Origin of the sequence: Thaumasiovibrio clandestinus (assembly GCF_047250365.1) — a bacterium.
Taxonomy (GTDB): Bacteria; Pseudomonadota; Gammaproteobacteria; order Enterobacterales; family Vibrionaceae; genus Thaumasiovibrio.
The window spans coordinates 230687-461372 of sequence record NZ_JBLBVL010000002.1; the positions used below are offsets into that span (position 1 = coordinate 230687).

A 230686-nucleotide genomic window follows, 5' to 3' on the forward strand; every position below is an offset into this window, starting at 1 on the left:
GCTATAGATATGCTTGGGACGCCCTTGAACATCGGCACCAATATTTGCCGCTTGCATCGACTCGGATAGATCATGGACAAACTCGTCGATATACAACTCACGATCAATACGGCGCTCTGCCAGTTGTTTCGCGATCTGTTTATAGGTTTCTGGGTGCTGATAGCGAAAAGCGTAATCTTCTATCTCCCACTTTAGCTGACCAATACCGAGGCGGTTGGCTAATGGGGCATAAATATTGGCACACTCTTTCGCTACTGTACGTCGTATCGCATTCGGCTCATCTTTCACTTCACGTAGGTGACAAATACGCTCTGCGAGTTTAATAACGACGCAGCGGAAGTCTTCCACCATTGAGAGCAACATACGGCGAATATTATCGACTTGCCCAGATGTTGCAGTGTCGCCAGTCGTGGCGTTCAATTGACCAATGGCCGCCATCTGTTCAACACCTTCAACCATCTCTACGACCGCTTTCGGGTGATTTTCATGCAGTGCATCGTGACTATATAAGCCCATTTCCACGACGGGAAACAGCAGTGCCGAGATCAATGTATTGGTATCCATGTTCAAGGTAACAAGGATCTCGACCATTTCTCGGCCACGCCACAGCACTAAAGGCGCATAGGCAGAATCCCCCAATTGCGCTTCGCACAATTGATAGGTTTCTATCAGCTTCTTCCTAGTCTGCTTATCTTGCTGCAGGCTTCCTACCCACTGCGCCAACACAAATGCGCTGTTTTCCTTTAAGTGTGCACCGCGTATCGCGACCATCTTCCCTTCCCATTATCGCTATCAAGAGCCGTCATGTCATGATGGCTGATTCTACTCTTATTTATCTCATAACTTGGTGAATAACGCCATTGACTCACTGTGCCCTGTATGCGGAAACATATCCATTGCACACAATTTGCTTAACCGGTAGCCATTATCTAGTAACTCTTTACTGTCCCGCGCTAATGTGGCTGGATTACAAGAAACATAAACAATCCGTTGTGGCGCCAAAGAAAGTAAATGCGCCATCACCCCAGCAGCCCCTCCACGAGCAGGATCTAATAGCACTTTATTAAACGCTTTCTGAGCCCATGGCTGAGTATGAATGTCGTCTTCTAAGTTTGCTTGGTAAAACGCAGCGTTGTGGATCTGATTATGTTCTGCATTCTTTTTGGCTCGCGCCACCATATCGTCGACCCCTTCAACGCCGACCACCTCAGCCACTTGACGTGCCAACGGTAAAGAGAAGTTACCAAGACCGCAAAACAGATCCAAGACTCGATCGGATGCTGTCGGTTCTAACCATGCCAACGCACGGGCGACCATAGCGGCATTGACAGTGCGATTAATCTGAATAAAGTCACCCGGAGTAAACCATATCTTCTCTCCTTCGATGGTGTAAAAAGGCTTTTCCCCTTGGCGTTGAACAATTGTCTGCCCATCGACCGATGTAAAGAGCATTAACTGATGGGTTGCCGCAAACGCGTCGAGACGTGCAAGATGATCCGCTTTCAATCCGCTTAAATGACGCAGCATTAAAACCACACCATTATCTGCCTCTACCAACTCGATATGCCCCAGTTGTTTAGGCTGAGTAAAGCTCACCAGCAGTGCTTTTAGCTCTGGCAGTAAAGCCGATAGCGAAGGCATTAGAACGGGACAACGGGCAATATCAATAATGGCTTTACTGCTACGTTGCCGAAAGCCCATTTGCAACTGATGTTGCTTATCAACCCAAAGACTTAATCGACAGCTGCGTCGATAACTCTGATCTTGACTGGATAGCGTCTCAGTTGTCACCGCTTCTACATTTTCCCCTGCGGCACGAGACATTAACTGCACAAGCGCAGATTTTTTATGCTCAACCTGTGCTGAATAGGTCAAATGCTGCAAGTTACAACCACCACAACGCCCGTAATATTGGCAAAATGGTGCTTGTCGTTGAGATGATGCCTGTTGCACCTTGATCAGTTTCGCACGTGCATATTGCCGCTTTTGTTCGGTGATTTGAATTAATGCTTCTTCTCCCGGCAGTACGCCTTCGACAAAAACCGTCTTCCCATCAAGCCCCCCAACACCGGCTCCCTGAGTATCTAAACGGGTGATTTTGATTAATTTATGTCGGGTATCAGCCACTTTTCGTCGCTGTGGTTTAAAAAACTGCGCCATATTACCTTCAAGTGCATTGTTTGAACGAAGATTGATTGTTCAATAGCCTCAGTTAAATTAAGCTAGTGACCATTAAGTGCCAATTCTCCCACAGACAGCTTTTTTTGCAATTTAGAGACGCATGACCAAATACGGACTTCGAACACGGGTGTTCACGTTAACTCTGGCCCCGACCTTAATTATCGGCCTGCTACTCAGCGGCTTTTTCACTGTCAACCGCTATCATGATTTAGAAAAGCAACTCTATGTCACCGGTAACAGTATTATAGAGCCTTTAGCGATCTCGACAGAATTTGGAATGAGCAGTAACAGCCATGAAGCGGTACGCCGTATGATAAGTTACGCCCATCGTAAACATTCTAACATCGTGCGCACGATTGCGGTCTTTGATAGTAATAACGAACTGTTTGTCACTTCCAACTTTCACCGCAACTTTGAAGCACTGATGTTCCCGGCAGATCAGCCGATCCCCGAATTAACCGAGGCAACGTGGCACAACAACACACTGATCTTCAAGACCCCCATTATCACAGAAGGGCGCTTAACTCCTCCGGTCGCGGGCAACAATGGTCATGCCACATTAGGCTATATCGCGCTTGAACTGGATCTCAGCCCTCTTAGATTAGAGCAGTATCAGGTAATGTTTACCGCTTTATTCGTTCTCATGGGCGGTTTATTCTTCTCAGCCATCTTTGCTTACAAATTAACCAAAGAAGTCACTGGCCCTATCTCTGATATGGTGGCGATGGTCGATAGAATCCGTCGCGGCCACCTTGATACCCGAATAGAGGGTCAAATGATCGGTGAGTTGGACACACTAAAAAACGGCATCAATGCGATGGCAATCTCGTTGTCTGACTACCATGGCGAAATGCAGCAAAGTATCGATCAAGCGACCTCAGATCTTCTAGAGACACTGGAACAACTGGAAATCCAAAACGTCGAGCTCGACATTGCTAAAAAACGCGCACAAGAAGCCGCACGCGTTAAATCTGAATTTCTTGCCAATATGTCACATGAATTACGAACACCACTCAATGGCGTGATTGGCTTCACTCGACAAATGCTGAAAACACAGCTCACAACCAGTCAACGAGATTATCTGCTCACCATTGAAAAATCAGCCAATAACCTATTGACGATCATTAATGATATTCTCGACTTCTCGAAACTGGAGGCAGGTAAACTGCTACTCGAGAACATTCCGTTCGACTTTTCTGACGCTTTAGATGAAGTAATGCGCCTACTAGCGCCTAGCGCGCATGAGAAAGGGCTAGAACTAACGCTAAAAGTAGATCATCGTATACCTGCGGGTCTCATTGGCGATCCAATGCGTATCCAACAGATCCTAACCAACCTCATCGGTAACTCGGTCAAATTTACTGAAAAGGGAAATATTGACATTGCCGTTGAATTAAAAGCCGACAAAGACAATAACATCGAGCTTCAATTTATGGTTCGTGATACTGGGATTGGCATTTCTGAGCGTCAGCAAGCGCAATTATTCCAAGCATTTAGCCAAGCTGACGCCAGTATTTCTCGCCGTTACGGAGGCACAGGGCTGGGGCTGGTCATCACACAGAAACTTGTCAGCCAAATGGAAGGCGAAGTTGGCTTCACCAGCCGCCTCCATCAAGGTTCAACATTCTGGTTTTCAATCAAATTAATGAAAACTGAACTGCCTGTTTCGCAACCCATAGATATACTGTCTCTTCGGGGTAAAAAAGTGCTGCTTATCGAGCCGAATATGCAAGCGGCCGCTATTATCCAGCAAAACCTTATCCATGGTGGTCTTCATGTTACCTATCGCTCAACAACACCTGATGCCGTTGAAGCACATGACTTTGCCTTGTACTGCGTCGCGACTGAAACAATTCCAGAGCTGGAGCAATTAGAAACAACACTCACAAAACTGCAACAGTTTGCCCCTCAGATTTTTGTCTCACTACCAACAACGGAATTGGCGCTGTCAGAACACCTATTATCGCGTGGCGTAGGGGGCTGTTTGGCGAAACCTGTTGCTAGCCGCAAGCTATTCGAGCTGCTCATGGATCCAAACACCAGTACCAGCGGTCAAACCATCATGCACCAACAACCGAATAAGGTGGAACCACTGCGTATCATGGCCGTTGATGATAACCCTGCCAACTTAAAATTGATCACGGCACTTCTAAAAGAGCGTGCAGAGCAAGTCGACAGTGCGACGAATGGCCTAAAAGCGCTAGAACAAGCAACACAAAACAAATACGACCTCATCTTTATGGACATTCAAATGCCAGAGATGGATGGTGTAACAGCGTGTAAAGAGATCCGTAAAACCAGCCTCAATGCCACGACACCGATTGTCGCCGTTACAGCGCATGCGATGGCAGGAGAAAGAGAGCGCTTACTGAATGAGGGCATGGATGACTACCTCACGAAACCTATCGAGGAACATATTCTCGAACAGATCTTCGCGAGCTGGATAACATCTCACAATCACAGTGAGCCTGATATTGAATTGCTACCTGCACCAGCGAACGCAGCGTCACCTCTAATCAGTGAGAATGGTAGCATCAACTGGACGCAAGCCTTGCAGCAATCGGCTGGAAAAATTGATTTGGCCGAAGACATGCTGCAAATGTTGCTCGATTATATGCCGGAAGTGGAGCTGCTAGTTAATGAGGCGCTCGATGGCAATGACGTTGATCTGTGGCCACCGATTCATAAGCTACACGGCAGTTGTGCATACTCTGGTGTACCTAAGCTGAAAAAGCTCTGCCATGATATCGAAGCATTGCTAAAACAAGAAACCCCGAATGTGGAAATAGAGCCGGAACTTCTTGAGTTAGTCGACGAAATGGAAAATGTCGTTAAAGCTTCTAGCGAATTTTTGCAAGCAAAAATCTAGGTGACTCGGTCGGGGGGATTAATCTTCGCCAAGACGCGCGATAGATCAACCGGATTAAGTAAACCGGATTAAATAAAAAGGGCTGCATGGAGTCATACAGCCCTTAATCGACGAGTGATGCAACTGGCTTAAGATTCAAACAGCACTGTCGCAACAGCGTACTGCTTTTCATCTGAAATCGTCAGGTGGATGTGTCGCCCACCTAATTGCTCGAATTGAGCAAGGGCCGCGTTATATAACGTAATAGACGGCTTGCCCCTCACATCATTACTCACTTCAAAATCTTGGAAACTAATACCGTTCGCGATTCCCGTTCCGAGGGCCTTTGCCGCGGCCTCTTTGGCTGCAAAACGTTTCGCTAAGTAGCGGTGAGAATGTTTGCGTTGTCGAAAGTGTGCCATCTCATTCGGAGTGAGAATGCGCAATGCAAACGCTTCGCCTAAACGTGACAAACTTCCTTCGACCCGATCAATCTGACAGATATCGGTACCCAATCCCACCACCGCCATTAACGGCGCGCCTCTAGCATCTCCGTGCGCATATCAGCCACCGCTTTCGATAAGCCATCAAAGGCTGCACGGCCAATGATCGAGTGACCAATATTGAGTTCAACTAGCTCAGGTAACGCTGCGATAGGTTTAACATTATGATACGTTAATCCGTGGCCTGCATTTACTTTGATACCTTTGTCATGCGCATACGTAGCTGCCGCAGAGATTTTCTTTAACTCATCTTGTTGTTCAGACTCGGTCTCAGCATCAGCGTAATGGCCAGTGTGCAGCTCAATATACGGCGCACCGCATGCTAGAGCCGCATCAATTTGCTCGCGATCAGGATCGATAAACAGAGAGACTTGAATGCCCGCTGCGCTCAACGTTTCCGTCGCGGCTTTAACACGCTCAAGCTGTCCGACAACATCAAGGCCACCCTCTGTGGTTAGCTCTTCACGCTTTTCTGGCACAAGGCAGACAAACTCAGGTTTTACCTCTAGGGCGATATTAACCATCTCATCCGTCACCGCCATTTCCAAGTTCATTCGGGTCTGTAGCGTTTCACGTAAGATACGCACGTCACGATCGGTAATATGACGCCTGTCCTCACGTAAGTGAACAGTGATCCCATCAGCTCCTGCTCGTTCCGCCACTTCAGCAGCATGAACAGGATCGGGGTACTTGGTCCCTCTGGCATTACGTAAGGTCGCAATATGATCAATATTAACGCCCAAAAGAATTGGATTCATGTTTCACTACTCCTTGACCGGAAATTAAACAGCTCCCGGCTCTTTAATGGTTTTGGTCCCAAATAAGGTTTTAATGCTATACGGGTAAAACGCTTTGCGGCCTGCAACTCATCAGCACTTTCAAACCGACGTGCCGCGATCGCTTTTAACTGCTTCCCCGTAAAAGTTAACTGTCCCTGCAACATTGAAGCGACAAATCCTTGCTGCTCCCGAAAGCGGTATGTCATCTGATCATCCACTTCATTACCACTTCCAGCACAATGAAGGAAATCAATACCATAGCCCAGTTGAACTAACAGTGCCAGCTCAAATCTGCGTAAGGCTGGTTCTGGGTTTTTAGCCTGAGCAAGCTCGCGCAGTGCATTAAGGTAATCGAGAAAAAGGTGAGGATAGGGGGTATGTTGTTCAAGAACTCTTGCTACGAGTTCATTTAAATACAAAGCAGAATAGAGCATAACGCCATTCAGGGGTAAAGATAGCGATAACGTTTCTGCATGGCGTAGCGTTCGCATTCCTGCTTTGCCACTCCATTTCAACAGTAGCGGAGTAAAAGGTTGCAGTGCACCTTTCAGTGCCGAACGTTTGCCACGTGCTCCCTTAGCCATCAAGGTAACACGACCCTGCTCCTCGCTAAAGACATCGAGGATCAGGCTCGTCTCACTGTATGGTCGAGAGTGAAGAACAAAGCAACGCTGTAATCCTTCCATCCGCTATCAGTCGTTAATTACAGGTCATCAATGTAGCCAAGACTACGCAGAGCGCGTTCATCATCAGCCCAACCTGATTTTACTTTAACCCACAACTCGAGGTAAACTTTTCGTTCAAACAGATCTTCCATGTCCAAACGGGCTTCACGACCAATCGTTTTAATTTTATCGCCGCCTTTACCAATCACCATTTTCTTTTGGCCTTTACGTTCAACCAAAATTAAGCCATTGATATGAAAACCATCGGTGTCTGGGTTGTAGTCAAATCGCTCAATCTCTACCGTAATAGAGTAAGGCAGTTCATCCCCCGTGAAACGCATTAGCTTCTCACGAATAATTTCCGATGCCATAAAACGCTGCGAACGATCCGTTACGTACTCTTCAGGGAAGTAGTACTCACCCTCAGGTAAGTGCTCACGTACGATATCTTCAACCGCATCAACCCCAGAGCCGTGCTTAGCTGAAATAGGAACGACTGCTTTAAAGTCCATCTTTTTCGACAGGGCTTCAAGGTGTGGGAAGAGATCATATTTCTCTTTCACATTATCCACCTTGTTCACCAACAGTACGGTTGGCAGCTCTGATTTCTTCAGTTTATTGAGGACCATCTCGTCGTCGTCAGTCCAGATAGTACCGTCAACTAAAAACAGGACTAGCTCAACATCAGTTAATGAACTGCTTGCCGCACGGTTCATCAAACGGTTAATGGTGCGTTTTTCTTCAATGTGTAAACCTGGCGTATCAACGTATACAGCTTGATAGCCATCACGGGTATCAACACCCATAATACGGTGACGTGTCGTTTGTGGTTTACGCGAGGTAATCGATAATTTTTGTCCAACCAAACGGTTGATCAACGTCGATTTACCAACATTTGGTCGTCCAACAATGGCAATAAAGCCGCAATGAGTCTTCTCGGTCATGATCCAAGGCGTCCTAGCGCCAATTCTGCTGCTGCCTGCTCTGCCTTGCGCCGGCTACTGCCTTTTCCTACAACAGGTTTATCCAAACCCATTACTTCACATTGCACGGTAAACTCTTGGTTATGCGCCTCACCTTTCACCTGCGTTACAGTATAAGCAGGTAATGGGGAACGCTTGCCTTGTAGTAGCTCTTGCAAACGTGTTTTCGGGTCTTTCTGGCTAACGCCTGGCTGAATAGAGTCCAATCGAGAACGGTACCAACCCAATATAATTGGTCGCACTGACTCTAGGTCACTATCAAGATAGATCGCACCAATAATCGCTTCTACTGCATCCGCAAGAATAGAATCACGACGGAAACCGCCACTCTTCAGTTCACCCGGCCCCAGCTTCAACACATCGCCAAGTTCAAACTCTCGTCCTAGCTCAGCCAGTGTTTTACCTCGAACCAATGTCGCACGCATACGACTCATATCACCTTCATCCACAGTAGGAAAACGGTGATATAAATCGTCAGCAATAACAAAGCTTAGAATGGAATCTCCTAGAAATTCCAAACGTTCATTGTGCTTACTGTTGGCACTGCGATGTGTCAGCGCCAAATCAAGAAAGCTGCGTTGTGTAAACGCATATCCGAGCTTACGCTCTAGTTTATTAATTAGAGATGTCATTGTCTCTCAGTTACTTAATGCCACCGATGCGGTTAAAACGCACACCAGTAGGGATCCAAGATGGCAGTACACTATCGGCACCACGATCAAATTCAAAACTGATCCAGATTGCTACCGCTTTTCCAACAAGGTTCTGCTCGGGAACAAATCCCCAGTAGCGACTATCTGCACTGTTATCTCGGTTATCCCCCATAACAAAGTAGTGCCCTTCCGGCACGACCCAGTCACCACGCCCCGGGTTTGGCTGATAAGCCATGACACGATCACGTTTGATAGGATTAACCAAAATTTGATGCTCGAAGTCTTCTGCCAGTTGCTCGTTAAACTGCACCAGACGCGTACGTCCCTCAACAAACTCACTGTCGACCATCTCACTTAAAACAACTCGCTGACAAGTTGTCGTGCCTTGAGGCTGAACACAGAGCTGTTTATTGGGGCTATATCGCACTCTATCCCCAGGAAGAGCGATGACACGCTTAATATAGTCAATATTCGGTTGTGGCGGGTATTTAAACACCGCCACATCACCGCGTTCTGGCTCCCCTGTTTCAATAAACTTATGTCGAAAAACAGGATCACGAAGTCCATAAGAGAACTTCTCAACCAAAATAAAGTCACCAACCAATAACGTAGGCATCATCGAGCCTGACGGGATCTGAAACGGTTCGTAAATAAAAGACCGCAGCACTAAAACAAACGCAATCACTGGGAATGTCGAACTCGCATTCTCAACCCAACTTGGCTGCGTCGCAATAGATGCCGCGGCTTTGGCATCAATTTCTCCTCCTGCTGCCTCGACTGCAGCTTGAACCTTCAATTGACGGCGTGGCGCCCAAACAAATTTGTCTAGTGCCCAAATCACTCCAGTTCCCAATGTGAGAAGAACCAGCAGCAAGGAAAACATGTTTGCCATTTACTATCTATCCCTAATTTATTTGTCTTTACCTACATGCAAAATCGCCAAAAACGCTTCTTGAGGCAGTTCGACATTGCCGACCTGCTTCATGCGTTTCTTACCTTCTTTCTGCTTCTGCAACAGCTTTTTCTTACGACTTACGTCACCGCCATAACATTTTGCGATAACGTTCTTACGTAACTGTTTCACCGTTGAGCGAGCAATAATATGGTTACCGATTGCTGCCTGAATGGCGATATCAAACATCTGGCGTGGGATAAACTCTTTCATTTTCTCTACTAGCAATCGACCACGTGACTGTGAATGATCTTTGTGAGTAATGATAGCGAGAGCATCAACACGCTCACCATTTAATAGAATATCCACACGTACCATGTCTGACTCTTGGTAGTTATGGAAGTTGTAATCTAGTGATGCATAACCACGCGAAGTCGACTTCAAACGGTCAAAGAAGTCCAAGACCACTTCAGCCATTGGAATATCATAGGTCAACGCCACTTGGTTACCGTGATAAACCATATCCACCTGTGTACCACGTTTCTCAACACACAAGGTAATAACATTCCCCAAGTACTCACTTGGAACAAGAATATGACAGCGAGCAATTGGTTCGCCAATCATTTCAATATCGTTCACCGCTGGCAATTTAGCCGGGCTATCGACATATAACACGCTACCATCGGTCTTTTTCACTTCGTACACCACGGTTGGTGCCGTTGTAATCAAGTCAAGGTCGTATTCACGCTCCAAACGCTCTTGGATGATCTCCATATGCAACATGCCAAGGAAACCACAACGGAAACCAAAGCCTAGTGCTGCCGAGCTCTCTGGCTCATAAAATAGTGATGCATCGTTTAGGCTCAGTTTACCCAGCGCGTCACGAAAATCTTCATAGTCATCCGAAGAGACAGGGAACAGACCGGCATAAACCTGCGGTTTCACTTTCTGGAAACCAGGTAGTGCCGTCTCGCTTCCGCCTTTAGCATGGGTGATGGTATCACCTACGGGTGCGCCAGTGATGTCTTTAAGACCACACACAACCCACCCTACTTCACCGGTATTCAACTCTTGAGTATCAAGCTGCTTCGGGGTAAAGATACCTAAGCGATCCACGCTAACGTTCTGCCCGGTACTCATTACTTTGATCTTATCGTTCTTCTTCAACTTACCATTTTTGATACGAACAAGAGAGACAACCCCCAAGTAGTTATCGAACCAAGAGTCAATAATCAACGCTTGCAACGGTGCATCAGGATCCCCTTCAGGGGCTGGAATAGACCTTACAATGTTCTCTAAGACATCATCAACACCCAAGCCCGTCTTTGCAGAGCAGCGTGTTGCTTCAAGGGCATCGATACCGACAATCTCTTCAATCTCTTCAGCGACGCGCTCTGGATCCGCTGCTGGCAGGTCAATCTTGTTAAGGATTGGCACGACTTCCAAGTCCATCTCAATGGCGGTATAGCAGTTAGCAAGCGTTTGAGCTTCAACCCCTTGACCGGCATCAACCACTAGCAGTGCGCCTTCACACGCCGCCAATGAACGTGACACTTCATAAGCGAAATCCACGTGTCCTGGTGTATCGATAAAGTTTAATTGGTAGGTTTCACCATCTTTGGCTTTATAGTCGAGCGTCACGCTCTGTGCCTTGATAGTAATACCGCGTTCACGTTCAAGATCCATAGAATCTAGAACCTGGGCAGCCATTTCGCGCTCGGAAAGGCCACCACAAACTTGAATCAAACGATCAGAAAGGGTGGATTTACCGTGGTCGATATGGGCAATAATCGAAAAGTTACGAATGTGCTTCATGAGTGGCGTGACTAGCTCGTTTAATAAATCAGGATCAATAAGAGCGGGATTCTACCGAATTTCCCCGCTACTCGCTATCTTGTTGTGTGGCATTTATCATCATGTTAGCAGACAACGGCTCTCCAAACACGCGAAGTACGCGTGGTTGATAGTCTGAATCAGCTTCTAAACGCTGCGAATATTGCTTAACCCCAAGAAAAGTTAAGCCAAAAAATAAACCCGCAACCATGATCGTTCCCCCTTCATGCATACTGGTATTTGGGGAAAACCACCATTGCCCGAGTACTGCACCTAGTAGCATTGCTACCAGCGGGAGTAGATATATCAGCACAGCAGAACGCACTACAGTCTGTTCAGGTAAGCCGATTTCTATCCATTGTCCCACGCTAAGTGTTTCGTCTGTCACTATACGAATATGGTGCTGTTTAGCTGGCATCGCAGTGCTAACTATGCCCGAGCCACAGGTATCACGGCTTCCACAGTGACCACAGCTACTTTTTTGCTCACAGCTTACGGTAACGCAACCGGATTCAACAGCTACTACTGTTGCGAGTGATGTCATCATAGTGAAACCCTCTATAATACTTCCGTCGCATTATATACTGTGCCATCGAGAATATGGCGCTTATTACTTAAATAACAACAAAGGGCCTATCAGGCCCTTGGTTGTTATCGAATAACGCCCTAAAAACTAGGGATGTTTATCTTGCTGCATGAAGAAGACAGAATCTGCAATCAATTTCGCCGTAGACGGCGGAATGTCACCCACCACGGAGATCTCGAAGCCACTACTCGCATGACTATGCAATGTACGCCGCCCCTGCCGAACTAATTGCTCGCGAAGTGTAAAATTATCCGCTTTGGCCACGTAGACAGAAAAACTAAACAATCCATCTGAATAGAGTTGGCTATCCACTTGACGCTGAGAACCAATCATACGCTGTTTGTTACCGGTTACGGCTTCAAACCCGTGCGGCATCCAGCCCACCTGCCAGCTTAATGCAGTGGCAGGCCGTGCAGAGACCATGGGTACGACTGGCGGCAATTCAACCTCGTCCAGCCCTTCGAGCAAATCGATAATACGTGGATTGACAACATACGACACAACACGTAATTGCTCAATTGACTCACCATCACGATCCAGCAAGTCCGCTCGCATAACCAAACTGCTGTTTTCATCTAACCACAACAAATAGGAGTAACGTTGACCATCTTTCGGCGCGACTCGCACCACATTACAGATGACTCCCGCCTCACGCGCTCGTCCCATCGGAATAAAGTCATAGCTGGTCCCTAAACCATCAAGGTTAGTTAACATCAATGGTGGCAGCGCCGCGACCATACGTTGGCTACCGATAGTAAAAGGTTCAAAGCCCGGCTCAAAATAACTGACTTGATCGCCGCGTTGAATCACCTCTTTAGATGGACCGCTCAAGTGCACTAGATGAGCATAAGTTCGCCCATTTTCACTCAAGGCATGGCGCAAGCGCACAGGCTCGATGCTATTTTGCCGAATGACGACATAAGAGAGTTCGTAGTTAAGCTCGTGACTCGCACGGCCTAACGCCGCAATCAGGGCGTCGGCTGACACCTCTGTTTTTGCGAGTACATCAGCCTGGACTGAGACCGTGGAATTGTCTGTACTGTTCGCTTGCACAACCGGCTCTTCTGCACTTTGCACCAAAGAGGAAAATAAGGTAGCACTTGCCAGCACCCCCCCATAAAACGCATTGCGCAATGACCAATTCAAGGTAGTTGACGTGTACTTAATGGTCACTCCGTTGCCTGTACCTGTTGTTCTAAACGACTACGATCCACCGTTCCGTCTTCTGCATTTAGACGCAATTGCAACTCGTAATCTTGTAGCATGGCATTGATACGACGGCGCTGTTCCACTAACTGGGCTTCACTTGGGACCTGCTGTGAAACCGTTTGAGGACGAGTTGAAAGGCTAACTGGTTGCACGGTTCCTGCAAATGGTACTGTTTCTAATACAGAAACAGCCTCTGATGACGTTAACATTGTGTCATCTTGAGCACCATTATATTGCTGCACACCGACAATCGCGACTAGCGACACGCAAGCAGCCGTCGCGACTTGCCCGAGGTTGCGTAACCACGCTGGTAATGTTTTTCTCACTTGCTCAGGCTTAGGCTGTGATTCGATAGGCTCGACATTATCAGCCTTCTGCATATGTGCTGGCTCGTCGTCTAAAGCCCGTGCGATCTGAGCAGAAATATCCCAGTCAACTGACTGTGGCGCATCACCACGCATCACATCACCAATCAAGTGGTAGTTCTGCCAGTGCGCGGCACTATCGCCATCCTCTGCTAAGGCGTCGAGCAAGATCTCATCTTGTAACTCACCATCTACTAAGGCTGACAACATTTCCTGTTTTTTCAGGAATGCTTGCTCTGTCACGTTGTCTTTATTTGACATGAAACTTCGGCTCCAATTATTCACCGCACCGCTAATGGTGCAATAAAGGTTTGATCTGCTTTTCGACCGCTTCCCGTGCTCGGAAGATACGCGACCTTACCGTTCCCACAGGGCAATCCATTACTGTTGCGATTTCTTCGTAACTTAATCCATCAAGTTCGCGCAAAGTTATTGCAGTTTTCAAATCATCAGGCAGATTGTCGATCGTGTTAAATACCACCTGCTTTATCTCTTCTGACAACATCTGGTTCTCAGGGTTCGATATTTCTTTCAATGCGCTGCCATTCTCGTAATATTCCGCATCCTCAGCATCAATATCTGATGCAGGTGGACGTCGACTTTGAGCGACCAAATAGTTTTTTGCCGTATTGACCGCAATACGGTACAACCATGTATAAAAAGCACTTTCCCCACGAAATCCAGGTAAAGCGCGATAAGCTTTTATAAATGCCTCTTGGGCCACATCTGGAACATCGCCGCTGTTACTTACATAACGCGCGACTAAATTACAAACTTTGTTTTGATACTTCTGAACCAACAGATTAAACGCTTGTTTATCACCTTGTTGGACTCTCTCTATCAATACTTTATCAGTTAAATGCTCGCCCATTCGAGCGGGTACTCCTATTGTTATATTCTCATCCGGATGCCAGCGCTTATGCTACAACAACTCGGGCACACAGTGAGTCCTACATAGGACACGCAACTAAAACCTAAGTTCCCAAAAACGAGAATTAAAGAACAAATTTTCATCAAACAGCCGTAAAGCATAGCATTACCACCGTTCTATCATGTTAACCAAAGGTGAAAATTACCAACAACTTCGTTTTTGTTCAGCAGATAAATGCGCATTAGGTAACAGAAATTTGATATTATGGTACAGATTAACGCAGGGATATGAAATCGACATGAAGCAAAACCGTGAACATTACTGTGATGTACTCGTTATCGGCAGTGGCGCTGCTGGCCTCTCTTTGGCACTCCAGTTAGCAAACAATTGTCAGGTAACGGTACTGAGTAAAGGCCCTTACTCTGAAGGATCAACCTATTACGCTCAAGGCGGTATTGCTGCTGTCTTTGATGAAGCAGACAGTGTTGATTCACACGTAGAAGATACTCAAATTGCTGGTGCACACTTATGCGATGAAGACGTGGTACGCTTCATTGCTGAAAATGCAAAGACATGTGTACAGTGGCTTATTGATGGTGGCGTTCCCTTTGATCGTATCGAAGGTGAAAAAGGTCAAGCTGCTCAATATCATTTGACGCGCGAAGGCGGTCATAGTCATCGCCGCATTCTTCATGCCGCCGATGCTACAGGCATGGCCATGCAAATCTCTTTGCAACAAAATGCGCTCAATCATCCAAATATCAACATTCTTCAACGCCATAACGCGCTCGATCTGATCACTCATCAGAAATTAGGCCACACCCAAGCCAGTAATCGCGTGCTTGGTGCCTACGTATGGAATCGAGAAGACGAACACGTCGAAACCATCCGCGCAAAATTTGTCGTGTTAGCCACCGGTGGCGCCTCAAAAGTCTACCAATATACATCAAATCCAGACGTCTCTTCTGGCGATGGCATTGCGATGGCATGGCGTGCAGGGTGTCGTGTGGCCAACATGGAATTTAATCAGTTCCATCCAACTTGCCTTTATCACCCTGAAGCCAATAACTATCTCCTCACCGAAGCCCTACGCGGTGAAGGGGCATATTTACGCCGCCCTGACGGTAGTCGCTTTATGCCTGATTTTGACCCACGCAAAGAGTTAGCTCCTCGTGATATTGTTGCACGTGCGATCGATTTCGAAATGAAGCGCCTTGGGGCTGACTGTATGTACCTCGATATTAGCCACAAAGATCCCGACTTTATTAAAAAGCACTTTCCGACGATTTATGAGAAGCTGCTAACGTTCCAAATCGACATTACCAAAGAGCCGATTCCTATCGTCCCTGCAGCGCATTATACCTGTGGTGGCGTTATGGTAGATAAAAGCGGGAAAACCGATCTTGATGGGCTTTATGCTATTGGAGAGGTCAGCTATACCGGGTTGCATGGGGCTAATCGAATGGCATCAAACTCACTGTTAGAGTGTGTGGTCTATGCATGGTCTGCCTCGCAGCATATCTCTTCCGCTTTGAGCAAAGCACCGACACCGCCAGCATTACCGCTATGGGATGAAAGTCAGGTTAATCTCTCGGACGAAGAAGTGGTCATTCAGCACAACTGGCACGAACTACGCCTCTTTATGTGGGACTACGTTGGTATTGTTAGAACCACCAAGCGTCTAGAGCGAGCTATGCGTCGTATTAATATGCTCAAGCAAGAAATCCATGACTACTATGCGAATTTTCGCGTCTCAAACAACCTACTTGAGTTACGTAACCTGGTTGAGGTAGCGGAGCTAATGGTGACATCTGCACTCGAAAGAAAAGAGAGTCGTGGTCTGCACTACACCATGGACTACCCAGACACCGTGGAGTCATGTAAAGCACCAACAATTCTCACACCAAAAGATCCTTGCTAAATTGACGCAGCCTATGTTCCATTAAGATGCCAACCTTCATCGGTTGGCATTTTTACGTCCTGATGCAAACTGCTCTTATCCCATACATGCCATCGCTGCGACAGCAGTCCCTCAGGCCAAAGGCTCGTCTTTAAGCAGTGGGTAGCGGGTAAGCAAACTCAAATGACGAAAGCTACGTTCAGAGCAACTATCTGCAAATAGCCATATCCAGTCAGACTGATGGGCATAACGCACCCGTAGAATGATTAAGCAACGACAGTGAAACTGAAGCGTCCCCCATTCACCCTGCATCCTATTCCAAATAAGGGTTCCATTTCTGACTAAGTGCAAACGCCCCGAGTAACATTGCAATCTAACCCTCCCTTCACGATAAAGTCGACAAACCATCACGACCAAAACGGCTTTATTTAATACAGGCATCGACACCAATAACAATAAAATCAATAGTAAAAAAAAGGCGTATCGCCACCAGCGATACGCCTTATTAGAAGGGGTAATCAATAGCTCAACGCAATTTACTGCGATTGTGTGCAACGACTTTGTCCACCATGGCAGCAATAGCAAGATTATCACTTCGGGTATGTCCCATCATCCATGAGAAAAGATCTGGGTCATCGCACTTCATCAAAGCAACAAAGTCCTGCTGTTCTTTTTCGCTCAATTCGTCAAAACACTCATCAAAGAAAGGCATAACAATAACATCAAGCTCTAACATTCCACGGCGGCATGACCATTTGATGCGCGCTCTATCTTCTGCCGAAAGCATGGCGATTCCTTTTGTAAAATAATCTTTAACCAGTCTAACAGCCATTCCATCACTAGACCATTATTAGGATCACTACTCGCTATCTTCGTCAGCCAGCTTAACGATTGCATTTGCATGCTGACAAATAGAGATAACCCCATTACCATAAACCATAATCGCTCATAATAAATGGAAAACGTATGTCATCGTGGCCTAAGGCTGAAAAATTCAGCCAACTCTCTCTCGCCTCTTTTCAATCTGATCAGCGCCCTCTTTTGGCCTTACACCATCTAAGCCAGTGGGAAGTGATTACTGTCACTGGAACAGATGCACGTCATTACTTACAAGGACAACTGACCTGTGATGTAGTGACCATGCCAGAAAACAGTGTTTCGTTTGCCGCCCATTGTGATGCAAAAGGGAGAATGCACAGTGCGATGCGTGTTTTTTCTACCTCTAATGGCTATGGCTATCTACAACGCCGCAGTGTTACTCCAAAACAAGTTGCAGAACTAAAAAAGTATGCGGTTTTCTCTAAGGTCGACATTACCGTTGATGAGCGCATTCTGCTAGGTTTGTCGGGTATGAATGCCACAGCCTTCATTGAGCAGCTTTTCACAGGCGACGGAGCTATCCGCCATCATGCTGACAGCATGGCGATACAAGTCGCCCCGCAGCGTTGGGTTATTATGGCTGAAGCCTCTCTTGCAGACACACTGATGACAACCAATGAGCTCACTCTCGCTTCCACGGCGTTATGGGAACTGTACGAAATTGAGGCTGCCTGTCCGCGCATTGATGAGGCGACATGGGGAACACACCTGCCTCAAGCGCTAAATTTGCAAGCAGTCGGCGGCATTAGTTTTAAGAAAGGCTGCTATACCGGACAAGAGATGGTTGCCCGAGCCAAATACCGTGGAATCAATAAGCGAGCCATGTTTATTGTGCGCGGTCATTGTGATACCACACCTTGTGCTGGCGATGAAGTTGAACGGCAGGTTGGTGATAGCTGGCGTCGAGGTGGCGTTATTATCGCTGGTTGCCGCGCAGATGATGGAGAGGCGATAGCATTGGCCGTATTACCCAATGATCTTGAGCTTGAAACTGCATTGCGCTTTGCGAACGCGCCAGAGTCCCTGTGTCAACTCACACCACTACCTTACTCATTGGATGATGAGCAGTAATATGTCTGTGCCATTACACACCAGCGTCACAGCAACGCTCGACATGGCGGGGATTGAATACCAAATCCTCTGGCATCAAACCCCTGCAACCAGCATTGAAGACGCCGCACGACAACGCGGTGTTCAACCAGAGAAAATGGTCAAAACCATGTTGCTGGAAGACATGGGAGGACTACATGCTCTGGCCTGTTTGCCGGGCAACAAGCAAGTAGACCCTAAAAAAGTGCGCGCTCACCTTCAATGCCGCCGCATGACGTGTGTCAAAGCAGAGCGTGTCCGCCAAATTACCGGCTTTACGCCCGGTACCGTGACGCCAATAGGCTTACCAAATAAGCTTCCTGTTATAATTGACCCGCAACTGTTAGACCATGAATTCATCACGATCAGTAGTGGTGACAACATGGCTGGGCTGGCTATACAACGCGATAAGCTATTTCAACTTCTTGATGCTGAGTATGTACCGATTTGCCGCGACACGGAATCTAACCCGTAAGAGCTTCTGCCACGGTTAGAGCTTACTCCACCCAGTAAACACATTGAAATGGTGGCGATAACGACTATCGCCACCTCTTTTTATCAGACTGGCTTGACGATTAAAGCCTAAATACGCGACTAAGCTTACAAACAGATAAAAAGATAACAACTCTCTATTTTCCATCGTTTTTACACCATGATCCGCTAAGCGAGAGCGCCTTCTCAGTTATCTGAAATCCATCATATACACTACAAAAAAAACAAAAACAGAATAAACCTCGGCAAAGCGGGCAATAATTAACCTAATGATAACAATCCTCACCAAACACACGCTCTAGCTATAATCGACGCCATTCTACTAAATGCCACATAAGCAGTTTATAATTCTACCTGTATGAACCAAGATCGAGTTTTATAAACATCAGACCAGTGCAAATAGCGCGTTATGCTGACAAGCTCACAATATGCATTCCCGTTCTCTTTTATACTGACTCTGTTGGTTAGATATAATAAACAAGGGAAAAATAAGATATGCGCATGTTTAAGCGCTACTCACCAAAACTTGTAGCAAAGCATATTATCCGACTATTTAGCGGAAGGATTTATATTGAGGGACGCGGCGGGTACGAGTTTGATCAGGGTTTTTTAATTGTGCCTGATAAGCCCCAACACCACCACTATAAAACCATTAAAGAAGTTAATGCTGAAATACGCCGAATTCGCGTTATTGAATAGAAACAAGCCCCTCGCGGGGCTTGTTGAGTTTTACTAACTTGGCACATCGAGGCTGTAGACAGTGCTACTCTTCGTCAGCTATCAATTCTTGATAACTCTCTGCATCCAATAAATCGGCCAACTCATTTTCATCACTCGCTCTGATCTGATATAGCCAGCCGTCCCCATAAGGATCACTGTTAACCAAGTCAGGCGAGCCTTCCAATTCTTCATTGATGGCCACCACTTCACCGCCCAGTGGCGCATAGATATCAGAGGCCGCTTTTACCGATTCTGCCACAGCACTATCATCACCGGCATCAAACGAGTCTTCAATGTCGGGCAAGTCGATAAAAACCATATCACCAAGCATCGCTTGTGCGTGATCGGAAATGCCGACCGTATAGACGCCATCACCTTCAGAGCGAACCCATTCATGGCTGTTGGTAAATTTCAGTTCAGATGGAACAAGAGTCATGATTGAATATCCTTATACCGATACCAGAGACGAATCAACGGCACAACTGCACACTGATTAATCACTACTTTAGAACTGTGTACTTCGGTGCGCAAACAAAAAAAATCATCTAGAACAAAATTACAGACCATGCTCACTCTTTATCCCTACCATTTCACCGCGTATTTACTGAGCCATCTCAGGCAAATCCCCCGTTAACCCCATCGCTTGTCGCATCAAACGATCTTTTAATGGCGCGCACTGCTCAACCGCCACCGTTCCCGCCCCACGAAGAAGTTTTTTCAATGGATGAGATCCAGCATATATCTGCTTAAACCCTTCCATTGCGGCAATCATCTGTGCTGCATCCGCTTTACGCCAACGTTCAAACTCACGCAACAACCGCTTACTACCAATGTCCTCACCTTGCATAATTAATTGCTGCAAAGTTTGCGCTAACGCAGCGGCATCCATCAAACCTAAGTTGACACCTTGCCCCGCTAATGGATGGATCGTATGCGCCGCATCACCAAGCAGAACACTACGTGCGCTGACAAAGTCTCGCGCATAACGCATACGCAATGGAATAGCTTGCCGCTCACCTTCAAGCTGACACAAGCCTAGCTGATGATCAAAAGCAACGGCTAACGCTTGATTAAACGCCACCTCAGGCATCGCCATAGCGCTTTGAGCCTCTTCGGGTGGCAATGACCAAACAATCGAACATAAGTGACTATCGTGCAACGGAAGGAATGCCAGCGGACCTTCCGGACGGAAGATCTGTCGAGCCACTTGCTGATGCGCCTCAGCACAACGCACCGTTGCCACCAAGGCATGATGACCATAATCCCAGCTGGTTAATGGCACATTCAGTGCTTGCCTGACCCATGAATTCGCGCCATCAGCACCAACAACCAGTCGCGCACTCAACGTGCATCCTTGATCAAGCGACACATAAGCGTCACGTTCATTGATGGCGAGTTGTAAACAGCGCGCTGGTGCGATTACCGTAACGTTGTCCTGTTGCGACACCTTTTGCCATAAGGCATGTCTAACCAACTGATTGTCGACGATATGCCCTAAATTTGGCTCACCAAGATTGGACGCATTAAAGGTGATATGAGCAAAACTGTCTTGCTCCTTAACCTGCATTTTGGTGTAAGCCGCCGCCCCCTGTTCGGCAAGCGAACCCCACACGCCAAGATGAGACAAAAAGCGCTGACTCGCTCGGTTCAGCGCTGACACCCGCAATCCACTCTGATTAAGCGTTGCATCAACAGGAGGATGAGCTTCAATCACGGCGACACTAATATCGGCCTCAGCCAATGCCGCCGCCAAGGCTAAACCAACCATCCCGCCGCCAACGATAGCGATATCGACTTGCTGTATCATTACCTAACTCCCTATCACCTTAACGTCTCCAGCCAAGCGTTTGCTCTACCAATGGAGCTTGTAACCACCCACACTGCTCCATTGCAATTAACCCCCAATTACGCGCAGCGATTAAAGGGGGCGCGCTATTTGAAAACAGACTAACAAGTCCACTCGTTAGACTGATTGTTTTTTCTCGATCTGCCTTTCTTGCAAGCTGGTAACGCTGCAATTGTGCATTGCTGCCTAATGGTTCCGATTCAGTACGCACAATATCAACCAAGGCTGCAATATCGCGCAAACCGAGGTTAAACCCTTGCCCTGCAATCGGATGTAACGATTGTGCCGCATTTCCCACCAACACGGTTCGGTGATGAATAACCTGGGGATGATAGCTGAGGGACAAGGGATAGCACGTTCGTTGCCCGACGTGAGTCATTGCGCCTAAACGCCAACCAAACGCCATTTGTAAAGACGGCAAAAAGTCATCATCATGCATCGCCATTAATGTGTTCGCGTCGCTACTTTTTACACACCACACCAGTGCACTTCTTTCTTGAGTCATTGGTAGCAACGCAATTGGCCCATGCGGAGTAAATCGCTCATATGCCCAGCCCTGATGGGCCACTGACGTTTTTACATTGGCAATGATCGCCGTTTGGGAATAATCCTGATTAATGGAACGTAATCCCTGTAGCTGTGCAATTGTCGACTGACCACCATCAGCCCCTACTAGTAGACGCGCCGACAGCACATCGCCACTCTGCAATGTCAGTGTGAGTTGGTCGGGATAAGCTTTTATAGCCACCACGGCATCTGGGGCAATAAAAGTAATGTTCTCTGTTTGAGCCATCAACGCATGGTACACCTTACCAACATGGCTTAACTCCACCACTTGGCCCAATGCATCAACATGCCTTTCATTAGCATGAATCCTCGTCATACCTGCATGACCACGATCTGACACGTGTATATGCATAATTGGACAGGCGTGATCAGCCAACAAATGCCACAATTTTAACGCTTTGAGTTTTGCTACTGAACCGTGGGCTAAGGCAATGCTTCTCGCATCAAACCCTGATGATGTCTGGGTAGGTAACTGCGCTTCAATGACTGCAATCGATAACGCTGGGCACTGATTGGCTAACGCCAGTGCTAATGTGGCACCTGCCATGGCGCCGCCGGATATCACAATATCATATTGCGTCATCCTCTCCTCCTTGAAACAAACGATAGATCTAGTGCATGGTTGGTGGGTTAGTCGTTCGCTGACCCAACTCTGCAAAACATGTCATCACACACATACGCACATGTTCAACCACCGGCTCAAACAGTTGTGCTTGCTCATCAAGATCATCTTCATCATCAATCCCCAGTTGAGCAATATCTTGTAAATCTGCTAGCGCTTCGTTCACATCGTCAGACAGTGACTTAGCTTTCAGATCCATTAACCCCATACCACTTAAAAATGCGCTCACCCACTCACTAAAGTGTTCAGCACGTTCAATTAATGTCGCGTCATCGTCCGGTAGCAGCAGACTAAACCCCAGTTCATCGCTGGTAAGCTCTTTAACCGCGATGTTAAACACCAATTGAACCGTATTGCTGGCAGCATCAGACAGCGCTTTTCCTTCATTAGCAAAATCAGCGACAGCATTGATGTAACTCAAATCATCGAAAGCATGCCCTGCACAAATTAACCCAACTAACAGTCCTTGCAGTTCAGATGGCGATACAGGTAGCCCATCTTGCTGTAAGCTGGACTCTAATGCGATAAAATGCGGCAGTTGAATTTCACTCATCGTTGGTTCTCTGTTTCTATTTTATGAATCCCTCATGCTACCACTTCCCCCATCGCCAAGCTAACCCAGCTGGCTAGGAATGCAACAAGATGGTCAATTCGTGATAAGTCAGTACTGAAAAATCACAATCCAGGCCTCTTCCTCTTGATTCCTGTTGTGGCTTTTCCTATAGTCTCCCCAGTCGCGGCAGACATTGGACGCTAGCGGGAGCGAAAAAGCATGAGCACTCAAGCAGTTGAAATTCAAATCATGGGCAAGACATTAAAAGTCAGTTGCCCCGAAGGCCAGGAGCAAGCGCTTCAGGAGGCCGCTTTGGATTTTGAAAAACGCTTGCAGGCGTTGTCGCAACGCACTAAAGTAACCAACACAGAGCATTTACTTATTTTTGCTGCACTGAATATTTGCCATGAGCTTCAAGATGAGCGCAAGGCACGCCAATCGGGAGAATGGGATATGTCATCTCGATTAGGCAAGCTTGATGCACTATTGAATAACGCGTTACAAAACAGTATCAAGTTATAACTTTACCCTGGGGTGCACGTCAGCGAATTAACGTCCCCGAGCCGATAAGCAATAAATTAGGACTGACTTTAATCAGCTATTGAGCATGCTCAGCCCGACTGAGAAGCCTACGGTTGGTGTTGTTGGTCCACCTTGAACATCTGGTTCAAGGGCCACAATTTGCAACGGCACTCTGGGGTACTCCTCCTCTGGCAATAAGGCATTGCCTGATGCAAAGGAAGGGAATATGCGTCCATCGGATAACCACACTATCCGCCAACAGATACGACAAGCTCGACGTCAACTCTCGGTGCAGAGCCAACAACAAGCCGCGCAAGCGCTCCATCATCAAGCGAAACAGTCTGGGCTATTCTGCCATGCTAAACACATTGCACTCTACTTAGCCAGTGATGGTGAGATCGATCCTTCGCTATTGATAGATTGGTTGTGGCAACAAGGGAAACAGGTTTACCTGCCTGTCTTGCATCCTTTTAGTCAGGGCCGCCTCTTGTTCCTTCACTACCACTGTCATACGGTAATGACGACCAATAAATATGGCATTCGTGAACCACGCTTAGACAAAAACAGTGTCATCCCTGTCAGGCAACTCGACATCATCTGCACCCCTCTAGTCGCATTTGACCAATATGGTAGCCGTCTCGGAATGGGCGGGGGATATTATGATCGCACACTGGCTCCCTACGCCCAATCAGCGTCACCACATCGAGTTGGTTTAGCGCACGACTGCCAGTATGTTGAATCTCTCACTCAGCAACACTGGGACATTCCCCTGTCAAACATCCTCACACCAAGCCAACATTGGCACTGGCCTCCCCTACGTTAAACAAGCTGTTAACCACAAATATCGCTGACGAAAACGTTTCACTCAGTTATAATTCGCGCGAAACTAATTCACCTCGCGCTGGAGAAGGTAATGACACAAGACGAAATGAAGAAAGCAGCAGGTTGGGCTGCATTGGAATATGTACAACCTGGTAGCATTGTGGGTGTGGGAACCGGTTCTACAGTAAACCACTTTATTGATGCGCTTGATACCGTTAAAGATCAAATCAAAGGGGCTGTCTCTAGCTCAGTTGCCTCAACCGAGCGTTTAAAGGAACTCGGTATTGAAGTTTTTGACGCGAACGACGTTGCAAGCCTAGACATCTATGTCGACGGTGCTGACGAGATCAACCCTGAATTTGACATGATCAAAGGAGGTGGGGCTGCGCTAACTCGTGAGAAAATTGTTGCCGCGATATCCAAGACCTTTATTTGCATTGTCGACAATACTAAGGACGTTGATGTGATGGGTAAATTCCCCTTGCCTGTCGAAGTCATTCCAATGGCGCGATCTTACGTTGCACGTGAACTGGTTAAACTGGGTGGCGATCCCGTCTATCGCGAAGGCGTTACTACAGACAACGGCAACGTGATTCTTGATGTGCATGGCTTAGCCATTATCGATGCGAAGGCATTGGAAGAAAAAATCAATGCTATCGTTGGGGTAGTAACCAATGGACTTTTTGCCGCTCGTGGTGCCGATGTTCTGCTGATGGGCACACCTCAAGGTGTAGTAAAAAAAACCAAATAATGCCCATATCAAATCAATAATTGATAAATAAAGACCACAAACGGCACTGATGTGCCGTTTTTTTTTACTTTATTACGTAAAATTCTTACCATCATTGCGCCATTTTTGTTATTTTGATTATGCACAACCGTTAACGCGCAACAAAATGATATGTCAAGGCATAACAAAAATAACGGTTGCGTTAAGTTAAGGACAACAGATGTTCTAATTAGATTCTGGCATTTAAGGATAAATACATGACCAAGTTTTCTCTCGACAAAGACAAAATTAAGATCCTTCTTCTCGAAGGACTTCACCCATCAGCGGTTGAAATATTTAAAGCCGCAGGCTACAACAACATTGACTACCGCAAAGGGTCACTGTCGGGAGAAGAACTGATTGAAGCCACTAAAGATGCCCACTTCATTGGCATTCGATCGCGCACCCAATTAACAGAAGATGTGTTTGCTAATGCATCAAAACTGGTCGCCGTCGGCTGTTTTTGCATTGGTACCAACCAAGTCGATCTTAACGCTGCAATGTTGCGCGGTATTCCGGTGTTTAATGCTCCCTTCTCTAACACACGCTCTGTCGCTGAATTGGTGTTAGGCGAAATCATTCTCCTTCTGCGTGGTATCCCTGAAAAAAATGCCCGTGCCCACCGCGGAGATTGGTTTAAATCAGCGGATCAGTCCTTTGAAGCAAGAGGTAAAAAGCTCGGCATCATTGGTTATGGCCATATTGGTACTCAACTCGGCATTTTGGCGGAAAACCTTGGGATGCGCGTATACTTCTACGACATTGAAAATAAACTTTCACTGGGTAACGCAACTCAGGTATTTTCAATGAGTGAACTTCTCAATAAGTGTGATGTTATCTCTCTACATGTGCCTGAGACACCAGAAACCCAAAACATGTTCGGTATTGAAGAGTTCTCCCGCATGAAACCTGGCTCGGTATTTATTAATGCTGCTCGCGGCACCGTTGTGGATATTGATGCACTGTGTGGCGCATTAGAAAGTAAACACATTGCTGGAGCTGCTGTCGATGTCTTCCCCGTTGAACCTAAAACAAATAACGATCCCTTTACATCACCACTCACCCATTACGACAATGTGTTACTAACGCCGCATGTTGGTGGTTCAACACAAGAAGCACAACAGAATATTGGGCTTGAAGTGGCTGGAAAAATGGTGAAGTACTCAGATAATGGGTCTACATTGTCAGCCGTCAATACACCTGAAGTGTCACTGCCTGAACACAAAGATTGCTCGCGTCTCTTACATATCCACGAGAACCGCCCGGGCATGTTGAATCAAATTACCACCATTTTTGCCGAAGAAGGCATTAATATCGCTGCACAATACCTACAAACAGGTGCAGAGATAGGTTACGTGGTTATCGATATTGAAACTGAACGCTCTGTCGAGGCACTAGATAAACTTAAACTCATCGATGGCACCATCCGAGCGAGAATTCTGCATTAATCAAACAACTTCAGGGCTTGAGGTGTCTTCAAGCCCTGCTTTTCTATTCGCTCTCTTTTTCTGGTAACAGTTTAAAAATGACTGATATTTGGTCAGAGACTGTGATTCCTGTGTCTTGATACGAAGCATCTTCCGGACCTGAAGCTGCCAACGTATCCATTGCCATCGCGCGCATAATGGGGGCTGCTGACGCTGGTGAGTATTGAATTCGCCATACACCATTTAGTTGCATTCCGAACCCAGCAGCAATCTCTTTTGCTTTGTCTTGTGCATCGATAATGGCTTGTTGTCGAGCTTGTTGAATATACGGTTGTTCATCTGCCACAGTCATCGCCACCTGCGAAATCACATCGATGCCATCCCCTAATGCAGCATTAAGTAATGTATTGAGTTGCTCTAGTATAATGCTTTCGACCCGAATACGCCGGCTAGCCCTATACCCTACCTGTTGACGCTGTCTTTGCTCATCATATTGATACTCAGGGTATAGCTGCAGGTTAGCACTTTTTATCTGCTCTCGATCCAGCCCCAATGCCAGCAAGCGTTCGACAAATTGTGTCGTTGCTTGATCTGCGGCCATTTTTGCCTCCGCCGCACTGTCTGCCAGCTTCCGCACTTCTACGCTAAACAGGGCCCGATCCGGCTTTATCACGACTCTCCCTGCACCTTGTACCTCTAAATGTGCAAAGTCAGGTTGTTGTGCATAACCTGCGACAGGTAAACACAAGGCTAGGCATATAAGTAGATTCTTTATTCTCATTTTTCCTATCTTCATTTACTGGTAGTCACACGAATATAGCACTAAAACTAAAGCGTTTTTCGCAACAAACTCGGCACGCGCTCAAATGCTGAATTGTTGAACTGAACACAAGCTTGGGCCACCAATAGAATAAATCTCCATATAAATTCAGTGCGTTACTCTATTTTCTTATATCGTTGTCAATCCTGACAAATAAATTAAGTTAAAATTTACAAAGGCTTATAAAACAGTTTATTCGGCAGCACTGATTCTAACCGCAACCTATCACTTTTTATCTTATCTTTGACACCAGTGATAAGTCGCTAATAACTAATAACAATACGTAAAATAAATACAGCAATGCCTTCCTTATAAGTCACTAATAAAAGACGCCTGGCTCAAACATGAGATAATTCGTTGTCAGCTGAAAAGTCGTATTGCGCACTGTTGCGTATAGCCTATATTTAACCATGAAAGCAGCACTGATGCATATATAACATCTAACTTGCTTCCTCACCCTGTTTAATTGAAGTCTTGTGTTTAGGAGAAATACCATGTTGTCACTTAAGCAAAAAATCACTGCTTTTCTAAAAGATGAAGAAGGGTTAACCACCGTTGAATATGCTGTCGCTGGTGCATTGATTGTGGGCGGTCTAGCCGTTGCCTTCGAAAACTTAGGTAACGCGGTTGAGAATGAAATCGATGAATTAAGAACAACGATTGAATAACGACGAAATGCCGATGCCGTTTTGAGGTGGTCAACATGAATGCAGAGGTCGGGATATATACATTGCTATTTTATATCGCAATTTATGACATCATCCACAATAAAATTCCCAATCGCTATGTGATTGCGACATTTATTGGCGGTTTGTCACTCTCTATCCTGACTTCTGCTGACATGTTACCCCTAAATGGTTTAGCCCCCGTAAGCATTAAAGAAGCCCTGTTGGGGTGTCTGGTGGGGCTGATTATTTCTGTTGCTTTATATTCTGTCGGTATTTTTGCCGCCGGCGACGCAAAATTACTCGCCGCTTTGGGTGCCTTTGTGGGAATAAATGGCATTGTTTTATTAATCGCACTCTCACTCGTAATAAGTGGTTGCCTGTGCATTTTAAAACTCTGCTATGACGGTAAAATCAAAGCCTTATATGCTAAATGGTACTACCTGTTTTATTTTCGCACTAATCTGGCGAAAAAAAACAATTCCACATACCAGTTTGGTGCAATACCCATGGCAGGGAGTATCTTTCTCGCCACGCTATCTTTAGTGATATTGATTTAAATTCATAAGATTAGACTGGATATATTGCTTGTCTTCATAAAAAGAGTTTAATCCCCTTAACTTTGTTTAGGATGAACCATGTCTCAGGCTGACGATATTATTTTACCTCCCAGCGATAATGGGCAAACACCACAACAGTGGCGAAAACCCACTCAGCTCTCTGAGTTGGATGTGCCTGAACGCCTGCTTGAGGCGCTTTTGTTAAAGCATTTACAACAAAGTATCGAAGCAAATGTTATCCAATTATCGGATAAGCTTGCAATACCGGGTAATCTTATCGAACAGATCGTTCGCAAACTTAAAACGGATGCGTTACTTGAAGTCAAAAGTCAATTTGGCGCCACCTCATTAACTTACACGTTAACCCAAAAAGGGCGACAAATTGCCCAGCTTGAACTACAACGTGATGGTTATTTAGGACCCGCACCCATCTCTCTCTCTCTGTATCGTCAGTTGATCACGCATCAAGCCCAACTAAAAGAAGAGCTCTCCCCTGACACCTTTTCTGCGGCACTTAGCGATGTCATTCTATCCGCTGACACTGTTAACCTCTTAGGGCCTGCTCTTAACTCTGGTCGTGCTATTTTCATCTATGGGCTACCGGGAACCGGGAAAACCTACATCTCTAAGAGGTTGATTCGCTTATACAATACGCCGGTATATATCCCTTATGCCATTTATGTCAATAATCAGATTATTCAAGTCTTTGACCCTATTTTGCATCATCCGGTAGAGCAACAACATAACCGCTTATTACTTTCGGATGGCAATGACACCAGATTAATTCTCTGCGAGCGACCCGAAGTTGTCGTTGGCGGAGAGTTAACCAGCGATATGCTTGAAATCAGCGTTGATCAGATTCGAAATATCAATCTGGCACCACTACAGATGAAAGCCAACAACGGTATTTTGATCATTGATGATTTGGGGCGACAACGCGTCTCTGTCGATAGCATACTGAATCGCTGGATCGTTCCACTGGAAGAAAAAATTGATTACCTCACCCTCTCTAGTGGTGAACACTTTAAAATCCCTTTTGAGCAGGTATTGGTCTTTTCTTCCAATATTCACCCTAAAAAGCTCGCTGATGATGCCTTCTTGCGGCGCATTGGTTACAAAATTGAATTTAAGCCCGTTAGCAGTAACGACTACAAACAGTTATGGCGTGCTGGCTGTGAATCTCACGGCCTAAGTATTGGCCCTGAATCCATTGACTACATTACACACACGTTGCACCGCCGCTTTGATATCCCGCTATTGCCCTGCTATCCGCGGGACTTATCACTGATGTGCAAGAACCAAATCGACTTTCACCGACACCCACCCACCGTCACCACTGCATTAATAGACAGTGCATGGCAAAGCTATTTCGTCGATGAAATCAATGAGCATCACAAGGAGTAATAATCATGGCACGAACCAAACTACTACTTATGTTTTTGATTTCTATAGGTATGGGTGCGGCTGCAATTTACTTTGCCAATAACTGGTTAGAACAGCAGCAACAGTCACTACAAACCAATGAGCAAGCGACATCACAAAACATAGAGCCGCAAATTGAAACCATCACGGTAGTAGAAGAAATTCCGACAGTCTCACGGGTAGTCGCGGCACAAAACATCCCTTTAGGGACGGAGATTCAAGCTAAGCACTTAAAAATGAAAGATTACCCGACCGAACTGGTTGAAACAATGGGCTACTCCAGCACGGAAGATGTTATTGGTAAGCTGGCCGACAGTGAGTTATTTGTCGATGATTTAATCCGCACCGAGCGCATCGCTGAGCCGGGAGAAGGCACAACACTTGCTGCTTTGATCGAGCCTAATATGCGAGCAATCACCATTCGCGTCAACGATGTCATTGGTGTGGCTGGGTTCTTACTGCCAGGTGACTTTGTCGATGTTATCTATTCAAAAGACGACGTGGGTTATGCCTCTACCGTTTTAAAGCGGGTGAAAATTCTCGCCGTGGATCAGACTGCGCGGACAGATGATGCCAGTCCGATCATCGTGCGAGCAGTAACCCTAGAACTGAAGCCCGAACAGGTCATTACACTGGTTAATGCACAATCGAGAGGCGAATTGCAATTAGCACTGCGCAACCCAAAAACTGAGGATAAACCTGTTCGACGCTCTTACCGACCAACAACAGAGCAGGTAACGATTATAAAAGGCACGGAATCAAGTCGCGTTAAAGTGAAAATATAAGGGGAAATAACATGTCTCGGTCTATACGACTCTCATCCTTAGGGATAACAATTATCGCTCTTACGCTCTATGCATTATGCAGTGTGACAGCTTGGGCTGCTGTCTCTAGAACAGAAAATATTACGGTGCCATACAATAAGTCTCGTTTGATTGAAATTCCGGGCCGCGCGAAGAAAATTTCAATTGGTAATCCAGACATCGCCGACATTCTGATTATGCGCACCAATAAAATTTATGTACTTGGTAAATCTCTCGGTACCACCAATGTGATCATCTGGGACGCTCAGGATCGCCTGATTACTGTCATGGATGTTGAGGTAACGCACGACATCAACGCTGTCAAAGCCAAGCTATATGAGTTTATGCCTAACGAATCCATCGCTGTGCATACCTCGCAAAGCCGCTTAGTACTAAGCGGGGAAGTCTCTGACAGCAATAATGTCTCACGGGCTGTCGAGATTGCTGGCACCTTTACCGATGATCCTACCAATATCATCAATATGATGAGTGTTGGCGGATCACATCAGGTCATGCTTGAAGTCACCGTCGCTGAAGTAAAACGCTCTCTAATCCGTGAATTTGACTCCAACTTTATTCTCGCTGCCGCCGACGGCAACTGGATACTCGGAGCCGCGAATGGCGGTGGTGGAGCCGTGCCAGTCACTGGGGAAATCGTCTCAGCAATTCCAACGATAGAAGATAAAGGGCTATTCGCCAGCTTCCTTAGCAGTGACACCCTATTTAATGCCGCGTTCAGTATTGCTAAAACCAATGGACTGGCCAAAGTATTGGCTGAACCAACACTTACCGCATTGAGTGGTGAATCTGCAGAGTTTCTCTCCGGTGGTGAATTCCCCATTCCAGTACCAGATGAAAATGGCATCACTATTGTATTTAAAGAGTTTGGGGTCGGATTAAGCTTTGTACCTACCGTGCTTAGCTCTGACAACATCAATTTAGCCTTGAATGTCGAAGTCAGCGATATCACCACCACTAACAGTGTCAGCTTCTTGCCCGGTGATACTGAAACGCAATTTTTTGTTCCTGCATTAGCGACACGTAATGCTAAAACCACCGTCGAACTAGGCAACGGACAAACCATCGGCATTGCTGGCTTATTAAGCGAGAACATTACCGACTCCGTTGAGAAGCTGCCTGGGCTTGGTGATATTCCACTGTTGGGACAACTGTTCCGTAGCCAGTCATTTCGAAAAGGAGAGACTGAGCTAGTTATCTTGGTCACCCCACGCTTAGTTAAACCGATCCGCAAACAAGATGTACAGCTGCCGACTGATGCGTTTGTCGAACCAGATGACTGGCAATACTACCTTTTGGGACAGATGAGTCGCTTAGAAGAGCGTGACACTCAATCAAGTCATGCAGCTCAAGCGACAACCGCTCCAGCACCAGCAGGAGAGAGCGGTGCAGAAGGTCAATTTGGTCATAGTCTATAAAGAAGGAAGCCATAATGATGATACGTAACCCCATTACGACCTTCACCCTCAGCATCAGTCTATTTGCCGTTGGGTGTGCAGATACTTATGAGCTAGGCCACAGCAGGCAACAGCTCATCTCTTTGCAAACGGTTGATAAGCAAGCAGAACTGCAAGTACCCGACACGATACCGTCACGCAGGGGTAGTCAGGCATATCAAAGTATCTCTGATTATGAGAGTGGTGACAAAGCGACTGAAGCCAAAGAGGCCAATATTGTTGCTGATGTTAATTGATGATATCTCATCATTTATTAAAAGAAAGAGGTGTGATTATGAAAGCGCGACCTTTTTACCCCGCTAAACAGCGGGGTGTCGTTGCAGTCTTTGCCACGATTTCGATTGCGGTTCTATTGGGGGCTGCTGCTATGGCATTAGATGTCGGCAACCTGATCACCTCAAAAGGCAAGTTACAAAATTTGGCTGATACAGCAGCACTCACCGCTGCGCAAACCATTGATGCTGGCGGGGATCATGCCGCCGCTATCGCAGCAGCTAATGCACTGTTGGCAGACAGTATGCAACTTGATGGCAACAACAACCTTGATCTGCCTACGCCCATTTATGAGTTTTCAGATAGCCTTCCCTTTTCTAATGGAGGAGGAGCCGACGCACCTTATGTACGGGTCAGGCTTGAAAACTCAGATGTGAATGAGTTCTTTGTGCGTATTTTTAATCTCGATTTCGCCGCCCGCGCCTCCGCTGTATCCGGACCAAGCACAACCGTCATCTCAAGCTGTAATGTGGTACCAATTAGTATCTGTGCTGGCGATGAGACCGACCCGACAAGTGGGGGCTTACTCAATGGTACAGGTTTCACCAAAGGCTCAGTGCATGTATTAAAAGCGTCCGGGCAAAATGATGATATCGGCTCAGGCAATTTTCAGGCCATCGCACTGTATGACGAAGATGGAAACCTAATGGCAGGTGCTAACGACTACCGCTACGCGCTAGCGGGCGGGTACGACATCTGTGCTTTCTACGGTGATGGCAGCAGTGTGACAACAGAGCCAGGCAACATGGTTGGTCCATCTGAAGCGATCGATACACGCTTTGCCACGCCGACCACAGGTACACTACGAGATACTGGCGACATTTATCCACCCGATACAATCCCAACCTTTAATACCCCCATCACTGTCTTAGAACAAGAAGGAAGTGATGGCAGCACCAATTACGTTGCCAACATACCTGATAATTATTTCGACTATGACGACTACCAAACCGCATGTGAAGCCAACGGCAACTGTAACTATCGTCGTAAAATCGTTGTCCCTGTTATCGATTGTGAAGCCACCAATGATGCTGGCGGCGGGCGCCTTAATGTCCCGCTAACCACTTTGGCGTGCTTCTTTCTTAGTCAACCCGTCAGCGAAACCAACCTTGCAAGCACAAGCGGTAACGGAAATAGTGGCGGCGGCAACAGTTCATGGATTGTTGGTGAGTTTATAGAAGAGTGTGGGGTTAGCACCGGTCATGCTGGGCTAACACCTGACGCTGAAGGTCCATACCGTATTGTACTGTTCAAAGACCCGGACAGTGAGGACTCATAATGAAACGTTTCTTATCCAAAAAAAGAAAGCAGCGTGGATTAGCGATGGTTGAAATGACCATTATCTTACCCCTATTGCTGCTGCTTCTCTTCGCTATTATGGAGTTGGGTCGAGCGTTCTTTTATCACACCCAAGTCCAAAAGCTGTCGCGTAACAGTGCACGTTATCTTGTTAATGTTGTTGGGACTGGCAGTACTGGGGTCTATACCCTATCAAGTGACAATATTACCACCGCAAAAAACATCGTGTTGTATGGTAGCGAAGCTGCTTCAGGCACAAGCTGGCTTCCAACCCTAAGTGCTGACCATGTCACTGTGTCATTAAATGGCAACGTGGTAAATGTCGAGGTTCGCTACCCCTATCAACCTATCATGTCAGCGCTACCGAACTTATTCAGTAATCGAGATCTCTCTCTTTCATTTAACTTGATTGCCAGCCAACAAATGAGGATATTGTGATGCGGTACGGACTTCCTTCTCACGCCTCTCGAAAACATCAACACGGTTTAGTGGCTGTAGAGTTTACCTTTATCGCCACCCTCTTTTTCATTTTGTTATTTGCCACGATAGAGTTTGGCCGTCTGTATTTTTCTTGGCATGTTATGAATGAAACCAGCCGGCGCGCAGCGCGCTTGGCTGCCGTATGCCAAGTCACTACCACAGAGCAAGCCGACGCTATTAGTCGCGCGGTTATGAACAATGTCAATGTCGCTGGATTCACTTCTGGCAATCTCAATATTCGTTACCTCGACAGTAACGGCAATGCCGTCACTGGCGACCTAACTCAAGAAAGTATTTACGATCAGATCGAGTTTGTTGAAGCTACCATCAATAATTTCACAATCAACCTAATGATTCCCTTTATTAATTTCGGTCCAATCTCGTCACAAAATTTCAGAACTGTCTTACCCAGAGAAAGTTTAGGCGTACACCGGACAGGGTTCACCGACTGCTAAGGACGTATTATGAACAATTTAAAAGTCATTCCCTCTACGGGGGAACAGATTAAGAAGCCATTAGCAGCCAAGTTGAGCGGTTTGATATTGTCCGAAGGGCAGAGCTTTATCTCAAGTCTTAGCAGCTACATTTCGACTTGGCCAAATATTACGTTGCACTGTAGCGCCGACAGCCATGCGTTAAACAGCACCCAAATAGAACACGCCGATTTCGCGATTATCGATGCCGAATTGGACTGGCAACAGTTAGTAAAGCACCTATATAGCTGCAACCCGTCAATTAATGTCATTCTAATCAGCAAAGAAGCGGAAACGAGCCTAATGCGCCAAGCCCTCAAGCTCGGCATCAAAGATGTCCTCGTCATTCCTTTTGATGAACATGAAATTGACGAAATCCTGCGTGATATCGCTATCGACAAGAAGCAAAATACCCAACTAGGCCGGCTCTGTGCCGTGATTAACTCTAAAGGGGGCATGGGCGCCACCACCATTGCAACGACCCTCGCACACATGATGGCACTTAAAAATGAGTCTTCGCCTGTGCTTGTCGATACTGATTCCCAGTTCGGCTGTGTCGCAGATCTTCTAGCAGCCAAACCAAAATACATGCTGCAAGATGCTATCCAACAAATTGAAGAAATTGACGACTATGCACTAGACGGTTTTCTTTCTCTACACGAGTCAGGGCTACGCTTTATCACCAACCGCCAAGCGCATTTTATGGATGATACGCCCCCCTTATCAGCAAACGAGCTATATGACTTCCAATTAAAGTTACGTCAAAAATACTCAGACGTTATTTTGGATATGTCTCGAGGCCTAGAACGCCATTTCAGCTCTATGTTACATGAAGCCGAGTTTGTCTTTATCGTGGTTCAGCAAACCATCCCTTCATTAAAGGAAGCAGCACAACTACTGAAACAATTACAGTACTTAGGGGTAAGGCAAGAAGCGATTCAAATTGTTATTAACCGTTACTGTAAAAAAGAGAACATTGACGTAAAACAGATACAACAAACATTGGGGCTCAACAAAGTTTTCACCGTTAGTAACGACTATTGCAGCGTGACCGCCTCTGCTGATTTAGCGCAGCCGCTGGCGTCACACTTTTCTAAAAGCTACATCATCAAAGACATACAACAACTGCTCGATCACATACAAGGCAAAAAAACATCGCATAAAAAAAGCCTTTGGAAAATGTTCAGCGGGAAGAGGAGATAAGGAATGTTTTTGTCAAAAAATGTACCAGAAAAACAAGTGGGCACGGGAGTGCAGTCGACACCGCAAGATGAAAAGTACCGTAGTCTTAAGAAACAAACCCTCGAGCAGCTTTACACACTGTTAGACTTGTCACAACTGGAACAAATTGGCAAAACCGAAGCCGCGAAGCAGATCGCTGAAACCACGTCGAGTTTGCTATTGAGCTATAACCTGCCAATAAATGCAGAAACTCGACAAACGATAATTCAAGATATCTGCGATGAAATTCTCGGGCTAGGCCCCTTAGAAGCGCTGCTCAAGGACAGCAGTATTTCTGATATTTTGGTCAATGGTAGCCAGACTATCTACGTTGAACGCCAAGGGAAGCTAGAAAGAACGGGGGCGACGTTTCGCGACGACGAGCATCTGCTCAATGTTATTGACCGCATCGTCTCTATGGTCGGGCGGCGCATCGATGAAAGCTCACCGATGGTCGATGCACGTTTAAAAGATGGTTCTCGGGTCAATGCCATTATCCCTCCATTGGCCATTGATGGGCCATCACTGTCTATTCGTCGTTTTTCTGTTGAAAAACTAAAAATGGAACAGTTAATTGAATTTGGTACTCTAACCCCTGAAATTGGTCACTTTCTAGAGGCAGTGGTTAAAGGCCGACTCAATGTGCTCATTTCGGGCGGAACGGGGTCAGGTAAAACCACGACCTTAAACATATGCTCAGGCTTCATTCCCCCAACCGAACGCATCATCACCATTGAAGATTCCGCCGAACTTCAGCTTCAGCAACCACACGTAATTCGGCTGGAGACTCGTCCCCCTAATATTGAAGGCAGCGGTGCCATTACTCAGCGCGAGCTGGTCATTAACTCACTCCGGATGCGTCCAGACCGCATTGTTGTTGGGGAAGTGCGAGGCGCGGAAGCCGTTGATATGCTTGCGGCGATGAATACCGGCCATGATGGTTCGATGACCACAATTCATGCCAATACGCCACGCGATGCTATCGGCCGCATTGAAAATATGTTTGCCATGGCGGGTTGGAACATGCCGGCCAAAAATATTCGAGCACAGATTTCATCGGCAATAAATATCGTTGTGCAATTGCGCCGCATGGAAGATGGCAAACGTCGCGTTACCAGTATTGCCGAAATCGATGGAATGGAAGGGGATGTGATTACCCTTACTGAGCTATTTCACTTTAAGCGCAAAGGACTCGATGAAAATGGCAACGTTATCGGTAATTACGTCGCTTCTGGTAATGTCCCTTCATTTATCGAAAACTTCAAGCGCATGGGAATCGACATTCCCTATTCCTATTTCTCTGTTCCCGGCAGTGAAAGGAGGTTCTAATGTCTGAACACACCCTAATTGTTTTCTTTGTCTTTTTGTTTATTGCCGCTGTGCTGTTATCTCAGACCGTTCTAATTGGTGCGAGTGGGCTACGGGCAGACCGTTCGCGGCTGCTAAAACGTAAACTGATTGAAATTGAACAATCGGAATCATTTGCTGCTCAAGAGTCCTTGATAAGAAAGAGCTATTTGGACAGTTTAAGTCCATTAGAAAGAAAGTTAGAGAGCTTACCCTTTTGTGAAACTCTCAGTGAAAAGCTCTCTTTTGCAGGTTTAAAATGGAAATCCTACAAGGTCATTATTAGCCTTACTCTACTGTCCGTTACTGCCATGCTCGCTACACTGTTTGTTTTCAAGAGCATTCCTATCGCCCTAGCGATACCGGTTATCTTAGTGGCTATTTTCTACTTTTGGTTAAAAGGGAAAATTGAAAAGCGCCTCAATCTTTTTGAGGAACAGTTTGTCGAGGCATTGGAAGTGATGCGCCGCGCATTAATTGTTGGTTATCCCTTCACCGAAGTAATGAAAACCGTCAGTGAAGAGATGCCTTCCCCCATCGCCGAAGAGTTTGGAAAGGTGTACATCGAACTCAGTTACGGGGTCGACCTCAAGGTGTCGCTCGCCAATTTTGCACATCGAAATCCAACCATCAGCGTCATGGCATTTAATAGCGCCGTTATCATTCAAAAAGAGACGGGAGGAAACCTGTCTGAAACGCTCGATAAACTCTCTAATGTTATTCGCGGCCGCTTTCGACTTTTACGTAAAGTCCGCAGTGTTTCTGCTGAAGGGCGTCTATCCGCGAAGATACTGATGATGGTGCCTTTCGGCTTGTTTATCATGCTCTACTTCACCACACCCGGCTACCTTGACCTCCTTTTTGAATCCCCTGTCGGACTCAAACTGCTCGCCACAACCGGTATTCTGATGACGCTAGGACTGATTTGGATTAACCGAATACTGAACATAGAGGTGTAATCATGGACTTCATCTCACAACTACTAAGCAACAGTGCATTTGGTGATGACAGCACACGCTTTATCACCTTGAGTGCCATCTTTTTATCATCCGTGCTGTTTTTTATGGCGCTATTTTATCTTGCGACTACGCTGGCTAACCCAATAAAGTCCAGAATGAAGAACCTGTCCAATACGGAAGCGAAAAGCAAGGACGACGCTAACAAACTAACCCATACCTTAGAGTCAATGGACAAATATGTGGGTACTCGTTCCCACGCAGAACGCCAAACGACTACCGCTTTACTCATGCATGCAGGCTACCATTCAACCTCTGCGGTAAAAGTATTTTATGCGATAAAATTCTTAAGTGCCGTTATTATGATGGGCATCGCAGGCCTGTTGGCTTATTTCTCTTCTGATACAACGCTAAAAACCGTTGCCTTTTATATGCTAATGGGGGCGGGGCTCGGTTCATTGCTTCCCTCTTACGTTCTAGACAAAAAAGCAACTGCACGCATAAAACGCCTCTCTCGTTCTTTTCCTGATGCGCTCGACTTATTAATTGTTAGTGCCGAAGCAGGGCTTGGCTTTAATAGCGCGTTAAATAGAGTCGCAAAAGAGATCAGCGCCCTATCGCCTGAACTCAGCGATGAACTCTCTTTGGTATGCCAAAAAATGCGGGTTGGTATGGACCTTCCTACCGCATTAAAACAGTTCGTTGCTCGGACTGGCATGTACGAGTTGCAAGCCTTAGTCAGTGTCGTCAGCCAATCTATTCGCCTTGGTGCCAGTCTTGCCGACACACTGAGAGAATACGCTGAAGATTTGCGTGACAAACGCATGCAAAAAGCAGAAGAAGAAGCAGCAAAAATTGGTACTAAAATGATTTTCCCGCTAGTGACATGCATTTGGCCGGGCTTTTTCGCCGTGGCAGTCGGCCCCGGTATTTTGGGACTTATCGCCTACTTTTCCAATTAGGACATCTGATTATGAATAAAAAAATTCAACAATTCGTTTTTATTGGTGGCGTACTGAGCATCTTAGCAGGCTGCGCCACCACCGAAGACCAACAAACCCAGCTTAGTGGCTTTGATCATGAACTGTATGACGGAAAATCAACGCTGGGGCTGAGTGGCGACTTCCCTCCTGCTTCACCACAGGAGGCCATCGCGCGGGGTGATCAAGCCTATTTAGCACAAGATGCCGATCTTGCCCTGTATGAATACATTCGAGCCTTAAGTTTTCCCTCTCAAGAAGAGGCTGACATCGCTTACTATAAAGTCGGTTATATCCACCAACAACGCGGCAATTATGACCTTGCCAGGTTAGCGTATGAGCGTGCCTCCCTCGCCAATCCAAACAATAGCCAATATTTAACAGCGCTTGGCAACACAGAACTAAAACTAGGTAATAAAGAGAGCGCCAAAACAAGCCTAACGCAAGCCATCGTGCTTGATCAAAAGCGCCAAAGCAACTCGGTTGAGGCGGAGCAAATAGAAGATGAAAATACGCGCCTACTCATTGACGCTCAATCCCCTTTAAATGCCTACAATGCCCTCGGGGTTATTTGTGACTTAGAAACAAAACACCTCGATGCGCAAAAACTCTATAAGCTCGGTTTAAACCAACAGCCACGAGACGAAAAGCTACTAAATAACTACGCCTATTCTCTCTATATGAATGGTGATCTCAATCAAGCCGAAAATATCTATAAACGCATCACTAAATTAAATTCACAATCAGACAAAGCATGGTCTAACTTGGGTTTGATTTACATAAGAAAAGGGCAATATAACGCCGCATATGGTGCCTTGAAACATGCGATGAAGCCTGAAGCCGCATACAATGATATCGGCTACTTTGCCATGCTGGAAGGTGACTATGAAGCCGCCATACACTTCTTACAAAAAGCCATTGATGCCAGCCCTACTTATTATATTACTGCGCAAGAAAACTTAGCGCAGGCCAAACAACTACAAGTTGAAAGCCCCAGAGTAAAAGCCAGTAAGACTTGGGATAATAACCAGTTTCAATCTTCCGTTTACGCTATTGATAACCGCATCGAATAAACACTAAATAACCACTTTTTGCCTTTGGGGCATGAGGTTACGCCTCATGCCTCCATTCATAAGGAGCCATGAGTTATGACTCTCAAGCTCATCAATGTCTGCCTTGTTTTAGCAGGCTTGCTGCTGGTATTTGCATCCATTACACCGGCGCAAAAAATTCAACGTCAGGCTCCCACATTACCCTTTAGTTTACTGACGACACTGATGCTCATATTCCTATTTAGCTATGCAACTCAATTAGGCTACCTCGCGCTTAAAAATGATCATCTCTATCTCGATTTCAAGCTTGCACTCTTCTTGTTTATTGGTGGCACAATTATCTATACCCTTCTTTATGTTTGCCAATCTGCAACACAATTTATTACCAAATTCCAACGACAAACTCAGCACTATAATGATCATGACCCACTCACTGGTTTTCCAAATCGCCACCACTTATTGCAGCAACTAGACAAAAAGCTTAAAAACGCAAAATCCCGACATCAAGAGTTGGCTATCTTGCTGATCGATTTTGAAGATTTGAAACAGGTCAATAACGTCTTATCCCATGCCGCGGGAGACAGGCTCTTAGAACAGTTAGCTGAACAGATCACCCTTTACTCGCCAAATTCCTATATTGCACGCGTCGCAGGGGATGAGTTTGCTGTTGTTATAGACAACAGCAATGAAGTGGATACAGCAAGGCAAGGAAAACAGCTCGCAACAGTGCTGTCAGAAACCGTTAGAATTGAACATACTGACATCTCTCTCTCTTCCCACATCGGCATTGCACAATACCCTATTGATGGTGAGAGCGCTGAACAGCTTTTACAGCATGCCAATATCGCCATGCATTACGCGCGGCAGACTCGCGTCAGTTACATCTTTTATCGTCTTGGGATGAAAGCGATATCAAACAACAACTTAGATATAAATGCACAACTAAATTCAGCATTCAATACCGATCAGTTTGTGGTTTTCTATCACCCTTTGGTGTATAGCCATGGTTACTGTTTATTTGGTGCTGAAGTATTAATTCGCTGGCGCCTTCCATCGGGTAAGATTTTGCCCGCTAGCGAAGTCGTACCTTTTGCAGAACAAACACCACTGATGCGCCAGATAACGCGTCGTGTTTTCACGCACGCATTTAAAGATTTTCAGCGTTGGCGACAACAAGGACATGACTTTCAATTACAACTGAATATCTCTATTCGTGATCTCGAAGATGAGAATTTCTGTAATTTTATCCAAACCAGCCTTAGCGACTATGCACTGCCGCCAGATAAAATTACATTAGAGTTAACCGAAAATATCGCCTTCGCCAGTTGTCGACAAGCGCAGCGTGCCATTATATCCCTGCATGAAATAGGGGTAATATTAAGTATGGATGACTTTGGAACGGGACAATCCTCTCTTGCGTTACTCGCGCATGTGCCATTTAGCCAAATAAAAATTGACCATTCATTTATTCGTAATAATACCCCGCAACACCAGATTATTGTCGAGACCATTCAATTTATTGGAAAGAAATTTCATGTGCCAGTGGTGGCTGAAGGCGTCGAGACAGAGCTACATATCAAGCAAGCACAATCGATTGGATGTGAGATTCTACAAGGCTATCTCTTTGCTGAACCAATGCCAACAGAACAATTCGAGCAATGGTTAAATAAATCAAAACGTATCGCTGTCGACTTCTGAGCGGCTTAAAACCGGAACGACATAGTGAGCACCTTAAGCGGCAATACCTCTAAGGTGCTCACGTTAAACATTAGGCGGACTTATCGAGATGCACATCCATTTGTGGGAAAGGTATTTCGATCTCTTCGGCGTCTAAGCCCTCTTTAATCGCTTGTAGCAAATCAAAATAGGCTGGCCAATACTGTTCTGTTTTAACCCAAGGTCGAACAACAAAGTTAACCGAAGAATCAGCCAACTCCGTTACACCAATCATCGGTTCAGGTGTCGATAAAACCCGTTCATCACGCGACAAAATATCAGCCAAGACTTGCTTCGTCTTTTGCAGATCGGCGCTATAAGACACCCCAATAACGAAGTCAATCCGCCGAGTATAATGACGGGAATAGTTAGTGATCGGGCTACCAATAACGCTACCATTCGGCACAACCACCATCTTGTTGTCTGGTGTTTTCAATACCGTCGAAAATATTTGAATTGACTCAACGGCACCAGATACTCCGGCAACCTCAACGTAGTCCCCTGACTTAAAAGGACGAAACGCGACAATAATTACCCCTGCGGCAAAGTTAGATAACGACCCCTGCAGTGCCAAACCGACCGCTAAACCGGCGGCACCAATCACCGCGACCACGGATGCCGTCTGCACGCCAATTCGGCCAAGTGCCGCTATCAACACAATCGTGAACAACAGATAACGCACTAACGCTGAAATAAACTCGACAACCGCTTCATCAAGATCCCGTTTACGCAGTATTCTAGCCACACCGCGAGAGACCGCTTTGGTAAAGATATTACCAATGAAAAGAATAATGATCGCTGACAGAATATTCACGCCGTAGCTAATCAGCAACTCCTGATTATCTACAACCCAAGTGCCAGCATCCAGTACCCCTTCCGTCAACTCATTGTTTACTAGCGTATCAACGACTTGATCCGCTGCAGACTCCACACTCATAAATATACTCCCTGATAAAAAACATCATAGGCTAGCGCAATCGCGCAAGCGTAATCATAAGGAGTATAAATACTTTTTTACAAACCGCGAACACCTAATTAGCAATTTAACAGCAGCAAGACAAAAAAAAGCCTCGTCATCGACGAGGCTTTATCTGTCAATCAGACTGTAAAACTAAATTACAGTACGTCGATCGCGTTTAGGTCAGCAAAGGCTTTTTCTAGACGCGTAACCATTGACGCTTGACCAGCACGTAGCCATACGCGTGGATCGTAGAACTTCTTGTTTGGCGCAGCTTCACCCGTTGGGTTACCGATTTGACCTTGTAGGAAATCACGGTTTTCAGCTTCGTAACGACGAACACCATCCCAAGTCGCCCACTGAGTATCAGTATCGATGTTCATTTTGATAACACCGTAAGAGATAGACTCTTTGATCTCTGCTTCAGTAGAACCAGAACCGCCGTGGAATACGAAGTTCAGAGCGTTAGGCGCAATTCCGAACTTCTCTGCACAGTATGCTTGAGAATCACGAAGGATAGTTGGAGTCAGTACTACGTTACCTGCTTGGTAAACACCGTGTACGTTACCGAAAGAGGCAGCGATAGTGAAACGTGGGCTGATTGGGCTTAGTTTCTCGTAAGCGTATGCAACATCTTCAGGAGAAGTGTATAGCTCAGACTGATCCATGTCAGTGTTATCAACACCGTCTTCTTCACCGCCAGTACAACCTAGTTCAAACTCAAGAGTCATACCCATCTTAGCCATACGCTCAAGGTACTTACCACAAGTCTCGATGTTCTCTTCCAGAGACTCTTCAGATAGGTCGATCATGTGAGAAGAGAATAGAGGCTTGCCAGTTTGAGCGAAGAACTCTTCACCAGCATCTAGTAGGCCGTCGATCCATGGAAGAAGCTTCTTCGCTGCATGGTCAGTGTGTAGGATAACTGGAATACCGTACGCTTCAGCTACTGCGTGTACGTATTTCGCACCAGCAACTGCACCAAGGATTTGTGCTCCTTGACCTTCCATCTTAACGCCTTTACCTGCGAAGAACGCAGCGCCGCCGTTAGAGAACTGAACAACAACAGGAGATTTTACTTTTGCAGCAGCTTCTAAAACGCCGTTAACTGAGTCAGTGTTAACTACGTTAACCGCAGGAAGAGCAAATTTGTGCTCTTTTGCTACTTCAAATACTTTCTGAACGTCGTCGCCAGAAATAACGCCCGGTTTTACAAAATCGAAGATCTTAGACATGACAATAGTCCTATTTACTTGTTGTCTGTGATTACTCACACGTTGCAATCGTTTGCTTGGTCGCTATTCTATAAAAAGCAGATCCATTTCACAAACGATAGGCAAAAAAGTTTAAAAAAGGCGATGCACGTCACACCGCCTTAGACAAATTATGCTTTTGCGCGCTCTTCTAGCATCGCGACAGCTGGAAGTACTTTACCTTCAACAAACTCAAGGAATGCACCACCACCAGTAGAGATGTAAGAAACGTCTGCTTTGATACCGAACTTATCAATCGCTGCCAATGTATCGCCACCACCAGCAACAGAGAAGCCAGCAGATTCTGCGATGGCTTTAGAGATACCAGCAGTACCCGCTTCAAAGTTCTTAAATTCGAATACACCTACAGGGCCATTCCAAAGAATCGTTTTAGCGTTAGCAATGATTTCTGCCAGTGCCGCTGTTGAATCAGGGCCTAGGTCGAAGATCATGTCATCATCTGCAACTTCAGAAACGTGCTTGATTTCAGCTTCAGCGTTCTCGTCGAAAGCTTTTGCACAAGCAACGTCAGTCGCGACTGGGATTGCACACTCTTTCATTAGCTTTTTAGCCGTATCAACAAGGTCTGCTTCATATAGAGACTTACCGACGTTGTGGCCTTCTGCAGCAATGAAGGTGTTCGCGATACCGCCACCAACAACAAGTTGGTCAGCAACTTTAGATAGTGACTCTAATACAGTTAGCTTAGTTGATACTTTAGAACCACCAACAATCGCAACCAATGGACGCTCTGGGTTGTCCATTGCTTTGCCTAGTGCTTCTAGTTCAGCAGCAAGAAGTGGGCCTGCACATGCTACTGGCGCGTAAGTGCCGACACCGTGCGTTGATGCTTGTGCGCGGTGCGCTGTACCGAATGCATCCATGACGAAGATGTCACATAGTGCTGCGTATTTCTTAGATAGTTCTTCTTCGTTCTTCTTCTCGCCTTTGTTAAAGCGAACGTTCTCAAGAACAACGAGTTCACCAGCATTCAGCTCTAGACCATCTAGGTAATCCTTCGCTAGCTTCACTTCACAATCAAGTGCGTCATTTAGGTAGTTAACGACAGGTTGTAGAGAAAACTCTTCTGCGTACTCGCCTTCAGTTGGACGACCCAAGTGAGACGTAACCATTACTTTTGCGCCAGCGTCTAGGCAGCGCTTGATGGTTGGCAGTGATGCAAGAATACGTGCATCAGAGGTTACTTTACCCTCTTTTACTGGTACGTTCAGGTCAGCACGGATAAATACGCGCTTACCAGCTAGGTCAAGATCAATCATTTTGATGACAGACATTCTGTGTCCTCTACTCATGTTAGCCAAAAATTTAATGTGCCGATTTCATATAGGCACGTGAACTAAATATTAGTTTACAACGCGATATCTTCACGCTGAGAGTGATGCATTGCTAACGCAGTATCCAGCATGCGATTGGCAAAACCCCACTCATTATCACACCACACCAACATCTTTACTAAATGTTGATCGCTCACCCGTGTCTGGCTGCCATCAACAATTGCGCTATGGGGGTCATGATTAAAGTCAATCGACACCAAAGGTGCTTCTGTGTAATCCACAATGCCGTCTAATGTACACTGTGATGCTGTGATCAATGCTTGATTTATGTCATTAACGGTGACATTAGTCTTGACAGTGACACTCAAATCCATTGCTGTAACATTGATCGTTGGCACACGAACCGAAATGGCTTCAAACTTATCGGCAAACTGGGGGAAAATCCGTCCGATACCGAGATGTAACTTAGTATCAACGGGAATAATAGATTGGCTCGCTGCTCGAGTTCGGCGTAAATCACCATGATAAGCGTCAATGACCTGCTGGTCATTCATGGCTGAATGTATTGTTGTGATGGTGCCGGAGTTAATGCCGAAAGCTTCATCGATCACTTTAATGACCGGGACAATGCAATTAGTCGTACAGGAGCCATTTGAAACAATACGATCGTCTGCACGTAAAGAGTGTTGGTTTACGCCATAAATAACCGTGTTATCTATGTCGCTTGCCGCTGGGTGTGAAAATAAAACCTTTTGGGCACCGGCTTTGATGTGTGCCAGTCCATCTTCTCGGCTGCCGTATACTCCCGTGCAGTCGAGTACGATATCAACCGATAAGTCTCGCCAAGGCAGTAGATCGATATCATTAAGGTGCAGTATTCGAATCGCATCTGTTGAGCCATCATCACCATCGATGAACAGGTGCTCTTGATCGTGACGAACGGTCTTACCAAAGCGGCCATGACTAGAGTCATATTGCAATAAATGCGCCATCGCTTCAGGTTGAGCGAGTTCATTCACCGCAACCACCTCAATGTGGTGATGCTTGCCGCTCTCATACAACGCACGTAACACGCTGCGCCCAATGCGACCAAAACCATTTATAGCAACTTTTAAAGTCTTATCCGTGCGTGTCATTTCCATGCATCATTGGTTAAAAAGCTGACCGATTCTAACCTAAACTGTGCGGGTTATCACGTTAAATGTTAACTCAAGTTACATCGTCATCTCGGCAACAACGGTGACGTTTCTTAACGATAAGACAAATAATTCCTCCCAACCCTCTACATATGCACCACAATGTACAGTGTTCACACGCGCATACTGTTTCATTATGACCAACCAAACATTACCAAGGCCTAAACAAGCGTATCGCTCACTCATGCTAACAAGCTTTATTGCTTGGTGTTTGATTGTTGGCGTTTATATCGTTACACAATGGGAAACATTGCTTACGCTTCAATTGGTGGGGAATGATGACTACATGCGCTATCTGCAATTCACCACATGGCTAGAGAGTGGTCGATGGCATCTCACTCCGATTGAAAGCTTTAATCCTAATGCAGGTCAACTGATACACTGGTCTCGCTTACCTGATATTCCGTTGGCCTTATTGTATTTATTGTCATCCTTATTCACTGATAAAGAGACAGCGCAAGCTATCGCTGTTGCAATCACTCCCTTATGCTATCTACTGGTGCTACTTATTGCCGTCGGTGTGTTCACCGTACGTATCGCTAATGCCGATGCCGCAAAACTCGCTATTTTGTTTACTTTACTCTCTCCACTCTTAAACAAGTTCCTACCAGGTGCCATTGATCATCACAACATTCAACTCATGTTATTTGCACTTTTTCTTGCCGCTCTACCTATCAAACCAAAAGAGCTATTAAGCAAAACCCGTGCGTTTATTCAGGGCGGGATTATCGCGCTCTCTTTCTGGGTCGGAATGGAGAATTTGCTCGCCTTTGCTTTTTCCTTATTGATGATGAGTTGTCTTGGCTATGTGCAGCGCTGGCGCTGGCTACAATATGCCTCCTTCCTCTGTCTGCTCGGCGCCGTTACTGCGGCCCTTTTAATGTTATTAAATCGACCTGCAACAGAGTTTTTTGATACACATTACGATGCCCTGTCACTGCCCTATGTCGCTTTACTGTTGGCCGGCGCTGCTTTCTGTCAGCTCTCTTTAAGGCTCAACCGCTACTGTTATTGGCGACACACCCATCGCATCACTCGCTTCATCGGTTGTGCCACTGTCGTACTAGTCCCTGTATTATGCTTATATCCTGCTCTTATCGGCGGTGTCTATTACAACTACCCACCGTTATTAGAAACATACTGGCTAGACCATGTCAGTGAAGCCAAACCGATATGGTCATATATTGAACGGGATGGAATCCTAAGCAAGCGCAACTACCTACTAACTCTACTCCCCCTATTTATTGGTGCTTTTTTTCTTCCCCGTAACGCATTATTTAGAGCTCTGCTGGGGCTAGCGCTCCTTCTTCTCTGTTTGCCGCTGTTATGGCAAATACGCACCATTTTTACCGCGTTTGTTATCGCACTGCCCCTACAAGCCTATATTTGTGCCATTGCGTTAACCCAAATACGTTTCTCGGCGCTGAGAATATTGGTGCTAATCAGCTGCATTCCACTGTGTATAATGCTCGTTGCAGGGCAACTACAACAAACGTTCTTAACCAGTGATTTACCGCAAAGCGCCTCCAGCTTGCCCGCCAATCAGTCTAACAACTACAAAACGGAGCTACTCACTCGACACGGTATAGAGCAGCAAACAATATTAGCCCCTATTGAATTTGGCGCGCCAATTCTTGCCTTAACAAATAATCACGTCTTCTCTGCCCCCTATCACCGAAATACAACAGCGAACCAATGGGTGATAGAACAGTTTATCGCCACCGATTATCTCGCCATTAAACAACAACTATTTGAACATGACGTTAACTACCTCCTCTTGGGTGGTGATGGGGCGAGTCGCCTAATGAGCAAGGAGTCACCGCCAAGCTCTTTTATTAATCAATTGCTCAATCAAGCCCCGTTTGACTGGCTCGAACTGATAGATACCTCCGATAACGGGGTGTTGCTATATAAAATAAGAAAGGAGTAACACGATGGGATCACAGGTTGCCGTACTGCTTCCCTGCTATAACGAGGCGGGGGCAATTGGAGATACGGTTCACGCATTTAAGCGTGCCCTACCCGATTGCACAGTCTACGTATATGACAACAACTCCAGTGATAGCTCGGTGGCTGAAGCTCGCCAAGCTGGCGCTGTCGTGCGCCACGAGCAACGACAAGGCAAAGGCGTTGTCGTTAAACGGATGTTTGCTGATATTGATGCTGACATTTTTGTTTTAGCTGATGGCGACAATACCTATGATGCGTCTGCAGCCCGCAAGATGATTAAACGGCTGCGCAACGAGCAATTAGATATGATAACGGGAAGCCGAACAGTCGCTCGCGAAGCGTATCCAGCCGGTCACATCCTCGGCAATAAAGCCTTCTCTGGGCTCATTAATCGCTTTTTTGGCGCTCGTCTTAATGACGTTTTTTCCGGCTATCGCGTGATGAGTCGTCGTTTTGTGAAGTCCTTGCCCGTTCTCAGTTACGGTTTTGAAATTGAAACTGAATTAACCGTGCACGCTCTACATCATCGTCTGCCATGTATCGAAATGCCTACCGCTTATCGCAATCGTCCAGTAGGAACCAGCAGCAAACTTCGCACCTTCTCTGATGGCTTTAAGATCCTTAACTTTATTTTGTTTCTTTTACGTGATGTTAAGCCTTTGCTGTTTTTCTCTCTACTGGCCACCGCCTTTGCCCTCACAAGCCTAATGTTAGGTGGCCCGGTAATCAGTGCTTTTTTACATACCGGGTTGGTTGATCGTTTACCTACCGCCCTATTAGCCAGTGGGTTCGGCTTGATCTCCGCAATGTGCTTATTCACAGGGTTCATATTAGATAATGTCAGCCGCGGGCGTTTAGAAACCAAACTTATCCACTACCTTAACACCCCGAACCAAATGCAACCTCGTGACAGCAATACGATAGCAACGCCTGACGTGACTTCGGATACTGAGCATTTACATGGCTAGTCGCACGCTGACACTCTGTGTGCGTATCTGTATAGTCATTAGCTTAAGCTGGATACTTTTCAGCTATGCTCGATTCTACTTTCCCGCGTCAATTACCACTCTTCCCTTTCCAGCATTACGCATTGCCCATGCTGGAGGGGGGCTAGATCAACACACTTACACTAACTCTTTGCAAGCGCTCAAACAAAATGTAAGCAGGGGGTTCATGTTATTTGAGATTGATTTTAGTTTTACCCGCGACGGTCATTTGGTCTGCTTACATGATTGGGGGAAAAGCTTCTACGATAACTTTGGCTTTACACCCAGCCGTCCTCTCTCATTGGACGAGTTTCAGCAGGTATTACCCAAAGGGCACCACACTAACTGTACGCTTAAATCCCTCAGCGACTGGTTACAACAGCACCCACACATTCGCATCGTTACGGATATAAAAGAAAACAACCAGCAAGCACTGGCGCTAATCAATCAAGCAATACCCGATGCGAGTCAGCGCGTTATACCGCAGATTTATCACCCCGAACAATTTGAGCCCGTTAAAGCACTCGGGTTTAAACGTATTATATGGACGCTATATCGCTTTCACGGCAATACACGCCAAATACGTTATTGGCTAGGCCGTTTTCATGGAAGTATTGCCATCACTATGCCGAAACATCGCGCCCAACAAGGATTAGGCGTTACGCTAGCACAGCATAAGATTACAACCTTTGTGCATACCGTTAATAGTCCACGCGAGCTTGATATTCTTAAGAGTAAATACCAGATCAGTGAGATCTATACCGATCATCTGGTGCCTCAACCGTTGAACGATGTAATAGACGTAAGTAATTGACCAAATCAACCGCTGCACTCTCGTTCCGGTTTTGAGCTCGCGTTTGATCACCATCTAACAATACATTATGCGCCTGCTCTGCACCACATAACGCCGTGACTTGCTCACGTCGATCTCCTCGCGCATGAAGCACGCATCCCGCTGCTCGAGGGTGCTCAAACGCTAACATTGCACCACGTGATTCACCAAAGCACTGCTTACCTTGGATCAAATCGAGTAACGATGGCAATAAATCTGACTGTTGAAACGGTAGCGATATCACCCCTTGCCATTGCCGCCATGCAATAAACGCCGGGACGTGCGCGGGCGCCATTAGCCCCGACACAGACAACTCTTGTGCCGTCATCGCGGTCATGGCGCGGTGATCGCTCATAACGACCACCATATTGTTATCCTGAATCAACTCACTAACAAAGGCCGCCAAATGTGCATCGGTATAGCGAAACACTTTCTGCTCCGAGCGTTCATAGCCTTGATCCGATGGAAGGTAAAATGGCGCGTGGGTCGATACATTTTCTATCACGACGAACATGGGCTGCCCTATATGGTCAGCAATTACCTGCCGGGCTTTTTCAAATAGCACTTCATCAGCAACCGAATTGAAGAGATAACGTCGCTCTGTCGCAGCGAAATCCTTTGCGCCGATCTGCTGGCGAAAACCGACCTGCTGCAACCATGCCCCTTTGCCAAGAAAACTCAAATCACCTGACGTAATAAAGATTGGCGTATAGCCTAGTGCCTCCAGCGCCTTAACGGGTGAGGAAGTCACTGAAAACTGCTCAAGACCAACACCGCCATCTAGGCGCATCGACTGTTGGTATAGAATTGATGGACGCCCCATTAATACCGCATAGAGACCGGCTTCAGTGGTAAAACCATTAGCATAGAATTGGCTGTAGCGAATGTGCTGTTGAGCGAGCAAATCTAACTGTGGCGTCCAGTTATTCTGCCCCCCAAATAACGCACTATGATAGTTAGACCAAGACTCCACCAACACAACATAAATTGCATCTGGGCGTTGAGCAGGATAACGGTCACAGATTAAGGCTGGTTGATAGTCAAACCCTTCAACAAATGTTTGGCTGTATGGGGTTCGATGTGTTGCTCGCCAATTTGCATCCAGCACATTGGTAAAAAATGCACCGCGCACCGATGTGTCAGGAGGAAATAACATTCCGCCCCCCATTCCCACCACCACCAGCATCATGCCAAGCCGTAAAAAAGGAAACACATCACGCGGCTTGTCCAAGAAAAGACGCATAAATAACACAACCACAGCAAAAGGAATAAGTGCTTTCCACCACATATCGCCGAGGGTAGCCGATAGCTCTTGGGAAAAAAGCGGGATGTCCTCAAAGTAAAGCCGCGTCTGAAAAAGAAGTATTACCACAAGGTCAATGACATATATAAAATACAACAGCAATGCCAGCGCACGACAAAGGTAAAAAACGCTCTTCCCACCATGTCGAGCTGCTCCATACAACAGCAACATTAAACCTATCAAGGGAAGATCTTGAATCAATAGATGGAAGTAGCTAAATGGGTCATCAACAACAAAAGCCCCACCCAGCCGATAGACTTTATAGATGAAAGGTAACGTAACAACCAACAGTATAAACATAGTGCCTCCCTGACGATTTAAGCCTAGAAGAAGACATAAAAAAAGCCAGACCGAAGCCTGGCTTATTTACTATTTATCAGTAGCTTGAACGCTTACGCTAGTAGCTCTTTTGCAGTGTTAACAACATTGTCTACAGTGAAGCCGAACATCTTGAATAGTTCGCCAGCTGGAGCTGACTCACCAAATGTGGTCATACCGATGATGCGACCATCAAAGCCGACATACTTATACCAGTAATCCGCAATACCGGCTTCAACAGCAACACGCGCCGTAACATCTGAAGGCAGAACCGACTCACGGTATTCAGCATCTTGTGCATCAAATACATCCGTTGATGGTAGTGATACCACACGAACCTTGTGACCCGCTTCGGTCAATTCAGCGTGAGCTGCAACCGCTAGCTCAACTTCAGAACCTGTTGCGATAAGGATCAGCTCTGGCTTACCGTCACAATCGATAAGGGTATAACCACCTTTCGCGACATTGTCTAGCTGTGCTGCATCACGTGGCTGCTGGGCTAGGTTCTGACGTGAGAAGATTAACGAGGTTGGACCATCTTTACGCTCGATTGCATGTTTCCATGCTACTGCTGATTCAACCTGATCACATGGACGCCATGTGCTCATGTTTGGTGTAATACGCAGTGAAGAGATTTGCTCTACTGGCTGGTGCGTTGGGCCATCTTCACCCAGACCGATTGAGTCATGGGTATACACTTGAATATTTTGCACTTTCATTAGTGCAGCCATACGCATTGCGTTACGTGCATATTCCATAAACATAAGGAATGTTGCGCCGTAAGGAACAAAGCCACCATGCAAGGCAATACCGTTCATGATTGCCGTCATACCAAACTCACGTACACCGTAGTGAATGTAGTTACCAGATGCATCAGTTGGCGTCAGAGACTTAGAACCAGACCACATGGTTAGGTTAGACGGGGCAAGGTCTGCAGAACCACCCATAAACTCAGGTAGTAGCTTACCGAATGCTTCTAGCGCATTTTGAGACGCTTTACGCGAGGCAATCGATGCTGGGTTTGCTTGAAGATCTTGAATATATTCGCTCGCTTTAGCAGCAAACTCTGCAGGTAAATCACCAGCAATACGACGTTTAAACTCAGCAGCCAGTTCTGGATGAGCTGCTTCATAAGCCGCCAGTTTATCTTCCCATGCTGCTTGTTTGGTCGCGCCAGCTTCTTTGGCGTCCCACTTAGCATAAATGTCAGCCGGGATTTCAAAAGGACCGTGTTCCCAACCAAGGAATTCACGCGCCGCTGCAATCTCTTCATGGCCTAGTGGTGCGCCGTGGCAGTCGTGTGAACCTGCTTTGTTTGGCGAACCAAAACCAATAATGGTTTTACAACAGATGATTGACGGCTTACTGGTTTCAGCTTTTGCCGCTTCAATTGCCGCATTGATAGCGTCGCTATCGTGGCCATCAACAGAGATAACATGCCAACCATATGACTCAAAGCGCTGTTGAGTATTGTCAGTAAACCAACCTTCAACTTCACCGTCGATTGAGATGCCATTGTCATCCCAAAATGCAATCAATTTACCTAGACCTAAGGTACCCGCTAGAGAACACGCTTCGTGAGAGATACCTTCCATCAAACAACCATCACCCATAAAGGTGTAGGTGTAGTGGTCAACAACATCATGGCCGTCACGGTTGAACTGCGCCGCCAATGATTTTTCTGCTAGCGCCATGCCCACAGCATTAGTGATACCTTGACCAAGTGGACCCGTTGTTGTTTCTACACCTGGCGCATAACCATATTCAGGGTGGCCCGGTGTTTTAGAATGCAGTTGACGGAACTGTTTTAGATCCTCAATTGACAGTTCATAACCTGTCAAATGAAGCAGAGAGTAAATCAGCATTGAACCATGGCCGTTAGACAACACAAAACGGTCACGATCTGCCCACTCTGGATTTTGTGGGTTATGGTTCATGTGATCGCGCCATAGTACTTCAGCGATATCAGCCATACCCATAGGGGCACCTGGGTGACCAGAGTTAGCTTGTTGAACACCATCCATGCTTAGTGCACGAATTGCATTAGCAAGTTGTTTACGAGACGACATGTCTGCTCCTGAGTGAAAACAGTTTAGTAGGGCTTCTCTAACAATAATGAGAAACGTTATTTGGCGGGGACGTATTGTCGCAAAGCGGCGCAAGGACTGCAAACGTTTTACCGCACAAATAGCAGCAACAATTCAAATAGATGGCAGCAATATGAGCTTAAATAATTGAAGCATCACTAAGTTAAGCAAACGATTTCTTCTCTTTTTTACTATAACCTTACTAAATAGAATGTTGATTTTGATCCCACTACAGGTAAAATAGCCATCCAGATGTAGATAGCTCTACACATATGAATGGACGCCATTTTCCCATTTCATATGCTTCATTCATTAATTTTTATTGGAAACGCTCATGTCAAGACACTTGTTTACTTCTGAGTCAGTATCTGAAGGCCATCCAGATAAAATCGCCGATCAGATCTCTGATGCCGTACTGGATGCAATCTTAGAACAAGATCCAAAAGCACGTGTTGCTTGCGAAACTTACGTTAAGACTGGCATGGTGATGGTTGGTGGTGAAATCACAACATCGGCTTGGGTCGATATTGAAGAATTAACCCGTGAAACCGTACGTGAAATTGGTTATGTACACTCAGACATGGGCTTTGATGCTAATTCTTGTGCTGTACTAAATACCATTGGTAAACAGTCGCCAGACATCAATCAAGGTGTTGATAAAGCTGACCCGAAAGAACAAGGTGCCGGTGACCAAGGCATCATGTTCGGTTATGCCACCAACGAAACTGACGTATTAATGCCAGCACCGATCACTTACTCTCACCGTTTGGTGCAGCGTCAAGCAGAAGTGCGTAAGAATGGCGCACTACCTTGGTTACGTCCAGATGCGAAAAGCCAAGTGACCTTTGCTTATGACCAAGGCAAAATTGTTGGTATTGATGCGGTAGTCCTATCAACCCAACACTGTGACACTATCGCAACACCTGTATTGCGTGAAGCGGTAATGGAAGAGATCATCAAGCCAGTTTTACCTTCAGAGTGGCTAAACAAAGAGACCAAGTTCTTCATTAACCCAACCGGTCGTTTTGTTATCGGTGGCCCGATGGGTGACTGTGGTTTAACCGGTCGTAAGATCATTGTTGATACTTACGGTGGCGCAGCGCGTCACGGTGGTGGTGCTTTCTCTGGTAAAGATCCATCAAAAGTTGACCGTTCAGCAGCTTACGCTGCACGTTATGTTGCAAAGAACATTGTTGCTGCAGGTATGGCGGATCGTTGTGAGATTCAACTGTCTTACGCTATCGGTGTTGCAGACCCAACGTCAATTATGATTGAAACATTCGGCACAGAAAAAGTGCCTCATGATGTCATCATTGGTGCGGTACGTCAGTTCTTTGATTTGCGCCCATACGGCCTGCAAGAGATGCTAGATCTACTGCAGCCTATCTACAAGAAGACCGCTGCATACGGTCACTTTGGTCGCGAAGAGTTCCCTTGGGAAAAGACCGACAAAGTAGAAGCGCTACGCGACTTCGCTAAATTGTAAGCGCTTTACTCGCGCCGACGCTTAAAAGCCAGAGCAGTGCTCTGGCTTTTTGCTTTCTCAATTCTCGAGGATAATAGCGACATGAGATTACTTGAACAGCAGATCGTCGCCCAAGTCGGTGCCTGCTTACAACAGGCTCAGACGGCACTTAACCAGTCATTCGCCATGCCAACGATACGCTTTAACCAACGCGGAAAAATAGCAGGCAGTGCCCGACTGCTCCAGTGGGAGTTACGCTTCAATCCTGTCTTATTAAAAGACAACCCCGAGGCCTTTTTGCAAGATGTGGTTCCTCACGAAGTGGCGCACCTCATCGTCTATCAATGCTTTGGACGCGTTCGCCCTCACGGCAAAGAGTGGCAAGCCGTAATGCAACAAGTTTTTAAGCGCCCGGCTAAAACCACCCATCAGTTCGATGTTAGCCAAGTACAAGGGCAACTCTACGCCTACCGCTGTAGCTGCCAAACGCACCAACTGACCGTCCGTCGCCATAATAAAATGTCTCGCCAACAAGTGAGCTACCGTTGCCGTACTTGTGGACAAGCCTTAGTACCCAATCACTAACCCATGTTTACGCATGTACAGCTTACAACGCTTTTGGTCACCAGCAACCCCAAAGCTGCCCACCTTGTACGCAACAAAACAACCAACAACATAAGCAATTGAATATACATAATAAAAATTAAACCCCGAGCTTTGGGCCACCCATGATACAAAAGCCTAGATAGCTGCACACTTCCTGCAAACACCGCGTTTTCTGAGTAAAAATCGCTAATTCGCGACCCCACTTCCGCTTTACGCCTTGCGTCTCGAACATAATGTAATTGATAATCATCTCAACAATTTAAGGAGTTAAGATGATTAACCGTTTCCTGCTACTTTTTTCTTTCATCGTTCTGCCTGCCTTTGCAAGTGGCACTCACCCCAGTTCATTCAATGTCGCCAAGCGTCTATTAACCGATAAGATCTATCACGACTATACTGAAACCTTTTATTGCGGCTGTGATTTCACCTGGAAGGGTCGCCGTGGCGAACCAGATTTAGATAACTGCGGTTATCAAGTTCGCCGTCAAGAAGTCAGAGCAAACCGTATTGAATGGGAGCACGTCGTGCCAGCGTGGCAAATGGGACATCAGCGCCAATGTTGGCAAGAGGGGGGACGAAAAAATTGCAGTCGCGACCCTGAATACCGCATCATGGAAGCCGATATGCACAACCTCACGCCCGCGATCGGCGAGGTGAATGGCGATCGATCCAATTATCGCTTCAGCCAATGGAATGGTGAGCACGGCGCTTTTTATGGTCAATGTGAAATGAAAGTCGATTTTAAACAACGTACCGCCGAGCCTCCTGCAAGAGCACGAGGCGCCATTGCCCGTATCTATCTCTACATGCATGAACAGTACGACTTTACTCTCGCTAAGGCACAAAAGCAGCTTATGCAGGCATGGCATCGTCAATACCCGGTGGACACCTGGGAATGTGTGCGTGACCGTCGTATCGCTACCATACAAGGCAATCATAATCGCTTTGTTCAACAAGCTTGCCGCGTTGCTGGGCTATAATTCTGCCTTGAATGCCGCTTAAACCACCCCCATTAATCACTTATCGTTTGATTGGCGATTAGTGTGGGGATAGCTTTGATTCATGCTACTATGCCATCAATAACAACAGATTTGACATACCTATGAGAATTCCACGTATTTATCATCCCCATCCGCTCCCTGAGCAAGGAGTGGTATCACTTGAAGCCGATGCTGCCAATCATGTTGGCCGAGTCCTACGTATGCAGCCAGGACAAAGTGTCGTGTTATTTGACGGCTCTAATGCAGAGTTTCCCGCCATCATCGACAGCGCATCGAAAAAGCATGTTGATGTTGCGATTCAATCGCGCATAGAGAACAGCTTAGAATCCCCATTAGATTTACATCTAGGGCAAGTGATGTCGCGCGGCGAAAAAATGGAGTTTACGATACAAAAATCGGTTGAACTCGGAGTGAATACTATTACCCCGCTCATCTCAGAACGTTGTGGCGTAAAGCTCAATGCTGAACGATTTGAGAAAAAACTACAACAGTGGCAAAAAATCGCTATCGCGGCCTGTGAGCAAAGTGGGCGCAATGTGGTACCAACTATTCGTCCTATCATGCACTTAGATGCTTGGTGTGCCGAACAATACAGTGGATTAAAACTGAATTTACATCCCCGTGCCGAGTATTCAATCAATACCCTGCCAGGACCAGTAGAAAAACTGAAACTGCTGATTGGACCGGAAGGCGGCTTGTCAGCCGAAGAGATAGTGATGACGCGTAGTTTTAACTTTAAAGAGACACTGCTTGGCCCACGAGTACTACGCACTGAAACTGCAGCGATGACAGCCATCACCGCACTACAAGTAAGATTTGGCGACTTAGGATAAGGAACTCAAATGATTAAACTCGGTATTGTGATGGATCCAATCGACTCCATCAATATTAAAAAAGACTCTAGCTTTGCCATGCTGTTGGAAGCACAGCGTCGTGGTTGGGAAATCCATTATATGGAGATGGGCGACCTCTCTTTAGAGCAAGGGGTGTCGATCGCACGCACACGTACTTTAAGCCTTAAAGAAGACCCCAACGGTTGGTATGAATTCCAGTCAGAGCAAGAGATCAAACTGTCTGAACTAGATGCGGTTTTAATGCGCAAAGATCCTCCGTTTGATACAGAATACATCTACGCCACGTATATGCTAGAACGTGCCGAGGAACAAGGGACTCTGATCGTTAACAAGCCGCAGAGTTTACGGGACTGTAACGAGAAGCTATTCACCGCTTGGTTCCCAGAGTTAACACCGACAACTCTGGTTACGCGTAACGCAGATAAAATAAACGCCTTTCGTAAAACCCATGGCGATGTCATTTTAAAACCTCTTGATGGAATGGGGGGGGCATCGATCTTCCGCATCAAGCAAGATGATCCCAATGTATCAGTGATTATAGAAACGCTCACCAACCTTAATCAGTACTACTGCATGGCTCAGGCCTTTGTACCTGATATTAGCAATGGTGATAAGCGAATCCTTGTTGTTGATGGTGAACCGATGCCTTATTGCCTTGCTCGCATACCAGCCGAAGGTGAAACGCGGGGTAATCTTGCTGCTGGTGGACGTGGCGAGGCTCGACCGCTGAGTGAGACTGACTGGGCCATTGCCAAAGCCGTTGCACCCACATTAAAAGAGAAAGGGCTGATCTTTGTAGGCCTAGATGTTATCGGAGATAAGCTGACTGAAATCAACGTGACTAGCCCAACCTGCATTCGAGAGATTGAAGCGGCTTTTGGTATCTCTATCACCGGTAAGCTAATGGACGCCATCGAACGTTATGTCGATGCCGCACGCTCTGCTTAGCAGGCGCTAATTTTCATTATTCGATGAATCGTTAACGGAGGAAAGGAATACCTCCAAACAATGACAGCGTGGCGTTTTCTCTGCATACTAAGGGTTCTAATCCGCCACGTATATACCGTCATTGTCTGATGTCGTAGCAGGACCAATTAATGAACTTACAAAACCATTTCCTTGTCGCTATGCCCGGTATGATAGATCCCCGCTTTAAGCGAACGGTGATCTATATCTGTGAGCACAATGATGAAGGCGCTATGGGGTTGATCATAAACCAACCGATAGAAATTACCTTAGACGCCATGCTAGAACAAATTGAGATCGAGCGCGATCTCCCTGTAGATGATCCGCACAGCCTAGATCAACCCGTTCTCAACGGAGGGCCTGTTGCAGAAGACCGCGGCTTTGTCCTACATGATGCGGCAAGCACATTTACAAGCAGTGAAAAAGTTAGCGAACACTTAACCATTACCACATCAAAAGATGTGCTCGAGACGTTAGGCACCCAACTCGCTCCGGCACAATTTATGGTCGCACTAGGCTATGCTGGCTGGGATGCTGGCCAACTCGAAAGTGAGTTGGTAGAAAATAGCTGGTTAACCGTGGAAGCCGATCCTGCGATTATTTTTGACACCCCGATTAATGAACGTTGGAATAAAGCAATTGCCCAATTTGGAGTCAATTCCGCCAACCTATCTAGCCAAGCAGGACATGCATGAGCCGCACTATCATCGCCTTTGATTATGGCACCAAGAGTATTGGCGTTGCCGTAGGTCAAGAGTTAACGGGCACCGCAAACCCATTAACAGCTTTTAAAGCCAAAGATGGCATTCCAAACTGGAGTGACATTGAGAAAATATTAAACGAGTGGCAACCTGACTTAATTGTCGTTGGTCTTCCCCTCGATATGGAAGGGGGCGAGTTAGAAGCCATTACCCCACGCGCCCGCAAATTTGCTAACCGCCTGCATGGTCGATTTGGCTACCAAGTGGAGCTACATGATGAGCGACTTAGTACCCGAGAAGCGAAAGCCTCGCTATTTGAATCTGGTGGCTACCGAGCGTTAAGCAAAGGCAATATCGACTCACAATCAGCCGTGGTAATATTAGAGAGCTGGTTTGAACAACAGTATGGCTAATACCCCTGTATTAGCCTCAAACCTTACAAAAACCAGGCTTTCGCCTGGTTTATTACATTCTATTTTGCAGCATCGTTGCCAGTTCTAACATGGCATAGCGATGTTCAATGAACTCATAGACATTGCCTGCCATTGCCATCTTGTACAAGGCGACAGCTGATGAAAAGTCACCATTATGCTGATAACGCTTCGCCATATAAAAATAGACTTCACATAGCTTCTCGGCGAGCTCTTCATTGCTCTGGCTCTCCATCGCAACAACATGCAGTAACTCAGACTCTGGACGCAAGTTTAAGTACATCTCAACAATTTCCCAGCCCCAGCCGGTTTTGTCTGCAGCATCATATCGGGAAGCCAACTTCTCCTGCGCTGATGCCGAATCCAATTCTAAATCGTTAAGGTAGAGCCAAATAACACGATAAGGATCATTAATATTCTCCTCATAATGTCGCAACAGATCGTCATCGGCTAACCAATATCTCTGCCCATAATAGAGCGCGATACCCCGATTTCTTTGTGCGAAGGGATGGAGCGGCTTTAACTCTAATACCGAGTCAAACGCTTCATATGCCGCATCAAAAAAGCCGGTTTGAGTATAATAGACCCCAAGAATATTAAACACATCCGCCTGATCGGGCTTATATTGCAATGACTGATTAAAGTCTAAACGCGCCAAATCTCGCAACCCTAGAGAATCATGCAGCATCCCACGCTCATAGTGTACCTGCGCTAACGTCGTGTCATCCAAATCTTCTCGCTGCAAGAGCTGCTCAATACGGGCTAATTGCAATTCTTGCTGCATGGTTGACTGTAAAGGGATCGCTAACGGCGGATGAGACCAGCCACTAATGGCCGGTTGGGTTGCACAACCTGATAACCATCCTATTAACAATACAACCAGCCATACCTGTGCTCTCAAAGTCGATCTCCTAGATCAAAAAAAGGGGCGTAATGCCCCTTTATATCATGCTTTCACATCAAAAACTCAGCTTTCTGATGATTCGTCTTGCGCTGGCGCAGCAGGGTTTAATTCTGCTTGAGCTTCTTTCATGCTCAAACGGATACGACCCTGACGGTCAATTTCAAGTACTTTAATTTGTACTTCCTGACCCATTTGTAGGTGATCAGATACTTTCTCAATACGCTTATCAGAGATTTGAGAAATGTGTACTAGACCCTCTTTTGCACCAATAACAGAAACGAATGCACCGAAGTCGACGATACGCATTACTTTACCAGTATAGATGCGGCCAACCTCAACTTCTGCAGTAATTTCTTCGATACGGCGGATAGCTTCTTTCGCAGCGGTTCCTTCGGTTGCAGCGATCTTAATTGTACCGTCGTCTTCCAACTCGATAGTTGTGCCCGTCTCTTCAGTCAGCGCACGAATAACCGCACCACCTTTACCGATAACATCTTTGATCTTCTCTGGGTTGATCTTCATCGTATGAATACGTGGCGCAAACTCAGAGATATCATCACGGTGTGAACCGATCGCTTCATCCATTACGGTTAGGATGTGTAGACGTGCACCTTTAGCTTGGCTCAGTGCAATATCCATGATCTCTTTGGTAATCCCTTCGATCTTGATATCCATCTGTAGTGCAGTAATACCGTCTTCAGTACCCGCCACTTTAAAGTCCATGTCACCTAGGTGGTCTTCGTCACCCAAGATGTCAGAAAGAACAACGAAGTCATCGCCTTCTTTCACAAGACCCATTGCGATACCCGCAACAGAGGCTTTAATTGGCACACCTGCATCCATAAGAGCAAGCGATGTACCACATACCGAAGCCATTGATGATGAACCGTTAGACTCTGTGATTTCAGAAACAACACGAACTGTGTACGGGAATTCATCAACAGAAGGCATTACTGCTGCAATACCACGCTTCGCCAACTTACCGTGACCGATTTCACGACGCTTAGGAGAACCAACAAAGCCAGTCTCACCAACACAGTATGGAGGGAAGTTATAATGCAGTAGGAAGTGATCTTTACGCTCACCCGTCAACTCATCAATGATCTGTGCATCACGCTGAGTACCTAGCGTTGCAGTTACAATCGCCTGTGTTTCACCACGCGTAAATAGTGAAGAACCGTGGGTACGTGGAAGAACACCAGTACGTACGTCTAGCGCACGAACCATGTCTTTTTCACGGCCATCGATACGTGGGTTACCCGCAATAATGCGACCACGAACAACGTTCTTCTCTAGAGAGCCTAGCATGTCGCGCAGTTCAAGCTCGTTTAGCGTCTCATCTTCAGCCATTAGCGTAGCAATAACGTCAGACTTGATAGCACCAACTTGGTCGTAACGCGCCATTTTTTCAGTAATTTGGTACGCGTCAGTTAGACGTGTTTCCGCAAGCTGTGCCACTTTCGCTTTAAGCTCAGTGTTAACAGCTGGCGCTTCCCAATCCCATGCAGGGGTTGCAACTTCAGCAGCAAATTCGTTGATCGCATTGATCACGGTTTGCTGTTGATCGTGGCCGTAAACCACAGCAGCTAGCATCGTCTCTTCGCTTAGACGATCGGCTTCTGATTCAACCATCAGAACCGCGCCTTCTGTACCCGCAACAACAAGGTCTAGACGGCTGTTATCTAACTCAGTTCTGCTTGGGTTTAGAACGAACTCGTCGTTAATATAACCCACACGCGCAGCACCGATAGGGCCGTTGAATGGGATACCAGAGATAGTTAGCGCTGCAGAGGTCGCAATCATTGTTACGATGTCTGGGCTTACGTCAGGGTTAACAGACATCACCGTTGCAATAACCTGAACTTCGTTTTTAAAGTCGTTCGGGAATAGTGGACGGATTGGACGGTCGATAAGACGTGCTGTTAAAGTTTCGCCTTCAGATGGGCGACCTTCACGCTTGAAGAAACCACCTGGGATTTTACCTGCCGCGTAAGTACGCTCTTGGTAGTTCACTGTTAACGGGAAGAAGTCTTGACCTGGAGCCGCTTCTTTCTTACCAACAACAGAAACGAAGACAGATGTATCATCCATGCTTGCCATAACAGCAGCCGTTGCTTGACGTGCGATAACGCCAGTTTCCAAAGTAACGGTATGGTTACCGTACTGGAATGTTTTTACGATAGGAGTCACGAGATATCCTTAATTAATGGCCCGTTGGGGCTGACAATGCATCACCAAGTTATTCACCATCGCGACTAATGAAAACACACCGTTAACGCTCGCGTTCGCGTACAAACGGGACAATAACAAAATGTTTTCAATAGCCGCGACCTTATGGTCGACAGAGACGACTGTGAATAAACACGGCACGATGCGTGTTTTTCCGTGCTGTAGTATACACCAAGCAATCGCTTCGCGTCAGCGAGATAAAAAAAAAGGAGCCAATCGGCTCCTTTTTTCTGAAATCTGATTCGAATTAACGACGCAGACCCAGACGACCAATCAGTGATTGGTAACGATCGAAGTCTTTACCCTTCAAGTAATCAAGAAGTTTACGACGGCGAGATACCATGCGTAGTAGACCACGACGGCTGTGGTGATCGCCTTTATGATTTGCGAAGTGACCTTGTAGGTGGTTAATAGAAGCAGTAAGTAGTGCTACTTGTACTTCTGGAGAACCAGTGTCGTTTTCGCCTTGAGCGTATTCAGCAACGATTGCTGCTTTAGTTTCTGCATTCAGAGACATAATCTTTTCCTAAATGTGAAGGTGTATATTTGTGCCAGCCAATCTCTGATTCAGCCGACACCCGAGCCGCGGATTATACTTGCGCCCGACAAGGGACGCAAGGAGATTCCAGCAAGAAAGAAAAATTACTGATTCGCCATTACTCGCTTCGGCGCCACCATGCCATCAGCGTTAATTTCTGCAACGCCAATAAAGTCACGCTCTTCGCCACGAGTCAAACGCACTAACGTTCCTTCTTCAGGTAAGTTTGGCGCATTAACCGCTTGGCCATTCAATGCATAGCCAGCGACAACCGGAATCAAGTTGACTTCAGGTAGATCTTGTACTGCCGTATCTGTTGGTAACAAAAGCGGGTCAAGTAGCTCACGTGGCTGGATATCCTGCTCACGGGCCTGCTCTAATAACGCTTCTAGCTGCTCAATGGTCACCATCTTGTCGTACTCGTAACCGGATACTCCGATACGACGCAAGTAAACAACGTGTGCACCACAGCCCAACATTTCGCCTAGATCATCAACGATGGTACGGATATACGTGCCTTTCGAACAGTGTACTTCCATCTCAACTTCATCACCTTCGAAACGGAGTAACTCGATCGAATAAACGGTAATTTTACGTGACTCTCTTGGTACCTCGATACCTTCGCGTGCATATTCGTACAGCGGTTTACCCTGATACTTTAGCGCAGAGAACATCGATGGGATTTGATCCGTTTCGCCACGGAATGAAGCGATTGAACGCTCCAGCGTGCCACGATCCACTTTCACTGGACGTGTTTCAACCACCTCACCATCAGAATCAGAGGTATTGGTACGTTCGCCTAGCTTGGCAATAACGCGATAACGCTTGTCTGAGTCGAGTAGGAATTGCGAAAACTTGGTCGACTCACCAAAACAGATCGGCAGCATCCCCGTTGCTAAAGGGTCTAGCGCACCAGTATGGCCAGCCTTTTCGGCAAAGTAGATGCGCTTTACTTTCTGTAACGCATCATTTGATGTGATGCCCGTAGGCTTATCCAGTAGGATCACCCCATCAACAGGACGACCACGACGACGACGGCCCATTACTCTTCTCCTGACTCATCTTCAACGTGACGCTCTTCATCATCACGTACAGCTTTAGAAACCAACGTAGAGATACGCATACCTTCTGTTAGCGACTCATCGTAAATGAAGTTAATTTCAGGCGTAACACGCAAACGAATACGCTTACCGAGTAGCGAGCGGATGTATGGTGCCATTTCACGCAAGATCTCTAACGACTCTTCTGGCTTTTGATCACCAATCGTTAAAAAGGTGACGTAAACTTTGGCATAAGCCATATCTCGAGTGATATCAACAGAAGAGATCGTGGTCATCGCTAAACGATCATCACGGATTTCACGCTGCAAGATAACGGCTAGCTCTTTTTGCAGCTGTTGAGAAACACGCTGCGTACGACTAAATTCTTTAGACATAATAGATTCTCATCATGAAGCAATGGGGGGCCAAAGCCCCCCATTGTATAATCAATAACCTAAGTGCTTAGCACTTGGATTAGTCATCAATAGTTCGAATAACTTCGACAATCTCGAAGACTTCGATCTGGTCACCAACGCGAACATCATTGTAGTTCTTAACGCCGATACCACACTCGTAACCATTCTTAACTTCTTGTACGTCATCTTTAAAGCGACGTAGAGACTCAAGCTCACCTTCATAGATAACCACGTTTTCACGTAGTACACGAATTGGGTTGTTACGCTTAATGGTACCTTCGGTAACCATACAACCAGCGATTGCACCAAGTTTAGGCGATTTAAATACATCACGCACTTCAGCAAGACCCATGATCTCTTGCTTAAACTCAGGAGCAAGCATACCGCTCATTGCTTGTTTAACTTCATCGATCAATTGGTAGATGATTGAGTAGTAACGAAGATCAAGATTTTCATTCTCAACAGTACGACGTGCAGATGCATCGGCACGAACGTTGAAGCCAAGTACGATAGCATTTGAAGCCGCCGCTAGAACAGCGTCAGTTTCAGTAATACCACCAACACCTGAACCAACAATGTTCACCTTCACTTCAGCCGTTGATAGCTTACGTAGTGAATCAGCAATCGCTTCAACAGAACCTTGAACGTCCGCTTTCAGTACCACGTTCAGCTCAGCAACTTCACCTTCAGTCATGTTAGTAAACATGTTTTCCAGTTTCGCTTTCTGTTGGCGAGCCAACTTAACTTCGCGGAACTTACCTTGGCGGTAGTTTGCAACTTCACGTGCTTTACGCTCGTCACGTACAACGGTCGCTTCATCACCAGACGCAGGAACACCTGACAAACCAAGGATCTCAACTGGAATCGATGGACCAGCTTGAGTGACTTCGTTACCAACTTCATCACGCATCGCACGTACACGGCCATATTCTTGACCACATAAAACGATATCGCCTTTGTTCAACGTACCAGACTGAACTAGAACCGTTGCAATAGGACCACGGCCTTTGTCTAGACGAGATTCAACCACAACGCCTGTTGCCATACCTTCACGTACCGCTGTCAGTTCAAGAACTTCAGCTTGTAGAAGGATAGACTCAAGTAGACCGTCGATGTTTGTACCTTGCTTCGCAGAGATATGAACGAAGATATTCTCACCGCCCCACTCTTCAGGGATAACATCGTACTGTGCTAGCTCGTTCTTAACGTTGTCTGGGTTAGCATCTTCTTTATCAATCTTGTTTACTGCAATAATCAAAGGCACACCTGCCGCTTTCGCGTGCTGGATAGCTTCGACAGTTTGTGGCATTACACCATCATCTGCTGCAACAACAAGAACAACGATATCTGTCGCTTGTGCACCACGAGCACGCATTGCAGTAAATGCGGCGTGTCCTGGAGTATCAAGGAAGGTGATCATACCGTTGTCAGTTTCAACGTGGTATGCACCGATATGCTGCGTAATACCACCCGCTTCGCCAGAAGCAACGTGGGCACGACGGATGTAATCCAGTGTTGATGTTTTACCATGGTCAACGTGACCCATGATCGTAACAACTGGCGCACGTGGCACAGCTTCAGCTGAACTGTCACGATCTAATAGAACGGCTTCTTCCAGTTCGTTCTCTTTGCGAAGAACAACCTTGTGGCCCATCTCTTCTGCAACCAATGCTGCGGTTTCTTGATCGATAACTTGGTTGATGGTTGCCATTGCGCCCATCTTCATCATCACTTTAACTACTTCAACGCCTTTAACCGACATTTTGTTCGCTAGTTCAGAAACAACAATGGTTTCACCAATAACAACATCGGCTTTAGCAACCTGTGCTGTCTTGTTGAAGCCGTGTTGCATTGAAGAAGGCTTCGCAATATTTTGCTTTCTACCGCGACCACGTTGGTTACGACCACCGCGGTTATCATCTTTGTCTGCTGCTTTCTTTTTCTTCTTCTTACGACGACCGCCTTCTACTTGGCGATCAGCTTCATCTTCTGCTGCTCGAGCGTACTTAGATGTTGTCGTATGATAATCTGCTTGTTCCGTCGGTGCTTTCTCAGCTTGTGCCCAACGTTCTTTATTTACTTCTGCCATTTTGCGTGCCTCTTCTAGCTGACGCTGACTCTCTTCTTCGGCTTTACGCTTGGCTTCCTCTTCCTGACGACGCTTAAGTTCGTCCGCTTCTTTTTTAGCCTGTTCAGCGACTTTACGAGCTGCTTCCTTTTCTGCAACTTCGCTTGGGGTTTGTTGTGGACGTTCGACTTTTTTCTCAGTCTTACGTTCTGCTTGTTCATCTGCTTCACGCTTCGCTTGCGCTTCGCGCTTTGCCATTTCTTCTGCTTTACGCTTCGCAGCTTCTTCTGCTTCACGTTTCGCAGCGTCTTCTGCTTGGCGCTTCGCGGCGTCTTCAGCTTCACGTTTCGCGGCTTCTTCTGCGGCACGTTTCGCTTCTTGTTCAGCTTTCGCTTGTTCTGCGGCGCGTTGTTCTTCCTCTAACGCGCTACGCTTCACATACGTACGTTTTTTGCGTACTTCTACCTGAACGTTCTTCTTACCACCCGCACCTGAGACACTCAGAGTACTTCTTTTTTTACGTTGCAATGTCAGGCGAGTGGGCTCATCGCCTGATGTAGAGCCATGCTCTTTTTTAAGGTGAGCAAGCAATGCCTGCTTCTCATCTTGGCTAACAACGTCTTCAGCTTTCTTGCTAATCCCAGCATCGGATAACTGTTGAAGCAAACGCTCAACCGGGGTTTTTACCTCGTCGGCTAATGCCTTAACTGTAACTTCTGACATGCTGCTCCTCCCTTGCTGTGTTGTAATTAGGCTTCGTCGCCAAACCAACAAATATTACGTGCAGCCATGATTAACTCACCTGCGCGTTCTTGTGTCATCTCTTCAATATCCATCAACTCATCAGTTCCCTGATCGGCCAGATCTTCCAAAGTGACAACGCCTTTTGCTGCGAGTTTAAATGCTAACTCACGCTCTAAACCCTCTAGACCCAGTAGATCTTCTGCGGGTTCTGCTCCCTCTAGAACTTCCTCTTTTGCTAACGCGATGGTGGTCAACGCTTCTTTAGCTCGAGAACGAAGTGCATCGATCAAGTCTTCATCTAGACCATCGACATCCATTAGTTCACTTACTGGTACGTAAGCAATCTCTTCAAGGGTTGTGAAGCCTTCTTCAACCAATACAGTTGCAAACTCTTCATCAATTTCTAGATACTTAACAAAAGCATCAATCGACTCTTGCGCTTCTTCCTGATGCTTCTTCTGTAGATCTTCTACTGTCATCACATTCAGTTCCCAACCCGTTAGCTGTGATGCTAAGCGAACGTTTTGACCATTTCGGCCAATCGCTTGGGCTAGATTTTCAGACTGAACTGCAATATCCATGCTATGGCTATCTTCATCTACGATGATCGAGTCCACTTCAGCCGGCGCCATTGCATTGATCACGTATTGTGCTGGGTTTTCATCCCAAAGCACGATATCAACACGCTCGCCACCCAGTTCACCGGTAACGGCTTGAACACGGGCACCACGCATACCAACACATGCACCAACAGGGTCGATACGCTTGTCATTCGTCTTCACGGCAATCTTTGCACGCGAACCCGGATCACGAGCTGCACCCATTAGTTCGATCATCTCTTCCGCAATTTCTGGCACTTCAATACGGAATAGTTCTTTAATCATCTCTGGCTTAGAGCGCGTCATAAACAACTGGAAGCCACGCGCTTCTGGACGCACAGCATAAAGAAGACCACGCACACGATCACCCGGACGGAAATTCTCACGCGGTAACTGATCGTCACGCAAAATGACAGATTCAGCATTGTTACCTAGGTCAATGATCACCTGATCGCGGTTTACTTTCTTTACCACGCCGGTAATGATATCACCTTCGTTGTCAATAAACTGCTCCACCACTTGCGCACGCTCAGCTTCTCGTACTTTTTGTACAATCACTTGCTTGGCTGTCTGAGTGGTGATGCGATCGAAGGTCACTGAATCGATTTCGTCTTCGACGTAACCACCAAGTTCGATAGTCTCATCATCGTACTGCGCAGCTTCCAACGTGATCTCTTTGGTTGGCGATTCAACTTCTTCTACCACTAACCAACGACGGAATGTTTCAAAATCACCGGTTTTACGGTCAATTTCGACACGGACTTCGATTTCAGCTTCATGCTTTTTCTTTGTTGCTGTCGCCAGTGCAATTTCCAACGCTTCGAAAATACGCTCACGTGGGACGGCTTTTTCATTGGATACCGCTTCTACGACAGCCAGGATTTCTTTGTTCATATGTAATGCTCCATACAGTCCTAGAAGGACGGAACCAAGTTAGCCTTGGAAATATTACTTAGTGCAAAACTCTCTTCATTACCTTCAACAGTAAGGATGATTGTTTCACCCTCAACACCAGCAATGATGCCTTTCCATTTACGACGATTATCCATCGCCATCTTAAGTACAATGCTCACTTCCTGACCAACAAACTGCTGATAGTGAGCCACTTTAAATAGTGGTCGCTCTAGCCCTGGAGAGGAGACTTCCAAGTTATAAGCAACGGTAATAGGATCTTCTACATCCATCACTGCGCTGACCTGACGACTTACCTCGGCACAGTCTTCAACTGTGATGCCATTGTCATGATCAATAAATAAACGCAATGTTGAGTTTTCGCCAGCACGAATAAACTCTAAACCAACCAACTCATAACCGAGCGCTTCAACAGGCGCTTCAAGCAGTTCAATGAGTTGCATTTCTAAGCCTGTCATGGCTACCCTCCAGAAACAAAAAAAGGGCTATAAAGCCCAGTAAAATACCTGAATGGTCTGCTTCAGATAACAAAAAACCCCGAATATCGGGGTTAATGTTACTGGACCCTGATGCCGCACTGCGACACCACATAAGATAGCGCATTTCTGCATAAACAGCTATCTTACGCGAAAAGGTTGCGGTATTTGCCGCGGATAATCATTCTATGATTATCGGATTGGTTGCGGGGGCCGGATTTGAACCGACGACCTTCGGGTTATGAGCCCGACGAGCTACCAAGCTGCTCCACCCCGCGTCCGTAGTGAGACATATCTCACTGATGTTTTAATAAAAACATCGAAAATTAATGGTGCCGAGAGTGGGACTTGAACCCACACACCTTGCGGCACTAGCACCTCATGCTAGCGTGTCTACCAATTTCACCATCTCGGCATAATCTTTATTGTGGAATATCGCTATTTTCAGTCGCGTCTTCCACTATTTCAACCACCTCTACAGCTGGCTGTTGCAAATCTTCCCAACCACTGGTTTGAGAACCGCTTTTCGCAGTAATGTTACCAAGAACGAGACTGATAACAAAGAAAATAGTGGCTAAAATTGCGGTCATTCGGGTTAAAAAGTTTCCAGAGCCCCCGGCACCAAACACTGTGTTTGAAGCACCAGCCCCGAATGAAGCTCCCATATCTGCGCCTTTACCTTGCTGAATCATCACCAGGCCAATTACACCCAATGCGGCCAACAGGTAAATCACAAGTAGAATTTCGTACATGGACTTTCCACCTATGTTCCAAATTGTTGAGCCAGCAGGAACGCCTCACAGCTAGCGCGCCCCAAAAGGAGCGGATTGAATACTAGCGAAACCATTACCTACTGACAAGTCATTTTTGCAAGAAAATGATGATAACTGAGTCGGTTGCGGGTTTTGTGAGCAAAACCCGCCATAAAATAGACCACAGACCTTTAGCAGCTTGCTTTTACCGCCTCAGCAATATGCAATGCTGATTGTTGAACCAACTCTGCGTTCTCGCCTTCTACCATAACGCGAATCAGTGGTTCTGTGCCCGACTTGCGTAACAGTACACGCCCTTTGCCCGCTAACTTCTCCTCGACCGCAGCTTGAGCAGCAATAACAGCATCTGACTCTAGTGGATTCGACTCACCTTTAAAACGAACATTTTCGAGTACTTGAGGGAAGAGTGTCATTCCTTGGCTCAAACTGTACAAACCTTGCTTGCTACCAACAATCGAAGCAATCACTTGCAGCCCAGCCACAATACCATCACCGGTTGGAATTTTATCTAACAAGATAACATGGCCAGAGTTTTCAGCGCCAATGTTCCAGCCGTGCTCTTTCAGTTTTTCCATCACGTAGCGATCGCCGACCGCTGCACGGACGAATGGGATGCCTAAATTGTTCAGCGCGACTTCCATCCCCATATTGCTCATCAAGGTACCGACAACCCCCCCTTTCAGCTCACCACGGCGCAGCGCGTCACGCGCAATGATGAAGGCAATTTGGTCGCCATCGATCTTATTGCCTTCCTCATCTACCATCATTACACGGTCGCCATCACCATCAAACGCAATACCAAAGTCGGCCTTGTGTTCAAGTACAGCAGCCTGTAGAGCACGAACATCCGTCGCGCCAACTTGATGATTAATGTTGGTACCGTTCGGTTCACAGCCAATTTTAATCACGTCTGCACCCAACTCTTTAAAGACGTTCGGCGCGATATGATAGGTGGCGCCATGGGCGCAATCGACAACAATCTTATAGCCTGCTAACGATAGCTCGTGTGGGAACGTGCTCTTACAAAACTCAATATAACGTCCTGCTGCATCATTAATTCGCGTCGCTTTACCAAGCAGCGCTGAATCGACACACGTGATCGTTTTCTCTAACTCGGCTTCGATCTCAAGCTCTACTGAATCAGGTAGCTTGGTTCCTTCTGAGGAGAAAAACTTAATACCATTGTCATAATAAGGGTTATGTGACGCTGAAATAACAATGCCAGCCTCAGCACGGAATGTTTGGGTCAAATAGGCGATCGCTGGTGTCGGCATCGGGCCAGTAAACGCCGCTTGCAATCCTGCAGCTGCTAAGCCCGCTTCTAGCGCTGATTCCAGCATATAGCCAGAAATACGCGTATCTTTACCAATGAGGACTTTCTTTGTTCCCTGCTTAGCCAAAACACGCCCCGCGGCCCAGCCAAGCTTTAACGCGAAATCAGGCGTTACTGGGTACTCACCCACCTTGCCACGGATCCCATCAGTACCAAAGAACTTACGTTCTGCCATTTTATTGCTCCTAGCTTATTGTATTTAGCCAACCTGATCTAAGGTCATTTGACAGACTTGCATGACATCGAGAGTTTCTTGCACATCATGCACGCGGATTATCTGCGCCCCTTTCATGGCTGCAATCGCAGCACAGGCGAGACTCCCTGCGAGACTGTCGGCTGGCTTTGTATTGAGTAATTTGAATATCATAGATTTGCGCGACATGCCCACGAGTAACGGCAAACCGAATTGATGGAAGTGCTCTAAGTGTGCCAATAATTGGTAGTTGTGCTCGATGGTCTTACCAAAACCAAAGCCTGGATCAAGCAAAAGCTGCTGGCGTGCAATTCCAGCCCGCTCACACACTGCGACCCGTTTAGCTAAAAAGTCACTAACATCTGATAATAGTTCGTTATAGCTAGGTGCGCTTTGCATATCTCGAGGTTGTCCTTGCATGTGCATCAAACAAGCAGGTACCTGATAACGCGCGACAACATCCAATGTGCCGGGTTCTGTCAGTGCACGCACATCGTTAATAAGATCAGCGCCCGCTTTAATTCCCTCTTCCATCACTTCAGCTTTACTGGTGTCGAGAGAGATCCAACAATCAAATCTATCGCGTATGGCACTGATCAACGGAATCACGCGAGATAGCTCTTCATCAACAGCAACCAGCTGAGCACCGGGACGGGTAGACTCTCCGCCAATGTCAATAAAGCTCACCCCCGCATTCACCATGCTTTCAACATGACGCAATGCGGCATCTAGCTGACGAAATTGACCACCATCTGAAAATGAGTCAGGGGTAACGTTAACTATCCCCATGGTGTGGACCCGAGTTAGGTCTAGGGATTTTTGGTTCGAGGTCAGGATCATAAAATGTGTGTTTGTAATCTAGAATACAAAAAACCCCGCTTGCACGGGGTTTTTACAGTCGGTCAACCGTTATACGCTTGGTTTATCATCATCCGTTGAAGCACCCGTTTCTGCACTTTGTGACTGTGCTGGCGCAGACTTATCAGACGTTGACTCGTCTGATACATCTTTTGCCGCTTTAGGTGTTTCAGCCGGCGGTGGCGTATCATCGTTATCGCCCCATCCTTTCGGTGGTCGGATATCTTCTTTACGCTCCATTAAGTCATCAATTTGACCTGCATCAATGGTCTCATACTTCATCAACGCGGCTTTCATTGAGTGCATGATGTCCATGTTATCTTCTAGCAGTTTTTTCGCTCGAATATAGTTGCGATCAATAATATCGCGCACTTCGCTATCGATCAGACGTGCTGTGTCATCAGACATATGCTTCGTTTGAGTTACGCTACGTCCAAGGAAGACTTCACCTTCGTCCTCAGCATACAGTAGCGGCCCTAACTTTTCAGAGAAGCCCCATTGAGTAACCATCTTGCGTGCAATATCGGTCGCTCGTTCAATATCATTTGATGCGCCAGTCGAGACCTTATCTGCACCATAGATCAGCTCTTCCGCTAAACGTCCACCGTATAGACTGGAGATCATTGACTCCAAGTGCTGGCGTGACATGCTCACTCGATCTTGCTCCGGCAAATACATCGTTACACCCAATGCGCGTCCGCGCGGGATAATCGACACTTTATAGACCGGATCATGTTCAGGAACAAGACGGCCCACTATGGCGTGACCAGCTTCGTGGTAAGCGGTTGACTCTTTGACTTCTTCAGACATTACCATCGACTTACGCTCAGCGCCCATCATGATCTTATCTTTCGCCAGCTCAAACTCAACCATTGATACAACGCGCTTATTGCCACGAGCTGCAAACAAGGCGGCTTCGTTAACGAGGTTTGCCAAATCTGCACCAGAGAAACCTGGTGTACCTCGTGCAATCAACGACGCTTCCACATCATTTGACAGGGGAACTTTACGCATGTGAACTTTAAGAATTTGTTCACGTCCACGTACATCTGGCAACCCAACCACAACTTGACGGTCGAAACGACCAGGACGCAATAACGCAGGGTCAAGAACGTCAGGGCGGTTTGTAGCAGCAATAACAATAATGCCTTCATTGCCTTCAAAACCATCCATTTCAACCAGCATTTGGTTTAGGGTTTGCTCTCGCTCATCATGTCCACCACCAACACCAGCACCACGTTGGCGACCTACCGCATCAATTTCATCAATAAAGATGATACACGGTGACGCTTTCTTCGCTTGTTCGAACATGTCTCGCACACGCGACGCACCAACACCCACAAACATTTCAACAAAGTCAGAGCCAGAAATGGTAAAGAACGGTACTTTCGCTTCACCGGCAATGGCTTTCGCGAGAAGCGTTTTACCCGTACCTGGTGGGCCAACCATTAAGACACCCGTTGGGATCTTACCACCCAGTTTCTGAAAGCGGCTTGGGTCGCGCAAATAATCAACCAGCTCTTTAACGTCTTCTTTCGCCTCATCACAGCCAGCGACATCGTTAAAGGTAGTTTTTATCTGCTCTTCGCTCATCATGCGTGCTTTAGATTTGCCAAATGACATGGCGCCTTTGCCACCACCACCTTGCATTTGACGCATGAAAAAGACCCAAACCCCAATTAACAGCAACATCGGGAACCAAGAAATAAAAATATTCGCCAGCATACTAGGTTGCTCTGGCGGTGTGCCAACCACACGAACGTTCGAGTTCAACAGATCATCAAGCAGTTGTTGATCATTTAGGACAGGCAGGTAAGTCACATAACGCGAGTCATCGCGTCGATAAACAGTGATTTCGCGATCATTGAATCGTGCTTCCCTAATTTGACCCTGACCGATTTCATTGACGAATGTTGTATAGTCGACTTGACGACCGGCACTATCGCCTGGACCGAAGCTCTGAAAAACAGACATCAGTACCACTGCGATAACCAGCCACAAAATCAAGTTTTTTGCCATGTCACTCAAGGTGTTAACCTCGCATTATCGAAATAGATGAATGTAGAGTACTACAGTTTAAAGCCTGTAGCTACGATGTATACCTCACGAGAACGTGCTCGAGAGGAGTCTGGTTTGCGAATTTTGATGACCTTAAACATGCTACGTACCTCAGCAAGGTACTGATCAAAGCCTTCCCCTTGAAACACTTTTACCGCAAAGCCACCATTTGGCGCAAGTACTTGGCGGCACATATCTAATGCTAGTTCAACAAGATACATTGCTCTAGGTTGATCTGCAGCTAAATTTCTACTCATGCTAGGAGCCATGCCAAAAAGCACCAAGATCCACCACTGTTTGCCCGGGTTTTCGTCGCTTATATTTAGCTTGAATCTCTTCAATTTTAAAAATTGCGCGAGAACGATAGCCTTTTTCTGAACTTCCTGCACATATTTATCATCAAAGTGCTCTTTCAGCTAGCAACCTGAACTGCCAGAGTGCTTGTTTTTACTCACAATTAACCTGATCTTGGAAATTTTAGCGAATAATGCTCATAGTCATCTAGACTAGATGGCGTTAGAATATCGCGTTTTCAACCCTTGTGACTAGAAAATATCGAGCAGAACGTATGAAGCTAAGCACGAAACAGAGACAACACCTGAAAGGATTGGCACACAACCTGAAACCCGTTGTGCTAATGGGCGCCAATGGCCTGACAGAAGCCGTTCTGGCCGAAATCGAACTTGCCCTCGACCACCACGAACTGATCAAAGTAAAAGTCGCATCAGAAGATCGTGACACCAAAGGTCTAATTGTTGATGCCATTATCCGCGAGACAGAAGCGGAGAAGGTGCAAGTTATTGGCAAGACCTTGGTAATCTATCGCCCGTCTGCAGACAAAAAGATTGAACTACCCCGCAAATAATTGCCACTAATATCGGCAATTCATTGAGTAAAATGATAGTTCCTTAACAAAAAAGGTCGCTGTGATAGCGACCTTTTTCTTTTTTCTTCAATACGGTTACGTATCAAGCTTTTACAAAAAAAACTAAATCAGACTAAAGATATTCCACTTTATCGATTTCAAACTCTTTAACACCACCAGGGGTGGTAATTTGTACTTCATCACCTTCTAACTTGCCAATCAAACCACGTGCGATTGGAGAGTTAACCGAAATAAGGTGCTTCTTAATATCCGCTTCATCATCACCAACAATGCGATAATTCAGTGCTTCATCAGTATCAAGATCAATCAGTGATACTGTGGTACCAAAAATCACTTTGCCATTATTTGGCATTTTTGTGATGTCAATCACCTGCGCTACTGAAAGCTTATACTCAATATCGCGAATTTGCGCTTCGCAAATGCCTTGCTCTTCGCGCGCCGCATGATATTCCGCGTTCTCTTTCAAATCACCTAACTCACGCGCCTCTGCAATGGCTTCACTGATCAAAGGGCGACGCTTTAATAATTTATCCAACTCTTCACGCAGTGCCTGTTCGCCTTGCACTGTCATTGGTACTTTATCCATTCTCTTTTACCTCATTATTCCAACTTGCCTGCGCAAAAAATGGCAATAAGAAACCTGACCAAATAATACGATTTAGTCAGGTGATCATCTGTTGTGGTTATCTTAGCAAATTTCCGACTTTGTTGGATAGTGTCGTGTGGGTGTGTGTTGAATGCCGACAAGGACAAAACGGCAAAAAACGATAAGTATCACAGAATACGTACAGTCGAGGTTACGCACGATCGAAGCACTAAAGACGTGGCACTGGCGTAAAGAAAAATTGCCCGTGCGATAATTATCGTTTGCACTAGCGCATTAACCCACAACAAACCGAGACAAACATCACAATAAAAGCATAAAAAACAAAAGTTTAATTATCGAATTATGCGGCAAACTTCAAAAAAAGACAAATAATCGCAAATGTAACGGAACTTTAATCAAGCAGGGTAAATCATTGATTAAGAACACTAATTACCAGTAAAAAAAGCTAAATATATTAAAATACAGGAGTTTTCAGCTTTTTTTACTAACCTACCCTGAACGAAACCCGATAAAAAGGTTGTCGAGCATTCACGCCAATAAGTGAATGCATACAACTAAAATCTCAAGGATATTCAAGATGAATAAAAAACTGATCGCTCTGGCAGTAGCGGCAGCCTCTTTCTCTGGTGTAGCAGCAGCTGCAGAAGTTTACTCAAGCGACACTGGCGCTCTAGCTATCGGCGGCCGTGCTGAAACTCGTGCTTTTTTCACTGACGGTGACCTAGCTGACGGTACTCGTGCACGTATCAACGTTGCTGGTACTTCAGTAATCACTGACAACCTATCTGCAGTTGCTTTCACTGAATTTGAATACAACCCAAGCTCTGCATTCACTGGTCGTCACGCTTATGCTGGTTTCGCTGGTGACTTCGGTCAAATCACTTACGGTCAACAAGACGGTTCTCTAGGTGTTGTTACTGACATCTCTGATATCTTCTTCGTATCTGGCGGTGCTAACTCAAGCAAAATCAATGTTGCTGACCGTACTACGAACAACCTACTGTACATCAACAACTTCAACGGCCTAAACGTTAAAGCAAACTACAAGTTCGAAGAAGGCCAAGAGAAAAACGCTGGTTTCTCTGCGTCTGCAATGTATGACGTAGCTGGCTTTACTTTCGGTGCTGGTTATGCACAGCAAGACGCTAACGGTTCTGACGCGAAGCAAATCGTTGTAGGTGCTGCTTACAGCATCGACAACATCTACCTAGGTCTTACTTTCAACGACAGCAACGATGCTGCGGGTAACATCCAAGAAGGTATCGAATTCGCTGCAATGTACACCATGGGTAAAACTCACTTCGGTGCTGGCTACATGACAGAGAAAGACTACGACGGTGTAGCTACACTAGAAATTGGTCACAAGTTCAACAGCAACCTACGTGGTGCTATCGCTGCTGATATCGACCTAGAAGAGAGCGATGATACAACTATCGCTGTTCAACTACGTTACGACTTCTAATCTCGCTTGAGACTAGAATAGAGAAAGCACCGCTCAGGCGGTGCTTTTTGTTTTTCTGGCGTTAACAAAGAGACCCGATAAAGAGATACTCGGCACTTTCGGTTACACTGACGGTCTACATTGAACCATTTAGAATTCACAGACTTTTCAGGATCGGCCTCATGCGTTGCCACATCACCGTTATCATTACGCTCTTTTCAGCGCTGTTTTTTCCTTTTGCTTGCTTAGCAAATAGCAATAATGTGACGCCAACGTTAGGCGCCTCGACCGCGCTATTAGTCGTCGATCCGCTGACGAGCGAGCGCTTGCTCGATCAGCACAGTGATATACTCCTGCCGCCGGCCAGCACGCAAAAGCTACTCACCGCCCTCGCGGCGAAACAGATCCTCGGTGAAGCATTTCGCTTTCGTACCGCTATCCATCATGAAGGTCAACATGCCCTACTGGCATTCAGTGGCGATCCGACGCTGCAACGCACTCATATTGCGTCGCTACTGCGCCGCGGCTATCAGCACAACAAGCAGCTATTTAATGGCGATATTCACCTCTACCGTGGTGATTTTGCTGGCCCTGATCGTGCGCCAGGCATAACCTGGGATGTATTGGGGGTCTGTTATGCTGCGCCAGCGGCGGCAATCAGCCTTGAAGATAACTGTGTTCAAGGGGCGTTATATGCCAACACTGGTATTGGTCAGCGTGCTCGATTGCATGTTCCTGCGCATCATCTCATTACCGTGGACAATAACGTCACCGTGGTAAGCAAGCAGCAGCAAGAAGCGGCCCAGTGTGAACTACTACTTGAAGCTAACTCAGACAACCATTATCAACTGCAAGGCTGCGTTGTCGAGCGTGACACGCCGCTACCACTTAATTTTGCCCTGCAATCTCCAGAGCGCTATATGCAAGACGTCATTTATACTGAACTTGCCCGCCTTAATATTCCTTTTCAAGGCAAGGTTATTATCTCCGATCACCCACCACGTTCGGTTGCGCTCTATCAGCACCTCTCTGCGCCGTTAATGACACTCCTTGAGCTAGTACTGCAAGATTCCAACAATGTGCTCACAGACAGCTTACTGCGCAGTATGGCAAGTACAGATGGCACCATGAGTCAAGGCGCCTTTGTATTGAGGTCACACTTCGCTGACCTCTTTAACGATCCTGGCTGGTTAAATGTGCCACTGGTTGATGGATCAGGCCTATCGCGCAATAACCGGCTCACTGCTAAGCAGCTCATGCAAGTACTCAGCTATGTTTACCAGCACGAACCTGCGCTGTTTGCTTTATTGCCGATCAGTGGCGAGTCTGGCACCTTGCGCTATCGGCAAAGTGTGCGTCATACGCCGTTAAAAGGGGCACTACAGGCGAAAACGGGGTCGCTGTATGGCGCACATAACCTCGCTGGAGAATTGACAACACAGTCAGGCCGAAAGCTATTGGTCGTACAGCTGGTGAATGGCTATTTTTGGCAACATCAGCCGGGAATAGAGAGCCCACTGATTCGCTTTGAGCGGCAATTTTATCAGCAATTGTTCGAGCAATATTAATCCGGCGGTATTAATCGCGCTTGATTGCCGTTCTTATCGAATGTTCAATCGGTTAACGACACATAACAAAAAACCCGCCTGGCGGCGGGTTTTCATTTAATCAACAAGCAATGCGATATTAGCTGTTGGCTTTGATGCGAGCGTGTAGCTCTTGTACTGAGGTGACTTTATTACGGTCATCCGCAGTCAGTGCCATACAAGAAGCAAAAGCGGCATTCATGGTGGTGGTGTAGTTGACCTTTTCCGCCAATGCACCACGACGCAGCACTTTTGAATCTTCAATCGCCTGACGCCCTTCGGTGGTATTTACGATGTAGCTATACTCACCATTCTTGATACGGTCAAGAATGTGTGGACGACCTTCGTGAACCTTGTTCACTAGGCGCGGGTTAATCCCCTCTTCACCTAACGCAACCGCTGTACCGTGAGTTGCATCCAACTCATAACCCAGTTCGATCATCTGTTTGGCCAGAGCAACAGCACGCTTCTTGTCTCCACCACGTACAGACAACAATGCGCGACGACGACCGCTATCTTCCTGCTTACCACAGCCAAGCTCGGCCTTAGCAAATGCCTCTGCGAACGTGTCACCCACACCCATCACTTCACCGGTTGAGCGCATTTCTGGGCCTAATAGTGGGTCAACACCAGGGAACTTGTTAAATGGCAACACCACTTCTTTCACTGAGTAGTACGGTGGAATGATCTCTTGAGTAAAGCCTTGCTCTTCTAAAGATTGGCCCGCCATAACTCGTGCTGCGATTTTCGCTAACGGTGCGCCAGTCGCTTTCGATACAAACGGTACAGTACGTGCGGCACGTGGGTTTACTTCAATCAAGTAAACTTCGCCATCCTTCACCGCGAACTGGGTGTTCATTAAACCACGTACACCCAACTCCATAGCCAGCTTCTCAACTTGCTGACGCATTACGTCTTGGATCTCTTGGCTTAGGGTATAGGCTGGCAGTGAACATGCTGAGTCACCAGAGTGAACACCTGCTTGTTCAATATGCTCCATGATACCGCCAATCACAACACGCTCACCGTCGCAAATCGCATCAACGTCGACTTCTACTGCATCATCAAGGAAGCGGTCTAGCAATACCGGTGATTCATTCGATACACTGACTGCTTCGTTAAAGTAACGGCGTAGGTCTTGCTCGTCATAGACGATTTCCATCGCACGGCCGCCCAGTACATACGAAGGACGTACTACCAGCGGGTAACCGATTTCACGTGATTTTTCTACCGCTTGCTCCAGTGCTGTTACTGTTGCGTTCTCTGGCTGCTTAAGGCCTAGGCGTTCAACCGCTGCTTGGAAGCGCTCACGGTCTTCTGCGCGGTCAATCGCATCTGGGCTGGTTCCAATAATTGGCACACCTGCCGCTTCTAATTCACGCGCCAGTTTCAGTGGTGTTTGACCACCGTACTGAACGATAACCCCTTTCGGCTTTTCAACTCGAACAATAGACAGAACATCTTCCAGTGTGACGGGTTCGAAGTAGAGGCGGTCTGATGTGTCGTAATCGGTAGAGACCGTTTCTGGGTTACAGTTAACCATAATGGTCTCATAACCGTCTTCACGTAGTGCCAACGATGCGTGTACACAACAGTAATCAAATTCGATACCTTGACCAATTCGGTTAGGGCCGCCGCCCAATACCATAATTTTATCTTTGTCTGATGGGTTCGATTCACACTCTTCATCGTACGATGAGTACATGTAAGCCGTATCAGAAGAGAATTCCGCCGCACACGTATCAACACGCTTGTATACCGGGTGAATATCAAATTGATGACGCAGCTTGCGAATTTCAGACTCAGCAATACCCAGCAATTTCGCCAAGCGAACATCAGCGAAACCTTTACGCTTCAGTTTGCGGAGCATCTCTGCGTTTAGACCTGCAAAACCGTTTTGTTTTACTTCTTCTTCTAGGCGAACGATCTCTTCGATCTGCACCAAGAACCAACGGTCAACTGACGTTAGGTTAAAGACGCCATCAACAGACATACCTGCACGGAACGCATCAGCGATATACCAGATACGCTCAGCACCAGCATCTTTTAGCTCATGGCGGATCTTAGTTAGTGCATCTGGTGCATCCAAATCAACCATTTCATCGAAACCGTGCGCACCCACTTCTAGGCCACGCAACGCTTTCTGCATAGATTCTTGTTGGTTACGACCAATGGCCATCACTTCACCCACAGACTTCATCTGTGTGGTTAGACGGTCGTTGGCACCAGCAAACTTCTCAAAGTTAAAGCGCGGGATCTTCGTTACAACGTAGTCGATGGTTGGTTCGAATGAGGCTGGCGTTGCACCGCCAGTGATGTCATTCATTAGCTCATCAAGCGTAAAGCCAACCGCCAGTTTCGCTGCCACTTTCGCGATAGGGAAGCCAGTCGCTTTTGATGCTAACGCCGAAGAACGCGATACACGCGGGTTCATCTCGATGATAACCATACGGCCATCTTTCGGGTTAATACCAAACTGTACGTTTGAACCACCAGTCTCAACACCGATTTCACGTAGAACAGCCAGTGATGCATTACGCATCAACTGGTATTCTTTGTCGGTTAGTGTTTGCGCAGGGGCAACCGTGATTGAGTCACCCGTATGGATGCCCATTGGGTCGAAGTTTTCAATCGTACAAACGATAATACAGTTGTCATTTTTATCACGAACAACTTCAGTCTCGTACTCTTTCCAACCAATCAGCGATTCGTCAATCAACAACTCGTTGGTTGGTGACAAATCTAGACCACGGCGACAAATTTCTTCAAACTCTTCTTTGTTATAAGCAATACCACCACCGGTACCACCCATAGTGAAAGAAGGGCGGATAATACATGGGAAGCCCACCATATCCAGCACTTTGTATGCTTGCTCCATTGTCTTAGCTGTATCCGCACGTGGACATTCTAAGCCAATCGATTTCATCGCTTTATCAAAACGAGAACGGTCTTCGGCTTTATCAATCGCATCAGCGGTTGCGCCAATCATTTCAACGCCGAACTCTTTTAGAACACCTTCGCGCTCTAAATCCAAGGCACAGTTTAGCGCTGTTTGACCACCCATTGTCGGTAGAATCGCATCTGGGCGTTCCTTAGCGATAATATTTCTTACCACTTCCCAGTGAATTGGCTCGATGTAAGTCGCATCGGCCATCTCTGGATCAGTCATGATGGTGGCAGGGTTCGAGTTTACAAGGATAACGCGGTAGCCTTCTTCGCGAAGTGCTTTACACGCTTGGGCACCTGAATAGTCAAACTCACAAGCCTGACCGATGACAATTGGGCCAGCACCCAGAATCAGAATACTTTTAATGTCAGTACGTTTTGGCATGTTTTACTTCCCCTGCTCAGGCTTTGTGTTGCTTAATTAGTTCAATAAAGTGGTCAAACAATGGCGCGGCATCGTGTGGACCTGGGCTTGCTTCTGGGTGACCTTGGAAGCTAAACGCTGGCTTATCGGTACGGTGAATCCCTTGCAATGAACCATCAAACAGTGATTTGTGGGTGGCACGCAAGTTCGCAGGAAGCGTCTCTTCGTCTGCTGCAAAACCGTGGTTTTGAGAAGTAATCATGACAACATCACGATCGAGATCTTTAACCGGGTGGTTGGCACCATGATGACCAAACTTCATTTTCACCGTTTGTGCACCAGACGCTAGGGCTAGAATTTGGTGACCAAGACAGATACCGAAAATAGGTAGACCTTTATCTAGAAATACTTTTGTTGCTGCAATTGCATATTCACACGGGGCTGGGTCACCTGGGCCGTTCGATAAGAACACACCGTCAGGATTAAGAGCCAGTACCTCTTCTGCTGAAGTTTCAGCAGGAACAACTGTTAAGCGACAGCCGCGGTCAACCAACATGCGCAGGATGTTGCGCTTAGCACCGAAGTCGTAAGCAACAACGTGAAATGGCAATTCGCTGTCATCTTTTGCTTCAGGAAGGCCACCTTCTAGTGTCCACGACCCCTGCTTCCATTGGTACGTCTCTTTGGTTGTCACCTCTTTCGCCAGGTCCATCCCCTTTAGTCCAGGGAATGCTTTGGCCTTTTCTAGTGCCAACGCCTCGTCCAAGTTGTTTCCGGCAACAATACAACCGTTTTGCGCACCTTTCTCACGTAAAATACGCGTCAACTTGCGGGTATCAATGTCTGCGATACCAACAATGTTTTGCGACTTTAGATAATCAGAAAGGGTTTGTTCACAACGGAAGTTTGAAGCAATGAGGGGGAGGTCACGAATTACCAGGCCTTGCGCGTGGATTGAAGTAGATTCTTCGTCTTCGGAATTTGTTCCGGTATTACCAATATGAGGATAAGTGAGAGTAACGATTTGCTGGGAATAGGAAGGATCAGTAAGGATTTCTTGATAACCTGTCATGGAAGTATTAAAAACCACTTCACCAACAGCTGAACCATCTGCCCCAATGGCCATGCCACGGAACACCGTCCCATCTTCGAGGACTAACAGTGCCGATCTACTCAAGACAACCTCCAAAATAAATAAAAATGCAATTTAAGTGTATAAAAATCTATCAACAAGATCCATACCCAACGCCATGTCACATAACGTTGATTTTTGACAAATTGCGCGCATTCTATGGATCCGGTGCCTCTCTGTCAACCGAGTTATGAAAATAAATTTATTTTATAGCAACCAAGGCACAACTATCGCCTGAAAGACCTAAAACTAGCACTTTGCCTTGCATTTTTTCGACTCAGTCTCGATATTTCAAACTCAGGAACGAACTAACTCGTGCAAAGTTTCGATAGGAATTTGTCACACCCAAGCAAACGTTTCCCAAGCCTAGGTTTCTCTTAAATATACGAACTAAAGCGCAATGTCATAGCCAGAGCTGCAAAAGACCAAGTAATGTCACGTAAATTAAGCAAAAGAAGGGATGAATTTTAGTTAAACGGGGAGATAAATAGCGGGGAATAGCCCCCTTACAAAAAGAAAGGGAGCTGCATAGACATGCACTAACTTAAATCAAGTACATCTTGCATTGTATAAAAGTTTGCTGGTCGTTTAGCCAACCACACTGCCGCACGCACTGCGCCATTTGCAAAGGTCATCCGATCGGTAGCTTTATGGGTGATTTCTACACGCTCACCAATATCAGCAAACATTGCGGTGTGCTCACCGACAATATCGCCAGCACGAATGGTGGCAAAGCCAATTTCATCCCTTGAACGTTCGCCGGTAATCCCTTCACGCGCATAAACGGCAACATCGGACAGTTGATTACCCATTGCACCAGCAATCGCCTCTCCCATGCCAATCGCAGTCCCAGATGGAGCATCAACCTTATGACGATGATGAGCTTCTACAATCTCTATATCGCAGTAGTCCCCCATGACTTTCGCTGCCTGCTCTAATAGTTTAAATACCACGTTCACACCAACGCTATAGTTCGGTGCCATAATTAGCGGCACGTCTGTCGCTGCATCATCAATAAATTGACGTTCACCGTCATTAAAACCTGTCGTGCCAATAACAATACGTTTCTTGTATTGCTGACATAGCGCAATATTATTAATCGTTGCCTGCGGCGCGGTAAAGTCGATCAGCACATCATAGTTATCAACAACTTTTGCTAGATCATCGACAATTGGAATGCCCAAACGACCAACACCGGCTAGCTCTCCGGCGTCACAACCAATCAAGCTCGACTCCGAACGCTCACTGGCAGCTCCGAGCTCTGCATGATCCGATAAATGTACCGCCTTAATTAGATTCCGTCCCATACGCCCGGCTGCACCAGCAATTGCAATTCGAACCATTGCGTCCACTCTCCCTAATTCATATTACGAAACATACACTGTAGCTAAATCAAGCACAAAACCAAAGTATTTATGCACAATAAGAGCGATATAAAAAATCCCCACAACGGTGGGGATCGGCTAAAGATTTTTTACTTGAAGCTCACGGGGCACTTCAAAGAACATATTCTCTTCTCGGCCTGATAACTCCTCAACTTCTGCACCGTGCAAGGCTTTAATTCGCTCAATAATTTGATTCACTAACGCTTCAGGTGCAGAAGCTCCGGCTGTTACACCCACAACGGCACTATCTTCAAACCATTGTGACTCAATCGATTCAGGGCAATCAATCAGATAACTAGGAGTACCTAACTTTTCAGCCAGTTCACGTAAGCGATTTGAGTTAGATGAGTTCTTCGACCCCACCACTACCACCACATCGGTTTGCTCGGCCAACGTACGCACGGCATCCTGGCGGTTTTGCGTCGCGTAACAGATATCGTCTTTACGCGGTCCCTGAATCGCTGGGAATGTCTTTCGCAGCGCATCGATCACATCTGCGGTTTCATCAACGGACAAGGTCGTCTGGCTAACATAATGTAAATTGGCCGCATCTTTAACTTTAGCGACAAGCTGTTTCACATCATCTGGCTTCTCGACCAAATACATGCCGCCAATGTCACTCGCATATTGCCCCATCGTCCCTTCCACTTCTGGATGGCCGGCGTGGCCAATCAGGACCACCTCCATATCACGACGACTTGCACGAGCCACTTCCATATGTACTTTCGTTACCAATGGGCAGGTGGCATCAAAGACAGTTAAACCACGCGACTTTGCTTCTGCTCTCACGGCTTGAGAGACTCCATGAGCCGAAAAAATAACGATGCTATCATCTGGCACTTCTACCAGCTCTTCAACAAACACCGCACCACGGGCTTTTAAACCATCAACAACGAAGCGGTTATGAACAACCTCATGACGAACGTAAATCGGTGGCTGATACATCGCCAATGCACGCTCAACGATAGTAATAGCGCGATCCACACCAGCACAAAAACCACGCGGGTTCGCTAATAATATTTTCATCTGATCCTGCTTCTCTTATGCGATGATCTCAACGATATCGACATCAAAAATAATATCAACCCCAGATAAAGGGTGGTTAAAATCGACTGTGACTGAATCCCCTTCAACATCGCGTACAATGCCTGGTATCTCAATACCATCTGGACCGGTAAAGGCAATAATATTTCCTAGTTCTGGCTCTATATCTGCACCAAACTGGCTACGCGAGAAATGCTGAATATTGTCTGGGTTGGGCTGACCAAATGCGTCCTCTGGTGCCAATTCAAAGCTGGCCTTATCGCCACACTGAAGACCCAACAAACAACGTTCAAAGGATGTAGTTAAGCTCCCATCTCCCAAACGAAATTTGGCGGGCTTTCCCATCGCTTGCGTCGACTCCGCGACCGAACCATCTTTTAATTTAATATCAAAGTGAATCAGCACTTCACTGTCTGATTGAATACGGTTTGTCATCCTAAAATCCTTTCTCGATGGCAGAGAATCATTAACAGGTCTTTATGCCTATTACTACGCTGCTGTCTATCTTAATCTTACTCGTCTAAAAAGACAAAACGCCACCCATGAATGAGCAGCGCTTTGTTTTTCCAATAATGGTCGAGTGTTATTTATCGACGTTCTTCGACGCCGCTTCAGAGCGGAAGCTATCTAACACCACCATTGCCGCACCAATGCAAATACCAGCATCGGCAAGGTTGAAAGCGGGCCAATGAGAATTTCCGACATAAAAATCAAGAAAATCAACCACGAAGCCATGTACTAAGCGATCAAATACATTGCCCAACGCACCACCAATGACCAAAGCGTAAGCAATATTGCTTAGCTTTTCTGTCGCTGGAGCTCGTCGCATCCAAAACATCAGCATGCTACAAACACCCAGCGCAATCAGTGTGAAGAACCAACGCTGCCAGCCTCCGGCATCACTCAAAAAGCTAAATGCTGCACCATAGTTATGTACATAAAGAAAATTGAAAAAAGGCAATACCTCAATTCGATTTTCCCATCCATACCCCATGTTGTTCATTACAAATAGCTTCGATGAGACATCTGCAATGAAAACAACCACCGCCAGCCATAGCCAGCGGAGCCCTGATTGTTTAAGCGTTGGTATAGTCATTAGGCAAATTTACGCTCTTCACCTTCACCGTCAATGTTGCTAGCGCAGCGACCACAGACTTGCTCATGGCCAGCAACGGTGCCAACGTCTTCCACATAGTGCCAACAACGTTCACATTTCTCGGCTTCCGAAGCTTTAACGACCACAAATAGGCCGTCTACGTCGGTCGCTTGCGCGTCTGCTGGCTTAGCATCAACAACTTCTACTTTCGCTTTTGACGTTAGCAGTACAAAGCGCAATTCGTCTTGCAGACGATTCAAATCAGCGGCTAAATCGTCACTTGCATAGAGAGTAACCTCTGCTTGCAGTGAACCACCAATGGTCTTCTCTTTACGCGCTTCTTCAAGCAGCTTATTCACCGCGCCACGAACGCCTTGCACTCGCTGCCAGAACGCATCATTTAGATCTTCATCAGCCGAGAGGCCAAACAAACCTTGATACCACTCGCCAGTGAAAACAAACTTATCGCGAGAGCCTGGCATCTCTTGCCAAATCTCATCGGCAGTAAATGACATGATCGGTGCCATCCAACGCACTAAAGCTTCAACAATGTAGTACAACGCTGTTTGACAGCTACGCTGTGCGTGACCACCCAGTTTCGCGGTATATTGACGGTCTTTGATCACATCAAGATAGAATGAACCCATCTCAATCGAGCAGAACTGCATTAAACGTTGTGTTACACCATGCAGGTTATATTCATCATAAGCAGCAATAATATCCGCTTGTGCCGCTTGTGCTTGGCCAACAGCCCAGCGATCAAGCGCAACCATCTCTTCTGTTGGTACAAGATCGGTTTCTGGATTAAACCCATTCATGTTCGCCAGTAAGAAACGCGCAGTATTACGAATACGACGATATGCATCAGCACTGCGTTTTAGGATCTCATCAGAAACCGCAACTTCACCAGTGTAATCCGTAGAAGCCACCCAAAGACGCAAGATATCTGCACCTAATTTATTCGTCACATCCTTCGGCGCCACAACGTTACCAACAGATTTAGACATCTTACGGCCTTGGCCGTCGACAACGAAGCCGTGAGTAAGCACTTGGTTATACGGGGCTTTACCTTTCATCGCTACCGATGAAATCAACGATGACTGGAACCAGCCACGGTGTTGATCTGAACCTTCAAGGTAAAGATCTGCACTGTTACCATTGAACTCTTCACGTGCATCAACAACCGCTGAGTGTGTAACACCTGAATCGAACCAAACATCTAGCGTATCGAGTACTTTTTCGTAATTAGCGGCATCGGCTTCACCCATTAGCTCGGCTGGATCAACGTCCCACCATGCTTGAATACCTTTCTGCTCAACTAACTTCGCCACTTTTTCAATTAATTCGAGGCTATCTGGGTGTAGCTCTTGGGTCTCTTTATGAACGAAAAGTGCAATTGGCACACCCCAAGTACGTTGACGAGAGATACACCACTCAGGGCGGCCTTCAATCATACCTTCGATACGGCTTTGGCCCCACTCAGGCATCCACTGAACACCTTTAATCTCTTCCAGTGCTTTAGCACGCAAACCCGCTTGATCCATTGAGATAAACCATTGCGGGGTAGCACGGAAAATGATCGGTGTCTTATGACGCCAACAATGCGGGTAGCTATGCTCATAAGCATGGTGATGTAGCAATGCGCCATGCTCTTTTAGCGTTTCAACAACCGCGTCATTTGCTTTAAATACATGCTGACCTGCAAACAACTCAGTATCTGGCAGGTAAACACCGTTACTACCAACAGGGTTTGCAATTTCAAGGTCATATTGTTGACCCACCACGAAGTCTTCTTGACCGTGGCCAGGGGCAGTATGTACACAACCAGTACCAGATTCTGTTGTTACGTGGTCGCCCAATACAACAGGTACGTCAAACGCATAGAAAGGGTGGTTAAAGCGTTGTAGCTCTAAATCTGCACCTTTACAGAAGCCAAGATTATGGAAGTGCTCAATACCAGCACGATCCATCACATCTTTTGCCAGTTCAGCCGCAACAATAAGACGTTGTGGGTTTTCACCTTCAACTTGAACTAAGACATATTCAAGGTCACCACGGCATGCCACGGCACGGTTAGCTGGCAGAGTCCAAGGGGTTGTGGTCCAGATAACAATCGAGATATCACCGTTACCTGCATGACCCTCTGCACAGTTAAATTTCGCTGCAACCGCCGCTTGATCAGCCGCTTTAAACTTCACGTCAATCGATGGCGATACTTTGTCTTGGTATTCCACTTCCGCTTCAGCCAATGCTGAACCACAATCTGTACACCAGTGAACAGGCTTAAAGCCTTTTAGTAAGTGGCCGTTATCAGCAATTTTACCCAACGAGCGGATGATGTTCGCTTCGGTGGCAAAATCCATGGTGCGATAAGGCTTATCCCACTCACCCATAATACCGAGACGCTTGAAGCTCTCTTTCTGACCTTCAACTTGACGCGCTGCATAAGCACGACACTTTTCACGGAACTCAGCCGCTGTCACTTTATGGCCCGGCTTGCCGACTTTTTTCTCTACCATTAACTCAATCGGTAGACCGTGGCAGTCCCACCCAGGAACATATGGCGCATCAAAGCCAGATAGGGTCTTTGACTTAATAATAATGTCTTTAAGAATCTTGTTTAGCGCGTGACCAATGTGAATGTCCCCATTGGCATATGGAGGGCCATCATGGAGAACGAAAGATTTTTTACCTTTCTTTGCTTTACGGATCTCACCGTAAAGATCCTCTTTATACCAACGCTCTAGCATTTTTGGCTCACGTTGAGCCAGATTACCGCGCATTGGAAACCCTGTTTCAGGTAGATTCAGGGTATCTTTATAGTCGCTCATTGATTCTCAATTCCGTTAATTGACATTATTATTGTCAGCAAACCATTGCCGGGCTTGCTGAGCATCACGCTCTATTTGCGCTTTTAGCTCCTCGAAAGAAGCAAACTTAAATTCGTCGCGCAGCTTATAGTGCAGCACGACCTCAATTTGTTGACCATACAGGTCTTGCTCGAAGTCAAACAAATGGACTTCCAGCTGTTGGCGTACGCCATTTACTGTGGGCCGATGCCCTATATTGGCGACGCCATGATAACAAGTTAAATCGTTTAATCTAACTTCAACCGCATAGACCCCTTTAACAGGAGACACTCGCCGCTTTAATGGCAGATTCGCTGTAGGAAATCCGATAGTACGTCCTAACTTACGTCCATGCGATACGCGTCCAGTTATGCTATATGGGCGCCCTAACAGACGTGCCGCCAAGCCAAGATTATCCTGAGCTAATGCTTCACGAATCGCAGTACTGCTCACCCGTTGCTTTGCAAGACAAAAGCTGGCTGTGCTGACAACATGAAAACCGTAACGCCGCCCAGCCGCTTCTAACATGGCAAAGTTACCACGACGACCACGCCCAAAGCAAAAATCATCGCCGACAACTAAAAACTTAACACCGAGCTTTTCAACCAACAAGTCGCGGATGAAATCTTCCGCCCTCATTTCTGCAAAACGGACGTTAAAACTGATACAAAGTAAGCGATCAATCTGACTCTGCCCAAGCTGTCGGCACTTATCGCGCAAACGCGTCAGCCTCGCTGGGGCTTTATCGCCCAGAAATACCTCTAAAGGCTGCGGCTCAAAGCTCATCACCATAGAAGGTAATTCAAGTTGCTGCGCTTTCGCACTCAGTTGTGACAGCACCGCCTGATGGCCTAAATGTACACCATCAAAATTACCAATGGTTAATACACACCCTTGATGATGTGAGCGTAAATTATGAATGCCGCGAATCAGTTCCATAGTATCCGTTAAAAAGCAAACGTTAGAACCGACGGATTATAACCTAGTCACTGCCATCATTCAGCCCTCAGATCGCAGATGATGCACTCTTATACCTAAAATCAGCAAAATAATTAGGTAGACCAATGCCCCACCGCCAATCAAGCCAGTCAACCACATCGTCCTTTCTGATAATGCCATCATTAACCAAGCGTCAAAAGAGGGCATTAACCAATACAATGATAGCGCCATGGCAATGACACCACAGACCAAACGACCAAAAAAGAACAGTGTCTGGCGGCTAACGCGATACACATCGGCACGATGCAGGCCGCTATACAAAAGCACAGCATTCACAAGCGCCGATAACGCCGTAGCCATTGCCAAACCAACATAACCAAACATCGAGGCAAAAATAACGTTAAAGACCATGTTACTCACCATGGCAATAATGCCAAATTTCACCGGTGTTTTAGTGTCTTGGCGTGCGTAGTAACCCGGCGCTAGTACCTTAATTAACATAAAGTTAAGCAGACCAGCAGCGTAAGCCAGTAAGGAATAGGATGCTTGATGGACATCGTTTACACCAAATTCGCCACGCATAAACAGCACCATCAACATTGGCTTGGCCAACACCATCAACCCGACCATAGCAGGCATCCCCAGCAGTAACACCATGCGCACCCCCCAATCCATCGTTGCTGCGAAATGACCTGTTGCGTCATCAACATGCTTACGGGACAAGGTTGGCAGGATCACTGTCGCTATCGCGATACCAAATAGCCCTAACGGAAACTCCAGCAGACGATCCGAATAATAGAGCCAACTGATCGACCCCGAGACTAAAAAACTAGCAATCAGGGTATCTAACAGTAAGTTTATTTGACTCACCGACACACCAAACATTGCAGGCAGCATCAACTTACGAATTTTAACGACGCCGGGATCATGCCAGCCCCACTTAGGCGCAACCAAGACACCTTGTCGGGCCAAGAACGGGATTTGAAATAGAAATTGTATCAAACCGCCAAGAAAGACCCCAAGCGCCAATCCGATTTCTGGCTGAACAAGGTGTGGTGAAACAAATAAGGCACACGCTATGATAGCAATATTCAAAAAAACCGGCGTGAACGATGAAACAGCAAACTGCCCCAAGGTATTAAGTACCGCTCCCGATAGAGCGACAAATGTAATAAACCACAAGTAGGGAAACGTAATTTTAAGTAGCAAACTCGCTAACTCAAATTTTTCCGCCGCAGGGCCGCCCTGTAGCCAATCCCAAAACCAGCCAAAACCAAACAGTGCCGTAATTACCGCCGAGCCAAGGACGCCCAGTAAGGTGATGACAGTAACAATAACCCCCAAGGTTCCTGATACTCGCGCAATAAGCTGCCGTGTTTTGTCAATATCGCCGTCAGCCTGATATTCCGTCAGGACAGGAACAAACGCTTGCGAGAAAGCTCCTTCAGCAAACAAGCGTCGCAAAAAGTTAGGGATCTTATTCGCAAAAAAGAAAACATCCGCACTAGCACCAGCTCCCATTAGGTTTGCCACAATCACATCACGGACAAGACCAAGGACTCGAGAGACCAATGTCATCGCACTGACAATGGCTCCAGAGCGTATTAAACGCTTACTCACAAAAAAAACCTCATAAAGATAGCCCGAAGTGGTGACGTATGGGCTCGAATGCTTTAGAATATGTCGCCATATTAACCGTGTTCTTCCGCCAGTGCCAAACAAACTTGGTTAGGCGGTATTTTGCACAATTTTAGTTGACATTTTTGGTCGATAGAGGCATAGTCCACGGCCTTAAATTGTCACCATGTTTGGAGTTAGACCCTTGGCAAACATCAAATCTGCTAAGAAGCGTGCTATCACTTCTGAAAAACGCCGCCAGCACAACGCTAGCCGTCGTTCAATGATGCGCACCTTCATGAAAAAAGTAATCTCAGCTATCGAAGCTGGCGATAAAGCTGCTGCAACTCAAGCTTTTGCTGAAATGCAACCAGTTCTTGACCGTGCTGCGACTAAAGGCCTAGTTCATAAGAACAAAGCTGCTCGTCATAAAGCGCGTTTCGCTGCAAAAATCAACGCACTGTAATTTATTACAGTCTCGATTATTTGCAAAAAAAACCGGCATATGCCGGTTTTTTTTTGCTTTTATTTTATAACAATATCAGCAATACATTTTTTGCAGTAGCTGTATCATCTCGCGGACTTCATCACTTTTCAGCGAGTAGTATACGGTCTGTGACTCTTTTCTGGTGGTCACTAACCCATCACGCCGTAGCCACGCAAGATGCTGTGACAGTGCAGACTGGCTCAGCTGCAACTTGTCACACATATCTCCAACAGACAATTCCTGCTCCAACAAATAACACAGGATAAACAGGCGTCGCTCATTGGCCATTGCTTTAAGCAACATTACCGCCTGTGGTGCATTTTCCTGCATTTGTCTTAAATCCATGCTCTTCTCTCGCTACTCTTTCTCTATACTCACAGCTAACCCTAGCATTCAAACAACGAGGAAAAATCTGCTTCACAGATCCGTTTCACCGCTGGATGCTGAATCATTCGTTCCGCAAAGATGACATAGTACTCTTCTGTTAGCTCATCAATCTGTGCAATCTCGCGCATTTCATCATTACGCTTAAATTTACGCCCATACAAGCTTGGTGCGACAAACAACGCTTGATGCTCAACAGCAAACGCCTTCATTAGTGCAACATCATCAAATTCGCCAATAATGGTCGGCAATAACCCTTGCTGCTCGAACCACTGAATCAACTGCCGCCCCATCGATGACTGCGATGCTGGAATCAAGACGTTATGTTGCTCCAAGCACTCTGGAAAACTGTTAATACGCACTCGCCCAGAACAAAAGAAGCTCATTTTAGAAGCCCCCAGTTTCTTGCTGTATAAGCCAGAGCCCTGAGATGAGTCAACCGGACAGTCAGATAAAATCATATCCAGCTTGTGCTGTGACAACTGCTCCAACAGCAGTTCATGTGTCGACTCACAACAACGTAAATGAATTCGTTCTTCTTTTGGCATTCCCACGCCAAGAATACGACTAACTATACGCTTTGATAAAGCATCAGCAACGCCAACTTCAAAGAGTGTATTTTCACGTTGACTATAATTAATAATATCTAGCATTTCGTAACTTAGGCCAAACATCTTATCACTGTACTTATATACCAGTTGCCCAAGTTCTGTTGGCTCTACGTTGCGCCCAGCACGTTTTAACAACTTGCCACTAAAGCGCTGCTCTAATACTTTTATCTGCCCTGTTACCGTTTGTGGGGCAACAAACAAGGCTTCAGCTGCTCGGCTAACAGAGCCCTTTTTGCACACCATCCAAAAGTAATAAAGGTGGTTATAATTGAGATGTGACATGTTATCCGCCCAAAATAGATACGCATCATGTGGCCAAACGGTCAACCATAGCATGATCAACACTGTGCCACTTTAGCATAAAAAATGCCGCCACATCAGCATTTGCTAATGCAACGGCATTGAATTCTATCACAATTCAGCGTTTACAGAGCGTCCCCATCGAGTTAACTGGTAACAACGGCCTCGCGTGTGCGTGGTAACGTACGAACCAACAACACATAACCAGCCAGCGCCGCCATGCAGGATCCGATAAGTATTCCTAAACGAGAATAAGTAATTAACTCGGCAGACAAACCACTAAAGGCCAAAGACGAAATAAACATCGACATCGTAAAGCCTATCCCACACAAAACTGACACCGCAAAAATCTGTTTAAAATCGATGCCTTCAGGAAGATGAGCAAGGTTAGAACGCACCGCCACCCAAGAGAAAACAAATATCCCCAATGGTTTACCAACAAACAACCCCAGTGCAATGCCCAAAGGAAGGGTTGAAAAGAGCCCTTCTACTGAGACGCCCTGCAATAAAATCCCTGCATTGGCAAACGCGAACAACGGCAAGATAAGGAAAGCCACGCCATAATGAAGCTTGTTCTCCAGCAGTTTTAATGGGGAAACCCCGCCGGGTTTGCCTTCTATTGGAATCGCAAAACCTAACACTACGCCAGCCAATGTCGCATGCACCCCAGACTGCAAAACGCTGGCCCAAAGAATAAAACCAACCAAAAGATACCAGCGCAACTGCGTCACATTCCGAGCACTTAATACAAATAACAGTCCGGTCGCGGTAAAAGCAATGCTTAGCGCAATAATCGATAAATCACTGCTATAGAACAGCGCTATAATGATAATCACACCGAGATCATCGATAATGGCCAAAGCCAGCAAAAAAACCTTTAAACTCACTGGTACTCGCTTACCCAGCAGTCCCATCACCCCCAAAGCGAAAGCAATATCTGTCGCTGCCGGTATCGCCCAGCCTTCAACCGTCACCGGATCACCGTAGTTAAAGAAGGTATAGATAGCCGCTGGGGCAAGCATGCCACCCAATGCTGCAATGGCCGGAAAAATCGCTTTCTCTTTGCTATTCAACGCCCCTTCAATCAGCTCGCGTTTGACCTCTAAACCAATCAACAAAAAGAACACCGCCATCAGGCCATCATTGATCCAATGCTCTATCGACAAGCCCAAAACATAGGTATGAAGAATATGTCGATACCCTTCACCTAACGCCGAATTGGCGACAAACATGGCTGCGATAGCTGCGACAATTAACACTATGCCGCCTGCGGACTCCATTTTTAGAAATTTTCTTAATGTCTCTGACACTATCCGCTTCCTCATCTATGCTAACTTGCTACACAATGCAACAAAATATGTCTAGATGTTACAATGAAAAACTAACATTTCAATAATCGTTTGTTTACACCTTTTACCTCGCTTTTTCCGAGTATTCAGTCAAGGCATGCCACACTGAAGGCGAAACACCTATCTGTATATATAGAACAAATAACTAGAGAGCGCTCTCTGTTCAGCGCCTTACCAGCCGCTCAATTCCCATTTTTAAGCCCTGTCCTCATTGCCAATTATCCATCTCTGTTCAGTGAGGTTTACATCGCAGCGTCAGCAGAAAAAGAATAAATTTCCCCCCAAAAAGAGAACTGTCATATTAGTGAAATATTCATTGTCTAACATCCGCCTCAGATTTCATTTCTTTGACATAAATATGACAGCGAATCTGTCATGGAGAAAAAATATGAGTACTCAAGCAACCACAGCCGTGGCGCCACAAAGCAGTAAGAACATGCTGCGCTGGCTGCATCTTGGTGTAATGCTGTACTTACTGCTAGTCGCAGTGTCTGTCGTTAGTGGCGGATTTAAACTTGCTGTTGGTGACCAAGCGAAAACCCTCTTCGAGTTTGCTTCTCATCCCATTGCTGGGTTAATGATCGGCCTGATTGCAACGGCATTGACTCAATCATCTAGCACCACGACCTCCATTACCGTCGGCCTAGTGGCAGGTGGCTTACCGGTTGAAACTGCTATCCCAATGATTATGGGTGCAAACATCGGAACGACCACCACTAACACTTTGGTTAGCTTGGGTCACGCTCGCTGTAAAGACGAATTCCGTCGCGCGTTTGCTTCTGCGACTATCCATGATGTCTTTAACCTGATTGCTGTGCTTATCTTCTTGCCGCTAGAAATCATGTTCGGATTAATGGCGCGCATTTCTGAGTGGCTTGTTTCGCCAATGATGGCGGCCGGTGATATGAGTGCGGCGAATAACCTTAACTTTATCAAACCGCTAACAGCACCTGCCGTCGATGCTTTCAAAGGCTTTGGTGCACTATTCCCAACCGCTACTATGGGCGGTATCGCGATGATCTTCGCGGGTATCGCAGTGATCATGGTTGCTATCAGCATGATGGGCAAGTTGATGCGTAAGCTGATGGTTGGCCGTGCGCGTGATATTCTAAAAGCTGCCATTGGTCGTGGACCACTACACGGTATCGCGTCAGGCAGTATCGTAACGGTTCTTGTTCAATCTTCTTCAACGACGACTAGCTTGATGGTGCCATTGGTGGGAACTAACGTGCTAAAAGTTCGTGATGTTTATCCATTTACAGTTGGCGCCAATATTGGTACTTGTATCACTGCGCTAATTGCTGCAACCGCAGTCACTGGTGAATACGCCGTGTTTGCCTTGCAAATTGCATTAGTTCACTTGGCATTCAATGTACTTGCAACGCTGATTATCTTTGGTATCCCATTCCTACGCGAGCTTCCGGTAACTGGTGCAACATGGCTAGGTGAGCTAGCCGCTAAAAGTAAGCTGGCAGTGCTAACGTACCTGGTCGCTGTTTTTGTTCTACTGCCAGGTATTATTCTTGCGCTAACCATTTAATCGGTTAATAGCGAGACGCCATCTAGAAAAAACGCCTCATCAATGATGAGGCGTTTTTTGTTTATACTTCATTAGGCGCTTTGTGCTTCATGGAGCTACACCGAGAACGGATATTTAATCGCTTCGTGATGCTGATAGCCTTCCACTTCAAAGTCATCCAATGTCACCCATGTTTCAAGATCATTTAGAGACGTGATTTTAGGGTTAATCTTTAACTTAGGCAGAGGCAATGGCTCACGCTGCAATTGCACATCACGCATTAACTCGAGCTGATCTTCATAGATATGCGCATTAACAATTTGGTGATACGCTTTACCCGGCTTATGGCCCGTAATTTGCGCGACCAAGGCGAGCAATGTGAAGACTTGTACCTGATTAAAATTAAGCCCAAGTGGCACATCGCACGAACGTTGGTAACTGGTTAAGTGCAGTGTATCGCCCAGTAATGAGAATGTGTGTGTGTGCATGCATGGACGTAAGCAGCCCATCTCAAATTCACCCGGGTTATAGAAAGTTAAAATTTCCCCTCGGTCATCAACCCCTTTGCTCAAGTTATCAATGATCTTCTTTAGCTGATCTAACGTGCTGCCATCTGGTTTTTGCCAACGCCGTCCCTGCACACCGTACACGCGCCCCATATCATCTTCACCTTTACGATATGGGTTATTCAGCCAAGCATCATTTTGATTGGCATTCGCGTCCCAAGTTCTACACCCTATCGCTCGAAAATCAGCGGCACTGTCATAACCGCGTAAGTAACCCAAAAGCTCGGCAATCGCCGCTTTCCAGAAGCTCTTTCGCGTGGTGATTAATGGAAACTGGTTATTGGCAACATCATAGGTCAACGTGTGGTTAATCACCGTTAAGCAACGCTTTCCAGTGCGCTTATTCTCGACCCACTCACCTTCATCAACAATTCGCTGACAGAGATCTAAATACTGCTTCACGCGCTTACCTCTCACCTTGACATAAAAAAAGACGCGATATCATACCGCGTCTTGATTCGATTCATAAGCTAGAATTAAAAAATCAAGCTACATCAGAATTTTGGTTAGATTTATACGCCCAAGCCATCAAGGCTAAACCAGAGAACACCATCGGCAAAGACAAAACCTGCCCCATGCTAATCACGCCACCAATTAAACCAATATGCGCGTCAGGTTCACGGAAATACTCGACAATGAAACGAAAAGCACCGTACCCAGTAAGGAATAGCCCTGAGACCGCCCCAGCAGGACGAGGTTGACGTATAAACCAATTAAGAATAACGAATAGCAACAGGCCTTCTAATGCCATCTGATACAGCTGCGAGGGATGACGAGCCAACGGCCCGCCTGTTGGAAATATCATTGCCCACGGCACATCCGTGGTTCGGCCCCACAATTCACCATTAATGAAGTTGCCTAGACGCCCGAACGCTAAGCCCATCGGCACTAAAGGAGAAACAAAGTCCGCGACAGCAAAGAAGCGTCGCCCATTAGTATGGGCATACCACCACATCGCAGCGATAACCCCTAACAGGCCACCGTGAAACGCCATACCGCCACTCCATATTTTGAATAAATACAGAGGTTCAGCAAGGAAGTAGTCAAAGTTATAGAAAAATACATAACCTAATCGACCACCAATCACGACACCAACAAAGCCAGCAAACAACAGATCACCAACCTGATCTCGCGTCCAGCCACTGTTTGGCCTATCTGCGCGTCGGTTAGCCAGCCACATGGCAAACAAAAAGCCCAGCAAATACATCAAACCATACCAACGTACGGCAAGCGGACCTATTTGAATCAATATCGGATCAATTTGGGGGAAAGTGAGATAACCTTGAGTCATTACATGTTTATCCTAAAAACATTTTAATGCTGATCGCCAGCAAAAATAGAGCAAAAAATCGTTTTAACTTTGCAGTTGGCCATTGAGACGCCCAGCGCACACCAAACCGACTGGTATAGGTCGATGTTAGCACTATCCCCATCCAAGCAGGTAAATAAACATACCCAAAGGTTCCAACGGGTAACGCCCCTTCATGCAAACCATAATAAGTAAACCCGATAAGACCAGACAGCGCTATCACTCCACCGGTAACCGCTGAGCATGCGATAGCATTGCGCATCGCAATACCGTGGCGATGTAAGTAAGGAACCGTTAGTGAGCCTCCCCCTATCCCTGCCAATGTCGACAACGTACCTATGATACCACCAACGAGCATACATATGATGTTATGCGGCAATGATGCTGACGCCGTAGAGCGCAGAGACAAGCCCATCTGCAATGCCAAAAACAGTACTATAGAGGCAAATACTTTGGGCAAAAGTTCCACCGGTAGCCATTCAACCAAGCTACTTCCAGCCAATCCACCCAGCACCATGCCGGGAATTAACAGTAACGATAGCCTAACATCGACATTGCCAGCCTGCCAATGGTGTCGAGCCGCCGCCCCCGAGGTAAGAATAATGGTTGCTAACGAGGTCGCCAATGCCATTGGCATCACGTTTTCCTGCGCAACACCCAACATTGGCAACAAGAAATGCATGGCTGGAACAACGAGTAAACCACCACCAATACCGAGCAATCCAGCCAGAATACCAACGACAGCACCTAAGAAAAGACAGACAAAAAAGACCCCCACAGGGGGAGATAAAAGCCATTCAAACATCAATTATTTACCTGGGCGAATGAAACCAGCTAACGCTTGTTTCTCAATATACGCTTTCAGTAAAGTATGTACTTGTTTAGCCGTCACCGCTTGGCTGCACTGATGTGCCAACGCCTGCAATTCTGGGTAGTTGGCTTGACGAAGAATATACTTGATGATCGCAACATTATTGTTATTCATACTTAGCGCCTCATAGCCCATCCCTGTCAATAACAAAGCGCCCAACGGATCGCCCGCTAGCTCACCACAAACACAGACAGGAAGCTGCAATGCCTTACTTTTTTGTAAAATCACATCTAAGGCAGCAATAACAGCAGGGTGAAGTGCATCATAGAGGGGGGCCACTCGCACATTATTACGATCAACAGCCAGCAGATATTGGGTTAAATCATTACTGCCCACCGAAAGAAACGCAACCCTACCTTTTAAAGCATCCAATTGATATAACATCGAAGGCACTTCTATCATCACACCAATTCGCGGTCGCAATAAGACCTTAGATTCAGAGACCGCCTGCTTTGCGACTTCAACAAACGCTTGATTAATTAGAGTTAACGCATCATCCAGTTCAGCGATGCCGGAAATCATGGGTAAAAGAATGTCTAAATTACCGTAATCGATACTGGCTCTGAGCATGGCACGAACTTGGATCAAAAAGATATCGGGATGATCCAAGGTAAAGCGAATGCCTCGCCAGCCTAAGAAAGGATTATCTTCATCAATAGCAAGGTACGGTAGTGGCTTATCCCCTCCTACATCCAGCGTGCGCATCACCACACGTTTGCCACGATACACCTTAAGGATGTCACGATACTGCTGGTACTGTTCATCTTCAGAGGGAAAACTACGCTGCAGCAAAAAAGGCACCTCTGTTCGATACAGTCCAACACCATCTACCCCCTGATTGATCGAGATAGTGGAATCGGCGCTTAATCCAGCATTCAGGTTTATCTGTATCGAACGACCATCAAGGGTTACGCATGGTTCTGTTAGCTTCTCTGCGGCGATCGCAGCTAGTTCACGATCCTCTTGGGCTAGTTGCCGATACTCATCAACCACAGCCGCGGTTGGCGCCACCAGCACCTGACCTTGGTAGCCATCAACCACAATCTGTTTGCTGTGCACTGCTTTGGGTTCAAATTCTGTGCCCATAACAGCCGGGATCCCTAGCGCACGCAGCAGTATCGCGGCATGCGAATTCGAGGCCCCTTCCATTGCAACAACCCCAGCCAGCTTATCCCGCGGGATAGCCGCTAAGGTCGCAGCGGTTAACTCTCGAGTAAACAGCACCCGTACTTCTGGCCAATCAAATTGAGGTTGTTGATCATTGCTGAGGTAATAAAGCAGACGTTGTCCTAGCTCTCGAACGTCTTGTGCTCGCTCTTTTAGATAACTGTCGCTCATCTGTGCAAAACGAAGTGAATAGGCCTCGACCACCTGTCGCACCGCCCACTCTGCCTGAGCCCTACCAGCTATTTTCTTTTCCAAATCACGACGCAGCATGGGATCGTTGAGCAGATGACTAAACAAGTCAAATATCGCCAACGTCTCCTTTTTTAAATCATGATCAAAGCGCTTTCGTAAGCGACGAAATTCGTTGCTCGCTTGCTCCATTGCAACAAAAAGACGATCCATTTCTCGCTCAACATCTAAGCTGGATGTTGGTAATACTTGCTCAAGTTGGGGCTGATCGTCATCCCAATATCCGGTCGCAATTGCAACTCCGCTAGAAGAAGCAACACCACTTATTTGCAATGTCTCGTTTTTTTCGAGCCACACCCCTTGCGCTTTCGCATGCGCCAACGCCACAGCAAGCTGAGCGGCTAACGTAACCAGAAACGACTCTTCAGACTCATCAAACTGACGTTGTTCGCGCTGCTGAACGACCAGCACGCCCAAGACTTGGCGACGATGGATGATTGGTGTACCGAGAAAAGAGCGGAAGGACTCCTCGCCAATACCCGGGAGGGCTTTAAAGTGTTTGTGTTTTTTCGCATCAGCGACATTGATAGGCTCCGCACGTTGCCCCACGTAACCGACCAAGCCTTCACCAAACTTCAATGCAACATGACGATGACGCTTATTTAACCCCTGCGTGGCCATCAGGTGGTAGCATTGTCGTCGCTCGTCAGCAATATAGACTGAGCAGACTTCTGTTTTCATCGCTTTACAGGTCGACACCACTAAGGTATCCAATGCCATTGGCAAACTGGACGTACCTGCGACCTGCTCTACGATATCCCTCAGTTGCTGCAGCATTCCACTTTGCCCCTACCTAGTTAGCCTAACGCCGTTGCTTTCGGCGGCTTTTGCGTTCACGAAAGGGCATAGCAATGGCCGAAAACTCTTTTAGTGCTCGTCGGTACACGTCACGTTTAAATGACACCACTTGTCGTACCGGGTACCAATAACTTACCCAACGCCACCCATCAAATTCGGGGGTGCTACTACGTTGCATATTCACCTTTGATTCATCGCATTCCAAGCTGAGCAAAAACCACTTCTGCTTCTGCCCGATACAAACAGGTTTCGACTCCCACCTAACTAAACGTTTTGGTAGCTTATAGCGCAACCAATGGCGACTCGTTGCTATCACCTTAACGTCTTTTCGGGTTAAACCGACTTCCTCATACAATTCCCGGTACATCGCTTGCTCTGGGGTTTCTCCATCATCGATTCCCCCTTGCGGAAATTGCCACGAATGCTGTCCATATCGTCGAGCCCAGAACACTTGACCATGGCTGTTACATATTACAATCCCCACATTGGGACGGTAACCATCGCCATCTATCACTGGACGACCTCAATCAGTAAATTTTTAATGTGCTGATTTTTTCACAGAAAGGGGCTGTGGGTAAACCTCGATTATCATAATCTGCAGTTTTTTGTGCTCTACCCACCGGAATAAGGTGCGCATCGCTCACAATGTGGTCACATTAGACCTTAAATGAGACATGCCCCACATTTATTCACGCTTTCTGTGTATAACTGTGTGAAAAAAATAGTCTCTAGCAAAATCACGCACAAATAAACAACAATCCTTTGTGGTCTCGACTTTAGTCCAATATTTAAAAATAAAATTAAAAACAGAAACATAGGCAAATATATCTGTCATGATCCTGAATAAATATAAGGTCGATTTCCTCATTAAACAAGATCGCTCAAAGATCCATCACATTGTCTGCTATCCACATATTTTTGTAACAGACACTGGCTAGACACGACGACAACTGCTTGAAATAGCTACAAAGCACTGTATATAACCCCATAAGCCATAGGCAATAACAAAACAATCCCATTTACTGTGGATAACACTGTTAGCGAATACTTTACAGCCTGTTACTGAACAAAGATCCAGCAAAGATCTTTCCAGTTATCTCCACGCTGATCTTAATGGCAATTCACGCTACAATAACACGCGGATAAAAACAGTGAGATTGATGCATGAAAACCCCCTGCGCCCCAAATAGCACAGAAGAACTGCTTGAGCGTGCTTGGCAAATTGCCGGAATGACATTAGGGGAATTGGCACACCAAGCCAATATTCGCTGCCCAATTGACTTACGTCGTGACAAAGGCTGGGTGGGGCAACTGCTAGAGTGGCACTTAGGGGCCACTGCTGGCAGCCGTCCTGTGCCTGATTTTGAACACTTAGGCATTGAACTAAAAACCATTCCAATCAGTCACCAAGGTCGCCCATTAGAAACAACGTTTGTCTGCGTAGCCCCGCTTATTGGCTTACAAGGTATCGCGTGGGAACAGTCACATTTACGCCACAAGCTCGCACAGGTGTTGTGGATCCCAGTAGAGGGTGAGCGAGAGATCCCGGTTGCTGAGCGAACCGTTGGTAGCCCGCTACTTTGGCGCCCTTCTGAAGAGGAAGAACAACAACTACGCCGAGATTGGGAAGAGATCATCGATAAAATCGTTCTAGGCGAAGTCGAAACGATAACAGCAAGACACGGCGAAGTATTACAACTTCGCCCCAAAGCTGCCAATAGCAAAGCATTAACCGAAGCGTACGGAAAAAACGGCCAACCCATTAAAACCTTGCCTCGTGGCTTTTACCTTAAAACCCAATTTACCGCAGCCATTCTGGCTCGACATTTTATCTTGTAGTTCTTCGCGAGAAGAATCCCCGTCAGTAGCCAGTACACCGCTGCAACCATTGGGGATCAAAAAAGCACTAGGCAGGTATGCATCGCTCAGCTATAGTCGAATGTCTAACGATTAGCCAAGGAGGGTGAATGGAATATCGTAAACTTCCCAACTCGACACTCGATGTCAGCCGTATCTGCCTCGGCACCATGACTTTTGGGGCACAAAATAGTGAAGCTGAAGCACATCAACAATTGGATTTTGCCTTAGAGCGTGGGGTCAATTTTATTGATACGGCAGAAATGTATCCGGTACCTCCCAACCAAGAGAGCCAAGGTGATACAGAGCGGTTTATTGGCAGTTGGCTTAAAAAATCAGGACAACGCAATAAAGTTATTCTTGCCACCAAGGTTGCAGGGCCGCGCAACCTGCCCTACATTCGCGACAATATGGCACTGGATAGACGTAATATTCATCAGGCCGTAGAGGACAGCTTAGAGCGGTTACAAACCGACTATATTGATCTTTACCAAATCCATTGGCCGCAACGGCAGACCAATACCTTTGGTCAACTCAATTACCCTTATCCTGATGACAACAGTAGTATCACACTACTCGACACCTTAGAAGCGATTGCAGATCTGATTAGAGCAGGAAAGATTCGTTATTTTGGCCTCTCTAACGAAACTCCATGGGGAGTAATGTCGTATTTAAAACTGGCAGATAAGCATGCGCTACCTCGCCCTGTATCGATACAAAATCCCTATAATTTATTAAACCGTAGCTTCGAAGTCGGCCTATCCGAAGTCAGCCACCATGAAGGGGTTGAACTACTAGCCTACTCCCCACTCGCCTTTGGTGCACTCAGCGGTAAGTACCTCAACGGCGCAAGGCCAGCAGGGGCGCGATGCACATTATTCGAACGCTTTAGTCGTTACTTTAACCCTCTTGGATTGGCTGCGACTCAAGCCTATGTTGATATTGCCCATAAGCACGGTTTAGACCCTGCCAGCATGGCACTGGCTTTTGTTAATCAACGCCCTTTTGTTGCCAGTAACATCATTGGTGCCACCAATCTGGCGCAACTAGAGGCGAACATCAACAGTATTGATCTTCACCTCTCTGACGAGGTAATGGCGGATCTTCTCGAGGTTGGAGTCCAATACTCAAATCCATGCCCATAAGCTCAAGCTAACTGGATAACTAGACGCAGATAACTTATACAGATAACAAGCCAGCCCTCGCTGGTTTGTTTCTATTTGCGTGGATTAGGAACAAATTCCACATCGGCATCTAACACAGCAGGCAATATATAGTTTGCCACCAGATCATAGGGCGCAGCCATAATACGGGCAATCGTACTCGGTTTATGCCAACGCAAATTACGATGGTGTAGCCACTCTCCCGCCGTCAGTACAACTAACAAGTTTTGTTCAGGGAAAATAAAGATCATCTGATTACCATAGCCCTGTGACATCAATACCGGTATCCATTCGGAACGGGCCGTTAACTTTGTCCAGATGCTATCCGGTTTAACGCGAAAGTGTGGGTGGTACCAGTAGCGACTGTAGTTTAAGCCACTACTAATATTACGATAAGCTGGTAAGTAGCTGTCTTCTATCCACTGCTTCGGTACAATCTGCTCTCCCTGCCATTGACCTTGATTCAAATAGAGCTGGCCTAACTTGGCAAAATCACGTGACGTTAGGCTTAAACCCCAGTCATAGGCTGTCCCTCCCCCCTCACGTTGCAACCAATCATGCGCCGTAATTCCCAAAGGGCTAAAGAGATACTGCTCTGCAAATGCAGCGATGGGTTGTTGAGAGGCAGCTTCAATACTTTTTGCGGTTAGCTCCACCGCCGCGCCACTGTATTGAAAGCACTTTCCTGGCGAACAGGCCATATCACGAGAGAAAATATACTCTAATCGCTGCGCTTCTGTCACTTGAGAAAAATCATACCACGGATGTCCAGCCTCTAAGCGAGACGCGCCATTCTCTCCAGGCTTCCACTCATTAAAATCAATCCCTACTCCCATATTCAATGCATGGCGGAGAGTGATATCACGCTGCTCTCCCTGCATTAGGTGCTGCTCTTCGGGTAATAATTGGGTGATTGGGGTATCCAGCTCAGAAATAAAGCCTTGCTGCACTGCCGCTCCCGCTAGGATAGACATGACAGACTTAGTCGAAGAGAACAATAAGTTGGGTGTATCTATAGCAAAGTCAATTGCTTGATACTCTTCATAGCCAACCATCGCATCTGTATCGCTAAAATAACGCTCGTATATCAGGGTTTGATCCTTGATGACTAATACACTGTGCAGACGGTGTTGAGATGTCGATAGAAAAGAATCCATAGCCTGTAAAGGCACTGGATTAACAGCAACAGTTTGCGGCTCGCCGACAGCAAAATCAGCTCCCTGCTGCGAATTTATTTCAAGGCTAGCATCGCTTGCCGATACATAGCTAAAATAGCCAAAAAAGAGAGCAACAGAAAGACACAACCGCGTTAATAACATACATCACCTAGTAAAACCTAATTCATTAGCCACTTTCTTAACATTTATCTTTAAAATCAGAAAGTTAATCAAGGAGCAATTGCGAGAGGTACTACACACTTTTGCCCAGAAGAACGCCCCCTTTCAATTCGAAAGGGGGCTTACGTCACGTTATGCGACTAGTCCGTAACGTCCGGCGAAGATGGCGCATGGTGCGCTGGGCTTGTTTTCTTGTCGGTTGGCTATATTGCATACGCCCATCCGGTTCAATACCGATATCACGCAATAGATGTGAATTAAGTGACGGTAGATCTATTTGAATGCGCCGATGCATCTGACGCCATGCTTGCTGTTCACGATGAATATCAAGACGAATAAAAATAACAGCTAATTTCAGATAAATAGATTGAGACATGATGGTTCTCCTTAAGTAAGAGCAGTGCGGAGATCATCATTGGCAGTGGAGTAGGCAGAGCCGCAGATGAAATCCGCGGCTAAAAAGCAACGGAATCAGAAGGTCGCAAAGTCTCGTTTCACCAATGGTGAAACTGTGCCAGCGACACGAAAGACAATATGCACAAATAATGTGTTGAAATTGAACATGTATGCCTCCCTAAATCTGCGTAAATCCGTTGATAACTTCAGTCAATATATTAAAGAACAGTGCTAACATATCAAGCACTTAATGGCTAAATTTCCAACAAAACCATCTTCTTCTATTTACATGACTTATTCATGATAATTATGTTTTATATGGGCTGCTTTGCATTATTTTGCAGACATTTCCTCGTTTCCATCACTGTATGCACACCATTACCCCGTTATTTTATTTCTCGCCACTAACAAAAAGCGCCGCATTTAATTGCGGCGCTAACAGTATGTATTGTTGATGTAACCCGTTAAGCATCAGCCACAGCTGGTTGAGATTCAGAGACGACGAGCTCATTTTCGCTTTTCGCTACAATGGTATTCACCGCAGTATCCCCAACAACATTCGAACTGGTACAAAACATATCATTAATACGATCTACCGCTGCCACAATTGCTAACCCTTCAGCTGGCAAACCAAGTTGATGAATCAGCACTCCCACCATCACAACACCGCCTCCCGGAACACCACCAGCGCCGATAGACAGCAATAAAATCGTTAAGCCTAAGGTAAAATAGTCTGCACTATTAATAGGCGTGCCAAAGGCATTAGCCACAAAGATCGTCGCCAGCGCAATATAAATCGAGACACCTGACATATTCATGGTCGCCCCTAACGGCACGCCAAATCCTGCTACTGATTTGGAGACACCAATTTTATCCGTCAAGGTGCGCATGGTAACAGGAATGGTCGCATTAGAGCTCGCTGTCGACAGTGAGAATAGAACCTGCTCTCGGGTTTTACGCAAAAAGTCGGTCGGTTTCATTCCCGTGGCCAAACTTACCGCAATGGGGTAAAAGCAGAAGATCCAGAACACCAATACGCTGATCACCAATGCGACATAGCCCGCCACCGAAGCTAGCGTATTGGCATTGAGCGTCGCCCCTAGTTGGATCATTAAGGCAAAAACACCATAGGGTGCGAGGCTCATGACCAAGCCAACCAGCTTCATCATCACTTCATTGGTCATCTTAAATGTGCGTACCGCTGGCCCACCACGTTGATCTAGGGCTTGAATCGCTAAACCTGTAATGATCGCCATAAAAATAATCTGCAACATATCGCCGCTCGCGAATGCTTGCACTGGGTTACTCGGTACAATATTCACAATCAACGAAAAAATATCTGGCGTTTCGGTCGTGGTCAGTTGTACGTTTTCTGAGATTGATCCCGCGAGATTAGCACCAGCTCCCGGCTGAAAGATGGCGCCAAGAGTGAGCGCTGCTGTTATCGCAATTAGGGTATTAATAATGTAAAGCGCAAAAGTTTTACCCCCTAAGCGACCAAATGCAGAGACATCTTTGAGTTCAACAATACCGCAGACAATTGACACAAACACCAGCGGTACAACCAATAATTTAATCAATGAGACAAACATCCCACCAACCCCTTCAGCTAACCCCAGAAGATAGGTATCCATAAGGGCAATGCCACTAAACAGGTATTGAATTGCCGTTCCAAGAATGAGGCCGAGGAACAGGCCTGTAAAGATTTTTCCAGACAGGGATTTAGTCATAATTTCTCCATACGTTATGCTGCATCTCGTGAGCTTATTAACATCTATCACTACATTGGTGATGGATGGCGGCATTTTACATAAAAGAAACATTTAGAGAAGGGAATTATTTAATACTAACCTGAACGCAAAATTAGGCACACATATTAAAATGCACCCAAAATCATTAAAAACACAGCCAAATGCTCGTAAAAGACAGAAAAAACGGCAACCAGAAGCACGCAACCATCGCACTACAATGCTCAGCAACGTGAAGACGATCACTAACATTTTCATTACAACACTCTTTGTCATAACACGTGAAGTGCTTTCACCGTTTATTCCGAGCAAAAAAAACCACCCTCTCGGGTGGTTTCATGTAAACAGCTACATCGCTATCGAAACACTATCAATTGACTCAGCTTATTTAGCTTGTGGACGCATCGCTGGGAAAAGAATAACGTCACGGATGGTGTGCGTGTTGGTGAACAGCATCACCAAACGATCAATGCCGATACCCATACCCGCTGTTGGCGGTAGGCCGTGCTCAAGCGCGGTGATGTAGTCTGCATCGTAGTACATCGCCTCATCATCACCAGCATCTTTGGCATTTACTTGCGCTTTAAAGCGCTCGTCTTGATCTTGCGCGTCATTCAGCTCAGAGAAGCCGTTACCCACTTCACGACCACCGATGAAGAACTCAAAACGGTCAGTGATGAACGGGTTATCATCATTACGACGTGCCAGTGGAGAGATATCCGCAGGGTATTCAGTAATGAAGGTAGGCTGAAGTAGTTGAGGTTCCGCCGTTTCACCAAAGGCTTCTTCCAGCAATTGGCCACTGGTCATGAACTTCTCAACATGAACGCCTACTGACTTAGCAATTTGAGCCATATGCTCACGATCTTGCACTTTGTCGTACGTTAGCGCTTGGATATCTGCATGGTCTGGATTGTACTTTTTCAGTGCATCCAACATGCTGATACGCGGATATGGACCGGCAAAGCTAATCGTCTCTTCGCCGTATGGCATCTCAAAGCTGCCTAATACATCTTTCGCGATGCCAGATAGCATCTCTTCGGTAAGATCCATTAGATCGCGGTAATCCGCGTACGCCATATAGAATTCCATCATGGTGAACTCTGGGTTATGACGTGGTGATAGGCCTTCGTTACGGAAGTTACGGTTGATCTCGAACACGCGCTCAAAACCACCAACCACCAGACGCTTCAGGTAAAGCTCGGGAGCAACACGCAGGTACATGTCGATATCAAGCGCATTATGATGCGTGATAAACGGACGTGCTGTTGCCCCACCCGGGATCACATGCATCATCGGCGTTTCAACTTCCATGAAGTCTTTCTCGACCATATACTGGCGGATCGCACTCACCACTTTCGAGCGGATCTTAAACGCGCTGCGTGAGTCTTCATTTACGATCAAATCAACATAGCGTTGACGGTAACGTTGCTCTTGGTCAGTTAAACCGTGGAACTTCTCTGGCAAAGGACGCAGTGCTTTGGTTAGCAGTTCGTACTCTTCGAAGTTAACGTAAAGATCGCCTTTACCTGACTTATGCAGCGCACCTTTAACACCGATGATGTCACCGATATCAAGGCCGTTGTATTTTTCTTTCAGGACTTTCTGCACATCTTTTGCAGCATACGCTTGGATGCGGCCAGATACATCAGAGATTGACAAGAAAGGACCACGCTTCGCCATTACACGGCCAGCGATCGCAACAATGTTGTTTTCTTGCTCAAGTTCGTCTTTAGTCTTTTCACCGTAAGCGGCTTGGAGATCAGCTGCCAAATGTTCACGACGGAAGTCATTTGGGTGGCCATTAGCTTTACAGTTTTGGCGGATTTTATCTAACTTCGCGCGACGCTCTGCAATCAGCTTATTTTCGTCTTGTAACTGGTCGGTCATTGCTTACCCTTATGAATTACAGCCCAGACTTAAGGCTGGCTTCGATGAAACGATCTAAATCACCGTCTAAAACGGCTTGTGTATTGCGGTTTTCAACCCCAGTACGCAGGTCTTTAATGCGGGAATCATCCAGAACGTATGAACGGATCTGGCTGCCCCAACCAATATCAGATTTGGCATCTTCATTGGCTTGCTTCTCAGCATTTTGTTTTTGCATCTCAAGCTCAAACAGTTTTGCTTTCAACTGCTTCATCGCTTGATCTTTGTTTTTGTGCTGAGAACGGTCGTTCTGACACTGCACAACGGTATTGGTTGGCACGTGCGTAATACGTACCGCGGATTCCGTGGTGTTAACGTGCTGACCACCCGCGCCAGAAGCACGGTATACGTCAATACGTAAATCAGCTGGATTAATCTCAATGGATACGTTGTCATCCACCTCTGGGTAGATAAACGCCGATGCAAATGACGTATGGCGACGACCCCCTGAGTCAAACGGCGATTTACGCACAAGACGGTGAACCCCGGTCTCGGTGCGTAACCAGCCGTAAGCGTATTCACCAGAGATGCGCACGGTTGCTGATTTCAAGCCAGCGACATCACCTGCAGAGACTTCGATGACTTCAACTTTGAAGCCCTTCGATTCTGCCCAACGCAAGTACATACGCAGCATCATCGAGGTCCAGTCTTGCGCCTCTGTACCACCAGAGCCAGACTGAAGATCGATATAACAATCAGACGCGTCATATTCACCAGAGAACATACGGCGGAACTCGAGTTTCTCTAGTTTCGCTTCAAGATCTTGTAGCTCAGGTTCAATTTCATCGAATGTTTCTTGATCTTCCGCTTCAATCGCAAGTTCAAGTAGTCCTTCGACGTCATCAACACCAGCCACTAACACATCAATAGTCTCAACCACAGCTTCTAGCGAAGCACGCTCTTTACCTAGAGCTTGAGCGCGTTCTGGCTCATTCCATACATCTGGTTGCTCTAACTCTGCGTTAACTTCTTCGAGACGCTCTTTCTTCGCCTCATAGTCAAAGATACCCCCTAAGGACTTCTGTGCGCGAAAGCACGTCCTCAAGACGGTTTTTAATAGGATTAATTTCGAACATTGCCACTCATCACAGCCGAAATGGACACAATTGCGAGATTCTATCGAATTGTTGGCGGAATATACAGCGCTTAAGCAGAAGAAGAGGAAATTTTTCTTACACCATTTTGCACAAAGTTGCAGGTGAGAAATGAATAAAGCGTGATCTTCTCCACTAAAGAACACGCTTATTCGAATTAAATGGCGTCGAGGTGCTCCACCATTAGCTGAACACTGTAGTTACCCCTAAAAAGGTTTACATCTAAGCGATAGGCCAGCTTCACCTGATTCACAGAAGCATCCGGCCAACGACGTAGATCGACATTAAAGGCAATCGCATCCACCATCAGCCCTCCAACCACAGGCTCTAACATCAATTTTAAGTGTTTGCCGCCGACGAGGCGTTGCTGCAAAACCCTAAACTCACCATCAAACATCGGCTCGGGGAAGGCTTGCCCCCACGGTCCGCTCTGGCGTAACAACTCCGCCGTCTGCAGGTTGATATCGGCTGGCGCCAATTCACCATCACTTAACAGCACACCGCGCAGTGATGATTCATCCACCTCGGCCTGCACCACGCCTTCAAAGGCTGCTCGAAACGCATTCAGCTGATCGGCCGGAATAGTTAACCCTGCCGCCATGGCATGGCCACCGAATTTGAGGATCAACCCAGGATGACGTGTATCAATCTGATCAAGTACATCACGCATATGTAACCCAACAATTGAGCGGCACGACCCTTTAAGGGTATTGTCACCGCCATCAGCAAAGGCGATCACTGGACGGTGGTACTGATCTTTGATCCGTGAGGCCAAAATACCAATCACCCCTTGGTGCCAATCGTTTTGATGCAGCACAATACCGCATGGCAAATCATCCCCCAGCTGCAAGCGCTCACAAATCGCGACCGCTTCCTCCTTCATGCCCTGCTCTATCTCTTTGCGCGTCTGATTTAAGCCATCCAATTCCGAGGCGAGTTGACGGGCTAAATTGATCTCATCACATAACAGCAGTTCAACCCCGTGGCTCATATCTTCCAATCGCCCTGCGGCGTTGATGCGAGGCCCTAGTGCAAAACCCAAATCACCAGTAACCACACGACTCTGTTCCCGGTTAGCCACTTCGATAAGGGCTTGAATCCCCGGACGGCATTGACCGGCACGAATACGTTGTAGCCCTTGGAAGACGAGAATACGGTTATTTTTATCCAGTGGTACCACATCAGCAACGGTGCCCAGTGCGACCAAGTCAAGCAAGTTAGCCAGATTGGGTTCAGTGATCTTTTGCTCAGCAAACCAATTAATACGACGCAACTCCGCCCGCAATGCCAGCATCAAATAAAACGCGACACCAACACCACACAACGCCTTCGACGGAAAACCACATTCATGCAGATTAGGGTTGACGATCGCATCTGCCGCTGGCAAGACTTCACCCGGCAAGTGATGATCCGTGACCAATACAGCGATACCGCGATCCTTAGCAGCTTGCACGCCGGTGAGCGACGATACGCCATTATCTACGGTGATGATCAACTCTGCGCCACGATTTGCCACTTGCTCAACCACGTCAGGGCTGAGGCCATAGCCATCCTCAAATCGATTCGGCACTAAGTAGTCAACATGGTGAGCACCCAATTGGCGTAGAGCGATGACAGAGAGCGCTGAACTTGTCGCACCATCAGCGTCAAAGTCACCCACGATAACCATTTTGCGCTGCTGGCGAAGGGCATCGACCAACAGTGTCACCGCTTGTTCTATCCCCGCCAACTGAGTAAATGGCAGCAATCCACGCGCTCCGCGCTCTAAATCACTATCCCTTTCTATGCCACGGCTGGCATAAATACGACGCAATAAAGGGGGAATATGTGCTGAAAAGCCGGAAGTATCACCTTCTGGGCGACGCTGAATCTCTATCATGCTGTCCTAAAAAATGCCCGTGCATTAAAACGGGCATTTATCCTATTGAAATAAAAATCAAAATAACGCGGCCTAAAATAGGTTTACGACCCTTGCTCTAGACGCTGACTCAACATATCTGCAGGTTGATAACCCGGGATCATACTACCATCTTCCAATACAATCGCAGGTGTACCTCGAATCCCCATCTCTACCCCTAGTTGATAGTGACGGTTAACGATATCATTACATTCCGCAGAGCTTTGATTAAATTGACCAGATTTAGCTTGATCCATCGCTGCAACTTGATCATCCGCACACCAGATAGCGCTCATCTGTCCGTAGTTCCCTGCATTCAGGCCACCACGTGGAAAAGCTAAATAGCGGACGGTAATTCCCGCCTTATTATATGCCGCCATTTCATCATGCAGCTTGCGGCAGTAACCACAGCTCGTATCAGTAAACACGGTAACCACATGCTTCTCTTGTGGCGCTTTATAAACAATCATCTCATTGCTGAGTGTCGCCAAGCGTTCTTTGTTGATCTCAGCTAAGCGTTTTTCGGTGAGATTTACTGGCTCATCACCACTGAGATCAAACAGGTGACCAGCTAAGAATGTCTTACTATCTTCAGAAATATAATAAACACCACGGTTTGTCGTGATCTCTTTAACCCCATTCAATGGTGAGTCAGCCATTGCTGTCACTTCTAAGCCGAGTTTTGCCATTGCGCTTTGCACCGCATCTGGCGCGGATGTCGCACTCGCTAACGTAGAGACCACAGCCAGCATTAGCGCACTGGTTCGAAAAATATGCATGTTCATTCCTCTGAAAATTAAAACTCTAAGCAATATTACTAGACCAGAATAATGCCAGTTTGTTGCATTGTCGGATGTGACTAATAACAAACAGCCTTGTATGTTACTTAACTATCACCCCTTAAGCACGTGGGTGATGCTCACTATGTAGCTGTTTCAAACGCTCGGTCGCAACATGGGTATAGATTTGCGTCGTCGATAAGTCACTATGCCCCAATAACATTTGTACGACACGCAAATCCGCACCGTAATTTAATAAGTGCGTAGCAAAAGCATGCCGCAACACGTGAGGGGACAACTTCTCACTATCGATACCTGCTTCAGAGGCATAATGCTTAATTCGATACCAAAACGTCTGTCGTGTCATCTGCTTGGCACGACGGCTCGGAAACACCACATCGCCAGTCACTTGGCCCATTAACGCTGAACGGCCTTGTGCTAAAAATTGCTCCATCCAATAAATTGCATTTTCCCCCATCGGTACCAAGCGCTCTTTGCCCCCTTTACCGATAACCCTTACAACGCCTTGGCGCAGGCTGACATTCTCCATCGTCAAGCTCACCAGCTCTGTTACCCGCAACCCTGTCGCGTACAACAGCTCAATCATGGCACGATCTCGAAGGCCCAACGGCTCTTCAACCTTTGGGGCATTGAGTAGGTTTTCTATTTGTTCTTCTGTTAGGTCTTTGGGCAAACGGGTGGGAAGCTTCGGGCTCTCCAATAAGACACTGGGATCATCATTGCGCGCTTTCTCACGGTGCATATATTGAAACAAGCGCTTAATTGCAGAGGTCATTCGAGCACGCGTGGTCGCCACATACTCACTGCGCTCTAGCCAGCCTTGATAGTCAGTTAAATCCTTCGTTACGGCCGTAAAGATATTCTTATCTTGCATCGTTAAGTATTGCACCAACTTATTCAAATCATGTCGGTAAGAACTAATCGTATTGTCCGCTAAGCCACGTTCCATCCACATGGCGTCGAAAAAATCCTCTAACAACTGCTCTTGTTCACTCAAATTACGCCTCTGCTGCCTCAGCAAAATGGGTGATGACAAGCGATATAGGCCTGCACACCACTGTATTAAAAAACAGTATTAAGATACCCTAATTGTGGATGGAGAAAAGCATAAAAGCTAAGGTATAGTGTTAAAAATAGCGATTAAGGGAATATTTGGATGAAAGTCGGCCTATTTTATGGTTCCAGCACCTGCTATACCGAAATGGCAGCAGAGAAGATCCGCGCTCAACTTGGCACAGGTTTGGTCACACTACACAATGTAAAAACGGCTCCCTTAGTGCTAACCCAAGACTATGATCTGCTGATTTTTGGGATATCAACATGGGACTTTGGTGAACTTCAGGAAGATTGGGCAGCAGCGTGGTCGCAATTAGAGCAACTCGATCTAAGCAACAAAGCGATAGCCCTATTTGGTTTAGGCGATCAAGAAGGGTATGGCGAGTGGTTTTTAGATGCCATGGGGTTACTGCATGATGCCCTACTCGATTGCGAAGCGGATATCATCGGCTATTGGCCAACACAGGGATATCAATTTGAGGCATCGAAAGCGATCACCGCTGACAGCGATTTCTTCGTTGGCCTCGCGTTAGATGAAGATAGCCAATATGATCTTAGTGATGAGCGCATTGCTGTTTGGTGTGAGCAAATCATGCAAGAGTACAGTCAATTATAGCGTTATCGCAGCATAAAAAAGGCTTGCCAAGCGCAAGCCTTTTTAGCATCAATCGTATCACTGCTTCGCGTAAATCATTACGCCGCTTCTGGCTGTTTAACGGTTACTTTCTTAACGACCACTAGGTTGGCGATTATCGCCAGTGTGGTAGGTAGTACCCAAGCCATTCCCATAGCAAAACCCGGTAAGACTGAGAAGAGATCCATATTAAAGCCAAGTACTTTTGCCGCATCAATCAAGCTAAACAGTAGCGAAACCAACAAAACGCTACGGTATGCCAGTTCTGGCTGCTTGAAACGTTGGCTCAAGAAAGTCAGCGTGACCAAAGCAATTGCCACTGGATACAAGGCAAATAGCACAGGCACCGAAATAGCAATTAGCTGCTCTAAACCAACGTTTGCCACCACAGCACAAGTTATCGCCATGATCAATGCCCATGTTTTATATGACCAACGTGTCAGTGAGCTAAAGTAGTCAGCACATGCCCCGATCAAGCCAATTACCGTAGTCAAACACGCCAACATAACAATCGATGATAAAATGACCTGCCCAATTGGACCAAATAACGCATGCACATACACAGCAAGAATGGCACCACCATTAGTTGCCTCTGCTGCCAATGTTGAACTGGTTGCACCAAGATAGAACAGTGAGATATAAACAAACGCCAAGCCTGCCGCAGCAATAACACCAGCTAACATCAAGTATTTGCAAGTCGCTTTCTCATCGGTAATGCCTTTCTTGCGAATCACATCAACAATCAACATGCCAAACATCAACGCCGCAAAGGTATCCATGGTGTTGTAACCTTCAAGGAACCCTGTCGTAAAGGCATGGTTAATGTAGTCTCCTTGTGGGGCCACAATCGCGCTCTGCGGGTTGATGAAAACAGCCACAGCCAATAATGCCAATGCAATAAACAGCACTGGAGTCAAAAACTTACCGATCATGTCAATCAACTTGCCACGTGACCACGCAAATAGGAGAGCAATGGCAAAAAAGGCAATTGAGAACAAGGTTAACGTCGACTGTTCAGCTTCAGCCAAGAAAGGAACCACCCCCATTTGATAAGCGACCAAACCTGCACGCGGTGCGGCAAATGCTGGACCGATAATAATGAAAATCAGTACCGCCATTACCGTCGCAACAGACGTTGGTAAATAACGCGTTAACCCCTGCCAACCACCGCCAGCCACGGCAACCGCAATGATACCAATAAGAGGAAGGCCCACCGCAGTGACCAAGAAACCAGCCATGGCTGCGATATAATGCTCTCCAGCGAGCATGCCAGCTAAAGGGGGAAATATAATGTTGCCAGCACCTAAGAAAAACGCAAAGGTCATGAAACCTAATGCGAAGATATCAGTTACACTAAGGGACTTCTTCACCTGATTATCCTTACTACTATGTTCTGTTGTATTTGCTTATATTATTGATGGTCAGGTTGATCGAAGCCTAAAAAACGCCACATTAGCGACCAGTAAAATATTCATCTAATCAACGAGCCTGTAGCAGCATAATGAACAAGTAAGCGCGTTGTTGCAACAGACTAGGCAAAAACACCATTATCTTTTGATTTTTTAATCAAATTACAGTTGTTCAAACCAAAAATAGAGAGCAAATTAACACATTACCCCAACAGTAAAGCCCGTAGCAGTTTAATTGCTCAGTTCCATTGTTCATTACTGCGCGAAATGGCAGACTTTAATTTGGGAAAGCATCAAGAAGATTAACAGTATGTCAGCATTTCGTTTAAAACAGTTCACGATTGAGGATGCACAGTGTGGTATGCCTGTCAGTACTGATGGCATTTTACTCGGCGCTTGGAGTCAGCTGCCCAAGCAGGGCAAGATTGCCGACATTGGCACGGGAAGTGGCCTGCTAGCATTAATGGCAGCGCAACGCTCTACTCACTCAGAGATAACGGCTATCGAAATTGAGGCGAATGCCGCCGCCGCTGCACATAACAACTTCTTACGCAGTCCATGGGCAGACAGATTAACCCTTATACATACCGATGTCCGTGATTGGTTATCCCCAAAAAATCGTCATTCTATCGACGCTATTATCTGTAACCCGCCCTACTTCACGTCTGGTGAAACATCGCAATGTAATGCAAGGGCATTAGCACGCCATACTCAGCACTTTGATCATCATGCACTGTTAACGGTCATTCAGCAGTTATTAAACGTTGCAGGCTATGCCTCGCTTATCCTGCCAGAACAAGAAGGACGCCAATTAATTAACGCCGCCCAAGCGCTTGGGCTGCACTGCTCACGCTTATGCGAAGTTAACACCACAGCACGAAAACCGATCAGCCGCTTACTGATCGAACTCACTCCCACCCCGCAACACTGCGATCAACAGCAGCTAACTATCCATGCTAATAATGGCTATAGCGAAGCATTTATTGCTCTCACTTGGCCTTTTTATCTAAAAATGTCATCACCAAAGAGGCAAAATAACCAAGAGCAGTGATACTTAATCTGTCAGACAGGCTATTTACTGCTTGGATCGGGGATAATTCATAATCCCTACTGCACCTTGAGCGACTTAAGTATATAATCGCGCCCCTTATATACAGATAGTGACATTGTTGGTTAATCCGGAGATTAAACGTGGTAAGAACTTTTTCAGAACTGGAGCTGGATGTTGACCTGCTGTCAGCCATTGAAGGCAAAGGCTACACCCGCCCGACAGAAATCCAAGCCAATGCCATCCCAGCGGCAATGGATGGACGAGACATCTTAGCGTCAGCACCAACAGGGACCGGGAAAACCGCCGCTTTTGTGCTGCCAATGCTTCAGCACCTGATCGATTTTCCACGCCGGAAACCGGGTCCTGCTCGTGTATTAATTTTAACACCGACACGTGAACTAGCGATGCAGGTCGCTAATGAAGCACGAGAACTAGCTCAAAATACCGATCTTAAGATCTTCACCATTACCGGTGGTATCTCTTACGATGAGCACGCTGAAGTACTTGGTAAAACTCAGGATGTGGTGGTTGCCACTCCTGGACGTCTAATGGAATATATCGAAGCAGAACGCTTTGACTGCCGTGCCATTGAATGCTTAATTCTGGATGAAGCCGATCGTATGCTCGATATGGGCTTTGGCCCGATTGTCGATAGGCTCTCTTCTGAATGCCGTTGGCGTCGCCAAACGTTGCTATTCTCAGCAACGCTTGAAGGCAAAGGTGTCAACGGTTTTACTGAAGATCTCCTAAAAGAACCGGTTCGATTCGATGCTAACCCATCACGTCGTGAACGCAAAAAAATTCACCAGTGGTACTATCGCTGTGACCATATGGAGCACAAGCTACAACTGCTCGAGTATGTACTGCGCAATGAAGCAGAGCGTTGCATTATCTTTATTAAAACTCGTGAACGTCTTGCCGAGCTACGCGAAAAAATGGATGCCATGCAGATCCCTTGCTGTTGGCTACAAGGTGAAATGGCGCAAACCGCGCGTAATAACACCATTGAACGCTTCAAGTCAGGCAAGATAAACGTTATGCTCGCCACCGACGTTGCAGCGCGAGGCATTGATCTTCCTGATATTAGTCACGTCATCAACTTTGACCTTCCACGCACCGCTGATGTCTATCTTCACCGCATCGGTCGTACTGCCCGTGCTGGTAAAAAAGGTGCCGCGATCTCTTTGGTGGAAGCACACGATCAAGGAATGATGGAACGTATTGGCCGCTACATGAAAGAGCCAGTAAAAGAGCGCTTTGTTGAAGAGTTAAAACCTCAGCACAAGATGCCAGGCTTTGCTAAGAAGAAAAAGAAGAAGAAAAAGAGTCTACCCGGCGCGGCGAGAAAAGCGCAAAAAGGGGCTAGCCAAGCGGATAAGTAATCCCAATGAGCAAAGCATGAAAAGGGCGCCAATCGGCGCCCTTCGTTTATTCACTCACAACCCATCACGCATTAACTACGTAGCCCTGTACCCGTTGAGATCAAACGGTAAGCGACGCTGTATAACACTATCGTGAACCCTGCTAGCACGCTAAACGCCGTAACAATACCCACATCCGAAATACCCAAAAAACCGTATCTGAACGCATTGACCATATAGACAATCGGGTTAATCTTCGACACGCCTTGCCACAGTTCTGGCAGCAACGAAATAGAATAGAATACCCCACCAAGATAGGTCAGTGGCGTTAAGATAAATGTAGGAATAATACTAATATCATCAAACGTTCTCGCGAAAACCGCATTAATTAAGCCGCCCAACGAGAACACCACTGAGGTCATCAATACTGTCGAGAACACCACAAGCCAGTTTGAGACCACGAGATCAACAAACAGCAACGAGACCGCTGTAACGATAGCCCCCACGAGTAAGCCACGTACCACCCCGCCAGCAATGTAGCCCCAAATAATGATGTGATTTGGCACTGGTGCGACCAACAACTCTTCAATATTACGCTGGAATTTAGCACTAAAGAACGATGACGCAACGTTGGAGTAGGAGTTGGTAATCACCGACATCATGATCAAGCCTGGAACAATATACTCCATGTAGCTAAACCCACCCATTTCACCAATTCGACTACCAATTAGGTTTCCGAAAATAATAAAATAGAGAGTCATGGTAATCGCGGGTGGCACCAAGGTTTGCACCCAAATACGCATAAAACGATTGATCTCTTTATATACTAAGCTTTTGAAAGCAATATAAAATTGACTAGTCATATACTATTTTCCTTTGCTTTCTTGCACTAAAGAAACAAACAGCTCTTCTAATCGGTTGGCCTTATTGCGCATTGAATAGACAGTGAAGTCTTGCGCGGTTAACTGCATAAACACGGAGTTTAAGCCTGCTTCTTTGAGCACATCGACTTCAATGGTGTGATCATCGATCACGCGCATATCAACCCCTTGTAAGCTGGGCTGACGGCCATTTAAGTAAAGATCTAAAACAAAAGTCTCGACCTGCAACTTATTGAGCAACGCCTTCATTGATGTATTTTCGACAATCTCACCGCGATTGATAATACCAATGTTCCGACACAGCATCTCCGCTTCTTCCAGATAGTGCGTAGTCAGAATAATGGTGATCCCTTGCTGATTAATTTCACGCAAAAACTCCCACATCGACCGACGTAACTCAATATCCACCCCTGCGGTAGGTTCATCAAGGATCAATAGACGCGGCTCATGCATAAGTGCACGTGCAATCATTAAACGGCGCTTCATTCCGCCCGATAAATTACGGGCACGTTCTTTACGTTTGTCCCATAAATCGAGTTGAGACAAGTATTTATGCGCTCTTATTCGGGCTTCGTCACGAGGCACGCCATAGTATCCCACTTGGTTAATGACGATCTGCTCCACCGTTTCAAACTGATTAAAGTTAAACTCTTGCGGAACGAGCCCTATCTGCTGCTTTGCCGCGACGAGGTCAGTATCAATATCATAACCAAAGACTTTTACACTGCCTGAGGTTTTATTGACGAGCGAGCTAATAATGCCGATCGTCGTCGACTTTCCAGCGCCATTTGGCCCCAATAATGCGTAAAAGTCACCGTCTTCAACGCTTAGTGATAAATCTTTTAAGGCTTGGAATCCGCCACTGTATATTTTGTTTAGCGAGTTTATTTCAAGTGCTTTCATAACATTCACATTAAATTATGTAATTTTACAACAAATCCGATCTCTCATTGTTGCAAGTAATGTATAGTATCGGCAGGAATAGACAAGGGCACTATCATGGCAGAAATAAAACAACTCTTCGCAAATAACGTCGAGTGGGCCTCGACGATCAAGGACGAAAAGCCTGAATTTTTTACCCATTTAGCCAAGGCACAGCATCCTGAATACCTCTGGATAGGGTGCGCCGACAGCCGCGTTCCTGCGGAGCGCTTAATTGGACTAGATTCTGGCGAACTCTTTGTTCACCGTAACGTTGCCAACCAAGTTATTCATACCGACCTTAACTGTTTATCCGTAGTGCAATATGCGGTCGATGTTCTTAAAGTCAAGCATATCATTGTTTGTGGTCACTATGGTTGTGGTGGCGTTGCAGCCGCTATTGAGAACCCACAATTAGGTTTAATCAATAATTGGTTACTACATATTCGCGATCTCTACTTAAAGCACCGCTCCGATCTAGGCAAAATAGAGCGTAACCTTTGGGAAAACAAGTTGTGCGAAATCAATGTCGCTTCACAAGTATATAACCTCGCCAACTCTACCATTATGCAAACTGCGTGGGATCGCGGACAAAAGGTGAAAGTTCACGGCTGGATCTACGGGATTGATGACGGTGTACTGCGAGATCTCGGTGTAACCACAGATAGCCGAGAAAACGTTGAAATCAGTTTTCAATCAGCAATGAGCGAGATCCTGCCTAAATAGGCTATAAATCAACGTATCGGCATAGAAAAAATGCAGCACTCAGTGCTGCATTTTTATCGTTTGAACTCAATTAATCTTCGAGCGGTACAACTTTACCGATAAACGGCAAGTGTCTATATTTTTGTGCATAATCAATCCCAACACCGACGACAAATTCGTCAGGGATTTCAAATCCAACCCAGTTAACCTCAACATCCACTTCACGGCGCTCAGGCTTATCCAGCAAAGTACAGATACGAATTGAATTAGGCCCACGTAGTGATAGTAACTCTTTTACTTTATTCAGGGTATTACCAGTATCGATAATATCTTCGACTAGAAGTACATCTTTGCCTTCAATTTCATCATCTAAATCTTTGAGAATTCTAACATCTCTTGAACTTTCCATGCTGCTTCCATAGCTGGATGCGGTCATGAAATCCACTTCATGTGGAAGGTCAATTGCACGTGCCAAATCCGCCATGAAGACAAATGAACCACGCAATAACCCGATCATGACAAGATTATCTGAGTCTTTATAGCACTCGGTAATTTGTTTACCCAACTCTTGTACCCGTGCCTGAACATCCTGCTCAGAAATCAATACATCAACTTTATGCTTCATTATTGCCTCCGTGGGCGCAGTTGCATATACTGCCATTGGTCTTTTCTATAATGCCGCAATTATATCACATTTATAGTGTAATGAGGCAGTTGTCTCATAGAAGGCCGCGTGGCATGTCTCATCAATTATGCTTACTCAACGAAGTGCTTAATAAATAGGATGAGAATAAATATATAGATAATTATAATTTATGTGCTTTTTAGGCTAGGGATTGCAAATCATGGAAACTATTACAAAAAAAACTCGCACACGCTTATCCCCCGAGAAGAGAAAACATCAACTATTGGATTTTGCCTTAGATGTTTTCGCTCGGCGGGGAATCGGTCGCGCTGGACACGCTGATATCGCAGATATGGCAAACGTTTCAGTGGCTACCGTTTTTAACTACTTCCCAACAAGAGAAGAGCTAGTAATCCAAGTATTGGCTCAGGTTGAGCAGCGTTTTGACGATATCTTAACGCTCTGCTTTCAACAGACCGAACTCTCTACCAGAGAAAAGGTGAGTTTACTGATGCACCGTCTGATCGAGGCGGTGTTAGATGAGAAAGAATGGTTAAAAGTCTGGTTCGAATGGAGCACTTCTGTGCGTGAAGACATTTGGCCTCGCTATGTCTCGGGGAATCATAGAACCCTAGAGACATTAAGCAAAGCGCTGGACAATGCCAGAGAAACAGGCGAAGCACCAACCATCAATGCTGAAGATACAGCACGATTGCTGCATGGCGTCTGTTACGTACTTTACCTCGAAGCGAACACTAACCCTGATCATGAACGATTGGTAGCTCAAGCTGAACGCTACCTCGCCATACTGTGGCCAGAGCAAGTATAACTAGCGTTCACTAAACAAAAAGAAACGGCGGCCCTATTGAGACCGCCGTTTTTTATTTGGTGGTAATCCGCCATTTTATGTCGCAGCAAAAACGACCGGTGCATGAGCGGCAACGCTAACATCCACTCGTTGCCCTTCAAACAGCGCTTGATTCGATTGCGCCATCAAACTGATCCCTTGATAGTCGACGACAAAGCGACAGTTATCCCCCATAAAGAGCACATCTATCACTTTGCCATTGCCTTGTTCTGACGGTGATAACAGAATATTCTGTGGTCGCAATAGCCATTCTGCTTCGCCAGCATGGCAAGGTAAACTTGCGCTATTCAAGCTAAATTCACCCAGCGGCGTCTGCATCGTCTTTTCGCTACCAACCGTGACTGGAACATACGATCCAACCCCTAAAAACTCAGCCACAAAACGGCTCGCTGGACGATTGTATAGCGCTTCGGCAGTGCCATACTGCTCAATAACGCCATTATTCATTACCGCCATTTTATCCGCAAATGCAAAGGCCTCTTCACGGCTATGCGTAACAAAGATCGCCGTGACACCTTGCGCTTTAAAAATGCGTCGAATCTCTTTGATTAGTGCATGTCGCACCTGAGCATCAATATTTGAAAACGGTTCATCTAACAAGATTAGATCAGGCTCACTGGCTAGTGCCCTAGCAATCGCCACGCGTTGCTGCTGCCCACCCGAAAGCTGATGAGGGTAGCGTGCAGCCAATCCATCTAAACGCACCAATTTCAGCATTTGATCCACTTTGGCTGAGACCTGGTCTCGCGTCCACCCCTTCAGACCAAAAGCAATATTTTGTGCCACTGTCAGGTGGGGGAACAATGCGTAATCTTGAAAGATCATCCCAATATTACGTTTTTCTGGCGGAGTTAGCGTTACATCGCGTCCTTTAATTGCCACATTTCCCGTATCTAACGCCAATAAGCCAGCCATCGACTTCAATAACGTCGTTTTACCGCAACCACTCGCCCCAAGTAGACAGACAATTTCATTGTCATGCACGCGCAAATCCAAATCTTGTAGCACCGCTTGTCCTTGGTAGCTACAACCTAACTTTTCTATGACCAATGCACTGTCGCTCATCACTTCTGCTCCAATGAACGGTTAATTAAAATAAGAGGAATTAGCCCCACCAATACCAATAAAATTGCTGGTAACGCTGCACGTTCTAACTGCTCATCTGAAGCAAAGTTAAACACATAGGTTGCCAATGTCTCAAAATTAAATGGGCGCAAAAGCAGTGCCGCGTTCAGCTCTTTCATCGACTCGATAAACACCAATAAAGCGGCAATTAACGTGCCTCTGCGTACCAAAGGGAAATGTACCCGCACTAACATTCGTCGTGCATTACAACCCATAGTACGTGCCGCCATATCTAACGATGGCGGAATTTTACTTAAGCTACTTTCAACACTGCCGATAGCAACAGCGCTAAAGCGCACCACAAACGCAGAAATCATGGCAAAGGTGGTGCCTGACAAAAGTAGTCCAGGACGCCCCCACCCCATATCCCGCGCTAGGCTATTAATTGAGAAATCAGCAGCAACCAGCACGATCATGACACCAATGGCCAAAACGGTGCCGGGGACAGCGTACCCCATCGCGGCGATTCTTACCGGAATCACCGAGGTAGGCGTAGCCACCAAACGACGTTGGAAGTTAACTAACACTGCAATTCCAGTCGCGATAGTGGCGGTCCACGCAGAAACATACAAACTATTGAAGCTATATTGACGAAATTCAGCCGTCCAGCTCTGCTCAAAGTAGAGCCAAGCATAATGTAGTAATTGCAATAGCGGGAGTAAAAAAGCCGCCGCAAACAGAGTCCAGCACCAGATAACAGCAGCATACATTTTCCAACCTTGTAGCTGGTAACGTTCGCTCTCTGATGTTGCGTTCTGATTAAAAAGTTGCAGCTTACGCCGACTGAATCGCTCGGCCGATAACAACAAAAATATAACTAACAGCATTAACGCCGACAACTTAGCCGCCGCCGTGATGCTCGAATAGCCTAACCAAGTATCATAGACCGCCGTAGTCAATGTTGGTACGGAGAAATAACTCATGGTCCCAAAATCGCCAATGGTCTCCATGGCCACCAACGATAAAGCAACAACAATAGCGGGACGCGCCATTGGCAGGGATAAACGCCAAAAACTCCGCAATGGAGAGCACTTCAGAATACGTGCCGAGTGTAGCAGCGATGCACTCTGCTCCATAAATGCACTGCGTGCTAACAAATAGACATAGGGAAATAATACCAGTGCCAGAACCAAGGAGGCACCGCCAATACTGCGGATATCTGGAAAGTAGTAGTCATGCATTGATTGCCAACCAAACCAGTCTCGCAACCAAATCTGTACGGGCCCGGCAAAGTCAAACCAGTCTGTATACACATAAGCGACAATGTAGCTCGGCATCGCCATCGGCAAGACTAACGCCCACTGTAAAATACTTGCGCCAGGGATGCGGCACATCGCCATAAGCCAAGCACTCGGCAAGCCAAAAAGCAGAGCGAGTGTCAACGTAAGCGATACAACACTGAACGTGTTCCATAGATAACTGCCCATCACCGTATTGAGAAGATGACTAAAAACATCATCTGTATCACCGAGTGCCGTTTTTATGATCGCTAAGATCGGCAAAACCAGCAGCAGAGCAAAGGCCCAGCTACTGGCTTTCCATAAAAAGTTTTTTTCTTGCATCGCCTATCTACAACTAGGACTGTACTTTGTTTGGGGAGCATGCTCCCCACTGCCAATTACAGATCAAATCTTACTTCATCAAGCAGCTTCATTGCTGCACTGTGGTTTTCAGCAATCACTTCTAGCGGTAACGTATCTGCAGCAAACTCGCCCCAAGAAGCGACCAGCTCTGAACGTGGCACACCAAGTTTCGCCGGGTACTCAAAGTTAACTTCAGCATACATCTGCTGCGCTCTGTCTCCGGTCAAAAACTCCATCAATTTCAACGCATTTTCTTCGTTAGGCGCATATTTGGCCATACTCATACCGCTGACATTAATGTGCGTACCTTTGCTGTTTTGTCCAGGGAAGTTAATGTGCACCGCATCTGCCCATGCTTTTTGTTCTTGATCATTAACCATCGCACCTAAGTAATAACTATTACCAAGTGCCAAATCGCATAGCCCTTCTGATACCGCTCTTACCTGAGCACGATCATTTCCTTGAGGACGTCGAGCCAAGTTTGCTTTTAACCCTTCAAGCCAAGCTTTTGCTTCTTCTTCACCATAATGTGCAATCACTGATGATACCAAAGAGACATTATAAGGATGCTTACCACTTCTAGTACAGATTTTTCCCTGCCATTCTGGTTTGGCTAAATCCATGTAGTCGAAATCATCCCCTAGACGACCAATACGATCACGTGAAGAGTAGACACTACGCGTACGCAATGTCAGTGCAAACCACTCGTTTTCACTATCACGATACTGTTCAGGGATGTTGCTACTAATCACTTCACTTTCTACCGCCTGAACGACATTTTTGTCTTTTAATTCAACCAAACGGCTAATATCTGTGGTTAGAATGATGTCTGCAGGGCTGAACTCGCCTTCTTGCAGCAGTCGTTCTGTTAAACCTTTATCAGAAAACATCACATTAACTTTGATGCCAGTTTCTTCAGTAAAGGCGTCAAACATAGGCTGCACCAAAAATGGTTGACGATAAGAATAGACATTTACATCCTCGGCCATCGCAACGGATGTACCGCTAATTGCCAATAATGCAGATACAGCTAGTAACTTTTTCATTTGCACCCCATCAAGTAAATCTAAATGATAATGTTTCTCAATTGTTTTATCGATTATACCCAGCCTTTTTTAAATTACAATCACCCAAAACAAAAAGAGCGCCTCCTCACAGAGACGCTCTATTAAAGCAACAGTGACTACCTGTTGATTACTTTACCGAAACAAATTCTGGGTACGACTCAACACCACAGTCATGCATATCCATCCCTGCCAGCTCTTCATCTTCGGTCACTCGGATACCCATGGTAGCTTTCAGTATGCCCCATACCACTAGGCTAGCAACAAATACCCAAGCAAAAATCACCAATGCGCCCAGTAACTGTGCACCAAAAGACGTATCGGCATTACTAAATGGCACCACCATCAAGCCAAAGAAACCACACACACCGTGCACAGAGATAGCGCCCACTGGATCATCAATTTTAATTTTGTCTAATCCAATGATACTAAACACCACCAGCACACCAGCAATACCGCCAACAATCAGTGATGCGACAGGACTTGGTGACAAAGGATCCGCGGTTATTGCAACCAAACCAGCCAGTGCACCATTAAGAATCATGGTTAAATCCGCTTTGCCCCATGTGGTTTTACACACTAACAGTGCAGTAATTGCACCAGCCGCAGCGGCTGCATTGGTATTTAAGAAAACTTGCCCAACAGCAGTGGCGTTCTCAAAGTCTGAAACCATCAACTGTGAGCCACCGTTGAAGCCAAACCAGCCTAACCACAATATAAAGGTACCCAAGGTTGCAAGCGGCATGTTTGAGCCAGGAATCGGGTAGATTGTACCGTTCTTACCATATTTACCTTTACGTGCGCCAAGCAATAAAACACCAGCCAGAGCTGCTGCCGCGCCGGCTAAGTGAACAATGCCTGAGCCTGCAAAATCGCTAAATCCAGCTTCTGCAAGGAAACCGCCACCCCATGTCCAATAACCTTCAATCGGATAGATAAACATGGTTAAGACAACCGCAAAGACAAGGAATGCCCACAGCTTCATACGCTCTGCCACGGCACCAGACACCACAGACATTGCCGTAGCTACAAACACAACTTGGAAGAAAAAGTCAGATTCAAGCGAATGATCAGCCCCTTCTGCTTGGCTGCCAATCAACAGTCCAATAGAAGGTAACCAACCACCTTCGCCATTATCGACATACATGATGTTATAACCGACAAGTAGATAAGTCGTACACGCGATGGCGTATAAGCAAAAGTTTTTTGTCAGTATCTCCGTTGTGTTCTTAGATCGCACCAAGCCCGCTTCTAACATCGAGAAGCCTGCTGCCATCCACATTACCAATGCACCAGAGATCAAGAAAAAAAACGTATCTAGTGCATAACGCAATTCTGTTACCGTTAGTGTTAACTCTTCCATGTTTTACTCCTTACAAGGCTTCTGCATCTGTTTCGCCAGTACGGATTCGTACTGCTTGCTCTAGGTCGTACACAAATATTTTTCCGTCACCAATTTTTCCGGTTTGTGCAGCCTTGCTAATCGCATCAACAATGCCATCTACGGTATCAGCATGCGTCGCAATCTCTAATTTAACTTTCGGCAAGAAGTCGACTTGGTACTCGGCCCCACGGTATAACTCGGTATGACCTTTTTGACGCCCAAATCCCTTAACTTCAGATACCGTCATTCCATCGACGCCCACATCAGAGAGCGCTTCTCTGACATCATCAAGCTTGAACGGCTTTATTATCGCTGTGATTATTTTCATTCTATGCTCCTGACAAATATGCTGTGCTCAGGTGTACAGATACAAAGTGCGTGCCAACTTAATAAAACCTTTATAATTAATGCGTTATTGGCATGTTGCGTATATTGCTAGATCGGTATGCACAAATGTTGTGCGGTAAATGTTAAAAATGAGTGCAACAAAACACATACATTTACAACTCACCTTAAGGTAACGAGCGCAGAAGTCGCCGGAAAATGAAGGGAAACTGATAAGAATTAAACAGAAGGAGAAAACAGAAGGTGTCCCTTCTGTTGATCTAAATTAACGAGGGTCAAAAAACACGATCCAATCGCGCAACATCATTAGCAGGTCTTCTAAACCACAACTCGCGGTCATTTCATCATCGTAATAGTCCAAATCTTGCTGTTGATGTGATTCATCAAGTGGCGCATCCTCTTGTAGCAAACTATTGGCGACGATAGTGACCTCGCCATTTTGCAACAATAGGCTGTAATGTTTACCAAGGTGTCGCCACTCTTTCTGGCTAATGCCCTTCTCTAAACAGTCCTCTATAAGAGACTCTATTGCGGCACGCTGCACCCCGAACTCTTCAAGCAACCAACGTCCTACTACTTCATGCCCCATTGAAAAACTAGCATTATAGCTACCATCAAGGGTATTCTTTTTAAACTCGTACTCCATTGGCCCGTCTCTCTTTACGACTACTGTGTCGAAACTGCTGTTGTATCGAAAGTCGCTTATTGTCAGGAAACTAGAACAAAATGCAACTGACCCATGCCATCGCACGTCAAATAGTGGCAAGAGAGATGAAAATTATCCATTTCTCCGTCAATGCCATGGGTGAAAATGGCCAACAAATGCTAATGATCGCTGAGATGAGAATAGAACAAGCTGCACTAATGGCACAAGTTCAGTAAGCAAAGCTCAGGTCGACATTTAGTGTCTACCGATCCGCGCAACCCACAGCATCACGCCAAACAGAAAAAGGGTAAGCGCTAAATACGCTTACCCTTTCTTGTTGTCACAACTTTCTTATTCTCACGATTAGCTTGGTAACTAAACCGCTTCTTGAATTATCACATCTGCAGCTTTCTTGGTGTACTGATCCATACGATGGAAGTTCAGATAACGGTATGTATCTGCTGCCGTTGCATCGATCTGCTGGGCATACTCAAGGTATTCCGCTTTCGACGGTATACGGCCCAAAATAGCCCCCACTGCCGCAAGTTCTGCGGATGAGAGATAAACATTGGCTCCGGTTCCCAAACGGTTCGGGAAGTTACGGGTCGACGTTGACATCACTGTGGCCCCATCGGCAACCCGCGCTTGGTTACCCATACAGAGTGAACAACCTGGGGTTTCAATTCTGACCCCTGCACGACCAAAAATGCCATAGTAACCCTCTTCGGTAAGCTGATCTTTATCCATCTTCGTTGGCGGTGCGATCCACATCCGCGTATTCAATTGACCACCAAATTTATCCAGTAGCTTACCAGCCGCTCTAAAGTGGCCAATATTGGTCATACACGAACCAATAAAGACCTCATTAATCTCGGTGCCCTGCACCTCTGACAAGGTACGCGCATCATCTGGATCGTTCGGCGCACACAGAATAGGCTCGTCAATCTCAGCCAGATCGATCTCAATTACGTGCGCATATTCAGCATCTGTATCGGCTTCCATTAGACTTGGTTCAGCCAACCACGCTTCCATCGCATTAATACGACGCTCAATCGTGCGGCGATCGCCATAGCCTTCTGCCAACATCCATTTCAGCATCACCACATTGGATTGCAGATATTCCGCGACAGACTCTTGTGACAATTTCACCGTGCAACCTGCGGCACTGCGTTCTGCTGAAGCATCGGACAGTTCGAAGGCTTGTTCGACAGTAAGGTGCTCGACCCCTTCAATCTCTAATACACGACCGGAGAATTCGTTAATTTTGCCAGCTTTCTCAACCGTCAATAGCCCCTGTTTAATGCCAAAATACGGAATGGCATGTACCAAATCACGTAGTGTGATCCCCGGTTTCATTTCGCCTTTAAAGCGAACTAAAATCGATTCTGGCATATCGAGTGGCATCACACCAGTTGCAGCGGCAAATGCAACCAAACCTGAACCAGCAGGGAAAGAGATCCCCAACGGGAAACGGGTATGCGAGTCACCGCCAGTCCCGACCGTGTCAGGCAGTAGCATACGGTTTAACCAAGAGTGGATGACACCATCACCAGGACGCAGCGCAACCCCGCCACGATTCATAATAAAATCAGGTAGCGTATGGTGGGTATTTACATCAACCGGTTTAGGGTATGCCGAGGTATGACAGAATGACTGCATGGTCAGTTCAGCAGAAAAGCCCAGGCAGGCCAAGTCTTTAAGTTCGTCGCGGGTCATTGGCCCAGTGGTATCTTGCGAACCAACCGTGGTCATCATAGGTTCACAATAAGTGCCAGGGCGAATGCCTTCAACACCGCACGCTTTTCCTACCATTTTTTGTGCCAGAGTATAGCCTTTGCCAGTGTCTGCCACAGGTTGAGGCCGGCGGAATACATCAGAAGCCGGTAAGCCCAGCGCCTGACGGGCACGATCGGTTAAGCCACGGCCGATAATAAGAGGAATACGGCCACCAGCACGTACTTCATCAATCAATACATCGGTTTTTAGTGAAAAAGTCGAAACAACCTCATCCGTAGCATGACGACAAACTTGACCCTTGTACGGGTAAACATCGATCACGTCACCCATGTTCAGTGCGCTAACATCCAGTTCAATTGGCAGGGCGCCAGCATCTTCCATGGTATTAAAAAAGATTGGCGCAATCTTGCCGCCTAACACATAACCACCAGCACGTTTGTTTGGCACATTGGGAATATCATCTCCCATAAACCACAACACCGAGTTGGTCGCTGATTTACGCGATGAGCCAGTGCCCACGACGTCGCCGACATAAACGAGTTGATGTCCTTTCTCTTTCAATGCTTCAATTTGAGAAACAGGACCGACAGCGCCAGGATCTTGAGGTTCAATGCCTTCCCGCACATTCTTTAACATGGCTAACGCATGCAGTGGGATATCGGGGCGTGACCATGCATCTGGGGCTGGAGACAAATCATCGGTATTTGTCTCGCCCGTTACTTTGAAGACCGTTAAGGTGATCTTCTCAGCCAACTCAGGCTTAGAAAGGAACCACTCAGCATCAGCCCATGATTGCATCACCTGCTGCGCAGCAGCATTACCCGCTTTAGCTTTTTCTTCAACATCATAAAAAGCATCAAACATTAATAATGTATGTGAGAGAGCCTTCACTGCAACCGGAGCCAGTTCAGGCTGTTCCAGTAACGAAATCAAAGGCTCTATATTATAGCCACCCTGCATTGTACCCAGCAGTTCAGCCGCTTTTGCTGGGCTGATCAACGGTGACTCGGCTTCGCCAGTCGTGAGGGCGGCAAGAAAACCCGCTTTGACATACGCTGCCTCATCAACCCCTGGCGGTATACGATTTTCGAATAGATCCAATATCACCGCTTCTTCGCCTGCTGGCGGGGATTTCAACAGTTCAATGAGACCTGAAACTTGCTCAGCATCAAGCGGTTTGGGGACAATCCCTTGGGCAGCACGCTCTGCGACGTGTAGACGGTAGGCTTCAAGCACGACGTTTTCCTCTCGTTGCGGTTCTGCTCTAATAGCAGAACATCCTTGGAAAGTTATGGTTCGGGCTGTGTTAACCCAGCATCTGAACTAATTGATTAACAACCCAAACCATACCGTGCTCAAAGAATAGCATCATTAACGAAAAGTTAAAATATCACCCCTTTCGTCAACACTCTCTCTTTAGTCTAATGCCATTGGCAAGCACAGCTAATAGCGGTTACCAACCATCAAATAAAAAGAGTCATAGCCCTGCTCGGTGAGTCCATAACCCAGCATCACCGGGCCAAACGGAGTTTTAATGCCGGTATATAGATTGGCGGCATTATATATACTGGCATCTGCTCGATTTAATTCAGTGCCATTCCATACCCCACCACGTTCAACGCCACCACCGATAAATATCGGTGCGGTAAACAGACCAAAGTCATTGGCAGCCAACAAATAACGATAATTTAAAGCCGCGAACACTTTGTTACTGCCCAATAAAGAGCCCTTGGGAATCCCAGACAAATGCATAAAGCCACCCAGTTCAAAGGGCTCCAATGGCAATCCAAGCAAAGCCGACTTCTTGCCCCACTCCCCTACTAGGCCAACGGTATGGCGCCGATACGCATGGAAAATTTGCAGGTTAACCTCTTGACCAAGATGGCTATCACTCACGCTCTCTCCATTCATCTTTGCGCTATTATTTGCCAATGTGGCCAGGTAGTTAAAACTGATTCCGCGCGTCGGTAATAGGTGGTCATCTCGCGTATCATAGTCAACATCTAGGTAGAGGCTCTGACTGTGCTGCTCACGAACACCCTGTTCATTCTGTCCGGGAATATACACTTCGCCGTCAATCACTCGAACCCCGCTACGAACCGTAAACCAAGGCTGCAAAGCATAGCCCAGCGAAGCATCAGCGCTAAGACTTTCAAAGCGTGCACTAAAAAAGCGTTCCGTATCCGGTAGCGATGGTGTGTCCGTCGGTAGAGATGCATTACGTTTCGTCACGTTATATTCTCCCTCTAGCTGCAAAAACAAAGGCAGCTCAGTATCAAAGGGGGAGTAGAAAACAGAACGAATACCTTTACTGGTGCCAAGTTCAAACTCATTTCGCCACTCCGCACCGTGGGCACTGAGTCCGGTCAAGTTAATCGCCATTCCCATCGATAAGTCGGTATCTGCAGTAAAGTTATCTTCTACCGCAAAACGAAAATCAATATAGTTAGGTCCCCAACTTTTTTCACGCACGATCACCTTTAATATCTGCTGTTCATCCTGTTGATAGAGGTGATAATCCACCCGTTCAAAGCGATCCATAGCATACAAGTGCTGAATGCCGGTTTCTAAAGCTTGAAAATCAACAGGCCAATTCGGCCTTAATCGCAACTGCTTCAACACGGCATTATCCGAAAGGTACGAATCGTTATCTAACTCAAAACGATCGACAACAATCGGTTTAAGACTGCGCAACTCATTACGGCGTTGGCGCATCATTTGACGGTGAGTTTGATACTGCTGCGCTGAGACAGAAAATGACGATAAGGCTTCACGGCGGGATTGCGCGGCGGTATAACCTAACCCGTATGCCTCGGACATCGCTGCAAAGTTGGTAATCCCGATATGTTGGGTTTGTGGTCGAATAAGTACATCTTGGCGCGATAGTAGCGACTGCTGCAATTGCGTATTATTTTGCACCACATAGTTGGTGACTTGATCCATCATGGCTAAATAGCTACTAAGATCATCCGCCTCACTGAAATCGTTACTAATATCAACGGCGATAACAATATCCGCGCCCATCTTTTTTACCACAGCGATCGGGAGATTATTAACCAGCCCCCCATCCGCGAGTAATTGACCACCAATCTCAACGGGTGCCAGCATGCCTTGAATCGCCATACTGGCCTGCATGCTGCGAGCTAAAGAGCCAGAGGCCAAAACAACGGGCTCCAGTGTCGCCATATCGGTGGCGACAGCACGGTAAGGAATCGCCAGTTGATCAAAATGATCGAAGTCAGGAAGATAGCCGACTGTCAGCCGAAGTAAGTGCGCCATGGTTTGACCTTGAATCACGCCCTTCGGCATTTGAAAGCGTCCATCATCGAAGCCGAGATTAAAACCAACCTGATAGCGGTCTTCGTTGTGTTTGTGAACGCTATATCGCGTAGAGCGACTGGCCTTATCTTTAAATCCTTCTTGCCAGTGAACATTTTGAAAGAGAAGGTCAATCTCATCGGCTGACATACCTGTTGCGTACAGACCGCCAATATAGGCTCCCATACTGGCTCCGACAATGTAATCCACCGGCACATTCAACTCTTCCAGCGCCTTAAGTACACCAATATGCGCAGCCCCTTTGGCGCCTCCTCCACCCAGCACGACACCGACTTGTGGACGCACAACGTGCCCATTCGCCCATACAGCAGTACTACTTAGCAATAAGCTTAAGCATAAAACAATTCGCAGCATGAATACCAACTAACAAAACAGCGTTCAAAATGAGCGCGTATTTTACTCAGTTTGGAAAAGAATAACATGCTAAATTCAGCCGAGAAAAAAGGCGCTGTTACCAGCGCCACAACACAGCAAGGCTTAAAGGTCTAGGAACTACCTTTTCTTCTTCGCTTTTTGGTTTGGAAGATCCGTAATCGTGCCTTCAAACACTTCCGCCGCCAAGCCAACCGACTCATGCAAGGTCGGGTGAGCGTGAATCGTCAAAGCAATATCTTCGGCATCACAACCCATCTCGATCGCAAGACCAATCTCACCCAACAATTCCCCGCCATTGGTGCCAACAATCGCGCCACCAATCACACGGTGTGTATCTTTATCAAAAATCAGCTTGGTCAAACCATCGGCGCAGTCTGATGCGATAGCACGACCAGATGCCGCCCAAGGGAAAGAAGCAGTTTCATAATTGATACCTTCCTCTTTCGCCTCTTTCTCAGTTTTACCCACCCAAGCCACTTCTGGCTCGGTATAAGCAATCGATGGAATAACTTTAGGGTCAAAATAGTGCTTCTTGCCAGCAATCACTTCTGCGGCAACATGCCCTTCATGCACCCCTTTGTGTGCCAACATAGGTTGACCAACAATATCGCCGATTGCAAAAATATGCGGTATGTTAGTACGCATCTGTTTATCGACATTGATAAAACCGCGCTCATCCACTTCGATACCCGCATTTTCCGCGTCAATCAGCTTACCATTTGGCACACGACCAATAGCGACCAGCACCGCATCATAGCGCTCTGCTTCTGCTGGGGCTTTTTTACCTTCCATTGAGACATAGATACCATCGTCTTTTGCTTCAACAGCGGTGACTTTGGTTTCTAGCATTAAGTTAAATTTATTCTTAATCCGCTTGGTGTAGACTTTAACAATGTCTTTATCTGCCGCCGGAATAACTTGATCAAACATCTCAACCACATCAATTTGCGAACCGAGTGAATGATAAACCGTACCCATTTCAAGGCCGATGATGCCGCCGCCCATGATCAATAACTTGCCCGGCACTTCGTTTAGCTCAAGCGCATCGGTCGAATCCCAAATCCGTGGGTCTTCATGCGGAATAAATGGCAACTTAATTGGTCGCGATCCCGCAGCAATAATGGCATTATCAAAAGTGACTGTCGCTGACTCTTCACCTTCCACCACGATGGTATTTGACCCTGTAAATTTACCATAGCCATTCACGACGGTGACTTTTCGCATTTTCGCCATACCGCCCAAGCCACCTGTCAGCTGGCTGATCACTTTTTCTTTCCACAAACGAATTTTATCAATGTCCGTTTGCGGTTCACCAAACACAATTCCGTGTTCCGCCAGCGCTTTAGCTTCTTCAATTACTTTTGCGACATGTAATAGCGCTTTTGAAGGAATACACCCAACATTCAAACAGACCCCACCAAGGGTGTCGTAACGTTCGATAAGAACCGTATCCAAACCTAAATCTGCACAACGAAATGCTGCTGAATAGCCAGCAGGTCCTGCACCAAGTACCACGACTTGGGCTTTAATCTCTTTGCTCATCTTGACCTCGTTTAGTCTTTTATCCCTGACAGGCTGCGTAAGATTTCCAAACACTCTCAGTTTACCGAGATGTTAACAGCTTGAAAAATCTATTTCATCTAGCCTGTGAGCTGGTCAGCAAATCCGTTGCTTCTGCACTGTTCTGTGCAGTGAATAACAACGGATCCTGTCTTTTACAGTATTAAGCGACGTATATCTGACAGCACACCGTTTAAGTAACTGACAAATCGCGCCCCTTCGGCCCCATCAATAACGCGATGATCATAAGAGAGTGATAACGGCAGCATTAAGCGCGGCTCAAACTCTTTACCATTCCAAACCGGCTTCATTTCCGATTTGGAAACACCAAGAATACCCACCTCTGGCGCGTTAACAATTGGAGTAAATGCCGTTCCCCCTAGGCCACCGAGGCTAGAGATCGTAAAGCAACCGCCCTGCATATCCGCCGCCGTTAGCTTGCCCGCTCGTGCTTTTTTAGAGACGACCATCAGCTCCTCAGATAACTCATGGATACCTTTTTTATTCACGTCTTTAAACACTGGCACCACCAGCCCGTTTGGCGTGTCGACTGCAATACCGACATTAATATACTTTTTCAATATCAAGCTTTCGCCATCTTCTGATAGCGATGAATTAAAGCTAGGGAAGGCCTCCAACGCTTTTGCCACCCCTTTCATGATGAAGACTAACGGAGTGATCTTCATACCTGAGTCTTTTTTCGCTTCCAGTGCGTTCTGCTCTTTGCGGAACGCTTCTAGCTCGGTAATATCAGCATTGTCCCACTGAGTAACATGCGGGATCATCACCCAGTTGCGGTGCAGGTTGGCACCCGAGATTTTCTTAATCCGCGATAACGGTTTAACTTCTGTCTCACCAAACTTACTGAAATCCACTTTCGGCCAAGGCAATAGTCCCAGTGCTGAGCCATCACCTTTACCCGATGCCGCGCCCGACTCAAGTCGCTTAAGTGCTTCTTTTACATAACTCTGCACATCTTCTTTCAGTATGCGGCTCTTACGTCCAGTACCTTTGACTTTGGCAAGGTTCACCCCAAACTCGCGTGCCAAGCGACGAACAACGGGTGAGGCATGCGCGTATTCATTGTTTTCGGCAAAATTCTCAGCAGACGCTTTTCCTGCCGATGTCGTGACACTCGGTGCTGCGGCAGCCGGTACAGCCGTTGGCGTTGGCGCGGAGGCCACAGTCGCTGCTGTCTCTTGCGTTTCAAACAGCATGATCAACGAGCCAGTCGACACTTTGTCGCCTGCTGCGACCTTGAGCTCTTTCACCACCCCAGCAAAGGGTGCTGGTACCTCCATGGAGGCTTTATCCCCTTCGACGGTGATCAGTGATTGCTCTTCTGCAACGCTATCACCGACCGCCACCATAATGTCGGTCACTTCAACTTCATCACCGCCAATGTCTGGCACTGCGACCTCTTTAACTACCGCCACAGCAGATGTTACAGGCGCAACGTCAGCGCTCGATGCAGTGACAGGCGCAGTGCCAGCACTGCCTGTTTCAAAGATCATAATCAAAGATCCGGTAGAGACTTTATCGCCCGCCGCCACTTTGATCTCTTTTAAGCGACCAGCAAACGGGGCAGGGACTTCCATCGATGCTTTATCGCCTTCAACGGTTAGCAACGACTGTTCTTCTTCAATGCTATCGCCGATCGCCACCATGATCTCTGTCACTTCAACTTCATCATCACCAATATCCGGCACGACCACTTGTTGCAATTCGGTAGCAGCTGCAGGCGCACTAGCAACACTCACTTGGGTAACGGGTGCCTCGATAGCTGGCGCTGCACCAAGAGGTTCAAAAATCATGATCAACGTCCCAGTGGAGACGCTGTCTCCCTCAGCCACTTTAATCTCTTTTACCACGCCGGCTTGAGAGGCAGGCACTTCCATCGACGCCTTATCGCCTTCAACCGTGATCAACGACTGCTCTTCTTCGACTTGATCACCGACGCTGACAAGGATTTCGGTGACTTCAACCTCATCGGCACCGATATCTGGAACATTAATTTCAATAGTCATGTGCATCATCCCTTATGCGTATAGTGGGTTTAGTTTGCCCGCATCAATGCCAAATTTGTCAATTGCCTCTGCAATCGCCGCCTTCTCTATCTTGCCCTGCTTTGCCAACTCAGTTAGCGCTGCCACCACGACATAGGCAGCATTCACCTCAAAGTGGCGCCTCAGATTATCGCGGCTGTCAGAACGGCCAAAGCCATCTGTCCCTAATACTTTAAACGACGATGTCGGTAAGAAGGCGCGAACCTGCTCGGCATAATTCTTCATGTAATCGGTCGCGGCAATCGTCGGCTCACTGCCTAGCACGGTCGCCACATACGGCACTTTCGGTTCCGCTTCTGGGTGTAACATATTAAAGCGCTCAACATCCTGACCGTCACGGGTCAACTCATTAAACGATGTCACCGAGAAGACATCAGATGCGATGCCGTAATCATCACTGAGAATCTGCGCCGCTTTACGTACTTCATTCATGATGGTGCCGGAGCTCAATAACTGCACCTTGCCGTTAGCACCCGCATAACTCTCCAGTTGATAGATCCCCTTACGGATCCCCTCTTCTGCCCCTTGTGGCATTGCCGGCATTGCATAGTTTTCATTCATCAAGGTCAGATAGTAGAAAACATTTTCTTGCTCGCCATACATACGACGAATACCGTCTTGCATGATCACCGCCACTTCATAAGCAAACGTCGGATCATAAGAGATACAGTTCGGAATCGTGTTCGCCATAACATGGCTATGGCCGTCTTCATGCTGCAACCCTTCGCCGTTAAGGGTCGTTCGTCCAGCGGTTGCGCCCAGTAAGAAACCGCGCGCCTGTTGATCGCCGGCCATCCACGCCATATCTCCAACGCGCTGGAAGCCAAACATGGAATAGTAGATATAGAAAGGGATCATCGGGAGATCATTGGTGCTGTAGGAGGTTGCCGCTGCCACCCAAGATGACATCGCACCCAACTCATTGATCCCTTCTTGCAATACCTGACCCGATGTCGCTTCTTTATAGTATGAAACGATATCGCGATCCTGCGGGGTATAGTTCTGCCCGTGTGGGTTGTAAATACCTATCTGGCGGAACAAGCCCTCCATACCAAACGTTCGCGCTTCATCAGCAATAATCGGTACAATATTGGCGCCGATATTTTTGTTCTTCAGCAAGGTATTCAAGGCACGCACATACGCCATGGTGGTTGAGATATCGCGTTTCTGCTCTTCAAGCAGAGCGCCAAACTCATCCAGTTGCGGCGGGATAAACTCACCGGTAAATGCCGGTAACCGTTGCGGTGTATACCCCAGCAACGATTTGCGTCGTGCATGCAAGTACTCATACTCCGCGCTACCCGGCTCTAAGGTCAGGTAAGGCAAATTCACTAGGTCTGAGTCGAGGACTAAATCTTGTAATCCAAGACGATCCCGCAAGTGCTCGACATGGGTCATGTCCATCTTTTTCACCTGATGGGCAATATTCTTGCCTTCTGCGGCTTCGCCCATGCCGTAGCCTTTGACCGTTTTTGCCAGTATTACTGTCGGCTTACCCGCTGTTTGTTGCGCGTTCTTAAAGGCGGCGTACACTTTGGATGACTCGTGCCCGCCCCGCTTCAGTGCAAAGATCTCAGCATCGGTCATATCAGCAACTAACGCCGCTGTCTCTGGGTACTTACCAAAGAAATGTTCGCGCACATAAGCGCCATCTTTCGACTTGAAGGTTTGATAGTCACCATCGACAGTTTCATTCATTAACTGCAGTAGCTTGCCGGTGGTATCTTTGGCTAACAGGGTATCCCAGCCATTACCCCACACCACTTTGACCACGTTCCAGCCTGCCCCTTTAAACAGACCTTCCAGCTCCTGAATAATTTTGCCGTTGCCCATCACCGGCCCATCGAGGCGCTGCAAGTTACAGTTAATTAAGAAGCAGAGGTTATCGAGCTTTTCTCGTGCGGCAAAAGAGATCGCACCGCGCGATTCCGGCTCATCCATTTCACCGTCGCCCAAGAAGGCATACACACGCTGTGCCGAGGTATCTTTCATTCCTCGACCATGTAGATATTTTAGAAAACGCGCCTGATAGATAGCAGAGATTGGCCCTAAGCCCATTGAAACCGTTGGAAACTGCCAAAACTCCGGCATCAGTTTCGGGTGCGGGTATGAGGATAAGCCTTTTCCGTCGACTTCCTGACGAAAGTTATCCAGCTGTGCAGCGCTAAGACGCCCTTCGACAAAGGCGCGAGCATAGATACCCGGCGCGATATGGCCTTGGTAGTAGACTAAGTCACCACCATCGACCTCATTCGGGGCACGGAAAAAATGGTTAAAGCACACCTCATAGAACGCCGCTGAAGACTGAAAAGAGGCCATATGCCCACCCAGCTCCAAATTCTTTTTTGAGGCACGCAATACGATCATGATCGCATTCCAGCGAATAATAGAGCGAATACGACGCTCTAAGGTGACATCGCCTGGGTAGACTGGTTCTTGAGTCACCGGAATGGTATTGACATAGTTCGTGGTGATCCCAGTTGGCATATCCACCCCATCAAGGCGGGCTTTATCTAGTACCTGCTCGAGAAGATACTGAGCGCGTTCTACGCCCTCTTCGCGAACAACCGACTCTAAGGCTTCAAGCCACTCCTGAGTCTCTACGACATCTACGTCATTGTTCATGATTTATCCTTTTGTTATTTGACTTTACAAACACATCATAAAAAGCAGTCAGATCAGCGTTATGCATTTAATCTGAGCTCGCCATGCGCTGTTGAGAGCGACGTAAAGAGCGCTCTAAACGGCCCTCTTCTTTCGTTGACTCCAACATCGTTTCCTCAATATAGGTTAAGTGCAACTGAGCTGCATCACGCGCCGCAGTGGGCTGACGAGACAAGATCGCCGCGACAATGTCCGCCCGGTGCCGACGGATCTTCTCCATCGTTCCTTGATGACGATAAAGCAGTTCTAAATTCTGAATTATATTGTTTGCCAATAAGCCGCTGAGGCTACGCACGATATGTAACAACACCAGATTGTGCGCGGCTTCCGCCACCGCGACCAAGTATTGCGTCACCGCACTAGCTTCTTGCTGAAGATCTCCGCGTTGCTGAGCTTCGCTAATAGTGTGATGGCAGTCTTTAATGCGTTGAAAGTCGGCATCATTCCCACGCAGGGCGGCAAAATAGGATGCAAGCCCCTCTAAGGCATAACGGGCCTCAATAATATCGAACTGGGTGTCTGGGTGTTGAGAGAGCAGTTGGAGCAGCGAATCAGAAAAATCTTGTCCAATCGCCTCAGAAACAAACGTACCACCACCTTGACGGCGTAGTAGCAGCTTTTTCGCTTCCAAGCGTTGAATCGCTTCACGTACCGATGGGCGGGAAACCCCAAACTGCTTGGCCAGTTCACGCTCTGGTGGTAACTGCTCTCCAGCGGCCAATGTTCCTTCCAAAATCAAACGCTCAAGCGCCTGCTCTATCGCATCGGAGAGCTTAGGCTGGCGAATGGGTCGATACGTCATTGCTATTATTTTTCCTGTCCTTGGTTTCAATAATATTACTTACCTGTCAATTGGTATGACCAATTTTTGATTTAAAACAAATTTAACAAAGTTTTTTTATTTCGTCCAGATTAAGTTGATGTAAATCATGGAACCTAGACTATCGTAACAAATACTTAATCCTTAGCTTTCACAATGGCAACCAACAAAACGAGAAATGACGACATCAGCATGCCGTAAAGCAGAGAAATGAATAAACCAATAAAAGACAAAGAATATGGCAAGAAGATAAACAGAGAAGAAGAGGAGGAAGAGACAGAAATAGCGAGCCAATCTAAAATTAACTCACAGCCCGAAAGTAACGCAGCCAGTCAAAACAGAGCCCAGGATCGCTCTTACGGCCCGGGGCAATAAACTGATGTCCGGTGAGGCGATCGCAAGTAATGCTAGGATAGGCCGCCATTAGCGCATGGGTCACCGTGGTTAATGTCGCATATTGTGCCTCGCTAAAGGGCAAGTAATCACACCCTTCCAGTTCAATGCCAATTGAAAAGTCATTGCACTTATCGCGCCCAGCAAATTGCGACACGCCAGCGTGCCACGCACGTTGATCAAACGGTACAAACTGCACCACCTCGCCGTCGCGGCGAATCAAGAGATGGGCAGAAACCCGCATTTGGTAGATATCGGCGAAATAGGGATGGGCGCTTGGGTCAAGCTGGCCGGTAAACAATTGCTCAATATACGGGCCGCCAAACTCGCCCGGTGGCAAACTAATATTGTGCAATACCAGTAATGAGATCTCTTCACCGGCTGGCCTTGGATCAAAAAAAGGTGATGGGACGTGGGAGGCACTATCTAGCCAATGGGCGGTTATGATCATCAAAGGGTCCAACTCGGCAGCAATGAATCAAAACTACAGTACCACTTAGCACCGTTATGGTGTCAAGCCATTCTGCGCCAAAAATATGGGTCACGGATTTCACTTTTCCTACACAGGTTGCTGAAAAAGTTTGCAGCTGCGCGTATCATAGGCGCAGAGCGAAAATTTAAACTGGATCCCACCATGAGCAGACAAACAAAACATGACAGCCAACGTCGACTGGCTTATCTAAAACAGCAACTTCCTCTCGAAATAACCCGCAGTGTCGCCGACACCTTACGCGAAGATCTGGGTGGCGAGATCAATACCGATTTAGATATTACCGCCAACTTAATTCCTGCCGACGCCCAAGGTGAAGCGACCATAATTACCCGCGAGCACGGTGTATTTTGTGGCGTGCAGTGGGCAGAAGAGGTATTTAAACAACTTGGCAGTGTGACGCACATTGAGTGGCACGTACAAGATGGCGATAAAGTCGTCCCTAATCAAACCCTGTGCACCCTAAAAGGCCCGGCGCGTAACTTGTTAACCGGCGAGCGCAACGCGATGAACTTTATCCAAACCCTATCGGGTTGTGCCACTGTGGTGGCGGAGTATGCCGACCAACTTCAAGGGACTCACGCCAAACTGCTTGATACCCGTAAAACCGTCCCGGGTCTGCGTAGTGCGCTAAAATATGCCGTGGCGTGTGGTGGTGGCTTTAATCACCGTATCGGTGTGTTTGACGCTTATCTTATTAAAGAGAACCACATTATTGCCTGCGGCGGTATAGCGCAAGCCGTAGAAAAAGCCAAAGCATTAACCCCAAATACCCCAGTCGAAGTTGAAACCGAATCGCTGGCTGAGTTGCAACAAGCCATTGAAGCTGGCGCTGATATCGTCATGCTCGACAACTTTACTACCGAGATGATGCGTGAAGCCGTGGCACTTAACCAAGGGCGAGTGGAACTTGAAGTCTCAGGCAATGTAACCCTAGATACCATTCGCGGTTATGCCCAAACCGGCATTGACTACATTTCTGTCGGCGCGCTCACCAAGCACATCAAAGCGATGGATCTTTCCATGCGGTTTAAATAGCCCTATTTGGATAAGCTTATTTGAATAGCCATCTTTGAATAGCCTTGTTCGAATAAGCTTGTTTGAAATTGCCGTTTAAATACGCGTCATTAATAAACATTTCACCTCTATTTTTAATGTGGCGGTGCGCCCTAAGCGTACCGCCCAAACACCGCCCGCATTAACACTTATCACGCTAGGTTATTTAACCCCGCCGCGACAAATCGAGGCCAGCAAGGGCTTTTGGCCAAAAACGTATAGTTTTTCACCAATTCATGACCACATCCAATAACAGCGCTCAATATCTGCGTTTTTTTTATACCTGCCAAAAAATGTGATCACCGTTCCAGCCCTCTCCACACCTAGGATTGGTAATAATTCACGCTATAAAAATAACTGATTTTTCACTCACAAAAAAAGCATGAAGTGACATCGGTAAGCCAGTGTAACAGACTGCAAGTAAACACGTTTTGCCGTTAATTGCCCCGAAAACCCCTCCCTTAGCAGATGAGTCGATTGCCGTCGCGACGTATGCTGGCTTCACCCTCACAGCAGAGGTGAAAAAAACAAGATTATGGAGTGGAATATGAAAAAGATGCAAAAACCGTTACGCAATAAAAAACAGCAGGGTTTTACCCTAATTGAACTTCTCATTGTTGTTGCCATTATTGGTGCCCTAACTGCTATCGCTATTCCAGCATATGGCAACTTTACCAAAAAATCTGAAGCCAATGCAGCGGTATCAACTGTGCGCTCGCTATTAACTAACATCGATCTATTCATTCAAGAAAACGAAGCTTTTCCGGCTGAGACTAACTTTTCTGATATCGGCGCTGCCACCGACATGAGCTCAATGGGCACCCTTGCCCTTGCTCCCAGTGGCGTCAATGGAACTGTCGTGCTAAGTATTAACAATGGTGAAATGGCAATTGACGGTACAGCTGTCACCTTTACTCGCTCAGCTACTGGTTGGGCATGTACGCACACAACAGGTGTAACCCTAAAGAGTTGTGGTTAAGTTGCCTAAAGCATGAACTTTTCTTTGCTGAATATTCTTGCTCAGGATCAGCTACTTAATCCTGAGCAAGAACAAGCGGTATTAGCACAGCTACAGCAGGAAGGCACTTCGGTGCCTTCCGCTGTCGTTGCATTGGGGCTATTTAGTGGCGCCGAGCTGGCGCAGCAACTGGAGCGCATCTTTGCCATCGCAGTGGCAGATCTGCACCAGTATGATTACGCCAAATGTTGCCAAGAGCTCAATTTGCGCGAGCTAGTGCTGCAACACCGCATGCTGCCGCTGGCAGTCACCGATTTTACCCTTACCCTGGGCATTTCTGATCCAACCCAAGTCGAAGGGCCGGATCAATTCCGTTTTGCCACTGGTCGCCAAATCGAAACCGTGCTGCTCGATGTCAAACAGCTCGAAGGGGCAATTCGGCGTCTGTATGGCAGCGATGTTGGCGATAATGATCAGCACCAACACAACATCAGTGATGCTGAGCTTGACTCACTGGTTGATATTGGCGATGGCGAAATAGAGCTGGTCGATGATATCAGCCTAGATACCGCCCCGGTTACCCGCTACATCAACCAAGTATTACTTGATGCGGTGCGTAAAGGCGCCTCTGATGTCCACTTTGAACCGTACGAAAAAGAGTACCGCATCCGTTTTCGCTGCGATGGCATGCTGTTTGTGCAAGCCAATCCGCCTAGCCATTTGTCGCGCCGCCTCTCCACGCGACTTAAGGTGATGTCGAAACTCAATATTGCCGAGCGGCGCAAACCACAAGATGGACGGATCAAGTTAAAACTTGGCCCCAGTATTACTGTTGATCTACGCGTTTCGACCCTGCCAACCTTATGGGGCGAAAAAATTGTCTTGCGTCTGCTCGACAGCTCGAGTGCCAATCTGGATATCAATATCCTCGGTTATAACGAGCAGCAAAAGCAGCTCTATCTCGATGCCCTTAAACAGCCGCAAGGGATGATTCTGGTCACGGGCCCCACCGGCAGCGGTAAAACCGTCTCACTCTATACTGGCTTAAGCATCCTTAACACCGCAGAGCGCAATATCTCCACCGCAGAAGATCCGGTCGAGATCAATCTACCCGGCATCAATCAGGTCCATATCAACCCAAGCTCGGGGTTGGAATTCTCTGACGCTTTACGTGCTTTCCTACGCCAAGATCCCGATGTGGTCATGGTCGGTGAGATACGCGATCTCGAAACCGGCAGCATTGCCATTAAGGCGGCGCAAACTGGCCACCTCGTGCTGTCCACCTTGCACACCAATTCGGCGGCAGAGACCATTACCCGCTTAAAGAACATGGGCATCGCCAGCTATAACCTCGCCTCGTCACTCAGCTTGATCATCGCCCAGCGCTTGGCTCGGCGCCTTTGTCAGCACTGCAAGCAGCCGCATACACTGCGCGATGAGGTGCGTGAGCACTTTGGTATTGCCGCAGAGATGACCATCTATCAAGCCGCGCCTAACGGCTGTGATGAATGCAATGGTGGCTACACTGGCCGAGTGGGCATTTATGAAGTGATGCCGTTCAGCCACGAATTAGGGGTCGCCATTAATAAAGATGCCACCAGTCGCCAACTCGAAATGCTGGCGCAAAAACAGGGCATGTTATCGCTACGCGAAGCAGGCATAGAGAAACTGGCACAAGGCATTACCAGCTTGAGCGAACTGCAGCGGGTATTGCAACTCGATTAAGCTCAAGCAGTTAACTAAGCCCGTAAACTCAGTTGTTAACTTAACCATTTTAACTCAGCTATTTAGCTCAACCATTTAACTCAGCATACAAGCGCCACCCACAGAGCAATGAAACACCCTGTTGGCGCAACTCGACCGAACACATGGAGTTGATATGTTCAAAGCAGCCACTTTACCCACTACCGATTTCAGTGCTAGCAATAAGCTCAAGCATTATGCTTGGCGCGGCTTTAACGCCAGCGGCAAAAAAGTCCGCGGCGTAATGATGGGCTACGTCGAGAGCGATGTGCGCGATAAGTTAGCGCAACAAAAAATCCAAATAAAGAAAATTAAGCCCACCAGCCCCTCATTTTTTAGCCAGCTGGGCAACAAGATGAAAGGCAGTGATATCACCGCCTTCACCCGCCAAATGGCCACCATGCTCCACTCTGGCGTGCCCATTGTGCTGGCACTAAAGTTGATCGCCGATAGCCACAAAAAAGCCGAAATGCGTGCCGCCATTGCGCAAGTTTCAAAACAGGTTGAAGCGGGTACGCCCCTATCCAAAGCCTTTGCGTCCGCCTCGACCATGTTCGATAACTTCTACTGCGATCTGCTCGCCACTGGCGAAGAGACCGGACATCTACCGGAAGTATTCTCGCGGCTGGCGATGTACCGCGAAAAGAGTGAAGCACTGCGTAAGAAAGTGATTAAAGCGATGATCTATCCTTCGATTGTCACTTCTGTTGCCATTGTGGTCACCATAGGCATGTTGCTATTTGTTATTCCTCAATTCAGCCAAATATTTAAGACCTTCAATGCTGAATTACCTTGGTTTACGCAGAAAATTATTCAACTGTCAGAACTCTTGCAAGCATTTGGGTTACAAATCGCCGGTTTACTGCTGGCAGCAATCATTGCTTATAAGACAGCCATGAAACGCAACGCGCGCTTTCGCCTTGCAGTGCATCGCCTTGGTTTAAAAGTGCCCATTTTTGGCGATATTTTTCTTAAAGCGGCAGTGGCCAAATTTGCCCGCACCTTAGCCACCACCTTCAGTGCCGGTATTCCACTCTTGAGCGGGCTAGAATCTGCGGCAACCACCACCACCAACTTACATATCAAACAAGCGGTAAACAGTGCTCACCAGCAGACGTCTGCCGGGATGCCCATGTATCTCGCTCTGCGCCAAACCGATGTATTTCCCGAACTGATGTTACAGATGGTGATGATCGGCGAGGAGTCCGGCTCGCTCGATGACATGCTAAATAAAAACGCCACGCTGTATGAAGATGATGTCGATAACGTGGTGGATAACCTGGGCAAGATCATTGAGCCTTTCATTATTGTGATCCTTGGGACTCTAATCGGTGGTTTACTGGTTGCCATGTATCTACCAATATTTGATCTCGTTAACGTCATTAGTTAACAACTGATGCGATGGGCTAGCGCCCATTGCATATTTCTTATGTCACTCAATGAATAACACAAGACTAAGTCGCACATTCCATTCTAAAATAACCCCAACTTAACCGATTGAGACCAACATGGATCTGTTTATCTATTACCCTTGGCTGTATCCAGCCTGCGCGGCCGTTTTAGGCCTGATCATTGGCAGTTTTCTAAACGTGGTGATCTATCGCCTGCCAGTCATGATGGAGCAGCAGTGGCAGCAAGAGTGTCATGCATGCTTTCCTGAACATATGCCTGCCCCAGATGCGCGGCAGATCAGCCTCAGCCGCCCAGCATCGACGTGTCCGCATTGTCAAACAGCGATTGCCTTCTATGACAATATTCCCGTGCTGAGCTGGCTGCTGCTAAAAGGGCGTTGCCGCCACTGCCAAAGTCAAATTTCTGTGCGCTACCCGTTAATTGAGCTGCTCAGCGGCTTAATGGCCATGAGCGTTGCCCTGATGCTGCCGCCATCAGCGTGGAGCTATGCGGTGATCGGCTTTACCTTTACCTTAATCGCCCTTACCTTTATCGACGCCGATACCCAACTCCTCCCCGATCAACTCACATTGCCACTGATGTGGGCTGGCATTACCTGCGCCCTGCTGGGTTGGGGGCCACTCTCACTGCAAGACGCCGTAGTTGGTGCTATCGCTGGCTACCTCTGCCTATGGAGTGTCTACTGGTGCTTTAAACTGCTAACCGGCAAAGAAGGTATGGGCTATGGTGATTTCAAATTGCTGGCTGCGCTGGGGGCGTGGCTTGGCTGGCACAATTTACCCATGGTGGTCTTGTGCGCGTCGTTGCTCGGGGCTATCTTTGGTATTATCCAGCTCAAATTAGCCGGCGAGGATCATCACACTCCCTTCGCGTTTGGCCCTTATCTTGCGCTGGCAGGCTGGATCGCGATGTTGTGGGGAGGCCCGATCATGAACTGGTATCTCACCTCAATACTAGGAATATAAGATCATCACTATGAAAAGCTTTGTTGTGGCCCTTACTGGTGGCATTGGCAGCGGTAAAACCACGGTTGCCAACCTGTTTCACGCCCTTGACGTCCCTCTCATCGATGCCGATATTATTGCCCGTCAAGTGGTTGAACCTGGCAGTGAAGGCTTAGCGGCAATTGTGGCCCACTTTGGTTCTGACATCTTATTGACAGACGGTCAGCTTAACCGTGCCAAACTGAGACAGTGCATTTTTTCAGACCAACAGCAAAAAGCGTGGTTGAATAACTTATTACACCCATTAATTCGCCGCACGATGCAGCAGCGCATTGATAACTGCACCGCGCCCTACTGCCTACTGGTGGTACCCTTGTTGGTAGAAAATGGCTTACAGATCATGGCCGATCGTGTACTGGTGGTTGATGTGAGCGAAGAGACCCAAATCGCTCGCACCGTACAACGGGATAGTGTCGATATGACACAAGTCAAACAGATCCTTGCCAGCCAAGCCAGTCGTGCTGAACGACTCGCTGTGGCTGATGATGTGATTAACAATGACGATCAGCCACTCACATTGGAACAGCAAGTGGCAAAATTACATCAACGTTACCTAGATTTTGCAATGCAACGCAGATGACAGTTGCCACTTTTTCCGACAAACTATCCTTATATGGCAACGGATTGGACAGGGCTATGCTTACACAACAACCATCACCTCATGTGCTTCCTGCTTTTGTTCGCTACGAGCACCCGCTTAATGAACGTGTTCGCACTTATTTGCGTTTCGAAGCCCTATTTAGACAACTGCAGCATAGTTATCAACTGAAGGAGCGACAGCACGATCATCTGTTCTTTTCGGCACTCTTTGACATACTTGAGCTATTGGACCAAATCCAGCTCAAGGCAGAGCTGATCAAAGATCTCGATAAGCAGCGGCAGAAGCTACAACAATGGCTCAATGTCGACAATGTTGATCAAACCACTCTGTTGGCACTGTTAGATGATCTTGAGCATCGCCATCATCACCTACTATCAGCGCCTCGCTTGGGGCAAACGCTACGTGAAGATCGCTTTTTAAGTGGGTTGCGTCAACGCTTCAGTATACCTGGCGGTACCTGCTGTTTTGACCTGCCAACGCTTCAACATTGGCGTCACCTTAGTGCAGAGCGGCGTCAACAAGATATCACCCGATGGATGGCACCGCTGAATGTCATCTCACACGCCTTATCGCTGTGGCTACGTCTTATTCGCGACTCGGCACAAGTCGCTCCGCAAGTGGCGCGTCAAGGCTTCTATCAATCTGAGGCCGCTCAGGCAGAATTATTACGTCTGCAAATTTGCCCTCAGTATGGGGTTTATCCTATGATATCGGGCCTGCGCAGCCGATTTTCCATTCGCTTTCTCCCCTTTGACGAGGGAAGCGTGGTTGCGGAGAGTATTGAATTTTCACTTGCCCGCTGTTAATTGGAGCCACCCTGTGAGTAAACCTATCACCACTGTCGCCTGTCCAACCTGTAAAACCGCTGTCGCTTGGACAGAACAGAGCCCATATCGCCCTTTTTGTTCTAAGCGTTGCCAATTGATTGACTTAGGTGAGTGGGCAGATGAAGAGAAGAAAATTCCCGGCGCGCCCGATATGTCTGACGGCGACGGATGGAGCGAAGACGAATACTGATCCCTTCGTCAACCAATGAGGAGAAAGACGGCAATGGCCGCTTTCCCTTTTTTATCGTGTTTTAAGCATATCTAACACGGAAGTATTCGCGGCAGGAAAGGCATAACTATCTAGTGCTTGAATATCGACCCACAACCCCGGCTGTCCCTCTTTTCCGTATGGCTGTCCTTCAAAATCGGTGACAAGAAAAAAATCGAACGCCAGTTGCTTATCCGGATAATCATGTTGTAGCGACGTAAACGGGTTCATACTGGTCACGGTAATGCCAACTTCTTCATGCAATTCACGCACCACCGCTTGCTCCACCGTTTCACCCAACTCGACTTGCCCGCCAGCAAACTCCCAAAATCCACCTTGATGCTGTGTCGCCGCCCGTTGGGTAATAAATACCTGCTCACCATTTCTCGACAGAATAATCCCTACAGCAATGTGTTTACGCTTTTTCATTCTTTCCCCAACTCAAAACCTCTATCTACAGCGTACGGTTTTTCTAGATAAAATCAACAGCATAAAAAACGGCACCTTTCGGTGCCGTCTTATCAGTGCTAATCAAATCAAACTAATCAGTTAATCTGCCCGTGGCACTGTTTGTATTTCTTACCGCTACCGCACGGACAAGGCTCATTTCGACCCACTTTGCGCTCTGTGCGCTGCACAGTGCCTTGTGGTTCCGCCGAGTCTTCATCACCAAGTTGGTTATCAGCACTCGCATGCTGAGCTTGCTGACGACGTGCCGCCTCTTCTGCCAAGCGACGACGCTCAGCTTCCATGCGCTCTACTTCTTCTTGCTGCTGAACACGAACCTTAGAAAGGATCATCACCACATCAGATTTCAGGTTATCCAGCATCTCTTCAAACAGGGCAAATGACTCGCGCTTGTATTCCTGTTTCGGGTTTTTCTGTGCATAACCACGCAAGTGAATACCTTGACGCAAATGGTCCATTGCAGCCAAGTGCTCTTTCCACAAGGTATCGAGGTTTTGTAGCATCACGGTCTTTTCAAAGTTGCGCATAACACTCGCACCTACGACCGCCTCTTTCTCAACATAAACAGATTCTGCATGCTGACAAATACGCTCCCGCAGTGCTTCTTCGTACAGTTTGTCTTCGCTATCCAACCATTGTTGAATCGGCAACTCCATGGCAAAGTCAGCTTTGAGGCGTGTTTCTAGACCTTCAATATCCCACATCTCTTCCAGTGATTGTGGTGGGATGTACTGATCGATAACCGCAGTGATCACATCATCACGGTTACTGGTGATCATGTCGCTGATATCGTCGGACTTCATCAGCTCATCACGCAACTCATACACCACTTTACGTTGATCATTGGCAACATCATCGAATTCAAGCAGTTGCTTACGAATGTCAAAGTTGCGGCCTTCCACTTTACGCTGCGCGTTCTCAATCGCTTTTGTCACCCATGGGTGCTCAATAGCTTCGCCTTCTTCCATGCCCAGTTTTTTCATCATGCCAGAAACACGATCTGAAGCGAAAATACGCATTAAGCCATCTTCCATCGACAGATAGAAACGCGATGAACCTGCATCCCCCTGACGACCAGAACGACCACGTAGCTGGTTATCAATACGACGCGATTCATGACGCTCAGTACCGATGATGTGCAGACCACCGGCCTCTAGCACTGCATCGTGATCTTTTTGCCACTGCGCTTTCATGTCTGCAATCTGCGCGTCACTTGGGTTGTTAAGCTTCTCAATGCGTGCTTGCAGATTACCACCCAAGACGATATCCGTACCACGGCCGGCCATGTTGGTCGCAATCGTTACGGCACTTGATTCACCCGCCTGGGCAACAATCTCTGCTTCTTTCTCGTGGAATTTAGCATTCAATACTTGGTGCTTAATGCCTGCCTGTTTCAGCGCTCGCGACAGCAACTCGGATTTTTCAATCGACACTGTACCCACTAGCGATGGCTGACCTTTCGCAACGCGATCTTTAATGTCTTCAATAATGGCATTAAATTTTTCGCGTTCAGTCATATAAACCAAGTCGCCCATGTCATCACGCACCATAGGGCGGTTGGTTGGGATAACCACGGTATCCAAACCATAAATAGATTGGAACTCAAATGCTTCGGTATCAGCAGTCCCTGTCATGCCTGACAGTTTTTCATACAAACGGAAATAGTTCTGGAAGGTGATAGAAGCCAGCGTTTGGTTCTCGTTCTGGATCTTCACCCCTTCTTTCGCTTCTACAGCCTGATGTAGACCTTCCGACCAACGACGGCCAGGCATAGTACGTCCAGTGTGCTCATCGACGATAACCACTTCGTTATCTTGCACGATGTAGTCGACATCACGCTCAAACAATACATGGGCACGTAGGGCAGCATTAACGTGATGAAGCAGGCTGATGTTGTTTGGCGAGTAAAGGGTATCTCCCTCTTCCATTAAGCCATTGCTGATCAGTAGTTCTTCGACAAATTCTTGCCCATTCTCAGTGAGGTACGTCTGCTTGGCTTTCTCATCAACCGTATAGTGACCATCACCACGGTACTCTTCACTGTCTTCTTGCTCTTGCTGAACAAGGTTAGGAATCAGGGTGTTGATTTTGATGTATAGCTCAGAGCTATCTTCTGCAGGACCAGAAATAATCAACGGTGTACGCGCTTCATCGATTAAGATCGAATCCACTTCATCGACAACAGCGAAGAAGCGCTCACGCATCACACGATCTTCAGCGCGGAATGCCATGTTATCGCGTAGGTAATCAAAACCAAATTCATTGTTGGTGCCGTAAAGAATGTCAGCCTGATAGGCTTCTTTTTTCTCTTGCGGATTCATACCTGGGATATTGAACGCCACGGTCATGCCGAGGAATTCAAATAAGGCACGGTTGGTCTCTGCGTCACGCTTCGCCAAGTAGTCGTTGACGGTAACGATATGCACGCCTTTTCCAGTCAGGGCATTCAAATAAGCTGCCAGCGTTGCAGTTAGAGTTTTACCTTCACCAGTACGCATTTCAGCAATTTTACAGTCATTTAGCACCATGCCACCAATAAGCTGCACATCAAAATGACGCATGCCATTAATACGCTTTGAGGCTTCACGTACGGTTGCAAATGCTTCTGGCAGTAACGTATCAAGCGCTTCGCCTTGTTCTATACGCTCACGAAACTCAACGGTTTTAGCGCGTAAGGCTTCATCTTGTAAAGATTCAAATTGAGGTTCTAGTTTATTGATTTGATCAACAATTTTACGCAGCTTTCGTAGGGTACGGTCATTACGGCTGCCGACGACTTTGGTCAGAAGTTTGGATAACATGGGAGTGCTGTATCTCTTTTGTTTTCACGTGGCTTGGCCACTATGCTAAAAATTCTCGCCCGCTTCCTCTCTGCACAATAAAAACACTTTGCTTGGCAGAGGGTGGCAATTATCGCTGATATACTCATCAGCTGGCCATTATACGTGCTTACTCGGCTTAGGGGATAAATGGGGGCAACACCTTACAAATTCAATAGCTCAGAGATAGTTTTATCTATTTGACACTATTTAAGACTAAAAGATGTGTGATGCCACCACTCTTCCACGCTGAATACGCTTATAATAAGGAAAAATCCACACGCGTCACATGCTAAACTGCGGTTGTTTGCTATAGATCAGCCTTTCAACCCCAGATTGTTTAAAATAAGGACTTATGCGAGATCATCGCCCCAAAAGCGCAGACAGCTTATTAGACAGCGGAAAGCTGACAAATATAACTCAGCGTGCAGTATTACTCGAGCAGCTTGGCAAAAAAGTGCAAGCCTGCCTGAGCCCCGCGCTGGCTGAGCAAGTACGTATCGCGAATTATCGCCAAAGCATTCTCGTCTTAGAGGTGGCAACACCAGCTTGGGCGCAACGGCTTAATTTCGAGCGTTATGCGTTGATGTCCGAGCTTCGTCGCCATGATCTTCCCCAACTCAGCTCAATCGAAGTAAAAGTCAATCCCACCTTGGCGCAACAGCCTCATCGCCGCAATAACAGTGATAAGCCAGATATTGAGCAGGTTCCGATCAGTGAGACAGCAGCAGAATATCTTTCCGCGATTGCTGAGCATGCGCCAGATGGCATTAAGATGCGACTAAAACGGTTAGCAGCGATGGGGAAAAAGAAACCGTAACCAAAACGGAGAAATCAACACATTATACATGGGCCAAAAACGACAAAAGCGAGACATTCGCCTCGCTTTTCAGTGTAAACTTGCTTGATGCTACCGCTATTCACTCACCGCTACGCTAGGACCATACCTGGCTGCGCTAAGCTGACAGGAACATTTTCATGTTCGAATGTTACCAGCTCATAGGCTTCTTGATCAGCTAAAACGGCACGTAGCAGTTGATTATTCAGCGCATGCCCTGATTTATACGCACGAACTTCACCAACAATGTTATGTCCACACATGTAAAGGTCGCCGATCGCATCCAATACTTTGTGTTTAACCAACTCATTATCGTAACGTAAACCGTCTTCGTTCAAGATACGGTACTCGTCCAACACAATGGCGTTGTCAAAGCTGCCACCCAGGCACTTATTTTGCGACTGAAGAAACTCAATGTCTCGCATAAAGCCAAACGTACGAGCACGACTGATTTCTTGCGCAAATGCTTGGCTAGAGAAATCCATCACAAAGTTTTGCTGATCCGACTCGATGGCTGGATGATCAAAATCGATAGCAAAGTTTAATCTGAAACCATTATGTGGACGCAGCTCTGCCCATTTGTCACCATCTTCAACGCGAACAGTTTTTTTAATACGCAAGAATTGCTTTGGTGCATTCAAGGTATCAATACCAGCAGATTGTAACAAATAGATAAATGGGCTCGCACTGCCATCCATAATCGGAATTTCAGGCGCATCAACTTCAATGATAATGTTGTCAATACCCATACCTGCTAACGCGGCATTCAGATGCTCAACCGTAGAGATACGTACACCCTGCTCATTAACCAGTGCCGTACACAGCATGGTATCGCGTACAGAGTGTGCATCAACTGGAAAATCAACGATCGGTTCAAGATCCACTCGACGATAAATCACGCCAGTGTTCGCCGCCGCAGGACGTAAGGTCAAAGTGACTTTACGTCCAGAGTGCAAACCCACTCCAGTCGTTTTCACAATGCTTTTTAACGTGCGTTGTCGAATCATGTCTAAACCCCAATCTCTAAATTCACAGTCGATAAAACGGCCAAATCCCACCCAAATAATGGGTGAGACCGACACATCATACCAGTATTGTGGTTAATATCCAAGCTATCAGTTAATCCGCTTGCTTACGCAAGAACGCAGGAATATCCAAATAGTCATGCTCTGATTCTGCTTTAGGCACAGCCTTTGAGGCTGTTGCACCTGAAGCTTGATGAGTGACTGCGCCTTGAGTCACTGACGCTTGAGGCTTAACAACTTGCTCTACTGGTTGTGTTACCACATCGACAGAAGCAACTTCAACTTTTGCCGCAACAGGTGCTGCTGTCGTCGGTTTAGTTGCCCCTTTTACCAGAGTAATATCCGGCTTCTTCTCGTTACCAATACCTGTTGCTACAACGGTAACGCGCAACTCGTCAGACATGTCAGGATCAAGCGACGTACCAATCACTACAGTGGCATTATCAGAAGCAAACGCCTTCACGGTATTACCAACGGTCTCAAACTCGTCCAAACGCATATCAAAGCCAGCAGTAATGTTAACTAAAACACCACGAGCACCAGCAAGGTCGATATCTTCTAGCAGAGGTGAAGATATTGCCATCTCCGCGGCTTCTTCTGCTCGATCATCGCCAGTCGCGACACCGCTGCCCATCATGGCATGACCCATTTCAGACATCACGGTACGTACATCGGCAAAGTCGACATTGATATGGCCTGGGCGTGTAATTAGTTCAGCAATACCTTGAACCGCATTTCTCAGAACGTCATTCGCTTTGGCAAATGCATCGAGTAATGTAATACCACGACCTAAGACTTTCAGTAGCTTTTCATTGGGAATCGTAATTAGCGAGTCAACATGCTTAGATAACTCTTCAATTCCCTTTTCAGCAAACGCCATGCGTTTCTTGCCTTCAAAGCTAAACGGCTTAGTCACCACAGCCACTGTTAGTATGCCGAGCTCTTTTGCCACTTCAGCAATAACAGGTGCCGCACCGGTCCCCGTGCCCCCGCCCATTCCGGCCGCAATAAAGACCATATCGGCACCCTCAAGCTGAGCTTTAATGGCTTCACGATCTTCCATCGCTGAATCGCGCCCTACTTGAGGGTTCGCACCAGCTCCCAATCCCTTAGTGATATCACCACCAATCTGAATTGTTGAGCTTACATTGGTCTTTTTAAGTGCTTGAGCATCCGTGTTAACGCTAATAAAATCAACGCCTTCGATTGATTCACGCACCATGTGTTCAACAGCGTTTCCGCCACCACCGCCAACGCCAATGACTTTAATTACCGCTTCGTCTGACATATCCATCATCGGTTCAAACATGTGTTCTCTCCGTTTATCCTGTTCGCATCAGGTTTTAAAATTCTTTCTTTAGCCAATTAGTAACACGCTTCCACACTGGTACCACTACCGAGGTGCGGGGTTCAACATCCAACGCATCATATAATTGACTTTCCTTACCGTAGTGCAGTAATCCCACTGCCGTAGCGTAACTCGGGGATTTCACATATTCCGTCAGCCCATTAAGACCAATTGGTTGACCTAAACGGACTTGATTACGGAATACGCGTTCGGCACTTTCGACCAAACCATCAATTTGTGCAGCGCCTCCAGTTAACACCACGCCTGCCGCTAAGTGATGTTTATGACCAGCACTGCGCATTTGTTCTTCTACTGCGACAAGCTTTTGTTTAACTAATCCCAGCAGTTCACTGTATCTCGGCTCTATAACTTCAGCCAGTGTTTGACTCTGTAAACTACGGGAAGGGCGCCCACCAACACTGGGAACATCCACTTTCGCATCTTTACTGACCAACTCACTCAGTGCGCACCCAAATTTTACTTTTATCTCTTCGGCATTACTCGGCGGGGTGCCAAAAGCGTACGCAATATCGCTGGTGACAGCATTACCGGCATAAGGTATCACCTCTGCATGACGCAGTGCCCCTCCGCTCCATACCGCCATATCCATGGTACCACCACCAATATCAACGACACACACACCAAGCTCTTTTTCGTCATCAGTTAGCACTGCATAACTCGATGCCAACCCCGAAAAAATAAGTTGATCAACATGTAAACCACATCGCTCAACCGCTTTTTCAATGTTTCTTGCCATGTCTTTGTGGCAAGTTATCATATGTACACTCGCCTGCATTCTCACACCAGACAAGCCTACCGGATTTTTAATGCCTTCTTGATAATCAATCGCAAAATCTTGAGGTATAATATGCAATGTGCGCAGCTCATCACTCAACTTTACTGATTTTGCGGTGTGAATCACACTCTCGACATCCTCTTGCGTCACTTCTTTATCAGAAATGGGCACCATCCCCTTTTCAGACAAGCAGTTAATATGCTTACCGGACAAGGATAAAAATACCGATGCTATCTGACAGTCTGCGATCAATTCCGCTTTTTCAATCGCACGTTGTACCGACTTTTCGACAGACTCAAGGTCATTGACGCCGCCTTTGTCCATTCCTCGTGACGGGCTATCACCATGGCCTATGATATTGATAGTGTCGTCGGGCAACACTTCTCCAACCAATGCTGTGACCTTTGAAGTGCCAATATCTAACCCAACAATTAATTGCTTATCCGTTGACTTGGTCATGCTGTCTCTTATTATTGTTGCTGTTGTGGCGTCCAGCCCACCGCTGCTCCGGTGTCATAGCGCAAGTCCACATACTCTATCCCTTTATCACTGTTTAACAATTCAGGATAAAGCGTTAAAAATCGTTCAATGCGCTCCATGATTGAGCGCCGTCCAAGCTCAAGTCGAATACCATTCTCTAACTCTATTCGCCATGATCTACGCGAATTTAGTGCCACATCGGTAACTATTAGCCCATAAGGTTCAAGTCGCTGCTGTACCGCTTTCCATTGCTCCATCACTGTATGGCTACTGCCTTCCGGCCCCGCCAACATCACTAAGCTATCTAATGCATCAGAGCGAGCAACAAAAACTTCACCATAATGATTGAGCAGTGCATCACCATGCCAGCGTGCTAATGGCTTATGTTCGACTAAATAGATTTTTAATGTATCGGGCCACTGTTTACGTACAGCTGCACTGGATACCCAAGGAAGTGCTTCTATCGCGGTTTGAATCTCCGTGACATCCTGAGTCATAAAACTGCCCAGATCACCTACCTGTAATATCGCCTCACGAACATCGTCCGTTGCCAAGTAGGTTAGCTCTCCCTGTACAATAAGATTAGCTAACGGTAGCCGATTTGCATCAGTCATCCACTGAATAACCGCGGCAATCAACCCACCAATAAGCACTACAACCAGCGCAAAAAAACTCAATGAGCCATAATGTTGCCAATTTACAGGGCCTTCTGGTGTTCTTGCTATCTCTGTCATGCACTCCGCTTCACATGTTTACGTGGCAGAGCCGCCAAAAGTGGACCGATTATACCGACCGAATTGACGCTCTCCAACTATTGTAATGCTATTCCACCAATTTAGTGCAAACAAACTAACGTTTTTTGTTGATTTAATCTTCACATTTCACAAATTTGATAGTGTCATAAGCTCAATCACTTACACTTCCTTCTGTTGCATATTTGTGATGTTCAATTCTAAATCCGTTAATTCACGGGCAACTTTACCAATATCTCCGGCGCCTTGCGTCAGAACTAAATCATTATCTTGAATAATATTGGCCAGTGTTGCAGGTAAGTTCGCTCTATCTGCAACAAAGATTGGATCTATCTTGCCACGATTACGAATGGTACGGCACAATGCACGTCCATCCGCACCAGGAATTGGATCCTCGCCTGCCGCGTAAACATCTAACATTAGCAGCACGTCAACTTTATCAAGGACATTAGCAAAGTCATCATAGAGATCACGAGTCCTGCTATAGCGATGTGGTTGGAATACCATAACTAAACGCTTATCTGGCCAACCCGCACGTGCGGCCGCGATGGTAACATCAACTTCACTCGGATGATGGCCGTAATCATCAACCAACATGACTTGACCATTGCCACTCGCAAACTCACCCATGCAGTCAAAGCGACGACCTGTTCCGCCAAAAATCGCCAATGCACGCAAAATGGCATTATCATCAACCTCTTCTTCTGTCGCCACCGCAATCGCTGCTGCTGCATTCAGAGCATTATGTCGACCTGGTACATTTAACGTAATATTCAGCGTCGGCTTATCACGTCGCTCGACAGAAAAGTGTCCTTGGTGGCCTTCCTGACGATAGTGGCTAATCCGTACATCAGCATCTGCTGAGAAGCCATAAGTGACGACTTGGCGTGCAATTTGTGGAATCAACTCTCTAACCACAGGATCATCAATACATACCACTGCTAGACCATAAAACGGCAAATTATGCAGAAAATCTATAAATGTTTGTTTCAAAACATTAAAATCCCCACCATATGTGTCCATATGATCCGCTTCGATATTGGTGACGATGCTAACCATTGGTTGCAAATGCAAAAACGATGCATCACTTTCATCAGCTTCCGCAATCAAATAGCGACTAGAGCCTAAACGAGCATTAGTCCCTGCGCTCTTAACCAAACCACCGTTAACAAATGTTGGATCCAATCCCGCTTCGGAGTAGATCTGCGTAACCATCGCAGTAGTGGTCGTCTTGCCGTGTGTGCCAGCTACCGCTATCCCGTGACGGTAACGCATCAGCTCTGCCAGCATTTCAGCACGGCGAACAACCGGAATTCGCATTTCACGGGCAGCCACTAACTCAGGGTTAGTCTGATCAATCGCTGTCGATACCACGACAACACTCGCACCTTGAATATTGCTCGGTTGATGACCAATAAAAACCTGCGCCCCTTTACTCTCTAAACGGGCGGTGACCGGATTGGCCGCAATATCAGATCCACTGATCTGATACCCTTCGTTAATCAATACTTCAGCAATACCACTCATGCCGGCGCCACCAATACCCACAAAGTGGATCCGCTTTACCCGACGCATCTCTGGCACCATGGTTCTAATTTTTGCTAATTGTTGATTATCGAGGTTGCCCATTACATTTCTCTCATTATTTTGCTAGCGATGATATTACATCTGCGACCTGACGGTCAGCATCGATGATCGCCATATTTCGTGCTCGATTTGCCATCTTCAGCAAACGGTCACGGTTTAATAGTGTTAACTGCTCAGCCAGTTTTTCTACTGTCAGTTCTGGTTGTTCAATCATTACCGCTGCGCCCGCATCGACTAAATAGTCTGCATTCAATGCTTGCTGGCGGTCTTTATGCATAAAGGGCACAAATACGGCGCCCAATCCGGCAGCTGCCAATTCAGAGACAGTCAACGCGCCTGAACGACAAACGACCACGTCAGCCCACGCGTAAGCCTCTGCAACATCATCAATAAACTCGGTTACGGTTACGTCACAGCCTGCCTCTTGATAGGCTTGCTCTACACTCGACTGATTTCCGCTGCCAGCCTGATGGCGAACGACAACATTGTTGCCTAGCAACGCCGCAGATTGAGGTACGATTTGGTTTAGAATACGTGCACCTTGACTGCCGCCCATAACTAATACACGTAATGCTCCGTCACGCTGTGCAAAGCGTTGGTTCGGTTCTGGCAGAGCGACCACATCTTGTCGAACTGGATTGCCGACCACAGGGCTCGCTGGAAATGCGCCAGGAAATGCTTGCAAAACGGCTTTGGCAAATTTTGCTAACCATTGATTGGTTAACCCTGCCACCGCATTTTGTTCATGTAAAATGACCGGGACACCTGATAGCCACGCCGCGACCCCGCCCGGGCCACTGACATACCCGCCCATGCCCAACACAGCATCCGGTTGAAATCTGTCGATATGCTTTTTGGCCTGCCAAATAGCACCCAAGATTTGAAATGGTGCCCCAATCAAGCGTCTAATACCTTGACCTCGTAACCCTTTCACACGAATAAAATCAATCTCTATTCCATGTTTAGGCACCAATTGTGCTTCCATTCTGTCTGCCGTACCTAGCCAGCGGATCTCCCAACCTTGCTCTTTAAGATAAGTCGCGACGGCTAACCCAGGAAAGACATGCCCACCGGTTCCACCAGCCATTACTAAGAGGCGTTTACTCTTTTTCTCTGTCATTTTTGTCACTACTGTCTTTGTGCAACTTATCCATTGCAGCAATACGCTGCTCATGATCAATTCGCAACAGCAGTGCGACCGCTGTTGCCATTACAAATAAACTGGAGCCACCGTAGCTGATCAGTGGCAACGTTAAGCCTTTGGTGGGCAGCAAGCCGGATGCAGCGCCGACATTGACTAACGTTTGAAATGCAAACAAAAATGCAAGACCGATAGCAATATAACCACCGAAGAGCAGCCCACTCTCCATGCTACGACGACCAATCACTAACGCTTTATAAACGAGAGCAAAGAGCAAAAACAAAACAAAACAGACCCCAACCAAACCAAGCTCTTCTGCCAAAACAGAAAACACAAAGTCGGTATGCGCTTCGGGCAAGTACTCAAGTTTTTGAATCGAATTTCCTAGTCCCTGCCCCAACCAGTCGCCACGACCAAATGCCATCAACGATTGTGTTAGCTGATAACCACTTCCATATGGATCACTCCACGGATCCATAAAAGAAACCAGACGTTGCATGCGATAAGGGGCAGCAACAATCATCCCCCCCACAGCCAGCCCTGCCGCCATTAGCAGCATGATAAACTGCCACAGTTTAGCGCCGGCCATAAACAACATGCCAATGGTGATCACCAGCATCACAACAAAAGAGCCAAAGTCGGGCTGCACCAATAATAGCGCGCCCATAATGGCTAACACTGCCATCGGCTTAAAAAAACCACTGTAAAAATTATTACGCACCGCTTCATGTCGGCGAACGAGATAGCCGGCTAAAAAGACCAGCAGCGAGAGTTTGGCCAACTCAGCAGGCTGTAAGTTAAACAGCCCCAACGGGATCCAGCGCGTCGCGCCGTTCACAGAACGCCCAACAAGTAGCACTACAACCAATAAGATTAGTGAGATCAACAATAACGGGGCGCTAAATTGTTGCCAACGAGCGAGCGGGATCTGCACTATCACTGAGCCGATAATCAGCGCCCCCAATAAAAAGACCCCATGTCGGATAGCAAAGTAGAGCGGTTGGCCAGTTAAGCGGCTAGCGACAGGCTCAGACGCCGAGGTCACCATGACAATTCCGACAATCATTAAAGAGAAAATTAACCACAGTAGCTGGCGATCATACCAACACGGCGTAGCTGGCTCTCGAAACCAGCGTTGTCCTTTTGCTGTGACCATCGCGAGTGACTCCATCATGCCGATACAGTTTTCCCACTATAGTGCTTTGCCAACTGGGTAAAGTGTTCGCCACGCAACATAAAGTTACCAAACTGATCGAGACTGGCGCAGGCTGGTGACAGTAAGACCATATCCCCGTGTTGAACACGAGAACTCAGCAAAGCCATTGCTTCATCCATTGTCTCGGTTTGCACACTATTTGCGGTTAAAGGCATGAAAGCATCCGCATCGCGCCCATAGCAATAGAGGGTGACATCAAGCCTACCAAGAATCGGAGCTAAAGCAGAAAAATCAGCACCTTTACCATCGCCACCGACGAGCAAATGTAGATGGCCGTCCAACACTAAGCCATCCAACGCTGCTTGGGTACTCGCCATATTGGTTGCTTTTGAGTCGTTAACCCAACGAACCCCATTCCCTGCCGCAACCAGCTGACAGCGATGTGGCAAGCCGCCATAATGGCGCATCGCACGGACAGCGCCAGCACGAGAAAAACCGACTGCATCGGCCAGCGCTAACGCAGCTAAACAGTTAGCGACGTTGTGTCGTCCCACCAGAGCCACCTCAGAGCAAGCAAGTACTGGCTTACCGTGTGCCATCAACCATTCGCACCCATCCTGCATTGAAACTGAGTATTGGCTCAGCTCAAAGCCAAACGTACGTATAGGAAGTAGCGGGTTGCTTGGCCATGTGGCTGACTCCTTTTGGTTTACAACGGCCAATGCTGCATGCTTAAAAATGCGCTGTTTCGCATTCGCATACGCATCAAAATCAGCGTAACGATCCATATGATCTTCGCTCAAATTTAAATACGCTGCCGCAGTCAACGCAAGGGTCGAGGTGGTTTCTAACTGAAAACTCGACAACTCCAAGATATAAACATCATGCCCCTGCACCAAGAGATCCAGAGCTGGTGTGCCGATATTACCCCCCACACCCACACTCACTCCAGATGCTTTGCCCATCTCACCCAGCAAACTGGTCACTGTACTCTTTCCGTTTGAGCCAGTAATGCCCACCACAGGCTTATCACATGCCCAAGCAAAGAGTTCAATATCACCCACAATCGGGATGCCAGCTTGCGCAGCCTGTTGCAACTCTGGCGTTGCTAAAGCGATGCCTGGACTTGCAACGATAAGATCAGCAGCCAAGAGCCACTCCATCTGCCAACTTCCGCTACAAAGCTCTACCCCGTGCGGTAATTGCTCAACGCCAGGAGGCTGCGCTCGTGTATCAATGATCCGAATATCTAGCGTCTTTTCTCTACGCAAAAGATGACGAATAACAGAGAGCCCGGTGATACCGAGCCCAATAACAACAACCCTGTCGATCGCAGTCCATTTATTCATTAACGTACCTTCAACGTTGCCAGCGCGATCAGTACCAGCATCAAGGTAATAATCCAAAAACGGACAATAACACGCGGCTCTGGCCAGCCTTTTAGTTCATAATGGTGATGAATTGGCGCCATACGGAAAATCCGTTGACCACGCAGTTTATAAGAACCAACCTGCAAGATAACGGAGACGGTTTCCATCACGAAAACCCCACCCATGATCACCAACAGTAACTCTTGTCGAACTAACACTGCAATCGTTCCGAGTGCACCACCAAGCGCAAGTGAACCCACATCACCCATAAAGACTTGAGCTGGGTAGGTGTTAAACCACAAAAAGCCTAATCCGGCACCCACAATCGCGGTACAGACAACGACCAATTCACTCGCATCACGCAAGTAAGGGATATGTAGGTAGTTAGCAAAATTTACGTTACCCGTCGCCCAAGCAACAAACGCCATACCACCCGCGACCATAACCGTCGGCATGATCGCCAAGCCATCAAGGCCATCAGTCAAGTTAACGGCATTGCTGGTACCAACAATAACAAAATAGGTAAAGACAATATAAAACAAGCCCAGCTGCGGCATGATATCTTTAAAGAACGGCACCACCAGTTGTGTTGCCACCGTATCCTGCCCGTGCCAATAAAGTGCAAACGCCACGACGAGCGCAATCACTGACTGCCAAAAGTACTTCCAACGCGCAACGAGACCATCGGTATTCTTACGCACCACTTTGCGATAATCATCAACAAAGCCGACAGCGCCATAACCAAGCAGTACGGTTAATACCGCCCAAACATACGGATTGGATAAATCGGCCCACAACAACACGGTAATGGTAATGGCGGCCAATATCATCACCCCGCCCATCGTTGGGGTGCCACGCTTACTAAAGTGAGATTCAGGCCCGTCATGACGCACGACTTGGCCTATCTGTAACATCTGTAAACGTGCAATTAAGCGTGGGCCCATCCACAATGACATTATCAATGCGGTCAATATGCTGACAATCGCTCGAAAAGTCAGGTATTCAAATAGGCGGAAAAACGGTACATACTGCTCTAACAGCCCCGCTAACCAAAAAATCATTGCACAGTCTCCTGCAACGCAGCGACGACTTCTTCCATCTGTGAACTACGGCCACCTTTGACCAACACAGTGACAGATTGAGTCGACATTGACGCTAGCTTGTCTTTTAAAAAATGAATCAAGTGTTGCTTATGCTCAAAATGGTGTCCTCCGGTCGCTGAACTTATCGCTCGGCTCTCCACACCATAAGTGAGAATCATATCAAAATGCTTTTCAGCCGCGTATTCTGCAACATTTTGATGCAAATGGGCACTCTCATTACCGAGTTCTTTCATATCACCGAGCACAAGTACACGCTGCCCTTGATAATTTGCCAATAAATCGATCGCTGCTTTAACTGCGGCGACGCTGGCATTATAGGTATCATCAATAACCGTTAAGGTATCGGTCAAACGCTCAGCATGTACACGTCCTTTAACGTCACTTTTTACCATTAATCCAGCACGGATCTCTGACAAACTTGCCCCTGCCTGTTGCGCCAACGCAGCGGCTGCCAATGCATTCGCGATATTATGTTGACCCGGAATAGACAACTGAACGGCAATAACACCTTGCGGAGAATGCAAATTAAACGAAGGGATCGCCGCTTCATCCATCGATATACCCGTCGCGTAATAATCCGCTTGCGTATCATTCACAGAAAAGGTGAGAACACGATGCGTCGCCAAGCCTTTCTGCCAACACGTTAAGTCATGGCTGTCTCGGTTAACAATGGCAATGCCATCCGCGGTCAAACCGTGAAATATTTCGCCTTTCGCCTTCGCTACGCCTTGCATAGAACCGAAGCCCTCAAGATGCGCTTCGGCTAAATTGTTGATCAACGCCACCTGTGGCTTAACTAAGCGTGTTGTATAGTCAATCTCACCGAGATGATTAGCTCCCAGCTCGATCACGGCATATTTATGTTGCGGCGTTAAGCGTAGTAACGTTAACGGGACACCAATATCATTATTAAAGTTCCCGGCCGTGGCCAGCACATTGGCTTGTTCGGAAAGAATTGAGGCAGTCATCTCTTTTACCGTGGTTTTCCCGCAGCTTCCCGTCAACGCTAACGTAAAGGGAGCTAACTCGGTACGTAACCAAGCGCCCAGTTGCCCTAGTGCAAGGCGGGTATCTTTCACCACCAGCTGCGCAATGGGGTACGGCATTTCACGTTCAACTAGAACAGCACTGGCTCCGGCTTGTTGCGCATTTTCGATAAAATCATGTGCATCAAAGCGTTCACCTTTTAATGCCACAAATAAGCAACCTGATGCCAGTTGGCGTGTATCGGTTGAAACAGCGTCAATGGTACAGTCTTGCCCAATTAGCTCTGCTCCAAGGGCTTCACTCAATGTACGTAAAGAGACCGCTATCATGCTGTTCCCCCCAAGATCGTCGCGGCAGTTTCACGATCTGAATAATGAATGGTTTTATCTGCCAGTACCTGATAATCCTCATGTCCCTTTCCGGCGACCAAAACAATATCATCAGCACTGGCTTGAGTGACAGCGAACTGTATGGCGGCATGGCGATCATGACGAACCATTACCGCATCAGGCTCATTAACACCGGTCAGCATATCGGCAACAATCGCCTTAGGATCCTCACTGCGCGGATTATCATCGGTCAAGATAACCTTATCGGCATGCTTTTCCGCTACCGCAGCCATCATTGAACGCTTACCCTTATCACGGTCACCGCCGCAGCCAAAGATACACCAAAGCGTCCCCTGACAATGAACACGTAATGCCTGTAACGCTTTTTCAAGTGCGTCTGGAGTATGAGCGTAGTCGACCACTAGCATAGGTTTGTCAGGCTGATGAAAAACTTCCATTCGGCCAATCACCGCACATAGCTTTGGTGCTGTCGCAAGTAGCCCTTGCAACGAATAGCCTTGCGCTAACATTGTTGCCATCGCGAGTAATAGGTTGCTGACATTAAATGCCCCGACTAACGGTGCTTGGATACGCCCTTGCCCCCAACTGCTATCAATCTCTACCTGCATCCCCGCAGTAGTCAATTCAACATGAGTTGCAACAAGATAAGTATGCCCTTCGACGTATGTCGATTCAGGGGTAGCTGATACCGCAATCGCATCTGGCAGCTGCGCCAACCACGCGTTCCCCACAGGATCGTCAACATTAATCACTTTGTTATGGGTTTTATGTTCGGTAAATAGCGTCTGTTTTGCGGCCGCGTACCCAGCCATATCACCATGATAATCCAAATGGTCGCGGCTAAGGTTAGTAAAGACCCCCACCTGGAACTCTACCGCTTTAACCCGATGCTGAACCAACCCATGCGATGAGACTTCAAGTGCCACTGTTGAGGCCCCTTGCTGCTGCATTTTAGCCAACCAAGCTTGAATATCGACGGCACTGCCAGTGGTATTGGCTGCCGCAGTAAATTGTCCCAGCAATCCGTTACCGGTCGTTCCCATCACGCCACAGCAATCCCCCATCAAGGTGATCCATTGCGCGATAAGTTGGCTTATCGTAGTTTTCCCATTGGTCCCTGTAATACCAATGACTTGAGGTGGTGTCTGATGACAAAAGTAGAAGCGCTGCGCTATCGCCGATAACGCCTCGTTAAGCTTAAAAAAGCGAATAACTGGCATTTCGCCGATCCACTCCACCTTTCCGTGCTGTTCGGCTTCAGCTACATGGGATAATACGGCACTCGCCCCGGCCTGTTGCGCGGCGGCAATAAACTGATTGCCATCACACTGATGCCCGATCACAGCAATAAACATATCGCCTGATTTAACTTCACGGCTATCAATTTGCAGTTGTTGTATCTCGATCGACGCCAAACGGGAATCGCATGGTTCAAACCAAGGAAGCAACAAGGCTTCAATATTGGGCTTATTAGCTCTCGGCATGGGTACGGCCTTGTATTGTTACGATATTCATGTCACTACCCCCAGCATCTGGCGGTATATTCAAAATCTGTAATGCGCTACGCATGACTTCGGAGAAAATTGGTGCTGCCACTTGACCACCGTAGTATTGATCGCCTTGCGGCTCATTGACGACCACCACCAGTGCTAATCGAGGTTGGCTAATGGGGGCTAACCCCGCAGTTAAGCCGACGTATTCGTCCCCGTATCCGCCGCTGACCGCTTTTACTGAAGTCCCGGTTTTGGCACCTACACGATAGCCCGATACCGCAGCACGCGTCGCGCTTCCTCCCTGCTGGGTGACACTTTCCAACATATTGAGTAGCTTACGGGTGTTTTCTTCACTGGCGACACGAACGCCGGGCGAGTCTTGCTCTAGCTTAATCACGGAAAGAGGGCGCGCGATACCAAGCCCACCGAGTGTGGTATAGGCACGAACTAACTGAATTGGCGTGACCGATAAGCCGTAACCAAATGAAATAGTGGCGCGTTCAAAGTCAGACCAACGATTTCGGTAAGGGAAAATGCCTTGGCTTTCGCCGATCAAGCTGATGCCGGAACTCTCTCCGAGCCCAACACTGGCATAAAAAGCCAATAGCTCTTGAATTGGCATCGCCAATGACAACTTACTAACGCCGATATTGCTCGATTTTTGCAATATTTTTTGTAAGTTAGCTTCACCCGCTTTAGAGACATCGCGCACTCGGCTACCACCAATTTGCATAATGCCATTCCCCGTATCAATCACCGTGTCTTCATTAGCGACTCCGTTCTCCATTGCCGCTAATACGACAAAGGGCTTTACGCTCGAACCCGGCTCCATCGCATCGGTAATCGTGCGATTTCGCATACGGTAGCTCTGCCATTCAGTTCGATTGTTCGGGTTATAAGATGGACTGTTAACCATGGCTAAGACTTCACCGGTGGTCACATCTGTCATAATGATTGAGACCGAGGTGGCTTGATAATCCACCACCGCCTGTTTGGCGGCTCGATAGGCGACCGCCTGAATACGTTGATCAATACTGAGCTGTAACGGTTTGCCTTGTTCGCGCTCCCTGACCGAGATGTTTTCAACCACCCGACCATAACGATCTTTGCGCACGGTGCGCGCGCCAGGCTCTCCCGACAGCCAGCCGTCATAGGTGCTCTCTATTCCCTCAAGCCCACGGCCGTCAATGCCGGTCACACCAATTAGCTGAGAACTGACTTCGCCAGCGGGGTAATAACGACGGGATTCATCTCTTAGGCCAATGCCCGGCAAATTAAGCCCTTCAACGTAGGCAGCCATGGCAGGACTGACCTGACGCTGTAAATAAACAAAGCGTCTTGATGGGTTGGCAGTAATGCGGGTTAATAACGTGTCATGCTTTAGCGCTAAGACATCCGCGAGTGCATGCCAACGTTCCACATCGCCTAAGCCACGCTCAGCGATAACTTTGGGGTCAGCCCATACCGCTCGAACAGGAACGCTAACGGCCAGTTGCTCATTATTGCGGTCAGAAATGATACCACGTGAAGAGGGCAGGGCTTTAACCCGTAAAGAGCGTAGATCACCTTCTTGGCGCAAGCGACCTGGCTCTAATACTTGAATATAAGCAGCGCGTCCAACCAGAATGGCAAAGGCAGCAAACATACCAAAACAAACAAGGTAGTAGCGCCAACGAATAAACGCTGATGATGGAGAGCGCGATGGAACATTTTTCTGATTCATTAATATACGATCACTTCCTGATCTGTCGCGGGACGCTGCATCAACAATCGATCCTCTGCCAACTCTTCGACTCGACTATGTTCCGTTAATGCACTTTCTTCTAATAGCTGATTACGCCATTCGATATCAAGCGCATCCTGCTGCAGCAGTAGTTGCTCTCTCAATGAAATCAACTCACGTGTATTATGCGTCACTAAAACGACCGCAAGCGCGCTAAGTAAAATCAGAACAGACAAAAATAGCGGCATTCGTCCAACATTCAGCAGATCAGAAAGAATATGCCGAGCCAAGTTGAAGTTCTGATCTTTTTCCATTAGTCGAGCTTCTCTGCGATACGTAGCACTGAACTTCGCGAACGAGCATTGTGGCTAATTTCTGTTTTTGATGGCTTAATCGCTTTACCGATCGGCTTCATCGACGCACTACCTAACGCTTTGATCTGCGCTTCAGTCAGCGGCAGTCCACGTGGCACTTCAGGCCCTTTACTTTGTTTGCGAATAAAGCGTTTCACCATACGATCTTCGAGCGAATGGAAGCTAATAACGGATAAGCGGCCTTGAGGCGCTAATACAGACAGCGCACCGTTTAAGGCAATATCAATCTCTTCCAGCTCACTATTGATGTAGATACGGAAAGCTTGAAATGCGCGTGTTGCTGGGTGTTTATGTTTGTCTTTAAACGGCACAGCATTGTCAATTAACTTCGCCAACTGCAAGGTTCGGGTCAGCGGTGGTAGCTCTTCATTTTCGCGATGCTCAACAATGGCGCGAGCTATACGTTTACCAAAGCGATCTTCACCAAACTCTTTAATCACCCAAGCGATGTCTTCTTCGTCAGCCGTCAGTAACCAATCTGACACGGAAACGCCGGAGGTTGGATCCATACGCATATCTAAAGGCCCATCACGCATGAAACTAAAACCACGTTCAGCATCATCAAGCTGGGGGGATGAAACACCTAAATCCAACAAAACGCCATCAATTTTCCCATCTAACCCACGCTCAGTGACATAGGTCGCGACACCAGAAAATGGACCATGAACGATCTCAAACCGTGGATCGTCAATCGTTGCAGCTTCTGCAATGGCCTGTGGATCGCGATCAATCGCAATCAAACGTCCCTGCTCACCGAGTTTAGATAAAATATGGCGGCTATGCCCACCACGACCAAATGTGCCATCAACATAGATGCCATCTGGTTTAATCGCGAGTCCATCGACAGACTCATGGAGTAATACAGAAATGTGTGCAGGGTTATCTGACATAATCTTCTTAACTTATAATGAAAAATCACTCAAACGGCTGGATAAAGACAGATCCGTTTGAACGGCAATATCTTGGGTAATTTGTTGCTGCCATCGTGCTTGGTGCCAAATTTCAAACTTATTGAGTTGGCCAACAAGAACATTTTTTGTATCCAGTTCAGCATATTCACGCAGTGCTGGAGCTATCAGTATCCGACCTTGACCATCAAGCTGACATTCACTGGCGTGGCCTAAAATCAAGCGCTGTAAACGACGTTCAGCATCATTTAAGCTAGAAAGCTGGGCTAAGCGACGCTCAACTTGCTCCCACTTGTTCATGGGATAGAGCAGCAAACAAGGAAAATGATGATCAATCGTACAAACAAACTGACCCTCGCAAGAACGAAACAACATCTCACGATAGCGTTTAGGGATGGCGAGCCGCCCTTTACCATCCATAGAGACGACGTTAGCGCCTCGAAGCATCATCTTTGCTGACCTTTCTCGACACGAATCACCACTTTTCCCCACAAAAAACCACTCTAAAGTTTACGTTTGCCCCTATGCTTTAGCAAGCCAAGAGCCGTAATTATGCGGAATACTCCCGGTTAGATTATCCCGAACAATGCCAACTTATTGAACTCAAAATGGTTTGGTATGACAGAAAACTAACAAAAAAAGGGGCAATGCCAATGCATTGCCCCTATCAATGAGGTGAGTAGCTCGATAAGCCGGGTTCTGTACCGCTATTGCGGTGGTAATCATTCGTCTAGGCCTACAATCGCTCGCAGGCTCAAGCAACCTACCCGTTCCCAACGTGGGCCACGCCATACGGGAACCTATTTGGTCTTGCTCCGGGTGGAGTTTACCGTGCCACGAACTATTACTAGCCGCGCGGTGCGCTCTTACCGCACCCTTTCACCCTTACCTGTGCCTCGAAAGGCCATCGGCGGTATACTCTCTGTTGCACTGGTCGTGGGCTTGCGCCCCCCAGACGTTATCTGGCACCCTGCCCTGTGGAGCCCGGACTTTCCTCCCCTTCGTCAGTCTCCCAAAGGACATCAACGAAGCAGCGATTACCTAAGCTACTCAGGCGGCGGATAATACAGGAGACAACAGTCAGTGTCTAGAGGTGAAAGTGAAACAGCTCGATAAGCTTCGCTGTTGACTTAATCTAGTGCCTCAAGCCCCCACTTATACAGTGCATTTTTCTTTACACCATGGATCTCGGCCGCCAGTGCTGCCGCTTTTTTCAACGGCAGTTCTTTGGCCAAGATCGCCGTTGTGCGCGTTGCCTCTGCTGGCAATGCTTCTTTCTCAACGCGATGCCCAGCGACCAAGACTACCATCTCGCCGCGAATACGATTACTGTCTTCGCCAAGCCACTCGATAAGCTCTCCCAATGGTGCACCATGAATGGTTTCAAACGTTTTTGTTAACTCACGCGCCAATACCACTTGACGTTGAGGGCCAAAAACTTCTTGCATATCAGCAAGAGAGTCTAAAATACGATGAGGGGACTCATAAAAAATCAAGGTTCTAGCATCGCTCAGCAAGGCATCGAACACATCTCGACGCCCTTTACTTTTCGGGGGTAAGAATCCCTCAAAGCTAAACCGATCCGAAGGGAGCCCTGATGCACTAAGGGCGGTAATGACAGCACAAGGCCCCGGTAAAGGAACAACTTTAACACCAGCCTGACGACAACGGTTTACAAGATGGTATCCTGGGTCGCTTATAAGCGGTGTGCCTGCATCTGACACCAGTGCAATAGACTGGCCCTGTTGCATTTGAGTGATAAGGGCATCCGCTTTTTGCTGTTCATTATGATCATGCAATGCAAAAGTTCGGGTAGTAATACCAAAATGGGATAGCAATCGGCCAGTATGGCGGGTGTCCTCGGCAGCAATAACATCAACTGCCTTCAAGACATCAAGGGCTCGTTGCGTAATATCACCTAAATTACCGATAGGAGTGGGAACAATAAAGAGTGTTGCGTCAGATTCCACACTACTATTTTTATCAGTCATTTGTCTAAGATCTCTTCAGCCAGTAAGATAGAGAGTAATTTGATACGGTCGAAAAAATACAATGCTCAAGTTTACTCATAAGCGTAAAAGTGTAACACGTCTTATCGTCCCTGTGACATTTGCCGTTGTGCTTACAGCCTGTAGCTCGTCACCGAAGCTACCCACTAGCGTTGACATTGCAACGCCAGCCACACTCACTGCTGAGCAATACCTCATTTATGCTGATAGCAGCGAGGGAAGTCTTGCGGTCGATTGGCAATTGCTAGCATTAAAAGCATTGATCCGTGACGGCATGCTCCCGCAAGCTGATATGCAGTTAGCGCGCATTGCGGTGATGCAGCTAAATCCAAAGCAAACCGCTGAATGGCAGATGGCGAAAGCCAATCTTCGTTACCAACAAGGGGAAACTCAAGAAGCATTAGAGAGCTTGAACTTTCAGCCATGGTGGCAACTTGAGTCCAAACAGTATCGACGTTATTTCCAGCTGCGAACTCAACTAAGCAGTGAGTTGGAAGAGCCAATTGTCGCTGTGCGATCTCGTATCGAGCTAGACAAATACCTCGACCCAGTTCAACAAAAAGCCAATTGGCAATCGGTATGGACGACGTTAACGCAAATCGATAACGAAACGTTAATGGCAACCCCTCTCGCTGACGATGAAACGGTGCTGCGTGGTTGGATCCAGTTACGCCTGCTCGAAGAACGTTACGCACATCGTCCACTGGTTTTTCAAGAGCAACTCAATAGTTGGAAAGCACAAAACCGCTTTCACCCAGCGATTGAATTTATGCCTGAACAGCTAATGATGATAGCGGATATGGAAGTACAGCAAGCCAGCCATATTGCACTGTTATTGCCGCTAAATGGGCGCTTTTCACGTCAAGCTGAGGCGGTACGCAACGGTTTCTTTGCGGCCATGCTTGAAAATGAAAATCGCGATCCAGAGTTGGAAGTCACGGTATATGACACCACGGCACAACCGATGGCCTCGCTGGTCGAGCAATTAGCACAAGATGGCATTGACTATGTCGTCGGCCCACTGATTAAAGAGACAATCAGCGACTTCCAACGCCTTAATGTCGAAAACTTACCTATACTGGCGCTCAATATACCAGACTTGCTACCAGAAGATGATGCGAGCTGCTACTTCACCCTTTCGCCTGAAAACGAAGCACAGCAAGCAGCCCTGCATCTTTTTGATCGTGGCTACCAATACCCTCTAATTTTGGGGCCACAGAGTGATTTTGGTCAACGCGTGAGTGATGCGTTTAATCAGCAATGGCATCAATTAAGCAATCATGATGCTGACTCGCAGTATTATCGCGAGCGGAAAGAGCTACAACAAAAAATTAACGCCGTATTTGGCTTGAAAGAGAGTCAAGAGCGTATCGATCAAATGGAGCAATTACTGGCTCTGCCACTCGAAGCAGAACAGCGCAGTCGCCGTGACATTGACGCGGTGTATATGGTGGCGACGCAAGCAGAGTTAACCCTGCTTAAGCCCTTCATCGAAGTAGCCATTAATCCAGGCACGAGATCTCCAGCGCTATTTACCAGCTCGCGTAGCAACGCTATCGACAGCACAGCTGACGAAAGGCTGGATCTGCAAGGCTTAGAGTTTAGCGACATTCCACTGCTCATTTCTGACCCGGATCAGTTCCAGCCCCGCATTGAAACGATGTGGCCTGACACTAACGCAAATACCATACGCCTAATCGCGCTCGGAATGGATGCCTACTTGTTAACCGAAGAGTTACCTCAAATGCAAGTTATCGATAATCACCAAGCCCACGGCCAAACTGGCGTATTGAGCATTGATGAGAATTGTATGATTACTAGAGAAATTGAGTGGGCTCAAATCAACGGCGATAGCATTGAGTTTGTTCAGCAGTAGGCAAAAGGGACAAACCTACGAAGCCCGTGCTGAAGCTTACCTTCAACAACACGGGCTAATACCTGTCCAGCGCAACTTTCAGGTGCGTGGTGGAGAGATTGACCTTATTATGCGAGAGCAAGCAAAATGGGTCTTCATTGAAGTAAAGTACCGTCAATCGGAAACCTACGGTTCAGGGCTAGACGCGATTGATTGGCGTAAAATACAGCGAATTAAACGAACTGCACTTTATTGGTTGCATAAGAACAAGATCAATAGTGAAATGGTGCCCATTCGCTTCGATGTGGTGTATATCACCAATCACCAGATAGAATGGCTAAAAAATATAGTTCAGGATAGGTAGTATGCTCGACAGCATTAAAGAAAGTTTTACCGAAAGTATTCAAACTCAAATCGCCGCCGCGGAGGCGATCCCTGAGTCCATCGCCCTTGCCTCTCAGGTTATAGTGCAAAGTCTATTAAATGGAAATAAAGTACTCTGCTGTGGTAATGGAGGTTCGGCAGCCAACGCACAACAATTTTCTGCCTGCTTGCTCAACCGCTTCGAAACTGAGCGCCCTAGCCTGCCAGCTCTCGCTCTTACCGCCGATAGCACCACCCTTACTGCCGTTGCCAATGACTACCATTATGACGAGATTTTCTCGAAACAAGTAAGAGCATTTGGTCAAGCTGGAGATATTTTACTCGCCATTTCAACCAGTGGTAACAGTAAAGATATTACTAAAGCGATGGAAGCAGCTGTAACTCGAGATATGACCATTATTGCCCTGACAGGAAAAGACGGTGGTGAGATGGCTGGATTACTTGGCGAGCAAGACGTCGAAATCAGGATCCCTTCGCAACGCACCGCGCGTATCCAAGAGGTACACTTATTCACTCTTCACACTATCTGTGATCTTATTGATCAGGTTCTATTTACCTCACACCATGATTAAAATAGCCCAACACCTCATCGTTGCATTATTGATCCTCCTAACCGCGGGTTGCAGCACGCAGCGCGGTTTATCCTCGCAATGGAAGGATAAACAAATCGAAATGAACGTCGCCGGCCTTGTTAATAAGCCACCTTATCAAAATGCACTACGTGTCAGCGTTATTGCTTATAATGGTGAAGTGCTTTTAGCCGGACAAACCAACGATACTTCACTTAAACGCCAATTTATTGATGATGTACGTGCAATGAGTGATGTCGAGCGCGTTTATGATCAGCTACGCATCGGATCCTTAGCGGATATCAACAGTGTCTCACGCGATACTTGGATCACCGGACGTCTTAAAACCGCTTTGCTTGCTGACAGTAGTATTAATAACGGCACCATTAAATTAATGACCGAAGCGCAAGAGGTCTTCTTAATGGGGACATTACCAAAGACGCAGATCTCACTAGCAACGAACAAAGCAAGAGAGATTGATGGCGTTAAAGAAGTATTTACGATTATCTACCCAGAGTAGTGTCGGCATGAGTAGATAATGATCTCAAGTATCAAACCACTCGCAAAAAAAAGCAGCGCTTCTAGCGCTGCTTTTTCTACTTTATCACCCGCAGAGACGGACGACCTTTCGGTCGTGGTGGTTCTGGCGTTGGATCTTCATCCCCGTCATCCACCACTGCCAACTCTGGTTGAACCTCTGTGATTAATTCGTCATCGATGCCTATATCTGCAGCATCTTCTTCATGAATCGCGTAGGCTGCCTCTGGCTCAAACAGAGTACCTGCGCCGTTTTCCCTTGCATACAAGGCAATCGCCGCATACATAGGAACAACAACAGAGTGTGGACGTCCACTGAAACGAGCATTAAAGCTAATCGCTTCATTACTCAATTCAAGGTTACCCACCGCACGAGGTGCAATATTCAGTACAATTTGCCCGTCTTGGACAAACTCAACAGGCACTCGCACGCCAGTTAACGTCGCATCTACCACCAAATGCGGTGTAAGATCATTTTCAACCAACCAATCATAATACGCGCGCAGTAAGTACGGGCGCTGAGGGGTTAGCTTGCTAATATCCATTACTGACCAGCCAAGCGCATTTCACGTTCTGCTTCAGTCAGTGAAGCAAGGAAAGAATCACGTTCAAAAACACGTGTCATATAGTTTTTCACTTCCTTCGCGCCAGCACCAATTAGCTCTACACCCAATACAGGTAAGCGCCATAGTAAAGGAGCTAGGTAGCAATCAACTAAGCTAAATTCTTCACTCATAAAGTATGAGTATTCAGCAAATACCGGTGCCAGTGCAAGCAGCTCTTCACGCAACTGACGGCGGGCGCGGTCAGCTTCATCAGCACTGCCTTTTTCAATTTTTTCAGCTAGCGAATACCAGTTACGCTCAATGCGATACATCATCAGACGGCTATTACCGCGCGCGACAGGATATACCGGCATTAATGGTGGATGAGGAAAACGCTCATCCAAATATTCCATAATAATGCTCGCCTGGTACAACGCCAATTCACGATCAACCAGAGTCGGCACTGAGTTATATGGGTTTAGCTCAACCAGATCCTCAGGCAGGTTGTTAGGATCAACCAACTCGATTTCTACGCTAACACCTTTTTCAGCAAGAACGATACGCGTCTGATGACTGTACATATCAGAAGCATCAGAATACAACGTCATTACTGAACGTTTATTGGCAGCAACAGCCATTAACCCCTCCAGAACATCTAACAAAGACTTAAAAAGCAATGGGGGCAAACGCCCCCATTGCCGAGATACGATACTAACCCACTAGAATAAACGATTAATGCACATCACGCCAATATTCTTTCTTCAACAGCAAGGTGATGATAAAGAAAAGCACCAAAAAGCCCATGACCCAATAACCTAAACGTTGTCGCTCTATCTTTACGGGTTCCGCCGAATATTCGAGAAAGTTGACCAAATCACGCACCGCAATATCAAACTCAGTCGCGCTCAACTCACCGCGCCCATCCGTTTCTATGCCGGCATACTCCTTAATCATTTCCCCATCAACCAACCGCTCTTCATAAATACGGTAAGGCGTTCCCTGTAGCTCTTCTAGGGCATGCGGCATACCAACACTGGGGAAGACGGTATTATTCACCCCAAATGGACGGCTGGGGTCGACATAAAACGAACGCAGATAGGTGTAAACCCAATCAGTGCCCCGCACCCGTGAGACCATCGTTAAATCTGGTGCCGGGTTACCAAACCATTTTTTTGCGTCGTTATCAGCCATGGCGTTCTCCATTAGATCGCCGATCTTGGCTTGGGCATCAAAAATCAAATTCTGCTTCATTAGATCGGCAGGTATACCGAGATCTTCCGCTACACGTCCATAGCGTTGGTACTGTGTGGAGTGGCAGCCGAAACAGTAGTTCATAAAGAGCATAGCCCCACTCTGCAACGATGCTTTATCACGTAAATCATTGTTGGCCGAATCAAGGTGAACATTTCCACCTCCTGCTGCCAGAACAAAACCAGGCAACAAGGCAAACATGACTAAAATCCATTTCTTCATTTGAATGTCACCCTCTCTGGTAAAGGTCGCGTCGCTTCGTTCTTACTGTAAAAGAACAGCAAAACAAAAAACATAAAATAACCGAGGCTAAAAATGCGCGCTAATAACGTGTAAGTCGCTGTTGCAGGTAATGTTCCCAAAACACCCAGAGCAATAAAGCACACGGTAAATTGGGCAATATTAACCAAATGGACCTTACTTCGATAACGATATGAACGAACCCGGCAGCGATCTAGCCATGGCAGCAAGAACAGCACCACTATCGACGCCCCCATGGCGACAACACCCAGTAGTTTGTCCGGTACCGCACGTAAAATGGCATAGAACGGAGTGAAGTACCAAACCGGGGCAATATGGTCTGGGGTTTTTAATGGGTTCGCCGCTTCAAAGTTTGGTGGTTCGAGGAAGTAGCCCCCCATCTCTGGGTTAAAAAAGATCACATAACAGAATAGGAAGAAGAACACGGCGATCCCAACCATATCCTTGACGGTGCCATACGGATGAAATGGAATAGAATCTATAATGTCGTACTTGTTGCTGTAATAACTATGGAATTTAAACTGGGTTTTGTAGTCCTGCCCTTTCGACCCTTTCGGCAACTTGGTTTCAATCCCATCAGGGTTATTCGAACCCACTTCATGTAACGCTAAAATATGCAGAACAACCAGCAATAACAATACGATCGGCAATGCGATGACATGTAACGCAAAGAAACGATTTAGGGTTGCGCCTGAAATAACATAATCACCACGAATCCATAGCGTAAGATCATCGCCAATCACTGGAATGGCACCAAATAAGGAGATGATCACCTGCGCTCCCCAATAGGACATCTGCCCCCATGGTAGCAGGTAGCCCATAAACGCTTCTGCCATCAAAACAAGGAAGATCAACATACCAAACAGCCACAGTAATTCACGCGGCTTTTGATACGATCCATAAATCAAGCCACGAAACATATGCAAGTAGACCACGACAAAGAAAGCCGAAGCGCCAGTTGAATGCATATAGCGTAGCAACCAGCCATACTCAACATCACGCATAATGTATTCAACAGAAGCAAAAGCTCCCTCGCCAGAGGGCACGTAGTTCATCGTTAGCCAAATACCAGTAATTAGCTGGTTAACCAGAACAAGCATGGCTAATGAGCCAAATAGGTACCAAAAGTTAAAGTTTTTCGGCATCGGATATTCAGATAAGTGCTTACGGTAAGCATTCATCATAGGTAAACGCTTTTCTATCCATTCCATAAAGGCGATCATGATGCGCTCTCCTCATCAACACCGACCAAAATGGTCTGAGCATTTACATAAGTATGGGGGGGGACGACTAAGTTAAGTGGGGCTGGTACCCCTTGAAATACCCGTCCGGCCATATCAAATTTTGAACCATGGCAAGGACAAAAAAAGCCAGATGCGACCCCTTCAACCTGTTCGCCAAAACTACTGGGCAAATAAGTCGGCGAACAACCTAAATGGGTACAAATTCCAACCGCAACGAAAATTTCCGGTCGTAATGAGCGATACGTATTTTTCGCATACTCTGGTTGTTGTGGCTCGATAGAATCAGGGTCGCGTAGCTGACCATTAAGTTGTGCCAATTCATCGACTAGTGCTTGATTACGACGCACAACCCATACAGGCTTACCACGCCACTCAGCACGAATGATCTGACCCTCTTCAATTTTACTGATATCTATTTCAACTGGCGCTCCTGCTGCCTTCGCCTTGGCACTAGGGTTCCATGACTTAATGAAGGGGACAGCGACGGCAGCTGCTCCCACTCCCCCAACGACAGCAGTTGATGCCGTCAGAAAGCGGCGACGGCCGAGGTTTACTGGCGCATTGCTCATCCAATTATACTCCCTTGCGCTCCCCGCATGACGGCGGTGAATCCATTGCATCCTTGGAGCGACAACTAACAGTAAATGACTTTATGATTAGGCTTTGATTGATATTTTACCACCCATTTCCTAACTAAATCATAAAGAAAAGCACACTTTTTGACAAGATAAAGCTACTTTTTTGTAACATTTGTGACTTCAGTAAAGCTTTTTCCGAAACACAATAAAATGAGGAAATAGACAAAATAAACGAGGCGGAAAGAGAGAAGGAGGAGCGTAGATAAAAAAAACCCAGCCATCGGGCTGGGTTTTTTGATGCCATTTCGCGTAAGCGAATATTCCAATAAGGAAATATTAACGCTTAGAGAATTGTGGACGACGACGTGCTTTACGTAGACCCACTTTCTTACGCTCAACTTTACGAGCATCACGTGTCACGTAGCCAGCTGCACGTAGTACAGGACGTAGAGACTCATCGTACTCCATAAGAGCGCGAGTGATACCGTGACGGATAGCACCAGATTGACCAGTGATACCACCACCTTTAACAGTGATGTATAGGTCTAGTTTTTCGATCATGTCAACTAGCTCTAGTGGCTGACGAACAACCATGCGAGCAGTTTCACGACCAAAGTACTCTTCCAGGCTACGCTGGTTGATTACGATATTGCCAGAACCCGGTTTGATAAAAACACGAGCTGCTGAGCTTTTGCGACGGCCAGTGCCGTAGTATTGATCTGCCATTGTCATAATTCCCAATTAGATGTCTAGTACTTGCGGCTGTTGTGCCGCGTGGTTGTGCTCAGTACCCGCGTAAACTTTTAGTTTACGGTACATTGCACGGCCTAGAGGACCTTTAGGAAGCATGCCTTTAACAGCAGTTTCGATAACCATTTCTGGCTTCTTATCGATAAGCTTCTCGAAGCTGATTGACTTAAGACCACCAATAAAGCCAGTGTGGCGGTGGTACATTTTGTCACTCTTCTTAGCACCAGTTACAGTTACTTTTTCAGCGTTGATAACTACGATGTAGTCACCAGTATCAACGTGAGGAGTATATTCTGGCTTGTGCTTGCCACGTAGGCGAGATGCGATTTCTGTCGCTAGACGACCAAGAGTTTTACCTTCTGCGTCAACAACATACCAGTCACGTTTTACAGTTTCTGGTTTAGCAACGAAAGTTTTCATGCTAATAATTACCCGATTTAAATAGTTTCACTTCAAGGAGCAGAATGCTCCCACTGTCTTAGAGCCTAGCGCACCCCTTCGAGTGTTAGGAACTCCCGGCAAAAAGCCGTACAGGTTTGTGGGTCGCAAAATTATAGAGAAGTGTGGGGAAAAAATCACCTTGTTTTTCAAAAAAAGTGGGGATTTTTGTTTAAACAGCAAAACTCTCCGTTTAACTTCCCTTCCTTAATGCCGTTTTATCGCCATGACTTCAACAAAATGTGCATTACGCAGGTAAGTGAGGACGAGAAAGGTAAGCGTGACTCTGCATTTCAATGAGCCGTGAACAACAACGTTCAAACTCAAAAGATAAACGCTTTCCCGTATAAAGCTGTGTCATCGGCACTTGTGCCGATATAATTAATTTTACATTACGCTCATAAAATTCGTCCACTAAGGCAATAAAGCGCCGAGCAGCATCGTTCATCTCGTCCCCCATCTGCGCGACATTACACAACAGTACAGTATGATAAATTCGCGCAATCTCCATATAATCAATTTGGCTTCGCGCGGTAACACAGAGAACGGCAAACTCAAATTGGACAACTCCATCACATTCGCTAAGTGTCAATAATTCACGATCATTAATCATAATCGCTGCCTGCTCTGTCCATGGCTTGACCCGCAACTGCGCAAAGTAGTGCGTCATATTTGCGCTTGCAGCCTCATCTAATGGTGCATGATAAATCTCAGCCTGCTCTAAAGTGCGTAAGCGATAGTCGATTCCACCATCCAAGTGCAGTACGTCACAATGCTGTTCTAATAAAGCAATGGCAGGCAAAAAGCGTGCGCGTTGTAGCCCATTGCGATAAAGATCATGTGGTGGAATGTTTGAGGTCGCCACTAAGCAGACACCACGCCGAAACAGTGCATCAAACAGCGTTCCCAATAGCATCGCATCGGTAATATCAGACACAAAAAACTCATCAAAACAGAGAATGTCTGTTTCGTGCGCTAGTTTGTCGGCAACCAGTAACAGCGGGTCACTCTGACCATCTAACAGCCCCAGCTCATGATGGACACGGTGCATAAAACGATGAAAATGGACGCGCATTTTGCGTGATGTGGGAAGGCACTCATAAAAAAGATCCATCAAATAGGTCTTGCCTCTGCCCACGCCGCCCCACAAATAGAGGCCTTGCTCTGGGGCTTTATCCACTGTTTTTTGTGGTTGCCAACGCTGCCACCATGAACGTTTATTGTCTACCCTTACTGATGCTTTTGCGGTTATCAAGCGCTGATAAAGGCCTTCTAAGCATTCAACCGCCGCTGCCTGCGCTGCATCAGCATTAAATCCATCTTGCTGTAGATCTTGTTGGTAACGTTTTCGTGGTGTCATTCCATACTCCAAGTCACATCCTTATGCCATCGAGTGTACCATGCGCGATATATAGCATGTATAGTGAGCCTAGACGTTAGTTTTTCCCCTTGTCAAAGGAGTGTTTATGACAATGACCCATGCAATCATCTATTTTATCGTCGGTACTGTTGTGGGGGCACTATTCACCCGCATGCTGACTCAGAAAAGTAAACAACAAAAAGATCTCCAAAAAGATCTAGATAAATCACGCTATGAGCTAGAGCAATACCGCCAAGAGCTAACTGACCACTTTGCTCAAAGTTCAGCGCTGATGGACAACATTGCGAAAGATTACAGCAAGCTGTATCAGCACATGGCAAAAACATCGGCAGAGATGATGCCAAACTTACCCAGCCAAGATAACCCATTTGCGGCTCGCATTACCCAACTGACTCCGGTTTCTGACGAAGCCGCAGAGAAGCCAGAAGAGGTAAATGATGGCATCGCTGAGAGCCCAAAGGCTAATGATGCGACCGCACCAAAAGATTATTCCAATGAGGCAACCGGCTTGCTCAGTGGCGATAGCTCTATTCATATTAATTCCGCAGAGACCAAAGCCAGTTAATGCCATTTTGTTAACTAACTATTGAAATTGTTGGAACTAAACTCCAGTACATAAGTCATACAATCACTTGTGATACTGGAGTTGATTTATGAAAAAAACACCGTTGTTTGCAATTAGTGCTTTTGTGCTAGCTCTCTCTAGCGCAGTGAGTACAAGTCTTCCTGCCCAAGCGGCACTTCCTATGGCTGTTAACGGCCAAGAACTTCCTAGCTTAGCCCCAATGCTACAAACCGTCACCCCAGCAGTGGTGAGTATTTCGGTTGAGGGAAAGCAGGTTTCACGACAGCGAATTCCTGAATCTTTCCGTTTCTTTTTTGGTGATGATGTCCCTGCTGAACAGGTTCGTGAACGGCCGTTTCGAGGGCTCGGTTCTGGTGTCATTATTGACGCTAAACAAGGCTACATCGTCACTAACCACCATGTTATTAATGGGGCGGATACCATTCGCGTCCAACTGCACGACGGGCGTGAATTTGATGCCGATCTGATCGGCAGTGACGGCATGTCCGATATCGCGCTACTGAAAATAGATAAGCCGCAACAGCTAACCGAGATTAAGATTGCCAACTCCGACTCACTCCAGGTTGGCGATTTTGCCGTTGCCATCGGCAACCCTTTTGGCTTGGGACAAACGGTAACGTCTGGCATTATCTCTGCGCTTGGACGTAGCGGATTAAATATCGAGAATTTTGAAAACTTCATTCAAACAGATGCTGCCATTAACAGCGGCAACTCAGGTGGCGCACTAGTTAATCTTAACGGCGAGCTTATTGGGATTAATACTGCAATCCTTGGCCCAAATGGCGGCAATATTGGGATTGGTTTTGCGATTCCATCAAACATGGCATCAAACTTGGTTGAACAGATCCTTGAGTTTGGCGAAGTCCGTCGCGGGATGCTCGGCGTTCAAGGTGGGGAGCTAACCTCTGAGCTAGCAGAAGCTTTTGGTTATGAAACTAACCATGGTGCCTTTGTCAGCCAAGTGGTTCCAGACTCAGCCGCTGAACAAGCAGGCATTGAAGCTGGTGATATCATCATTTCCGTTGATGGTAAAAAGATCCGCAGCTTTAGCGAACTCAGAGCAAAAATTGCCACGCTTGGTGCCGGTAAAACGGTCTCACTGGGTATCTTACGTGATGGCGAATCCCTCGACTTAACTGCCGAACTACAAGAGTCTTCTCAGTCGCGCCTTTCTGCCGACAGTCTACATAAAGCACTAGCTGGTGCTGAACTTACCAACACTGATGGCGGCGTAAAAGTAGAGTCGGTACGTGAAGACTCTCCGGCTGCTCGCGCTGGTCTACTCGCAAACGATGTCATTATTGGTGTTAATCGCCAGCGAGTCCGCAATCTGGGTGAGCTACGCAAGGTATTAGAAAATAGCAGTGGTGCTATCGCCCTAAATATACAACGAAATAATACTAACCTGTATTTAATGCTGCGTTAGTTTTTGCCACGCTCCATAAACGCCACCCTTGGGTGGCGTTCGTGTTTATGTGCACTCTTTTACTACTTTTCATATAAGGAGAGTGCTATTCTCACTTCTTTAGTTCGTGATTTACGGGGAGAAAAATGATTCGTTTTCTTGGGCGCTCGATTATGCTCGGTATCTTAACCGCTGCTGTTCTACTACTGGTCATGCCTGAGTTAAGAAACGCATCCCCTAACTTTACTCTGCCTATCGCCTCGGAAGAAGAACTTCCCCCAGCATTCTCTTTTAACCATGCCGTCCGTCTCGCTTCACCTGCCGTGGTCAATATTTATAGCCGCAGATATGGCAACAATAATCGCTTGCTGCTAAGCACTGAAGGTTTAGGCTCTGGCGTCATTATGAGCGACAAAGGGTTTATTGTGACCAACAACCATGTCGTTGAACAAGCAGATCAAGTGGTTGTCGCGCTGCAAGATGGACGAATTTTTACCGCTCAGCTACTTGGTAAAGATCGCCGCACTGATCTTGCCGTATTAAAAATCCAAGCTGACAACTTACCGGTTATTCCACTTAACGACGAGTATGAGCCTGCGGTTGGCGATGTTGTACTGGCAATTGGTAATCCATATAACCTCGGACAGACCACCACCTACGGCATCATTTCGGCCACTGGTCGATCAGGATTGAGTGCCTTTGGTCGACAAGATTTTCTCCAAACCGATGCCGCCATCAATAACGGTAACTCGGGGGGCGCATTAGTCAATACACGCGGTGAACTTGTCGGCATTAATACCGCCTCATTCCAGCAAGCCTACGATGTGGATACATATGGTATCTCGTTCGCTATCCCATATAAACTTGCCGCCAAGATTATGCAAAAACTCATCGCTGACGGGCGCGTGATCCGTGGCTATATTGGGATTGATGGACGTGATGTCACCCCAGCAATGAGCCATTTAGTTGACGCGGACGATATCACGGGGATCATCGTATTGGGCATGGATCCTAACGGCCCTGCATTTCACGCAGGTTTAAAGGTCCAAGACATCTTACTCGAAATTGATAACAAACCCGTGATGGGTAAACGTAACGTGCTTGATATGGTAACAGAGTTGCGCCCGGGAACAACGGTGCCAATGAAAGTGCTACGTGACGGTGAGATGATAACATTAGAGATCACTATCGCTCAGGTTCCGCATGACGATGAATAACTCTAACGCTATTAGCGCCAAAAGACCGGCATAAAAAAAGGCTTGCCATTGGCAAGCCTTTTTTTATTGCGTCCTTCAGTCACGAAAGCGCTCAATCTTCATTCCAAGACCACGAAGCTTATCTTCGATATGCTCATAGCCACGGTCAATATGGTAGATACGATCAACAATGGTTTCACCCTGAGCAATATTACCCGCGATAACCAATGAGGCAGATGCGCGCAAATCAGTGGCCATCACTTGTGCACCACTCAACCCTTGAGTATCACCACAAATGACTGTATTGCCTTCGATTTCAGCATGAGCGCCCATGCGGATCAACTCAGGAATATGCATGAAGCGATTTTCAAAGATCGTTTCCGTAATGATCCCTGTTCCTTTCGCAACCAGGTTTAGCAAAGAGAATTGCGCTTGCATGTCTGTTGGGAAGCCCGGGTGAGGTGCCGTACGGATGTTTACCGCTTTCAGCTCTCGCCCTTCCATGTCGATCGAGATCCAATCATCACCCGTCTCTACATTTGCGCCGGCTTCTTCCAATTTCGCTAATGCCGCTTCAAGCAGGTGTGGGTCAGTATTACGACACGTCACATTTCCACCAGAAATCGCCGCTGCCACCAAAAAGGTGCCCGTTTCAATCCGGTCAGCAACAACGCTATGGTATCCACCACCAAGACGCTCAACCCCTTCGATAACGATAGTGTCGGTACCTGCACCGCTAATTTTCGCGCCCAAGGTATTTAAGAACGCTGCGGTATCGACAATTTCCGGCTCCTTGGCCGCATTCTCAATCACCGTTTTGCCTTCAGCCAGCGTTGCGGCACACATAATGGTAACCGTTGCACCTACACTGACCTTGTCCATGACGATGTGCGCGCCTTTCAGGCGACCATCAACACTCGCTTTAACATAACCTTCTTCTAATACAATCTTAGCGCCAAGTTGCTCAAGGCCAACAATGTGCAAATCAACCGGGCGTGCACCAATAGCACAACCACCTGGCAATGAGACTTGGCCTTCACCAAATCGTGCGACCAAAGGACCTAACGCCCAAATGGAGGCACGCATGGTTTTAACCAGATCATACGGTGCACAAAAGTTATCCACCTGGCTGGCATCAACGTGCACAGAGCCATTACGACGAACTTTCGCACCAAGTTGCTCTAATAGAGCCATGGTTGTATCGATATCTCGAAGTTTAGGCACATTGGCCACTTCAACAGGCTCTTCAGCCAGTAAAGCAGCAAACAAAATAGGCAGTGCTGCGTTCTTTGCCCCAGAGATAGCCACTTCGCCACATAGTGGACCGCCACTCTGGATTCGGAATTTTTCCATTACAACCTCTTAGGAAAGCGACATCAATTTCTTATCGCGCGCCCACTCTTCGGGCGTATACGCTTTAATACTCAATGCATGTATTGCATTTGTGGCAATATGCGTCATTAACGGTGCATAAATTGCCTGTTGTTTCTTCACACGGCTCATGCCGGCAAACATTTCACTGACAGCAATCACTTCATAGTGGCTACCGTCACCTTTTACGATTACTTCATCTAACGACAGCGCCGTTTGAAGTATTTTTTGAATTTCTGTTATTTCCACAACGCTGTCCTCACAATTTCTACTTCGCCGTTGCTAACAACTCTTCAGCATGACTTAGGCGCAGTAAAGTCATCAATTGCTGTGGTATATGTCGAAATGACACCTCTACCCCAGCTTTACGGTATTCAGTGGCTAAATGTATCAACATCGCCATGCCCGCAGAGTCTACCCGAGTTAACCGCGATAGGTCGAGTATTACAGATAATTGTTGTGGCATTAATGCAGCTCTTTGCTTCCAAAGTGCTAGGACATGCTCTCGCTCAAGTGCCCCTTGCAAAAAAAAGACTCCAGCTTGCTGCTCAACGATGTCAGCCATTTTGTGCCTCGGCGCTCTGTTTAGCGATTGGTTTGGCGGCCAATACTTCCAGTTCCTCTGCAACGGCTGCTGCTCCATTTGCGCGTATCTTGGCCCCCCACTCATTTTGCATCGTGGTCAGTAAGCTCACCCCTTCTGCCGTCATATCAAAACCTTGCCATTCGCCGGTTTTCTTATTTTGACGCATCGCAAAATCAATGCGGATCGCTGGGCGCTTCGGATCAATAATCTCAACACGGACGGTAATAATATTTCGTCCTTCAGGGATCGATTTATCACCTTCAACCTTGACTGTCTGTCCTTCATACTGCGTTAGCACTTGGGCATAAGAGGCGACCATGTATTCCGTAAAGGCCAAGACAAACAGCTCTCTGTCCTCTTTACTGGTTTGTCGCAGTTGAGGTCCTAAGACTTTATAAGCGGCATAACGTGCGTTTACATAAGGTAAAAATAGCTCTTTTACCAAACCACGCAAATGTTCTGGGTCAGCTTGAATGCTTTCCTGCTCAGCCGCTAAGCGCGCAAATGCCTCGTCAGCGACCTGATTCATCATGGTGTACGGATTTGATTTGTCTACTTCGGCCTGTGCAAAGAGTGAAAATAGTGCCAATGCAGCCACTGCGATCCATCGTTTCATTGTCTATACCTCTCTATTCACTGCCACCAACGCTATAGAGCACTTGTCCTATCATGTCCTCTAGCACCAATGCAGGCTTTGTGTCATACAAAAAATCACCATCACCAAGCATATCGATATCATCATCAATAAAGCCAGGATGAATACCGACATATTGTTCTCCCAACAAGCCTGCCGTTAAAATTGATGCTGAGCTCGTTTCTGGAAAATACCCATACTCCTGGCCTATCTGCATCGTCACAATTGGGACATAGGTCTCTTGGGCGAGCTCAATCGCAACAACACGCCCCACGACCACACCACCAATTTTGACAGGAGAGCGTACTTTCAAACCACCGATATTGCTAAACTCGGCTTTCAAACGGTAAGTATCGCCATTCGATAACGCATTAACATTGGCTACATTCATCACCAACACTAACAGTGCCGCTATTCCAGCCAACACGAAACTGCCCACCCAAAGTTCCAGTTTTTGGTTCTGTTTCATCCCTAATTCCCAAACATTAATGCCGTTAATACAAAATCTAGCCCCAAGACGGCCAGCGACGAATTGACCACAGTGCGAGTTGTTGCTCGACTCAATCCTTCTGATGTCGGTACGGCATCATAACCGTTAAATACCGCTATCCAAGTTACTGTTACCGCGAACACCAAAGATTTAATGATGCTATTACCAATATCATAGCCCAGGCTTACCGATGCCTGCATTGATGCCCAGAAACTACCGTAATCGATTCCTTTCCAATCCACACCAACAATCTGCGCACCATAAATGCCAACGGCAATAAAAATCACGCTCAGCAGTGGCATCGCTATCACCCCAGCCCAAAAACGAGGTGCAATAACTCGCCGCAACGGATCGACAGCCATCATTTCTAAACTCGACAACTGTTCAGTTGCCTTCATTAAACCAATTTCAGCCGTTAATGCCGAACCAGCTCGACCAGCAAACAGTAGTGCTGTTACCACTGGTCCCAGCTCACGTAGCAAAGAGAGAGCCACCATTTGACCGAGGCTGTTTTCGGCGCCGAAATCGACTAAAACAATGTAACCTTGCAAGCTTAACACCATGCCGATAAAGAGTCCCGACACGGCAATAATCGCAATCGAAAGCACGCCAACAAAATAGAGCTGTTTCAATAATAACGGAAACATAATTCGCGGCTGTGGACGGCCAACTAGCGCCCCCCACATCACCATACTTGCCCGCCCCAAACTACGGCACATAGTGAGGCTTTTTTCACCCAGGCTCGCGATATAATTAACCATCATGGCCAAATAGCTCCTCTGCCAATGACTGTGCTGGGTATTGGAATGGTACTGGCCCATCCGCATCACCATCTAAAAATTGTCGTACCTTGGGATCCTGATTTGCCGTTAAAGAGGCAGGCGTCCCCGATGCAATGATCTCGCCTTCAGACATTAAATAGACCCAATCAGCAATACTCATCACTTCTGGCACATCATGACTCACTACTATCGACGTTAACTGAAGCGCCTGATTAAGCTCACTAATCAACTTCACCAGCACTCCCATTGTGATGGGATCCTGCCCAACAAAGGGTTCATCAAACATGATCAATGCCGGATCCAAGGCGATGGCACGTGCCAACGCCGCACGTCTAGCCATGCCACCAGACAATTCACTGGGCATCAGTTTTGCTGCGCCACGTAACCCCACCGCTTCTAATTTGAGCATGACCAGAGTTCTTAATACCGGTTCAGGAAGATCAGAATGTTCTCGCAACGGATAGGCGACGTTATCAAACACCGTCATATCGGTGAACAGTGCACCAGATTGAAACAACATACTCATTTTCTGTCGCGCCACATAGAGTGCGCGTCGACCCAATGTCGGAATGTTATCGCCGTCAAAATTAATCGTGCCTTGATCTGGGCTAAGCTGGCCGCCAATCAGCTTTAACAATGTCGTTTTGCCAATACCTGACGGCCCCATAATGGCGGTGACTTTTCCGCGAGGGACATCTATACTGATATTTTTAAAAATGGTTCGTTGTCCACGAGAAAACGTTAAATTCCGGACAGAAACCAGTATGTCTTCCTGCTGCATGGCAATCCCTTCGCCTCGACATGTTCGCAATACGAAATAATTTGAATAAGAATTTGATGATAGGTGGAACAGAGATGTAACTCAAGCAACCCACTGTCAACTGTTTGCAAACAGTTAACCATAAAATGGCTCTTAGTTTTGAACTACAACTGTGATTTGTGCTTGATTTCCGTTTAGAACTCCACTCTAATTTAGCGGATTGATCTGATGTTAGCATTGAGTGTTCATCTATCTTCAGTCTACAACAGCTTACGTCTATTATATAAATTGCCGAGACTCGTGACCTTTCTTTCACCTTTTTCTTGTCGCGGCAAACTTTTACCTCGACGTAATACAGGCTCAATACCAACAAGGGACAACCATGCTCGAAGCCATTCTGTTTTTATTACTTGGCCTGGTGCTACTCGTCTGGAGTGCCGACCGATTAGTGTTTGGTGCTGCCGCACTGGCACGCAACTTTGGCATTTCACCGCTAGTGATCGGTATGACCATTCTTGCTATGGGCTCATCAGCACCCGAGATGATGGTCTCTGCTACCGCGGCACTGGAAGGAAAAACCGATACCGCAGTAGGAAACGTGATTGGCTCCAATATCGCCAATATTGCCCTCATCCTTGGTGCAACAGCCCTGCTCAAGCCCCTCGCTATTAGTTCTGGTATCTTAAAGCGTGAAATGCCATTAATGCTCGGCGTTACACTGATTGCCGGCGTTCTGCTTTGGGACAACCACCTCGGCTTCCCAGAAGGCCTGTTTCTAATCGTACTCTTTGTGATCTTTATTTTAGCGATGATCCGCATCAGCCATAAAGAGAGCAATCAGCATGACCCACTAGAAAGTGAACACGACGCTGAAATACCCAAAGGGGTAAAGAATAGCGTTGCTGGTATTTGGCTGGTGATTGGGCTACTCATCCTGCCTTACTCTGCAGATTTGCTCGTGACCAATGCCGTCATTATTGCCAAGCATTTTGGCATGAGTGACCTTGTTATAGGCTTAACCATCATCGCCTTTGGCACCAGTTTGCCAGAACTCGCGGCCTCTATCGCCGGGGTACTAAAAGGCGAAGATGATATGGCTGTCGGCAACATTATTGGCTCTAACGTCTTTAACATACTCGCAGTTATGGCTATTCCCGGCATTTTACATCCCTCAACCATTAGCCCACTAGCAATGCATCGCGACTATTACGTCATGCTAGCGCTATCTATTGTCCTCGTCTTGATGTCAATTGAGAAAAAACCGAAGATCAGTCGGGTTGAAGGGGCACTATTGATCAGCTGCTTTATCGCCTATCAAGCCTATCTGCTTTATAATACCTCCGCCTAAACGGAGAATCTTATGTCTGAAAAATTTGATTACTGCCAACGTGGTCGCCAAGTGGTGGCGACAGAGTTGGCAGCCATCGCGCAATTACCGCAATACATTAATGCCCAATTCCAACTAGCTTGTGAGTTAATTGCCGCTCAAAGCGGTAAAGTGGTGGTGATGGGAATGGGCAAGTCTGGTCACATCGGCAAAAAAATCGCAGCGACACTAGCGAGTACTGGCACACCAGCCTTCTTCGTCCACCCAGGTGAAGCGAGCCACGGTGACCTTGGAATGATTGCTAATAACGATACCGTTATTGCTATCTCAAACTCCGGCGAAGCACATGAAATTCTTACGCTAATTCCAGTGTTAAAGCGCCGAAATATAAAAATGATCGCTATGTCTGGCAAAGCCGACTCTTCCATGGCGCGAGAAGCCGATGCTTTTTTACAAATTAGTGTACCTGAAGAAGCTTGCCCAGTTGGCCTTGCACCCACCTCCTCAACGACAGCAACCTTAGTGATGGGAGACGCCTTGGCGATCGCACTAATGGAAGCAAAAGGCTTTACCGCCGATGATTTTGCACTGTCTCACCCAGGCGGCGCACTGGGCCGTAAACTGCTGCTAAGATTGCGCGACTTAATGCACAAAGATGAGGATCTTCCTATCGTGCCATGCACGGTGACGGTAAGGGAAGCGCTGTTAGAGATTAGCCGCAAACGGCTCGGCATGACGGCAATCGTGGATGAAAACCAAACACTGTGTGGTATCTTTACTGATGGTGATCTCCGTCGCTTACTTGATCAACGCATTGATATTCATACCACAGAAATAGGCGAAGTCATGACCACCAACCCCTTTACCTGTGATGTAAACCTACTCGCCGCTGCAGGGCTAAATGTCATGGAAGAGAAAAAAATCAATGGATTACTGGTCACTGAAAATGGCAAACTGGCAGGTGCACTGAATATGCATGATCTGCTCAAAGCTGGAGTTCTTTAATGACGACAATCTCGACATTATACGGTGAAATGGATGCCAACCTATTTGCCCAAGTGAAACAAATCCGTCTTCTTATCTGTGATGTTGATGGGGTATTTTCCGATGGGCTCATCTACATGGGCAACCAAGGAGAGGAGCTAAAGACCTTCCATACTCGCGATGGTTTCGGCGTTAAAGCGGCAATGAAGGCAGGCATCGAAGTGGCGGTAATCACTGGGCGTCGTTCACAAATTGTCGAAGATAGAATGCGCGGGCTTGGTATCAAGTACATCTATCAAGGGCAGGAGGACAAACTCTCTGCCTACAACGAGCTCCTCTCTCAGCTCAACATAAAACCAAGCGAAGTAGCCTATATTGGCGATGACTTAATCGACTGGCCTGTTATGCAGCAGGTTGGTTTCGCGGTTTGCGTGGCCGATGGGCACCCATTATTAGCGCGTCGAGCCGACTATGTTACTGTTATTCCAGGTGGTCGTGGTGCCGTCCGCGAAGTCTGTGATATCTTGCTAGAAGCAAAAAATGAACTGGATAACCATTTGGTAAGCAGCACATGATCCAACGCTTTAGCATACTTGTTCTTGCCATTATTGCCATTGGGTGTGGGGGATACCTCTTCACCCAAATGAGCAGGCCAGAGATTCAAATAGCCCCAGACCTTGAACTTCCGATCATCAGTGGTAAAAGCGTTACCAGTACCGCTTACTCAGACATCGGTGCGCCGATGTATCAAATAGTCGCGCAACAGCTCGACTATTTTGCGCATCGACACGAAACTGAGTTTAGCGATCCTGTGGTGTGGGTTTACAACAGTGCAGGGACAGACATTGAATGGCGGATCAGTTCAGATAAAGCAACACTAAAGAATACCGACACCCTTATAATGACAGACAACGTTAGAATGTTTAATCTGTTGCCAGATGCAGGCATCGAACTAATCAAAAGCGATGATATGCTACTTAACTTTACCGACAATACATTTAGCAGCGACAAGCGTGTTGAAATTACCGGTAAAGGTTTCCAAAATGACGGCACTGGCATCATTGGCAGTTTCGAGTTATACCAAGCGACCCTTTTAAAGCAGGTGAAAGGAAGATATGAATCGTTTATCCGCTAACTTACCACTCAGTGCGCTGCTGTTCTCTATCATATTTAGCGCCCCCGTTGCGGCCCTAAGCACTGATACTCAACAGCCAATTTACGTGGATGCTGACACGCAAGAACTTGATATGGCAAATAACGTTGTCGAATTCAAGGGCAATGTCATTCTACAACAAGGCAGTATCGATATTCGGGCTGACAAGATAATTATCGAACGCCTGAATAACATCGAAGGCAATGAGGTTATCCGCTCCTTTGGTAAGCCCACGACATTTAAACAGCAGCTGGATGACGGTACCTTTATTCATGGCCGTGGTGAGCGTATGGTTTACACCACCAAAGACGAGTTTTTGCAGATTTTTGACAATGCCTATTTGGAGCAACAAAGCTCAAGCATTGAAGGCAACACCATCAGTTATCGTATCGATAAACAAAAACTGGTAGCCGAGAGCCAAGAAGGCGGACGAGTCACCACCGTCCTTCAACCCAAAGCATTAGATAAAGAAGAATAAAATGGCGACGCTAAAAGCACAAAACTTAGCCAAAAGTTACAGTGGCCGTAAGGTCGTAACCGATGTTAGCTTAGAAGTTAAATCGGGTGAAATTGTCGGTCTGCTGGGCCCGAACGGCGCTGGCAAAACCACCTCATTTTATATGATTGTTGGACTAGTTGCGCGAGATGAAGGCAGCATTTGCATTGATGATATCGACATCAGCCTGCAACCCATGCATAACCGCTCTCGCATGGGCATTGGTTATTTACCACAAGAAGCCTCTATTTTCCGTCGCCTATCTGTCTATGACAATATCATGGCGGTATTGCAAACACGCAGTGACCTTACCCGCGAACAGCGACAAGATAAATTGGAAGATTTGCTGGACGAGTTCAATATTCAGCATATTCGCAACAGCCTCGGCATGGCGTTATCGGGAGGTGAACGCCGCCGAGTGGAAATTGCACGAGCCTTAGCTGCCAACCCCAAATTTATCTTGCTCGATGAACCCTTTGCTGGGGTTGACCCCATCTCGGTAATTGATATCAAAAAAATCATTGAGCATCTTCGCGATCGCGGCTTAGGTGTCTTAATCACCGATCACAATGTTAGAGAAACGCTGGATGTCTGTGAGCATGCCTATATAGTAAGTCAAGGCCATATGATTGCTCATGGTACGCCGACCGACGTTCTTAATGATGAGCATGTAAAACGGGTTTATCTCGGGGACCAATTCAGACTATAGTTAAGGTACCCACTCGCTGGATAACAATAACAACACACAGGTATTAAAGTATTCATGAAAACCTCGCTCCAGCTTAAGCTAGGTCAATCACTGGCAATGACGCCACAGCTTCAGCAAGCCATTCGCTTGCTGCAACTCTCCACATTAGACCTTCAGCAGGAGATTCAAGAAGCATTAGAGAGCAATCCTCTGCTCGAGCAAGAAGACACCGAAGAAGGATCTGAGAGCGAAGCAAGAGCGGATCAGACAGCAGAGGTTAATACCGACAGTTATGACGAAACGACCACTAACGACACGTTAGAAGCCTCTGAGGCCTTTGATAAAAATGAGATGCCTGACGAACTTGCCGTTGATACAACTTGGGAAGATGTCTATAGCGCCAACACTGGGAATACAGGTATTGCGCTAGATGACGACCTGCCTATCTATCAAGGCGAAACGACAGAAAGCTTACAAGATTACCTGATGTGGCAAGTTCAACTGACCCCCTTTAGCGAAACGGATCGTGCTATCGCCACCGCGATTATCGATGCTATCGATGAAAAGGGCTACCTTACCACCAGCGCAGATGAAATTCTTGACAGCCTTGGCGACGATGACATTGAACTGGACGAAGTAGAGGCGGTCCTTAAGCGCGTGCAACAGTTTGATCCGCTTGGCGTCGGTTCACGCAACCTGCAAGAGTGTTTATTACTTCAACTTGCTACCTTTCCAGAAGACACGCCGTGGCTCACAGAAGCGAAAACCTTACTGCGCGAGCACATAAATCTACTCGCCAATCGTGATTTTCGTCAATTGATGCGCGACACCAAACTCAAAGAGCCCGAGCTAAAGTGTGTCATGCAACTGATTCATAAACTTGAGCCGCGCCCAGGTAATCGTGTTATCCATGAAGAGACCGAGTATATCGTTCCGGATGTCATGGTCTTCAAGCACAATGGCCAGTGGACAGTCACGATCAATCCTGACAGCACACCAAAAATTAGGGTAAACGAGCAATATGCCGCTCTGGGTAAACATGCCAGCAGCGATGACAGCCAGTTTATTCGCAACCATTTGCAAGAAGCTAAATGGTTAATTAAGAGTCTAGAAAGCCGTAACGAAACGCTACTTAAAGTGGCTCGTTGTATTGTTCAATTTCAACAAGACTTTTTTGAATTCGGTGAAGAAGCGATGAAACCCATGGTGCTCAATGATGTTGCACTTGAGGTCGACATGCATGAGTCCACCATTTCACGCGTCACAACAAAAAAGTATATGCATACCCCACGTGGTATTTTTGAACTAAAATACTTCTTTTCTAGTCATGTCAGTACGGACAGCGGTGGAGAATGCTCATCGACTGCCATCCGCGCGCTAGTGAAGAAACTCGTGGCTTCGGAAAACCAAGCCAAACCACTGAGCGACAGTAAAATTGCAACGCTACTGGCGGACCAGGGGGTTATGGTTGCTCGACGCACCATAGCAAAATATCGAGAATCTCTGGGGATTCCGCCATCCAATCAGCGCAAACGCCTGATATAAAGGCGCAACCAAAAGGAAGACGTTATGCGAATCAATCTAATCGGTCATCATGTCGAAGTTACTGACTCCATGCGCAGCTATGTTGATACAAAGTTTGAAAAACTTGAACGTTTTTTCGACAAGATTAATAATGTACAGGTCATCCTGACGGTAGAAAAGCTACAACAAATTGCCGAAGCGACCTTACATATCAATAATGGCGAGATCCATGCCAAAGCCGATCATGAAGACATGTACGCCGCGATTGATAACCTAACTGATAAGTTGGTTCGCCAGCTTAATAAACACAAAGATAAACTGAATAATCATTAATCATGCAACTCAGTTCCGTACTCAGCTTGGACTGCACGAAAAGTGCAGTCCCATGCTCAAGCAAAAAGCGCGCATTGGAAATCATCAGTGAAGTCGCTGCATCGCACCTCGATCTTAGCCCTCAACAGCTTTTTGAATGTATGCTGTCACGCGAAAAAGTGGGTAGTACCGGTATAGGCAATGGTATTGCGATTCCTCACGGTCGCATTACGAGCAGTGATCAGGCTATCGGCGTACTCATTCAATGTGAAGAGCCGATTCAGTTTGATGCCATAGACAATAAACCTGTTGATCTCTTGTTCGCCCTTTTGGTGCCCGATGAGCAATGCAAAGAGCATTTAAAAACCTTATCTGCAATTGCAGCAAAACTCAGCAATAAACAGATCTGTAAGCAGCTTCGCACTGCGCAATCAGACAGTGAGCTGTACCAAATTCTTACCGCCGAAGATAACGAATAACGGAACCCACACCATGAAGCTGATGATCGTTAGTGGTCGATCTGGCGCAGGCAAATCAGTTGCTTTGCGAGTTCTTGAGGACCTAGGTTACTATTGCGTCGACAACCTACCTTTAAACCTGCTCAATGCCTTTATTGACACGGTTAAAGGGACACAGCAGGACATCGCGGTAAGCATAGATATTCGCAACTTACCACGTGAAAGCGCTGACATTGATGCCGCCTTTGCCAACCTATCATCAGTTCTAGATACACAACTGCTCTTTCTGGATGCCAACAATAAAGAGCTGATCAAACGCTACAGTGAAACGCGGCGCCTTCATCCTCTTGCGAAGCGAGGATTTACCCTTGAGCAGTCAATAATTGAGGAAGAGCGCTTGTTGGGAGACATTAAAGCGCAAGCCGATCTCGTTCTCGACACCAGTGATAAATCCATCCACGATCTGAGTGAAACGGTGCGTGCTCGAGTACTCGGGCGAGAAAAGCGCGAGCTGGTTATGGTCTTCGAATCATTTGGCTTTAAATATGGCTTACCATCAGACGCAGACTATGTCTTCGATGTACGTTTCTTACCTAACCCACATTGGGAGCCGGATCTCAAGCCCCTAACAGGATTGGATGCACCAGTGGCAAATTTTCTTTCATCACATCCTGAAGTGCATCAGCTGATCAACCAAATTCACAACTTTGTTACCACTTGGCAGCCGATGTTAGAAAAGAATAACCGCAGTTATCTCACTGTCGCGATTGGTTGTACAGGTGGACAGCATCGTTCTGTATTTATCGCCGAACAGTTAGCGAACTATTTTAAGGCTGAAGGCAATCAGGTACAAACCCGTCATCGAACGCTCGAGCGACAACCAAGCAAAGGAAATAACATTGCCCAGAATTGAACGACAAGTTTATATTTGCAACCGCCTTGGGCTGCATGCACGCGCAGCGATTCAGTTGGTTGAACTAGCACAAAGTTTCGATGCCGTCATTACCTTGAAAAATACTGAAAAAGAGGCTCGAGTTGAAGGGGTTATCGGCTTATTAATGCTTGAGTCAGCCAAAGGGGAGCTGTTAAGCGTTATCGCTGAAGGGGCGCAAGCAAACATGGCACTTGATGCCGTCTGTGAGCTGATTGAGGCTGGCTTTCACGAAAATGAGTAAACAACCTGAATAACAAAGAGACATTCTTGCTCTATTTACGTTAAAATTCAGATCATTACTACAGTAAACTGCAAAGGTATCCCATGGTGGAAAAAATAGAGCAAGATAGCCCCCACCAAATCCTCCAAGAGGTGCATACCGCACTTGATAATGGAATGTTTGTCCATGTCCGTCGTCTCTTACAGGATATGGAACCAGAAGATACCGCCCACCTGCTCGAGGCCTGCCCTCCCAAAGAACGTTACATCATCTGGCAGTTAACTGATGAAGATGATCACGGCGAGATTCTTGATGAACTCTCTGAAGACGTCAAAGATGGCATTGTCGCACGAATGGCGCCAGAGAAGCTCGCTGAGGCCACCGAAGGCATGGAAAGCGACGATGTCGCCTATGTCCTACGAAACTTGCCAGATGCCGTCTACCGCGAAGTATTGGCGCAGATGGATGCGCAAGATCGCCAGCGTATAGAAACCGCACTCTCTTATGATGAAGAGACGGCGGGAGGCATGATGACAACCGACTTCGTCACCATCCGTTCCGATGTCACGATTGAAGTGGTGCTGCGCTATCTCAGAATGAAAGGCGAGCTCCCAGAAGCAACGGATGCCCTCTATGTTGTTGATGAAAATAACCGCCTGATCGGTCACTTGATGCTATCCACTGTTGTTACCTCCCCATCTGATAGCATCGTTGAAGAAATCATGGATCATGCCGATGAAGCCATTCCGGTCGACATGAACCACAGCGATATCGCTAGCCTTTTTGAGCGACGTAACTGGGTTTCTGCCCCTGTGGTTGAAGCTGATAATCAGTTAGTCGGCCGAATTACCATTGATGATGTGGTTGATATCATCCGTGAAGATGCCGAGCACTCGATGATGCGCTCCGCTGGCCTTGACGACGAAGAAGATACGTTTGCCCCAGTGGTAAAATCGGCCAAAAGTCGCAGCATTTGGTTAGGCGTTAATGTCCTCGCCGCCCTTGCTGCTGCCTCCGTTTCAAATATGTTTGAAGACACACTGGATAAGATGGCAGCCATTGCCGTTCTCATGACCATCGTGCCCTCCATGGGGGGAGTCGCCGGCAACCAAACGGTGGCGCTGGTTATTCGTGGTCTTGCTCTTGGTCACATTGGTGACTCCAATACCCGTTGGCTACTGAGTAAAGAAGCCCGAGTTGGCTTAATCAATGGCGTGCTATGGGCGCTGATCATCGGCGGTATTGTGGTTCTCTGGAAAGGCGATCTGCTGCTGGGCGCAATTATTGCTGCCGCGATGCTAACCAATCTGGTTGTGGCAGGCATTGCCGGTGTATCTATTCCGATTATCATGAAAAAATTCAAGATAGACCCAGCACTCGCTGGCGGAATGGCACTCACCACGGTCACCGATGTCGTTGGGCTGTTTGTCTTTTTAGGTCTTGCGACGATTTTGATCTAGAGAGTAACGGATAAGCAAGTGGAGAGAAAAGGCTTGCCTCTGGCAAGCCTTTTTCAATTAGTGACCAGCAATCTTCATCTTTTCAATCAGTAGCGATCCTGTTTGGATCTGACTACGGGTTTCGACATCGCTACCAATAGCAACAATTGAGTTAAACATCTCTTTTAGATTACCAGCAATGGTAATTTCACTCACTGGATACTGTATTTGGCCATTCTCAACCCAAAATCCAGCAGCGCCACGAGAATAATCCCCCGTCACCATATTCACACCCTGCCCCATCAATTCGGTCACCAGCAAACCACGATCTAGCTTACGTAGCATCGCTTCAAAACTTTCTCCGGTTGAAGAAACAAACCAGTTATGAATGCCTCCGGCATGCCCTGTTGGGGTCATGCCCATTTTGCGAGCTGCGTAACTGGTTAACAGGTAAGTTTGCAGTTCGCCATCAGCGATGATCTGGCAATCCTTGGTCGCTAATCCCTCTGCATCAAATGGTGTACTTGCCATTGCACGTAAGATATGCGGTTTTTCTTCGATTTGCAGCCATGATGGAAAAATCGGCTTACCTAAGTGATCGACCAAAAAAGAGGATTTGCGATATAAGTTAGCCCCGCTGATCCCCATGACTAAATGGCCAAATAGCCCTGTGGCGATATCAGCCGCGAACATGACCGGGACTTCACACGTTGGCAACTTCTGCGCATCCATACGTGCCAAGGTCCGCTTCGCCGCTTCGGCACCAACAAATTCCGGCGACCACATATCCTCAACTGCGCGTGCGGTGGTATAGCTATAATCGCGCTCCATGACGCCGTTGCGTCCTTCGGCGATCACGCAGCAGCTAATGCTATGACGGCTAGAGGCATAGCCTGCCAACATACCATGGCTGTTACCGTAGACCTTGATACCGTAATGGCTATCATAACTGCCACCATCTGATTGCTTAATGCGCGGATCACTCTCTAGTGCCGCCCGCTCCGCGATAATCGCGCGCGCTGCGGCATGATCCGGCTCTGGCTCGTCAGGATGAAACAGATCCAAATCAGGTATCGTGGTGGCCATTAGCTCTGCAGGCCCAGGTCCTGCACAAGGATCCTCTGACGTGTACGAGGCAATATCCAACGCTGCAGCGACAGTCTGCGCAATCGCTGCTTCACTGAGGTCAGATGTTGAAGCGCTGCCTTTACGCTGTCCACGGTACACCGTAATACCGAGTGCGCCATCACTATTAAACTCAACACTTTCAACATCACACATATGCGTCGATACACTGATGCCCGTTGTCTTAGTAATGGCGACTTCAGCATGATCTGCCTTCTTTGTCGCCACACTCAGTGCCTTCGCAACAGCGTGCTCTAACTCGGCCTGCTGCGCTGCAACCTGTTGTTTTATGTCCATAACGGCTCTTATTTAGTCATAGGAATAGTTAAAGGATACCACTGACAGTCAATATTTTGCCCCCCAATTGGCGAATTAGCTGATAAAATAGCAGCATTAACTGAAAACAGTATCGAGATATCAGTATGAGCCGCAAAAATAAACGTGCCCCGTGGGAAGAGGAAGAAGAGATCATCTGGGTCAGTAAGTCCGAGATGAAACGCGATATGGATGCGTTACAAAAACTAGGTGAAGAGCTGGTTGAACTAAAGCCGCAAGCACTAAATAAAGTACCGCTAGAAGAAGAGCTGCGTGACGCGATCTTAGATGCACAACGTTTCAAAAACGAAGCTCGCCGCCGTCAGTTGCAATACATCGGCAAAATGATGCGTACTATTGATCCTGAGCCTATCCAAGCAGCATTAGATAAAATGCGCAATAAGCACTCTCAGGTAACGGCACAGCTGCATAAGCTGGAAAGCCAACGCGATGCGATTGTAGAACAAGGTGACAGTGCGATTGAAGAAGTGATCACACAATTTCCTGACGCTGACCGTCAACGCTTACGCCAGTTAGCTCGCCAAGCCAAAAAAGAAAAAGCGGCCAATAAACCGGCTAAAGCCTACCGAGAGATCTACCAATACCTAAAATCTCTCTTACAAGAAGCGTAGAAGTATCTAGCCCTGCAATTATGCGGGGCTTTTTTTGCATTATCGGAAATGCCTATCGCAGTTATCGAAAAGTTTTCCTTTACTAAATGAGAATGATTATCAATAATGATTGAGTCACCAATGTCGGGGAACAATCATGAAAAAAACACTGCAATTTGCCGTCCTGCATTTTTTTGCAGCCTTCTCCATCGGCTACTTAATCACTGGCGATATTATTATTGGCAGCCTTATCGCACTGGTAGAACCACTGGTTAACACGGGCGCATTTTCTCTTCATGAACATATCTGGCAAAAAGCCAAACTGGTGCACATCGCCTACCGCCAACCTCATCGTAAAACCACCAGCTTTGCTGTGGTTCATTTTAGTGTTGCATTCGGCGTAGCTTGGCTTCTGAGTGGTAACTTACTGGTCGGTGGTGTCATCGCCATTATCGAACCCTTGGTGAATACGGTTATATACCACTTTTTTGAACAACGTTGGCAGCACAACCATCCGATACGTGCCTGCGAACATCATCACCAACTCTGTGATGAGGTGAATGAAGCGGCTCAACCCGCCACCTCTTCACTCTCGATGTCATAGTATACGGTGCTTAAGCGACCTAACGTCCAGATTCTCAGATAAAAAAAGCGGCGCTAATGCGCCGCTCGATATTTATTGGTTGTTAACGCCCATTACTCTTCGTCATCGGCGTCTTCGTCTTCTTCGCCGTCTTCAAAGTACGTGCCCCAACCGTCATAATCAATCTTATGCTTCATCGCTAGACTGATCAGCTTTTCTGCTTGCTCGTCAATCAGCTCTGCATCTAATGCTGATTCCATTACCGCATCAAAACAGACCACGGTACCACCACCATCTTCTGGATCGAGTTCTAGCTCTTCTGCTTCTTGAACCTCGTAGCCCATCTTGAATGCTTCAACGGCTGCTTCTTCTAACTCTTTAAAGCTATCAGCCGAAAAATGGTGCTCAATGGAATACAACGCATCTGGATCACTGCCATCTTCTAATAAGGCCTCAATGATCTCACGGGTTTCTTCTTTTTGTTCTTCAATCAACTCGTCGTAAGACAGTTCAGTATCAGACATGATGACTCCAATCTTCTAGGGAAAAATGACAACAATACTATCGCACATTTTCTCTCATTTAAGGAGGAATTTTCTCGCTGGGACCAACCTAGATTGTCTAACTTGCAATCAGTCCCAGACTACTTTAAGTTGTTAACAGTTCAATTACATAATAGTGACTATTCGCCAGTCTTGCGTTGCCAACAAACGTAACGAGGAGCCTTGAATTCATCAAATGGAAAGGAACCCACTATGAGTCAACTGTACGTCGGTTCGGAGATTGGCCAGCTACGGCGCGTCGTTCTCCACCGTCCAGAAAGAGCCTTGAATTTGCTAACGCCGTCAAACTGTCATGAGCTCTTGTTCGATGACGTGCTCTCGGTTGAGCGCGCGGGCGCAGAACACGACGCCTTTGCAGACTGCCTGCGTCAGCAAGGGGTTGAAGTATTACTACTGCATACTCTACTTGAAGAGACCCTTGCCATTGACCATGCCAAACAATGGTTACTGAATGCGCAGATCTCTGATTACCGCCTTGGTATTACTTTTGCGGCTCATGTTCGTCAGTTTCTCAGCGAGCAGCCAAATGATGAATTAGCGTCATTGTTGCTCGGCGGACTAAATTACGCCGAACTGCCATCACATCCCAACACGATGATGCAAGCGATGCATGCTGGTACTGATTTTGTTCTTGAACCTTTACCCAATCACCTCTTTACTCGTGATACCTCATGTTGGATCTACCGCGGCGTTTCACTCAATCCAATGGCAAAAGCAGCAAGGCAGCGAGAAACCAATCACTTAAGAGCGATTTATCGCTGGCACCCGCTATTTGCTCAACAAAATTACACAGCCTTATACGGCGATGAAGATATTCACTATGACAATGCCACACTAGAAGGGGGCGATGTACTCGTGCTGGGCAATGGTACGGTGTTGATCGGCATGTCAGAGCGTACCACCCCACAAGGCGTTGAGCACCTCGCGGCCCAGTTATTTAAACACAATATGGCCAAACAGGTGTTAGCCCTTGACCTTCCTAAGCATCGCTCGTGTATGCACCTTGATACCGTTATGACTCACCTACGCCATGATATCTTTTCTATCTACCCACAAGCGATTAGACACGACACCCCTTGCTGGCGCCTAACGCCTGGTAAGCAGCAACCACTGCTCTGCAGTAAAGAGGATCATTTTGTTTCCGCGATTGAGAATGCCATTGGCCTAGACTACTTAACCCTGATCACCACTGGCGGAGACAGTTATGAAGCCGAACGAGAACAATGGAATGATGCTAACAATGTGCTCACCGTACGCCCGGGCGTCGTCATTGGTTATGAGCGCAATACCTATACCAACGAAAAATACGATAAGGCGGGCATCGACGTTGTGACCATCCCAGGCAATGAACTCGGCCGTGGTCGAGGTGGAGCGCGCTGCATGAGCTGCCCAATTGAACGAGACGGGCTATAACGTTAATGCGTTTACAATGAGATAATTCACTCACTACCGCTTGATTTCTGCTACCAACCCCTTTAGCATGGATAAAAATTCACTTAAGATGTATTTGTATTCACAAACAAGCAGGTACCGCGATGGCATTTAATCTCAGAAACCGCAACTTTCTCAAGCTACTCGACTTTTCACCTCGTGAAATCCAGCACCTGATCGAGATGGCATTAGAACTAAAACAAGCTAAATATAACGGTTATGAGCAGCCGCGACTGACAGGCAAGAACATCGCTTTAATCTTTGAAAAAAGCAGCACTCGTACGCGTTGTGCGTTTGAAGTGGCCGCCTTTGATCAAGGCGCACGAATCTCCTACCTTGGTCCGTCGGGATCACAAATCGGCCACAAAGAGTCAATGAAAGACACAGCACGGGTACTTGGCCGCATGTATGACGGTATTCAATACCGTGGTTTCGGCCAATCCGTGGTTGAAGAGCTTGGTGCTCACGCAGGCGTACCAGTATGGAATGGCCTTACCGATGAGTATCACCCGACACAAATCCTTGCCGATTTTATGACCATGCTCGAACACGCCCCCAACAAACAGCTACGTGATATTCGCTTTGCCTACCTTGGCGACGCACGCAACAATATGGGCAACTCCCTATTAGTAGGTGCAGCAAAAATGGGCATGGATATCCGTCTTGTCGCTCCTAAAGCATTCTGGCCTGACGAGAAACTGGTCGAAACCTGCCAGGCGATTGCTGCTGAAACAGGCGCCAAAATAATGCTAACTGAATCAGTGACTGATGGCGTCATAGGCTGTGATTTCATCTATACTGATGTGTGGGTTTCGATGGGTGAGTCAGCTCAGGCATGGGATGAGCGAGTTAAGCAGCTTCTACCTTACCAAGTAAATATGGCGGTACTGGAAGCGACAGCGAATCCCGATGTGAAATTCATGCACTGTCTGCCCGCGTTTCATAACGATGAGACCCAAGTTGGCAAAGAGATTGCACAACAATATGGCCTATCTGGACTAGAAGTGACAGAAGAGGTCTTTGAGTCAGCACACTCCATCGTCTTTGATGAGGCAGAAAATCGTATGCACACCATCAAAGCCGTTATGGTGGCGACACTGGGTAGTTAAACAACGCTCAGCAACAAGCAACAAAATGAACAGTGCTAACACCAATAAAAACAGAAACTAGGCAATGACATTGCTTGCGTCAGCAACGAATGCAGGTATAATTTGCGACAATTTATTTCAGGTAATGGTTCTACATGTACTGCTTACAATCGACAGCACAGTTTCACACTGACTGCCTACAGGCAGGGTACCGTATTCATTACTTGGCAATGTATTTGCCAAAGAAGCCTCCTTTTTCAGGGGGCTTTTTTTTGGCTAATACTCAGGCCTCATCGTCAACATAAAGGGAAGCATAGCCATGGCGAACTCGCTATATCAAAAGCACATTATCTCTATCCCTGAGCTGACCCGACAAGAGCTAGAGCTTATTGTCGATACAGCCTCACAACTAAAAGCTCATCCGCAGCCCACACTACTAAAAGACAAAGTGATTGCGAGTTGCTTTTTTGAAGCATCGACACGTACTCGCCTCTCTTTCGAAACGGCTGTTCAACGCCTTGGAGGGCGTGTTATTGGGTTTCCTGATGGCGGTAACACCTCTTCGGGCAAAAAGGGCGAGACACTAGCAGACTCTGTTCGCATTATCTCTTCTTATGTCGATGCGTTCTTTATGCGTCACCCTAAAGAAGGGGCTGCCCGTTTGGCGACAGAATTTTCGAATGGCATTCCTGTTATCAATGGCGGTGATGGGGCCAACCAACATCCAACTCAGACCCTGCTCGATCTGTACACTATTTCCGAAACACAGGGACGCTTAGATGACCTACACATCGCCATGGTGGGTGACCTAAAATATGGTCGTACTGTTCACTCACTGACTCAGGCGCTATCAAAGTTCACTAATGTGCGTTTTTACTTCATTGCACCTGATGTGCTATCGATGCCAGATTACATTCTAGAAGAGCTAGATGCGGCAGGGATTGAGTATAGCCATCACGATAATATTGAAGAAGTGATCCCTCAAATTGATATTCTTTACATGACGCGAGTACAAAAAGAACGCTTTGATGCCTCTGAATACGCGCACCTGAAATCAGCGTTTATTCTCAATACCAGCACGCTGGCCCATGCGCGCGATAACCTTAAAGTACTGCACCCATTACCGCGGGTCGATGAGATCAGTGTTGATGTCGATAGCACCCCTTATGCACACTACTTTGAGCAGGCGAAGAATGGCGTATATGCACGCCAAGCCTTATTAGCACTGGTTCTTAACGAACAACTGTAAGCAGGAGAATTATCATGGTAAAAGAGAACCAACTTCAGGTAGAGGCCATCAAAAATGGTACTGTTATTGACCATATCCCTGCCAACGTCGGCATCAAAGTCTTAAACCTGTTTGATATTACGTGCTCAAGCAAGCGTGTCACCATTGGACTGAACTTGCCCTCTTCTGCACTTGGTCATAAAGACTTGATCAAAATTGAAAACGTCTTTGTGTCAGAAGAGCAAGCCAACCAACTGGCGCTATATGCTCCAAGCGCAACCGTCAATCAGATTGAAAACTACGAAGTGGTTAAGAAGCTGACACTGTCGTTACCTAAACGCATCACTAAAGTTTTTGCTTGTCCTAACAGCAACTGTATTACTCACGGCGAGCCGGTTCAGAGCCATTTCGCAATCAAACAAAAAGCGCACGAAGTTCAGCTCAAATGCCACTACTGTGAGAAAGTGTTCTCTCGCGAGATTGTGACAGAGAGTTAATAGAGCGCAATACAATGAAAGCGCGTTATATTGGCGCGCTTTCAGTTATCTTTCTAGATGTGCATCTGTTCGCTAACAGTTGCAATTTGCGACGAACCTATCACCTCAACCGCTATAAGGCTTTTCCATAATGATGCGTTAATCGTTTCACGATTAGCATGACACCTGCCACATCAGCATCACTATACAAAATGCTCGCGCGCATAATCACGGCAACTATCAATAAGGTACTTAATCGGCGAATTTAACTCCGCACCGTAACGATAAAAGAGTGTCGTTCCTGTTGGTGTCACGTTAACGATCGCTTCCACCTCTAATTTTGCCAATAGCCCTGAGCGTACATAAGGAACTGCATGCTCATCTGGCAGTAATGCCCAACCATGACGCGACACAAGGTGGCATAACACATCCAAATTACTAACAACACGGGTATTCGCAGACAAGCGCGCATAAGGAGAGCCTGACGCTACACTGTTCTCTGTCACATATTGAGTATGAAACTGTATTTCGCGTAAATCCATCTCAGGTTGTTTGAGTAACGGCGACTGCGATCCAACATAGACAGACGTCGGTAGGTTACCCAAGGGAATAAAGATTAACTCTTGTTCTGGCAACACTGAATTTATTGGTGTCAAGAAAGCGATCTGCGCTTCCTGTTTAATCAGAGCAGAAAAGGCCTCCTGTCTGTTGCGGTGCAACCAATGAATATTGATCTGCGGAAACTTTTGCCGCATGACCTCATCGAGATAAAGCATCATTTGCAGCGGCATATTAACGTCATGGCAAACAGTAATTGAAATTAACTCACTATCAAAAAAAGCTTTACTGTATTGTTGTAATGCCTCACTTTGCCTTATTACCAAATTCGCACGATAATAGAGTGCGTCAGCTCGAGGGGTTGGTTTAGCCTGACGACCTTCAATATTAAACAGCGAATAACCCAGACTATCCTCATAACTCACGACCTGTTCTCGTACTGTCGCTCTAGATTTTCCTAACCTTTTAGCAGCGGCGCTGTAAGATCCTGTCTCGTAAACGGCGATATAGCTATTCAGCTGTTCCAATGTATGCATCACACTTTCCTTATCATGTTGGATGGGCCAGCCATACAAAAGTGACTTTATTTTGCAAGGATTATAACCAATACTAGCGCCGTTGTTTATGTCGTATCTAGATTTAATAAGAAGTTCCTGTGCTTTCAGTATTATTAGCAAGTGGGAACGCACGAAAGTGATTGAATTTCCAACGCGCTGCCAATGCAGCGCTTTTTTCTTCTCGCCATATTCTCTATTATAGATAACCTAACTCCCCGACATGGAAGAAAAAATGTCTATTCTCAACGCCTATTTTAACTGGAGTAGTGGCAAGGACAGCGCCATGGCGCTTTATCATGCTCAGCAAGACCCGCGCTTTGAAGTCCGCACTTTGCTGACCACTGTCAATCAAGCACACCAACGTGTCTCAATGCATGGTATTCATGTCGATCTTCTTGATCAACAAGCCCAAGCGCTAGGTTTACCGCTCGAAAAGATCTGGTTGCCTGAAGTTGTCAATATGGACGAGTATGAAGGTTTAATGCATCAGGCTGTCGATACAATGCGACAACTTGGTTGTGAACATGCCATCTTTGGCGATATCTATTTGGAAGATCTTCGCCTACATCGCGAGACACAGCTAGCAGCAAAACAGATTCAGGCCCATTTTCCACTGTGGCAGCGAAACACACGCGTATTGCTCAACGAACTGATCGACTTGGGCTTCAAAGCCATCGTCGTGGCCGTTGATGGGAGCAAGCTAGATGCCAGCTTTGTCGGCCGCTGCATTGATAAATCATTTGTTAACGACCTTCCTGCCGACGTTGACCCTTGCGGTGAAAATGGTGAATACCATACGTTTGTTTTTGATGGTCCAAACTTCAGTTATCCCATCCCTTTCGAGCTAGGCGAAATAGTTCATAAACATTATCAAGCAGAGCATTTAACCGACGCGCATCCGGGCTTTTACTTTAAAGAGTTAATTCCGGTGAATGTCGATAAGTGAGCGATTTCTCTTTGACCTGTTATCAGGTTGAATGCACACTTAGTACTTTGAATTATTCATCCAAGAAAGGACATGTTATGACTCAAGTACTACACACTGAAAAAGCACCTGCAGCAATTGGCCCATACGTTCAGGGCGTCGACCTTGGCAACATGGTGCTCACTTCAGGTCAGATCCCAGTAAACCCTGAGACTGGTGAAGTACCTGCAGAAATTACAGCACAGGCTCGCCAGTCACTAGAAAACGTGAAAGCGGTTGTTGAGTCTTCAGGTCTGACGGTTAAAGATATCGTAAAAATGACAGTTTTCGTTAAAGATCTTAATGACTTCGCGGCAGTTAATGAAGTGTATGGTCAGTTCTTTGATGAGAATAACGCCCCTTACCCGGCTCGTTCTTGCGTTGAAGTTGCACGTTTACCGAAAGATGTTGGCATTGAAATCGAAGCGATTGCCGTTCGTAAGTAATCCATCGTCAATCATTTTAAAACGCCATCGCTCTTGCGATGGCGTTTTTTATTCTTCAACTGGCTGAGGGTTTTGGCGCTCTAAATACTCATCGGCCATCAGCAATACCGAGTTGAACCAAGCGGTAAATTGTTGTGGTGAACTTGCCAGTTTATCCAATAATGCGCGACGAGGTATCCATTGTGTCGCCATCACTTCTTCTGGGTTAGGGGTGAACGTTAGCGTCTCTACTTCAGCGATCAAAACGTGATCTAATTCGTGCTCTATCAGTGCATTATCTAAATCAGCACAATAGATAAAGTGTCCAATATCTCTCAATGGTTTCTCTAATGTTAGCCCCATCTCTTCAATTAGTCGTCTTGCTCCTGCCTTAATAAAGGCTTCACCATCGCGAGGATGCGAACAGCAGGTGTTCGTCCACAACCCCCCGCTATGGTATTTAGTCAATGCACGCTGCTGAAGAAGATACTCGCGTTCATTCTCGCCTTGTCGATATAACAACACAGAAAATGCGAGATGAAGTGCTCCATCTATATGTGCCTGCATCTTATCCTGCAACCCCAAGGGTGCCCCACACTCAGACACCAATACGACTTTTTCTGCCGACATATTCTCTCCCAGCATCACCTAACTACAATATAAAAGGGCGCACCCAGTGCGCCCTTTAAGCGTAGCGAATAAACCGTATTTAAGCTTGATTACGCTGTGCGACTTCGGCATCCAACGCTGCTAATTTTTCAGACATTTGTGTGCGGCAAATTTCCGCCAAATCGCGCACATCCTCTTTTTTATACTCTGCGACCGAGACAGGCGGTAATATCTCAACAATCACATGCCCATTGTTCCAACGCCCCAATTTTAGATGACTGGTCGAGCTACAGACAATGGGTACAACAGGAACTTCAGCACCAATCGCAGCATGAAAGGCCCCCGTTTTAAAGGGCAGCATGCCACGTCCACGCGAGCGTGTTCCTTCTGGGAACATCCAAATAGAAACACGATTCTGTTTGATTTTATCAACCACCTGACCAATCGTTCCCATCGCTTTAGAGCGATTTTTACGATCAATAAGAATGTTACCAGTAATCCAATATAATTGCCCAAACAGTGGCAACCAAAGTAAGCTTTTCTTTCCAACGGTTACTGTTCTTGGCATTACAGCACCAGAAACCGTCCACAGATCCCAGTTGCTTTGGTGGTTAGCCACATACACACTAGGCTCTTCGCTCTCACCATTATCAGGAAAACGTACTTCCAACTGGATACCGTAAATACGGGACATTTTACTGAATAGGCGCCCAAAGGTTTTTACATGTTTCGGATCACGCGGACTCAGCAAACACCACGTACAACCAAATACAAACATCAGTACAGCAAACACTGCCGTCGCCATTAGGCGAAGTACAAAAATCATTCAATTATCCTCAGCGTACAACTGTTCGCTAGTATACTTTGCCCGCTTGAAAATACACCTCTTTTCTGTATATCTTCATCTCAATCCTGCTGCGTTGATGCAAAATCAACAATAAAAAAGCCCTCCCATTTCTGGAAAGGCTTAGCGTCAATCCTATTGCTGTTAGTTATTCCGCTGTGTCTATTGTGGTGATTTCAACAGCAGTAACGCGTTGCAGTCCACGCGGCAGCATCGCTCCTCGTCGACCACGATCGCCACGGAAATTATCCAGATCGCTTGGTTTTAAGCCCAACTTACGCTTACCTGCATGCAGCGTTAACGTTGCCCCTTGAGGCAGAACAAACAAGTGAGATAACAACTCTTCGCGCGCCTTGGCTTTTGCCGTCGCGATATTGATGATCTTGTTACCCTTACCTTTACCTAACTGCGGCAAATCTTTCAGCGCAAACATAAGCATACGCCCTTCGTTAGTAATAGCGACAATCTGATCATTGTCTAGATCATTCACTAACTGAGGTGGCATTACTTCAGCATTTTCCGGTAGGGTCAGCAGTGCTTTACCACTCTTGTTCTTCGATACCATATCGGTACTTTTACAAATAAAGCCATAACCTGCATCGGACGCCATCAACCATAAGTGACTGTCTTCACTCATCATCACTTGGCGCACTGTACTACCCGGCGTTAAGTTCAGGCGTCCTGTAATCGGCTCTCCCTGACTCCGTGCCGACGGCAAGGTATGAGACTCTAATGCATAACTTCGTCCATCACTACCAAGGAAGATCGCCGGTTGATTACTCTTTCCTCGAGCATGATTAAGGTATCCATCGCCCGACTTATAATTCATCGCTTGTGGATCAACATCGTGACCTTTGGCGTGACGAATCCAACCTTTTTCTGACAACACCACAGTGATCGCTTCACTTGGCACTAAGTCGCGCTCTGACAAGGCTTTTGCTTCTGAACGCTCCACCAGTGGTGAGCGACGATCATCGCCGTATTTTTCTGCATCTGCGGCAATCTCTTTCTTCAGCAAAGTATTCATTCTGCGCTCTGAGCCTAACAACTTCTCCAACTTGTCACGCTCTTGGCTTAATTCATCCTGCTCGCCGCGGATCTTGATCTCTTCGAGCTTGGCCAATTGACGTAATTTGATCTCTAAGATCGCATCCGCCTGCTTCTCACTCAGACCAAATCGGGTCATGAATTCTGCTTTTGGATCATCCTCATTTCGAATGATCTCAATCACTTCATCGATATTAAGGTAAGCTGCCAGTAAGCCTTCCAAAATATGTAAACGTGCCAAGATCTTATCTAAGCGGTATTGTAGACGACGACGTACTGTTTCACGGCGGAACACCAACCACTCATTTAAGATGGTATCGAGCCCTTTCACTTGAGGGCGTCCATCTAAACCAAGCATATTGAGGTTAACGCGATAGCTCTTCTCTAGATCTGTCGATACAAACAGGTGATTCATCAGCTGTTCGCAGTCGACACGGTTAGAGCGCGGCACAATAACAATTCGGGTCGGGTTCTCATGATCAGACTCATCACGTAGATCGTCGACCATCGGTAGTTTCTTGTTACGCATCTGATTAGCGATCTGCTCAAGCAGTTTTGCGCCAGACACTTGGTGCGGCAGCGCGGTAATAACAATATCACCGTTCTCTTTACCCCACACTGCGCGCATTTTCACGCTACCTTTACCGGTACGGTAAAGCTTCTTGATATCCCCTTTCGAGGTAATGATTTCCGCTTCTGTTGGGTAATCCGGACCTTTGACGAACTCCATTAAACCATCGAGATCGGTTTTTGGGTTATCGATCAAGTGCACCATCGCATTGGCCACTTCACGCGCATTATGCGGTGGAATGTCAGTCGCCATACCAACGGCGATGCCAGTGACACCATTTAACAGAATGTGTGGCAGACGCGCTGGCAACGTTTTCGGCTCTTTCATCGTGCCATCAAAGTTTGGTTGCCAATCAACCGTACCTTGACCTAATTCACTCAGTAACACTTCCGAAAAACGGGATAAACGCGATTCGGTATAACGCATTGCGGCAAACGATTTTGGATCATCTGGCGCTCCCCAGTTACCTTGGCCATCCACCAACGGATAACGGTAAGAGAAAGGCTGAGCCATTAAGACCATTGCCTCATAACACGCCGAGTCCCCATGCGGGTGGTACTTACCGAGTACATCACCAACGGTACGGGCTGATTTCTTATACTTTGCTGTCGCCGACAACCCCAATTCAGACATCGCGTAGATGATGCGTCGCTGTACTGGCTTCAAGCCGTCGCCGATAAATGGCAAAGCACGATCCATGATTACATACATGGAATAATTAAGGTAAGCGTCTTCTGAGAAGCGGCCAATCGGCTGCTGTTCGACGCCGTCCATCGTAATATCAGTCATAATGTAACATCCGTTAAAACTGAAAACCGCTAGCAGTTGCTAGCGGAAAATTCTTATACTTCGGCAAGATCGCCTTTTTCTTGTAGCCAACCGCGACGATCTTCGGCGCGCTTTTTACCCAATAACATGTCCATCACCAGCTCATCTTGATTGTCTTCAGCGATGGTCAACTGCACTAAGCGACGTGTGTTTGGATCCATGGTCGTTTCACGCAGTTGCAGTGGGTTCATCTCACCCAAGCCTTTAAATCGTTGCACGTTGATCTTGGCACGCTTCTGACTAAGGCGGTCTAAGATCCCTTCTTTCTCGGCGTCATCAAGGGCATAAAAAACCTCTTTACCACAATCAATACGATACAGCGGTGGCATGGCAACAAAGACATGGCCATTGGCCACCAACGCTTTAAAGTGCTTATAAAACAGAGCACATAGCAGTGTGGCAATGTGTAGACCATCGGAGTCAGCATCGGCAAGAATACAAACTTTACCATAACGCAGTCCGCTAAGATCTTCAGAGTCAGGGTCGATACCTAGTGCGATAGAGATATTATGTACTTCATCGGATGCCAATACCTGATCAGCGGACACTTCCCATGTATTTAGGATCTTACCACGCAATGGCATGATGGCCTGAAACTCACGATCGCGTGCCTGCTTGGCACTACCGCCTGCCGAGTCACCCTCCACCAAGAACAGCTCAGTGCGGTTAAGATCTTGCATCGAACAATCGGTTAACTTACCTGGCAATGCTGGGCCAGAGGCCACTTTTTTACGCACCACTTTTTTCGCCGCACGCATACGACGGTGCGCATTGGAGATACAAAGCTCTGCTAACTGTTCTGCAATTTGTGGTTGCTCGTTGAGCCACAAACTGAAAGCATCTTTTACTACGCCTGACACGAATGCCGCACATTGACGCGAAGAGAGACGCTCTTTGGTCTGCCCTGCAAATTGTGGATCTTGCATTTTCACCGACAATACATATGCACAGCGCTCCCAAATATCATCCGCGGTAAGCTTTACACCCCGCGGTAATAAGTTACGGAATTCGCAGAACTCTTTCATCGCATCAAGGAGGCCTTGGCGCAGCCCATTAACATGGGTGCCACCTTGCGCAGTCGGGATCAAGTTGACGTAACTCTCGGTGATCATATCACCGCCTTCTGGTAACCAGATCACCGCCCAATCCGCCGCCTCAGACGCGCCAGAAAATACCCCGGTAAACGGGCGTTCAGGCAACAGTGGGTAGCCTTTTACGCTATCAGCAAGGTAGTCGTTCAAGCCATCTTCATAATGCCAACGGTAGACATCATCATTTACCTTATCGGTAAAGACAATTTCTAACCCTGGGCATAAAACAGCTTTCGCTTTTAAGACACTTTTTAAGCGAGAAACCGAAAATTTAGCGCTATCAAAATAGTGCGCTTCTGGCCAAAAATGTACACGTGTCCCTTTGGCGCGCTTGCCACAAGTGCCGATCACGTCTAACTCTGAGACTTTCTCTCCATGTTCAAAGGCAATCTGATACACCTGTCCATCACGCTTTACCGTCACTTCGACTCGTGTCGACAAGGCATTAACAACCGAAATTCCCACGCCATGAAGACCACCAGAAAACTGGTAGTTCTTGTTAGAGAATTTACCACCAGCATGCAATTTACACAGGATCAGCTCAACCCCTGACACTTTTTCCACTGGGTGGATATCTACGGGCATTCCTCGCCCATCATCCACCACTTCGAGGGATTGATCAGCGTGAAGGATCACTTCAACTTTTCTTGCATGACCAGCCAAGGCTTCATCGACACTATTATCAATGACTTCCTGACCTAGATGGTTCGGGCGCGTGGTATCGGTATACATACCTGGTCGGCGCTTTACAGGCTCTAGTCCATTTAAGACTTCAATGGCACCTGCATTATAAGTTTGCTCTGTCATATCAGGGAACGTCGTAAAAAATTTTCACAATAGTCAGTAACCCCCGCCTTGATGTCAAGCGAGAGCTGGAAATTGGCGATCACATTTGTGAGCCGTCTTCCCTCAGACCGGAATAAATTGGAATGCTTTTTGTGGTTTACAGACCCAAAAAGCGAATAATTTCGGAAGGATAACGCTCAAAACCAACAAAACTATGATCCCCATTGGGTTCCACCGTTTGTTGGCACGCAGCATATTTGCTTACCGCTTGTCGGTAATCAAGCACCTCGTCACCTTCTTGTTGCAGCAACCACAAGCGCTCGGTGTAATCTAAGTCTACCACATCTAGCGCTTTCAACTCATCGATATGCGCTGATGTTAAGGTATACACCTCTTGGGTGTAGGGATTAACCTGCTCTCCTAGGTAATCGACCAGCAACTCATAAGGCTTAACCGCAGGGTTTATCAGCACCGCAGGGATCCCATAACGCGCATTTAACCACGTCGACAGGTAGCCACCAAGTGAGCTGCCTACTAAGCCCACTTGATGCGTGGCTAATAGCGGACGGATAAGCGTGTCTAAGTACGTAGCCGCCGCCTGGGGGTAGCTGGGGAGCTGGGGGACCTCGAGTCGTATATCGGGACGGTGTGTTCGACACCAAGTCACCATGGTTTGTGCTTTCAATGACAATGGCGAACTATTAAAGCCATGAATATAGATAAGTAATGGCTGCATTAATAACCTGCACTATTAAAATCAGGTAAAAATGCTCGACCTGTTAACCGTTCAACCTGAGTCTCAATGTCACCATTCGCCCGCAATGTTAGCCAACGCCAACCCGGTGTGCGGTTATCGAGACCAAAATCTGTCGAGTCGGGCTTAAATTGAAAACAGGTCGAGGGCGTAGCTAGAACACGAATACCGTTTTTCAGTCGATCCATTTCTTGATGGATGTGACCACACAGGACCGCTTTCACCTGAGCATGTTGGCTCAACGTAGACCAAAAAGACGCAGCATTGTGCAATTTATGTTGATCCAGCCAACTGCTGCCAGCTTCAACAGAATGGTGATGTAATGAGATTAAAGCATGCCGTTGTGGGAATGCCGACAGCGTCTCCTCTAAAAAACGTAGCTGAGCATCATTTAACTCACCATGCGGCACCCCCTTCACTTGGCTATCAAGCATAATCAATTGCCAGTGTTCACCCAGCAAAACATGCTGGGCTGGTTCAATCGTAGGGGTAGGACAGACCGAGTGCATACTTGGCTTATAATCATGATTACCTGGCAACCAAAAGCAAGGAGATGTCCAGCGACTAATGCCGCGCACAAAGTGGGCATACGATGCAACGCTGTGATCCTGAGAGATATCACCTGTCGCCAATAACGCATCAAAAACAGGCGCTTGGGCATCAATCGCCTCAAGCACCGCTTTAAAGCTCTGGTTTGTTTTTACGCCCAACAGGCTGCCATCATCAGTAGCAAACAAGTGAGAGTCGGTCAGTTGCAGTAATACTGCGCTGTCTGAGTCCTTTGTAGGCAGAGAGAATGTCTGCAAAATTCGTAAAACCTTTTACTCTAATTTAACTTACAAATCGTTGACTTACTTAGTCCATGCCTAAGGCAGTGCTTCAACCAGTCACTGAGGAAGCCATTAACTTGATGTTTTTCATCTTTTTGATACATTCCTCGATTTGGATAATCATAGCGAGGCTTCAGTCGCGCTGTCTGTTGAGTAGCACACACTTCCGCTACTTTTGCATCATGATACAGCCTAACTGTGAACTGCGTTGCAGGTTGGCTTATTTGAGAATTTTGCTGCGTGATATTAACAAGGGTGGTGTACCTAGTCTGTTCTTGCACCGCAATCACATACACATCACCGCAAACATCATAACAACAACTGTCTTCTTCCCCGCGCGGAAGTAATGACACCAACTTGGCATAGTTAGTTTCATACATGCGCATAATGGCAGGAAAATCGACAACATAATTGCGACTCACGTTCAAACCTCACACCAGTTTTGCTGTAGGGACTGATAGTTTAACTGTAGCCACTGCAGCGCAATTATCGACGCCGCATTTTCAATTTCTCCATCAACCACCTTGGCGTAGGCATCCTCACGACTATATACATGGACGCGAATGTCTTCATTCTCGTCTTCTAAACCATGTACACCTTGTGCTTGACTACTGTCTGTAAGACCAACATAGAGCTCGATAGTCTCTGTACAACCACCAGAGCTAGGTAGATAACGCGTGACTCGTTGCAAGGTATTGATGCTTAACCCAGCCTCTTCGTATGCTTCACGCTTTGCAACCTCGCTCTCTACCTCACCCTCTTCAGTGATCCCAGCGACAATCTCTAACTGCCACGGCTGACATTCACCCAGATGAGCACCAATCCGAAACTGCTCGACCAGCACGACTTCATCTCGTACCGGATCATAAGGCAACAGCGCCACCGCATGGCCTCGTTCAAACACTTCCCGCTCGAACGGCTGACTCCAACCACCAAGAAATAATTTGTGTTGTAAACGATAACGAATCATTTTAAAAAAGCCTTGAAAGACCGTCTCTTGGCCTAGCAGCTTCACATCGTGTTTGTCAAAACCCTTGCTCATCGTCAACCACCTGCATGAATACAATAACAGAAGCGATACCTTCACTTAGGGTAACACATCCCGTTCTATCAACAAATGTCATAAACTTTAAATAAATTGTGACATAGCACAAAGATGACATGCCGCTGACGTAAAGATATGTAATGATCAGTTTCAAGAAAGCTAGAATGCTGTAAACTAAACGATTCATTGCTAGTATTATTTATTACTTTTTTATTCACCGATACTCATCAAGGACAGCATCCATGAAGAAATTATTGCCTCTCGTCATCAGTCTCTCGCTCGGTGGCGTAAGTCATATTGCTCTTGCTGACGATATCGCAACAATTTATCAGCAAGCAAAGAATAACGACCCTCAACTGCTTTCCGCTGCTGCAACAAAGGATGCTGCCTTCGAAGCTATCACCAGCTCGCGAAGCGTGCTATTACCACAAATCAACCTCGCTGGTGGTTACAATATTACGCGTAGTAACGAAGATTTTCGTGAAAACAATGCGCTTTCTGCGGGCGTTGAATTAAATCAACAAGTTTACAACCGTAGTAGCTGGTTGAATTTAGACATTGCTGAAATGACAGCTCGTCAAGCTGATGCTGCGTTTGCTGCCACTCAACAAGCGCTGATTTTACGTGTCTCTGTGGCCTATTTTGATGTGCTGCGCTCTGTCGATAACTTAACGTTTGTTCGCGCAGAAAAAGCAGCCGTGGGTCGCCAACTTGAGCAGACTCAGCAGCGCTTTGAAGTCGGCCTATCTGCGATAACGGATGTGCACGACGCACAAGCCCAATACGACTCGGTACTTGCAAACGAAATCTTGGCTGAAAATCAGCTAGTCAATAACTATGAAGCATTACGGGAAATCACCGGCCAAGAGCATCGTACACTGGATATTCTTGATACAAAACGCTTCAGTGCTGGTAGCCCGAAACAAAACATCGCTACACTGCTAGACACAGCGCAGCAAGAGAACCTAAGCTTGCTCGCCTCACGAATTTCGCAAGATATCTCACGCACCCAGATCTCATTGGCAGAAGATTCTCGCTTACCTGTCGTTAACTTTAAAGCCGGCTATACCCTTGCGGACATCAACAATAAAGCGTCAGCCGATCTCGATTATAATGATCTTAGCGCTGGACTAAACGTCAGCATGCCACTCTACACGAGTGGTAATATCAATTCGCAAGTGAAACAAGCGCAATACAACTATGTTGCCACTAGCCAAGATCTGGAGCAGAGTTACCGTGCGGTCGTTCGCGATGTGCGAGCATTCTACAACAACATTAACGCGAGCATCGGCAGCCTACGCGCTTATGAACAAACCGTTATCTCTGCACGTTCTGCATTAGAAGCGACCGAAGCAGGATTCGATGTCGGGACCCGTACCATCGTTGATGTACTCGACTCAACACGTCGCCTCTTTGATGCCAACCGTAACCTGGCGAATGCCCGTTACGACTACATCATCAGCACCCTGCAGTTAAAACAAGCAGTGGGTACATTGAGCGAGCAAGATATCCTGGATATTAACGCGGGTTTAATTAACGCCAAATAGCTCTTCACCGCAAAAACAGCATTAAAAAAGCACCTTTCGGTGCTTTTTTGGCTCTGGTCTAGGGCTTCTTCAAGCCCACAACTCACTCAAGAGGCGCTTAGCCTTTGCCGCTACGGATCGCCTGAATGATTTCGGTCGTTGAGCAACCGTCTTCAAAGTTAAGCACCTGCACAGCACCACCCGCTGCTACAACCTCTTTTCCACCCGCGATCTCTTCCGGTTTATAGTCACCACCCTTCACCAATAGGCTTGGCAAGACTTCACCAATCAAACGCTGCGGTGTCTCTTCGCTAAACGGTACCACCCAATCAACGCTACCTAGCCCTGCAAGTACCGCCATACGGCGATCCACTGGGTTGACTGGTCGCCCTGGGCCTTTGAGCATTTTAACGGACTCATCCGTGTTTACCGCCACAATCAATCGATCGCCCAACTTGGCAGCTTCATTGAGGTATGACACGTGCCCGGCATGCAAAATATCAAAGCAGCCATTGGTCATCACCACCGTTTCGCCGCGCTTACGCGCTTCTGCCACCGCCACTTTTAGTGCTGACTCGGCAATCACACCAAAGCCGGTTTCTTGTGTGCCATGTACCGCTTCTGCAAGCTCAATCGTAGACACTGTCGAGGTACCCAGCTTCCCGACAACCACACCTGCTGCTGCATTTGCTAGCACACACGCATGCTCATACGATTTTCCGGCTGCCAACGAAGCCGCAAGCACAGAAATCACCGTATCGCCGGCACCCGTTACATCAAAGACTTCTTGTGCTTGTGTTGGCAAGTGGAATGGTTCGGCATTGCGGCGAATCAGTGTCATGCCATGCTCTGAACGCGTTACGAGCAGAGCCTCGAAATCAAATTTGTCCAGTAAGGTTAAACCTTTCTCTACAATGTCTTCATCGCCAGTGGTTTTACCTACTACGGCTTCAAACTCAGACAGATTCGGCGTTAAGAGTGTTGCACCACGGTAGCGCTCAAAGTCCGTTCCCTTTGGATCAATCAACACCGCGACATTCGCTGCGCGAGCCGCCGCAATCATCTCACGGACGTGTTCTAGTGCGCCTTTTGCATAATCAGAAAGGATCATGACTTTGGTTTCATTCAAACCCGCCATTACAGGAGGAAGCACCTTCTCCTGTGCCACGTCATGAAAGCCTTCTTCGAAATCAAGGCGGATCAATTGCTGACCACGGCTCATCACACGCAGTTTGGTAATGGTGGGATAATCTGGCAACTTAACAAAATCGCACTCGACCTTAAGCGACGCCAGTGTTTCAGTCAGTGCCTTCGCGGCTTCATCTTCACCCGTTAAACCAATAAGTTGCGCCCGACCACCCAGTGCGGCAATATTCATGGCAACGTTTGCTGCCCCCCCTGGACGCTCTTCAATTTGATCGACCTTAACCACCGGAACTGGGGCTTCTGGCGAAATACGGCCTGTCGGGCCGGTCCAGTAACGATCCAGCATCACGTCACCGACAACTAATACATTGGCTTGATCATAATCAGGCAGGGTAAGTTTCATCTTTCTCTCCGCGGGGTACAGGAAACAGGGCGAGTGTATCATAACCAAAGGCGAGCAACAGCTACCAATCATGGCGAAAACCTTTACAATACAGTCAGAGATCAACTTATAAAACGACCAGTTCTGCCCATGAACAAATATTCTTCACCGCAATTTCGCCTAGCCCTACTCCATCCTCGCTTTTGGCTTGTCTGGTTTGGCATGGGACTCATGTATCTCATCTCTTGGCTGCCTTATCGTGTGCTGTTCCAGCTTGGACGTGGTCTCGGTCATCTAATGATGAAGCTGATGCCAAAGCGGTTACATATTGTGAGGCGAAACCTTGCACTCTGCTTTCCCGAGCTCAGTGAAGAAGAGCGCGAAGCATTGGTTATTGAGAACATCGAATCTTCTGGCTTGGCGTTGATTGAAACGTGTATTGCATGGTTTTGGCCAGAGTGGCGCATGCGCAAGCTGGTTGAGATAGAGGGGATGGAAGAGGTTGAGGCTATCATGCAGCAAGGACAAGGCGTACTGGTACTGGGTTACCACAACCTAAACCTTGAGGTCTGCGCTCGCGCTATGGGCATGGTTACGCCAGGCTATGGCGTATACCGACCTAACAACAATCCCGCCTTTGATTACATCCAATACCGTGGACGCGCAAGGTCGAATAAAGGGCTTATCCATAAAAAGAATGTTAAGGGAATGATTCAAACCCTCAAAGATGGTCAAGCTCTATGGTACATGCCTGATCATGATTATGGCGCACGCCGCTCGGTCTTTGTTCCCTATTTCGCCGTGCCAGATGCTTGTACGACAACAGGAACAGCGATTCTCGCCGATGCCAGCCATGCCGCCGTGATCGGTTTCAGCTTTCATCGCCGCGCCGATAATCGCGGTTATGTCGCCAAAGTCTCCCCGGTTGAGGATGTCCCTTACGGTGATGCAGAGGCTATCGCCGCGACGGCTAACCGGGTGATTGAGCAAGCGATTCGTCTGGCGCCAGGTGAATACATGTGGCTTCACCGCCGCTTCAAAACCCGCCCAGAAGGTCAGCCGAGCTTATATGGCGATAAAGACCCGCGTTATAAAGGTTAACCAACGATTTTCCACTCTCCCTTCTGGTCGAGGAGGGAGAGCGTATCTGACGACGAACACGAAGTGGCGACTCACACCTCAAGCATCACTCAGCAAACAGCCGTTGCCATAGCGCCGTTACCACCTCGCGTTGCGAACTAAAGGCCTGTTCATCCACATCCGCCTCTTTTCCCATGAGATTTAAGCGGTGTATCTCATTTCGCATCGCGGTATAAGCCTGCGTGACTGCGTGTGCCTCGGTCACCGATAAAACATCACATTGTGCCAGCAGTTCAAAAAGACGGACATTGTCAGACCAGCGTGTTAATACCTTTAGCTCTGCAGCATGATTTAAAACAAGGTACTGGGCAATAAACTCAATATCGGTGATCCCACCGCTATCTTGTTTCAACATAAAGCGTCCCGCTTTTTTATTGCCTAAGTGAGCGCGCATTTTCTCACGCATTTTAACCACATCAAGCCGCAACTGGGCCGTTTGACGCGGTAAGCACAACACCTTTTTACGCGCTTGAGCAAACCCATCGACCAGTTGGTCATCACCATATATCACGCGTGCACGCACCAATGCTTGATGCTCCCACGTCCATGCTTCTTGGCACTGATACACCTCAAAGGCTTCCAACGTGCTAACCAGTAACCCTGACGCACCTGATGGCCTCAAACGGGTATCAATTTCGTATAACACCCCTGTCGCTGTGCGCGTAGAGAAAAGGTGCACAATACGTTGCGCGAGACGTGCATAAAACTGCCGGCTATCTATCTGTTTTTCACCATCCGTCATATCATTTGCGGGACAATCGGTTAAGAACACAATGTCTAAGTCAGAGTTATAGCCCAACTCCCAACCACCAACCTTGCCATAGCCCACCACGGCAAATCCACGTCCCCCACGCTCGCGTAAGTAACTTGGTTGACCAAACTTACTGCTCATTTGGAACCAAGCCTGACTAATGACCGCTTCTACTATCGCCTCAGCCAAATAGGTTAAGTGATCGCTGACCTGCATCACTGGCAACACACCGGCAATATCAGCCGCAGCAATTCGCAGCAACTGCGCCTGCTTAAACTGACGGATCCCTTCCATTTGTTGCTCCATATCCTCTTCAGGAATACGCGCTAAGTACTCGCGCAACTCATCACGGTATTGAGCGAGCGGGATAGGATGATAGAGTTGGTGCGGGTCTAAGAGTGCATCAAGCAGAATTGGATAACGGGCAAGTTGCTCGGCAATCATGGTGCTAGCGGCACATAAACGTACCAGTTGATATTGCGCATTCGGGTGTTCAGCCAACAACTCTAAGTAGGTCGTGCGGGTAGCTATACTGACCAATAAATTAAGGATGCGTGGCAACACCACTCCCGCATCCTCGTGCGGCAATAGATGACTTAGCAGCGTTGGCATCAAACGATTTAATACTTCTCGCCCACGCTGGCCTAAGGTTCGCTTCGCTAACTCAGCTTTAAAACCAAGTAACGCACGGCTGAGCTCGTTTGGGTGAGCAAAGTTATGTTCATCAAATATGCTTAATAATACGGTTTCATCACGCGCCATGTCCCACACTTCTTGGAAATGCGCCGCGACTGGGCTAGCACTCTCTTGCTCTTCATCGCCAATCAGGTCATCAAACACCCGGTGTATCGCCGCCATGTGAGAGTCAATCGCACATTGAAGGGCATCCCAATCCAAATAACCGGACGCATAAGCAAGTCGATCTCGATCTAACTCACCCTGCGGCAAGGTTTGCGTCTGCGCATCATTTATCGCTTGCAGTAAGTTTTCTATACGACGCAACAACAAATAGCCGTCACGCAAAACCGCGACATCTTGTTGAGGCAACAGCCCGTTATCGTCGATGGCTTTTAATGTTTCCAACAACCCACGGCCACGCAGCTGTGGTGTACGTCCACCGCGGATCAGTTGGAAAGACTGCGCAATAAACTCCACTTCACGAATGCCGCCCGGCCCCAGCTTAATATTGTTTTGTAATCCTCGGCGACGAACCTCGCTGCTAATCATGGCTTTCATGCGACGCAATGATTGAATCGCACTAAAATCAATATAGCGACGAAAAACAAATGGGCGCAGCATCTGACGTAGCTCTTGGTAACGCGCGAAGCTTTCTCTTCCCATCACCCGCGCCTTGAGCATGGCGTAACGCTCCCAATCTCGTCCTTGTTCTTGATAATAGTCTTCCAGCGCAGAATAGCTCATCACTAACGGGCCACTATCACCAAAAGGACGCAAACGCATATCCACACGATAGCAAAAACCATCAAAGGTTTGTTGATCAAGGGCTTTAATGAGACGTTGCCCTAAACGGGTAAAAAACTGTGCGTTTGCGATCGAGCGTCGAGCCCCAACGGTTTCGCCGTTATCTGGGTAGGTGAAGATGAGATCAATATCCGATGAAAAATTTAATTCACCTCCTCCCAGCTTCCCCATACCGAGCACCAACATCGGCTGCGCTTCTCCTGCCGCATTGGTTGGCGTACCCCACTCCAAACAACTGCGCTGATATAACCAGTGATATGCTTCCATGATCAGCGCTTCAGCCAGCTCTGATAAGCGACTTAAACTGATGGTTAACGCCTGTTGCGATAAAAAATCATGCCCAGCCAGTAATACCATCTCTTGACGTCTAAACTGACGCAGTACAGCCATCAGTCCCGCCTCATCATGAATGCCATGTAATCGTTGCGCTAACCGGGTGCGATAACAACGGGCTTTCCCCGGTTGCTGTTCAGGAAGAAAGTACCAAGTGACCATCTCTGGATGCTGGATCATGCTCTCGGCAATAAAATCACTACAAGCAAACAGAGCCAGTAATGTCTGATGCTGCTCATCACTTAACGCATCTAACACCCCAGAGTGTTGAGCGGCAAGACGCTCAATATGACGCATCCCGGCTTCATTTAATCGTGAAGGTAATTTCATTTCATCTTCCTAACTATACGGCAGTAAGCGCTTGTATCCCGGTAAATTAAGAACAAGGCATCCAGAAAGTAACACCTTCATCCTCATTATGAATCACTTCACCGTCTTACTGTGTCGTCCTTTGAATGCCGTTGCCAATAACAGCAGACAGCGAGAATATGTTTTATAGTAAACAGTAGTTTAACCTTTTATAGCGATGATAAAACAATCAAGATGAAAAAGTTATCTTCCCGTGAATCAGACTTAACCCCGATGTCTCTGATGACCTTTGCTCTCTCATTGCTTTCACTGATTATCGTTGCGACATCACTGCTGACTGCCCGCTATACAGAAACCTACCGCTGGCTCGTTACCGTTGACAGTATAATTTGCCTCACCTTCTGGATACAATTAACGGCTGATCTTCTGCGTAGTGCTAACAAAACCGCCTACCTAAAACACCATTGGATTGATTATCTTGCCAGCATTCCCATTATTGAAGCGCTCCGCTTTGCTCGGCTATTTCAGATATTTCGTATTATCCGCTTACTTCGGCATAGCCAAAATATCCTACGCCAACTGGCGCAAGCCCCAAGAGAGACCACTGTCGCCTGCCTGCTACTGCTGTTAACTTTGATCTTTTCGCTCGGTTCAACATTCATTTTAATCGTTGAAAGTGACGCGCCCAACGCCACTATTCTTAACTTTAATGATGCGTTATGGTGGGTCATGGTGACCATTTCTACCGTTGGCTATGGTGATCTCTACCCAGTCACCGCCGCTGGCAGGGTAATTGCGGGGGTTATTATTATCTCGGGAGTGACCATTTTTGGCATGGTGGCAGGTCTCGTCACTAGCAGCATCCAGCGCTATCACCACATAGAAAAAGATCCACAAACACTAAGACAGCTGGTGGAGGTTCAACAACAATTACTCGACAATCAGCAACAACAGCAAGCGCAATTGCGCCAACTTGAACAAGAACTAAAACAAAAAAAGCCACCCCAAGCATAGGATGGCTTACTGTTATTGAGTGAAGCATTACGGCCAGTAAGGCGGTATCGTCAAACTATTATCTCGAGTTTGGCGCATCGCATTCAGTAATGACATTTGCTTGCGGTTAACCCAACGCCGGATCTGTTCACGATCATCAGGTTCAGGTTGTTGATCAAGCAAGTTGGCAATCAAATCTAACTGTTGCAAGTCTTCGATGCCATGCAATAGATCGAACCATGGCAAACGAAACGCCTCACGACGCTCAGGGTCATAAAGATGGGCAAAACATAGCCCAGTCAGTAAATTGCGTGACAAGTGAGCATACAGGCCAATATAGTCATCACTGCTAAACTGGCTATCTAGTGGAAAGACTTCCAGCAGTTCTTGCCAAGATACCGAGAGCTGTTCGTCGGCAAATGGCTTAATCGGCCCTTCGAGTACATCGCGTGCCTTATCATCGAGCAGTGCTTGCCAACCACGACTTAATATCCATCGACTTAAATCGAGCAATAAGCTGCAATAACGGGCGGATTGAAATAGTACCCGCATCTCTTTGCTATCCGGCAAACGTTTACAACGCTGCTTCAGCTGTTTTACCAGCGACTTTCGCACATCTATTTTGCGCAATTTATGGCCTTTATCAGCAATTAACTGCGCGATACTCTCTGCTTCATCAAGCCACTGTAGCTCACCACGTAGCCACTCTAACTCTTGGCGGATAAGGGCACTGCCCCGCGCTGGAATAACATCAGCAAATACAGACAGCGTTTGTTGAATCAGCTGCAACGCCTGTCTAACTTCATACAGCGCTCGTTCTTCTTGTCGCTCAAAGAAAATTTGCTCATGATAATGCCAATGTGCCAATGCATGCTCAAGACTACTGACGAACACTTGCTCTACTCGCGTTTCACTCGCGACATCGAGCAAGGGCAGTGGTTTAATCTTATCGCCAGCATAGTTGGCCGCTAAACGATAACCACGCGCCGCCTTGCTTAAATTACCTAGCCGCATTCCACCTTCTGCACAGAGTTGACGAGCTAGCGAAAACAGTGCTTCCGCTTGTCCCGATTTCAACTCTAACTCGACTTCGCAAATAGGGTCGGTTTTATCACCAGCAATCACTTCGCCAACATCGAAGGCAATTTCAACTTGGCTACCATCATCGAGTGCTACCAACCATTGCTGACGAGTAAAGTTGGTGGAAAAAATTGGTTGTAGCTCGGCTTGTAATTGCGCCACATTTAAAGTGTCTGGCCATGCATCCTTCGGGTGAAGGGAGAGGTCAATCGCATCACCCACTAACTCCGCATTATACTCAGGGCGTTGATGCAAACCGGCCACAACGCGTCCAGCCGTCTTAAGTGTCTGCACCGATACATCGTCAAAGCGGCGAATACGCAATCCTATATCGTGTTGGCGCAGCTGTTTATCTGGAGTATCAAAATAAATATTCCCCAGTTCACGTCGCGCCTGCTGCAATATCTTTAACTGTTCGATTTTCTTCGTTAAAATATCTGAAAAGTGCTCTGAAACAAAGAGTTTCAGCTCTATCTCGGTTTCCATACGTAACCCTATAAAACGTGTCACTTCAAGAATATGGGTAAAGTTTCTTCACGGCAAGCCGAAAATTACGCTATGTATAGACATGAAAATGTTTTTCTTGGCGGCGACCTTGAGTTACCATTCGCCGCTTAAAACCATCGCTTATATTTTAGCCTTACGGCCTATTAAGGTGTGATCTCCATGCCAGTACATACAATTATGGGATTATTTGCAAAATCCCCACTAACGCCACTTCAGGATCATGTCACAAAAGTACATGCCTGTTGTGAACAACTTATCCCATTTTTCACAGCGTGTCATGACGGTGATTGGGAGGCTGCTGAAAAACTGCGAGCTAAGATCTCTCGTCTCGAAAAAGACGCTGATCAGCTAAAACGAGAAATTCGTTTAAGCCTACCTCGTGGTTTGTTCATGCCAGTTGACCGCACTGATATGCTCAGTCTGCTGACTCAACAAGACAAACTCGCCAATATCGCTAAAGATATTGCTGGGCGCGTTTACGGACGTCAGTTAAAAATCCCTTCTGAAATGTATCCTGACTTTATTGTCTATGTGCAGCGTTGTTTAGATTCTGCGAAACAAGCCAAGAAAGTTATTCATGAACTCGATGAACTGCTTGAAACAGGATTCAAAGGACGTGAAGTTGCTTTAGTTGAAGAGATGATCCATCAGCTTGATGTCATTGAAGATGATACTGATACGATGCAAATCAATTTACGCCAGCAACTGCTAGCAATTGAAGCTAACCACAATCCTGTGGATGTCATG

The 230686-nt window shown here is 46.9% G+C and carries 216 protein-coding genes, 2 tRNA genes, 2 other RNA genes and 1 pseudogene (2 of these 221 cut by a window edge); 88 read left to right on the plus strand and 133 right to left on the minus strand.

Going from position 1 to position 230686, the window contains the following annotated elements; all coding sequences use genetic code 11:
- Positions 1-771, minus strand: the 5' portion of a protein-coding gene (gene relA / locus ACKLNH_RS04090; RefSeq protein ID WP_413110967.1) for a GTP diphosphokinase. It extends 1446 nt beyond the left edge of the window; 771 of the gene's 2217 nt are visible here — the first part of the coding sequence; its start codon is at positions 769-771; its stop codon lies off the left edge, out of view.
- Between the two features lie 66 nt (positions 772-837).
- Entirely contained in the window at positions 838-2160 is a 1323-nt protein-coding gene (gene rlmD, locus ACKLNH_RS04095) for a 23S rRNA (uracil(1939)-C(5))-methyltransferase RlmD (RefSeq protein ID WP_413110968.1), read from the minus strand.
- A 121-nt stretch (positions 2161-2281) separates the two neighbouring features.
- Between rlmD and barA the strand changes: the two genes are divergently transcribed.
- Positions 2282-5050: a two-component sensor histidine kinase BarA gene (barA, locus tag ACKLNH_RS04100; RefSeq protein ID WP_413110969.1), complete on the plus strand. Its 2769-nt coding sequence runs from the start codon at positions 2282-2284 to the stop codon at positions 5048-5050.
- Positions 5051-5178: 128 nt separating this feature from the next.
- On the opposite strand, the gene acpS is transcribed toward barA, so the two are convergent.
- From acpS to rpoE, 11 genes are all read right to left on the minus strand, one after another.
- A complete protein-coding gene (gene acpS / locus ACKLNH_RS04105) occupies positions 5179-5559 on the minus strand; it encodes a holo-ACP synthase (protein ID WP_413110970.1) in 381 nt (126 codons plus the stop codon).
- Positions 5559-6290, minus strand: a complete 732-nt coding sequence (gene pdxJ / locus ACKLNH_RS04110) for a pyridoxine 5'-phosphate synthase (protein WP_413110971.1) — start codon at positions 6288-6290, stop codon at positions 5559-5561. The genes acpS and pdxJ overlap by 1 nt, the downstream gene beginning before the upstream one ends.
- A complete protein-coding gene (gene recO / locus ACKLNH_RS04115) occupies positions 6287-6997 on the minus strand; it encodes a DNA repair protein RecO (RefSeq protein WP_413110972.1) in 711 nt (236 codons plus the stop codon). Before recO ends, pdxJ begins: the two co-directional genes overlap by 4 nt.
- 17 nt (positions 6998-7014) lie before the next feature.
- Entirely contained in the window at positions 7015-7920 is a 906-nt protein-coding gene (gene era / locus ACKLNH_RS04120) for a GTPase Era (protein WP_413110973.1), read from the minus strand.
- On the minus strand, positions 7917-8591 hold the full coding sequence (gene rnc, locus ACKLNH_RS04125; protein WP_413110974.1) for a ribonuclease III: 675 nt from the start codon (positions 8589-8591) through the stop codon (positions 7917-7919). Before rnc ends, era begins: the two co-directional genes overlap by 4 nt.
- Positions 8592-8601: 10 nt before the next feature.
- Positions 8602-9504 carry a signal peptidase I gene (lepB, locus tag ACKLNH_RS04130; RefSeq protein WP_413110975.1) on the minus strand — a complete coding sequence of 301 codons (903 nt, stop codon included), beginning with the start codon at positions 9502-9504 and terminating at the stop codon, positions 8602-8604.
- Positions 9505-9522: 18 nt separating this feature from the next.
- Positions 9523-11319, minus strand: coding sequence for a translation elongation factor 4 (gene lepA / locus ACKLNH_RS04135; RefSeq protein ID WP_413110976.1), 1797 nt, complete (start codon positions 11317-11319; stop codon positions 9523-9525).
- Positions 11320-11386: 67 nt separating this feature from the next.
- Positions 11387-11884 (minus strand): SoxR reducing system RseC family protein, encoded by a 498-nt coding sequence (locus ACKLNH_RS04140; protein ID WP_413110977.1) that lies wholly within the window; start codon positions 11882-11884, stop codon positions 11387-11389.
- A gap of 126 nt (positions 11885-12010) precedes the next feature.
- Entirely contained in the window at positions 12011-13096 is a 1086-nt protein-coding gene (gene rseB, locus ACKLNH_RS04145) for a sigma-E factor regulatory protein RseB (protein WP_413110978.1), read from the minus strand.
- A complete protein-coding gene (locus ACKLNH_RS04150) occupies positions 13093-13722 on the minus strand; it encodes an RseA family anti-sigma factor (protein WP_413111260.1) in 630 nt (209 codons plus the stop codon). Before ACKLNH_RS04150 ends, rseB begins: the two co-directional genes overlap by 4 nt.
- A 67-nt stretch (positions 13723-13789) precedes the next feature.
- Positions 13790-14368, minus strand: coding sequence for an RNA polymerase sigma factor RpoE (gene rpoE / locus ACKLNH_RS04155; protein ID WP_413110979.1), 579 nt, complete (start codon positions 14366-14368; stop codon positions 13790-13792).
- Positions 14369-14666: 298 nt separating this feature from the next.
- Here rpoE and nadB point away from each other — a divergent pair, with 298 nt between their 5' ends.
- The gene (nadB, locus tag ACKLNH_RS04160) at positions 14667-16289 is read left to right on the plus strand and encodes an L-aspartate oxidase (RefSeq protein WP_413110980.1); all 1623 of its coding nucleotides are present in this window, start codon (positions 14667-14669) and stop codon (positions 16287-16289) included.
- A gap of 111 nt (positions 16290-16400) precedes the next feature.
- Here the strand turns inward: nadB and ACKLNH_RS04165 are convergent, their stop codons facing one another.
- Both ACKLNH_RS04165 and ACKLNH_RS04170 read right to left on the minus strand, forming a co-directional pair.
- Entirely contained in the window at positions 16401-16823 is a 423-nt protein-coding gene (locus ACKLNH_RS04165) for a protein YgfX (protein ID WP_413110981.1), read from the minus strand.
- On the minus strand, positions 16795-17055 hold the full coding sequence (locus ACKLNH_RS04170; protein WP_413110982.1) for an FAD assembly factor SdhE: 261 nt from the start codon (positions 17053-17055) through the stop codon (positions 16795-16797). Before ACKLNH_RS04170 ends, ACKLNH_RS04165 begins: the two co-directional genes overlap by 29 nt.
- Before the next feature lie 179 nt (positions 17056-17234).
- Here ACKLNH_RS04170 and ygfZ point away from each other — a divergent pair, with 179 nt between their 5' ends.
- Together ygfZ and ACKLNH_RS04180 are read left to right on the plus strand one after the other, a co-directional pair.
- Complete coding sequence (gene ygfZ, locus ACKLNH_RS04175) at positions 17235-18218, plus strand: tRNA-modifying protein YgfZ (RefSeq protein ID WP_413110983.1); 984 nt, start codon at positions 17235-17237, stop codon at positions 18216-18218.
- Between the two features lies 1 nt (position 18219).
- Entirely contained in the window at positions 18220-18711 is a 492-nt protein-coding gene (locus ACKLNH_RS04180) for an aminoacyl-tRNA deacylase (protein ID WP_413110984.1), read from the plus strand.
- Between the two features lie 15 nt (positions 18712-18726).
- On the opposite strand, the gene ACKLNH_RS04185 is transcribed toward ACKLNH_RS04180, so the two are convergent.
- The gene (locus ACKLNH_RS04185; protein WP_413110985.1) at positions 18727-18876 is read right to left on the minus strand and encodes a hypothetical protein; all 150 of its coding nucleotides are present in this window, start codon (positions 18874-18876) and stop codon (positions 18727-18729) included.
- A gap of 347 nt (positions 18877-19223) precedes the next feature.
- Here ACKLNH_RS04185 and ACKLNH_RS04190 point away from each other — a divergent pair, with 347 nt between their 5' ends.
- Entirely contained in the window at positions 19224-19427 is a 204-nt protein-coding gene (locus ACKLNH_RS04190; protein WP_413110986.1) for a DUF1107 domain-containing protein, read from the plus strand.
- Positions 19428-19491: 64 nt separating this feature from the next.
- Here the strand turns inward: ACKLNH_RS04190 and gcvH are convergent, their stop codons facing one another.
- The 4 genes from gcvH to ACKLNH_RS04210 all read right to left on the minus strand — a co-directional run bounded on the left by gcvH (position 19492) and on the right by ACKLNH_RS04210 (position 23036).
- Complete coding sequence (gene gcvH / locus ACKLNH_RS04195) at positions 19492-19884, minus strand: glycine cleavage system protein GcvH (RefSeq protein ID WP_413110987.1); 393 nt, start codon at positions 19882-19884, stop codon at positions 19492-19494.
- 165 nt (positions 19885-20049) lie between these two features.
- Positions 20050-21255, minus strand: coding sequence for an FAD-dependent oxidoreductase (locus tag ACKLNH_RS04200; protein WP_413110988.1), 1206 nt, complete (start codon positions 21253-21255; stop codon positions 20050-20052).
- Positions 21256-21274: 19 nt separating this feature from the next.
- Positions 21275-22444 (minus strand): 2-octaprenyl-6-methoxyphenyl hydroxylase, encoded by a 1170-nt coding sequence (gene ubiH / locus ACKLNH_RS04205; protein WP_413110989.1) that lies wholly within the window; start codon positions 22442-22444, stop codon positions 21275-21277.
- A gap of 28 nt (positions 22445-22472) precedes the next feature.
- Positions 22473-23036, minus strand: coding sequence for a UPF0149 family protein (locus tag ACKLNH_RS04210; RefSeq protein ID WP_413110990.1), 564 nt, complete (start codon positions 23034-23036; stop codon positions 22473-22475).
- 219 nt (positions 23037-23255) lie between these two features.
- On the opposite strand from ACKLNH_RS04210, the gene zapA reads away from it, so the two are divergent.
- The 5 genes from zapA to serA all read left to right on the plus strand — a co-directional run bounded on the left by zapA (position 23256) and on the right by serA (position 26597).
- The gene (zapA, locus tag ACKLNH_RS04215) at positions 23256-23558 is read left to right on the plus strand and encodes a cell division protein ZapA (protein WP_413110991.1); all 303 of its coding nucleotides are present in this window, start codon (positions 23256-23258) and stop codon (positions 23556-23558) included.
- Position 23559: 1 nt separating this feature from the next.
- Positions 23560-23741, plus strand: a non-coding RNA gene (ssrS, locus tag ACKLNH_RS04220) — 6S RNA.
- Positions 23742-23784: 43 nt separating this feature from the next.
- Entirely contained in the window at positions 23785-24381 is a 597-nt protein-coding gene (locus ACKLNH_RS04225) for a 5-formyltetrahydrofolate cyclo-ligase (protein WP_413110992.1), read from the plus strand.
- A 90-nt stretch (positions 24382-24471) separates the two neighbouring features.
- The gene (rpiA, locus tag ACKLNH_RS04230; RefSeq protein WP_413110993.1) at positions 24472-25131 is read left to right on the plus strand and encodes a ribose-5-phosphate isomerase RpiA; all 660 of its coding nucleotides are present in this window, start codon (positions 24472-24474) and stop codon (positions 25129-25131) included.
- Positions 25132-25367: 236 nt separating this feature from the next.
- Positions 25368-26597 (plus strand): phosphoglycerate dehydrogenase, encoded by a 1230-nt coding sequence (gene serA / locus ACKLNH_RS04235; RefSeq protein ID WP_413110994.1) that lies wholly within the window; start codon positions 25368-25370, stop codon positions 26595-26597.
- A gap of 43 nt (positions 26598-26640) precedes the next feature.
- Here the strand turns inward: serA and ACKLNH_RS04240 are convergent, their stop codons facing one another.
- Positions 26641-27357, minus strand: a complete 717-nt coding sequence (locus ACKLNH_RS04240) for an SIMPL domain-containing protein (protein WP_413110995.1) — start codon at positions 27355-27357, stop codon at positions 26641-26643.
- Positions 27358-27890: 533 nt separating this feature from the next.
- Here ACKLNH_RS04240 and ACKLNH_RS04245 point away from each other — a divergent pair.
- The 15 genes from ACKLNH_RS04245 to ACKLNH_RS04315 all read left to right on the plus strand — a co-directional run bounded on the left by ACKLNH_RS04245 (position 27891) and on the right by ACKLNH_RS04315 (position 42100).
- Positions 27891-28064, plus strand: a complete 174-nt coding sequence (locus ACKLNH_RS04245; protein ID WP_413110996.1) for a Flp family type IVb pilin — start codon at positions 27891-27893, stop codon at positions 28062-28064.
- Between the two features lie 35 nt (positions 28065-28099).
- Positions 28100-28621: a prepilin peptidase gene (locus ACKLNH_RS04250; protein ID WP_413110997.1), complete on the plus strand. Its 522-nt coding sequence runs from the start codon at positions 28100-28102 to the stop codon at positions 28619-28621.
- Positions 28622-28699: 78 nt separating this feature from the next.
- Positions 28700-30025: an ATP-binding protein gene (locus ACKLNH_RS04255; RefSeq protein ID WP_413110998.1), complete on the plus strand. Its 1326-nt coding sequence runs from the start codon at positions 28700-28702 to the stop codon at positions 30023-30025.
- A gap of 5 nt (positions 30026-30030) precedes the next feature.
- Entirely contained in the window at positions 30031-30828 is a 798-nt protein-coding gene (gene cpaB / locus ACKLNH_RS04260) for a Flp pilus assembly protein CpaB (protein ID WP_413110999.1), read from the plus strand.
- 11 nt (positions 30829-30839) lie between these two features.
- A complete protein-coding gene (locus tag ACKLNH_RS04265) occupies positions 30840-32282 on the plus strand; it encodes a type II and III secretion system protein family protein (protein WP_413111000.1) in 1443 nt (480 codons plus the stop codon).
- A gap of 14 nt (positions 32283-32296) precedes the next feature.
- Positions 32297-32557 carry a hypothetical protein gene (locus ACKLNH_RS04270; protein ID WP_413111001.1) on the plus strand — a complete coding sequence of 87 codons (261 nt, stop codon included), beginning with the start codon at positions 32297-32299 and terminating at the stop codon, positions 32555-32557.
- A 38-nt stretch (positions 32558-32595) separates the two neighbouring features.
- Positions 32596-33873: a pilus assembly protein TadG-related protein gene (locus tag ACKLNH_RS04275; protein WP_413111002.1), complete on the plus strand. Its 1278-nt coding sequence runs from the start codon at positions 32596-32598 to the stop codon at positions 33871-33873.
- On the plus strand, positions 33873-34331 hold the full coding sequence (locus ACKLNH_RS04280; protein ID WP_413111003.1) for a TadE/TadG family type IV pilus assembly protein: 459 nt from the start codon (positions 33873-33875) through the stop codon (positions 34329-34331). Before ACKLNH_RS04275 ends, ACKLNH_RS04280 begins: the two co-directional genes overlap by 1 nt.
- Positions 34331-34828, plus strand: coding sequence for a TadE/TadG family type IV pilus assembly protein (locus tag ACKLNH_RS04285; RefSeq protein ID WP_413111004.1), 498 nt, complete (start codon positions 34331-34333; stop codon positions 34826-34828). Before ACKLNH_RS04280 ends, ACKLNH_RS04285 begins: the two co-directional genes overlap by 1 nt.
- 9 nt (positions 34829-34837) lie before the next feature.
- Positions 34838-36049 (plus strand): CpaE/TadZ family protein, encoded by a 1212-nt coding sequence (locus ACKLNH_RS04290; protein ID WP_413111005.1) that lies wholly within the window; start codon positions 34838-34840, stop codon positions 36047-36049.
- A gap of 3 nt (positions 36050-36052) precedes the next feature.
- The gene (locus tag ACKLNH_RS04295) at positions 36053-37396 is read left to right on the plus strand and encodes a TadA family conjugal transfer-associated ATPase (RefSeq protein ID WP_413111006.1); all 1344 of its coding nucleotides are present in this window, start codon (positions 36053-36055) and stop codon (positions 37394-37396) included.
- The gene (locus ACKLNH_RS04300; protein WP_413111007.1) at positions 37396-38373 is read left to right on the plus strand and encodes a type II secretion system F family protein; all 978 of its coding nucleotides are present in this window, start codon (positions 37396-37398) and stop codon (positions 38371-38373) included. The genes ACKLNH_RS04295 and ACKLNH_RS04300 overlap by 1 nt, the downstream gene beginning before the upstream one ends.
- A 2-nt stretch (positions 38374-38375) precedes the next feature.
- Positions 38376-39332: a type II secretion system F family protein gene (locus ACKLNH_RS04305; protein WP_413111008.1), complete on the plus strand. Its 957-nt coding sequence runs from the start codon at positions 38376-38378 to the stop codon at positions 39330-39332.
- A gap of 11 nt (positions 39333-39343) precedes the next feature.
- On the plus strand, positions 39344-40423 hold the full coding sequence (locus ACKLNH_RS04310) for a tetratricopeptide repeat protein (RefSeq protein ID WP_413111009.1): 1080 nt from the start codon (positions 39344-39346) through the stop codon (positions 40421-40423).
- A gap of 75 nt (positions 40424-40498) precedes the next feature.
- Positions 40499-42100, plus strand: coding sequence for a putative bifunctional diguanylate cyclase/phosphodiesterase (locus tag ACKLNH_RS04315; protein ID WP_413111010.1), 1602 nt, complete (start codon positions 40499-40501; stop codon positions 42098-42100).
- Between the two features lie 70 nt (positions 42101-42170).
- Here ACKLNH_RS04315 and mscS read toward each other — a convergent pair whose 3' ends face one another.
- The 4 genes from mscS to epd all read right to left on the minus strand — a co-directional run bounded on the left by mscS (position 42171) and on the right by epd (position 46760).
- Positions 42171-43055 (minus strand): small-conductance mechanosensitive channel MscS, encoded by an 885-nt coding sequence (gene mscS / locus ACKLNH_RS04320; protein WP_413111011.1) that lies wholly within the window; start codon positions 43053-43055, stop codon positions 42171-42173.
- A 179-nt stretch (positions 43056-43234) separates the two neighbouring features.
- Positions 43235-44311 carry a class II fructose-bisphosphate aldolase gene (gene fbaA / locus ACKLNH_RS04325; protein WP_413111012.1) on the minus strand — a complete coding sequence of 359 codons (1077 nt, stop codon included), beginning with the start codon at positions 44309-44311 and terminating at the stop codon, positions 43235-43237.
- Positions 44312-44460: 149 nt separating this feature from the next.
- Positions 44461-45624: a phosphoglycerate kinase gene (locus ACKLNH_RS04330; RefSeq protein ID WP_413111013.1), complete on the minus strand. Its 1164-nt coding sequence runs from the start codon at positions 45622-45624 to the stop codon at positions 44461-44463.
- A gap of 74 nt (positions 45625-45698) precedes the next feature.
- Positions 45699-46760, minus strand: coding sequence for an erythrose-4-phosphate dehydrogenase (gene epd, locus ACKLNH_RS04335; RefSeq protein WP_413111014.1), 1062 nt, complete (start codon positions 46758-46760; stop codon positions 45699-45701).
- 196 nt (positions 46761-46956) lie between these two features.
- Here epd and ACKLNH_RS04340 point away from each other — a divergent pair, with 196 nt between their 5' ends.
- The 3 genes from ACKLNH_RS04340 to ACKLNH_RS04350 are packed head-to-tail and all read left to right on the plus strand — an operon-like array spanning position 46957 to position 50570.
- Positions 46957-48750, plus strand: coding sequence for a hypothetical protein (locus ACKLNH_RS04340; protein WP_413111015.1), 1794 nt, complete (start codon positions 46957-46959; stop codon positions 48748-48750).
- Positions 48751-48754: 4 nt separating this feature from the next.
- Positions 48755-49738, plus strand: a complete 984-nt coding sequence (locus ACKLNH_RS04345; protein WP_413111016.1) for a glycosyltransferase family 2 protein — start codon at positions 48755-48757, stop codon at positions 49736-49738.
- Positions 49731-50570, plus strand: coding sequence for a glycerophosphodiester phosphodiesterase family protein (locus tag ACKLNH_RS04350; protein ID WP_413111017.1), 840 nt, complete (start codon positions 49731-49733; stop codon positions 50568-50570). The genes ACKLNH_RS04345 and ACKLNH_RS04350 overlap by 8 nt, the downstream gene beginning before the upstream one ends.
- Here ACKLNH_RS04350 and ACKLNH_RS04355 read toward each other — a convergent pair.
- Both ACKLNH_RS04355 and tkt read right to left on the minus strand, forming a co-directional pair.
- A complete protein-coding gene (locus ACKLNH_RS04355) occupies positions 50503-52191 on the minus strand; it encodes an LTA synthase family protein (protein WP_413111018.1) in 1689 nt (562 codons plus the stop codon). The genes ACKLNH_RS04350 and ACKLNH_RS04355 overlap by 68 nt on opposite strands.
- A 92-nt stretch (positions 52192-52283) precedes the next feature.
- Entirely contained in the window at positions 52284-54278 is a 1995-nt protein-coding gene (gene tkt, locus ACKLNH_RS04360; RefSeq protein WP_413111019.1) for a transketolase, read from the minus strand.
- Positions 54279-54630: 352 nt separating this feature from the next.
- Between tkt and metK the strand changes: the two genes are divergently transcribed.
- The 7 genes from metK to ruvX all read left to right on the plus strand — a co-directional run bounded on the left by metK (position 54631) and on the right by ruvX (position 60302).
- Positions 54631-55782 (plus strand): methionine adenosyltransferase, encoded by a 1152-nt coding sequence (metK, locus tag ACKLNH_RS04365; protein ID WP_413111020.1) that lies wholly within the window; start codon positions 54631-54633, stop codon positions 55780-55782.
- Positions 55783-55863: 81 nt separating this feature from the next.
- Complete coding sequence (locus tag ACKLNH_RS04370) at positions 55864-56346, plus strand: SprT family zinc-dependent metalloprotease (RefSeq protein ID WP_413111021.1); 483 nt, start codon at positions 55864-55866, stop codon at positions 56344-56346.
- Positions 56347-56639: 293 nt separating this feature from the next.
- A complete protein-coding gene (locus ACKLNH_RS04375; RefSeq protein WP_413111022.1) occupies positions 56640-57347 on the plus strand; it encodes an endonuclease in 708 nt (235 codons plus the stop codon).
- Between the two features lie 122 nt (positions 57348-57469).
- Positions 57470-58201: a 16S rRNA (uracil(1498)-N(3))-methyltransferase gene (gene rsmE, locus ACKLNH_RS04380; protein ID WP_413111023.1), complete on the plus strand. Its 732-nt coding sequence runs from the start codon at positions 57470-57472 to the stop codon at positions 58199-58201.
- A 9-nt stretch (positions 58202-58210) separates the two neighbouring features.
- Entirely contained in the window at positions 58211-59170 is a 960-nt protein-coding gene (gene gshB, locus ACKLNH_RS04385) for a glutathione synthase (protein ID WP_413111024.1), read from the plus strand.
- Positions 59171-59319: 149 nt separating this feature from the next.
- Positions 59320-59883: a YqgE/AlgH family protein gene (locus ACKLNH_RS04390; RefSeq protein WP_413111025.1), complete on the plus strand. Its 564-nt coding sequence runs from the start codon at positions 59320-59322 to the stop codon at positions 59881-59883.
- Entirely contained in the window at positions 59880-60302 is a 423-nt protein-coding gene (ruvX, locus tag ACKLNH_RS04395) for a Holliday junction resolvase RuvX (RefSeq protein WP_413111026.1), read from the plus strand. Before ACKLNH_RS04390 ends, ruvX begins: the two co-directional genes overlap by 4 nt.
- A gap of 52 nt (positions 60303-60354) precedes the next feature.
- Here the strand turns inward: ruvX and nlpI are convergent, their stop codons facing one another.
- The 15 genes and pseudogenes from nlpI to ACKLNH_RS04470 form a co-directional block, all read right to left on the minus strand.
- Positions 60355-61221, minus strand: a complete 867-nt coding sequence (gene nlpI / locus ACKLNH_RS04400; protein ID WP_413111027.1) for a lipoprotein NlpI — start codon at positions 61219-61221, stop codon at positions 60355-60357.
- Positions 61222-61287: 66 nt separating this feature from the next.
- Complete coding sequence (gene pnp, locus ACKLNH_RS04405; RefSeq protein WP_413111028.1) at positions 61288-63414, minus strand: polyribonucleotide nucleotidyltransferase; 2127 nt, start codon at positions 63412-63414, stop codon at positions 61288-61290.
- A gap of 286 nt (positions 63415-63700) precedes the next feature.
- Positions 63701-63970, minus strand: a complete 270-nt coding sequence (gene rpsO / locus ACKLNH_RS04410; RefSeq protein WP_413111029.1) for a 30S ribosomal protein S15 — start codon at positions 63968-63970, stop codon at positions 63701-63703.
- A 125-nt stretch (positions 63971-64095) separates the two neighbouring features.
- Positions 64096-65034 (minus strand): tRNA pseudouridine(55) synthase TruB, encoded by a 939-nt coding sequence (gene truB, locus ACKLNH_RS04415; protein ID WP_413111030.1) that lies wholly within the window; start codon positions 65032-65034, stop codon positions 64096-64098.
- On the minus strand, positions 65034-65426 hold the full coding sequence (gene rbfA, locus ACKLNH_RS04420; protein WP_413111031.1) for a 30S ribosome-binding factor RbfA: 393 nt from the start codon (positions 65424-65426) through the stop codon (positions 65034-65036). Before rbfA ends, truB begins: the two co-directional genes overlap by 1 nt.
- 79 nt (positions 65427-65505) lie before the next feature.
- On the minus strand, positions 65506-68238 hold the full coding sequence (gene infB, locus ACKLNH_RS04425; protein ID WP_413111032.1) for a translation initiation factor IF-2: 2733 nt from the start codon (positions 68236-68238) through the stop codon (positions 65506-65508).
- 26 nt (positions 68239-68264) lie between these two features.
- On the minus strand, positions 68265-69752 hold the full coding sequence (gene nusA, locus ACKLNH_RS04430; RefSeq protein ID WP_413111033.1) for a transcription termination factor NusA: 1488 nt from the start codon (positions 69750-69752) through the stop codon (positions 68265-68267).
- A 20-nt stretch (positions 69753-69772) separates the two neighbouring features.
- Positions 69773-70228, minus strand: a complete 456-nt coding sequence (gene rimP, locus ACKLNH_RS04435) for a ribosome maturation factor RimP (RefSeq protein WP_413111034.1) — start codon at positions 70226-70228, stop codon at positions 69773-69775.
- A gap of 219 nt (positions 70229-70447) precedes the next feature.
- Positions 70448-70524, minus strand: a tRNA-Met gene (locus tag ACKLNH_RS04440).
- A gap of 52 nt (positions 70525-70576) precedes the next feature.
- Positions 70577-70661 (minus strand) — tRNA-Leu (locus tag ACKLNH_RS04445).
- A gap of 7 nt (positions 70662-70668) precedes the next feature.
- Positions 70669-70998, minus strand: a complete 330-nt coding sequence (gene secG, locus ACKLNH_RS04450) for a preprotein translocase subunit SecG (RefSeq protein ID WP_413111035.1) — start codon at positions 70996-70998, stop codon at positions 70669-70671.
- A 191-nt stretch (positions 70999-71189) separates the two neighbouring features.
- Positions 71190-72527 (minus strand): phosphoglucosamine mutase, encoded by a 1338-nt coding sequence (gene glmM / locus ACKLNH_RS04455; RefSeq protein ID WP_413111036.1) that lies wholly within the window; start codon positions 72525-72527, stop codon positions 71190-71192.
- A 24-nt stretch (positions 72528-72551) separates the two neighbouring features.
- Positions 72552-73385 (minus strand): dihydropteroate synthase, encoded by an 834-nt coding sequence (folP, locus tag ACKLNH_RS04460; protein ID WP_413111037.1) that lies wholly within the window; start codon positions 73383-73385, stop codon positions 72552-72554.
- 69 nt (positions 73386-73454) lie between these two features.
- On the minus strand, positions 73455-75422 hold the full coding sequence (gene ftsH / locus ACKLNH_RS04465) for an ATP-dependent zinc metalloprotease FtsH (RefSeq protein WP_413111038.1): 1968 nt from the start codon (positions 75420-75422) through the stop codon (positions 73455-73457).
- A gap of 50 nt (positions 75423-75472) precedes the next feature.
- Positions 75473-75877, minus strand: a pseudogene (locus tag ACKLNH_RS04470) (SAM-dependent methyltransferase).
- Between the two features lie 152 nt (positions 75878-76029).
- Between ACKLNH_RS04470 and yhbY the strand changes: the two are divergent.
- Positions 76030-76326, plus strand: coding sequence for a ribosome assembly RNA-binding protein YhbY (yhbY, locus tag ACKLNH_RS04475; RefSeq protein WP_413111039.1), 297 nt, complete (start codon positions 76030-76032; stop codon positions 76324-76326).
- Positions 76327-76459: 133 nt separating this feature from the next.
- Here yhbY and greA read toward each other — a convergent pair whose 3' ends face one another.
- Positions 76460-76933 carry a transcription elongation factor GreA gene (gene greA / locus ACKLNH_RS04480; protein ID WP_413111040.1) on the minus strand — a complete coding sequence of 158 codons (474 nt, stop codon included), beginning with the start codon at positions 76931-76933 and terminating at the stop codon, positions 76460-76462.
- Between the two features lie 598 nt (positions 76934-77531).
- On the opposite strand from greA, the gene ACKLNH_RS04485 reads away from it, so the two are divergent.
- Positions 77532-78416 carry a porin gene (locus ACKLNH_RS04485; protein WP_413111041.1) on the plus strand — a complete coding sequence of 295 codons (885 nt, stop codon included), beginning with the start codon at positions 77532-77534 and terminating at the stop codon, positions 78414-78416.
- Between the two features lie 161 nt (positions 78417-78577).
- Positions 78578-79963: a D-alanyl-D-alanine carboxypeptidase/D-alanyl-D-alanine endopeptidase gene (gene dacB / locus ACKLNH_RS04490; protein ID WP_413111042.1), complete on the plus strand. Its 1386-nt coding sequence runs from the start codon at positions 78578-78580 to the stop codon at positions 79961-79963.
- 118 nt (positions 79964-80081) lie between these two features.
- Here dacB and carB read toward each other — a convergent pair whose 3' ends face one another.
- The 9 genes from carB to murJ form a co-directional block, all read right to left on the minus strand.
- Complete coding sequence (gene carB, locus ACKLNH_RS04495; RefSeq protein ID WP_413111043.1) at positions 80082-83312, minus strand: carbamoyl-phosphate synthase large subunit; 3231 nt, start codon at positions 83310-83312, stop codon at positions 80082-80084.
- Between the two features lie 16 nt (positions 83313-83328).
- Complete coding sequence (carA, locus tag ACKLNH_RS04500) at positions 83329-84468, minus strand: glutamine-hydrolyzing carbamoyl-phosphate synthase small subunit (protein ID WP_413111044.1); 1140 nt, start codon at positions 84466-84468, stop codon at positions 83329-83331.
- A gap of 494 nt (positions 84469-84962) precedes the next feature.
- Complete coding sequence (dapB, locus tag ACKLNH_RS04505; RefSeq protein ID WP_413111045.1) at positions 84963-85766, minus strand: 4-hydroxy-tetrahydrodipicolinate reductase; 804 nt, start codon at positions 85764-85766, stop codon at positions 84963-84965.
- 120 nt (positions 85767-85886) lie between these two features.
- Entirely contained in the window at positions 85887-86834 is a 948-nt protein-coding gene (ispH, locus tag ACKLNH_RS04510) for a 4-hydroxy-3-methylbut-2-enyl diphosphate reductase (RefSeq protein ID WP_413111046.1), read from the minus strand.
- A gap of 15 nt (positions 86835-86849) precedes the next feature.
- Positions 86850-87287 (minus strand): FKBP-type peptidyl-prolyl cis-trans isomerase, encoded by a 438-nt coding sequence (fkpB, locus tag ACKLNH_RS04515; RefSeq protein ID WP_413111047.1) that lies wholly within the window; start codon positions 87285-87287, stop codon positions 86850-86852.
- Between the two features lie 148 nt (positions 87288-87435).
- The gene (gene lspA / locus ACKLNH_RS04520; RefSeq protein ID WP_413111048.1) at positions 87436-87948 is read right to left on the minus strand and encodes a signal peptidase II; all 513 of its coding nucleotides are present in this window, start codon (positions 87946-87948) and stop codon (positions 87436-87438) included.
- Positions 87948-90779, minus strand: coding sequence for an isoleucine--tRNA ligase (gene ileS / locus ACKLNH_RS04525; RefSeq protein WP_413111049.1), 2832 nt, complete (start codon positions 90777-90779; stop codon positions 87948-87950). Before ileS ends, lspA begins: the two co-directional genes overlap by 1 nt.
- Before the next feature lie 15 nt (positions 90780-90794).
- Positions 90795-91736, minus strand: coding sequence for a bifunctional riboflavin kinase/FAD synthetase (gene ribF / locus ACKLNH_RS04530; RefSeq protein ID WP_413111050.1), 942 nt, complete (start codon positions 91734-91736; stop codon positions 90795-90797).
- A gap of 60 nt (positions 91737-91796) precedes the next feature.
- A complete protein-coding gene (murJ, locus tag ACKLNH_RS04535; RefSeq protein ID WP_413111051.1) occupies positions 91797-93356 on the minus strand; it encodes a murein biosynthesis integral membrane protein MurJ in 1560 nt (519 codons plus the stop codon).
- 202 nt (positions 93357-93558) lie between these two features.
- Between murJ and rpsT the strand changes: the two genes are divergently transcribed.
- Positions 93559-93819, plus strand: a complete 261-nt coding sequence (rpsT, locus tag ACKLNH_RS04540; protein ID WP_413111052.1) for a 30S ribosomal protein S20 — start codon at positions 93559-93561, stop codon at positions 93817-93819.
- A gap of 75 nt (positions 93820-93894) precedes the next feature.
- Here rpsT and ACKLNH_RS04545 read toward each other — a convergent pair whose 3' ends face one another.
- The 3 genes from ACKLNH_RS04545 to nhaA form a co-directional block, all read right to left on the minus strand.
- Positions 93895-94185, minus strand: a complete 291-nt coding sequence (locus ACKLNH_RS04545) for an ArsR/SmtB family transcription factor (RefSeq protein ID WP_413111053.1) — start codon at positions 94183-94185, stop codon at positions 93895-93897.
- Positions 94186-94226: 41 nt separating this feature from the next.
- Entirely contained in the window at positions 94227-95117 is an 891-nt protein-coding gene (nhaR, locus tag ACKLNH_RS04550) for a transcriptional activator NhaR (protein ID WP_413111054.1), read from the minus strand.
- Positions 95118-95281: 164 nt separating this feature from the next.
- Positions 95282-96445, minus strand: a complete 1164-nt coding sequence (gene nhaA, locus ACKLNH_RS04555) for a Na+/H+ antiporter NhaA (RefSeq protein WP_413111055.1) — start codon at positions 96443-96445, stop codon at positions 95282-95284.
- A 427-nt stretch (positions 96446-96872) separates the two neighbouring features.
- On the opposite strand from nhaA, the gene ACKLNH_RS04560 reads away from it, so the two are divergent.
- The gene (locus ACKLNH_RS04560; RefSeq protein WP_413111056.1) at positions 96873-98024 is read left to right on the plus strand and encodes a Na/Pi symporter; all 1152 of its coding nucleotides are present in this window, start codon (positions 96873-96875) and stop codon (positions 98022-98024) included.
- A gap of 95 nt (positions 98025-98119) precedes the next feature.
- Here the strand turns inward: ACKLNH_RS04560 and ACKLNH_RS04565 are convergent, their stop codons facing one another.
- From ACKLNH_RS04565 to rppH, 5 genes are all read right to left on the minus strand, one after another.
- Positions 98120-98971 carry a thymidylate synthase gene (locus ACKLNH_RS04565; RefSeq protein ID WP_413111057.1) on the minus strand — a complete coding sequence of 284 codons (852 nt, stop codon included), beginning with the start codon at positions 98969-98971 and terminating at the stop codon, positions 98120-98122.
- An 82-nt stretch (positions 98972-99053) separates the two neighbouring features.
- Positions 99054-99860 carry a prolipoprotein diacylglyceryl transferase gene (gene lgt, locus ACKLNH_RS04570; RefSeq protein WP_413111058.1) on the minus strand — a complete coding sequence of 269 codons (807 nt, stop codon included), beginning with the start codon at positions 99858-99860 and terminating at the stop codon, positions 99054-99056.
- A gap of 7 nt (positions 99861-99867) precedes the next feature.
- Entirely contained in the window at positions 99868-100683 is an 816-nt protein-coding gene (locus tag ACKLNH_RS04575) for a sulfite exporter TauE/SafE family protein (RefSeq protein ID WP_413111059.1), read from the minus strand.
- A gap of 3 nt (positions 100684-100686) precedes the next feature.
- Positions 100687-102942 (minus strand): phosphoenolpyruvate--protein phosphotransferase, encoded by a 2256-nt coding sequence (ptsP, locus tag ACKLNH_RS04580; RefSeq protein WP_413111060.1) that lies wholly within the window; start codon positions 102940-102942, stop codon positions 100687-100689.
- A 25-nt stretch (positions 102943-102967) separates the two neighbouring features.
- Entirely contained in the window at positions 102968-103477 is a 510-nt protein-coding gene (gene rppH / locus ACKLNH_RS04585; RefSeq protein ID WP_413111061.1) for an RNA pyrophosphohydrolase, read from the minus strand.
- 650 nt (positions 103478-104127) lie between these two features.
- Between rppH and mutH the strand changes: the two genes are divergently transcribed.
- Complete coding sequence (gene mutH / locus ACKLNH_RS04590) at positions 104128-104802, plus strand: DNA mismatch repair endonuclease MutH (protein ID WP_413111062.1); 675 nt, start codon at positions 104128-104130, stop codon at positions 104800-104802.
- 128 nt (positions 104803-104930) lie between these two features.
- Positions 104931-105965: an NADP(H)-dependent aldo-keto reductase gene (locus ACKLNH_RS04595; protein ID WP_413111063.1), complete on the plus strand. Its 1035-nt coding sequence runs from the start codon at positions 104931-104933 to the stop codon at positions 105963-105965.
- A gap of 71 nt (positions 105966-106036) precedes the next feature.
- Here ACKLNH_RS04595 and ACKLNH_RS04600 read toward each other — a convergent pair whose 3' ends face one another.
- From ACKLNH_RS04600 to xerD, 8 genes are all read right to left on the minus strand, one after another.
- Positions 106037-107302: a serine hydrolase domain-containing protein gene (locus ACKLNH_RS04600; RefSeq protein ID WP_413111064.1), complete on the minus strand. Its 1266-nt coding sequence runs from the start codon at positions 107300-107302 to the stop codon at positions 106037-106039.
- Between the two features lie 145 nt (positions 107303-107447).
- The gene (locus ACKLNH_RS04605) at positions 107448-107696 is read right to left on the minus strand and encodes a hypothetical protein (protein ID WP_413111065.1); all 249 of its coding nucleotides are present in this window, start codon (positions 107694-107696) and stop codon (positions 107448-107450) included.
- Positions 107697-108180: 484 nt separating this feature from the next.
- On the minus strand, positions 108181-109446 hold the full coding sequence (locus ACKLNH_RS04610; protein WP_413111066.1) for a dicarboxylate/amino acid:cation symporter: 1266 nt from the start codon (positions 109444-109446) through the stop codon (positions 108181-108183).
- A gap of 402 nt (positions 109447-109848) precedes the next feature.
- Positions 109849-111354: a lysine--tRNA ligase gene (lysS, locus tag ACKLNH_RS04615; RefSeq protein ID WP_413111067.1), complete on the minus strand. Its 1506-nt coding sequence runs from the start codon at positions 111352-111354 to the stop codon at positions 109849-109851.
- A gap of 16 nt (positions 111355-111370) precedes the next feature.
- Positions 111371-112469 (minus strand): peptide chain release factor 2 gene (gene prfB / locus ACKLNH_RS04620; protein WP_413111068.1). Its coding sequence is split into 2 segments (ribosomal slippage): positions 111371-112393 and positions 112395-112469, totalling 1098 coding nucleotides; the frame shifts between segments, so codons are not numbered across the junction.
- A gap of 175 nt (positions 112470-112644) precedes the next feature.
- Positions 112645-114366, minus strand: coding sequence for a single-stranded-DNA-specific exonuclease RecJ (gene recJ / locus ACKLNH_RS04625; RefSeq protein WP_413111069.1), 1722 nt, complete (start codon positions 114364-114366; stop codon positions 112645-112647).
- An 83-nt stretch (positions 114367-114449) separates the two neighbouring features.
- Positions 114450-115163, minus strand: coding sequence for a bifunctional protein-disulfide isomerase/oxidoreductase DsbC (gene dsbC / locus ACKLNH_RS04630; RefSeq protein ID WP_413111070.1), 714 nt, complete (start codon positions 115161-115163; stop codon positions 114450-114452).
- 121 nt (positions 115164-115284) lie between these two features.
- Positions 115285-116139, minus strand: a complete 855-nt coding sequence (gene xerD / locus ACKLNH_RS04635) for a site-specific tyrosine recombinase XerD (protein WP_413111261.1) — start codon at positions 116137-116139, stop codon at positions 115285-115287.
- Positions 116140-116340: 201 nt separating this feature from the next.
- Between xerD and fldB the strand changes: the two genes are divergently transcribed.
- Entirely contained in the window at positions 116341-116856 is a 516-nt protein-coding gene (gene fldB / locus ACKLNH_RS04640; RefSeq protein ID WP_413111071.1) for a flavodoxin FldB, read from the plus strand.
- Between the two features lie 77 nt (positions 116857-116933).
- On the opposite strand, the gene brnQ is transcribed toward fldB, so the two are convergent.
- Positions 116934-118244, minus strand: coding sequence for a branched-chain amino acid transport system II carrier protein (gene brnQ / locus ACKLNH_RS04645; RefSeq protein ID WP_413111072.1), 1311 nt, complete (start codon positions 118242-118244; stop codon positions 116934-116936).
- Between the two features lie 349 nt (positions 118245-118593).
- Here brnQ and ACKLNH_RS04650 point away from each other — a divergent pair, with 349 nt between their 5' ends.
- Both ACKLNH_RS04650 and srmB read left to right on the plus strand, forming a co-directional pair.
- On the plus strand, positions 118594-119334 hold the full coding sequence (locus ACKLNH_RS04650) for a tRNA1(Val) (adenine(37)-N6)-methyltransferase (protein WP_413111073.1): 741 nt from the start codon (positions 118594-118596) through the stop codon (positions 119332-119334).
- Positions 119335-119474: 140 nt separating this feature from the next.
- On the plus strand, positions 119475-120716 hold the full coding sequence (gene srmB / locus ACKLNH_RS04655; RefSeq protein ID WP_413111074.1) for an ATP-dependent RNA helicase SrmB: 1242 nt from the start codon (positions 119475-119477) through the stop codon (positions 120714-120716).
- Between the two features lie 71 nt (positions 120717-120787).
- On the opposite strand, the gene ACKLNH_RS04660 is transcribed toward srmB, so the two are convergent.
- Both ACKLNH_RS04660 and ACKLNH_RS04665 read right to left on the minus strand, forming a co-directional pair.
- On the minus strand, positions 120788-121558 hold the full coding sequence (locus tag ACKLNH_RS04660; protein WP_413111075.1) for an ABC transporter permease: 771 nt from the start codon (positions 121556-121558) through the stop codon (positions 120788-120790).
- Positions 121559-121561: 3 nt separating this feature from the next.
- Positions 121562-122479, minus strand: a complete 918-nt coding sequence (locus ACKLNH_RS04665; RefSeq protein ID WP_413111076.1) for an ABC transporter ATP-binding protein — start codon at positions 122477-122479, stop codon at positions 121562-121564.
- 96 nt (positions 122480-122575) lie between these two features.
- On the opposite strand from ACKLNH_RS04665, the gene can reads away from it, so the two are divergent.
- Positions 122576-123223: a carbonate dehydratase gene (can, locus tag ACKLNH_RS04670; protein WP_413111077.1), complete on the plus strand. Its 648-nt coding sequence runs from the start codon at positions 122576-122578 to the stop codon at positions 123221-123223.
- A 70-nt stretch (positions 123224-123293) separates the two neighbouring features.
- Here the strand turns inward: can and hpt are convergent, their stop codons facing one another.
- The gene (gene hpt / locus ACKLNH_RS04675; protein ID WP_413111078.1) at positions 123294-123827 is read right to left on the minus strand and encodes a hypoxanthine phosphoribosyltransferase; all 534 of its coding nucleotides are present in this window, start codon (positions 123825-123827) and stop codon (positions 123294-123296) included.
- A 220-nt stretch (positions 123828-124047) separates the two neighbouring features.
- Between hpt and ACKLNH_RS04680 the strand changes: the two genes are divergently transcribed.
- The gene (locus ACKLNH_RS04680) at positions 124048-124656 is read left to right on the plus strand and encodes a TetR/AcrR family transcriptional regulator (protein ID WP_413111079.1); all 609 of its coding nucleotides are present in this window, start codon (positions 124048-124050) and stop codon (positions 124654-124656) included.
- A 75-nt stretch (positions 124657-124731) separates the two neighbouring features.
- On the opposite strand, the gene ACKLNH_RS04685 is transcribed toward ACKLNH_RS04680, so the two are convergent.
- The 6 genes from ACKLNH_RS04685 to ACKLNH_RS04710 form a co-directional block, all read right to left on the minus strand.
- Positions 124732-125760, minus strand: coding sequence for an ABC transporter ATP-binding protein (locus ACKLNH_RS04685; protein ID WP_413111080.1), 1029 nt, complete (start codon positions 125758-125760; stop codon positions 124732-124734).
- A complete protein-coding gene (locus ACKLNH_RS04690; protein WP_413111081.1) occupies positions 125760-127382 on the minus strand; it encodes an ABC transporter permease in 1623 nt (540 codons plus the stop codon). The genes ACKLNH_RS04685 and ACKLNH_RS04690 overlap by 1 nt, the downstream gene beginning before the upstream one ends.
- Before the next feature lie 56 nt (positions 127383-127438).
- Positions 127439-128449, minus strand: coding sequence for a Fe(3+) ABC transporter substrate-binding protein (locus ACKLNH_RS04695; RefSeq protein ID WP_413111082.1), 1011 nt, complete (start codon positions 128447-128449; stop codon positions 127439-127441).
- A 148-nt stretch (positions 128450-128597) separates the two neighbouring features.
- Positions 128598-129830, minus strand: coding sequence for an ammonium transporter (locus tag ACKLNH_RS04700; RefSeq protein WP_413111083.1), 1233 nt, complete (start codon positions 129828-129830; stop codon positions 128598-128600).
- Positions 129831-129840: 10 nt separating this feature from the next.
- Positions 129841-130179, minus strand: a complete 339-nt coding sequence (gene glnK / locus ACKLNH_RS04705) for a P-II family nitrogen regulator (protein WP_413111084.1) — start codon at positions 130177-130179, stop codon at positions 129841-129843.
- 282 nt (positions 130180-130461) lie between these two features.
- Complete coding sequence (locus ACKLNH_RS04710) at positions 130462-130842, minus strand: YacL family protein (RefSeq protein WP_413111085.1); 381 nt, start codon at positions 130840-130842, stop codon at positions 130462-130464.
- Positions 130843-130922: 80 nt separating this feature from the next.
- Here ACKLNH_RS04710 and ACKLNH_RS04715 point away from each other — a divergent pair, with 80 nt between their 5' ends.
- Positions 130923-131078 (plus strand): hypothetical protein, encoded by a 156-nt coding sequence (locus ACKLNH_RS04715; RefSeq protein WP_413111086.1) that lies wholly within the window; start codon positions 130923-130925, stop codon positions 131076-131078.
- A 139-nt stretch (positions 131079-131217) separates the two neighbouring features.
- On the opposite strand, the gene acnB is transcribed toward ACKLNH_RS04715, so the two are convergent.
- From acnB to ampD, 7 genes are all read right to left on the minus strand, one after another.
- Positions 131218-133815, minus strand: a complete 2598-nt coding sequence (gene acnB, locus ACKLNH_RS04720; protein ID WP_413111087.1) for a bifunctional aconitate hydratase 2/2-methylisocitrate dehydratase — start codon at positions 133813-133815, stop codon at positions 131218-131220.
- Positions 133816-134022: 207 nt separating this feature from the next.
- The gene (locus ACKLNH_RS04725) at positions 134023-136272 is read right to left on the minus strand and encodes a patatin-like phospholipase family protein (RefSeq protein ID WP_413111088.1); all 2250 of its coding nucleotides are present in this window, start codon (positions 136270-136272) and stop codon (positions 134023-134025) included.
- A gap of 138 nt (positions 136273-136410) precedes the next feature.
- Complete coding sequence (lpdA, locus tag ACKLNH_RS04730; RefSeq protein WP_413111089.1) at positions 136411-137835, minus strand: dihydrolipoyl dehydrogenase; 1425 nt, start codon at positions 137833-137835, stop codon at positions 136411-136413.
- A 173-nt stretch (positions 137836-138008) separates the two neighbouring features.
- Positions 138009-139880 (minus strand): pyruvate dehydrogenase complex dihydrolipoyllysine-residue acetyltransferase, encoded by a 1872-nt coding sequence (gene aceF, locus ACKLNH_RS04735; RefSeq protein ID WP_413111090.1) that lies wholly within the window; start codon positions 139878-139880, stop codon positions 138009-138011.
- A gap of 12 nt (positions 139881-139892) precedes the next feature.
- The gene (gene aceE, locus ACKLNH_RS04740; RefSeq protein WP_413111091.1) at positions 139893-142544 is read right to left on the minus strand and encodes a pyruvate dehydrogenase (acetyl-transferring), homodimeric type; all 2652 of its coding nucleotides are present in this window, start codon (positions 142542-142544) and stop codon (positions 139893-139895) included.
- Between the two features lie 67 nt (positions 142545-142611).
- The gene (gene pdhR, locus ACKLNH_RS04745) at positions 142612-143385 is read right to left on the minus strand and encodes a pyruvate dehydrogenase complex transcriptional repressor PdhR (RefSeq protein WP_413111092.1); all 774 of its coding nucleotides are present in this window, start codon (positions 143383-143385) and stop codon (positions 142612-142614) included.
- Between the two features lie 319 nt (positions 143386-143704).
- The gene (gene ampD, locus ACKLNH_RS04750; protein WP_413111093.1) at positions 143705-144247 is read right to left on the minus strand and encodes a 1,6-anhydro-N-acetylmuramyl-L-alanine amidase AmpD; all 543 of its coding nucleotides are present in this window, start codon (positions 144245-144247) and stop codon (positions 143705-143707) included.
- Between the two features lie 183 nt (positions 144248-144430).
- Between ampD and nadC the strand changes: the two genes are divergently transcribed.
- From nadC to yacG, 8 genes are all read left to right on the plus strand, one after another.
- Complete coding sequence (gene nadC, locus ACKLNH_RS04755) at positions 144431-145324, plus strand: carboxylating nicotinate-nucleotide diphosphorylase (protein ID WP_413111094.1); 894 nt, start codon at positions 144431-144433, stop codon at positions 145322-145324.
- 565 nt (positions 145325-145889) lie between these two features.
- A complete protein-coding gene (locus ACKLNH_RS04760; protein ID WP_413111095.1) occupies positions 145890-146321 on the plus strand; it encodes a pilin in 432 nt (143 codons plus the stop codon).
- A 12-nt stretch (positions 146322-146333) separates the two neighbouring features.
- Complete coding sequence (gene pilB / locus ACKLNH_RS04765; protein ID WP_413111096.1) at positions 146334-148025, plus strand: type IV-A pilus assembly ATPase PilB; 1692 nt, start codon at positions 146334-146336, stop codon at positions 148023-148025.
- A 154-nt stretch (positions 148026-148179) separates the two neighbouring features.
- Positions 148180-149433: a type II secretion system F family protein gene (locus tag ACKLNH_RS04770; RefSeq protein WP_413111097.1), complete on the plus strand. Its 1254-nt coding sequence runs from the start codon at positions 148180-148182 to the stop codon at positions 149431-149433.
- 118 nt (positions 149434-149551) lie between these two features.
- The gene (locus tag ACKLNH_RS04775; protein WP_413111098.1) at positions 149552-150421 is read left to right on the plus strand and encodes a prepilin peptidase; all 870 of its coding nucleotides are present in this window, start codon (positions 149552-149554) and stop codon (positions 150419-150421) included.
- A 10-nt stretch (positions 150422-150431) separates the two neighbouring features.
- Complete coding sequence (gene coaE / locus ACKLNH_RS04780; RefSeq protein WP_413111099.1) at positions 150432-151040, plus strand: dephospho-CoA kinase; 609 nt, start codon at positions 150432-150434, stop codon at positions 151038-151040.
- A gap of 56 nt (positions 151041-151096) precedes the next feature.
- Positions 151097-151867: a cell division protein ZapD gene (zapD, locus tag ACKLNH_RS04785; protein ID WP_413111100.1), complete on the plus strand. Its 771-nt coding sequence runs from the start codon at positions 151097-151099 to the stop codon at positions 151865-151867.
- 13 nt (positions 151868-151880) lie between these two features.
- Positions 151881-152078: a DNA gyrase inhibitor YacG gene (yacG, locus tag ACKLNH_RS04790; RefSeq protein WP_413111101.1), complete on the plus strand. Its 198-nt coding sequence runs from the start codon at positions 151881-151883 to the stop codon at positions 152076-152078.
- Positions 152079-152129: 51 nt separating this feature from the next.
- Here yacG and mutT read toward each other — a convergent pair whose 3' ends face one another.
- Together mutT and secA are read right to left on the minus strand one after the other, a co-directional pair.
- Positions 152130-152525 (minus strand): 8-oxo-dGTP diphosphatase MutT, encoded by a 396-nt coding sequence (mutT, locus tag ACKLNH_RS04795; RefSeq protein WP_413111102.1) that lies wholly within the window; start codon positions 152523-152525, stop codon positions 152130-152132.
- Positions 152526-152641: 116 nt separating this feature from the next.
- The gene (secA, locus tag ACKLNH_RS04800; RefSeq protein WP_413111103.1) at positions 152642-155365 is read right to left on the minus strand and encodes a preprotein translocase subunit SecA; all 2724 of its coding nucleotides are present in this window, start codon (positions 155363-155365) and stop codon (positions 152642-152644) included.
- Positions 155366-155738: 373 nt separating this feature from the next.
- Between secA and ACKLNH_RS04805 the strand changes: the two genes are divergently transcribed.
- Positions 155739-156203 carry a DUF721 domain-containing protein gene (locus ACKLNH_RS04805; protein WP_413111104.1) on the plus strand — a complete coding sequence of 155 codons (465 nt, stop codon included), beginning with the start codon at positions 155739-155741 and terminating at the stop codon, positions 156201-156203.
- A 110-nt stretch (positions 156204-156313) separates the two neighbouring features.
- Here ACKLNH_RS04805 and lpxC read toward each other — a convergent pair whose 3' ends face one another.
- From lpxC to rsmI, 17 genes are all read right to left on the minus strand, one after another.
- The gene (gene lpxC, locus ACKLNH_RS04810; protein WP_413111105.1) at positions 156314-157228 is read right to left on the minus strand and encodes a UDP-3-O-acyl-N-acetylglucosamine deacetylase; all 915 of its coding nucleotides are present in this window, start codon (positions 157226-157228) and stop codon (positions 156314-156316) included.
- 112 nt (positions 157229-157340) lie between these two features.
- Positions 157341-158555 (minus strand): cell division protein FtsZ, encoded by a 1215-nt coding sequence (gene ftsZ / locus ACKLNH_RS04815; protein WP_413111106.1) that lies wholly within the window; start codon positions 158553-158555, stop codon positions 157341-157343.
- A gap of 34 nt (positions 158556-158589) precedes the next feature.
- Positions 158590-159849: a cell division protein FtsA gene (ftsA, locus tag ACKLNH_RS04820; RefSeq protein WP_413111107.1), complete on the minus strand. Its 1260-nt coding sequence runs from the start codon at positions 159847-159849 to the stop codon at positions 158590-158592.
- An 11-nt stretch (positions 159850-159860) separates the two neighbouring features.
- The gene (locus ACKLNH_RS04825) at positions 159861-160604 is read right to left on the minus strand and encodes a cell division protein FtsQ/DivIB (RefSeq protein WP_413111108.1); all 744 of its coding nucleotides are present in this window, start codon (positions 160602-160604) and stop codon (positions 159861-159863) included.
- A 180-nt stretch (positions 160605-160784) separates the two neighbouring features.
- Complete coding sequence (gene murC / locus ACKLNH_RS04830; RefSeq protein ID WP_413111109.1) at positions 160785-162251, minus strand: UDP-N-acetylmuramate--L-alanine ligase; 1467 nt, start codon at positions 162249-162251, stop codon at positions 160785-160787.
- Positions 162252-162264: 13 nt separating this feature from the next.
- Positions 162265-163329, minus strand: coding sequence for an undecaprenyldiphospho-muramoylpentapeptide beta-N-acetylglucosaminyltransferase (gene murG, locus ACKLNH_RS04835; RefSeq protein ID WP_413111110.1), 1065 nt, complete (start codon positions 163327-163329; stop codon positions 162265-162267).
- Positions 163310-164524, minus strand: coding sequence for a cell division protein FtsW (gene ftsW, locus ACKLNH_RS04840; protein ID WP_413111111.1), 1215 nt, complete (start codon positions 164522-164524; stop codon positions 163310-163312). Before ftsW ends, murG begins: the two co-directional genes overlap by 20 nt.
- Complete coding sequence (gene murD, locus ACKLNH_RS04845; protein WP_413111112.1) at positions 164521-165855, minus strand: UDP-N-acetylmuramoyl-L-alanine--D-glutamate ligase; 1335 nt, start codon at positions 165853-165855, stop codon at positions 164521-164523. The genes ftsW and murD overlap by 4 nt, the downstream gene beginning before the upstream one ends.
- Complete coding sequence (gene mraY / locus ACKLNH_RS04850) at positions 165855-166937, minus strand: phospho-N-acetylmuramoyl-pentapeptide-transferase (RefSeq protein ID WP_413111113.1); 1083 nt, start codon at positions 166935-166937, stop codon at positions 165855-165857. The genes murD and mraY overlap by 1 nt, the downstream gene beginning before the upstream one ends.
- Complete coding sequence (murF, locus tag ACKLNH_RS04855; RefSeq protein WP_413111114.1) at positions 166934-168295, minus strand: UDP-N-acetylmuramoyl-tripeptide--D-alanyl-D-alanine ligase; 1362 nt, start codon at positions 168293-168295, stop codon at positions 166934-166936. The genes mraY and murF overlap by 4 nt, the downstream gene beginning before the upstream one ends.
- On the minus strand, positions 168292-169800 hold the full coding sequence (gene murE / locus ACKLNH_RS04860; RefSeq protein ID WP_413111115.1) for a UDP-N-acetylmuramoyl-L-alanyl-D-glutamate--2,6-diaminopimelate ligase: 1509 nt from the start codon (positions 169798-169800) through the stop codon (positions 168292-168294). Before murE ends, murF begins: the two co-directional genes overlap by 4 nt.
- Positions 169787-171532: a penicillin-binding transpeptidase domain-containing protein gene (locus tag ACKLNH_RS04865; RefSeq protein WP_413111116.1), complete on the minus strand. Its 1746-nt coding sequence runs from the start codon at positions 171530-171532 to the stop codon at positions 169787-169789. The genes murE and ACKLNH_RS04865 overlap by 14 nt, the downstream gene beginning before the upstream one ends.
- Positions 171532-171846: a cell division protein FtsL gene (gene ftsL / locus ACKLNH_RS04870; protein ID WP_413111117.1), complete on the minus strand. Its 315-nt coding sequence runs from the start codon at positions 171844-171846 to the stop codon at positions 171532-171534. The genes ACKLNH_RS04865 and ftsL overlap by 1 nt, the downstream gene beginning before the upstream one ends.
- Positions 171846-172796: a 16S rRNA (cytosine(1402)-N(4))-methyltransferase RsmH gene (rsmH, locus tag ACKLNH_RS04875; RefSeq protein WP_413111118.1), complete on the minus strand. Its 951-nt coding sequence runs from the start codon at positions 172794-172796 to the stop codon at positions 171846-171848. Before rsmH ends, ftsL begins: the two co-directional genes overlap by 1 nt.
- 12 nt (positions 172797-172808) lie before the next feature.
- The gene (gene mraZ, locus ACKLNH_RS04880) at positions 172809-173261 is read right to left on the minus strand and encodes a division/cell wall cluster transcriptional repressor MraZ (RefSeq protein ID WP_413111262.1); all 453 of its coding nucleotides are present in this window, start codon (positions 173259-173261) and stop codon (positions 172809-172811) included.
- 225 nt (positions 173262-173486) lie between these two features.
- An RNA gene (gene rnpB, locus ACKLNH_RS04885) (RNase P RNA component class A) lies at positions 173487-173867 on the minus strand.
- 77 nt (positions 173868-173944) lie between these two features.
- A complete protein-coding gene (gene rsmI, locus ACKLNH_RS04890; protein ID WP_413111119.1) occupies positions 173945-174805 on the minus strand; it encodes a 16S rRNA (cytidine(1402)-2'-O)-methyltransferase in 861 nt (286 codons plus the stop codon).
- A 61-nt stretch (positions 174806-174866) separates the two neighbouring features.
- On the opposite strand from rsmI, the gene ACKLNH_RS04895 reads away from it, so the two are divergent.
- The 4 genes from ACKLNH_RS04895 to ACKLNH_RS04910 are packed head-to-tail and all read left to right on the plus strand — an operon-like array spanning position 174867 to position 178151.
- The gene (locus ACKLNH_RS04895; RefSeq protein WP_413111120.1) at positions 174867-176699 is read left to right on the plus strand and encodes a penicillin-binding protein activator; all 1833 of its coding nucleotides are present in this window, start codon (positions 174867-174869) and stop codon (positions 176697-176699) included.
- Complete coding sequence (locus tag ACKLNH_RS04900; RefSeq protein ID WP_413111121.1) at positions 176680-177042, plus strand: YraN family protein; 363 nt, start codon at positions 176680-176682, stop codon at positions 177040-177042. Before ACKLNH_RS04895 ends, ACKLNH_RS04900 begins: the two co-directional genes overlap by 20 nt.
- Position 177043: 1 nt before the next feature.
- Positions 177044-177634, plus strand: coding sequence for a phosphoheptose isomerase (locus tag ACKLNH_RS04905; protein ID WP_413111122.1), 591 nt, complete (start codon positions 177044-177046; stop codon positions 177632-177634).
- Positions 177627-178151, plus strand: coding sequence for a BON domain-containing protein (locus ACKLNH_RS04910; protein ID WP_413111123.1), 525 nt, complete (start codon positions 177627-177629; stop codon positions 178149-178151). The genes ACKLNH_RS04905 and ACKLNH_RS04910 overlap by 8 nt, the downstream gene beginning before the upstream one ends.
- A gap of 76 nt (positions 178152-178227) precedes the next feature.
- Here ACKLNH_RS04910 and sspB read toward each other — a convergent pair whose 3' ends face one another.
- From sspB to zapE, 8 genes are all read right to left on the minus strand, one after another.
- Positions 178228-178713 (minus strand): ClpXP protease specificity-enhancing factor, encoded by a 486-nt coding sequence (gene sspB, locus ACKLNH_RS04915; protein WP_413111124.1) that lies wholly within the window; start codon positions 178711-178713, stop codon positions 178228-178230.
- On the minus strand, positions 178713-179351 hold the full coding sequence (gene sspA / locus ACKLNH_RS04920; protein WP_413111125.1) for a stringent starvation protein SspA: 639 nt from the start codon (positions 179349-179351) through the stop codon (positions 178713-178715). Before sspA ends, sspB begins: the two co-directional genes overlap by 1 nt.
- A 94-nt stretch (positions 179352-179445) precedes the next feature.
- A complete protein-coding gene (locus tag ACKLNH_RS04925) occupies positions 179446-180186 on the minus strand; it encodes a cytochrome c1 (RefSeq protein WP_413111126.1) in 741 nt (246 codons plus the stop codon).
- A complete protein-coding gene (locus ACKLNH_RS04930) occupies positions 180183-181448 on the minus strand; it encodes a cytochrome b (protein WP_413111127.1) in 1266 nt (421 codons plus the stop codon). The genes ACKLNH_RS04925 and ACKLNH_RS04930 overlap by 4 nt, the downstream gene beginning before the upstream one ends.
- Positions 181445-182038: a ubiquinol-cytochrome c reductase iron-sulfur subunit gene (petA, locus tag ACKLNH_RS04935; protein ID WP_413111128.1), complete on the minus strand. Its 594-nt coding sequence runs from the start codon at positions 182036-182038 to the stop codon at positions 181445-181447. Before petA ends, ACKLNH_RS04930 begins: the two co-directional genes overlap by 4 nt.
- 345 nt (positions 182039-182383) lie before the next feature.
- Positions 182384-182773, minus strand: a complete 390-nt coding sequence (gene rpsI, locus ACKLNH_RS04940) for a 30S ribosomal protein S9 (RefSeq protein WP_413111129.1) — start codon at positions 182771-182773, stop codon at positions 182384-182386.
- A 15-nt stretch (positions 182774-182788) separates the two neighbouring features.
- A complete protein-coding gene (rplM, locus tag ACKLNH_RS04945; protein WP_413111130.1) occupies positions 182789-183217 on the minus strand; it encodes a 50S ribosomal protein L13 in 429 nt (142 codons plus the stop codon).
- A 265-nt stretch (positions 183218-183482) separates the two neighbouring features.
- Entirely contained in the window at positions 183483-184595 is a 1113-nt protein-coding gene (gene zapE, locus ACKLNH_RS04950) for a cell division protein ZapE (RefSeq protein WP_413111131.1), read from the minus strand.
- Between the two features lie 106 nt (positions 184596-184701).
- Here zapE and zapG point away from each other — a divergent pair, with 106 nt between their 5' ends.
- From zapG to degS, 3 genes are all read left to right on the plus strand, one after another.
- Positions 184702-185181, plus strand: coding sequence for a Z-ring associated protein ZapG (gene zapG, locus ACKLNH_RS04955; RefSeq protein WP_413111132.1), 480 nt, complete (start codon positions 184702-184704; stop codon positions 185179-185181).
- Between the two features lie 88 nt (positions 185182-185269).
- Positions 185270-186628, plus strand: a complete 1359-nt coding sequence (locus ACKLNH_RS04960; RefSeq protein ID WP_413111133.1) for a Do family serine endopeptidase — start codon at positions 185270-185272, stop codon at positions 186626-186628.
- Between the two features lie 125 nt (positions 186629-186753).
- Positions 186754-187824, plus strand: a complete 1071-nt coding sequence (degS, locus tag ACKLNH_RS04965; protein WP_413111134.1) for an outer membrane-stress sensor serine endopeptidase DegS — start codon at positions 186754-186756, stop codon at positions 187822-187824.
- A 75-nt stretch (positions 187825-187899) separates the two neighbouring features.
- Here the strand turns inward: degS and murA are convergent, their stop codons facing one another.
- The 7 genes from murA to mlaF are packed head-to-tail and all read right to left on the minus strand — an operon-like array spanning position 187900 to position 192447.
- Positions 187900-189156, minus strand: coding sequence for a UDP-N-acetylglucosamine 1-carboxyvinyltransferase (murA, locus tag ACKLNH_RS04970; protein ID WP_413111135.1), 1257 nt, complete (start codon positions 189154-189156; stop codon positions 187900-187902).
- Positions 189157-189165: 9 nt separating this feature from the next.
- Positions 189166-189423 (minus strand): BolA family iron metabolism protein IbaG, encoded by a 258-nt coding sequence (gene ibaG / locus ACKLNH_RS04975; protein ID WP_413111136.1) that lies wholly within the window; start codon positions 189421-189423, stop codon positions 189166-189168.
- A 19-nt stretch (positions 189424-189442) separates the two neighbouring features.
- Positions 189443-189739 (minus strand): STAS domain-containing protein, encoded by a 297-nt coding sequence (locus ACKLNH_RS04980; RefSeq protein ID WP_413111137.1) that lies wholly within the window; start codon positions 189737-189739, stop codon positions 189443-189445.
- Positions 189732-190376, minus strand: coding sequence for a phospholipid-binding protein MlaC (gene mlaC / locus ACKLNH_RS04985; protein WP_413111138.1), 645 nt, complete (start codon positions 190374-190376; stop codon positions 189732-189734). The genes ACKLNH_RS04980 and mlaC overlap by 8 nt, the downstream gene beginning before the upstream one ends.
- Before the next feature lie 13 nt (positions 190377-190389).
- Positions 190390-190863 carry an outer membrane lipid asymmetry maintenance protein MlaD gene (gene mlaD, locus ACKLNH_RS04990; protein WP_413111139.1) on the minus strand — a complete coding sequence of 158 codons (474 nt, stop codon included), beginning with the start codon at positions 190861-190863 and terminating at the stop codon, positions 190390-190392.
- Positions 190864-190865: 2 nt separating this feature from the next.
- Complete coding sequence (mlaE, locus tag ACKLNH_RS04995; protein ID WP_413111140.1) at positions 190866-191648, minus strand: lipid asymmetry maintenance ABC transporter permease subunit MlaE; 783 nt, start codon at positions 191646-191648, stop codon at positions 190866-190868.
- The gene (gene mlaF, locus ACKLNH_RS05000; protein WP_413111141.1) at positions 191638-192447 is read right to left on the minus strand and encodes a phospholipid ABC transporter ATP-binding protein MlaF; all 810 of its coding nucleotides are present in this window, start codon (positions 192445-192447) and stop codon (positions 191638-191640) included. The genes mlaE and mlaF overlap by 11 nt, the downstream gene beginning before the upstream one ends.
- Before the next feature lie 361 nt (positions 192448-192808).
- Here mlaF and ACKLNH_RS05005 point away from each other — a divergent pair, with 361 nt between their 5' ends.
- The 12 genes from ACKLNH_RS05005 (at position 192809) to mgtE (ending at position 201982) form a co-directional block, all read left to right on the plus strand.
- Positions 192809-193774, plus strand: coding sequence for a calcium/sodium antiporter (locus ACKLNH_RS05005; protein ID WP_413111142.1), 966 nt, complete (start codon positions 192809-192811; stop codon positions 193772-193774).
- A 12-nt stretch (positions 193775-193786) separates the two neighbouring features.
- Positions 193787-194758, plus strand: a complete 972-nt coding sequence (locus ACKLNH_RS05010) for a KpsF/GutQ family sugar-phosphate isomerase (RefSeq protein ID WP_413111143.1) — start codon at positions 193787-193789, stop codon at positions 194756-194758.
- Positions 194758-195312: a 3-deoxy-manno-octulosonate-8-phosphatase KdsC gene (gene kdsC, locus ACKLNH_RS05015; protein ID WP_413111144.1), complete on the plus strand. Its 555-nt coding sequence runs from the start codon at positions 194758-194760 to the stop codon at positions 195310-195312. Before ACKLNH_RS05010 ends, kdsC begins: the two co-directional genes overlap by 1 nt.
- Entirely contained in the window at positions 195309-195872 is a 564-nt protein-coding gene (lptC, locus tag ACKLNH_RS05020) for an LPS export ABC transporter periplasmic protein LptC (protein WP_413111145.1), read from the plus strand. Before kdsC ends, lptC begins: the two co-directional genes overlap by 4 nt.
- Positions 195853-196368, plus strand: coding sequence for a lipopolysaccharide transport periplasmic protein LptA (lptA, locus tag ACKLNH_RS05025; RefSeq protein ID WP_413111146.1), 516 nt, complete (start codon positions 195853-195855; stop codon positions 196366-196368). Before lptC ends, lptA begins: the two co-directional genes overlap by 20 nt.
- 1 nt (position 196369) lies before the next feature.
- On the plus strand, positions 196370-197095 hold the full coding sequence (gene lptB, locus ACKLNH_RS05030) for an LPS export ABC transporter ATP-binding protein (protein WP_413111147.1): 726 nt from the start codon (positions 196370-196372) through the stop codon (positions 197093-197095).
- A 96-nt stretch (positions 197096-197191) separates the two neighbouring features.
- Complete coding sequence (locus ACKLNH_RS05035; RefSeq protein WP_413111263.1) at positions 197192-198619, plus strand: RNA polymerase factor sigma-54; 1428 nt, start codon at positions 197192-197194, stop codon at positions 198617-198619.
- A 24-nt stretch (positions 198620-198643) separates the two neighbouring features.
- Positions 198644-198931, plus strand: coding sequence for a ribosome hibernation promoting factor (hpf, locus tag ACKLNH_RS05040; protein ID WP_413111148.1), 288 nt, complete (start codon positions 198644-198646; stop codon positions 198929-198931).
- A gap of 2 nt (positions 198932-198933) precedes the next feature.
- Complete coding sequence (gene ptsN / locus ACKLNH_RS05045) at positions 198934-199389, plus strand: PTS IIA-like nitrogen regulatory protein PtsN (protein ID WP_413111149.1); 456 nt, start codon at positions 198934-198936, stop codon at positions 199387-199389.
- 13 nt (positions 199390-199402) lie between these two features.
- Complete coding sequence (gene rapZ / locus ACKLNH_RS05050) at positions 199403-200281, plus strand: RNase adapter RapZ (protein WP_413111150.1); 879 nt, start codon at positions 199403-199405, stop codon at positions 200279-200281.
- Positions 200268-200543 carry an HPr family phosphocarrier protein gene (locus ACKLNH_RS05055; protein WP_413111151.1) on the plus strand — a complete coding sequence of 92 codons (276 nt, stop codon included), beginning with the start codon at positions 200268-200270 and terminating at the stop codon, positions 200541-200543. Before rapZ ends, ACKLNH_RS05055 begins: the two co-directional genes overlap by 14 nt.
- 83 nt (positions 200544-200626) lie before the next feature.
- On the plus strand, positions 200627-201982 hold the full coding sequence (gene mgtE, locus ACKLNH_RS05060) for a magnesium transporter (protein WP_413111152.1): 1356 nt from the start codon (positions 200627-200629) through the stop codon (positions 201980-201982).
- 57 nt (positions 201983-202039) lie between these two features.
- Here the strand turns inward: mgtE and pmbA are convergent, their stop codons facing one another.
- The gene (pmbA, locus tag ACKLNH_RS05065; protein ID WP_413111153.1) at positions 202040-203383 is read right to left on the minus strand and encodes a metalloprotease PmbA; all 1344 of its coding nucleotides are present in this window, start codon (positions 203381-203383) and stop codon (positions 202040-202042) included.
- Positions 203384-203508: 125 nt separating this feature from the next.
- Here pmbA and yjgA point away from each other — a divergent pair, with 125 nt between their 5' ends.
- Positions 203509-204033, plus strand: a complete 525-nt coding sequence (gene yjgA, locus ACKLNH_RS05070; RefSeq protein ID WP_413111154.1) for a ribosome biogenesis factor YjgA — start codon at positions 203509-203511, stop codon at positions 204031-204033.
- Between the two features lie 136 nt (positions 204034-204169).
- On the plus strand, positions 204170-204616 hold the full coding sequence (locus ACKLNH_RS05075; protein WP_413111155.1) for a DUF2061 domain-containing protein: 447 nt from the start codon (positions 204170-204172) through the stop codon (positions 204614-204616).
- 92 nt (positions 204617-204708) lie between these two features.
- Here ACKLNH_RS05075 and rraB read toward each other — a convergent pair whose 3' ends face one another.
- Entirely contained in the window at positions 204709-205104 is a 396-nt protein-coding gene (gene rraB, locus ACKLNH_RS05080) for a ribonuclease E inhibitor RraB (protein WP_413111264.1), read from the minus strand.
- 246 nt (positions 205105-205350) lie between these two features.
- On the opposite strand from rraB, the gene arcA reads away from it, so the two are divergent.
- The 4 genes from arcA to pyrI all read left to right on the plus strand — a co-directional run bounded on the left by arcA (position 205351) and on the right by pyrI (position 209402).
- Complete coding sequence (gene arcA / locus ACKLNH_RS05085; protein WP_413111156.1) at positions 205351-206571, plus strand: arginine deiminase; 1221 nt, start codon at positions 205351-205353, stop codon at positions 206569-206571.
- A gap of 122 nt (positions 206572-206693) precedes the next feature.
- Entirely contained in the window at positions 206694-207698 is a 1005-nt protein-coding gene (gene argF / locus ACKLNH_RS05090; protein ID WP_413111157.1) for an ornithine carbamoyltransferase, read from the plus strand.
- Between the two features lie 298 nt (positions 207699-207996).
- Positions 207997-208926 (plus strand): aspartate carbamoyltransferase, encoded by a 930-nt coding sequence (gene pyrB / locus ACKLNH_RS05095; protein ID WP_413111158.1) that lies wholly within the window; start codon positions 207997-207999, stop codon positions 208924-208926.
- A gap of 14 nt (positions 208927-208940) precedes the next feature.
- Positions 208941-209402, plus strand: a complete 462-nt coding sequence (gene pyrI, locus ACKLNH_RS05100; protein ID WP_413111159.1) for an aspartate carbamoyltransferase regulatory subunit — start codon at positions 208941-208943, stop codon at positions 209400-209402.
- Positions 209403-209584: 182 nt separating this feature from the next.
- Here the strand turns inward: pyrI and ACKLNH_RS05105 are convergent, their stop codons facing one another.
- Positions 209585-210475, minus strand: a complete 891-nt coding sequence (locus ACKLNH_RS05105) for a LysR family transcriptional regulator (RefSeq protein ID WP_413111160.1) — start codon at positions 210473-210475, stop codon at positions 209585-209587.
- A 253-nt stretch (positions 210476-210728) separates the two neighbouring features.
- Between ACKLNH_RS05105 and ACKLNH_RS05110 the strand changes: the two genes are divergently transcribed.
- Both ACKLNH_RS05110 and ACKLNH_RS05115 read left to right on the plus strand, forming a co-directional pair.
- Positions 210729-211442 carry a Dph6-related ATP pyrophosphatase gene (locus ACKLNH_RS05110; RefSeq protein ID WP_413111161.1) on the plus strand — a complete coding sequence of 238 codons (714 nt, stop codon included), beginning with the start codon at positions 210729-210731 and terminating at the stop codon, positions 211440-211442.
- A gap of 77 nt (positions 211443-211519) precedes the next feature.
- On the plus strand, positions 211520-211906 hold the full coding sequence (locus ACKLNH_RS05115) for a RidA family protein (protein WP_413111162.1): 387 nt from the start codon (positions 211520-211522) through the stop codon (positions 211904-211906).
- Between the two features lie 48 nt (positions 211907-211954).
- On the opposite strand, the gene idi is transcribed toward ACKLNH_RS05115, so the two are convergent.
- The 8 genes from idi to nudF form a co-directional block, all read right to left on the minus strand.
- Complete coding sequence (idi, locus tag ACKLNH_RS05120; RefSeq protein ID WP_413111163.1) at positions 211955-212515, minus strand: isopentenyl-diphosphate Delta-isomerase; 561 nt, start codon at positions 212513-212515, stop codon at positions 211955-211957.
- A 79-nt stretch (positions 212516-212594) separates the two neighbouring features.
- On the minus strand, positions 212595-213320 hold the full coding sequence (locus ACKLNH_RS05125) for a 1-acylglycerol-3-phosphate O-acyltransferase (protein WP_413111164.1): 726 nt from the start codon (positions 213318-213320) through the stop codon (positions 212595-212597).
- A 166-nt stretch (positions 213321-213486) separates the two neighbouring features.
- Positions 213487-215745: a DNA topoisomerase IV subunit A gene (gene parC, locus ACKLNH_RS05130; RefSeq protein WP_413111165.1), complete on the minus strand. Its 2259-nt coding sequence runs from the start codon at positions 215743-215745 to the stop codon at positions 213487-213489.
- A gap of 53 nt (positions 215746-215798) precedes the next feature.
- Positions 215799-217682, minus strand: a complete 1884-nt coding sequence (parE, locus tag ACKLNH_RS05135; protein ID WP_413111166.1) for a DNA topoisomerase IV subunit B — start codon at positions 217680-217682, stop codon at positions 215799-215801.
- A gap of 136 nt (positions 217683-217818) precedes the next feature.
- Entirely contained in the window at positions 217819-218397 is a 579-nt protein-coding gene (yqiA, locus tag ACKLNH_RS05140) for an esterase YqiA (protein WP_413111167.1), read from the minus strand.
- Positions 218397-219221: a 3',5'-cyclic-AMP phosphodiesterase gene (gene cpdA, locus ACKLNH_RS05145; protein WP_413111168.1), complete on the minus strand. Its 825-nt coding sequence runs from the start codon at positions 219219-219221 to the stop codon at positions 218397-218399. The genes yqiA and cpdA overlap by 1 nt, the downstream gene beginning before the upstream one ends.
- Positions 219222-219241: 20 nt before the next feature.
- Positions 219242-219631 carry a DUF1249 domain-containing protein gene (locus ACKLNH_RS05150; RefSeq protein ID WP_413111265.1) on the minus strand — a complete coding sequence of 130 codons (390 nt, stop codon included), beginning with the start codon at positions 219629-219631 and terminating at the stop codon, positions 219242-219244.
- A 38-nt stretch (positions 219632-219669) separates the two neighbouring features.
- Positions 219670-220287 carry an ADP-ribose diphosphatase gene (gene nudF, locus ACKLNH_RS05155; protein WP_413111169.1) on the minus strand — a complete coding sequence of 206 codons (618 nt, stop codon included), beginning with the start codon at positions 220285-220287 and terminating at the stop codon, positions 219670-219672.
- 245 nt (positions 220288-220532) lie between these two features.
- Between nudF and tolC the strand changes: the two genes are divergently transcribed.
- Positions 220533-221837 carry an outer membrane channel protein TolC gene (gene tolC / locus ACKLNH_RS05160; RefSeq protein ID WP_413111170.1) on the plus strand — a complete coding sequence of 435 codons (1305 nt, stop codon included), beginning with the start codon at positions 220533-220535 and terminating at the stop codon, positions 221835-221837.
- Between the two features lie 97 nt (positions 221838-221934).
- Here the strand turns inward: tolC and hldE are convergent, their stop codons facing one another.
- Positions 221935-223365 carry a bifunctional D-glycero-beta-D-manno-heptose-7-phosphate kinase/D-glycero-beta-D-manno-heptose 1-phosphate adenylyltransferase HldE gene (gene hldE, locus ACKLNH_RS05165; protein WP_413111171.1) on the minus strand — a complete coding sequence of 477 codons (1431 nt, stop codon included), beginning with the start codon at positions 223363-223365 and terminating at the stop codon, positions 221935-221937.
- Between the two features lie 129 nt (positions 223366-223494).
- Between hldE and lpxL the strand changes: the two genes are divergently transcribed.
- The gene (lpxL, locus tag ACKLNH_RS05170; RefSeq protein ID WP_413111172.1) at positions 223495-224445 is read left to right on the plus strand and encodes an LpxL/LpxP family Kdo(2)-lipid IV(A) lauroyl/palmitoleoyl acyltransferase; all 951 of its coding nucleotides are present in this window, start codon (positions 223495-223497) and stop codon (positions 224443-224445) included.
- An 85-nt stretch (positions 224446-224530) separates the two neighbouring features.
- On the opposite strand, the gene glnE is transcribed toward lpxL, so the two are convergent.
- Positions 224531-227380, minus strand: a complete 2850-nt coding sequence (gene glnE / locus ACKLNH_RS05175; RefSeq protein WP_413111173.1) for a bifunctional [glutamate--ammonia ligase]-adenylyl-L-tyrosine phosphorylase/[glutamate--ammonia-ligase] adenylyltransferase — start codon at positions 227378-227380, stop codon at positions 224531-224533.
- 213 nt (positions 227381-227593) lie between these two features.
- Here glnE and ACKLNH_RS05180 point away from each other — a divergent pair, with 213 nt between their 5' ends.
- Positions 227594-228373 (plus strand): potassium channel family protein, encoded by a 780-nt coding sequence (locus ACKLNH_RS05180; protein WP_413111174.1) that lies wholly within the window; start codon positions 227594-227596, stop codon positions 228371-228373.
- 27 nt (positions 228374-228400) lie between these two features.
- Here the strand turns inward: ACKLNH_RS05180 and ACKLNH_RS05185 are convergent, their stop codons facing one another.
- Positions 228401-229918, minus strand: a complete 1518-nt coding sequence (locus ACKLNH_RS05185; protein ID WP_413111175.1) for a CYTH and CHAD domain-containing protein — start codon at positions 229916-229918, stop codon at positions 228401-228403.
- 180 nt (positions 229919-230098) lie between these two features.
- Between ACKLNH_RS05185 and ACKLNH_RS05190 the strand changes: the two genes are divergently transcribed.
- Positions 230099-230686, plus strand: partial view of a TIGR00153 family protein gene (locus ACKLNH_RS05190; protein ID WP_413111176.1) — the 5' portion only. 93 nt of this gene lie beyond the right edge of the window; 588 of the gene's 681 nt are visible here — the first part of the coding sequence; its start codon is at positions 230099-230101; its stop codon lies beyond the right edge, outside the window.

What these genes read in the sequence shown, in the direction of transcription:
- rlmD (WP_413110968.1), bottom strand. Translation starts at nt 2,160, where the DNA reads ATGGCGCAGTTTTTTAAACCACAGCGACGAAAAGTGGCTGATACCCGA.
- barA (WP_413110969.1), top strand. Translation starts at nt 2,282, where the DNA reads ATGACCAAATACGGACTTCGAACACGGGTGTTCACGTTAACTCTGGCC.
- acpS (WP_413110970.1), bottom strand. Translation starts at nt 5,559, where the DNA reads ATGGCGGTGGTGGGATTGGGTACCGATATCTGTCAGATTGATCGGGTC.
- pdxJ (WP_413110971.1), bottom strand. Translation starts at nt 6,290, where the DNA reads ATGAATCCAATTCTTTTGGGCGTTAATATTGATCATATTGCGACCTTA.
- recO (WP_413110972.1), bottom strand. Translation starts at nt 6,997, where the DNA reads ATGGAAGGATTACAGCGTTGCTTTGTTCTTCACTCTCGACCATACAGT.
- era (WP_413110973.1), bottom strand. Translation starts at nt 7,920, where the DNA reads ATGACCGAGAAGACTCATTGCGGCTTTATTGCCATTGTTGGACGACCA.
- rnc (WP_413110974.1), bottom strand. Translation starts at nt 8,591, where the DNA reads ATGACATCTCTAATTAATAAACTAGAGCGTAAGCTCGGATATGCGTTT.
- lepB (WP_413110975.1), bottom strand. Translation starts at nt 9,504, where the DNA reads ATGGCAAACATGTTTTCCTTGCTGCTGGTTCTTCTCACATTGGGAACT.
- lepA (WP_413110976.1), bottom strand. Translation starts at nt 11,319, where the DNA reads ATGAAGCACATTCGTAACTTTTCGATTATTGCCCATATCGACCACGGT.
- ACKLNH_RS04140 (WP_413110977.1), bottom strand. Translation starts at nt 11,884, where the DNA reads ATGATGACATCACTCGCAACAGTAGTAGCTGTTGAATCCGGTTGCGTT.
- rpoE (WP_413110979.1), bottom strand. Translation starts at nt 14,368, where the DNA reads ATGGGCGAGCATTTAACTGATAAAGTATTGATAGAGAGAGTCCAACAA.
- nadB (WP_413110980.1), top strand. Translation starts at nt 14,667, where the DNA reads ATGAAGCAAAACCGTGAACATTACTGTGATGTACTCGTTATCGGCAGT.
- ACKLNH_RS04170 (WP_413110982.1), bottom strand. Translation starts at nt 17,055, where the DNA reads ATGCTTTCGGCAGAAGATAGAGCGCGCATCAAATGGTCATGCCGCCGT.
- ygfZ (WP_413110983.1), top strand. Translation starts at nt 17,235, where the DNA reads ATGTCATCGTGGCCTAAGGCTGAAAAATTCAGCCAACTCTCTCTCGCC.
- ACKLNH_RS04180 (WP_413110984.1), top strand. Translation starts at nt 18,220, where the DNA reads ATGTCTGTGCCATTACACACCAGCGTCACAGCAACGCTCGACATGGCG.
- ACKLNH_RS04185 (WP_413110985.1), bottom strand. Translation starts at nt 18,876, where the DNA reads ATGGAAAATAGAGAGTTGTTATCTTTTTATCTGTTTGTAAGCTTAGTC.
- ACKLNH_RS04190 (WP_413110986.1), top strand. Translation starts at nt 19,224, where the DNA reads ATGCGCATGTTTAAGCGCTACTCACCAAAACTTGTAGCAAAGCATATT.
- gcvH (WP_413110987.1), bottom strand. Translation starts at nt 19,884, where the DNA reads ATGACTCTTGTTCCATCTGAACTGAAATTTACCAACAGCCATGAATGG.
- ACKLNH_RS04200 (WP_413110988.1), bottom strand. Translation starts at nt 21,255, where the DNA reads ATGATACAGCAAGTCGATATCGCTATCGTTGGCGGCGGGATGGTTGGT.
- ubiH (WP_413110989.1), bottom strand. Translation starts at nt 22,444, where the DNA reads ATGACGCAATATGATATTGTGATATCCGGCGGCGCCATGGCAGGTGCC.
- ACKLNH_RS04210 (WP_413110990.1), bottom strand. Translation starts at nt 23,036, where the DNA reads ATGAGTGAAATTCAACTGCCGCATTTTATCGCATTAGAGTCCAGCTTA.
- zapA (WP_413110991.1), top strand. Translation starts at nt 23,256, where the DNA reads ATGAGCACTCAAGCAGTTGAAATTCAAATCATGGGCAAGACATTAAAA.
- ACKLNH_RS04225 (WP_413110992.1), top strand. Translation starts at nt 23,785, where the DNA reads ATGCGTCCATCGGATAACCACACTATCCGCCAACAGATACGACAAGCT.
- rpiA (WP_413110993.1), top strand. Translation starts at nt 24,472, where the DNA reads ATGACACAAGACGAAATGAAGAAAGCAGCAGGTTGGGCTGCATTGGAA.
- serA (WP_413110994.1), top strand. Translation starts at nt 25,368, where the DNA reads ATGACCAAGTTTTCTCTCGACAAAGACAAAATTAAGATCCTTCTTCTC.
- ACKLNH_RS04240 (WP_413110995.1), bottom strand. Translation starts at nt 27,357, where the DNA reads ATGAGAATAAAGAATCTACTTATATGCCTAGCCTTGTGTTTACCTGTC.
- ACKLNH_RS04245 (WP_413110996.1), top strand. Translation starts at nt 27,891, where the DNA reads ATGTTGTCACTTAAGCAAAAAATCACTGCTTTTCTAAAAGATGAAGAA.
- ACKLNH_RS04250 (WP_413110997.1), top strand. Translation starts at nt 28,100, where the DNA reads ATGAATGCAGAGGTCGGGATATATACATTGCTATTTTATATCGCAATT.
- ACKLNH_RS04255 (WP_413110998.1), top strand. Translation starts at nt 28,700, where the DNA reads ATGTCTCAGGCTGACGATATTATTTTACCTCCCAGCGATAATGGGCAA.
- cpaB (WP_413110999.1), top strand. Translation starts at nt 30,031, where the DNA reads ATGGCACGAACCAAACTACTACTTATGTTTTTGATTTCTATAGGTATG.
- ACKLNH_RS04265 (WP_413111000.1), top strand. Translation starts at nt 30,840, where the DNA reads ATGTCTCGGTCTATACGACTCTCATCCTTAGGGATAACAATTATCGCT.
- ACKLNH_RS04270 (WP_413111001.1), top strand. Translation starts at nt 32,297, where the DNA reads ATGATGATACGTAACCCCATTACGACCTTCACCCTCAGCATCAGTCTA.
- ACKLNH_RS04275 (WP_413111002.1), top strand. Translation starts at nt 32,596, where the DNA reads ATGAAAGCGCGACCTTTTTACCCCGCTAAACAGCGGGGTGTCGTTGCA.
- ACKLNH_RS04280 (WP_413111003.1), top strand. Translation starts at nt 33,873, where the DNA reads ATGAAACGTTTCTTATCCAAAAAAAGAAAGCAGCGTGGATTAGCGATG.
- ACKLNH_RS04285 (WP_413111004.1), top strand. Translation starts at nt 34,331, where the DNA reads ATGCGGTACGGACTTCCTTCTCACGCCTCTCGAAAACATCAACACGGT.
- ACKLNH_RS04290 (WP_413111005.1), top strand. Translation starts at nt 34,838, where the DNA reads ATGAACAATTTAAAAGTCATTCCCTCTACGGGGGAACAGATTAAGAAG.
- ACKLNH_RS04295 (WP_413111006.1), top strand. Translation starts at nt 36,053, where the DNA reads ATGTTTTTGTCAAAAAATGTACCAGAAAAACAAGTGGGCACGGGAGTG.
- ACKLNH_RS04300 (WP_413111007.1), top strand. Translation starts at nt 37,396, where the DNA reads ATGTCTGAACACACCCTAATTGTTTTCTTTGTCTTTTTGTTTATTGCC.
- ACKLNH_RS04305 (WP_413111008.1), top strand. Translation starts at nt 38,376, where the DNA reads ATGGACTTCATCTCACAACTACTAAGCAACAGTGCATTTGGTGATGAC.
- ACKLNH_RS04310 (WP_413111009.1), top strand. Translation starts at nt 39,344, where the DNA reads ATGAATAAAAAAATTCAACAATTCGTTTTTATTGGTGGCGTACTGAGC.
- ACKLNH_RS04315 (WP_413111010.1), top strand. Translation starts at nt 40,499, where the DNA reads ATGACTCTCAAGCTCATCAATGTCTGCCTTGTTTTAGCAGGCTTGCTG.
- mscS (WP_413111011.1), bottom strand. Translation starts at nt 43,055, where the DNA reads ATGAGTGTGGAGTCTGCAGCGGATCAAGTCGTTGATACGCTAGTAAAC.
- fbaA (WP_413111012.1), bottom strand. Translation starts at nt 44,311, where the DNA reads ATGTCTAAGATCTTCGATTTTGTAAAACCGGGCGTTATTTCTGGCGAC.
- ACKLNH_RS04330 (WP_413111013.1), bottom strand. Translation starts at nt 45,624, where the DNA reads ATGTCTGTCATCAAAATGATTGATCTTGACCTAGCTGGTAAGCGCGTA.
- epd (WP_413111014.1), bottom strand. Translation starts at nt 46,760, where the DNA reads ATGACACGCACGGATAAGACTTTAAAAGTTGCTATAAATGGTTTTGGT.
- ACKLNH_RS04340 (WP_413111015.1), top strand. Translation starts at nt 46,957, where the DNA reads ATGACCAACCAAACATTACCAAGGCCTAAACAAGCGTATCGCTCACTC.
- ACKLNH_RS04345 (WP_413111016.1), top strand. Translation starts at nt 48,755, where the DNA reads ATGGGATCACAGGTTGCCGTACTGCTTCCCTGCTATAACGAGGCGGGG.
- ACKLNH_RS04350 (WP_413111017.1), top strand. Translation starts at nt 49,731, where the DNA reads ATGGCTAGTCGCACGCTGACACTCTGTGTGCGTATCTGTATAGTCATT.
- ACKLNH_RS04355 (WP_413111018.1), bottom strand. Translation starts at nt 52,191, where the DNA reads ATGTTTATACTGTTGGTTGTTACGTTACCTTTCATCTATAAAGTCTAT.
- tkt (WP_413111019.1), bottom strand. Translation starts at nt 54,278, where the DNA reads ATGTCGTCTCGTAAACAACTTGCTAATGCAATTCGTGCACTAAGCATG.
- metK (WP_413111020.1), top strand. Translation starts at nt 54,631, where the DNA reads ATGTCAAGACACTTGTTTACTTCTGAGTCAGTATCTGAAGGCCATCCA.
- ACKLNH_RS04370 (WP_413111021.1), top strand. Translation starts at nt 55,864, where the DNA reads ATGAGATTACTTGAACAGCAGATCGTCGCCCAAGTCGGTGCCTGCTTA.
- ACKLNH_RS04375 (WP_413111022.1), top strand. Translation starts at nt 56,640, where the DNA reads ATGATTAACCGTTTCCTGCTACTTTTTTCTTTCATCGTTCTGCCTGCC.
- rsmE (WP_413111023.1), top strand. Translation starts at nt 57,470, where the DNA reads ATGAGAATTCCACGTATTTATCATCCCCATCCGCTCCCTGAGCAAGGA.
- gshB (WP_413111024.1), top strand. Translation starts at nt 58,211, where the DNA reads ATGATTAAACTCGGTATTGTGATGGATCCAATCGACTCCATCAATATT.
- ACKLNH_RS04390 (WP_413111025.1), top strand. Translation starts at nt 59,320, where the DNA reads ATGAACTTACAAAACCATTTCCTTGTCGCTATGCCCGGTATGATAGAT.
- ruvX (WP_413111026.1), top strand. Translation starts at nt 59,880, where the DNA reads ATGAGCCGCACTATCATCGCCTTTGATTATGGCACCAAGAGTATTGGC.
- rpsO (WP_413111029.1), bottom strand. Translation starts at nt 63,970, where the DNA reads ATGTCTCTGAATGCAGAAACTAAAGCAGCAATCGTTGCTGAATACGCT.
- truB (WP_413111030.1), bottom strand. Translation starts at nt 65,034, where the DNA reads ATGGGCCGTCGTCGTCGTGGTCGTCCTGTTGATGGGGTGATCCTACTG.
- rbfA (WP_413111031.1), bottom strand. Translation starts at nt 65,426, where the DNA reads ATGTCTAAAGAATTTAGTCGTACGCAGCGTGTTTCTCAACAGCTGCAA.
- infB (WP_413111032.1), bottom strand. Translation starts at nt 68,238, where the DNA reads ATGTCAGAAGTTACAGTTAAGGCATTAGCCGACGAGGTAAAAACCCCG.
- nusA (WP_413111033.1), bottom strand. Translation starts at nt 69,752, where the DNA reads ATGAACAAAGAAATCCTGGCTGTCGTAGAAGCGGTATCCAATGAAAAA.
- rimP (WP_413111034.1), bottom strand. Translation starts at nt 70,228, where the DNA reads ATGACAGGCTTAGAAATGCAACTCATTGAACTGCTTGAAGCGCCTGTT.
- secG (WP_413111035.1), bottom strand. Translation starts at nt 70,998, where the DNA reads ATGTACGAAATTCTACTTGTGATTTACCTGTTGGCCGCATTGGGTGTA.
- glmM (WP_413111036.1), bottom strand. Translation starts at nt 72,527, where the DNA reads ATGGCAGAACGTAAGTTCTTTGGTACTGATGGGATCCGTGGCAAGGTG.
- folP (WP_413111037.1), bottom strand. Translation starts at nt 73,385, where the DNA reads ATGATCCTGACCTCGAACCAAAAATCCCTAGACCTAACTCGGGTCCAC.
- ftsH (WP_413111038.1), bottom strand. Translation starts at nt 75,422, where the DNA reads ATGGCAAAAAACTTGATTTTGTGGCTGGTTATCGCAGTGGTACTGATG.
- yhbY (WP_413111039.1), top strand. Translation starts at nt 76,030, where the DNA reads ATGAAGCTAAGCACGAAACAGAGACAACACCTGAAAGGATTGGCACAC.
- greA (WP_413111040.1), bottom strand. Translation starts at nt 76,933, where the DNA reads ATGGATAAAGTACCAATGACAGTGCAAGGCGAACAGGCACTGCGTGAA.
- ACKLNH_RS04485 (WP_413111041.1), top strand. Translation starts at nt 77,532, where the DNA reads ATGAATAAAAAACTGATCGCTCTGGCAGTAGCGGCAGCCTCTTTCTCT.
- dacB (WP_413111042.1), top strand. Translation starts at nt 78,578, where the DNA reads ATGCGTTGCCACATCACCGTTATCATTACGCTCTTTTCAGCGCTGTTT.
- carB (WP_413111043.1), bottom strand. Translation starts at nt 83,312, where the DNA reads ATGCCAAAACGTACTGACATTAAAAGTATTCTGATTCTGGGTGCTGGC.
- dapB (WP_413111045.1), bottom strand. Translation starts at nt 85,766, where the DNA reads ATGGTTCGAATTGCAATTGCTGGTGCAGCCGGGCGTATGGGACGGAAT.
- ispH (WP_413111046.1), bottom strand. Translation starts at nt 86,834, where the DNA reads ATGAAAATATTATTAGCGAACCCGCGTGGTTTTTGTGCTGGTGTGGAT.
- fkpB (WP_413111047.1), bottom strand. Translation starts at nt 87,287, where the DNA reads ATGACAAACCGTATTCAATCAGACAGTGAAGTGCTGATTCACTTTGAT.
- lspA (WP_413111048.1), bottom strand. Translation starts at nt 87,948, where the DNA reads ATGACTATACCAACGCTTAAACAATCAGGGCTCCGCTGGCTATGGCTG.
- ileS (WP_413111049.1), bottom strand. Translation starts at nt 90,779, where the DNA reads ATGAGCGACTATAAAGATACCCTGAATCTACCTGAAACAGGGTTTCCA.
- ribF (WP_413111050.1), bottom strand. Translation starts at nt 91,736, where the DNA reads ATGGAACTGATTCGCGGCATTCATAATTTACGCTCACATCATCAAGGG.
- ACKLNH_RS04545 (WP_413111053.1), bottom strand. Translation starts at nt 94,185, where the DNA reads ATGGATTTAAGACAAATGCAGGAAAATGCACCACAGGCGGTAATGTTG.
- nhaR (WP_413111054.1), bottom strand. Translation starts at nt 95,117, where the DNA reads ATGTCACATCTCAATTATAACCACCTTTATTACTTTTGGATGGTGTGC.
- ACKLNH_RS04560 (WP_413111056.1), top strand. Translation starts at nt 96,873, where the DNA reads ATGAGTACTCAAGCAACCACAGCCGTGGCGCCACAAAGCAGTAAGAAC.
- lgt (WP_413111058.1), bottom strand. Translation starts at nt 99,860, where the DNA reads ATGACTCAAGGTTATCTCACTTTCCCCCAAATTGATCCGATATTGATT.
- ACKLNH_RS04575 (WP_413111059.1), bottom strand. Translation starts at nt 100,683, where the DNA reads ATGTTTGAATGGCTTTTATCTCCCCCTGTGGGGGTCTTTTTTGTCTGT.
- ptsP (WP_413111060.1), bottom strand. Translation starts at nt 102,942, where the DNA reads ATGCTGCAGCAACTGAGGGATATCGTAGAGCAGGTCGCAGGTACGTCC.
- mutH (WP_413111062.1), top strand. Translation starts at nt 104,128, where the DNA reads ATGAAAACCCCCTGCGCCCCAAATAGCACAGAAGAACTGCTTGAGCGT.
- ACKLNH_RS04595 (WP_413111063.1), top strand. Translation starts at nt 104,931, where the DNA reads ATGGAATATCGTAAACTTCCCAACTCGACACTCGATGTCAGCCGTATC.
- ACKLNH_RS04600 (WP_413111064.1), bottom strand. Translation starts at nt 107,302, where the DNA reads ATGTTATTAACGCGGTTGTGTCTTTCTGTTGCTCTCTTTTTTGGCTAT.
- ACKLNH_RS04605 (WP_413111065.1), bottom strand. Translation starts at nt 107,696, where the DNA reads ATGTCTCAATCTATTTATCTGAAATTAGCTGTTATTTTTATTCGTCTT.
- ACKLNH_RS04610 (WP_413111066.1), bottom strand. Translation starts at nt 109,446, where the DNA reads ATGACTAAATCCCTGTCTGGAAAAATCTTTACAGGCCTGTTCCTCGGC.
- lysS (WP_413111067.1), bottom strand. Translation starts at nt 111,354, where the DNA reads ATGACCGACCAGTTACAAGACGAAAATAAGCTGATTGCAGAGCGTCGC.
- recJ (WP_413111069.1), bottom strand. Translation starts at nt 114,366, where the DNA reads ATGATAGAGATTCAGCGTCGCCCAGAAGGTGATACTTCCGGCTTTTCA.
- dsbC (WP_413111070.1), bottom strand. Translation starts at nt 115,163, where the DNA reads ATGCATATTTTTCGAACCAGTGCGCTAATGCTGGCTGTGGTCTCTACG.
- xerD (WP_413111261.1), bottom strand. Translation starts at nt 116,139, where the DNA reads ATGTGGATGGAACGTGGCTTAGCGGACAATACGATTAGTTCTTACCGA.
- fldB (WP_413111071.1), top strand. Translation starts at nt 116,341, where the DNA reads ATGAAAGTCGGCCTATTTTATGGTTCCAGCACCTGCTATACCGAAATG.
- ACKLNH_RS04650 (WP_413111073.1), top strand. Translation starts at nt 118,594, where the DNA reads ATGTCAGCATTTCGTTTAAAACAGTTCACGATTGAGGATGCACAGTGT.
- ACKLNH_RS04660 (WP_413111075.1), bottom strand. Translation starts at nt 121,558, where the DNA reads ATGACTAGTCAATTTTATATTGCTTTCAAAAGCTTAGTATATAAAGAG.
- ACKLNH_RS04665 (WP_413111076.1), bottom strand. Translation starts at nt 122,479, where the DNA reads ATGAAAGCACTTGAAATAAACTCGCTAAACAAAATATACAGTGGCGGA.
- can (WP_413111077.1), top strand. Translation starts at nt 122,576, where the DNA reads ATGGCAGAAATAAAACAACTCTTCGCAAATAACGTCGAGTGGGCCTCG.
- hpt (WP_413111078.1), bottom strand. Translation starts at nt 123,827, where the DNA reads ATGAAGCATAAAGTTGATGTATTGATTTCTGAGCAGGATGTTCAGGCA.
- ACKLNH_RS04680 (WP_413111079.1), top strand. Translation starts at nt 124,048, where the DNA reads ATGGAAACTATTACAAAAAAAACTCGCACACGCTTATCCCCCGAGAAG.
- ACKLNH_RS04685 (WP_413111080.1), bottom strand. Translation starts at nt 125,760, where the DNA reads ATGAGCGACAGTGCATTGGTCATAGAAAAGTTAGGTTGTAGCTACCAA.
- ACKLNH_RS04690 (WP_413111081.1), bottom strand. Translation starts at nt 127,382, where the DNA reads ATGCAAGAAAAAAACTTTTTATGGAAAGCCAGTAGCTGGGCCTTTGCT.
- ACKLNH_RS04695 (WP_413111082.1), bottom strand. Translation starts at nt 128,449, where the DNA reads ATGAAAAAGTTACTAGCTGTATCTGCATTATTGGCAATTAGCGGTACA.
- ACKLNH_RS04700 (WP_413111083.1), bottom strand. Translation starts at nt 129,830, where the DNA reads ATGGAAGAGTTAACACTAACGGTAACAGAATTGCGTTATGCACTAGAT.
- glnK (WP_413111084.1), bottom strand. Translation starts at nt 130,179, where the DNA reads ATGAAAATAATCACAGCGATAATAAAGCCGTTCAAGCTTGATGATGTC.
- ACKLNH_RS04710 (WP_413111085.1), bottom strand. Translation starts at nt 130,842, where the DNA reads ATGGAGTACGAGTTTAAAAAGAATACCCTTGATGGTAGCTATAATGCT.
- ACKLNH_RS04715 (WP_413111086.1), top strand. Translation starts at nt 130,923, where the DNA reads ATGCAACTGACCCATGCCATCGCACGTCAAATAGTGGCAAGAGAGATG.
- ACKLNH_RS04725 (WP_413111088.1), bottom strand. Translation starts at nt 136,272, where the DNA reads ATGCTGCGAATTGTTTTATGCTTAAGCTTATTGCTAAGTAGTACTGCT.
- lpdA (WP_413111089.1), bottom strand. Translation starts at nt 137,835, where the DNA reads ATGAGCAAAGAGATTAAAGCCCAAGTCGTGGTACTTGGTGCAGGACCT.
- aceF (WP_413111090.1), bottom strand. Translation starts at nt 139,880, where the DNA reads ATGACTATTGAAATTAATGTTCCAGATATCGGTGCCGATGAGGTTGAA.
- aceE (WP_413111091.1), bottom strand. Translation starts at nt 142,544, where the DNA reads ATGAACAATGACGTAGATGTCGTAGAGACTCAGGAGTGGCTTGAAGCC.
- pdhR (WP_413111092.1), bottom strand. Translation starts at nt 143,385, where the DNA reads ATGACGTATCGACCCATTCGCCAGCCTAAGCTCTCCGATGCGATAGAG.
- ampD (WP_413111093.1), bottom strand. Translation starts at nt 144,247, where the DNA reads ATGATCATAACCGCCCATTGGCTAGATAGTGCCTCCCACGTCCCATCA.
- nadC (WP_413111094.1), top strand. Translation starts at nt 144,431, where the DNA reads ATGAGCAGACAAACAAAACATGACAGCCAACGTCGACTGGCTTATCTA.
- ACKLNH_RS04760 (WP_413111095.1), top strand. Translation starts at nt 145,890, where the DNA reads ATGAAAAAGATGCAAAAACCGTTACGCAATAAAAAACAGCAGGGTTTT.
- pilB (WP_413111096.1), top strand. Translation starts at nt 146,334, where the DNA reads ATGAACTTTTCTTTGCTGAATATTCTTGCTCAGGATCAGCTACTTAAT.
- ACKLNH_RS04770 (WP_413111097.1), top strand. Translation starts at nt 148,180, where the DNA reads ATGTTCAAAGCAGCCACTTTACCCACTACCGATTTCAGTGCTAGCAAT.
- ACKLNH_RS04775 (WP_413111098.1), top strand. Translation starts at nt 149,552, where the DNA reads ATGGATCTGTTTATCTATTACCCTTGGCTGTATCCAGCCTGCGCGGCC.
- coaE (WP_413111099.1), top strand. Translation starts at nt 150,432, where the DNA reads ATGAAAAGCTTTGTTGTGGCCCTTACTGGTGGCATTGGCAGCGGTAAA.
- zapD (WP_413111100.1), top strand. Translation starts at nt 151,097, where the DNA reads ATGCTTACACAACAACCATCACCTCATGTGCTTCCTGCTTTTGTTCGC.
- mutT (WP_413111102.1), bottom strand. Translation starts at nt 152,525, where the DNA reads ATGAAAAAGCGTAAACACATTGCTGTAGGGATTATTCTGTCGAGAAAT.
- secA (WP_413111103.1), bottom strand. Translation starts at nt 155,365, where the DNA reads ATGTTATCCAAACTTCTGACCAAAGTCGTCGGCAGCCGTAATGACCGT.
- ACKLNH_RS04805 (WP_413111104.1), top strand. Translation starts at nt 155,739, where the DNA reads ATGCGAGATCATCGCCCCAAAAGCGCAGACAGCTTATTAGACAGCGGA.
- lpxC (WP_413111105.1), bottom strand. Translation starts at nt 157,228, where the DNA reads ATGATTCGACAACGCACGTTAAAAAGCATTGTGAAAACGACTGGAGTG.
- ftsZ (WP_413111106.1), bottom strand. Translation starts at nt 158,555, where the DNA reads ATGTTTGAACCGATGATGGATATGTCAGACGAAGCGGTAATTAAAGTC.
- ftsA (WP_413111107.1), bottom strand. Translation starts at nt 159,849, where the DNA reads ATGACCAAGTCAACGGATAAGCAATTAATTGTTGGGTTAGATATTGGC.
- ACKLNH_RS04825 (WP_413111108.1), bottom strand. Translation starts at nt 160,604, where the DNA reads ATGACAGAGATAGCAAGAACACCAGAAGGCCCTGTAAATTGGCAACAT.
- murC (WP_413111109.1), bottom strand. Translation starts at nt 162,251, where the DNA reads ATGGGCAACCTCGATAATCAACAATTAGCAAAAATTAGAACCATGGTG.
- murG (WP_413111110.1), bottom strand. Translation starts at nt 163,329, where the DNA reads ATGACAGAGAAAAAGAGTAAACGCCTCTTAGTAATGGCTGGTGGAACC.
- ftsW (WP_413111111.1), bottom strand. Translation starts at nt 164,524, where the DNA reads ATGATGGAGTCACTCGCGATGGTCACAGCAAAAGGACAACGCTGGTTT.
- murD (WP_413111112.1), bottom strand. Translation starts at nt 165,855, where the DNA reads ATGAATAAATGGACTGCGATCGACAGGGTTGTTGTTATTGGGCTCGGT.
- mraY (WP_413111113.1), bottom strand. Translation starts at nt 166,937, where the DNA reads ATGATTTTTTGGTTAGCGGGGCTGTTAGAGCAGTATGTACCGTTTTTC.
- murF (WP_413111114.1), bottom strand. Translation starts at nt 168,295, where the DNA reads ATGATAGCGGTCTCTTTACGTACATTGAGTGAAGCCCTTGGAGCAGAG.
- murE (WP_413111115.1), bottom strand. Translation starts at nt 169,800, where the DNA reads ATGCCGAGAGCTAATAAGCCCAATATTGAAGCCTTGTTGCTTCCTTGG.
- ACKLNH_RS04865 (WP_413111116.1), bottom strand. Translation starts at nt 171,532, where the DNA reads ATGAATCAGAAAAATGTTCCATCGCGCTCTCCATCATCAGCGTTTATT.
- ftsL (WP_413111117.1), bottom strand. Translation starts at nt 171,846, where the DNA reads ATGGAAAAAGATCAGAACTTCAACTTGGCTCGGCATATTCTTTCTGAT.
- rsmH (WP_413111118.1), bottom strand. Translation starts at nt 172,796, where the DNA reads ATGTCAGATAACCCTGCACACATTTCTGTATTACTCCATGAGTCTGTC.
- mraZ (WP_413111262.1), bottom strand. Translation starts at nt 173,261, where the DNA reads ATGCTTCGAGGCGCTAACGTCGTCTCTATGGATGGTAAAGGGCGGCTC.
- rsmI (WP_413111119.1), bottom strand. Translation starts at nt 174,805, where the DNA reads ATGACTGATAAAAATAGTAGTGTGGAATCTGACGCAACACTCTTTATT.
- ACKLNH_RS04895 (WP_413111120.1), top strand. Translation starts at nt 174,867, where the DNA reads ATGCTCAAGTTTACTCATAAGCGTAAAAGTGTAACACGTCTTATCGTC.
- ACKLNH_RS04905 (WP_413111122.1), top strand. Translation starts at nt 177,044, where the DNA reads ATGCTCGACAGCATTAAAGAAAGTTTTACCGAAAGTATTCAAACTCAA.
- ACKLNH_RS04910 (WP_413111123.1), top strand. Translation starts at nt 177,627, where the DNA reads ATGATTAAAATAGCCCAACACCTCATCGTTGCATTATTGATCCTCCTA.
- sspB (WP_413111124.1), bottom strand. Translation starts at nt 178,713, where the DNA reads ATGGATATTAGCAAGCTAACCCCTCAGCGCCCGTACTTACTGCGCGCG.
- sspA (WP_413111125.1), bottom strand. Translation starts at nt 179,351, where the DNA reads ATGGCTGTTGCTGCCAATAAACGTTCAGTAATGACGTTGTATTCTGAT.
- ACKLNH_RS04925 (WP_413111126.1), bottom strand. Translation starts at nt 180,186, where the DNA reads ATGAAGAAATGGATTTTAGTCATGTTTGCCTTGTTGCCTGGTTTTGTT.
- ACKLNH_RS04930 (WP_413111127.1), bottom strand. Translation starts at nt 181,448, where the DNA reads ATGATCGCCTTTATGGAATGGATAGAAAAGCGTTTACCTATGATGAAT.
- petA (WP_413111128.1), bottom strand. Translation starts at nt 182,038, where the DNA reads ATGAGCAATGCGCCAGTAAACCTCGGCCGTCGCCGCTTTCTGACGGCA.
- rpsI (WP_413111129.1), bottom strand. Translation starts at nt 182,773, where the DNA reads ATGGCAGATCAATACTACGGCACTGGCCGTCGCAAAAGCTCAGCAGCT.
- rplM (WP_413111130.1), bottom strand. Translation starts at nt 183,217, where the DNA reads ATGAAAACTTTCGTTGCTAAACCAGAAACTGTAAAACGTGACTGGTAT.
- zapE (WP_413111131.1), bottom strand. Translation starts at nt 184,595, where the DNA reads ATGACACCACGAAAACGTTACCAACAAGATCTACAGCAAGATGGATTT.
- zapG (WP_413111132.1), top strand. Translation starts at nt 184,702, where the DNA reads ATGACAATGACCCATGCAATCATCTATTTTATCGTCGGTACTGTTGTG.
- ACKLNH_RS04960 (WP_413111133.1), top strand. Translation starts at nt 185,270, where the DNA reads ATGAAAAAAACACCGTTGTTTGCAATTAGTGCTTTTGTGCTAGCTCTC.
- degS (WP_413111134.1), top strand. Translation starts at nt 186,754, where the DNA reads ATGATTCGTTTTCTTGGGCGCTCGATTATGCTCGGTATCTTAACCGCT.
- murA (WP_413111135.1), bottom strand. Translation starts at nt 189,156, where the DNA reads ATGGAAAAATTCCGAATCCAGAGTGGCGGTCCACTATGTGGCGAAGTG.
- ACKLNH_RS04980 (WP_413111137.1), bottom strand. Translation starts at nt 189,739, where the DNA reads ATGGCTGACATCGTTGAGCAGCAAGCTGGAGTCTTTTTTTTGCAAGGG.
- mlaC (WP_413111138.1), bottom strand. Translation starts at nt 190,376, where the DNA reads ATGAAACGATGGATCGCAGTGGCTGCATTGGCACTATTTTCACTCTTT.
- mlaD (WP_413111139.1), bottom strand. Translation starts at nt 190,863, where the DNA reads ATGAAACAGAACCAAAAACTGGAACTTTGGGTGGGCAGTTTCGTGTTG.
- mlaE (WP_413111140.1), bottom strand. Translation starts at nt 191,648, where the DNA reads ATGATGGTTAATTATATCGCGAGCCTGGGTGAAAAAAGCCTCACTATG.
- mlaF (WP_413111141.1), bottom strand. Translation starts at nt 192,447, where the DNA reads ATGCAGCAGGAAGACATACTGGTTTCTGTCCGGAATTTAACGTTTTCT.
- ACKLNH_RS05005 (WP_413111142.1), top strand. Translation starts at nt 192,809, where the DNA reads ATGCTCGAAGCCATTCTGTTTTTATTACTTGGCCTGGTGCTACTCGTC.
- ACKLNH_RS05010 (WP_413111143.1), top strand. Translation starts at nt 193,787, where the DNA reads ATGTCTGAAAAATTTGATTACTGCCAACGTGGTCGCCAAGTGGTGGCG.
- kdsC (WP_413111144.1), top strand. Translation starts at nt 194,758, where the DNA reads ATGACGACAATCTCGACATTATACGGTGAAATGGATGCCAACCTATTT.
- lptC (WP_413111145.1), top strand. Translation starts at nt 195,309, where the DNA reads ATGATCCAACGCTTTAGCATACTTGTTCTTGCCATTATTGCCATTGGG.
- lptA (WP_413111146.1), top strand. Translation starts at nt 195,853, where the DNA reads ATGAATCGTTTATCCGCTAACTTACCACTCAGTGCGCTGCTGTTCTCT.
- lptB (WP_413111147.1), top strand. Translation starts at nt 196,370, where the DNA reads ATGGCGACGCTAAAAGCACAAAACTTAGCCAAAAGTTACAGTGGCCGT.
- ACKLNH_RS05035 (WP_413111263.1), top strand. Translation starts at nt 197,192, where the DNA reads ATGACGCCACAGCTTCAGCAAGCCATTCGCTTGCTGCAACTCTCCACA.
- hpf (WP_413111148.1), top strand. Translation starts at nt 198,644, where the DNA reads ATGCGAATCAATCTAATCGGTCATCATGTCGAAGTTACTGACTCCATG.
- ptsN (WP_413111149.1), top strand. Translation starts at nt 198,934, where the DNA reads ATGCAACTCAGTTCCGTACTCAGCTTGGACTGCACGAAAAGTGCAGTC.
- rapZ (WP_413111150.1), top strand. Translation starts at nt 199,403, where the DNA reads ATGAAGCTGATGATCGTTAGTGGTCGATCTGGCGCAGGCAAATCAGTT.
- mgtE (WP_413111152.1), top strand. Translation starts at nt 200,627, where the DNA reads ATGGTGGAAAAAATAGAGCAAGATAGCCCCCACCAAATCCTCCAAGAG.
- pmbA (WP_413111153.1), bottom strand. Translation starts at nt 203,383, where the DNA reads ATGGACATAAAACAACAGGTTGCAGCGCAGCAGGCCGAGTTAGAGCAC.
- yjgA (WP_413111154.1), top strand. Translation starts at nt 203,509, where the DNA reads ATGAGCCGCAAAAATAAACGTGCCCCGTGGGAAGAGGAAGAAGAGATC.
- ACKLNH_RS05075 (WP_413111155.1), top strand. Translation starts at nt 204,170, where the DNA reads ATGAAAAAAACACTGCAATTTGCCGTCCTGCATTTTTTTGCAGCCTTC.
- arcA (WP_413111156.1), top strand. Translation starts at nt 205,351, where the DNA reads ATGAGTCAACTGTACGTCGGTTCGGAGATTGGCCAGCTACGGCGCGTC.
- argF (WP_413111157.1), top strand. Translation starts at nt 206,694, where the DNA reads ATGGCATTTAATCTCAGAAACCGCAACTTTCTCAAGCTACTCGACTTT.
- pyrB (WP_413111158.1), top strand. Translation starts at nt 207,997, where the DNA reads ATGGCGAACTCGCTATATCAAAAGCACATTATCTCTATCCCTGAGCTG.
- pyrI (WP_413111159.1), top strand. Translation starts at nt 208,941, where the DNA reads ATGGTAAAAGAGAACCAACTTCAGGTAGAGGCCATCAAAAATGGTACT.
- ACKLNH_RS05105 (WP_413111160.1), bottom strand. Translation starts at nt 210,475, where the DNA reads ATGCATACATTGGAACAGCTGAATAGCTATATCGCCGTTTACGAGACA.
- ACKLNH_RS05110 (WP_413111161.1), top strand. Translation starts at nt 210,729, where the DNA reads ATGTCTATTCTCAACGCCTATTTTAACTGGAGTAGTGGCAAGGACAGC.
- ACKLNH_RS05115 (WP_413111162.1), top strand. Translation starts at nt 211,520, where the DNA reads ATGACTCAAGTACTACACACTGAAAAAGCACCTGCAGCAATTGGCCCA.
- idi (WP_413111163.1), bottom strand. Translation starts at nt 212,515, where the DNA reads ATGTCGGCAGAAAAAGTCGTATTGGTGTCTGAGTGTGGGGCACCCTTG.
- ACKLNH_RS05125 (WP_413111164.1), bottom strand. Translation starts at nt 213,320, where the DNA reads ATGATTTTTGTACTTCGCCTAATGGCGACGGCAGTGTTTGCTGTACTG.
- parC (WP_413111165.1), bottom strand. Translation starts at nt 215,745, where the DNA reads ATGACTGATATTACGATGGACGGCGTCGAACAGCAGCCGATTGGCCGC.
- parE (WP_413111166.1), bottom strand. Translation starts at nt 217,682, where the DNA reads ATGACAGAGCAAACTTATAATGCAGGTGCCATTGAAGTCTTAAATGGA.
- yqiA (WP_413111167.1), bottom strand. Translation starts at nt 218,397, where the DNA reads ATGCAGCCATTACTTATCTATATTCATGGCTTTAATAGTTCGCCATTG.
- ACKLNH_RS05150 (WP_413111265.1), bottom strand. Translation starts at nt 219,631, where the DNA reads ATGCGCATGTATGAAACTAACTATGCCAAGTTGGTGTCATTACTTCCG.
- nudF (WP_413111169.1), bottom strand. Translation starts at nt 220,287, where the DNA reads ATGAGCAAGGGTTTTGACAAACACGATGTGAAGCTGCTAGGCCAAGAG.
- tolC (WP_413111170.1), top strand. Translation starts at nt 220,533, where the DNA reads ATGAAGAAATTATTGCCTCTCGTCATCAGTCTCTCGCTCGGTGGCGTA.
- hldE (WP_413111171.1), bottom strand. Translation starts at nt 223,365, where the DNA reads ATGAAACTTACCCTGCCTGATTATGATCAAGCCAATGTATTAGTTGTC.
- lpxL (WP_413111172.1), top strand. Translation starts at nt 223,495, where the DNA reads ATGAACAAATATTCTTCACCGCAATTTCGCCTAGCCCTACTCCATCCT.
- glnE (WP_413111173.1), bottom strand. Translation starts at nt 227,380, where the DNA reads ATGAAATTACCTTCACGATTAAATGAAGCCGGGATGCGTCATATTGAG.
- ACKLNH_RS05180 (WP_413111174.1), top strand. Translation starts at nt 227,594, where the DNA reads ATGAAAAAGTTATCTTCCCGTGAATCAGACTTAACCCCGATGTCTCTG.
- ACKLNH_RS05185 (WP_413111175.1), bottom strand. Translation starts at nt 229,918, where the DNA reads ATGGAAACCGAGATAGAGCTGAAACTCTTTGTTTCAGAGCACTTTTCA.